This is a genomic window from Streptomyces sp. NBC_01298 (genome assembly GCF_035978755.1).
Classification (GTDB): Bacteria; Actinomycetota; Actinomycetes; order Streptomycetales; family Streptomycetaceae; genus Streptomyces.
Map to the genome: position 1 here is coordinate 112,504 of NZ_CP108414.1, position 230,686 is coordinate 343,189.

Annotated in this window: 193 protein-coding genes and 2 pseudogenes (2 of these 195 running past the window's edge); 84 read left to right on the forward strand and 111 right to left on the reverse strand. The window is 72.7% G+C overall.

Annotation, left to right across the window (positions count from 1 at the left end):
* From OG730_RS00605 to OG730_RS00625, 5 genes are all read left to right on the forward strand, one after another.
* On the forward strand, positions 1-1,920 hold the end of the coding sequence (locus OG730_RS00605; protein ID WP_327302206.1) for a non-ribosomal peptide synthetase. 5,982 nt of this gene lie to the left of the window's left edge; the window shows 1,920 of its 7,902 coding nt (coding positions 5,983-7,902); its start codon lies beyond the left edge, outside the window; the stop codon is at positions 1,918-1,920.
* Positions 1,917-12,503 (forward strand): non-ribosomal peptide synthetase, encoded by a 10,587-nt coding sequence (locus OG730_RS00610; protein ID WP_327302207.1) that lies wholly within the window; start codon positions 1,917-1,919, stop codon positions 12,501-12,503. The genes OG730_RS00605 and OG730_RS00610 overlap by 4 nt, the downstream gene beginning before the upstream one ends.
* A 73-nt stretch (positions 12,504-12,576) precedes the next feature.
* Positions 12,577-12,777 carry an MbtH family protein gene (locus OG730_RS00615; protein WP_327302208.1) on the forward strand — a complete coding sequence of 67 codons (201 nt, stop codon included), beginning with the start codon at positions 12,577-12,579 and terminating at the stop codon, positions 12,775-12,777.
* An 86-nt stretch (positions 12,778-12,863) separates the two neighbouring features.
* On the forward strand, positions 12,864-14,216 hold the full coding sequence (locus OG730_RS00620; protein WP_327302209.1) for an MFS transporter: 1,353 nt from the start codon (positions 12,864-12,866) through the stop codon (positions 14,214-14,216).
* Positions 14,217-14,385: 169 nt separating this feature from the next.
* The gene (locus OG730_RS00625; protein ID WP_327302210.1) at positions 14,386-14,634 is read left to right on the forward strand and encodes a hypothetical protein; all 249 of its coding nucleotides are present in this window, start codon (positions 14,386-14,388) and stop codon (positions 14,632-14,634) included.
* A 110-nt stretch (positions 14,635-14,744) separates the two neighbouring features.
* Here OG730_RS00625 and OG730_RS00630 read toward each other — a convergent pair whose 3' ends face one another.
* Both OG730_RS00630 and OG730_RS00635 read right to left on the reverse strand, forming a co-directional pair.
* Positions 14,745-15,257, reverse strand: coding sequence for a hypothetical protein (locus tag OG730_RS00630; RefSeq protein ID WP_327302211.1), 513 nt, complete (start codon positions 15,255-15,257; stop codon positions 14,745-14,747).
* Positions 15,258-15,367: 110 nt separating this feature from the next.
* The gene (locus OG730_RS00635; protein WP_327302212.1) at positions 15,368-16,411 is read right to left on the reverse strand and encodes a helix-turn-helix transcriptional regulator; all 1,044 of its coding nucleotides are present in this window, start codon (positions 16,409-16,411) and stop codon (positions 15,368-15,370) included.
* A 249-nt stretch (positions 16,412-16,660) separates the two neighbouring features.
* Between OG730_RS00635 and OG730_RS00640 the strand changes: the two genes are divergently transcribed.
* The gene (locus OG730_RS00640) at positions 16,661-16,888 is read left to right on the forward strand and encodes a response regulator transcription factor (RefSeq protein WP_327302213.1); all 228 of its coding nucleotides are present in this window, start codon (positions 16,661-16,663) and stop codon (positions 16,886-16,888) included.
* On the opposite strand, the gene OG730_RS00645 is transcribed toward OG730_RS00640, so the two are convergent.
* From OG730_RS00645 to OG730_RS00690, 10 genes are all read right to left on the reverse strand, one after another.
* Positions 16,882-18,213 carry an MFS transporter gene (locus tag OG730_RS00645; protein WP_327302214.1) on the reverse strand — a complete coding sequence of 444 codons (1,332 nt, stop codon included), beginning with the start codon at positions 18,211-18,213 and terminating at the stop codon, positions 16,882-16,884. The two genes, OG730_RS00640 and OG730_RS00645, sit on opposite strands and share 7 nt — an antisense overlap.
* 47 nt (positions 18,214-18,260) lie before the next feature.
* A complete protein-coding gene (locus tag OG730_RS00650) occupies positions 18,261-19,847 on the reverse strand; it encodes an amino acid adenylation domain-containing protein (RefSeq protein WP_327302215.1) in 1,587 nt (528 codons plus the stop codon).
* Positions 19,848-19,944: 97 nt separating this feature from the next.
* Positions 19,945-23,205: a non-ribosomal peptide synthetase gene (locus tag OG730_RS00655; RefSeq protein WP_327302216.1), complete on the reverse strand. Its 3,261-nt coding sequence runs from the start codon at positions 23,203-23,205 to the stop codon at positions 19,945-19,947.
* 19 nt (positions 23,206-23,224) lie between these two features.
* A complete protein-coding gene (locus OG730_RS00660) occupies positions 23,225-26,425 on the reverse strand; it encodes a non-ribosomal peptide synthetase (RefSeq protein ID WP_327302217.1) in 3,201 nt (1,066 codons plus the stop codon).
* Complete coding sequence (locus OG730_RS00665) at positions 26,422-28,215, reverse strand: condensation domain-containing protein (protein ID WP_327302218.1); 1,794 nt, start codon at positions 28,213-28,215, stop codon at positions 26,422-26,424. The genes OG730_RS00660 and OG730_RS00665 overlap by 4 nt, the downstream gene beginning before the upstream one ends.
* Positions 28,208-28,432 carry an MbtH family protein gene (locus tag OG730_RS00670; protein WP_327302219.1) on the reverse strand — a complete coding sequence of 75 codons (225 nt, stop codon included), beginning with the start codon at positions 28,430-28,432 and terminating at the stop codon, positions 28,208-28,210. The genes OG730_RS00665 and OG730_RS00670 overlap by 8 nt, the downstream gene beginning before the upstream one ends.
* 74 nt (positions 28,433-28,506) lie before the next feature.
* Positions 28,507-30,774 carry a pyridoxal-phosphate dependent enzyme gene (locus tag OG730_RS00675; RefSeq protein ID WP_327302220.1) on the reverse strand — a complete coding sequence of 756 codons (2,268 nt, stop codon included), beginning with the start codon at positions 30,772-30,774 and terminating at the stop codon, positions 28,507-28,509.
* 2 nt (positions 30,775-30,776) lie between these two features.
* On the reverse strand, positions 30,777-31,751 hold the full coding sequence (locus OG730_RS00680) for a GHMP family kinase ATP-binding protein (protein WP_327302221.1): 975 nt from the start codon (positions 31,749-31,751) through the stop codon (positions 30,777-30,779).
* A complete protein-coding gene (locus OG730_RS00685; protein WP_327302222.1) occupies positions 31,717-33,363 on the reverse strand; it encodes an argininosuccinate lyase in 1,647 nt (548 codons plus the stop codon). The genes OG730_RS00680 and OG730_RS00685 overlap by 35 nt, the downstream gene beginning before the upstream one ends.
* Before the next feature lie 138 nt (positions 33,364-33,501).
* Positions 33,502-40,941, reverse strand: coding sequence for a non-ribosomal peptide synthetase (locus OG730_RS00690; protein ID WP_327302223.1), 7,440 nt, complete (start codon positions 40,939-40,941; stop codon positions 33,502-33,504).
* A 305-nt stretch (positions 40,942-41,246) separates the two neighbouring features.
* On the opposite strand from OG730_RS00690, the gene OG730_RS00695 reads away from it, so the two are divergent.
* Complete coding sequence (locus OG730_RS00695) at positions 41,247-42,584, forward strand: lipase family protein (protein WP_327302224.1); 1,338 nt, start codon at positions 41,247-41,249, stop codon at positions 42,582-42,584.
* Positions 42,585-42,789: 205 nt separating this feature from the next.
* Positions 42,790-43,281, forward strand: coding sequence for a hypothetical protein (locus OG730_RS00700; protein WP_327302225.1), 492 nt, complete (start codon positions 42,790-42,792; stop codon positions 43,279-43,281).
* Between the two features lie 191 nt (positions 43,282-43,472).
* On the opposite strand, the gene OG730_RS00705 is transcribed toward OG730_RS00700, so the two are convergent.
* The 4 genes from OG730_RS00705 to OG730_RS00720 form a co-directional block, all read right to left on the reverse strand.
* On the reverse strand, positions 43,473-43,937 hold the full coding sequence (locus OG730_RS00705; RefSeq protein ID WP_327302226.1) for a hypothetical protein: 465 nt from the start codon (positions 43,935-43,937) through the stop codon (positions 43,473-43,475).
* A gap of 490 nt (positions 43,938-44,427) precedes the next feature.
* Positions 44,428-44,778, reverse strand: a complete 351-nt coding sequence (locus OG730_RS00710) for a zinc-binding dehydrogenase (RefSeq protein ID WP_327302227.1) — start codon at positions 44,776-44,778, stop codon at positions 44,428-44,430.
* Positions 44,775-44,972 carry a zinc-binding dehydrogenase gene (locus tag OG730_RS00715; protein WP_327302228.1) on the reverse strand — a complete coding sequence of 66 codons (198 nt, stop codon included), beginning with the start codon at positions 44,970-44,972 and terminating at the stop codon, positions 44,775-44,777. Before OG730_RS00715 ends, OG730_RS00710 begins: the two co-directional genes overlap by 4 nt.
* A 35-nt stretch (positions 44,973-45,007) precedes the next feature.
* On the reverse strand, positions 45,008-45,415 hold the full coding sequence (locus OG730_RS00720; RefSeq protein WP_327302229.1) for an alcohol dehydrogenase catalytic domain-containing protein: 408 nt from the start codon (positions 45,413-45,415) through the stop codon (positions 45,008-45,010).
* Between OG730_RS00720 and OG730_RS00725 the strand changes: the two genes are divergently transcribed.
* Both OG730_RS00725 and OG730_RS00730 read left to right on the forward strand, forming a co-directional pair.
* Complete coding sequence (locus OG730_RS00725) at positions 45,345-45,659, forward strand: MarR family winged helix-turn-helix transcriptional regulator (protein ID WP_327302230.1); 315 nt, start codon at positions 45,345-45,347, stop codon at positions 45,657-45,659. The genes OG730_RS00720 and OG730_RS00725 overlap by 71 nt on opposite strands.
* Before the next feature lie 472 nt (positions 45,660-46,131).
* Positions 46,132-46,290, forward strand: a complete 159-nt coding sequence (locus OG730_RS00730) for a hypothetical protein (RefSeq protein WP_327302231.1) — start codon at positions 46,132-46,134, stop codon at positions 46,288-46,290.
* 26 nt (positions 46,291-46,316) lie between these two features.
* Here the strand turns inward: OG730_RS00730 and OG730_RS00735 are convergent, their stop codons facing one another.
* Together OG730_RS00735 and OG730_RS00740 are read right to left on the reverse strand one after the other, a co-directional pair.
* Complete coding sequence (locus OG730_RS00735) at positions 46,317-46,757, reverse strand: hypothetical protein (protein ID WP_327302232.1); 441 nt, start codon at positions 46,755-46,757, stop codon at positions 46,317-46,319.
* A 159-nt stretch (positions 46,758-46,916) separates the two neighbouring features.
* The gene (locus tag OG730_RS00740; RefSeq protein WP_327302233.1) at positions 46,917-47,885 is read right to left on the reverse strand and encodes a helix-turn-helix domain-containing protein; all 969 of its coding nucleotides are present in this window, start codon (positions 47,883-47,885) and stop codon (positions 46,917-46,919) included.
* Positions 47,886-48,229: 344 nt separating this feature from the next.
* Here OG730_RS00740 and OG730_RS00745 point away from each other — a divergent pair, with 344 nt between their 5' ends.
* Positions 48,230-48,376, forward strand: coding sequence for a hypothetical protein (locus OG730_RS00745; protein WP_327302234.1), 147 nt, complete (start codon positions 48,230-48,232; stop codon positions 48,374-48,376).
* A complete protein-coding gene (locus tag OG730_RS00750; RefSeq protein ID WP_327302235.1) occupies positions 48,366-49,145 on the forward strand; it encodes a THUMP-like domain-containing protein in 780 nt (259 codons plus the stop codon). The genes OG730_RS00745 and OG730_RS00750 overlap by 11 nt, the downstream gene beginning before the upstream one ends.
* Positions 49,146-49,186: 41 nt before the next feature.
* Here OG730_RS00750 and OG730_RS00755 read toward each other — a convergent pair whose 3' ends face one another.
* Complete coding sequence (locus OG730_RS00755; RefSeq protein WP_327302236.1) at positions 49,187-49,630, reverse strand: hypothetical protein; 444 nt, start codon at positions 49,628-49,630, stop codon at positions 49,187-49,189.
* A gap of 325 nt (positions 49,631-49,955) precedes the next feature.
* Between OG730_RS00755 and OG730_RS00760 the strand changes: the two genes are divergently transcribed.
* The gene (locus tag OG730_RS00760; protein WP_327302237.1) at positions 49,956-50,147 is read left to right on the forward strand and encodes a hypothetical protein; all 192 of its coding nucleotides are present in this window, start codon (positions 49,956-49,958) and stop codon (positions 50,145-50,147) included.
* A gap of 127 nt (positions 50,148-50,274) precedes the next feature.
* Here the strand turns inward: OG730_RS00760 and OG730_RS00765 are convergent, their stop codons facing one another.
* From OG730_RS00765 to OG730_RS00775, 3 genes are read right to left on the reverse strand one after another with little or no spacing between them, the layout of a single operon-like run.
* On the reverse strand, positions 50,275-51,039 hold the full coding sequence (locus OG730_RS00765; RefSeq protein WP_327302238.1) for a metallophosphoesterase family protein: 765 nt from the start codon (positions 51,037-51,039) through the stop codon (positions 50,275-50,277).
* Positions 51,036-51,290: a hypothetical protein gene (locus OG730_RS00770; protein ID WP_327302239.1), complete on the reverse strand. Its 255-nt coding sequence runs from the start codon at positions 51,288-51,290 to the stop codon at positions 51,036-51,038. The genes OG730_RS00765 and OG730_RS00770 overlap by 4 nt, the downstream gene beginning before the upstream one ends.
* On the reverse strand, positions 51,287-51,946 hold the full coding sequence (locus tag OG730_RS00775; RefSeq protein WP_327302240.1) for a nucleotidyltransferase family protein: 660 nt from the start codon (positions 51,944-51,946) through the stop codon (positions 51,287-51,289). The genes OG730_RS00770 and OG730_RS00775 overlap by 4 nt, the downstream gene beginning before the upstream one ends.
* A 303-nt stretch (positions 51,947-52,249) precedes the next feature.
* Between OG730_RS00775 and OG730_RS00780 the strand changes: the two genes are divergently transcribed.
* The 4 genes from OG730_RS00780 to OG730_RS00795 all read left to right on the forward strand — a co-directional run bounded on the left by OG730_RS00780 (position 52,250) and on the right by OG730_RS00795 (position 58,109).
* The gene (locus OG730_RS00780; protein ID WP_327302241.1) at positions 52,250-52,909 is read left to right on the forward strand and encodes a hypothetical protein; all 660 of its coding nucleotides are present in this window, start codon (positions 52,250-52,252) and stop codon (positions 52,907-52,909) included.
* Positions 52,910-52,959: 50 nt separating this feature from the next.
* Positions 52,960-54,249: a cytochrome P450 gene (locus OG730_RS00785; RefSeq protein WP_327302242.1), complete on the forward strand. Its 1,290-nt coding sequence runs from the start codon at positions 52,960-52,962 to the stop codon at positions 54,247-54,249.
* A gap of 47 nt (positions 54,250-54,296) precedes the next feature.
* The gene (locus tag OG730_RS00790) at positions 54,297-56,111 is read left to right on the forward strand and encodes a thiamine pyrophosphate-requiring protein (protein ID WP_327302243.1); all 1,815 of its coding nucleotides are present in this window, start codon (positions 54,297-54,299) and stop codon (positions 56,109-56,111) included.
* Positions 56,112-56,435: 324 nt separating this feature from the next.
* Positions 56,436-58,109, forward strand: coding sequence for a BCCT family transporter (locus OG730_RS00795; RefSeq protein ID WP_327302244.1), 1,674 nt, complete (start codon positions 56,436-56,438; stop codon positions 58,107-58,109).
* 90 nt (positions 58,110-58,199) lie between these two features.
* On the opposite strand, the gene OG730_RS00800 is transcribed toward OG730_RS00795, so the two are convergent.
* Positions 58,200-58,781, reverse strand: a complete 582-nt coding sequence (locus OG730_RS00800) for a YdeI/OmpD-associated family protein (RefSeq protein ID WP_327302245.1) — start codon at positions 58,779-58,781, stop codon at positions 58,200-58,202.
* A gap of 172 nt (positions 58,782-58,953) precedes the next feature.
* Between OG730_RS00800 and OG730_RS00805 the strand changes: the two genes are divergently transcribed.
* Entirely contained in the window at positions 58,954-59,790 is an 837-nt protein-coding gene (locus tag OG730_RS00805; RefSeq protein ID WP_327302246.1) for a potassium channel family protein, read from the forward strand.
* A gap of 169 nt (positions 59,791-59,959) precedes the next feature.
* Here the strand turns inward: OG730_RS00805 and OG730_RS00810 are convergent, their stop codons facing one another.
* Both OG730_RS00810 and OG730_RS00815 read right to left on the reverse strand, forming a co-directional pair.
* A complete protein-coding gene (locus tag OG730_RS00810) occupies positions 59,960-60,598 on the reverse strand; it encodes a hypothetical protein (RefSeq protein WP_327302247.1) in 639 nt (212 codons plus the stop codon).
* A 24-nt stretch (positions 60,599-60,622) separates the two neighbouring features.
* Positions 60,623-61,852, reverse strand: a complete 1,230-nt coding sequence (locus tag OG730_RS00815) for an MFS transporter (RefSeq protein ID WP_327309114.1) — start codon at positions 61,850-61,852, stop codon at positions 60,623-60,625.
* Between the two features lie 110 nt (positions 61,853-61,962).
* Here OG730_RS00815 and OG730_RS00820 point away from each other — a divergent pair, with 110 nt between their 5' ends.
* Positions 61,963-63,048 (forward strand): DUF5937 family protein, encoded by a 1,086-nt coding sequence (locus tag OG730_RS00820; protein ID WP_327302248.1) that lies wholly within the window; start codon positions 61,963-61,965, stop codon positions 63,046-63,048.
* 284 nt (positions 63,049-63,332) lie between these two features.
* Here OG730_RS00820 and OG730_RS00825 read toward each other — a convergent pair whose 3' ends face one another.
* Together OG730_RS00825 and OG730_RS00830 are read right to left on the reverse strand one after the other, a co-directional pair.
* Positions 63,333-63,698 (reverse strand): hypothetical protein, encoded by a 366-nt coding sequence (locus OG730_RS00825; RefSeq protein ID WP_327302249.1) that lies wholly within the window; start codon positions 63,696-63,698, stop codon positions 63,333-63,335.
* 348 nt (positions 63,699-64,046) lie between these two features.
* Positions 64,047-64,709 (reverse strand): hypothetical protein, encoded by a 663-nt coding sequence (locus OG730_RS00830; RefSeq protein WP_327302250.1) that lies wholly within the window; start codon positions 64,707-64,709, stop codon positions 64,047-64,049.
* Positions 64,710-65,133: 424 nt separating this feature from the next.
* On the opposite strand from OG730_RS00830, the gene OG730_RS00835 reads away from it, so the two are divergent.
* Together OG730_RS00835 and OG730_RS00840 are read left to right on the forward strand one after the other, a co-directional pair.
* Positions 65,134-65,403, forward strand: coding sequence for a hypothetical protein (locus OG730_RS00835; protein ID WP_327302251.1), 270 nt, complete (start codon positions 65,134-65,136; stop codon positions 65,401-65,403).
* 386 nt (positions 65,404-65,789) lie between these two features.
* On the forward strand, positions 65,790-66,149 hold the full coding sequence (locus OG730_RS00840) for a hypothetical protein (RefSeq protein ID WP_327302252.1): 360 nt from the start codon (positions 65,790-65,792) through the stop codon (positions 66,147-66,149).
* A 129-nt stretch (positions 66,150-66,278) separates the two neighbouring features.
* Here OG730_RS00840 and OG730_RS00845 read toward each other — a convergent pair whose 3' ends face one another.
* The 9 genes and pseudogenes from OG730_RS00845 to OG730_RS00885 form a co-directional block, all read right to left on the reverse strand.
* Positions 66,279-66,497, reverse strand: a complete 219-nt coding sequence (locus tag OG730_RS00845; protein WP_327302253.1) for a hypothetical protein — start codon at positions 66,495-66,497, stop codon at positions 66,279-66,281.
* 136 nt (positions 66,498-66,633) lie between these two features.
* Complete coding sequence (locus OG730_RS00850) at positions 66,634-67,098, reverse strand: SCO4651 family lipoprotein (protein ID WP_327302254.1); 465 nt, start codon at positions 67,096-67,098, stop codon at positions 66,634-66,636.
* Between the two features lie 406 nt (positions 67,099-67,504).
* Positions 67,505-68,257, reverse strand: coding sequence for a peptidylprolyl isomerase (locus OG730_RS00855; protein WP_327302255.1), 753 nt, complete (start codon positions 68,255-68,257; stop codon positions 67,505-67,507).
* A 419-nt stretch (positions 68,258-68,676) separates the two neighbouring features.
* Complete coding sequence (locus OG730_RS00860; RefSeq protein ID WP_327302256.1) at positions 68,677-69,159, reverse strand: WapI family immunity protein; 483 nt, start codon at positions 69,157-69,159, stop codon at positions 68,677-68,679.
* Positions 69,160-69,189: 30 nt separating this feature from the next.
* Positions 69,190-70,194, reverse strand: a complete 1,005-nt coding sequence (locus OG730_RS00865) for a YhgE/Pip family protein (RefSeq protein WP_327302257.1) — start codon at positions 70,192-70,194, stop codon at positions 69,190-69,192.
* Positions 70,195-70,717: 523 nt separating this feature from the next.
* Positions 70,718-71,392: pseudogene (locus tag OG730_RS44205) on the reverse strand (YhgE/Pip family protein); the annotation flags it as partial.
* Positions 71,389-71,940 (reverse strand): ATP-binding cassette domain-containing protein, encoded by a 552-nt coding sequence (locus OG730_RS00875; RefSeq protein ID WP_327302259.1) that lies wholly within the window; start codon positions 71,938-71,940, stop codon positions 71,389-71,391. The gene OG730_RS00875 and the pseudogene OG730_RS44205, both read right to left, overlap by 4 nt.
* Positions 71,941-72,074: 134 nt before the next feature.
* Positions 72,075-73,589 (reverse strand): pyridoxal phosphate-dependent decarboxylase family protein, encoded by a 1,515-nt coding sequence (locus OG730_RS00880; RefSeq protein ID WP_327302260.1) that lies wholly within the window; start codon positions 73,587-73,589, stop codon positions 72,075-72,077.
* Entirely contained in the window at positions 73,579-74,997 is a 1,419-nt protein-coding gene (locus OG730_RS00885) for an MFS transporter (protein ID WP_327302261.1), read from the reverse strand. The genes OG730_RS00880 and OG730_RS00885 overlap by 11 nt, the downstream gene beginning before the upstream one ends.
* A 67-nt stretch (positions 74,998-75,064) precedes the next feature.
* Here OG730_RS00885 and OG730_RS00890 point away from each other — a divergent pair, with 67 nt between their 5' ends.
* Both OG730_RS00890 and OG730_RS00895 read left to right on the forward strand, forming a co-directional pair.
* A complete protein-coding gene (locus OG730_RS00890) occupies positions 75,065-75,361 on the forward strand; it encodes a hypothetical protein (RefSeq protein ID WP_327302262.1) in 297 nt (98 codons plus the stop codon).
* Positions 75,362-75,570: 209 nt separating this feature from the next.
* A complete protein-coding gene (locus OG730_RS00895; RefSeq protein WP_327302263.1) occupies positions 75,571-75,822 on the forward strand; it encodes a hypothetical protein in 252 nt (83 codons plus the stop codon).
* Here the strand turns inward: OG730_RS00895 and OG730_RS00900 are convergent.
* Positions 75,789-76,325, reverse strand: coding sequence for an RICIN domain-containing protein (locus tag OG730_RS00900; protein ID WP_327302264.1), 537 nt, complete (start codon positions 76,323-76,325; stop codon positions 75,789-75,791). The genes OG730_RS00895 and OG730_RS00900 overlap by 34 nt on opposite strands.
* A 427-nt stretch (positions 76,326-76,752) precedes the next feature.
* On the opposite strand from OG730_RS00900, the gene OG730_RS00905 reads away from it, so the two are divergent.
* The gene (locus tag OG730_RS00905) at positions 76,753-77,358 is read left to right on the forward strand and encodes a DUF4232 domain-containing protein (protein WP_327302265.1); all 606 of its coding nucleotides are present in this window, start codon (positions 76,753-76,755) and stop codon (positions 77,356-77,358) included.
* A 402-nt stretch (positions 77,359-77,760) separates the two neighbouring features.
* On the forward strand, positions 77,761-78,663 hold the full coding sequence (locus tag OG730_RS00910; protein ID WP_327302266.1) for an aminoglycoside phosphotransferase family protein: 903 nt from the start codon (positions 77,761-77,763) through the stop codon (positions 78,661-78,663).
* Between the two features lie 337 nt (positions 78,664-79,000).
* On the opposite strand, the gene OG730_RS00915 is transcribed toward OG730_RS00910, so the two are convergent.
* The 4 genes from OG730_RS00915 to OG730_RS00930 form a co-directional block, all read right to left on the reverse strand.
* Positions 79,001-79,780 carry a hypothetical protein gene (locus OG730_RS00915; protein ID WP_327302267.1) on the reverse strand — a complete coding sequence of 260 codons (780 nt, stop codon included), beginning with the start codon at positions 79,778-79,780 and terminating at the stop codon, positions 79,001-79,003.
* Between the two features lie 139 nt (positions 79,781-79,919).
* The gene (locus OG730_RS00920; RefSeq protein WP_327302268.1) at positions 79,920-80,792 is read right to left on the reverse strand and encodes an ABC-2 membrane transporter-related protein; all 873 of its coding nucleotides are present in this window, start codon (positions 80,790-80,792) and stop codon (positions 79,920-79,922) included.
* Positions 80,789-81,655, reverse strand: coding sequence for an ABC transporter ATP-binding protein (locus OG730_RS00925; RefSeq protein ID WP_327302269.1), 867 nt, complete (start codon positions 81,653-81,655; stop codon positions 80,789-80,791). Before OG730_RS00925 ends, OG730_RS00920 begins: the two co-directional genes overlap by 4 nt.
* Positions 81,652-82,062: a GntR family transcriptional regulator gene (locus tag OG730_RS00930; protein WP_327302270.1), complete on the reverse strand. Its 411-nt coding sequence runs from the start codon at positions 82,060-82,062 to the stop codon at positions 81,652-81,654. The genes OG730_RS00925 and OG730_RS00930 overlap by 4 nt, the downstream gene beginning before the upstream one ends.
* A gap of 254 nt (positions 82,063-82,316) precedes the next feature.
* Here OG730_RS00930 and OG730_RS00935 point away from each other — a divergent pair, with 254 nt between their 5' ends.
* A complete protein-coding gene (locus OG730_RS00935) occupies positions 82,317-82,784 on the forward strand; it encodes a GNAT family N-acetyltransferase (protein WP_327302271.1) in 468 nt (155 codons plus the stop codon).
* A 548-nt stretch (positions 82,785-83,332) separates the two neighbouring features.
* Here OG730_RS00935 and OG730_RS00940 read toward each other — a convergent pair.
* Complete coding sequence (locus OG730_RS00940) at positions 83,333-83,866, reverse strand: hypothetical protein (RefSeq protein WP_327302272.1); 534 nt, start codon at positions 83,864-83,866, stop codon at positions 83,333-83,335.
* A gap of 234 nt (positions 83,867-84,100) precedes the next feature.
* Here OG730_RS00940 and OG730_RS00945 point away from each other — a divergent pair, with 234 nt between their 5' ends.
* The gene (locus OG730_RS00945) at positions 84,101-84,478 is read left to right on the forward strand and encodes an STAS domain-containing protein (RefSeq protein ID WP_327302273.1); all 378 of its coding nucleotides are present in this window, start codon (positions 84,101-84,103) and stop codon (positions 84,476-84,478) included.
* 54 nt (positions 84,479-84,532) lie between these two features.
* On the opposite strand, the gene OG730_RS00950 is transcribed toward OG730_RS00945, so the two are convergent.
* On the reverse strand, positions 84,533-84,757 hold the full coding sequence (locus OG730_RS00950; RefSeq protein ID WP_327302274.1) for a hypothetical protein: 225 nt from the start codon (positions 84,755-84,757) through the stop codon (positions 84,533-84,535).
* 311 nt (positions 84,758-85,068) lie between these two features.
* On the opposite strand from OG730_RS00950, the gene OG730_RS00955 reads away from it, so the two are divergent.
* Positions 85,069-87,942: a hypothetical protein gene (locus OG730_RS00955; RefSeq protein WP_327302275.1), complete on the forward strand. Its 2,874-nt coding sequence runs from the start codon at positions 85,069-85,071 to the stop codon at positions 87,940-87,942.
* 93 nt (positions 87,943-88,035) lie between these two features.
* Here the strand turns inward: OG730_RS00955 and OG730_RS00960 are convergent, their stop codons facing one another.
* Genes OG730_RS00960 through OG730_RS00970 form a run of 3 tightly spaced genes read right to left on the reverse strand, consistent with a single transcriptional unit; the run spans position 88,036 to position 89,080 of the window.
* On the reverse strand, positions 88,036-88,398 hold the full coding sequence (locus OG730_RS00960; protein WP_327302276.1) for a hypothetical protein: 363 nt from the start codon (positions 88,396-88,398) through the stop codon (positions 88,036-88,038).
* Between the two features lie 42 nt (positions 88,399-88,440).
* Positions 88,441-88,620, reverse strand: a complete 180-nt coding sequence (locus tag OG730_RS00965; RefSeq protein ID WP_327302277.1) for a hypothetical protein — start codon at positions 88,618-88,620, stop codon at positions 88,441-88,443.
* A 52-nt stretch (positions 88,621-88,672) separates the two neighbouring features.
* Positions 88,673-89,080, reverse strand: a complete 408-nt coding sequence (locus tag OG730_RS00970; RefSeq protein ID WP_327302278.1) for a hypothetical protein — start codon at positions 89,078-89,080, stop codon at positions 88,673-88,675.
* A 448-nt stretch (positions 89,081-89,528) separates the two neighbouring features.
* On the opposite strand from OG730_RS00970, the gene OG730_RS00975 reads away from it, so the two are divergent.
* Entirely contained in the window at positions 89,529-90,671 is a 1,143-nt protein-coding gene (locus OG730_RS00975) for a hypothetical protein (RefSeq protein ID WP_327302279.1), read from the forward strand.
* A 302-nt stretch (positions 90,672-90,973) separates the two neighbouring features.
* On the opposite strand, the gene OG730_RS00980 is transcribed toward OG730_RS00975, so the two are convergent.
* Both OG730_RS00980 and OG730_RS00985 read right to left on the reverse strand, forming a co-directional pair.
* On the reverse strand, positions 90,974-91,642 hold the full coding sequence (locus OG730_RS00980) for an NADPH-dependent F420 reductase (protein WP_327302280.1): 669 nt from the start codon (positions 91,640-91,642) through the stop codon (positions 90,974-90,976).
* A gap of 62 nt (positions 91,643-91,704) precedes the next feature.
* Complete coding sequence (locus OG730_RS00985) at positions 91,705-92,517, reverse strand: inositol monophosphatase family protein (RefSeq protein ID WP_327302281.1); 813 nt, start codon at positions 92,515-92,517, stop codon at positions 91,705-91,707.
* A 155-nt stretch (positions 92,518-92,672) separates the two neighbouring features.
* Here OG730_RS00985 and OG730_RS00990 point away from each other — a divergent pair, with 155 nt between their 5' ends.
* Complete coding sequence (locus OG730_RS00990; protein ID WP_327302282.1) at positions 92,673-93,623, forward strand: LysR family transcriptional regulator; 951 nt, start codon at positions 92,673-92,675, stop codon at positions 93,621-93,623.
* Between the two features lie 350 nt (positions 93,624-93,973).
* On the opposite strand, the gene OG730_RS00995 is transcribed toward OG730_RS00990, so the two are convergent.
* Complete coding sequence (locus OG730_RS00995) at positions 93,974-94,405, reverse strand: OsmC family protein (protein WP_327302283.1); 432 nt, start codon at positions 94,403-94,405, stop codon at positions 93,974-93,976.
* Positions 94,406-94,506: 101 nt separating this feature from the next.
* Here OG730_RS00995 and OG730_RS01000 point away from each other — a divergent pair, with 101 nt between their 5' ends.
* A complete protein-coding gene (locus OG730_RS01000) occupies positions 94,507-94,926 on the forward strand; it encodes a response regulator (protein ID WP_327302284.1) in 420 nt (139 codons plus the stop codon).
* Positions 94,927-95,026: 100 nt separating this feature from the next.
* Here OG730_RS01000 and OG730_RS01005 read toward each other — a convergent pair whose 3' ends face one another.
* On the reverse strand, positions 95,027-95,431 hold the full coding sequence (locus tag OG730_RS01005; RefSeq protein ID WP_327302285.1) for an aggregation-promoting factor C-terminal-like domain-containing protein: 405 nt from the start codon (positions 95,429-95,431) through the stop codon (positions 95,027-95,029).
* Between the two features lie 556 nt (positions 95,432-95,987).
* Between OG730_RS01005 and OG730_RS01010 the strand changes: the two genes are divergently transcribed.
* The 3 genes from OG730_RS01010 (at position 95,988) to OG730_RS01020 (ending at position 99,826) form a co-directional block, all read left to right on the forward strand.
* A complete protein-coding gene (locus OG730_RS01010; protein WP_327302286.1) occupies positions 95,988-96,659 on the forward strand; it encodes a GNAT family N-acetyltransferase in 672 nt (223 codons plus the stop codon).
* A 78-nt stretch (positions 96,660-96,737) separates the two neighbouring features.
* A complete protein-coding gene (locus OG730_RS01015) occupies positions 96,738-97,187 on the forward strand; it encodes an SRPBCC family protein (protein ID WP_327302287.1) in 450 nt (149 codons plus the stop codon).
* A 218-nt stretch (positions 97,188-97,405) separates the two neighbouring features.
* Positions 97,406-99,826: a bifunctional serine/threonine-protein kinase/ABC transporter substrate-binding protein gene (locus tag OG730_RS01020; RefSeq protein WP_327302288.1), complete on the forward strand. Its 2,421-nt coding sequence runs from the start codon at positions 97,406-97,408 to the stop codon at positions 99,824-99,826.
* An 84-nt stretch (positions 99,827-99,910) separates the two neighbouring features.
* On the opposite strand, the gene OG730_RS01025 is transcribed toward OG730_RS01020, so the two are convergent.
* A complete protein-coding gene (locus tag OG730_RS01025; protein ID WP_327302289.1) occupies positions 99,911-101,281 on the reverse strand; it encodes a carbohydrate-binding protein in 1,371 nt (456 codons plus the stop codon).
* 123 nt (positions 101,282-101,404) lie between these two features.
* Positions 101,405-102,346, reverse strand: coding sequence for a LysR family transcriptional regulator (locus OG730_RS01030; RefSeq protein WP_327302290.1), 942 nt, complete (start codon positions 102,344-102,346; stop codon positions 101,405-101,407).
* A 153-nt stretch (positions 102,347-102,499) separates the two neighbouring features.
* Between OG730_RS01030 and OG730_RS01035 the strand changes: the two genes are divergently transcribed.
* Together OG730_RS01035 and OG730_RS01040 are read left to right on the forward strand one after the other, a co-directional pair.
* Positions 102,500-102,661, forward strand: coding sequence for a carbohydrate-binding protein (locus tag OG730_RS01035; RefSeq protein WP_243337014.1), 162 nt, complete (start codon positions 102,500-102,502; stop codon positions 102,659-102,661).
* A gap of 146 nt (positions 102,662-102,807) precedes the next feature.
* Positions 102,808-103,845: a LacI family DNA-binding transcriptional regulator gene (locus OG730_RS01040; RefSeq protein ID WP_327302291.1), complete on the forward strand. Its 1,038-nt coding sequence runs from the start codon at positions 102,808-102,810 to the stop codon at positions 103,843-103,845.
* A 145-nt stretch (positions 103,846-103,990) separates the two neighbouring features.
* On the opposite strand, the gene OG730_RS01045 is transcribed toward OG730_RS01040, so the two are convergent.
* Positions 103,991-106,771: a glycosyl hydrolase gene (locus OG730_RS01045; protein ID WP_327302292.1), complete on the reverse strand. Its 2,781-nt coding sequence runs from the start codon at positions 106,769-106,771 to the stop codon at positions 103,991-103,993.
* 253 nt (positions 106,772-107,024) lie between these two features.
* Between OG730_RS01045 and OG730_RS01050 the strand changes: the two genes are divergently transcribed.
* From OG730_RS01050 to OG730_RS01075, 6 genes are all read left to right on the forward strand, one after another.
* Complete coding sequence (locus OG730_RS01050) at positions 107,025-108,329, forward strand: ABC transporter substrate-binding protein (RefSeq protein ID WP_327302293.1); 1,305 nt, start codon at positions 107,025-107,027, stop codon at positions 108,327-108,329.
* Between the two features lie 132 nt (positions 108,330-108,461).
* Positions 108,462-109,463, forward strand: coding sequence for a carbohydrate ABC transporter permease (locus tag OG730_RS01055; RefSeq protein ID WP_327302294.1), 1,002 nt, complete (start codon positions 108,462-108,464; stop codon positions 109,461-109,463).
* A complete protein-coding gene (locus tag OG730_RS01060; protein ID WP_327302295.1) occupies positions 109,460-110,398 on the forward strand; it encodes a carbohydrate ABC transporter permease in 939 nt (312 codons plus the stop codon). The genes OG730_RS01055 and OG730_RS01060 overlap by 4 nt, the downstream gene beginning before the upstream one ends.
* 106 nt (positions 110,399-110,504) lie before the next feature.
* Positions 110,505-111,932: a GH1 family beta-glucosidase gene (locus OG730_RS01065; protein ID WP_327302296.1), complete on the forward strand. Its 1,428-nt coding sequence runs from the start codon at positions 110,505-110,507 to the stop codon at positions 111,930-111,932.
* A 116-nt stretch (positions 111,933-112,048) separates the two neighbouring features.
* The gene (locus tag OG730_RS01070; RefSeq protein ID WP_327302297.1) at positions 112,049-112,375 is read left to right on the forward strand and encodes a hypothetical protein; all 327 of its coding nucleotides are present in this window, start codon (positions 112,049-112,051) and stop codon (positions 112,373-112,375) included.
* Between the two features lie 305 nt (positions 112,376-112,680).
* Positions 112,681-113,112: a VOC family protein gene (locus tag OG730_RS01075; protein WP_327302298.1), complete on the forward strand. Its 432-nt coding sequence runs from the start codon at positions 112,681-112,683 to the stop codon at positions 113,110-113,112.
* A gap of 66 nt (positions 113,113-113,178) precedes the next feature.
* Here OG730_RS01075 and OG730_RS01080 read toward each other — a convergent pair whose 3' ends face one another.
* Entirely contained in the window at positions 113,179-114,462 is a 1,284-nt protein-coding gene (locus OG730_RS01080; protein ID WP_327302299.1) for a saccharopine dehydrogenase family protein, read from the reverse strand.
* A gap of 131 nt (positions 114,463-114,593) precedes the next feature.
* Here OG730_RS01080 and OG730_RS01085 point away from each other — a divergent pair, with 131 nt between their 5' ends.
* On the forward strand, positions 114,594-115,313 hold the full coding sequence (locus OG730_RS01085; protein ID WP_327302300.1) for a TetR/AcrR family transcriptional regulator: 720 nt from the start codon (positions 114,594-114,596) through the stop codon (positions 115,311-115,313).
* 20 nt (positions 115,314-115,333) lie between these two features.
* Here the strand turns inward: OG730_RS01085 and OG730_RS01090 are convergent, their stop codons facing one another.
* Both OG730_RS01090 and OG730_RS01095 read right to left on the reverse strand, forming a co-directional pair.
* On the reverse strand, positions 115,334-116,323 hold the full coding sequence (locus OG730_RS01090) for an ArsR/SmtB family transcription factor (RefSeq protein WP_327302301.1): 990 nt from the start codon (positions 116,321-116,323) through the stop codon (positions 115,334-115,336).
* A 150-nt stretch (positions 116,324-116,473) separates the two neighbouring features.
* A complete protein-coding gene (locus OG730_RS01095; RefSeq protein WP_327302302.1) occupies positions 116,474-116,851 on the reverse strand; it encodes a MerR family transcriptional regulator in 378 nt (125 codons plus the stop codon).
* A 152-nt stretch (positions 116,852-117,003) separates the two neighbouring features.
* Here OG730_RS01095 and OG730_RS01100 point away from each other — a divergent pair, with 152 nt between their 5' ends.
* Together OG730_RS01100 and OG730_RS01105 are read left to right on the forward strand one after the other, a co-directional pair.
* Positions 117,004-117,975, forward strand: coding sequence for an aldo/keto reductase (locus tag OG730_RS01100; RefSeq protein WP_327302303.1), 972 nt, complete (start codon positions 117,004-117,006; stop codon positions 117,973-117,975).
* A gap of 402 nt (positions 117,976-118,377) precedes the next feature.
* Positions 118,378-119,568, forward strand: coding sequence for an acyltransferase family protein (locus tag OG730_RS01105; protein WP_327302304.1), 1,191 nt, complete (start codon positions 118,378-118,380; stop codon positions 119,566-119,568).
* 17 nt (positions 119,569-119,585) lie between these two features.
* On the opposite strand, the gene OG730_RS01110 is transcribed toward OG730_RS01105, so the two are convergent.
* Positions 119,586-123,569: an nSTAND1 domain-containing NTPase gene (locus tag OG730_RS01110; protein WP_327302305.1), complete on the reverse strand. Its 3,984-nt coding sequence runs from the start codon at positions 123,567-123,569 to the stop codon at positions 119,586-119,588.
* Positions 123,570-123,917: 348 nt separating this feature from the next.
* Between OG730_RS01110 and OG730_RS01115 the strand changes: the two genes are divergently transcribed.
* Positions 123,918-127,304, forward strand: a complete 3,387-nt coding sequence (locus OG730_RS01115) for a S8 family peptidase (RefSeq protein ID WP_327302306.1) — start codon at positions 123,918-123,920, stop codon at positions 127,302-127,304.
* A 109-nt stretch (positions 127,305-127,413) separates the two neighbouring features.
* Here the strand turns inward: OG730_RS01115 and OG730_RS01120 are convergent, their stop codons facing one another.
* Positions 127,414-128,439 carry a GlxA family transcriptional regulator gene (locus tag OG730_RS01120; RefSeq protein WP_327302307.1) on the reverse strand — a complete coding sequence of 342 codons (1,026 nt, stop codon included), beginning with the start codon at positions 128,437-128,439 and terminating at the stop codon, positions 127,414-127,416.
* 71 nt (positions 128,440-128,510) lie between these two features.
* Between OG730_RS01120 and OG730_RS01125 the strand changes: the two genes are divergently transcribed.
* From OG730_RS01125 to OG730_RS01135, 3 genes are all read left to right on the forward strand, one after another.
* On the forward strand, positions 128,511-129,875 hold the full coding sequence (locus OG730_RS01125; RefSeq protein WP_327302308.1) for an MFS transporter: 1,365 nt from the start codon (positions 128,511-128,513) through the stop codon (positions 129,873-129,875).
* A 29-nt stretch (positions 129,876-129,904) separates the two neighbouring features.
* On the forward strand, positions 129,905-130,039 hold the full coding sequence (locus tag OG730_RS01130) for a hypothetical protein (RefSeq protein ID WP_327302309.1): 135 nt from the start codon (positions 129,905-129,907) through the stop codon (positions 130,037-130,039).
* A 250-nt stretch (positions 130,040-130,289) separates the two neighbouring features.
* On the forward strand, positions 130,290-133,235 hold the full coding sequence (locus OG730_RS01135) for a galactose-binding domain-containing protein (protein WP_327302310.1): 2,946 nt from the start codon (positions 130,290-130,292) through the stop codon (positions 133,233-133,235).
* Positions 133,236-133,319: 84 nt separating this feature from the next.
* On the opposite strand, the gene OG730_RS01140 is transcribed toward OG730_RS01135, so the two are convergent.
* Positions 133,320-133,640, reverse strand: coding sequence for a restriction endonuclease (locus OG730_RS01140; protein ID WP_327302311.1), 321 nt, complete (start codon positions 133,638-133,640; stop codon positions 133,320-133,322).
* Between the two features lie 229 nt (positions 133,641-133,869).
* Here OG730_RS01140 and OG730_RS01145 point away from each other — a divergent pair, with 229 nt between their 5' ends.
* The 4 genes from OG730_RS01145 to OG730_RS01160 all read left to right on the forward strand — a co-directional run bounded on the left by OG730_RS01145 (position 133,870) and on the right by OG730_RS01160 (position 138,727).
* The gene (locus tag OG730_RS01145; protein ID WP_327302312.1) at positions 133,870-134,412 is read left to right on the forward strand and encodes a sugar O-acetyltransferase; all 543 of its coding nucleotides are present in this window, start codon (positions 133,870-133,872) and stop codon (positions 134,410-134,412) included.
* A 114-nt stretch (positions 134,413-134,526) separates the two neighbouring features.
* Positions 134,527-135,237, forward strand: coding sequence for a response regulator transcription factor (locus OG730_RS01150; RefSeq protein WP_327302313.1), 711 nt, complete (start codon positions 134,527-134,529; stop codon positions 135,235-135,237).
* Positions 135,238-135,241: 4 nt separating this feature from the next.
* Positions 135,242-136,906, forward strand: coding sequence for a sensor histidine kinase (locus OG730_RS01155; protein WP_327302314.1), 1,665 nt, complete (start codon positions 135,242-135,244; stop codon positions 136,904-136,906).
* Positions 136,907-137,041: 135 nt separating this feature from the next.
* On the forward strand, positions 137,042-138,727 hold the full coding sequence (locus tag OG730_RS01160; protein ID WP_327302315.1) for a hypothetical protein: 1,686 nt from the start codon (positions 137,042-137,044) through the stop codon (positions 138,725-138,727).
* Between the two features lie 6 nt (positions 138,728-138,733).
* Here OG730_RS01160 and OG730_RS01165 read toward each other — a convergent pair whose 3' ends face one another.
* From OG730_RS01165 to OG730_RS01210, 10 genes are all read right to left on the reverse strand, one after another.
* Entirely contained in the window at positions 138,734-139,834 is a 1,101-nt protein-coding gene (locus OG730_RS01165) for a hypothetical protein (protein WP_327302316.1), read from the reverse strand.
* A 213-nt stretch (positions 139,835-140,047) separates the two neighbouring features.
* Positions 140,048-140,473: a hypothetical protein gene (locus OG730_RS01170; RefSeq protein ID WP_327302317.1), complete on the reverse strand. Its 426-nt coding sequence runs from the start codon at positions 140,471-140,473 to the stop codon at positions 140,048-140,050.
* On the reverse strand, positions 140,470-140,793 hold the full coding sequence (locus OG730_RS01175; protein WP_327302318.1) for a hypothetical protein: 324 nt from the start codon (positions 140,791-140,793) through the stop codon (positions 140,470-140,472). Before OG730_RS01175 ends, OG730_RS01170 begins: the two co-directional genes overlap by 4 nt.
* A complete protein-coding gene (locus OG730_RS01180; protein ID WP_327302319.1) occupies positions 140,790-141,887 on the reverse strand; it encodes a GTPase family protein in 1,098 nt (365 codons plus the stop codon). The genes OG730_RS01175 and OG730_RS01180 overlap by 4 nt, the downstream gene beginning before the upstream one ends.
* A gap of 140 nt (positions 141,888-142,027) precedes the next feature.
* Complete coding sequence (locus OG730_RS01185) at positions 142,028-144,334, reverse strand: ATP-binding protein (RefSeq protein WP_327302320.1); 2,307 nt, start codon at positions 144,332-144,334, stop codon at positions 142,028-142,030.
* Positions 144,331-145,065, reverse strand: coding sequence for a response regulator transcription factor (locus tag OG730_RS01190; protein ID WP_327302321.1), 735 nt, complete (start codon positions 145,063-145,065; stop codon positions 144,331-144,333). The genes OG730_RS01185 and OG730_RS01190 overlap by 4 nt, the downstream gene beginning before the upstream one ends.
* Before the next feature lie 94 nt (positions 145,066-145,159).
* The gene (locus OG730_RS01195) at positions 145,160-146,266 is read right to left on the reverse strand and encodes a hypothetical protein (protein WP_327302322.1); all 1,107 of its coding nucleotides are present in this window, start codon (positions 146,264-146,266) and stop codon (positions 145,160-145,162) included.
* A gap of 94 nt (positions 146,267-146,360) precedes the next feature.
* A complete protein-coding gene (locus tag OG730_RS01200; protein ID WP_327302323.1) occupies positions 146,361-146,801 on the reverse strand; it encodes a hypothetical protein in 441 nt (146 codons plus the stop codon).
* A 120-nt stretch (positions 146,802-146,921) separates the two neighbouring features.
* Positions 146,922-147,473 (reverse strand): GNAT family N-acetyltransferase, encoded by a 552-nt coding sequence (locus OG730_RS01205; RefSeq protein ID WP_327302324.1) that lies wholly within the window; start codon positions 147,471-147,473, stop codon positions 146,922-146,924.
* A 116-nt stretch (positions 147,474-147,589) separates the two neighbouring features.
* Positions 147,590-148,579 carry an alpha/beta fold hydrolase gene (locus OG730_RS01210; RefSeq protein ID WP_327302325.1) on the reverse strand — a complete coding sequence of 330 codons (990 nt, stop codon included), beginning with the start codon at positions 148,577-148,579 and terminating at the stop codon, positions 147,590-147,592.
* Positions 148,580-148,779: 200 nt separating this feature from the next.
* Between OG730_RS01210 and OG730_RS01215 the strand changes: the two genes are divergently transcribed.
* Complete coding sequence (locus OG730_RS01215; protein WP_327309115.1) at positions 148,780-149,367, forward strand: helix-turn-helix domain-containing protein; 588 nt, start codon at positions 148,780-148,782, stop codon at positions 149,365-149,367.
* A 103-nt stretch (positions 149,368-149,470) separates the two neighbouring features.
* Here the strand turns inward: OG730_RS01215 and OG730_RS01220 are convergent, their stop codons facing one another.
* The 3 genes from OG730_RS01220 to OG730_RS01230 are packed head-to-tail and all read right to left on the reverse strand — an operon-like array spanning position 149,471 to position 153,185.
* Positions 149,471-150,892 (reverse strand): acyl-CoA synthetase, encoded by a 1,422-nt coding sequence (locus tag OG730_RS01220; RefSeq protein ID WP_327302326.1) that lies wholly within the window; start codon positions 150,890-150,892, stop codon positions 149,471-149,473.
* Between the two features lie 50 nt (positions 150,893-150,942).
* On the reverse strand, positions 150,943-151,752 hold the full coding sequence (locus OG730_RS01225) for an enoyl-CoA hydratase/isomerase family protein (protein WP_327302327.1): 810 nt from the start codon (positions 151,750-151,752) through the stop codon (positions 150,943-150,945).
* A 20-nt stretch (positions 151,753-151,772) separates the two neighbouring features.
* A complete protein-coding gene (locus tag OG730_RS01230) occupies positions 151,773-153,185 on the reverse strand; it encodes an SLC13 family permease (RefSeq protein WP_327302328.1) in 1,413 nt (470 codons plus the stop codon).
* 195 nt (positions 153,186-153,380) lie between these two features.
* On the opposite strand from OG730_RS01230, the gene OG730_RS01235 reads away from it, so the two are divergent.
* Positions 153,381-154,136 (forward strand): IclR family transcriptional regulator, encoded by a 756-nt coding sequence (locus OG730_RS01235; RefSeq protein ID WP_327302329.1) that lies wholly within the window; start codon positions 153,381-153,383, stop codon positions 154,134-154,136.
* A 131-nt stretch (positions 154,137-154,267) separates the two neighbouring features.
* Here the strand turns inward: OG730_RS01235 and OG730_RS01240 are convergent, their stop codons facing one another.
* From OG730_RS01240 to OG730_RS01265, 6 genes are all read right to left on the reverse strand, one after another.
* Entirely contained in the window at positions 154,268-155,170 is a 903-nt protein-coding gene (locus OG730_RS01240; protein WP_327302330.1) for an oxygenase MpaB family protein, read from the reverse strand.
* Positions 155,171-155,234: 64 nt separating this feature from the next.
* A complete protein-coding gene (locus tag OG730_RS01245) occupies positions 155,235-157,352 on the reverse strand; it encodes an MMPL family transporter (RefSeq protein WP_327302331.1) in 2,118 nt (705 codons plus the stop codon).
* A 164-nt stretch (positions 157,353-157,516) separates the two neighbouring features.
* Positions 157,517-158,356, reverse strand: coding sequence for a class I SAM-dependent methyltransferase (locus tag OG730_RS01250; protein WP_327302332.1), 840 nt, complete (start codon positions 158,354-158,356; stop codon positions 157,517-157,519).
* A gap of 99 nt (positions 158,357-158,455) precedes the next feature.
* Positions 158,456-161,131, reverse strand: coding sequence for a DUF7824 domain-containing protein (locus OG730_RS01255; RefSeq protein WP_327302333.1), 2,676 nt, complete (start codon positions 161,129-161,131; stop codon positions 158,456-158,458).
* Entirely contained in the window at positions 161,128-162,576 is a 1,449-nt protein-coding gene (locus tag OG730_RS01260; RefSeq protein WP_327302334.1) for an SWIM zinc finger family protein, read from the reverse strand. Before OG730_RS01260 ends, OG730_RS01255 begins: the two co-directional genes overlap by 4 nt.
* A gap of 485 nt (positions 162,577-163,061) precedes the next feature.
* On the reverse strand, positions 163,062-163,394 hold the full coding sequence (locus tag OG730_RS01265) for a hypothetical protein (RefSeq protein ID WP_327302335.1): 333 nt from the start codon (positions 163,392-163,394) through the stop codon (positions 163,062-163,064).
* Between the two features lie 484 nt (positions 163,395-163,878).
* Here OG730_RS01265 and OG730_RS01270 point away from each other — a divergent pair, with 484 nt between their 5' ends.
* Positions 163,879-165,285 (forward strand): amidohydrolase family protein, encoded by a 1,407-nt coding sequence (locus OG730_RS01270; protein ID WP_327302336.1) that lies wholly within the window; start codon positions 163,879-163,881, stop codon positions 165,283-165,285.
* A 91-nt stretch (positions 165,286-165,376) separates the two neighbouring features.
* On the opposite strand, the gene OG730_RS44210 is transcribed toward OG730_RS01270, so the two are convergent.
* The 4 genes from OG730_RS44210 to OG730_RS01295 form a co-directional block, all read right to left on the reverse strand.
* Complete coding sequence (locus OG730_RS44210) at positions 165,377-166,999, reverse strand: carbohydrate binding domain-containing protein (RefSeq protein WP_442814799.1); 1,623 nt, start codon at positions 166,997-166,999, stop codon at positions 165,377-165,379.
* Positions 167,000-167,266: 267 nt separating this feature from the next.
* On the reverse strand, positions 167,267-168,763 hold the full coding sequence (locus tag OG730_RS01285; RefSeq protein WP_327309117.1) for a UDP-N-acetylmuramoyl-L-alanyl-D-glutamate--2,6-diaminopimelate ligase: 1,497 nt from the start codon (positions 168,761-168,763) through the stop codon (positions 167,267-167,269).
* A 225-nt stretch (positions 168,764-168,988) separates the two neighbouring features.
* Positions 168,989-169,144, reverse strand: a complete 156-nt coding sequence (locus OG730_RS01290) for a hypothetical protein (protein ID WP_327302337.1) — start codon at positions 169,142-169,144, stop codon at positions 168,989-168,991.
* A 586-nt stretch (positions 169,145-169,730) separates the two neighbouring features.
* Positions 169,731-170,393, reverse strand: a complete 663-nt coding sequence (locus OG730_RS01295) for a deoxynucleoside kinase (protein WP_327302338.1) — start codon at positions 170,391-170,393, stop codon at positions 169,731-169,733.
* Between the two features lie 380 nt (positions 170,394-170,773).
* Between OG730_RS01295 and OG730_RS01300 the strand changes: the two genes are divergently transcribed.
* On the forward strand, positions 170,774-171,937 hold the full coding sequence (locus OG730_RS01300) for an agmatine deiminase family protein (protein ID WP_327302339.1): 1,164 nt from the start codon (positions 170,774-170,776) through the stop codon (positions 171,935-171,937).
* Between the two features lie 196 nt (positions 171,938-172,133).
* Positions 172,134-173,558: an amidase gene (locus OG730_RS01305; protein WP_327302340.1), complete on the forward strand. Its 1,425-nt coding sequence runs from the start codon at positions 172,134-172,136 to the stop codon at positions 173,556-173,558.
* 3 nt (positions 173,559-173,561) lie between these two features.
* Here OG730_RS01305 and OG730_RS01310 read toward each other — a convergent pair whose 3' ends face one another.
* The 3 genes from OG730_RS01310 to OG730_RS01320 all read right to left on the reverse strand — a co-directional run bounded on the left by OG730_RS01310 (position 173,562) and on the right by OG730_RS01320 (position 177,338).
* Complete coding sequence (locus OG730_RS01310; protein WP_327302341.1) at positions 173,562-175,550, reverse strand: DUF2264 domain-containing protein; 1,989 nt, start codon at positions 175,548-175,550, stop codon at positions 173,562-173,564.
* A 142-nt stretch (positions 175,551-175,692) separates the two neighbouring features.
* The gene (locus tag OG730_RS01315; RefSeq protein WP_327302342.1) at positions 175,693-176,448 is read right to left on the reverse strand and encodes a hypothetical protein; all 756 of its coding nucleotides are present in this window, start codon (positions 176,446-176,448) and stop codon (positions 175,693-175,695) included.
* A gap of 233 nt (positions 176,449-176,681) precedes the next feature.
* Complete coding sequence (locus tag OG730_RS01320) at positions 176,682-177,338, reverse strand: TetR/AcrR family transcriptional regulator (RefSeq protein ID WP_327302343.1); 657 nt, start codon at positions 177,336-177,338, stop codon at positions 176,682-176,684.
* A gap of 105 nt (positions 177,339-177,443) precedes the next feature.
* Here OG730_RS01320 and OG730_RS01325 point away from each other — a divergent pair, with 105 nt between their 5' ends.
* On the forward strand, positions 177,444-178,478 hold the full coding sequence (locus tag OG730_RS01325) for an aldo/keto reductase (protein ID WP_327302344.1): 1,035 nt from the start codon (positions 177,444-177,446) through the stop codon (positions 178,476-178,478).
* A gap of 13 nt (positions 178,479-178,491) precedes the next feature.
* On the opposite strand, the gene OG730_RS01330 is transcribed toward OG730_RS01325, so the two are convergent.
* The 4 genes from OG730_RS01330 to OG730_RS01345 all read right to left on the reverse strand — a co-directional run bounded on the left by OG730_RS01330 (position 178,492) and on the right by OG730_RS01345 (position 180,794).
* Positions 178,492-178,752 (reverse strand): hypothetical protein, encoded by a 261-nt coding sequence (locus tag OG730_RS01330; protein ID WP_327302345.1) that lies wholly within the window; start codon positions 178,750-178,752, stop codon positions 178,492-178,494.
* Positions 178,749-179,054, reverse strand: coding sequence for a DUF6247 family protein (locus OG730_RS01335; protein ID WP_327302346.1), 306 nt, complete (start codon positions 179,052-179,054; stop codon positions 178,749-178,751). Before OG730_RS01335 ends, OG730_RS01330 begins: the two co-directional genes overlap by 4 nt.
* A 64-nt stretch (positions 179,055-179,118) precedes the next feature.
* Positions 179,119-179,745 (reverse strand): TetR/AcrR family transcriptional regulator, encoded by a 627-nt coding sequence (locus OG730_RS01340; protein WP_327302347.1) that lies wholly within the window; start codon positions 179,743-179,745, stop codon positions 179,119-179,121.
* Positions 179,742-180,794, reverse strand: coding sequence for a redoxin domain-containing protein (locus OG730_RS01345; RefSeq protein ID WP_327302348.1), 1,053 nt, complete (start codon positions 180,792-180,794; stop codon positions 179,742-179,744). The genes OG730_RS01340 and OG730_RS01345 overlap by 4 nt, the downstream gene beginning before the upstream one ends.
* A 110-nt stretch (positions 180,795-180,904) precedes the next feature.
* Between OG730_RS01345 and OG730_RS01350 the strand changes: the two genes are divergently transcribed.
* Positions 180,905-181,822, forward strand: a complete 918-nt coding sequence (locus OG730_RS01350; RefSeq protein ID WP_327302349.1) for an NAD-dependent protein deacetylase — start codon at positions 180,905-180,907, stop codon at positions 181,820-181,822.
* Between the two features lie 82 nt (positions 181,823-181,904).
* Entirely contained in the window at positions 181,905-182,444 is a 540-nt protein-coding gene (locus tag OG730_RS01355; RefSeq protein WP_327302350.1) for an EF-hand domain-containing protein, read from the forward strand.
* Between the two features lie 35 nt (positions 182,445-182,479).
* On the opposite strand, the gene OG730_RS01360 is transcribed toward OG730_RS01355, so the two are convergent.
* Positions 182,480-183,541, reverse strand: coding sequence for an oxygenase MpaB family protein (locus OG730_RS01360; protein WP_327302351.1), 1,062 nt, complete (start codon positions 183,539-183,541; stop codon positions 182,480-182,482).
* A 97-nt stretch (positions 183,542-183,638) separates the two neighbouring features.
* Between OG730_RS01360 and OG730_RS01365 the strand changes: the two genes are divergently transcribed.
* Positions 183,639-184,277, forward strand: coding sequence for a TetR/AcrR family transcriptional regulator (locus tag OG730_RS01365; protein ID WP_327302352.1), 639 nt, complete (start codon positions 183,639-183,641; stop codon positions 184,275-184,277).
* Positions 184,278-184,547: 270 nt separating this feature from the next.
* Entirely contained in the window at positions 184,548-185,909 is a 1,362-nt protein-coding gene (locus OG730_RS01370; protein WP_327302353.1) for an MFS transporter, read from the forward strand.
* A 54-nt stretch (positions 185,910-185,963) separates the two neighbouring features.
* Here OG730_RS01370 and OG730_RS01375 read toward each other — a convergent pair whose 3' ends face one another.
* Together OG730_RS01375 and OG730_RS01380 are read right to left on the reverse strand one after the other, a co-directional pair.
* Positions 185,964-187,601, reverse strand: coding sequence for a glycoside hydrolase family 13 protein (locus OG730_RS01375; protein WP_327302354.1), 1,638 nt, complete (start codon positions 187,599-187,601; stop codon positions 185,964-185,966).
* A gap of 97 nt (positions 187,602-187,698) precedes the next feature.
* Entirely contained in the window at positions 187,699-188,661 is a 963-nt protein-coding gene (locus tag OG730_RS01380) for a helix-turn-helix domain-containing protein (RefSeq protein WP_327302355.1), read from the reverse strand.
* Positions 188,662-188,804: 143 nt separating this feature from the next.
* Between OG730_RS01380 and OG730_RS01385 the strand changes: the two genes are divergently transcribed.
* From OG730_RS01385 to OG730_RS01400, 4 genes are all read left to right on the forward strand, one after another.
* Positions 188,805-189,833 carry a saccharopine dehydrogenase family protein gene (locus tag OG730_RS01385; RefSeq protein WP_327302356.1) on the forward strand — a complete coding sequence of 343 codons (1,029 nt, stop codon included), beginning with the start codon at positions 188,805-188,807 and terminating at the stop codon, positions 189,831-189,833.
* Between the two features lie 134 nt (positions 189,834-189,967).
* Positions 189,968-190,585, forward strand: a complete 618-nt coding sequence (locus OG730_RS01390) for a GOLPH3/VPS74 family protein (RefSeq protein ID WP_327302357.1) — start codon at positions 189,968-189,970, stop codon at positions 190,583-190,585.
* 742 nt (positions 190,586-191,327) lie between these two features.
* Complete coding sequence (locus tag OG730_RS01395; protein WP_327302358.1) at positions 191,328-192,308, forward strand: hypothetical protein; 981 nt, start codon at positions 191,328-191,330, stop codon at positions 192,306-192,308.
* A 14-nt stretch (positions 192,309-192,322) separates the two neighbouring features.
* Entirely contained in the window at positions 192,323-193,702 is a 1,380-nt protein-coding gene (locus OG730_RS01400) for an MFS transporter (RefSeq protein ID WP_327302359.1), read from the forward strand.
* Positions 193,703-193,775: 73 nt separating this feature from the next.
* Here the strand turns inward: OG730_RS01400 and OG730_RS01405 are convergent, their stop codons facing one another.
* On the reverse strand, positions 193,776-194,021 hold the full coding sequence (locus OG730_RS01405; RefSeq protein ID WP_327302360.1) for a hypothetical protein: 246 nt from the start codon (positions 194,019-194,021) through the stop codon (positions 193,776-193,778).
* 257 nt (positions 194,022-194,278) lie between these two features.
* Here OG730_RS01405 and OG730_RS01410 point away from each other — a divergent pair, with 257 nt between their 5' ends.
* On the forward strand, positions 194,279-195,319 hold the full coding sequence (locus tag OG730_RS01410) for a vWA domain-containing protein (protein WP_327302361.1): 1,041 nt from the start codon (positions 194,279-194,281) through the stop codon (positions 195,317-195,319).
* 77 nt (positions 195,320-195,396) lie between these two features.
* On the forward strand, positions 195,397-196,359 hold the full coding sequence (locus OG730_RS01415; RefSeq protein ID WP_327302362.1) for an alpha/beta fold hydrolase: 963 nt from the start codon (positions 195,397-195,399) through the stop codon (positions 196,357-196,359).
* A gap of 23 nt (positions 196,360-196,382) precedes the next feature.
* On the opposite strand, the gene OG730_RS01420 is transcribed toward OG730_RS01415, so the two are convergent.
* Together OG730_RS01420 and OG730_RS01425 are read right to left on the reverse strand one after the other, a co-directional pair.
* The gene (locus OG730_RS01420) at positions 196,383-196,775 is read right to left on the reverse strand and encodes a YciI family protein (RefSeq protein ID WP_327302363.1); all 393 of its coding nucleotides are present in this window, start codon (positions 196,773-196,775) and stop codon (positions 196,383-196,385) included.
* A gap of 154 nt (positions 196,776-196,929) precedes the next feature.
* Positions 196,930-197,466, reverse strand: a complete 537-nt coding sequence (locus tag OG730_RS01425; RefSeq protein WP_327302364.1) for a hypothetical protein — start codon at positions 197,464-197,466, stop codon at positions 196,930-196,932.
* A 201-nt stretch (positions 197,467-197,667) separates the two neighbouring features.
* On the opposite strand from OG730_RS01425, the gene OG730_RS01430 reads away from it, so the two are divergent.
* Both OG730_RS01430 and OG730_RS01435 read left to right on the forward strand, forming a co-directional pair.
* Positions 197,668-198,252, forward strand: a complete 585-nt coding sequence (locus OG730_RS01430) for a hypothetical protein (protein ID WP_327302365.1) — start codon at positions 197,668-197,670, stop codon at positions 198,250-198,252.
* 95 nt (positions 198,253-198,347) lie between these two features.
* Entirely contained in the window at positions 198,348-198,800 is a 453-nt protein-coding gene (locus OG730_RS01435) for a hypothetical protein (RefSeq protein WP_327302366.1), read from the forward strand.
* Between the two features lie 280 nt (positions 198,801-199,080).
* Here the strand turns inward: OG730_RS01435 and OG730_RS01440 are convergent, their stop codons facing one another.
* Complete coding sequence (locus OG730_RS01440; RefSeq protein WP_327302367.1) at positions 199,081-199,833, reverse strand: class I SAM-dependent DNA methyltransferase; 753 nt, start codon at positions 199,831-199,833, stop codon at positions 199,081-199,083.
* A 195-nt stretch (positions 199,834-200,028) separates the two neighbouring features.
* Here OG730_RS01440 and OG730_RS01445 point away from each other — a divergent pair, with 195 nt between their 5' ends.
* The gene (locus OG730_RS01445) at positions 200,029-200,625 is read left to right on the forward strand and encodes a hypothetical protein (RefSeq protein WP_327302368.1); all 597 of its coding nucleotides are present in this window, start codon (positions 200,029-200,031) and stop codon (positions 200,623-200,625) included.
* On the opposite strand, the gene OG730_RS01450 is transcribed toward OG730_RS01445, so the two are convergent.
* From OG730_RS01450 to OG730_RS01470, 5 genes are all read right to left on the reverse strand, one after another.
* Positions 200,622-202,202, reverse strand: a complete 1,581-nt coding sequence (locus OG730_RS01450) for a multicopper oxidase family protein (RefSeq protein WP_327302369.1) — start codon at positions 202,200-202,202, stop codon at positions 200,622-200,624. The two genes, OG730_RS01445 and OG730_RS01450, sit on opposite strands and share 4 nt — an antisense overlap.
* Positions 202,203-202,283: 81 nt before the next feature.
* Complete coding sequence (locus tag OG730_RS01455) at positions 202,284-202,850, reverse strand: 2'-5' RNA ligase family protein (RefSeq protein ID WP_327302370.1); 567 nt, start codon at positions 202,848-202,850, stop codon at positions 202,284-202,286.
* Between the two features lie 60 nt (positions 202,851-202,910).
* Positions 202,911-204,308, reverse strand: coding sequence for a M1 family metallopeptidase (locus tag OG730_RS01460; protein WP_327302371.1), 1,398 nt, complete (start codon positions 204,306-204,308; stop codon positions 202,911-202,913).
* Between the two features lie 57 nt (positions 204,309-204,365).
* The gene (locus OG730_RS01465; RefSeq protein WP_327302372.1) at positions 204,366-204,845 is read right to left on the reverse strand and encodes a DUF3515 family protein; all 480 of its coding nucleotides are present in this window, start codon (positions 204,843-204,845) and stop codon (positions 204,366-204,368) included.
* A 54-nt stretch (positions 204,846-204,899) separates the two neighbouring features.
* The gene (locus tag OG730_RS01470; protein WP_327302373.1) at positions 204,900-205,553 is read right to left on the reverse strand and encodes a lysophospholipid acyltransferase family protein; all 654 of its coding nucleotides are present in this window, start codon (positions 205,551-205,553) and stop codon (positions 204,900-204,902) included.
* A gap of 206 nt (positions 205,554-205,759) precedes the next feature.
* On the opposite strand from OG730_RS01470, the gene OG730_RS01475 reads away from it, so the two are divergent.
* The gene (locus OG730_RS01475; RefSeq protein ID WP_327302374.1) at positions 205,760-206,212 is read left to right on the forward strand and encodes a ribosomal maturation YjgA family protein; all 453 of its coding nucleotides are present in this window, start codon (positions 205,760-205,762) and stop codon (positions 206,210-206,212) included.
* A 40-nt stretch (positions 206,213-206,252) separates the two neighbouring features.
* Here OG730_RS01475 and OG730_RS01480 read toward each other — a convergent pair whose 3' ends face one another.
* The 3 genes and pseudogenes from OG730_RS01480 to OG730_RS44215 form a co-directional block, all read right to left on the reverse strand.
* On the reverse strand, positions 206,253-207,836 hold the full coding sequence (locus tag OG730_RS01480) for a serine/threonine-protein kinase (RefSeq protein WP_327302375.1): 1,584 nt from the start codon (positions 207,834-207,836) through the stop codon (positions 206,253-206,255).
* 105 nt (positions 207,837-207,941) lie between these two features.
* A complete protein-coding gene (locus tag OG730_RS01485) occupies positions 207,942-208,670 on the reverse strand; it encodes a DUF4232 domain-containing protein (protein WP_327302376.1) in 729 nt (242 codons plus the stop codon).
* 325 nt (positions 208,671-208,995) lie between these two features.
* Positions 208,996-209,109: pseudogene (locus OG730_RS44215) on the reverse strand (RuBisCO large subunit C-terminal-like domain-containing protein); the annotation flags it as partial.
* Between OG730_RS44215 and OG730_RS01490 the strand changes: the two are divergent.
* The 7 genes from OG730_RS01490 (at position 209,059) to OG730_RS01520 (ending at position 218,365) form a co-directional block, all read left to right on the forward strand.
* A complete protein-coding gene (locus OG730_RS01490) occupies positions 209,059-209,634 on the forward strand; it encodes a DeoR/GlpR family DNA-binding transcription regulator (RefSeq protein ID WP_327302377.1) in 576 nt (191 codons plus the stop codon). The pseudogene OG730_RS44215 and the gene OG730_RS01490 sit on opposite strands and share 51 nt — an antisense overlap.
* Before the next feature lie 128 nt (positions 209,635-209,762).
* Complete coding sequence (locus OG730_RS01495; protein WP_327302378.1) at positions 209,763-211,247, forward strand: aldehyde dehydrogenase family protein; 1,485 nt, start codon at positions 209,763-209,765, stop codon at positions 211,245-211,247.
* A 14-nt stretch (positions 211,248-211,261) separates the two neighbouring features.
* Positions 211,262-212,827 (forward strand): GMC family oxidoreductase, encoded by a 1,566-nt coding sequence (locus OG730_RS01500; RefSeq protein ID WP_327302379.1) that lies wholly within the window; start codon positions 211,262-211,264, stop codon positions 212,825-212,827.
* Positions 212,824-213,969: a quaternary amine ABC transporter ATP-binding protein gene (locus tag OG730_RS01505; RefSeq protein ID WP_327302380.1), complete on the forward strand. Its 1,146-nt coding sequence runs from the start codon at positions 212,824-212,826 to the stop codon at positions 213,967-213,969. The genes OG730_RS01500 and OG730_RS01505 overlap by 4 nt, the downstream gene beginning before the upstream one ends.
* Positions 213,970-214,154: 185 nt before the next feature.
* Complete coding sequence (locus tag OG730_RS01510; RefSeq protein ID WP_442815166.1) at positions 214,155-216,038, forward strand: ABC transporter permease subunit; 1,884 nt, start codon at positions 214,155-214,157, stop codon at positions 216,036-216,038.
* A 1-nt stretch (position 216,039) separates the two neighbouring features.
* Positions 216,040-217,023, forward strand: coding sequence for an ABC transporter substrate-binding protein (locus OG730_RS01515; RefSeq protein WP_327302382.1), 984 nt, complete (start codon positions 216,040-216,042; stop codon positions 217,021-217,023).
* Positions 217,024-217,309: 286 nt separating this feature from the next.
* Complete coding sequence (locus OG730_RS01520) at positions 217,310-218,365, forward strand: helix-turn-helix transcriptional regulator (RefSeq protein ID WP_327302383.1); 1,056 nt, start codon at positions 217,310-217,312, stop codon at positions 218,363-218,365.
* Here OG730_RS01520 and cynR read toward each other — a convergent pair.
* The gene (cynR, locus tag OG730_RS01525) at positions 218,350-219,261 is read right to left on the reverse strand and encodes a transcriptional regulator CynR (RefSeq protein ID WP_327302384.1); all 912 of its coding nucleotides are present in this window, start codon (positions 219,259-219,261) and stop codon (positions 218,350-218,352) included. The genes OG730_RS01520 and cynR overlap by 16 nt on opposite strands.
* A 123-nt stretch (positions 219,262-219,384) precedes the next feature.
* On the opposite strand from cynR, the gene OG730_RS01530 reads away from it, so the two are divergent.
* Both OG730_RS01530 and cynS read left to right on the forward strand, forming a co-directional pair.
* Positions 219,385-219,984: a carbonic anhydrase gene (locus OG730_RS01530; protein ID WP_327302385.1), complete on the forward strand. Its 600-nt coding sequence runs from the start codon at positions 219,385-219,387 to the stop codon at positions 219,982-219,984.
* 100 nt (positions 219,985-220,084) lie between these two features.
* Entirely contained in the window at positions 220,085-220,555 is a 471-nt protein-coding gene (gene cynS, locus OG730_RS01535; RefSeq protein ID WP_327302386.1) for a cyanase, read from the forward strand.
* Positions 220,556-220,565: 10 nt separating this feature from the next.
* Here cynS and OG730_RS01540 read toward each other — a convergent pair whose 3' ends face one another.
* Genes OG730_RS01540 through OG730_RS01550 form a run of 3 tightly spaced genes read right to left on the reverse strand, consistent with a single transcriptional unit; the run spans position 220,566 to position 224,070 of the window.
* A complete protein-coding gene (locus OG730_RS01540; protein ID WP_327302387.1) occupies positions 220,566-220,919 on the reverse strand; it encodes a UBP-type zinc finger domain-containing protein in 354 nt (117 codons plus the stop codon).
* Entirely contained in the window at positions 220,916-222,382 is a 1,467-nt protein-coding gene (locus tag OG730_RS01545) for an ATP-binding protein (RefSeq protein WP_442815167.1), read from the reverse strand. Before OG730_RS01545 ends, OG730_RS01540 begins: the two co-directional genes overlap by 4 nt.
* 11 nt (positions 222,383-222,393) lie before the next feature.
* Positions 222,394-224,070, reverse strand: coding sequence for an NAD(P)/FAD-dependent oxidoreductase (locus tag OG730_RS01550; protein WP_327302389.1), 1,677 nt, complete (start codon positions 224,068-224,070; stop codon positions 222,394-222,396).
* A gap of 271 nt (positions 224,071-224,341) precedes the next feature.
* Here OG730_RS01550 and OG730_RS01555 point away from each other — a divergent pair, with 271 nt between their 5' ends.
* Positions 224,342-224,995 carry a TOPRIM nucleotidyl transferase/hydrolase domain-containing protein gene (locus OG730_RS01555; RefSeq protein ID WP_327302390.1) on the forward strand — a complete coding sequence of 218 codons (654 nt, stop codon included), beginning with the start codon at positions 224,342-224,344 and terminating at the stop codon, positions 224,993-224,995.
* 45 nt (positions 224,996-225,040) lie between these two features.
* Here the strand turns inward: OG730_RS01555 and OG730_RS01560 are convergent, their stop codons facing one another.
* Positions 225,041-225,673 carry an alpha/beta hydrolase gene (locus tag OG730_RS01560; protein WP_327302391.1) on the reverse strand — a complete coding sequence of 211 codons (633 nt, stop codon included), beginning with the start codon at positions 225,671-225,673 and terminating at the stop codon, positions 225,041-225,043.
* A gap of 89 nt (positions 225,674-225,762) precedes the next feature.
* Positions 225,763-226,977: a serine hydrolase domain-containing protein gene (locus OG730_RS01565; RefSeq protein ID WP_327302392.1), complete on the reverse strand. Its 1,215-nt coding sequence runs from the start codon at positions 226,975-226,977 to the stop codon at positions 225,763-225,765.
* Between the two features lie 318 nt (positions 226,978-227,295).
* Between OG730_RS01565 and OG730_RS01570 the strand changes: the two genes are divergently transcribed.
* The gene (locus OG730_RS01570; RefSeq protein ID WP_327302393.1) at positions 227,296-230,205 is read left to right on the forward strand and encodes a collagenase; all 2,910 of its coding nucleotides are present in this window, start codon (positions 227,296-227,298) and stop codon (positions 230,203-230,205) included.
* Positions 230,206-230,274: 69 nt separating this feature from the next.
* Here OG730_RS01570 and OG730_RS01575 read toward each other — a convergent pair whose 3' ends face one another.
* Positions 230,275-230,686, reverse strand: the end of a protein-coding gene (locus tag OG730_RS01575) for an endo-alpha-N-acetylgalactosaminidase family protein (RefSeq protein WP_327302394.1). Its footprint extends 2,990 nt past the window's final position; only the last 412 of its 3,402 coding nucleotides appear in the window; its start codon lies beyond the right edge, outside the window; it ends in the stop codon at positions 230,275-230,277.

Consider the following 230,686-nt stretch of genomic DNA (forward strand, 5'->3'; position numbering starts at 1 on the left):
CGGCTGATCCGGGAGTGGAACGGCACGGCCGTGCCCGTCCCCCGCACCACGCTGGTGGAGCTGTTCGCACAGCAGGTGGCCCGGACCCCGGACGCCCCGGCGACCGTCTTCCGCGGCGAGCGCCTGACGTACGCCGAGCTCGACGCCCGCGCCGGGCGGCTGGCGCGGGAGCTGTGCGACCGGGGCGCCGGTCCGGAGCGGATCGTCGCGGTCGCCCTGCACCGCTCCACCGAGATGGTGGTCTCGCTGCTGGCCGTGCTGAAGTCCGGGGCCGCCTACCTTCCGGTGGACCCCTCGCTGCCGGCGGACCGGATCGCGTACCTGCTGTCCGACGCCGAGCCCGTCCTGCTGCTCGCCGACGACACCGTGGCGGCCGCGCTGCCGGCCGCCGCGAACCTGCCGCGGCTGGATCCGGGGGCCGTCCACGGCGGGGGCCGCGGTGCGCGGCCGCGGGCGCCGCTTCCCGCGCACCCCGCGTACGTGATCTACACGTCCGGGTCGACGGGGCGGCCCAAGGCCGTCGTCGTCGAGCACGCGGCGATCGTCAACCGGCTGCTGTGGATGCAGGACCGGTACCGGCTGGGCGCGGACGACCGGGTGCTCCAGAAGACCCCGTTCGGTTTCGACGTGTCGGTGTGGGAGTTCTTCTGGCCGCTGCTGACCGGTGCGGCCCTGGTCGTCGCCGAGCCCGGCGGGCACAAGGACCCCGCCTACCTCACCCGGGTGATCCAGGAGGAGGCGATCACCACCGTCCACTTCGTGCCGTCCATGCTGGCGGCGTTCGTGGAGGACCCGCAGGCCGGCCGCTGCCGGTCGCTGCGGCGGGTCGTGTGCAGTGGCGAGGCCCTGCCGGAGGAGCTGAAGAACCGATTCCTCGACGTGGTCGACGTTCCCCTGCACAACCTGTACGGACCCACCGAGGCGGCCGTGGACGTCACGCACTGGGACTGCCTCCGCGAGGAGACCGGGCCCGTGCCGATCGGCCGGCCGATCTGGAACACCTCGCTGCGCGTGCTCGATCCGCGCGGGCGGCCCGTCCCGGTGGGCGTGGCGGGCGAGCTGTACCTCGCGGGCGCGGGACTGGCCCGCGGCTACCTGCGCCGCCCGGCGCTGACCGCGGAGCGCTTCCCGCTCGATCCGTTCGGCCCGCCGGGTTCGCGCATGTACCGCACCGGTGACCTGGCCCGGCACCGGGCCGACGGTTCCGTGGAATACCTCGGCCGCACCGACGACCAGGTCAAGATCCACGGCTTCCGGATCGAGCTCGGCGAGATCGAGACGGCGCTGGGCCGGCTTGCCGGGGTGGGACGGGCCGCGGTCGTCGTCCGCGAGGACGTCCCGGGCGAGCGCAGGCTCGTCGGGTACGTCGTCCCGGAGGCCGGGGCCGCCCCGGACCCGGACCGGGAGCCGGGATGGGCTCCGGCTCTGGACCCGGAGGCGATGCGCGCCGAACTGGCGCGCTCCCTGCCGGAGTACATGGTGCCGCTGCTCGTGGTCGTGGACGCGCTGCCCGTCACGGCGAACGGCAAGCTCGACCGCAGGGCGCTCCCGGAGCCCGCCGCGGCGGCCGCCGCCACCGGGTACGAGCCGCCGGCCGGGGAGACCGAGGAACTGGTCGCCATGGTGTGGGCCTCCGTACTGGACGCGCCGCGGATCGGCCGCCACGACGACTTCTTCGCCCTCGGGGGGCACTCGCTGAGCGCGACCCGGGTGGCGGCCCGGCTGCGCCAGTCCCTCGGACTCGATCTGCCCCTGCACACCCTCTTCGAACAGCGGACCGTCGCCGCCCTCGCCACCGCCGTCGAGACGGTGCTGCTGGCCGCACTGGAGGCCGAAGCCGGCCCGTTCGACACACAGACCGCCACCGCCGACGCCATCGACGGCGTTCCTTCACTCGTACTTCAGGGAGAGACTTCGTGACCACCCAGGAGAGCCTTCCCGCCGGCGTGGACAGCCGGCTGGCCGCCGCCCGCGAGCTGCTGCGGCGCCGTGTGCGCGCGGCGCTGGACGACTCGGCGGCCGGCCCGGTGACCGCCGCGTCCCCCATCGCGGGCACCGACGGCCACGGCCTCGCACCCGTCGCACCCGTCGCACCCGTCGCCCCCGTCGCCTCCTTCGCCCAGGAGCGGATGTGGCTGGTGGACCGGATGAGTGACGGCACCCCCGGCTATGCGATCCCCGAGGTCGTCCGGCTGCGCGGCCCCCTCCGGCCGGACCTGCTGCGCCGGAGCCTGACCGCCGTGGTGGCCCGCCACGCACCGCTGCGCACCGTCTTCGAGGAGCGCGACGGCGCCCCGCACCCCGTGGTCCTGCCCGCACCGGAGGCCTTCCCGCTGCCGGTGCTCGATCTGGGCGAGGCCCCCCTCGCCGGACTGGAGGAGCGGGCCCACGCCCTGGCCCGGGAGGAGGTCCGCAGGCCCTTCGACCTGGCGACGGACCCGCTGCTGCGCGCCCTGCTGATCCGGCTCGGCGCCGAGGACCACCTGCTGGTGCTGGTGGTCCACCACATCGCGACCGACGGCTGGTCCATGGGACTGCTCTGGCAGGAGCTCTCCGAGGGCTACGCGGCCCTGCTCGCGGACCGGCCGCTCCCGCGGGCGCCGCTCCCCCTCGACTACCAGGCGTACGCCCGTACCCAGCGCGAGCGGTTCGCGAGCGGGGCGATGAACGGGCAGCTGCGCTGGTGGGAGAAGTCCCTCGCGGGGCTGGAGCCCCTCGAACTACCCGCGGACCGGCCCCGGCCCACCCGCCGCAGCGGCGACGGCGCGAGCCTGGACTTCGCCCTCGACGCCCAGCTCACCGCGCGGCTGCGGGGGATCGCCGAGAGCAGCGGCGCCACCCTGTTCATGACCCTGCTGGCCGGTTTCCAGGCCACCCTGGCCCGCTGCTCCGGCCGCACCGACATCGCCGTCGGCACTCCGGTCGCCGGGCGCGACCGGGTGGAGCTGGAGCCCCTCGTCGGGTTCTTCGTCAACACCGTGGTGCTGCGCGCCGACCTGTCGGGCGAGGTGGGGTTCCGCGAGCTGCTCGGCCGGGTCCGCCGGGCGACGGTGGACGCGTACGACCACCAGGAGGTGCCCTTCGACCGGCTCGTGGAGCATCTGAACCCCGAGCGCGTCGGCGACCGCAACCCGCTCGTGCAGGTGATGTTCGCGTCGGCGCCGGACGAGACCGCCGGGCTGCGGCTGCCGGGCCTGGACGCACAGGTCGTGCGGAGCGACTTCGGCGGATCCCTCTTCGACCTCGGCGTCTTCGTCTCCGAGGGCGCCGAGACCTGCTCCGGCTCCCTCGTCTTCGACACCGACCTGTTCGACCGGGCCACCGCCGAACTCGTCCTCGGCCACTACCTGGAGCTGCTCGCCTCCGCCGCCGAGGAGCCCGAACGGCCCCTGGCCGAGCTGCTGCCCTCCGCCCCGACCGCGGCCCGGCTCGTCACTGGGGGCCACGGCGCGGCCCGCCCCGACCTCGCCCCGGCCACCCTGGTCGAGCTGTTCGCCGAACAGGCCCGGCGCGCCCCTGCTGCCGAGGCCGTGGTCTGCGGCGCCGACCGCCTGAGCTTCGCCGAACTCGACCGCCGTTCGGATGAGTTGGCGGCCCGGCTGGCCGCCGCCGGGGTGGTGCGCGAATCGCCGGTGGCCCTGCTGATGGAGCGCTCGGTCCACCTCCCGGTAGCGATCCTGGCCGTCCTGAAGGCCGGCGGGCTCTACCTGCCCCTCGGCGAGGGATTCCCCGTCAGACGGCTGCACTGGATGCTGGAGCGGACCGGCGCCCGCCTGCTGCTCGCCGACGCGGCGACGGCCGGCCACGAGGCCGTCCGTACCTCGCCGGTGCCGGTGCTCGACGCGACGGCCCCGGTGGACGGGGCGCCGGTGGACGGGGGCCCGGCCGCCGCGCCGGGTCCGTATCCGTCCTGCTCGCCGGACCAGTTGGCGTACGTGCTGTACACCTCCGGTTCCACGGGCGAGCCGAAGGGCATCGGCGTCACGCACGCCAACGTCGCGGCGCTCGCCCGGGACGCCTCCTTCGGCGCCGCGCACCGCCGGGTGCTGGCGCACTCGCCGCTGTCGTTCGACGCCTCGACGTACGAACTGTGGGTGCCGCTGCTGTCCGGCGGGCAGGTGGTCCTGGCGCCGCCCGGCCGGGTGGACACCGCGGCCCTGACCCGGCTGGTGCAGGAGCACCGGATCACCTCGCTGTTCCTCACGGCCGCCCTCTTCAACCTGGTGGTCGAGGAGTGCGTGGAGCTCCTGACGCACGTGCGGGAGGTGTGGACGGGCGGTGAGGCCGCCTCCCCGCACTCCTTCGCCCGGGCCCTGGAGCAGGCGCCCGGGACCGTCCTCGTCAACGTCTACGGGCCCACCGAGACGACGACCTTCGCCACGCGGCACCGGCTGGACCCGCGCGCCGGAGCCGTCGTGGACGGCCGGATCCCCATCGGCACCGCACTGGACGACACCCGCCTCTACGTCCTGGACGAGCGCGGTCGCCCGGTGCCGCAGGGCGCCGTGGGCGAGCTGTGCATCGGCGGCACCGGAGTGGCCCGCGGCTACCTGGACCGGCCCGGCCTGACCGCGCGGCAGTTCACCCCCGACCCCTACGGCGTCCCGGGCGCCCGGATGTACCGGACGGGCGACCTCGCCCGGCGGCGCCCCGACGGGGCCGTCGACTACCTGGGCCGGAGCGACCAGCAGGTCAAGATCCGCGGCCATCGGATCGAGCCGGGCGAGATAGAGGCCCAGCTCACCCGCTGCCCGCAGGTCGGGCACGCCGCGGTCGTGGTCCGCGAGGACGTCCCCGGCGAGCAGCGGCTCGTCGCCTACGTGGTGCCCGCGCAGGGGCAGCGGGCCGAACCGGCCGAGCTGCACCGGGCGCTCGCCGCACGGCTGCCCGCGTACATGCTGCCCTCGGCGATCGTGCCGCTCGACGCGCTGCCGGTCACGCCGAACGGCAAACTGGACCGGCGCGCGCTGCCCGCTCCGCCCGAGGAGGGAGTGCGCCGGGCCGAGTTCGCCCCGCCCGCGACGCCGGCGGAGGAACTCGCCGCGTCGGTGTGGTGCGAAGTGCTGGGCACCGAGCGGATCGGCCGTCACGACGACTTCTTCGCGCTCGGCGGGCACTCCCTGCGGGCCACCCGCGCCGTGTCGCGGCTCGGTGCCCGCCTGGGTACCGGGGTGCCGCTGCGGCTGCTCTTCGAGCACCCGACGCTGGAACGGTTCGCCTCGGCGCTGGACGCCTTGCGCGCGGACGCGGCCGGCCCGGCCCGGGCCACCGTCACGGCGATCGGCGCCCGGCCCGCCGGGGAACCCGCGCCGCTGTCCTTCGCCCAGCAGCGCCTGTGGTTCCTGGACCAGCTCCAGCCCGGCCGCCCCGACTACAACATCCCCGTCGCGGCCCGGCTGCGGGGCCCGCTGGACGCCGACGCCCTGGCCGCCGCGCTGAGCACGGTGGTGACCCGGCACGAGGTGCTGCGCTCCCGGATCACCGAGGGCCCGCGAGGTCCCGTACAGACCGTGGAAGCGCCGGAGGTCTTCGTCCCCGTCCGCACCGACCTGGGCGACCTGCCCGCCGAGGAGGCCCGTTCACGGGCGCTCGGCCTGGCCCACGCGGATGCCGCCGCCCCCTTCGACCTGGGCTCCGCTCCCCTACTGCGGGCCCGGGTGGTGCGGGTCGCGGACGACGAGCACCTGCTCGTCCTGGTCCTGCACCACACGGTCGGCGACGGCTGGTCGATGCCGGTGCTGTGGCGGGAGCTGTCCGGTGCCTACGCGGCGCTGCGCCGCGGCGAGCGTCCCACGCTGCCGGAACTGAGCCTCCAGTACGGAGACTTCGCGTTCTGGCAGCAGGACCGGCTGGCGAACGGCGACGCCGGCGCGGGGATCGCCCACTGGCGGGAGGCGCTGGCCGGGCTACCGGCCCTGGAGCTGCCCACCGACCGGCCGCGGCCGCAGGTGCGCTCCGGTGCGGGCGACTCCTTCGTCTTCGAGGTCCCGGCCGAACTCGCCGGGCGGCTCGGCGTGCTGGCCCGTGAGCGCGGCGCCACCCTCTTCATGGTGCTGCTGGCCGGCTTCCAGGCGTTGCTGGCCCGCTACACGGGCCAGGCCGACATCGCGGTGGGCTCGCCCATCGCGGGCCGTGACCGCACCGAACTGGAGCCGCTCATCGGCTTCTTCGTCAACACCCTCATCCTGCGCACCGACCTGTCCGGCGACCCGGCATTCGGCGAACTGCTGTGCCGGGTGCGCCGCACCGCGCTCGCCGCGTACGAGCACCAGGACGTCCCCTTCGACCGGCTGGTGGAGGAGCTGCGGCCGGAGCGCGACCTCAGCCGCAACCCGCTGTTCGACGTGCTGTTCCAGCTGCATCCCGAGCAGCTCGCCGCCCTTCCGCTGGACGGTGTGGAGGTCGAGGACCTCGACACGTCCAACGCGACGGCCAAGTTCGACCTCAGCCTGGCGATGACCGAGCACCCCGGCGGTCTGACCGGCACGGTGCAGTACGCGACGGACCTCTTCGACCGGGCCACGGTCGAGCGGTTCGGCGCGCACTACCTGCGGCTGCTGGCCGGCGCCGCCGAGGAGCCCGACGCACCGCTGTCCCGGCTGGACGTCCTGTCCCCGCAGGAGCACGCCGCCCTGCTCGGGGAGGAGCCGGAGCCGCCCGCGGACCGGCCGGCGGACCGGACCCTGCACTCCCTGGTGGCGGAACAGGCCCGGCTGCGGCCGGACGCCCCCGCCGTGACCTGCGCGGGCCGCACCACCAGCTACGCGGAACTCGACGCGGCCGCCAACCGGCTGGCCCACCGACTGCGGCAGCTCGGGACCGGCCCCGAGACCACGGTGGCGGTGCTGGCCGGCCGCGACCCGCGCATGCTGGTCTGTGTCCTCGCGGTCCTGAAGGCCGGCGGCGCCTACCTGCCGCTCGACGCGGGGCACCCGGCCGAGCGGGTCCGCACGGTCCTGGCCGACAGCGGCGCCCACCTGGTACTGACAGCGGGCCTGCCCGGCGGGCTGCCCGCGGACCTCGCCGGCGCCGTGCCGGTCCTGGACCTGGACGCCGAGCGGCACCGGGTGGACGCACTGCCCGCCACGGAGCCGCCCGCCGCGGCCTCCCCCGCCCACCTCGCCTACCTGCTGTACACCTCCGGGTCCACCGGCCGCCCCAAGGGCGTGGCCGTCACGCACGCCGCGATCACCGGCTATCTGGCGGCGCTGACCTCCACCTTCGGACTCGGGCCCGAGGACGCGGTGCTCGCCCGTACGGCGCTGACCTTCGACCCGTCGGTCCGGGACCTGTTCGCCCCGCTGACCACCGGCGGCCGGATCGTCCTCGCCTCCCAGGACGAGGCCGGGGATCCGGACGCCCTGGCCCGGCTGCTGCACGCCGAGGGCGTGACGGCGCTGCTGTCGATCGTCCCGTCGATGCTGGAGCCGCTGGTCGGCGCCGTGGCCGCGGGAGAGGGGCCGTCGCCGGCCCTGCGGCTGGTGATGACCACCGGTGAGGCGCTGACGCCCGGGCTGGCCCGGGCCGCGCACACCCTGGGCACGCCCGGCCGACTGCGGCTGGTCAACCAGTACGGTCCGACGGAGTGCACCAACACCACCACCTACCACGAGGTGACGGACGCCGACATCGAGGCGGGCCGCATTCCCATCGGGCGGCCGCTGCCCGGAGCCCGCGTGCTCGTGCTCGGCGAACACCTCGAACCGCTGCCGCGGGGCGCGATCGGTGAACTCTTCATCGCCGGACGCGGGGTGACCCGCGGCTACCTCGGCGATCCGGCCCGCACCGCCGCGTCGTACCCGCCGGACCCGTACGGGCCGCCCGGCGCGCGCATGTACCGCACCGGCGACCTGGCGCGGCTGCGCTCCGACGGGGTGCTGGAGTTCCACGGCCGCCGGGACAACCAGGTCAAGGTCCGGGGGCACCGCATCGAACTCGGTGAGGTCGAGGCCGCCCTGCTGCGCCACCCGGACGTCGCCCGGGCCGTGGCCGCCGCGCACGGCGAGGGCGCCGACCGGACGCTCGCCGCGTACGTCGTCTGGCGGGACGGCGCCGGCGATCCGGCCGCCGTACTGGACTTCGTACGCGCCGCCCTGCCGGCCGCGATGGTGCCGTCCGCGCTGGTGGTGCTGGACGCGCTGCCGCTGACGCCGAACGGGAAGACCGACCGCAGGGCGCTGCCCGCGCCGGAGCCCGGCACGGCCGGCCACCGCGTGCACGTCGCCCCGCGCACCGCGCTGGAGCGGACGGTCGTCGAGGTCTGGGAGGAGGTGCTCGGGGAGGGCCCCATCGGGGTCCGCGACCACTTCTTCGAGCGCGGCGGGCACTCCCTGCGCGCCACCCGGGTCGTCTCCCGGCTGCGCGCCCTGCTGGAGCTGGGCATCCCCGTGCAGCTGCTCTTCCGGCACCCGGTGGCCGAGGACCTGGCCCGGGCGCTGGCTTCGCTGGGTGCGGCGCACGCCTCGGGGCCGGTGATCCCGGCGCTGCCCGTGGGGCCGGGCCCGCTGTCCTTCGGGCAGCAGCGGCTGTGGCTGCTGGACCGGCTCCAGCCGGGCCGGCCCGACTACAACATGCCCGGCGCCGTGCGGTTGACCGGGGAGCTGGACCGCGCCGCGGCGCTGGCCGCGCTGGAGGACGTCGTCACCCGGCACGAGGTGCTGCGTTCGCGGATCGAAGAGCCCGAAGACAGCGAGGAGACCGAAGGGAACGGCGCCGAGGTGGTGGTCGCGGCCCGTGTCGTGCCCGGTCCGGCCTCGATGTTCACCCCTCTGTTCACCGACCTGTCGGAGCTGGGTGCGGCGGTGGCCGGGGAGCGGGCGCGGGAGCTGGCGGTTCAGGACGCCGCGCTGCCCTTCGACCTGGCCGCGGCGGGCCCGCTGCGGGCCCGGCTGGTGCGCATCGCCCCGCAGGAGCACCTGTTGGTGATCGTCGCGCACCACATCGCCTTCGACGGCTGGTCGGTGGGCGTGTTCTGGCGGGAGTTCTCCGCCGCCTACCGGGCCCGCACCCTCGAAGGAGCCGAGCCGCTGCCGCGACTCGCCGTCTCCTACCGCGATTTCGCGTCCTGGCAGCGCGAACGGCTGAGCGGTGACGCCCTCGCCGAGACCCTGGAGTACTGGCGCGGCCGGCTCGAGGGGCTCGCCCCGCTGGACCTGCCCACCGACCGGCCCCGGCCGGCCACCCCGTCCGGACGCGGCGAGCAGTTCTCCTTCGAACTGCCCGAACCGCTGCTGCGGGACCTGCGTGACCTGGGCCGGCGGCACGACGCGACCCTGTTCATGGTGCTGCTGGCAGGCTTCCAGGCGCTCCTGGCCCGCTGGTCGGGGGGCGAGGACGTGGCGGTGGGCTCCCCCATCGCCGGGCGCGATCGCACCGAACTGGAGCCGCTCATCGGCTTCTTCGTCAACAGCCTGGTGCTGCGCACCGATCTGTCCGGCGATCCCGGCTTCGGCGAGCTGCTGGACCGGGTCCGTGAGACGGCCCTGAGTGCGTACGCCCACCAGGAGGTGCCGTTCGAGCGCCTGGTGGAGGAGGTGCGGCCGGAGCGCGACCTGAGCCGCAACCCGCTGTTCCAGGTGATGCTGGTGCTCGACGAGGAGGCCTCGAAGCCGCCCGCCCTGCCCGGCCTCGACGTGGAACCGCTCTCGCTGGCCAGCGGCGCTTCGAAGTTCGACCTGTCGCTGTACTTCGTCGAGGAGCAGGGGGTACTGCGCGGCGAGGCCGTGTTCGCCACCGACCTCTTCGACCGGGCGAGCGTCGAGCGGATGGCCTCGGCGCTGGCCGAGCTGCTCACGGCCGCGGTGGCCGATCCCGCCACCCCGTTGGGCGCCCTGCCCGTGATGGACGCGGCCGAGGAGGCCCGGCTCCTGGAAGCGGGCGGCGGAGCCGCCGGGCCGGCCGCCGGCCGGGCCCTCCCCCCGCTCCCCTCGCTCCCCGTGCTCGTCGGCGAGCAGGCCCTGCGTACGCCGGGGGCCGTCGCCGTGGACGACGGCGAACGGACCCTCACGTACGCCGGGTTGTGGAAGACGTCGGGCCTGCTGGCCCGGGAGCTGGCCCGCCTGGGTGTGGGTCCGGAGACGGCGGTGGCCGTGTGCGCGGAGCGCTCCGTGCTGCTGCCTGCGGCGCTGCTGGGCGTACTGCGTTCCGGCGGCATGTACGTGCCCGTGGACCCCGGCTATCCGGCCGACCGGATCGCCTACATGATCACGGACAGCGGTGCCCGGGTGCTGGTGGTTTCGGGTCTGCCCGGCCCCGCCGAGGCGCCGGACGGGGTCGCCGTACTGGACCTCGACGCTCTGACCGGGGCCGCGGCCCCCGCGGGCGGCGAGCTCGAACCCGTGCGGCCCGAGCGGGCCCCGGAGCCGGAGCAACTGACCTACACCCTGTACACCTCGGGTTCCACGGGACGCCCGAAGGGGGTCACCGTCCCGCACCGGGCGCTGGCGAACTTCACCCGGGACATGGTGCGCAGGCTGGAGCTGACGGCCGGCGACACGGTCGCGGCCGTCACCACCGCCTCCTTCGACATCGCCGTGCTGGAACTGCTGGTCCCGCTCGCGTGCGGAGCGACCGTACGGGTCGTCGACCGGGAGACCGCCCGGGACGGCGCCCTCCTCGCGAAGGAGCTGGACGCGGCGCCGGTCACGGTCGTCCAGGCCACCCCGGCGACCTGGCACCAGCTGATGGAGTCCGGCTGGCGGGCGCCCCGCGTACGGGCCCTGTGCGGCGGCGAGGCGCTGCCGCCGGCCCTGGCCGAGCGGATGCGCACGGCGCTGGGCACGGTCCGCAACGTGTACGGGCCGACGGAGACCACCGTCTGGTCCACGTCCCACCTGCTGTCCGGGCCGGTCGGTGACGGCCCGGTGCCCATCGGCTCGGCGCTCGCCAACACCCGCCTCCTCATCCTGGACGCGCACCTGCGGCCGGTGCCGGTCGGTGTGTTCGGCGAGCTCTACATCGGCGGCGACGGGGTGGCCCGCGGCTACCACGGGCGGCCGGCGCTGACCGCGGAGCGGTTCGTACCCGACCCGTACGCGGCGGGCGAGCGGCTGTACCGCACCGGTGACCTCGTACGGCGCCTCGCGGACGGCGGCCTGGAGTACCGCGGCCGGGCCGACGGCCAGGTGAAGGTGCGCGGCCACCGGATGGAGCTCGGCGAGATCGAGTCCGCGCTCGCCCGCCACCCGCGGGTGGCGGCGGCGGCCGTGGCCGTCCACGGCACCGGAGTGGACGCCGTGCTCGCCGGCTACGTGACCTGGCGGGACGGACCGGGCGAGGTACGGGAGCTCGGCGACTTCCTGCGCCGGGACCTGCCCGAGTACATGGTGCCGGCCGTCCTCACGGCGCTGGAGCGGCTCCCGCTCACCCCGAACGGCAAGCTCGACCGCAAGGCGCTGCCCGCTCCGTCGGCGGACGCCGGACGCGGCGGGGGCGCGGGGCGGATCGCCCCGCGCGACACCACCGAGCTGCGGATGGCGCGATTGTGGGAGCAGACCCTGGGCACGTCCCCCATCGGGGTGCGCGACGACTTCTTCGCACTCGGCGGCCACTCGCTCAAGGCCTTCGCCCTGATGGCTGCCGTGCGCCGGGAGTTCGGGGTGGATCTGCCGCTGAACATGGTCTTCCGTCGGCGCACCGTCGAACTGCTCTGCGAGGCACTGCCGGAGGCGGGGGCGGCCGCGGCCCGGCTGCTGGTCCCGCTCGCCGACGGGGACCCGTCCAGGCCGCCGCTGGTCCTGGTCCACCCGCGGGGCGGCGACGTCGTCTGCTACCGGGATCTGGTGCGGGACCTGTCCGCCCGTCCCGGAGGCGACCGGCGGGTCCTCGGCCTGGAGTCCGTGGGCTACAACACCGGCGAGACCCCGCTGGAGCGGGTGCCGGAGATGGCCGAACGCTACCTGGCCGCGCTCCGCGAGGAGCAGCCGCGGGGCCCGTACCTCCTCGCCGGCTGGTCGTTCGGCGGGACGGTGGCCTACGAGATGGCCGCCCGGCTGGAGGCCGCGGGCGAGGAGGTGGCCTTCCTCGGGCTGATCGACGCGGCGGCGCCGGGCGCCACTCCCGGCAGCCGGTCCGCCGCGGCGGGGCCGGGCGATCCGGACCTGCTGCGGTACGGCATCGCGGCGGGCCTCGACGCCGGCTCGGCGCGCGAACTGGACGAGGAGGAACTGCTCGACGTCCTGGTGCGCCGCGGCCGCGCGGAGGGCACCCTTCCGCGTACGTCCCCCACGGAGGCCCTGCGCAGGCTCCTGCGGGTCGCCGAGGCGAACGGCACGGCCTCCGCCGCTTACCGCACCGACGCCGTCCTCGGTGTCGACCTGCACCTGTTCACGGTCGACGAGCGCCACCCCGAGCTCGCGACCCCGCTGGTGGACCCGGCGGCCTGGCGGCCCCGCACCGACGGCGCCGTCGTACGGGCCGCGGTCCCGGGCAACCACCACGACCTGGTGGACCCTCCGCACTGCGCCGCGCTGGCCCACCTGCTCGCCGCGGCCCTGCCCCGCTGAGCCACCCCGGCCCGATTCCCCTTCCGCACACCGATCCGTCCTTCCGCACCACCGATCCGTCCTGGAGAACACCGTGAACGACGCGTCCCCGCAGCAGTACCTGGTCGTGGCCAACGACGAGGAGCAGTACTCCCTCTGGGAGGCCGGCCGGTCCGTCCCGCCGGGCTGGCACGACCAGGGCGTGGCCGGCACCAAGGAGGCGTGCCTGGAGCACATCGAGCGGGTGTGGACCGACATGCGCCCGCTGAGCCTGCGCATGAACCCGGCCGGCTGACCCGACGATCCCCGGGCACCACGCCGCTCCGGCGGTCCGCGTCGCGGGCCGCCGGAGCGGTACGGCGGTGCCGGAAGGAACCCCGTATGACCGGCTCGTACCCGGGCGGCTGCGCATCGTCGCGCCGCCCCACCCCGCTGGCCGCCCTGGTGGCGGCCTCCGGGATCTCCTCGCTCGGCATGGCCGCGACCCTGGTCGCCGTGCCGTGGTTCGTCCTGCACAGCACCGGCAGCGGCACCCGGACGGGGCTCGTCGCCACCGCCGAGGTGCTGGGCCTGCTGTGTTCCGCCGTGCTCGCGGGTCCGGTGGTCGACCGGCTGCCCGTACGCGCGACGAGCGTGGGGGCGGACCTGCTGACGGCCGCGGCGATCAGCCTGATCCCGCTCCTGCGCTCCTGGGACGCGCTATCCCTGCCCGTCCTGATCGTCCTGGTCTTCCTGGTGGGAGCCGCCCGCGGGCCGTCCGACACCGCCAAGCAACTGCTGCTGCCCGATGCGATGGAACGCGCCGGGGTGACGGCGGAGCGGGCCACCGGATGCGTGGAGGGAGCCCGCCGGATCGGCATGATGGCGGGGGCGCCGCTGGCCGGTCTACTCATCTCGACGGTCGGCCCCGTACGCACCCTGTACGCGGACATGGCGGCGATGGCGCTGTGCGCCCTGCTCGTGGCGGCCCTGGTCCCGGTGGCGGCGCGGGCCCGGCCGGCCGGCGGGGCGCCGGGCGGCTCGTACGCCGGGGAACTGCGTTTCGGACTGGCGCAGTTGCGCCGGGACCGGCTTCTGGGGGCGATGGTGGGGGTCCTGATGCTGACCAACGCCCTGGACGGGGCGCTGAACGGGGTCCTCTACCCGGCCTACGGAACCCAGGTGCTGCGCAGCAGCGCCCTGTTCGGGGCGATGATCACCTCCATGGGCGCGGGCGCCCTGCTCGGGGCGGCCCTGTACGGCTGGGCGGGCCACCGGATGCCGCGGCGCGCGGTCTTCGTCGGGGCGTTCGTCCTGGTCGGGGCGGTGCGCTGCGCGGCTCTGGCGGCCGAGCCGCGAGTGCCGGTGCTGCTGGCGGCGCTGGCCCTGTCCGGGATCGGGTCGGGGGTGGTGGGGCCGCTGATGATGTCGGTGGCCTACGAGCGGGTGCCCGAGGAGGTGCGGGGGCGGGTGTTCGGCCTGCTGGTGGCCGCCGCGCTGGCGGCGACCCCGCTGGGAATGCTGGGTGCGGGCCTGGTCCTCGACGCCTCGGGGCTGGTGGCGGCCCTGCTGGGCACGGGGGCGCTGTACCTCGCGGTCACCCTGGCGCCGCTGGTCTTCCCGGTGTGGCGGGAGCTCGACGCCCGCGGCTCCGGCGTGACTTCGGGAATCGGGGAGACCGCGGAGGGGCCGGCCGGGTGCCGGGGCAGCTCGTCGGCCCCGCCTGAAGTGGGAATCCTGACCGAACAGACATAGTTGGTCCGCTTTTGCGGCCCCTCACCATCGGGCCAGGCAGCTTGATGAGCTGTCCGACCGAACGCCAAAGCACCCCGGGCACGGCAAGGTTGGTCCTGCACCGACCGGTGCGGACGGCCCACGAAGCGGTCCGCACGCACACCAGACCGCTCGCCTTCCTGGGGATCCCATGCTCAAGCGTTTTGTCATCGCCCTGTCCGTGGCCGCCTCCGCCCTGCTGCTGCCCGCGGCCGGCGTCGCGCAGGCCGCCGACGACACCTCGACCACGACCGCGACGACCGCCACCGGAGGGGAGAGCAGCACCGCGACCCCGACGACGCGCCAGATCGTGACGGCCGACGGCCGGGCGTTCACGGTCGGCACCGGCTCGCTCGGCACCCGCAACCGCGACACGGCCGACAGCTCCTGGGGCGGCTGACCCGGCCAACCCGTCAGGGCGGCCGGCCGGAATGGGGGGAGGGAGGATCGCGTCGCGATCCTCCCTCCCCCCATTCCGGCCGGCCCCGACCCGCCGCGGCGCGGCCGCCGTCAGCCGCCCTGGGGCCCGAGACAGACGACGGCGTACTGGGCTCCCTGCGCATCGATGTACCGGCGCGACCAGCCGGCCGGTACGTAGAGCAGTTCGCCCGGCAGCAGCCGGCACTGGAAGGACTCCGGCCGCCCGCTCTCGCCGGTACCCGCCAGCTGCCAGGTCACGGCGCCGGCGATCTGGTGCACCAGGAGGTGCTCCCGGCCCCCGTGCTGCGCAGTCCAGACGGCGTCCGCACCTCCGCCCGGGGTGGATCCAGGGGTCTCCACCCGGTCCAGCCGGACGGACAGGCCGGTCAGGGCGCCCAGTTCGGCGGTGAAGCGGTCCGCCTGGGCCGGCCGCACACCGCCTTCCGCCGGGAGGGCGCCCGCGTCGTCGGCATCGCCGAACGCCGGGTTGTCGTACTCGGGCCACAGCACACCCGGCGCCCGGTCCAGGTGGACCGAGAGGAACAGGACGATCTCCCGCAGGTGCGGGGTCTCCCGACCGCGGCCCGCGTCCGTCACGTCCATGGCTCGTCCCTCTTGCTTCGGCGACTCGGCAGCTCTCATCCCAGCAGCATGCGACACGCCCGCCACCTGCGACAGACACGAGAACGCGTGACATCTGGGTGGGGAGGGTGCTACCCGCCGTCCGACTCGGCCCCGGCCGCCTGTTCGGCGTCGGGGCCCCGGTCCAGCAGGCCGCGTGCGGAAGCCGCCACGCCCGCCTGGAAGCGGCTGCCCGCACCGAGCTCCTGCATGATGTCGGCGATGTGGCGCCGGGCCGTGCGCAGCGACATGCCCAGGCGCCTGGCGATGGCCTCGTCCTTCAGCCCGGCCCCCAGCAGCCGGATGATCGTTTCATGGATCTCCCGGGCCACCTCCTCCAGCCCCTGGCCCGCCGCGACCGAGAACGGCGAGGCCAGGTCCCAGGTCTGGTCGAAGATGTTGCACAGGTAGGCGACGGTCGACGGCTCACGGATCACCACGGCGCCCCAGCTTCCGTCGGCGACCGGGATGAAGGCCAGCTCCCGGTCGAAGGCGATGAGCCGGCCGAACAGTTCGTGCGCCGTGCGGTACTGCGCCCCCAAGGCGGAGGTGGCCGCGACGTAGGCCTGGCTCGGCCCGTTGAACCGGGCCGTGTGGTGATAGAGGGTGCGGATCGAAATGCCCCGCTGGAGCATCGTCTCGTCCCGCCGCAGTGCCTCCTGCATCGCCTCGGGCACCCTGCTGCCGCCCCCCGGCTGCGAGCTGAGCATCTCGGTGGCGCAGTTGAGCGAAGCCCGGTTCAGCGCCCCGCGCACGTCCTCCAGGCTCTCCAGGACCTCCAGTGACTCCCCCGTGGAACGCCGGCCCAGATAGTGCGGCAGGAAGCGCCCCAAGTCCTCACGGATCCCGCTGATCTCCCGCTGCTGGTCACGGATCCGCGCCTCCAGGGGCGCGACGAGCTGCTCGGCGGCGGTGTCCGGGGCCACCGCGAAGGCGACCGACGGGTCCACCGGGCTCACGTGCAGCAGCCGTGACACGCGTAGACGCTCCACGCTGCGGCAGACGTCGGCCCGGTCGAGCCCCGTTCCGGCGGCCACCGCGGCCTCGTCCACCGTGCGGTGTTCGAGCACCCAGCCGTAGACATCGATGTCAACATCGGAGTTCTTCGGATCCGGCTCCGCGTCAGATTTTTGCATTGCCCTACTTTGCACTTTTCACCCCGGGTCGCTTTGCTGCCAGGCACCTTGGTGAGGTACCCGCCCCCTGGCGCCAGGATATGCAGCGGGCAAGGCTGTACGAGACGAACAGCGGCGGGGATCCGGCCACTTCAGGACCCGGGACGACCGAAACGGTGCGATCACGCACAGCGTGATCGCACCGTCGCCCGGGGGCACCCCTGCCGCACCCCTTCACCTTCACCATCGATCCGGAATCCGGAGCCCCGCATGCTGGACAGCACACTGACCGCCCCCGCACCGCAACTGCCCGCCCTGACCCCCCGCGAGCACGAGGTGCTCGCCTACCTCGCGCAGGGACACACGTACCGGATGATCGCCTGCCAGATGGGATTGAGCCCGCACACGGTCGACACCTACCTGCGGCGCCTGCGCAGCAAGACCGGTTCGGCCAACCGGACCCAGCTCACCCACATCGCCTTCCGGCTGGGCTACTGAGCCTCTCGCCCGGCCGTGGACCCGGTGTCCGTGGACCCGGTGTCCGGGGCCCCCGTGCCCGGGGCCTCGTCCTCGAACTCGCGCATCCGGCGCAGTGGAGAGCACAGCAGGACCAGCGGGGCCACCGACAGGGCCGCTGCGCACAGCCACAGCGCGTCCCGTACGCCCAGCATCTCACCGAGGAACCCCGCCAGCAGGCCGCTCAGCGGCAGGACGCCCCACACGAGGAAGCGCATCGTGGCGGTCATCCGGCCGAGCAGGTGCGGCGGGCAGACGGTCTGCCGGTAGGTGACCTGGCAGATGTTGTAGAGGGTGACACCAGCCGACTGGACGAACGAGCCCAGGACGAACAGGCCGATCCTCCAGTCCTTGTCCGCGAGCGGGAGCAGCAGCCCGAAGGGCATGGTCACCAGCAGGGACAGCCACGTGAGCCGGGCCGCCCCGACGGCCCGGGTCACCCTGTCCGCGACGGTCGCCGCGAGCACCGAGCCGATCGTGGCCGTCGTCAGCACCCAGCCGACGGCCGCGGGCGGCAGCCCCACGGTCCGGGTCAGGAAGAGCACCTCGATGGCCATCACCGCACTGAGGAACAGGTTCACGGCAGCGGTGTTGAGGGCGATCACGCGCAGGATGCGGTGGCTCAGGACGTAGTCCAGGCCCTCACGGATGTCCCGCACCAGGTGGCGGCGGGGGGCGGGCTCCGGCTTCTCCTCGCGGACGCCGATCCGCCCCAGCAACACCGCGGAAACCAGCGAGGTCACGGCCTGGCCGGCCAGCGTCCCGGCGGCGCCGAGCAGTTGCACCAGGAAGCCGGCGATGCCGGGGCCGGCGAACTCCGCGCCGGACCGGACCGTCTCCAGCTTCGAGTTGCCCGCGGTCAGGGTGTCCTTGCCGATGAGCGTCGGCAGGTAGCTCTGGTCGGCCACGTCTCCGAACAGCCGGGCGCAGCCCAGCAGCAGGGCGACCGCGTACAGCAGCGGCATCGAGTGCAGGTCGAGCAGGTAGGCCACCGGCAGCGCCGTCAGCAGGACGGTGCGCGCCAGGTCGGCGGCCATCATCACGCGGCGCCTGCGCATCCGGTCGACCCAGGCCCCGGCCGGCAGGCCCAGTACCAGGAAGGCCGCGTGTTCCGCGGCGGCCAGCAGGCCCGCCTGCATCGGCGAGGCGTCCAGGGTGAGCACCGCCATCAGCGGGAGGGCGACGTAGGTGATGCTGCTGCCCAGCTCGTTGCAGATGTGCGAGGACATGAAGAGGCGGAAGTCCCTGCGCTGCCGGTGCTCCGCGCGGTGCACGGACTCGGTGGACTCGTCGGTGGTGACGGACACGGGTGCGTTCCTTGTCTGGGTGCGGACGGGGTCCGCGGGTCGCTGGTTCATCGGGGGGCGGGCGCGGGAAGCGCCCGGGGGTCGAGCTTGCCGCCCGGGGTGCGCGGCAGCCGCTCCATCAAGGTCACGGTGGCCGGTACGAGGTACCCGGGCATTTTGGCCAAAAGGTGACGGCGCAGGGCATCCGGGGTCAGTGCGCTGCCGGGGGTGAGGGCGGCCCAGGCGGCCAGCTGCGGTCCGCCGTCCGCCGCGACGGCGCGGGCGACCACGTCGACCACGTCCGGGTGGGCGGCCACGGCCGCCTCCACCTCCTTGAGTTCGACGCGGTGGCCGCGGATCTTGACCTGGTCGTCGGCGCGCCCGAGGAAGACGAGCGGGCCGCCTGGTGCCCGCGTGACCCGGTCTCCCGTGCGGTACATGCGCTCGCCCGGGGCCTCGGCGAACGGGTCGGCGACGAAGCGCTCGGAGGTCAGCGCCGGCCGGCCGTGGTAGCCGCGGGCCAGGCAGGAGCCCGCCAGGTAGAGCTCGCCCGGGGTGCCGGGGGGCGCCTCGCGCAGCTCCTCGTCGAGGACGTAGGCGCGTACGCCCGCCAGCGGTTCGCCGAGCGGGATCAGTTCGTCGCCCGCGAAGCCGGCCAGTTCCGCCGCTCCGGGCTCGTAGGAGGTGGCGGTGATCGTGGACTCGGTGAGGCCGTAGCAGCTGACCACCGGGGGGTGCCCGGCGGCCGCCCAGTTCACCAGGTCCGCGGTCCGGCCCGCGTCGCTGCCGATCACCACGCGGCGCAGCGCGCCCGGCAGGGCCCGCGGGGCGCGCTCCAGGTCCTTGGCCCACTGCGTCCAGTACGGGGTGGGCAGGTTGACGACGCTGATCCGCTGCTCGGCGAGGAACGGCTCGAGTTCGGCGGGCGAGAGGACGTTGTCGGTGACGAAGACGGCCGTGCCGCCCGTGCACCAGGTGGGCAGTGCCTCCTCCAGGCTGACGTCGAAGGCGGGGGCCGCGAACTGCAGCACCGTGTCCCCGGCGGTCAGCCCGTAGCGTTCGGCCAGGGTGCGGACCTGCGCGGCGAGTCCGGCGTGGCCGACCGCCACGGGCTTGGGCAGCCCGGTGGAGCCGGAGGTGAAGAGCACGTAGGCGAGCGAGCCCGGGGCGATGCGGGCGGGCGGTTCGGCCGCCGTGGGTGCGGCGGTGATCGTGGGGGCGGTGATCGTGGGGGCGGTGGTCGTGGCGGATGCGGTGGTCGTGGCGGCCCAGAACAGCTCGCGCCCGGTCCGGCGTTGCAGCATCGCGGCCGCGTACGTGTCCGGGGCGACCGCGTGCCGGGTGCCGGCGGCGTCCAGCAGGGTGCGCAGCCGCTCGCCGGGGGCGTCGAGGTCCACGAGGAGGGCGGCCGCGCCCGCGTACCAGATGCCCAGCAGCCCGACCGCCCAGTGGATGCCCCGGCGCACCCCCAGGAGCACGGTGTCCTCCGGTCCGGCGCCGGCGGCGCGCAGCTCCTCGGCCACCGCCCGGGCCCGCCGGTCGAGCTGGCGGTAGGTCAGCTCCCCCTCGGCCGCGCGGACGGCGGTGGCCTCGGGTGTGATCCCGGCCCGGTGCGCGATGCGCAGGGGCACGGGGGTGGTCTCGGTGGGGCTCATGGCGGTGGTGTCTCCTGGGGGTACGGGCGGGATGCGGGCGGGATGCGGGCGGCTCTTCCCCGGGGGGCACGGCGCGGCCGGGGCCGGTCGGGTGCGGTCAGGCCCCGTCGCGCGAGCGGGGGCGCAGGGCGGGGCGGGCGGGGGCGGCGGGCGCTTCGGCGGCTTCGGCCAGGCGGGCGGCGATGCCCGCCGGGGTGGGCGTCTCGAAGAGATCGCGGATGCCCAGCCGTACCCCGAGCTCGGTGCCGATGCGGCCGGTCAGCCGGGTGGCGAGGAGGGAGTGGCCGCCGTGGGCGAAGAAGTCGTCGTCCATGCCCGCCTCCTGGAGGCCGAGGACGGACGCGAAGATCTCGCAGACCGCCTTCTCCTCGGGGGTCGAGGGCAGCCGGCCGGCCGGGCGGTGCACGGTGGCCGGATCGGGAAGCGCCTTGCGGTCGAGCTTGCCGTTGACGGTCAGGGGGAAGTGCGGCAGGTGCAGGAAGAGCGACGGGACCATGTAGTTGGGCAGGTTGCGGCCCAGTTCCGTGCGGACCTGCTCGGCGGTGGGCGTTCCGGTGAAGTAGCAGACGAGCCGCTGCTGGCCCGCGTGGTCCCGGTCGACGGCGACGACGGCCTCGCCCACGCCGGGCACGGCGCGCAGCGCGGTCTCCACCTCGCCGAGTTCGATGCGGTTGCCGCGGATCTTGACCTGGTGGTCCTGTCGGCCGAGGAAGTCGAGCTGGCCGTCGGCCCGCATCCGGGCGAGGTCGCCGGTGCGGTACATACGGCTGCCCGGCACGGCGCTGAAGGGGTCGGGGACGTAGCGCTCGCTGCTGCGGCGGGGGTCGCGCAGGTAGCCGGGGCCGACGCCGGTGCCGCCGATGAAGAGCTCGCCGGGCACGCCGGGCGGTACCGGAGCGAGCGCGGCGTCCAGCAGGTAGAGGGTGTTGTTGCGCAGCGGGCGGCCGACGGGCAGCCGGCCGTGTTCCAGCTGGGCGTGCACGTCGGGCCCGATGAAGGCGTGGGTGTTGTCGTCGGAGCACTCGGTGAGGCCGTAGGCGTTGACGATCGCGGCCCGCGGGTGGCGCGCGTACCAGCGGGTGCACAGTTCGGGAGGCAGCACCTCGCCGTTGACGACGAACCAGCGCAGCTCGGGCAGGGCCGGCGGCCGCACCCCGGTGTCCCACAGGTCGACGGCGGCGCGGACGAAGGACGGCACGGTCTCCATGACGGTGATTCCCCGGCGGGCGGCGTCGGCGAAGAGCGCGGCGGGGTCGCGGGCGGTGTCCCGGGAGACGAGGTGGACCTGTCCGCCGGTGATCAGCGGCGCGAGCATCTGCCACACGGAGATGTCGAAGGTCAGCGGTGCGTTCATCACCACGCGGTCGCCCTCGCCGAGGGCGAGGTCCTCGACCTTGGCCAGGAGGTGGTTGTTCATGCCCCGGCGGTGGACCATGGCGCCCTTGGGCTTGCCGGTGGAGCCGGAGGTGAAGCAGACGTAGGCGAGGGCGTCGGGGCCGCCGGCCGGCGCCGGGCGTTCGCCGGACACCGCTGCGCCGTCGGTGTGGTCGATGGAGTCGATCACGAGGACGGGCAGGCCGCCCGGGACGGCCGCGGCGAACTCCTCGGCGCGGGCCCGCTGTTCGGGTGCGGCCAGCAGCCGGCTGATCCCGCCGCTCGCGAGGAGGTCGGCGGTACGGGTGACGGGGCCCGCGGGGTCCAGGGGGACGTACGCCGCTCCGGCGCCGAGGATGGCGAGCATCGCGACGGGGACGCGGGTGGTGGGCTCGCTGAGTACGGCGACCAGGTCGCCGGGGCGCACCCCGTCGGCGAGCAGGGCGAGGGTGAGGGCGTCGGCGCGGGCGACGAGGGCCGCGTAGCTCAGCTCGCGGCCGGTGTCGTCGGTGGTGGCGACGGCCTCGGGGCGGCGCTCGGCCTGCTGCCGTACCCGCTCGACGACCTCCGCGTACCGCTCGTCGCGCGTGGTGTCGTTCCATTCGACCAGGACGCGGTGGCGTTCGGCCGGGGAGAGCAGGTCCACGGTGCCCACCGGGCACGACGGGTCGTCCGCGACGGCCCGCAGGAGCCGGGCGAGGCGTTCCAGCAGGGCCCGGGCGGTGTCCCGTTCGAAGACGTCGGGCCGGTAGTCGATCTGCAGACGCAGCCGGTCGCCGGGGATGGCGGTCAGCGAGAGCGGGTAGTGGGCGGCGTCGTGGGGGTCGACTCCGGTGACCTCGAGCCCGCCCGCGCCGAGGGCGGCGAGGCCGGCCGCGTCGACCGGGTAGTTCTGGAAGGCGACGCAGGAGTCGAAGAGCTCCCCGGCTCCGGCGAGCCTCTGGATCTCGACCAGACCCAGGTGGTGGTGGTCGATCAGCCGTGCCTGCTCGTCCTGGAGCCGCTCGAACAGCGCGACGAGCGGCTCCGCGGGGTCGATGCGGACCCGGACCGGCACGGTGTTGATGCACAGGCCCACGATGTCGGCGACGCCGGGCAGTTCGGGGTCACGGCCACTGACGATGGCGCCGAAAACCACGTCCTCCGAGCGGATCTGGCGGCCGAGCAGCAGCGCCCAGGCGCCCTGGAGGAGCGTTCCGGAGGTGATCCGGTGGCCGCGCGCGAGGGCGCCCAGCCGTTCGGTCAGGGATGTGGGGAGGTACGTCTCGACGCGGTCGGGCAGGACCGTGCCGGGCGGCGGGGACACGGGCGCGGTGCGGGTGCCGCCCGCGAGGCCGTCGAGCGCGCGGGTCCAGGCGTCTTGGGCGGCGACGGTGTCGCGGTCGTGGAGACGGCCGAGGAAGGCGGAGTACGGGGTGACCGGGCCCAGGGGCGCGTCGTCGGCGTGGTGCAGGGCGAGGAGTTCGCGCACGAGGACCGGCCAGGACCAGCCGTCCATCAGGATGTGGTGGTAGGTCAGCAGCAGCCGGTGGGAGAGCGGGCCGGTGCGGATGAGGGTGAAGCGGAGCAGCGGCGGCCGGGCCAGGTCGAAGCGGGTGGCCCGGTCCTCGGCGAGGAGGGTATCGACGGCGGCTGCGCGCCCGGTCTCGTCGAGCCCCGTCAGGTCCACCTCCTGCCAGGGGGTCCGTACGCCGCGCCGGACGACCTGGGCGGGCTCGCCGGTGGCGCGGCGCAGGAAGCCGGCGCGCAGGTTGGCGTGCCGTTCCAGGACGGTGTCGGCGGCGGCGCGCAGCCGGTCCGGGTCGAGGGGGCCGTCGAGGTCGAGGAGCAACTGGGCGACGTAGACGTCGCGTTCGTCCTCGTCGAAGAGGGCGTGGAAGAGGATGCCGTCCTGGAGCGGGGACAGCGGCAGGACGTCCTCGACCAGCGAGCGGGCGGCGGCGGGCGCGGCGGTGGGAACGGGGGTGGACGGCGGGTGGTTCATCGTGGTGTTCCTTCTGGGGTCAGGCGGTCTGGGTGCGGCGGGCCCGGCGGACGATCGGCGGGTCCTGCGCCGCGGCGCCCGCGGCCGCCGCGGCCGGCAGGGCGGCGGCGAGTTCGGCGACGGTGGGGCCGGTGAAGAACTGGCGGATGCCGATCACGGCTCCGCATCGCGTCCGGACCTCGGCGAGCAGCTGGGTGGCGAGCAGGGAGTGCCCGCCCAGGTCGAAGAAGTTGTCGTTGACGCCGATCCGCGGCAGGCCGAGGACCTGCTCCCAGATCGCGCACAGAGCGCGCTCCTCGTCGGTGCGCGGCTCCTGGTGGACCCTGGCGGCGCCGGCCGTCGGGTCCGGCGCGGGCAGGGCGGCCAGGTCGGTCTTGCCGTTGGCCGTCACCGGGAAGGCGTCGAGCAGGGTCAGGGTGGTGGGCACCATGTAGTCGGGCAGCCGGGCGCGCAGGTGTTCGCGCAGTTCCGCCGGGGTGGGTGCGGTGGCTCCCCCGGCCGGGACCGCGTAGCCCGCGAGCGCGGCGCCGGCGGGCGTGTCCACGACGGTGACGGCGGCCTGGCCCACCGCCGGATGGCCGGCCAGGGCGTGCTCGATCTCCCCCGGTTCGATGCGCAGCCCGCGGATCTTGACCTGCCGGTCGGCGCGGCCCAGGTACTCGACCTGGCCGTCGGCGTTCCAGCGGGCGAGGTCGCCGGTGCGGTACATGCGGGCGCCCGGGGGGCCGTACGGGCAGGCGACGAAGCGTTCGGCGGTCAGCGCGGCCCGGCCGAGGTAGCCCTGCGCGAGTCCGGCGCCGGCGATGTAGAGCTCGCCGGTGACGCCGGGCGCGGCGAGGCCGAGCCGTTCGTCGAGGACGTGGAGCCGCGTACCGTCGAGCGGGCGGCCGATGGGTACCGACCCGTCGGGGGCGTCCTGGCCGGGTCCCACGGCGAAGGTCGCGGCGAAGGTAGTGGTCTCGGTGGGCCCGTAGGCGTTGGTCACGGTGGTGCGGGGGCAGGCCTCGCGGACCCGGCGGACCATGGACGGGGAGGCGGCCTCGCCGCCGGTCATCACCTCGCGCAGGGAGCCGAGCGCGGGCAGGCAGCGGTCGGCGAGGACGTTGAAGAGGGTGGCGGTGAGGAAGGTCCCGGTGACCTCCTCCTCGGTCATCAGCCGGGCCAGCGCGTCGACGTCGAGGTCGCCGGGGGGTGCCACGACGACGAGCCCGCCGTTCAGCAGCGGCACCCACAGCTCGTAGGTGGAGGCGTCGAAGGCGTGCGGGGAGCGGAACAGGACCCGCTCGTGCGCGCCACCGCGCCAGCGCCGGTCGGTGGCCAGGGCGACGACCTCGCGGTGGGAGACGGCCACCCCCTTGGGGGCGCCGGTGGAGCCGGAGGTGTACATCAGGTAGGCGAGCGCGTCGGGATGGCCGGCCGTCGCGGCGCTTTCGGCGTCGCCTTCGGCAGGGGGCCGCACCGGGCGCAGCACGTGGCGCACCCCCGCCGGTACGGGCCCGCCCTCCGGGACGTCGGTGACGAGGACGGCGGCCCCGGACGCGGCGATCACGGCCTCGGTACGGGCGCCGGGGGCCCGGGCGTCCAGCGGCAGGTAGGCGGCTCCGGCCTTGAGGATGCCCAGGCAGGCGGCCACCAGGTCGGCCGAGCGGTCCATCAGGACGGCGACGGCCTCGCCGGGGCGGACGCCGAGGGTGCGCAGCCGGCCGGCGAACAGCTCGGCCGCCGCGTCGAGTTCGGCGTACGTGGTCCCGCGGCCCGCGCAGAGCACGGCGGGCCGGTCCGGGTGGGCGGCGGCCCGCTCCGCGAAGGCCTCGTGGACGGTGCGGGCGTCGGCGGCGACGGGCGCGCCCTGCCAGTGCTCGAGGAGGTCGGCCCGCTCCCCCGGCAGCAGTACGTCGAGTGCGGAGACCGGGGTCCCGGGCTCGCGGACGACGGCGCCGATCAGCTGGACGAGCCGGTCCAGCAGGCGCCGGGCCGTTCCCTCGTCGAACAGGTCGCTCGCGTACTCCAGGCCGAGGGCCAGGCCCGCGGGTGCTCCGGTAGCCGGGTCGTGGAGTTCCTCGACCTCCAGGGTGAGGTCGAACTTGGCGGTGTCGGTGCGCACCGCCTCCACCCGCGCGGTCAGGCCCGCGAAGGCGGGGGCCTGCGGCTCGGTGCGCTGGGCTGAGACGGCGACCTGGAAGAGCGGGTGCCGGGCGGCCGAGCGGGCCGGGTTGAGGCGTTCGACCAGCGATTCGAAGGGCAGTTCCTGGTGGGCGTACGTCGCCAGGGCGGCGGTGCGCACCCGGCCCAGCACCTCGGTGAACGTGGGGTCGCCGGAGGTGTCGGCGCGCACGATCAGGGTGTTGACGAAGAGCCCCACGAGGTCGGTGAGGGCTTCGTCGTCCCGGCCGTCGACGGGGCAGCCGAGCGGCAGGTCGGTGCCGGCGCCGAGGCGGGTGAGCAGGACCGCGAAGGCCGCCTGGACGGCCATGAACGGCGTGGCGCGGCCGTTGCGGGCCAGTGCGGCCAGACCCGCGTGGGTGGCGGCGTCGGTCCGTGCCTCCACCACCGCGCCCCGGTGGCCGGCGACGGCCGGTCGCGGCCGGTCGGCGGGCAGCGCCAGTTCGTCGGGCAGGCCGTCGAGGGCCGTCGCCCAGTGGGTGAGCAGCCGGGCGTGCAGGGAGTCGGGGTCCTGGGCCGGGCCGAGGAGTTCGCGCTGCCACAGCGCGTAGTCCGGGTACTGGACGGGCAGTTCGGGCCACTCGGGCGGCCGGCCGGCGGTCCGGGCGGTGTAGGCGGCGGCGAGGTCGCGGACGAGGATGTTGACGGAGTGCCCGTCACCCGCGATGTGGTGCAGGACCAGGAGCAGGTAGTGGTCCTCGTCCCCGTCGGTGAAGAGGTCGGCGCGCAGCGGCGGTTCGGTGCGCAGGTCGAAGGGGCGGGACGACGCCTGCGCGGCCCGCCCGGCGCGGTCGGCGGCCGGGCAGTCGGTGACGGTGAGCGCCGGGGCGGCGTCCGCGGGGTCCAGGACCTGCTGGTACGGGCGGCCCGCCTCGTCGGGGAAGACGGTGCGCAGCGCTTCGTGGCGGGCGCTGACGTCCGCGAGGGCGGCGTGCAGGGCGGCGCGGTCGAGGGCGCCGCTCAGCCGGAGCCCGACGGGGATGTGGTAGAGCGCGCCGTCGGCGCCGTCGCGGGCGTGGAACCACAATCGCTGCTGGGCGTGGGACAGAGGGATCACAGCAGGGCTCCGAGCTGGGATTCGAAGGTGTCGAGGTCGGCCTGGCTGACCTGGGTGAGGGACACGTCGGAGGGGGTCAGTCCGCCGGCGTCCGGGCGGGCGGCGTGGGTGACGACGGCGCGCAGCATGGTGAACCACTCCTGGGCGAGGTCGTGGACCCACGGGCCCGCAAGGGCGTTGCCCGCCCAGGTCCAGGTGGCGCTGAGGGTGAGGCCGTCGGGGCCCTCGTGGGCGGCCGCGTTCACCTCGACGGCGTGCGCCATCGGAAGTCCCTCGTCGGCGTCGTCGAGGGCGAAGACGTGCCCGGGGGCGGCGTCCCACGGCGCGTCGCCGCCCATCGGGAACCGGCCGAGGTAGTTGAAGCCGATCTGGGGGATGCCGCGCGCGGCGAGGTCCGCTCCGGTGCGGGAGTTGAGGTGGCGCAGCAGGCCGAAGCCGATGCCCTTGTCCGGTACGGCGCGCAGTTCCTCCTTGACGAGGCGCAGGGCGGCTCCGATCGCCGGTCCGCCGGCCCGGGCCTCTTCGAGGTCGGGGCGGCCGAGGGCGAGGCGGACGGGGAAGACGGTGGTGAACCAGCCGACGGTGCGGGACAGGTCCGTTCCGTCGGCGATGTCCTCCCGGCCGTGCCCCTCGACGTCGACGAGGACGGCTCCTTCCTCGTCCGCGCCGTCCGCGCCGTCCGCGCGGCGCCGGCCGAGGACGGCCAGGGCGAGGGCGGTCAGCAGGACGTCGTTGACGGTGCCGTTGACGAGGCCGGGCGCGGTGGTGAGCAAGGGGCCCGTCAGGTCCGGGCCGAGGGTGAGGGTGAGGGTGTGCTCCGGGCTCTCGGGGTCGAGGCCACCGGGCGCGCGGACCCCGGCGAGGGCCTGCGGGGCCTCGCGCAGGGCCGCCGCCCAGCGGTCGGCCTCGGCGGTCCGGCGGCCGGAGGTGGCTTCCGCGCGCAGCAGGTCGGCCCAGTGCGCGAAGGGGGTGTGCGCCGGTTCCAGGACCGGCTCGCGGTCCTCGGCGAGGGCCGCCGCGCAGGACCGCAGGTCGTCCTGGAGGATGCGCCAGGAGACTCCGTCGACGACCAGGTGGTGGATGACGAGCGCGAGGCGCCCTTGCTGACCGGCCCCCCGGTCCATCAGGACGGCACGCAGCATCCGGCCGTCGCGGGGCGAGAGCTGCCGCCGCGCCGCCCGCATCCGCTCCCGGGTCAGGGCGGGCAGTTCCGCGTCGCCCGCCCCTCGGGCGTCCACGTGGTCCAGCAGGTCCGCCGCGGTGACGGAGCCCGCGGGAGGGACGACCGGCTCGGCGCCCGTCGCGGCGATCCCGTCGGGCAGCCGCAGCCGGAGCATCTCGTGGGTGTCGAGGAGGGCCTGTACGGTGCGTTCGGCGTCGGCCGCCCCGAAGCCCGGCGGGGTGCGCACCACGAGCGACTGGTTGTACGTGTCGATGGGACCGCCGAGTTCGGCGAGCCAGCCCATGATGGGGGTGGGGGTCAGCGGGCCCAGCCGGCGCGGGGGCACGGCCGGGCCCGCGTCGGCCCGTACCCGGCCGTGGGCGCGGGCGGTGGCGGCGAGCGCGGTCACGCTCTCGGCGCGGAGCACGTCGCGGGTGGTGAGGACGAGGCCGGCCGCGCGGGCGCGGCTGACGACCTGGATCGCCTGGATGCTGTCCCCGCCCAGCCCGGTGAAGCTGTGGCCCGCCTCGACCTCGCCGTGGCCGAGCACGTCGGCGAAGAGGGTGCGCAGGGTCCGTACGGGGTCGGTCCCGGCGGGCGGCTCGGTGCGGTGGGCGGGCTCAGCCACGGGGAGTGTTTCCGGCGAGGGCGGCCACCAGGGAGGCGGGGCGCATGTCGGTCCAGACGCGCTCGACGTGGTCCAGGCAGGCCTGGCGGCCGTCGGGGCCGTGCACCACGTTCCAGCCGGCCGGGACGGGGTGGGCGGCGGGCCACAGGGAGTGCTGGAGCTCGTCGTTGCGGACGACGACGTAGGAGGCGTTGTCGTTCTCGAAGGGGTTGCTCACGGCGGTTCGCCTTTCGGTTCGGGTGTGCGCGTACGGGGTGTACGGCGCCTTGTGGGAGGGGCGGTGGTGGTGGATCAGGAGCGGGGTGCGGCCTCGATGTCGAGGCGGATCAGGGCGCGTGCCGCGTCGAGGGCCGCGTGCACGCCTTCGGGCTCCCCGTGGCGGGCGATCACGTGCCCGAGCCGGTCGGAGGCGCTGCGGGGGCTGCGCACGGGCGTGCCGGGGGCGGCGGTGACCAGCACCGACTCGACCCCGTCGACGGCTTGGGCGGCCTGGGTGCCGTGGGCGGCGGTGAGGGTGCCGTCGGTGTCGGCGAGGAGGAACTGGATGCCGGCGTGGCCGGCGTCCTCGGTCTTCAGGTGCGGGGGCATGCCCAGTGCGGCGCGGAGCTGCTCGCCGAGGAGGTCTGCCCCGGTGGCGAGCCGGATCAGTTCGGGGATCATGCCGCCGGCCGGGCGGGGGTTGATCTCGATGAGGGCGGGTCCGTCTGCGGTCAGTTTGACCTCGGTGTGGGTGGCTCCCAGCCGGATCCCGGCCGCGTCCAGAGCCGCCGTCACCGTCTCGGTGATCCGCCGCGCGGTGGTGGCGGGCAGCGGGGCGGGGAAGAGGTGGCGGTGTTCGACGAAGTACGGTGTCGCGGTCACCGACTTGGCGGTGATGCCGACGCACTCGGCCTGCCCGTCCCGGCCGAACATCTCGACGCTGTACTCGGGACCCTCCAGGTACTCCTCGACGAGGACGGTGCGTGCGGTGGGCATGCCCCGTACGTTGGTGTCGATGGCGAGGATCCGCTCGATCTGGGCGCGGACCTGGTCCTCGTCGGCGCAGAGCAGGACGTTGGTGGAGCCCGAGTCGTCGGCCGGCTTGACCACGCAGGGCAGTCCGGTACGGGCTACGGCGGCAGCGGCCCCGTCCGGCTCGCGGACCAGGGCGTAGCGGGGCTGGCGGACGTCCGCGGCCCGCAGCCTCTCGCGCAGGGCCGACTTGTCGCGGCAGAGGGCCACCGCCTCGGGCGGGTTGCCGGGCAGGCCGAGCCACTGGGCGATCCGGGCGGCGGCCGGTACGTAGAAGTCGCTGGTGGTGGTGACGCCGGCGATCTCCTCGCGGCGGAAGCGTTCCTGTACGGCGGCGCGCAGGGCGGCGTCGGAGTTGGTGTCGCAGCGCACCACCTCGGCGCCGGTGTCCGCGAGTCCCCGGTAGCGGTCGGGGTCGCCCGTCAGCAGGACGGGTACGGTGCCCAGTTCGCGGGCCCGCTCCAGCGCCAGCATGCCGGTGCCGGTGGTGTTGGACTCCACGAACAACAGGTGCCGGCGGAGCCCGGCGGGCGGGGCGTAGGCGAGGGTGGACCAGGTGCGGGCGGTCCCGTCGGGGCCGAGTGCGGCCGGTGCGGTGGCGGTGGGCACCTCGCGCAGCCGGTTCGCGTCCCAGTGCTCGTCGCTGTAGACGGTGTCGGCGTAGCGGTCGCCGCGGTCGGGCAGGATGCCGACGATCCGGGTGCCGGGTTCGGCGCGCTCGGCGAGGCCGGTGAGGACCCGGTAGACGGAGCCCGAGGTGTTGCCGCCGAAGATCTGCTGCTCGCGGGCGAGGTCCCAGGTGGCGGCGAAGGCCTCGTGGTCGTTGAGCCAGTGCACCTCGTCGACGAGGGTGCGGTCCAGGTTCTTGGGCAGCAGGCTGTTGCCCAGGCCGCTCTGCAGGCGCTGCGGTACGTCGGGCTGGCCGAAGAGGGCGCTGCCCACGCAGTCGACGCCGACGACGTGCAGGCCGGGCAGCGTGGCACGCAGGGCGCGGGCGGTTCCGCAGAGGGAGCCGCCGCTGCCGACGGCGCCGACGAGGGTGTCGAACCGTCCGAGGTCTTCGAGGAGTTCACCGGCGAGGGTGCGGTAGGCGCCGGGGTTGTCGGGGTTGGTGTACTGCTGCGGCCAGAAGGCGCCCGGCAGTTCGCCCTGGAGCTCCGCGAGCCGCTCCAGACGCGCGCTCTGCCAGCCGTGGCTGGTCATGGCCCGGACGATGTGCACCCGGCAGCCCAGGGCGCGGAGTTTGGCGAGGGTGACGGGGTCGATGCGCGGGTCGGTGACGATGTGGACCTCGTGGCCCAGGGAGCGGCCGACGAGGGCGACGCCGAGGGCCATGGTGCCCGAGGAGCTCTCGATGACGGGGTCGCCCGGTTTCAGGGTGCCCAGCCGCCGGGCCTCCAGCAGGATGTTGCGGGCGACGCGGTCCTTCATCGCGAAGAGGTTCTGCAGTTCCAGCTTGGCGTAGACCTCCACGCCGCGGGCCTCGCCCAGGCGGAGCCGGACCAGGGGGGTGGCCCCGATCGCGTCCGTCACGGTGTCGAACAGCATGCTCAGATCTCCAGCTCGGTGGGGTGGGCGGGCACGGCCGTCGGGCTCCAGCTGTCGCCGCCGCCCAGGGAGCGGTGGACGGACGTCTCTCCGCCGAGGGCGGCGCAGCCGGCCCGTATGTGCTCGGTCTTGCCGGCGAGGGCGGGGTCGCCCGCCTCCAGGAGGACGCCGAGCATGGTGCCGCTGTGGGCGAGCACCAGGCCCAGGCCGTCGACCTCGCGGCACAGGGCGCGCAGGTGCGCGAACCCGGCGCGCCGGCGGCGGAGCGCGTTCATCTCCGCGCTGCGGGTGGCGACGGCGCCGACCTCCAGGAGGTCGGCGCAGGCCACGGCCGCGGTGAGCCGGTCCAGCAGGAGCGCGTACTCCGCGCGGTCCGCGGAGTCGATGGCCCGGGCGGCCCGGTTGTGCGCGACGGTGTCCACCTGCCCGCCCTCGTCGTGGGCGACGACGGTGAGCGGGGGGAGCACGCCGAGGCGGCGGCCGAGGCGCACCTCGCGGTGGTGGAAGGCGACGATCTCGTCGTACATGACCCCGTCGGCCGGTTCGATGCCGCGCAGGAAGTCCTCGGTCTCGGCCGGGGTGAAGGCGCGGCCGTGGGCGGCGCCGACGGCACGTACGGTGGCGACGAGGTCGGCGGAGGAGCTGGCGAGGCCCTTGCCCTCGGGCAGGTCGCCGGCCACCTCCAGCAGGCCGCCGTCCGTGCTGCCGAGGGCGGCCAGGACGGCTTCGGCGACCCGGCGGGACTTGGCCTTGTGCGCCGGCCGCACCTGGACGCCCGGCCGGCCGGGCACGGGGTGGAAGACGGCGGTGGCCCAGCGTGCCAGCGGGAAGGTGACCAGGAAGTCGCCCTGGGGGTGGGGCAGGGCGCCCTGGAGCAGTTCGCCGAAGGTGCCGAAGGCGCTGCCGGATCCGGCGGGGGCGGTGGAGATCGCCCCGGCGGTGTCAGTGCGCGCGCCGTACGCGGGTGCGGGTGCCATCGCCGTCCTCCTGCTCCTCGGTCTCGGTGGCGGTGACCGTGCCGGTGGCGGTGCCCGTGGCAGCGGCCGTGGCCGTGCCGGTGACCGTGCCCGTGGCCGTGCCGGTCGCGCCGTACAGGGCCCGGTCGCCCTCCTCGGCGCCCGCGCGGATCGCGGCCGCGCGCCGCTCCCACTCGGCTGCGAGCCCTTCGTACGTCTCCTGCTGGGTGCGCAGGACGGTGCGTACGGCCTCGGGGCGGGCCGAACCGGCGGACACCATGCGTTCCAGGCCCCGGTCTACGTCGAAGGCCTCGGCGAGGAGCCGGGCGGGGTCGCTGAGGGTGATGCCGTGTCCGGCGGCCGCCTCGGCCAGCAGGGCGGGCTCGCCCGGGGCGGGAGCGGCGCCCGCCGTCGCGGCGAGCACGACGTACTTGCCGGCGACGACCTGAGCGGTGCGCCAGGGCACCCCTTCGGTGAGGCACAGGGCGTTGGCGAGGCTGAAGCCGCCGAGGAACTCACGCTCGCACACCTGGCGCATGCGGTCGGCGCGGAAGGTGAGCCGGCGCAGCACCTCGGTGAGGAGGCGGACGGTGCCGTGGGCCGAGTCGAAGGCGTTCAGCAGGTGGGTGCCGGCCTCCTTGGAGACCTCGACGAGGTTGCAGAAGGGGGTGTTGCGCTGGCCCAGGAGCACGTCGAAGTGGAAGGCCGTCAGGTGGGCGGTGCGTCCGCGGATCCGCTCCAGGACGGGGTAGTTCTTCTTCTGCGGCATGGCGGAGGAGATGCCGGACAGTTCGTCGGGCAGTTCGACGAAGCCGTACTCGCTGCCGCCCCAGGTGAGCAGGTCCGTGGTGAAGCGGCTCAGAGCGGTACCCAGGAGGCTGAGCTCCGCGGTCAGTTCGGCGCTCCAGCGGCGCGAGGCCACGGCGGTCAGCGCGTGGGGCTGCGGCCGGGAGAACCCGAGCAGCCGAGCCATCCGGTCGCGGTCCCAGGGCAGTTCCTGGCCGGCCATGGCACCGGCGCCCAGCGGGGAGGCGTCGATGCCGTCGTAGGCGTTCAGCAGCCGGGCGTGGGTGTGCAGCAGGTGCTCGGAGAGCGCGGCGAGGTGGAAGCCGGGGGTGATGATCTGGGCGGCCTGGAAGTGGGTGTAGCCCGGCATGGGCAGGTCGCAGGTCTTCTCGGCCAACCGGTGTACGACGGAACCGAGTTCGTGGAGTGCCGCGGCGAACCGGGTGAGCTGGTCGCGTCCGTACATCACCTGGGCGCAGGCCTGGAGGTCGTTGCGGCTGCGGTCGGCGTGCCAGGCGACGACCGGGTGGGGCAGGCCCGCCTCGACGTGCCGTTCTAGGGCGAAGGCGATGTCCGACATGTTGGCGCCGGGCTGCGCGCTGAGGGTGTCGGGGCCGACGGAGTCCAGCAGGGCCGCGATCCGGCGGGCCTCCTCGGCGGTGATCAGGTCCATGCGGACGTACTCGGCGGCCAGGGTCTTCTCGATGGCGACGTAGTGGCGCAGCAGGTGGCGGGACTCGAATGCGAACTGCGGGGCGAGCACTTCGTCGTGGAGGAGTTCCGCGGGGCCGCCGCGGATGCGGCCGCTCAGTTCGGGGGCGGTGGGCCCCGGAGTATCGCTCGTCACGTGGTGTTTTCCGTTCCTGTTCTGGTGCGGGGCGCGAGGTGCGTCGGCGCATGCCTCGTCGGCGCGCGGCGCACGAGGGCGTGGCACGGGGCGGGGCGAGGCGGGGCGAGGGCGAAGTGGTGGGCCTACGGGCCCGGCTCAGCGGTGGTCGGCCGTGGCGAGGGCGGTGCTCAGCAGGGCGGCGGCCCGGCTGCTGTGCGGCGGCCGCATCAGCCCGTAGTGGTCGGTGGGGACGTCGTGGCGGGTGAAGCCGGCCGCGGCCCGACCGGCCCACCGGTCGGCGGCGTTTTCGCGGCCCCCGGTGCGGGTCTGGAGGAACAGGACCGGGCAGGGGGCGGCCGGCGGTTCGTACGCGGCGGCGGCGCGGATCCCCGTACGGAACACCGCGTAGTGCCGGGCGAGGTCCCGCGGGTCCAGTCCGGGAGCGAAGCCCTCGCGTTCCACCTGTTCGGCGAGGACGGCGAGGCGGGCCGTGGTGCCGGTGACACCCCGCAGCTCGCCGCGAAGGACCGACACGCCCTCGCCGGAAGGGTCGAAGCCGGCGGAGCGGGCCAGGTCCTCGTGGAACCACTCCAGCAGGTCACACTCGTCCGCGGGGACGTGGGCGGGCTCCGGGTAGCCGGTGTCCAGCAGGGCGAGGGTCGCCACCTCCTGCCCCGCGGCCCGCAGCCGGACGGCCATTTCGTAGGCGAGGAGCCCGCCGAAGGACCAGCCGGCCAGATGGTAGGGGCCTTCGGGCCGGATCCGGCGCAGGGCTTCCACGTGCGCCGCGGCCAGCTCCTCGACGGTGGCCCCGGACACCGGGTCGGGGGCGGTGAGCCCGGGCGCCGTCAGGCCGAACACCGGTCGGCCGGGCTCCAGTTCAACAGCCAGGGCCCGGTAGCAGAAGACGTTTCCGCCGATCGGGTGCACGAGGAAGAGCGGGTCGAGCGTACCCTCGGGCCGGATGCGGACCACCGGGTCGGGTCCCGCCCCGGCGTGGCGGCCGCGCAGCAGGTCGGCCTGCCGGGCGACGGTCGGGTGTTCCATGACGGCCGAGACGCCGAGCCGTTCGCCGAAGGCCTGGTTGATCCGGCCGATCAGGCGCAGGGCGTCGATGGAGTGCCCGCCGGACTCGAAGAAGTCGTCGTGGACGCCGACCGGGCCGGCGGCCAGCAGCCGCTCCCAGATCCCGGCGAGGCGGGATTCGAGTGCGTCGCGGGGCGGAGTCGGCTCCGCGCCGCCGCGCAGGTCGGCGGGGTCCGGGTCGGGCAGGGCGGCCCGGTCCAGTTTGCCGTTGGCGGTCAGCGGGAGGGCCTCCAGGGACACCCAGGCGGACGGGACCATGTACTCGGGGAGCCGTTCGCGGGCGTGAACGGCCAGGTCACCGGGGTCGGGTGCGGCGATGGTGCCCGGGCCGGCCGATTCGGGGACGAAGTAGCCGACGAGGCGTTCGCCGCGGGGCAGGACGGCGCAGTCGCGGACGCCGGGGTGTTCGGCGAGGACCGCTTCGATCTCCCCCGGCTCGACGCGGAAGCCGCGGATCTTGAGCTGGTGGTCGGTGCGGCCCGCGTACTCCAGGGCTCCGTCGGGGCGGTGCCGGGCCAGGTCGCCGGTCCGGTAGAGGCGGCGGGTGACGCCGTCGGGGCCGGTGTGCTCGATGAAGCGCTCGGCCGTCAGTTCCGGTCGGCCGTGGTAGCCGTCGGCGAGGCCGACGCCTTCGAGGAAGAGTTCTCCGGTGACGCCGAGGGGGACCTCGGCGAGGCGCCGGTCGAGGACGTGGGTGCGCATGTTGGCGATGGGCCGGCCGATGGGCACGGTGTCGCCGCCGTCGGGCCGGCACTGCCAGTACGTGACGTCCACGGCCGCCTCGGTGGGCCCGTAGAGGTTGTGCAGTTCCACTCCGGGCAGCCGCTCGAAGAACCTGCGCTGCACCTCGTACGGGAGGGCCTCGCCGCTGCACACCACCCGGGTGAGGCCCGCCGCCCTGGTAACGGCCTCGGGTTCGTCGAGGAAGACGCTGAGCATCGACGGGACGAAGTGCACCGTGCTGACGCCCTCGTCGTGGATCAGAGCGGCAAGGTAGCCGGGGTCGCGCTGGCCGCCCGGGCGGGCGAGGACCAGGGTGGCGCCGGTGAGCAGCGGCCAGAAGAGCTCCCACACGGAGACGTCGAAGGTGTACGGCGTCTTGTGGAGCACCCGCTCCCCCGCTGTCAGGCCGTACTCGTCCTGCATCCACAGCAGCCGGTTGGCGATGGCGCGGTGGGAGACCACGACGCCCTTGGGCTTGCCGGTGGATCCCGAGGTGAAGATCATGTACGCCGGGTCGGTGGGGCCGGGGCCCGTGCCGGGACCGGAGACGTCCACGGTGTCGGTCGCGGCGGCCGTCGGGGCGGCCGGGGCGTCCCGAGGGGTGTCCTGAGGGGTGTCCCGAGGCCGTACGACGGTGACCGCGGAGCCCTCCAGCCGGTCCGCCCACGCTCCGTCGGTGACGACCAGGCCGATGCCCGATTCGGCGAGCAGGGACCGCACGCGCGGCGCCGGGTGCTCCGGGTCGAGCGGGACGTAGGCGGCGCCGGACCTCAGGACGGCGAGCAGGACGACGGGCAGGGCGAGGGAGCGTTCCATCAGCAGGCCGACGAAGGTACCGGGGCCGGCGCCCCGTTCGCGCAGGACCGCGCACAGCCGGTCGGCCTGGGCGCCGAGGGCGCGGTAGGTCAGCTCCGCGCCCTCGAAGCGGACGGCGGGGGCGTCGGGCGTCCGCTCGAGCTGCTCATCGATCAGCCGGGTCAGGACGTGCGGCCGCGGGTAGGGAACGGCGGTCCGGTTCCACTCGGCGTAGCGGCGGTGCTCGGCCTCCGGGAGCAGGCCGGCGGCCGTGCAGTCGCGGTCCGGGGCCTCGGACAGGTCGCGCAGGGCGGCCCGGTAGGAGGCGTGCGCGCTCTCCATCTGCTCCTCGGAGAACTGGGCGGCGTCGTAGCGCAGGCCGAGTTCGAGCAGGGAGCCGTCGGGGCTGCGGGAGAACTCGGCGCCGAAGGCGAAGTCGGTGCCGGCTTCCCCGGTCTCCTCCAGCACGGTGAAGCTCCCACCGGTGGGCCCGTCCTGCTCGACGTGGAAGTGGGTGTAGTTGAAGAAGGTCTCGAAGAGCGGGCCGCCCCCGGACAGGCGCTGGATCTCGGCGAGCGGGAAGCGCCGGTACGCGTGCAGTTCGGCCTCCAGCTCGGCGACGTGCGCGACGAGGCCGCGCCAGTGCGTCCCGGTGACCTCGACGCTCAGCGGCAGGGTGTTCAGGAAGGCGCCGACGACCTTGTCCCCGTCCGTCTCCTCGGCCCGCCCGTTGTGGACCACTCCGGTGGTGACCGCGTCGCCGCCGCCCAGCAGGGCCATGACCCGCAGGTGGGCGGCGAGCAGGACCGTGCGCAGCGGTACGCCGCACTCGGCGGCCAGGGTGGTCAGCCGGGCGTGCAGCCCCTGCGGGAGCGGCGCGAGGTACCAGGACATGCGGGTGGGTCCGCCGGTCGCCGCCGGGCGCGCCAGCCGGGTCGCGGGGGCGTCGGCGGCCTTGCCGGTCCAGAACGCGCGCTGCCCGGGGTCGGCCAGGGCGGCCCGTTCGAGGGCGACGAAGGTGGCGAACCGGGAGCGGGGGCCCGCGTCCGGGGAGGGGCCGTCCCCGGGGGTGCGGGCCGCGAGCGCCTCGGTGTAGCAGGAGGCCAGTTCGGTCAGGAGCGAGTGTTCGCTCCAGCCGTCCAGGACGGCGTGGTGCTCGGCGACGAACAGGCGGAGCCGGGTGTCCGAGAGCCGCTGCACGTGGAAGCGGATGAGCGGGGGGCGGTCCCAGGCGAAGGGCCGGTCGCGCTCGGCGGCGTAGCGGGCGGCGACGGCGGTGTCCTGCGCCTCGGGGTCGAGGCCGTGCAGGTCCTCGAAGGTGATCTCCGGACGGGCGCCGCGGTGTACGAGCTGGAGGGGTTCGGTGAATCCGTGCGGGTCGAAGGAGGTGCGCAGCATCTCGTGCCGGGCGGCGAGGACACCGATGGTGGTCCGCCAGGCGGCTTCGGAGAAGGGCGCCTCGACCAGGTAGGAGGCCACGTTGTGGTAGACGCGCCCGCCGGCCGAGGGCAGGTCGCTGTGGTAGAGCATGCCGGCCTGGAGCCGGGTCATCGGGTAGGCGTCCTCCAGGCCCTCGGGCAGGGCGGTGCGGTCCTCGGGGGTGAGCAGCGCGAACGGCTCGCACGGGGCCGCGCCGCCGGGCGCCGGCGCCTGCCGGGTCACGGCGGGGGCGAGTGCGCGGGCCGACTGGCGGCGCATGAGGTCGGCGATGGTGAGGTCGAGGCCGCGCTCCCGGATCCTGGCGAGCACCTGGAGGGAGCGGATGGAGTCCCCGCCGAGGGCGAACCAGTTGTCGAGGGCGCCCACCCGTTCGTGCCCGAGGACCTGCGCGAAGACCTCGGTGAGCGCGGTCTCGACCGGCCCGCGGGGTGCCTCGTAGGCTGCCGAGGGGGTCCGGGCGACCGAGCCGGGGGCGGGCAGGCGGCGGCGGTCGGTCTTGCCGTTGGCGGTCAGCGGGAAGGCGGGCAGGGTGACGAACGCGCCGGGGATCATGTAGCCGGGCAGTCGCCGCTCGAGGTGGGCGCGCAGCTCCTGCACGGTGGGACCGGCGCCGTCCTCGGCCCCGGTCACGGCGAGGTAGCCGACGAGGACGTCGGTCCCCGCGGGATCCGGTGCGACGAGTGCGACCGCGGCGTCGACGCGGGGGTGGGCGGCCAGGGCCGCCTCCACCTCGCCGAGTTCTATCCGGAAGCCGCGCAGTTTGACCTGGTGGTCGATGCGGCCCAGGTACTCGAGGTCCCCGTCGGGCAGGGCGCGCGCCAGATCGCCGGTGCGGTACAGCCGCTCGCCGGCCGAGAGCCCGGCGGGGGCGTCGGCCACGCGGCCGGCGGTGCCGTCGGCGGGCACGGTGGGGAAGCGCTCGGCGGTGAGTTCGGGCCGCCGCAGGTAACCGCGGGCCAGGCCCGCGCCGGCGACGTACAGCTCCCCGACGGCTCCGCGCGGGACGGTGCGGCCGCGTGCGTCGAGCAGGTGCAGGCTCAGGTCGGGGATGGGCACGCCGATGACGCTGCCGCGGCCCTCCTCGGCGTCGCGGGCGGTCAGCGGCCGGTAGGTGACGTGCACGGTGGTCTCGGTGATGCCGTACATGTTGACCAGGCGGGGTGCGGTGTCGCCGTGCCGGGCGAACCAGTCGGCGAGGGCCGCGACGTCGAGGGCCTCCCCGCCGAAGACGACGTGCCGCAGGCTCAGTCCGGACCCGGTCGCACCGGCCGTGCGGTGGTGTTCCTCGTCGGCGCGGGCCAACTGGTAGAAGGCGGAAGGGGTCTGGTTGAGCACGGTGACGCGTTCGGCGCGCAGCAGCCGGTGGAACTCCTCGGGCGAGCGGCTGGTCCCGTACGGGACCACGACGAGGCGGCCGCCATGGGCGAGGGCTCCCCAGAGCTCCCAGACGGAGAAGTCGAAGGCGATCGAGTGGAAGAGGGTCCACACGTCGTCGGGACCGAAGCCGAACCAGTGGTCGGTGGCGGAGAAGAGCCGGGTGACGTTGGAGTGCGGCACGAGGGTGCCCTTGGGCAGGCCGGTGGAGCCGGAGGTGTAGATGACGTAGGCCAGATGGTCCGGGGTCACACCGGTCTGCGGAGCGGTGTCCGGCTGGACGGCCAGGAGCGGGGCGTCGGCGAGCAGGTCGACGGTGTGCAGGGCGGCGGGCAGGGCGGCAGCGGGCAGGGCGGCGGCGGAGTGCGGGTCGGCGGGATCGGGGACGGCGCCGGGGGTGTCCCACAGATCCCGGGTGGCGGTGGTGCCGACGACATGCGCGAGGCGGGCGTCGCCGATGATGTGGCGCAGCCGCTCGGGCGGGTTGTCGGGGTCCAGCGGGAGGTAGGCACCGCCGGCCTTGAGGATGCCGAGCAGACCGACGACGAGGTCGGCGGAGCGGGGCAGGCACAGTCCGACGAGGGTGTCGGGGCCCACGCCGAGGGCGCGCAGCCGGTGGGCGAGCCGGTTGGCCCGGGTGTCGAGCTCGCGGTAGGTGAGGGACGCGCCCTCGTGGACGAGAGCGACGGCCTCCGGGGTGCGGGCGGCGTGGGCCGCGAAGAGCTCGTGGACACAGCGGAGTTCGCCCGGGGCGTGCGGAAGGATGCCGCGGGGCGGGCTCGGAGCATCGCCGGTGAGCGGGGACCCGATGCCGCCGCGCTCGTCGCCCGACAGCATCGGCAGGGAGTCGAGCGGCAGTTCGGGGTGATCGGTGGCGGCGTCGAGAAGGCGGGCGAAGTGCCGGCCGAACTGCTCGATCGTGGCGGCCTCGAACAGGTCGGCGCGGTACTCCAGCCGGCAGCTCGTCACCCCACCGCTGCGTACGACGTCGAAGGTCAGGTCGAACTTGGCCGTTCCGGCGGGCCCTTCGAGCATCCGGGCCTTCGGTCCGGGCAGACCGTCGGTCATGCCGTCCTCGTCGTGCAGGCCGAACATGACGTGGAACAGCGGCGCGTCCTCTCCCGTACGCCCCGGCGCGATCCGGTCGACGACCCGCTCGAAGGGCAGGTCCTGGTGGTCCTGGGCGTCGAGCACGGTGTCCCGTACGCGTTCGAGGTGGATCCGGAACGCGGGGTTGCCCGACAGGTCCGCGCGGATCACCAGCGTGTTGACGAACAGGCCGACGGTGTCCTGGAACTCCTTGCGGTTGCGGCCCGCCACCGGCGTCCCCACGAGCACGTCGTCGGTACCCGTGTACCGGCCCAGCACGATCTGGAAGGCCGCCAGCATCAGCGTGTAGGGGGTGCTGTGCGTGTCGCGGCACAGGCGCTCCATCCGGGCGAGCACCGGGGCCGGCACCTCGAAGGAGTGCAGCGCCGCCGCGCCGGGCGCCGCTCCTGACCCGGGGCGGCCGTCCCGGGGCAGGGGCGCGTCGGGCAGTTCGCCGCCCAACCGCTCCTCCCAGTGGGCGAGCTGGCGCCGGGCGGTCTCGCCCCGGAGCCACTCCTCCTGCCATTCGGAGAAATCGGCGTACTGGTACTCCGGGCCCTCCTCGGCCGGCTCCGACAGCGGATCGTCGGCGCGCCGGGCGTACGCGGCGAGGAGTTCACGGGCGAGGATCCCGACGGACCAGCCGTCGGCGACTATGTGGTGCAGGGCGAGGGCGAGGACGGCGCCGTCGGGGGTGTGCAGCAGGGCCGCGCGGAAGAGCGGTCCGGCCTCCAGGTCGAAGGGCCTGTGGTGTTCGGCGGCCATCCATTCCTCGACGTCCCGGTCCCCGGCCGCGGTGGCCGAGGACCAGGCGAGTACGGCCCCGGTGTCGATGTGCTGCCACAACTCGCCGTCCCGCAGGACGAAGCGGGTGCGCAGCGCCTCGTGCCGGCAGATCAGTTCCTGCGCGCAGTCGCGGAGCGCGGTCTCCTCCACGGGCCCTTCCAGGCCGTAGAAGACCGGCATGTGGTACGTCGGCCGGCCCTCCTCCATCTGCTGGAGGAAGTACATGCGCTGCTGGGCTGCCGATGCGCGGAACGCGCTGAACGACGGCTCCACAGGGCGTTCGATCGGAACGTGACTGGCCAAGACAACTCCCTCGACGCCGCACCGGTGCCTGGTACGCGGCGCATGCTCCGCTTGATTGCCCCTTCAGCCTAGGAACGGTGCGGATTGGGGTGAAGTCGCCTCTTTACGGTCCCGGGTTCACGTGACCGGCATCGCCCGGACGGAGAACCCGCGGCCTTGTCGAGCTCGGGTGGCGCAGAGCGGTGCCGCAGAGCGGTGCCGCAGGCCTGTTCAAGCCTTTTACCTGCTGGTAACTTACAGCGCTGTTACCACCGGTAACGCATGACGACTGTCCCGGTGATCCACGAGACGAATCCGAGGGAACCATGCACCGCATCGCCATGGGGAAGCTGGCAGCCGCAGTTGCCACCGCTCTGGCCGTCACCGCCGCTCCGGCGGCCGCGGCCGCTCCGTCCGCCTCGTCGACGGTCGCGGCGGGCGACTCGTTCTACGCGTACGACGGCAGCACGCCCTTGTCCTCCTTCGCACCGGGCGCCGTGCTCAAGACCCGGACGCTGCAGTACCACGTCCTCGGCATCCCGACGCCGGTCACCGCGATCCAGCTGCTGTTCCGCACCGTCGACGCGCAGGGCCGCCCGTCCGCCGGGGTCACGTCGATCGTGCGCAGCCCCAACGGAGACGGCAGCAAGGCGGTTTCGTACCAGTCGTTCTACGACTCCCTCAACTCCGCGGACTCCCCCTCCCGGGCCATCGCGGGCGACGTCTCGCTCGGCGGCCTGATCGCGAACGGTGAGTCCCTCCTCCTGGTGCCGCTCCTGCTCTCGGGCTACAACGTGATCATCCCGGACAGCGAGGGCCAGAACGCCGACTTCGCGGCCGGCCCGGAGTACGGAACGAACACCCTGGACTCGATCCGGGCCGCGAGCCAGTCCCCGCAGACCGGTCTGAACTCCAACACCCGCATCGGCCTTGCCGGTTACTCGGGCGGGGCCATCGCCACCCACTGGGCGGCCGCACTCGCGCCGGGCTACGCACCGGACGTCGACAGGAGGCTGGTCGGATACGCGGAAGGCGGTCTGCTCGTCGATCCGGCGCACAACCTCAAGTACGTCAGCGGCAGTTCCATCTGGGCCGGCGTCGCACCCATGGCCGTCATCGGGGCGGCGCGTTCCTACGACATCGACTTCGAGCCCTACCTCAACGCCTACGGTCGACAGGTGTTCAAGGAGCTCGAACGCGGTTCGATCGTCAACGCGCTGGGCCAGTACCCGGGACTGACCTGGAAGAAGATGGTCAAGCCGGAGTACGCGAACCCGAATTCGGTTCCCCCCTTCGTCGAGGCGGTCAACAAGCTCAACCTCGGCTCGGCCGCCACACCCAGCGCACCCGGGTTCATCGTCCAGGGCAACGGAGGTGTCCTGGAGGGCACCCTCAGCAACCTCCCGGGCATCGGGACGGGTGACGGGGTCATGGTCGCCGGAGACGTGCGCGCACTGGTCCGGCAGTACTGCGACAAGGGCAACACCGCCATCAAGTACCGGCAGTACGAGCTGCTCAGCCATGTCGGCGCCGCCGTTCCGTGGGCACCCGCCGCCCTCGGCTGGCTGGGCGACAGGTTCGCGGGCAAGACGCCCCCGTCCGACTGCGGCCGGATCCCCGCGGGCAACTCGCTCGCACCGGAGGTCCCCACGGCAAGGCCCTGACACCAGAGGGCGCTGCCCAGGCGCCCGGCCCGGCCCGCCGGCCGAAAGTTGTCCTCTTCGGGTGGCCTGCCGGGCGGGTTGCGGGTCCCGCCCCGTGGTGTCTGGCGCCCGCTCTCCAGGCGGAGGATCATCCGGTGGGCACGGGCCGCCGACCGGCGGCGGCCCGGCCGAGGGCCCGCAACGAGGGGGCCGGGGGGAGGTTCGCATGACCGCCGCGGAACAGCTCGACTGGGCAGCCCTCTTGCGGTTCGACCAGGAGCGGGGGCTGGAGGGCCGCCGACACGACGCGGAGGCCGCCGGCCGCCGGGGCGACGCCCGGGCCAAGGCCCAGTACCTCCAAGAGGTCGCCCAGCTGGACATGCTGCCCAGACTCTGGGAGTTCGGGGTCCCGCTCACCGAGGAGGAGTACCAGGACGCGGGGCGGGTGCGGTCGTGGATGACCCACGAGCAGGCGGCGGCCCGTCACCAGGCCCTGTCCCGGCACCCGTCGCCGGGCTGGAGCCGGGACCCCCACATCCGGTACTTCTGGTCCCCGGACGGCCACCTCATGTACGTGACGACGGCCCGTGACGACGGCCGGTTCGTCGTCAACCACGGTTTCCTGACGCCCGGACGGGCCGACCGGCTTCGCCGGGACACGCCGCGGCTGGCGCACGGCCGGCGATGCCGGGTGACCGGGCGGCGGCCCGCCCGGTGACCGCTCCCCCTGCGGCGCCGGTACCGCCACAGGCCGGATCACGTCGCCTTCGGGCGAGTCGGCGAAGCCATGAACGTCATGGCCAAAGCCGAAGCCGTAGGCCCCCAGCGGGAAGCCCCACAAAAACGGTCACCGACAACGAAGCCCTGCCAGCCCCGTGTGGGGCGCATGCGCATGCCGGCGGCGACGGATCAGCCGCACCGGATCGGTCCGGTGTCGAGGTTGTATTTCACTCCGCCGCGTACCAGCGAGCCGCTCACCCGGATGCACTGCCCCGTCGAGTTGAACCAGGTGTACAACGGTCCGGCGTAGTAGCGAAGGTTGGCCGGATGCTCCTTGGGCGGATCGATGGAGTAGTCGCCGCCCTCGTCGAAGATCGCCACGGTGACGTGCGAGGCGAGGCCGTCGTAGGGACTGGACCAGAACTTCACGCAGTTCTTCTTGGTCGCACCGTTCCAGTAGGTGCGCGCGTAGCCACCCCCGTTGCGCCCCGCCGGATTCTTGGCCCAGTACGTCGTGCCGTCCCAGCTTCCGCTGCACTGCTCGGCGGCGGGGGCCGCCTGTGCGGTGGGGGAGGCAACGAGACCGAGCAGCAGCGCCATGACGCCGACGCCCAGCACCTGCGGTTTGCGTAACCGCTTCTTCAGCAACTTCATTCGCATCTCCTGATGATCAGATGCCGTTGACCCGGCTTGCCCAGGCCATGCCCGGCACGCTCCGCTCCCCGCGGACCGCACGTCCGACGTTTCACGAAATCTCCACTGGGTCCACCACGACGCCCACACCGGGACCGGGTCCGTCTGGTGCGTGCCCTGACATCGGCGCGGAACGGGCGCGACGGGTAGGGGCCGATTCGTGTCCGCGACGACACACTGACCACCCGCCCGGCCATCGCGCGCCGCCTTGTGCGCGCAGCAGGTCCGGAACGGCCGGGCCGCGTGCGCGGTGCGGCTCGGCTCCCACGTGCGTACGGTGCCGGGACACGGCCCTTTGCCCGCGCGCGCGAAGGAGTCGTACGTCCCGTTCCGAGGGCGGGTGCCCCCGTCCCCGCGGCCGCTTCACACAGCAGCACCCCTGCGTCGGCCGCCGCTTGCGCATGCGTCCGATACGGAGGCACCTCGTGGGTCGATGGTCTTGTGCGTGCCGTCAGAAGGCTCGGAGGACGCTCTTGCCGTGGGTGGAGCCGTCGGTGAGCCGCTGTACGGCATGGGCCACGTCGGTCAGGGCGTACTCGGCGGTGACGTCCACGCGCACTTGCCCGTCGGCGACGAGGCCGAGCGCGCGGCGGGCGCTGTCGGCGAGTCGCTCCGGGTGGGTCTGGCTGAGGAGGTTGCTGTTGTAGGTCAGGAGGGATTTCCTTTGCATGAGGAGGTCGTTGGTGTTGGCCAGGACGGGTTCGTAGGTGCTGAGATTTCCGTAGGCCACCAGTCGGCCGTGCGCTGCGAGCCGCTCGAGGCCGGCTTGCCGGGCCGAGCCCCCGACCGGGTCAGGGATCACGTCGAACTTCCCTCTCCGAGCTCGGCCGGGAGGTCCTCGCGCAGCAGGACCTGGTCGTAGCCGAACTGGGCGGCGGATGCGGCCCTGGCGGTGCTGCCTGTCACTCCCACGACTCGGCCGGCGCCGGCGAGTCGGGCGAACTGGGCGGCCAGGGTGCCGGTGCTGACCGGGCCGGCGGCAGCGTGAACCAGCACGCTCTCGCCGGGGCGTACACGCGAGGCCGCGTTGATCAGGTCGTATGCGGCGCACCCCAGCCAAGGCCTGCGGCCGTCCGCAGCGGCAGGGCGCCGATTTCCAGGGCGAGCACGGCGGGTGCCACGGTCACCTCGGCGTAGGCGCCCGCGGTGGTCAGCGCGGCCACGGGCTCACCGATGCGGCCCGGGTCGACGCCATCGCCGACCGCGATGATGTGCCCGGATGCCTCGAAGCCGGGCACGATGGGACGCGGCACGGGGAAGTGGCCGTCCCGGACCATGGTGTCGCCCCACTGGATCCCGGCGTAGGCGACGTGGATCGCCACCTGCCCGGGGCCCGGGCCCGGGACGACCCTCGCACGCGAGGGCGGCATGTCCGGCGCCCAACTGGGCCGCGCCTGCGGGGTGACCCAGCAGAGCATGAGCAGCGTGCTCACCACCATGGAGACCAAGGGACTCGTCCGCCGCGAGACCTCACCGGTCCACGCCAAGGTGCAGATCGCCACCGTCACGGACGAGGACCGGGCCCTCCTGGACCGCGCCTACCAGGAGTTGATCATCCTTGAACGCGCACTCACCGATGCCTTCACACCCACCGAACACGCCGCACCGCGCGAACTCCTGGAGAGGGCCACCACCGTGCTCATCCAGCAAACCCGCCACACCACCGCCCCACCGCTCACCTGAGGCCTCACCACCATCCACGCACGCACGAGCCTGAACCCGCCTTGGACACCAAACGAGTTCCCCCCCTCCCTGCCCCGGCGGGCCTTCTGGGCAGCGCGGCGGACGGGTCGGCGACGGTGAGGCACAGGCACACCGCGACCGCGGCCGGCTGCGGGGCCTCGGCGAGGGATTCAGACAACGGATCGCCGGGCTGACGCGTACAGACGGAGCCGGGCCACGGTCCGCTGCCTCCACCAGCGCCAGCAGCAGCGTCAGGACCACAGCCGCGCGGCCGCGTGCGGCACGCGGGGCCCGCTCCAACGCGCGCGCGGAGGCCCGCCACCCGGCCCACGCCTGCCCGGCCCGCCCGAGAAGACGGACCGCCTCCCGGATTCGAGTCCGCCCGCGCCCAGTCGTCCGCGCCCACGTGGATGGCGAAGCGTCCGCGGCCCCGCGGCAGGGGTGGGAGCCCAGCGGGCGGAGCTCAACTCGGTTGGCACGGCTGCGGCCCGCCGTTCTGAGCCTGGTGCGCCGGGAGGACCGGCTGCTCCCCGCCCTCACCGGCCCCGGCAGCCGGCTCATCGGCCTGACCACGCACACGCTCGACGGGCGAAACGGCCCACCGAAAATACCGATGGGCCGTCACGAGTAGTCGAGGCTAAGGCTTCGCCACTGTCGCTACACGGCGGCGAAGGTGAAGGAGCCGTTGGCGCAGGCACTGATATACGGAACTCCCTGGGAGTTCTTGGTCATGGTGCATTCCTGGAGCTGGATGTACCGCAGGCTGGATGCGAAGTTGTACTCGCCTATGTTCACGACCGCCTGGTTGCCATTCGCGTTCTTCACCTCCTCGTACCGAGTGCCGTTGTCCGCGTAGATGGCCACGATCTTGAGGGCCGCGCCCTTCCCATCGCTGGCGGTGTCCTTGAGCTCGCCGTTCAGGTGCCAGCGGCCGTCCGACGTCTTCCAGAAGGTTCCGTGCGCCCAGGCGCCCGCGATGTCCCCGCTGGAGTGGGTCACGTCGTACGTCCCGCCCGCGGCCTGCGCGGGCCCGGCCACAAGAGCCACAATGGCGGGTACGACGACGAGGCCGAGAGCGCACTTGATTCGGGTCTTCATCAGGATCCTTCGTTTCGGACAGAGATCGGCCTGGCTGGCCTGCCGGGAACGGTGGCAGACGGCAATCTCAGCGGTATAGGAAAAAACCGCAGTCCCAGCGGACTGGGCACCGGGCCGACCACCCCGCTCGCCGTGCCGCGCAGGCGCGTTCCACCGGGACTACCCCCCGGCTCTTGGCAGCAGCGCGCTGGTCGGCTGGTTCGTGAGCCGGTCGAGGGGCCGCGGCTGGAGGGCATGGTGCGCGACCAGAACACCGGGGGCGCAGCCGACCATGGCTTTGAAGTCTCGGTTCAGATGGGCCTGATCGTAGAAGTCGCAGACGGCAGCGACGTGGACCGGGGGGTGACCCGCTGCCAGCAGACGTAGCGCCCACCGTAGACGAGCCATCCGGGCGACACGTCGTGGCGGCAGGCCGATCTGTTCACGGAATCGCCCTTCGAGGTGGCGTTGGCTCCAGCCGACGGAACGGGACACGCGGCTGATCGGCTCCGTCCCGGTTGTGCGGGTCAGATGCTGCCAGGCGTGCACAACCTGGGCCGCGGCCTCTCGGCCGCGTGTCCGGCGGTCCAGGAGGAAGGCGTCGACTAATGCGAAGGCATCGGACCAGTCCAGGGCGTGGGCGAGTTGTTCCTCGAGCAGGCCACCAGCCGGGCCGACGACATCGATCAGGGGCAGGATGCTCCCCTGGATCTCGTGCATGGCCAGGTCCAAGACCGTGAAAGCCAACCAGGGTTCGAGGAGGACTTCGATGCCCCTGATGCGGCCGCTGTGCTCTCCCAGCGCGGCCCGGGTCTCCAGGCCCGCCACCAGCGAGGCGTGCGGGGTCCAGGCCGGCTCGTCGCATTCCGAGCTGGGCATCCGCGAGATGTACAGCGGGTCGCCGAAATTGAAGATCATCGAAACCGCGCCGATGGGCATCTCGATGCGGCGCTGCGCGCGGTGCATGGCAAGTCGGTAGCCGCGGTAGCCCCGCACGCCTGCGCCTAGACGCGGATCGGCGCGCGCAGTGATCAGGGTCCACGCACCGTCGGCGGATATGCCAGCGGTGCGCCGGTAGCGGCGTCCGTCGTATCGGAAGGCACCGGTGCCAGTCGCCTCGGGATGATGCTGGTGTCGGAACTCGAGCATGATGCGCTCCTTCGCCGGGCTTGGACCTGCATCCAACCAGTTGGGTCAGGGCTGAACTTGGCAAGCCGTTTATCCACCGTTGTCGAACTGGGCTCGCACTTGTTCGGAGTTTCCCCAGTTCACCGCATGTGCGAGAGGTGGGCCCCCGATCCTGTGCTCAGGGCTGACGCAGCACGGAGGCCGGGATCGTGAGGCGGGCCACCCGCCACGGCTCCACCCGCCCGCCGGCTCGAAGAACCGGCGGCCAGGCCCCCGCTGCGATGTCGGGTATTCCCTCGCCACCGGCGAGTCCTACACCCGACCCGCACACCACAAGAAAGGGATGAAGCCCCGTCGGACGATCGATGACGGCCGTGATCGCGGCACCGGCCGAACGTCACTCTGTGCGTGAGGCACTGCGCTCCGATCTGCCCGCCGCCCACATGGGGCTGGGCGTGACCGTCATCGTCTTGATCGTGGTCGCCAGCTTCTCTGACCCCGATGGACCTTGATCGTTTCCGGTGCATTCACGGCCTGGTTCTTTCTTGCAGTGGCACTGATTCACATCGGCAGCGGCCGCGGCCGGGATGCCGTTCGACGGGCCTCCATCGCCACGTTCGGCTGGGGCAACTGGATCTGAAGGACTTTCGTCGCCTGCCCCTCCAATCGAAGCCGGAAGTCGTGCCCGATCTCGGGCGGGCCGACGAGGCCGAGTGGATCTCCTATGACGGGGAGATCCAGGAAGCGGTCCTTTGGTTCGGCTTGCTCGGACGGCGGACATCCTTGCCCACCCCGGTGCGCAAAGCCACCCTGCTGCCCTGCGGTGCTTCGCTCGCCGGACGCGGCCTGCCGGAGCCGGCCGTGAGACCGGTCGGCCGCTACCTCTACGAACCTGACGCCGCCGTCGTCTATGCGCGTCTGGTTGCCGAGGTAGCCCAGGACGTCACTGGTGGTCTCGTCGATGAAGGCGGTGCGCTCATCACCGCCACCGAGCTGCACCACACCCCTTTCGCGACCGCGTACGAGATAACGAAGATGCTGCCGTTCAACAGAGCGGCTTTCAGGGCAACACTGCGCGAGCGCGCGGTCGGCCGGGTGGTGGTGGCAGCGCGGGGCTTGGGGACCGAGCCGGACGAGTTCCAGCACGAACTCGCCCCACAGAACCCCGACGCGGCAACGGTGTTCATCACCGGCACCGCAGACCGCCCCACGGTGCTGATCGTCAGTCCCATCCCGGACACGCGGGAACCGCAGCCCAAGCCGGCGCGTACCGGGGGCTAAAGCACCAGACGCTTCATGGCGGGAAGAAGTGCCCTTTCAGGTCAATCCAGGCGATGTGCTGCCGGCAGCCATTCGACTTCGTCGTCGCCGCTTCGGAGATCTCCCCTGAACGTCAGCGCCTCACGACCGATGCCCAGCGCATCGAGCAGGATGTCGATGGCTGCTTCGTCGTCGTCCGTTTCGTTGATGACGGACACGATGGTGTCCGTCATCGGGCTGTACTCCATGCGGTGGAGCGCAAAGTGCACGCCACGGATCTGGATCATCGCGACATCGACGGGGCTCAGTTCCTCCCAGCCCCGCTCGGTTGTCAGCTTCAACCGGCCCGCCACGGAGTCCAGCGACGGTGCAAGGCCTGCCACTACACGGAATAGACCCGAGACGTACCACCACATGCTTGTCTGCCACGCAGGGTTCGGATTCGCACGCGCCGAGACCGGTGCATCCAGCCAGCCGGCTTCCGGGCCAGGCACGTCAAGATTCATGACCCTCCACCCCCGCTTTTGTCCGCACCCTACTCGGCTCGTGTGGCCGAGCCCGCCGGGGCCCCACTGCAAGCCACAGCCGGCCGGCGACTCGCCCACACCGGATCATGACCGGGCCCGCCCGACACCGGCCGCCTGACCGACTCCCGTCCGTCCGCGTCATCCTGCCCGACAGCGAGGTAGCCGGTCGGCTCGTACACCGCCGGTGGGAGACCGCGTGCTGGCACGAGAGCCCCCACCAGGAATCACCATGTGTGTTTACGTAACCGCATTCCGGTAACACTAGGTAGCTACAAGCAGTCAGAACCCGACGGAAGGCAGGAACATGCCCCTCGTTACCGTGCTCATCCTCGTCGCGGTCCCCGCCCTCATCGCCATGTTGGCCGCGGCCCCCAGCGCCCCCGCCCGGCGCAACCCCTTCCCTGGTCGGCGCAGCCGGGCCACCCACCGCCGCACCACCGCCGCCCGGCCGACCGGACTTCCCCACCAGCGGAGCGCCCACCACCACGCACGCTGACACGGCGCCGTCTTCCCCGGCTACACGTCCGCCGGGGCCGGCCGCCCAGGGCACGATGGGGGTCGGAATGGGAACCCGTAGCGTACCCGCGGCCGAGGGTCTGGCCTAGCGTGGCGCCCGGCTCATGTCACCTCAGGAGCTGTGCGTCGCGCTCCCGCTCCGACGGCGGCCCCGGTGTCAGGTGGTAGACGGCGAAGGCCCGGTCGATGACGGGCATGGCGACGTTGCGTACCCGCACTCCTGCGGCGGTCATGCCGTGTTCCGTGCCGAGGTGGGCGTGTCCGTGGACCGCGAGGTCGGCTCCGGCCGCGTCCATCGCCTCGGCCAGGAGGTAGCTGCCGAGGAAGGGGTGGATCTCGACGGGCTCGCCCGCCAGTGTGTCCGGCACCGGTGAGTAATGCGTCAGGGCGATCCGCAGGTCGCAGCCCCGGTCCGAGAGGTCGCGCAGGGACTGTTCGAGGCCCTGCGCGCAGCGCTGGGTGAGGCGGATGAACGCCTTCATCTCCGGCTCGCCGAAATCGCTGCCGCTGCGCCCCGCGAATCCTCCGCAGAAGCCCTTGGTGCCCGCGACGCCTACCCGTCGGCCCCGGACGTCGAGGACCACTCCGCTGCCCTCCAGGACGTGTACGCCGCACGAGGTGAGTTCCCGGGCCACGGCGTCCTGCTGGTCGCTCTGGTAGTCGTGGTTGCCTAGGACCGCCACCACCGGCACGGGCAGGTCCCCGACCTCGCCGGCCACCACCCGTGCCTCCTCCGCCGTCCCGTGCCGGGTGAGGTCACCGGCGAGCAGCAGCAGGTCGGCGCAGTCCCCGAGAGTTTCGAAGGCCGGCCGCAGGGTTCCCCGGCTGTCGGGTCCGAGGTGGATGTCCCCGACGGCGGCGACGCGGATCACGGGAGTTCCTCCGGACGGGGGGACAGATGCGGACGGTTCACCGTCAGGTCCGCCCGCCAGGGGACGTCGTCGAACTCCTCGGCCGCCGCGCGCAGGACGGCCTCGCGGCAGGCGTCGCTGCAGACGCTCCCCCTCAGGACGGCGTGCGCACCGTGCACGTCGATCTGAAGCCCGAGTTCGGCGATGTCCTCCCGGGCCAGGCGGGCACGCAGGTGCTCGATGCGGTACTCGATGAACTCTCCCGTGCTCATGGCGTCTCCCCTCCACGGTCCGTCCCGTCGATGATCTTGAGGCGTTCCAGGGCGTACAGGAAGGCGTCCGCCAGGGGATCCGCGCGGTGGTCACGGTCGAGGCGGGGCCAGTCGATCTGCTCGCGCAGCATGCGGGCCATGGGCAGGAGGTCGCCGAAGTCGCAGTAGTGCTCGCAGAGCGCGGCGAGTCTGCTGTCCATGAGGTCCGTGGGAGCCAGGACCGGCATCCATACCGAGTCGACCACCCTTGCCTCGGCCCGCTCCAGGAGCTCACCGCTGACGGGGCGGCGGGCCAGCTCGAAGATCAGGTCGATCTCCTCACCTCCGGAACGGCCCTTCACCAGCCAGTCCTCGGGGGCACGCCGCATCGCGATCCCTCCGGCCGCCAGTGCCTCGATCGCCGCGTCGGCGTCCTCGGGACGCACGCAGAAATCGGTGTCGTGCTGGAAGTTCGCCGGCAGCCCGTGGGCGAAGGCGGCCACACTGCCGGCCAGGGCGAACGGCAGACCCGATGCCTTGAGGAGTGCGGCCACCCGTTTGGTGGTCTGCAGGATCGCCTGGGTGTGGTCCTGCGGCAGGCTCCCGTCCGGGGCGGCCCCTCCGAGCACCTCCCGCGGGGGCCCGAGGTCCAGGGGCAGAGCCGCGTCGGTATCCACAAACCGCTCCTTCCAACGAAGGGAGATCACTGGTCCGCACGCCAGGCGTCTGACCCGTTTGCTCCCGTCAAAACGCCCGATGTCCTCCCCCCTCGATCAGCCCGCCCCTGGGGTGTGCGGCACGTAGAGCCCAGGGGCGTGCGGCAAGGAGCACCTCTGGAGCAAGAGCACCGACGTGCGCGGGCACCGGTTCCCGCCCCTGCCGTACGACTGTTCCTGCCAGGCCTGGACCCTGCGCGCGCAGGCCCACCCCGACACCAGCAGAAGGCCGCTGTGCGGCTGCGGACCGGGGGCGGGTCCCTGGTGGCCCGATCGCTGCCGCGACGGCGCGAGCACGTCACGGACGACCTCGGCGGCCGCGGCTTGGCCCGCACCCGCGTCCTGGCCCGTCTGACCCGGCTGCTGGACCTGGGATCCCTGCGGATCGGGGGCGAGCGCTACGCCCGGGACAACGGGAGCCACGGGCTCACCACCCTGCTGCGCGAACACGCCTCCTGCCGGAGCGGCGAGATCCGGCTCGCCTTCCCCGCCAAGTCCGGCAGGACCGTGCCCCGTACGCTCATCGACGAGCAAGCCCCTGCCGTGGTCAGCGCACTGCTCAGGCGCAAGGACCCGGGGACGCCGCTCGTCTCCGTCACGGCGAAGGACTTCAGGACCTGGTACGCCAACGTCCTGGCCGCGGTCGCCTGGCCGTTTCCCAGAACACCACCGACACCTCCCCCGCCCGGCGTTCCAAGGTCGTGGCCCGCGCCGTGCGCGAGGTCCGCGAGTGCCTCGGGAACACGCCGGCCGTGCGCCGTGCCCTCCTACATCGACCCCCGGGTCATCGAGCTCAACGAGGGCGGCGACACCATCGCTCCCGCCTTGGGCCGGCTGGGCGAGGACGGCCTGTTCGGGTGGCCGTCCGCGCACGGCGGGGTCGAGCGCGCCGTCCTGGAGCTCCTGCGCCCGGGCCGCTCCTGACGGATGCTGCCCGGACGTGTCCGTCCGGCGGCAGCGGGTAGCCGCGCACCATGACGCCCTCCAAGAATTCCGCGGCCCGGTGGAGCGACGGCACGCTCGGCCTGCTGGCCCACGGGTATGCCTGGCTCCCCAACCGGATGCGCGGGACGATCGACGGCACGGTCAGAACCCGGCTGCTCGGCCGCCCCGCCATCGCGCTGCGGGGCCCCGAGGCGGTGGCGTTCTTCTACGACGAGAAGCACGCCGTCCGCGCCGGGGCCCTGCCCGACCCCGTCCTGGACACCCTGTTCGGGCAGGGTGCCGTGCACACCCTCGACGGGGACCGGCACCGGATCCGCAAGGCCATGTTCGTCACCCTCCTCAAGGACGGCACCGGCGTCGCCACTCTGGGCGGACACGTCAGCTGGCGGTGGCGCGAGGCGATGACCCGTCGGCGGAGCGAACCCGTGGTGCTCTTCGACGAGGCGGCCGGGGTGCTCGCCCAGGCGGTCTGTGACTGGGCGGGCGTTCCGCTCTCCGACGCGGGAGTCGGCCGGCTGGCGCGCGACTGCACGGCCATGGTCGACGGCTTCGCGACGCCGGGCCCGCGCCATCTGCGGGCCCGGCGGGCCCGTCGCCGGCAGGAGGAGGCCATGGCCGCGCTGATCACCGAGATGCGCCGGTCCCCGGAGGCGCAGACCAAGCAGACGGCCCTGGAGACGGTGGCGTGGCACCGGGAGGCGGGCGGGAACCTCCTGGACGTCCAGACGGCGGCGGTGGAACTGCTGAACATCATCAGGCCGACCGTCGCCGTCGCCTGGTTCGCGGCCTTCGCCGCCCACGCCCTGCACCGCTGGCCCCACCACCGCGACCTGCTCCGCTCCGACCCCGACGGCACCTACGCCACGGCGTTCGCCCACGAAGTACGGCGCTTCTACCCCTTCGCCCCCTTCGTCGCCGGACTCGCGGCACAGGACCTGACCTGGCGGGGCGAGGACATCGCGAAGGACACCCTCGTCCTGCTCGACCTGTACGGCCAGAACCACGACGCCACGCTGTTCGAGCACCCGTACCGCTTCGACCCGGACCGTTTCGACCCGCAGCGGTTGACCTCCCCCGAGGGCCCCGGCAGCCCGCTGCTGGTCCACCTCGTCCCGCAGGGCGGCGGGGACCCCGCCCGCGGCCACCGCTGCCCCGGCGAGGACATCACCGTGACCGCGCTCGCGACCATCGCCGGGGAGCTGGCGCGGATGGAGTACGAAGTCCCCGCACAGGACCTGACCATCCCCCTCAACCGCATGCCGACCCGCCCGCGCAGCGGTTTCGAGCTGAGGCCGAACCCCGACGCGCCCCGGAAGTAGCCCGCGCCCGACCCGCGAACACCCCTTACGCCACGAGAAGGAACATCATGTCGATCAAGGTGTCCGACTTCATCCTCCAGCGCCTGCGCGAATGGGACGTGGAGCACGTCTTCGCCTACCCCGGTGACGGCATCAACGGCCTGCTCGCCGCGTGGGGGCGCGCGGACGACAAACCCCGGTTCGTCCAGTCGCGTCACGAGGAGATGTCGGCGCTCCAAGCGGTCGGCTACGCCAAGTTCTCCGGCCGCGTCGGCGTCTGCGCGGCAACCTCCGGCCCGGGCGCCATCCACCTGCTCAACGGCCTGTACGACGCCAAACTCGACCACGTGCCGGTCGTCGCCATCGTGGGCCAGACCAACCGCAGCGCCATGGGCGGCTCCTACCAGCAGGAAGTCGACCTGCTCAGCCTCTACAAGGACGTGGCCTCGGACTATTGCGAGATGGTCACCGTCCCCGAGCAGCTGCCGAACGTCATCGACCGGGCCATGCGCACCGCGTACGCCAAGCGCACCGTGACCGCCGTCATCGTCCCCGCCGACGTGCAGGAGCTGGACTACTCCCCGCCGGCGCACGCCTTCAAGATGGTCCCCTCCAGCCTCGGCAGCCCCTCCTACGCCCCGGTCCCCGCCGCCGGCGACCTCGCGCGGGCCGCGGCCGTGCTGAACGAGGGCGAGAAGGTCGCCGTACTGATCGGCCAGGGCGCACGCGGTGCCCGGGCCGAGGTCGAGGCGCTGGCGGACCTCCTCGGCGCCGGGGTGGCCAAGGCGCTCCTCGGCAAGGACGCCCTGCCCGACGACCTGCCCTACGTCACCGGCGCCATCGGGCTGCTGGGCACCCGCCCCTCCTACGAGATGATGCGCGACTGCGACACCCTCCTCGTGGTGGGTTCCAGCTTCCCGTACAGCCAGTTCCTCCCCGAGTTCGGCCGGGCACGCGCCGTCCAGATCGACATCGACCCCTTCATGGTCGGCCTGCGCTACCCCTTCGAGGTGAACCTCGTCGGCGACGCCCAGGAAACGTTGAAGGCGCTGCTGCCGCAGCTGAAGCGCAAGAAGCACGGCTCCTGGCGCAAGAAGATCGAGAAGGACGCCGCGCGCTGGTGGCAGGTCATGGAACGCCGTGCGGACGTCGACGCCGATCCGGTCAACCCCGAGTGCGTGGTGCACACCCTGGACGCGCTGCTGCCCGACGACGTGATGCTCTCGGCCGACTCCGGTTCGGCGGCCAATTGGTACGCCCGTCACCTGCGGATGCGCGGAACCATGCGCGGCTCCCTGTCGGGCACGCTGGCGACCATGGGGCCGGGCGTCCCGTACGCCATCGGCGCGAAGTTCGCGCATCCCGGCCGGCCGGCGGTGGCGATCGTCGGCGACGGCGCCATGCAGATGAACGGCATGGCCGAGCTCATCACCGCCGCCAAGTACTACGGGGACTGGGAGGATCCGCGGCTGGTCGTGGCCGTCCTCAACAACCAGGACCTCAACCAGGTCACCTGGGAGATGCGGGCCATGTCGGGTGCCCCGCAGTTCCTGCCCTCGCAGGCCCTGCCCGACGTCCGCTACGCGGACTTCGCGCGGTCGATCGGGCTGGGCGGCGTACGGGTGGAGGAGCCGGGCGGCGTGGAGACCGCCTGGAAGCAGGCCCTGACCGCCGACCGCCCCTTCGTCATCGACTTCCGCACCGACCCGGCCGTCCCGCCGATCCCGCCGCACGCCGACCTCGACCAGATCGAAGCGACCGCCGCCTCGATCCTCAAGGGCGACAGCGACCGCGCAGGGATGGTCCGCCAGGGACTGAAGGCCAAGATCCAGGAGATCCTGCCGGGCCGCGGGCACTCCCGGCGCGGCGACGAAGGAGCGTGAAGGGCGCCGGGACAGGAGGGCCTCTACACCGCTAGCGCGCACTGGAAACCCGTACGCCTGAGACGCGCTTACAAGGTGGGCTACGCCGGCCCGGTCACGACAGCAGGTTCCACCGGACGGGTCTGCTCCTGGTGTACGAAGCGGGTGGCTCCGCTACCCCTGCCGAACCGGTCGCGTACGCGCGGGACCGTATTGATCACGGCCGGCCGTGCGGCCGGCGCCGTGGCGTCCTACGGGCCTAGCGGTCCGATATGAGCTTGAATACGAATAACGTGACGATCCATCACACCATGCGGTTTCGTATTCAGGTAAAGGGGGGCTTCGTTGGCAGCCGATCAACGTTCCCGCACGGACAAGGTGGTCTTCGGGGTCACCGCGGGCCTGACGCTCGCCTTCGTCCTGTGGGGCGCCCTGGCGACTGACTCACTGGAGAGCGTGTCGAGCAGCCTGCTCGAAGGGCTCATCCACAACGGCGGCTGGGCCTTCATGCTCGCCGCCAGCGCTTTCGTTGTCTTCGCCCTCTGGTTGGCGATCAGCCGCTATGGACGGATCTGCCTCGGCCGCGAGGGCGAGCCGCCGGAGTTCCGCACCGTCTCCTGGGTTGCCATGATGTTCAGCGCCGGCATGGGCATCGGGCTCATGTTCTACGGCGTGAGTGAACCCCTGGCGCACTACGGGAAGCCTCCGCCCGGCACTCATCCCGTCGACTCCGCCGAGCGGATGCAGACCGCGATGGCCACCACTCTGTTCCACTGGACGCTCCACCCGTGGGCGATCTACGCGGTCGTCGGCCTCGCCATCGCCTACAGCACGTTCCGCCGCAACCGCCGCCAGACGATCAGCGCGGTGTTCGAGCCGCTCATCGGCGCCCGACACGCACACGGCGGCATCGGCCGCGTCATCGACATCGTGGCCATCTTCGCCACCCTCTTCGGCTCCGCGGCCTCACTGGGCCTAGGGGCCCTCCAGATCGGCAGCGGCTTCCGTGAACTGGGCTGGATGGAGTCGGTGAGCACCGCGCTCCTCGTCGCCGTCATCGCCGTCCTGACCGTCGCCTTCGTCGCCTCCGCGGTCTCGGGCGTGGAACGCGGCATCCAGTGGCTGTCGAACATCAACATGGTGCTCGCCCTCCTCCTCGTCGTGTTCGTGTTCGTCGCCGGGCCGACCATCATCGTGCTCGACCTGCTGCCCACCTCCCTCGGCGCCTACCTCGGCGACCTCCCCCAGCTCATCGGCCGAACCGAGGCCACCGGCGCAGGCGAGGTCGCCGAATGGCTCGGCAGCTGGACGGTCTTCTACTGGGCCTGGTGGATCTCCTGGACCCCGTTCGTCGGCATGTTCATCGCCCGGATCAGCCGCGGACGCACCATCCGGCAGTTCATCGGCGGCGTCATCCTCGTACCGAGCACGGTCAGTCTGCTGTGGTTCGCCGTCTTCGGCGGCACGGCCATGAAGCTCCGGGAGCGCGGCGGCCTCGACGAGGAGAGCACCCCCGAGGGACAGCTCTTCGGGCTGCTCCAGCAGTTCCCCCTCGCCACGGCGATGAGCCTGCTCGTCATGGTCCTCGTGGCCATCTTCTTCGTCTCCGGCGCCGACGCCGCCTCCATCGTGATGGGAACACTCTCGCAAAAGGGTGTCCTGGAACCGTCCCGGCTGGTGGTCGTCTTCTGGGGCGTGGTCACCGGTGCCGTCGCGGCCGTCATGCTGCTCATCGGCAACGGCAAGGGCGACGCGCTCGCCGGACTGCAGAACCTGACGATCCTCGTGGCAGCGCCGTTCACCCTGGTCATGATCGGCATGTGCGTGGCACTCGTACGGGACCTGCGCCAGGACCCCCTCATCATCCAGGGCGAGCAGGGCGAGGAAGCCGTAGCCGTCGCCGTAGCCGCCGGCCACGAAGAGTACGGCGGCGACTTCGAGATCCGCATCGGCCCGGCCGGCGACCCGGAAGCCGACACCCCACAGCCGCCCGAGGCACCTCAGCCCCCGGATCGGTAGGACAGCCACGACTCCGGGGCCGTGATCTCAAGTGGCACCGAGGGGCTTTCGGGGCGGGTGCCGGGCCCGCTGGACCCGCATCAGGGTTGATCATGATGGCCGCTCGGACCTCGCCATGGTCGCCACCATCCGCTCCAGGCGGGCCAGCCGGGTCTTCTCGGTACGGGCGGTGACCAGGCTGAGATACAGGGCGAACCGGTCGGACTTGCCGAGCGTCTCGTAGAACGCCCGCGCCGCCTGGTTCGCGGCGAGCGCCTCGACGAGATCCGGCGGCGCGGTGGCGTTCTTCTGCGAGGCGTATGCCGTGGCCCAGCGACCGTCCGCCCGCGCCGCTTCGACCTCGGCGAGGCCTCGGGGGCGCATCCGTCCCACGGCGATCAAGGCCTCGGCCTTGTCGACGTTCACCTGCGACCAGGGCGAGCGGGGGCGGCGGGGTGTCGTGCGCTGCAGGAAGTACGTGTCGTCGAAGCCGCGCCGCAGACCGTCGATCCAGCCGAAGCAGAGCACCGTGTCGACCATCTCTTCCCAGGTGAGCGACGGGATGCCGGTGTGCTTCTTGGCGATCTTCACCCAGAGCGCGGTCCGCTCCCCGTGATGCTCGTCGAGCCATGCCTCCAGCTCTGCCGGGCTCGCGGGGACAAGAATCTCGACGCCGTCCTCGTATTTCTGCATACACCGCAGGCTAGAGGCCAGATAGGACAGATTCTGACCTACTTCGGCCGGGATCCGGGGTGTTCTCCCGTCCCCGAGGCCGCCCACGTCTACGACGACCGGCCCGCGACGGGTTGAACCCTCGCGGCGTGTACGGCCGTCGGTGACGTGATCTCACGGCAGGCTTGGCGGCGTGAACACCAGCGAAGCACCGCAGGCGACGGGGGCGGACGGAGCACCTTCCCGGGAGGCCTCCGACAACGGGCGGGTGGCGGCGTGGGAGGCGGCCGGGGAGATTCCGCTCCTGGTCGTGTCCGTGCTGTTCATGGCCTGCTTCGCGGTGCCGATCGCCGACACGCACCTGAGCGCCGCGATGCGGCAGATGTGTTTCATCGGCCTGGTGACCACCTGGGCGGTGTTCCTCGTGGACTACCTCATCCGGCTCGCCCTGGCAGACAACCGCCTTGCCTGGTTCGGCAGACACCTGTCGGACTTGTTGATCGTGTTCTTCCCGTTCCTGCGGCCGGTACGTGCGGTGCGCGAGCTCACCGCGGTCTCCACGCTGCGCCACCGTGTTCGCCGCGGTCTGGACGTCGAACTCATGCTGTACGCCGGAATGGCCTCCGTCCTGCTGTGCACGGCGGGTGCACTGGTCACCCTGGCCGCGGAGCGCGGTGTGCCGGGCGCGACGATCACGAGCTTCGGGCTGGCGGCCTACTGGGCGGCCACCACGATGACGATGACCATGTACGGGGAGCTGTATCCGATCACACCTGTCGGGAGGCTGGCGGCGGTGGGTCTCAGCATCGTGGCCGTCGCCCTGTTCGGCATCGTCATCGGAGCGTTCGCCTCTTGGTATTCCGGCTGGTACGCCCACCGCCTGCGGACGGACCAGGACTCACCGGAGGCACGCCGGATGGCGGCCGACACCCTCTCGGAGATCAGGGCTCTGCGGCACTGGCTGAACCGGAACGCGGGCCAGGACCGTCACGGCGAGCCGTCGGGCACCGACCCGCGACCACCGCGGTGAGGTCGTCCCGGCTCGTTGTCTCCACATGGCTCCGTGTCGCCGGGGGGAACGCGTCCGGCTCCCCCGCGACCAGATGCGCGAGCGAGAGCTTGCCGCCTGAATCGTGGTGGCGGCCAGAACGCCCTCCCTGCCGATCCCTCGCCTCCGGCGGGTCTCCGCGACTGAGGAGTTACTTCCCGTCGGTGATGTAGTAGTCGTCCTTGAGGTATTCCAGGACGTAGCTGCCGAGGTCTTCCTCGGAGAAGGTCGCGGAGGACCTGACCGCTTCGAGCGGCATCTCGATCGCGTCGAGCGTGCGCACCCGAACGCGCTGCGGATCGACCGTCGCGGTTTTCAGGGCCTTCTTCTGCTCGGGTGAAATCATCTGGAACACGATCGCGTAGGTCGTCGTGCACGGACCGAACCCCTGCTCCTCCGCCTTCTTCGCTCCTGGCCCTGCCACCTCGCAGACCGTGCCGATGTCCTCACGACCGAGGGCGTGGAGGTACTGCTCGTACCGCTGGATCGCGCGCTCCTTCGTCCTGGGCGCGGGCAGGTCGGCGTTCACGGGGGCCGATGGCTGTCCGGTTACGGCGGATGCGGACGGCGTGCCCGACGGAACGTTCGATGGTGTGGACGCGGACGGCGGCGAAGGCTTCGCGACGGCGCTCTCCTTCGCTTCGTCCGGACCGCACCCGGACGTCAGCAGTGCCACGCATGCCGATACCGCTGCCGTGCCCGCCATCGCCCGCGTCTTCATCTTCATCTTCATCTTCATCAGATTCCCCTGCATCAGCCGACTGTCCATCAAGAGCTCACGCACGATCACGCCGGACGGTTCCCGACCCGCTGTTCAGAGAGGCCCCTTCGTCGCCCCCGTGCCCTTCTCGGTGGCGACGGCTGAGGCGGAGAGGAGCGTCGCAGCGGCGAGGCTGCCCCAGAGGGCGGTTGGGCCGTGGGGTGCGAGAGAGGTGATGACCGCGGGAGAGACGGCGAGGCCGAAGCCCGTGGAGAGCTGGAAGCGGGCGAGGGCGCGGCCCAGGACATGGGCCGGGGCGAGGGCCGTGACGAGGGCGGTGGCGCTGCCGGCGTAGAGGATCTCGCCGATGGTGCAGACGACGGACACCGTGGCGACAGCCGGGGCACCCCAGCCGTGTCCCAGTGAGGTGGCCGCGAGGAAGCCGAGGTAGGACGCGGCGAGTACCACGCCCGCGAGAGCCAGCGAGGTCCGCCGGGAGAACCGGGACATCAGGACCGTGACCGGCACCTGCAGGGCGACCACCAGCACCGTGTTGGCCACGAAGATGGCCGCCGACCACATCGGGGACGCGTGCAGCTGGGTCAACAGGACCAGAGGGAGCGCGATTTCGGGGACGTTGAGGCAGAAGACGTAGACCACGTTGGCGGCGAGCAGCCCGCGCATCCGTGGTGCGGGCCCGTCGTCCCCGCTTCCGTCTCCGTCCTTGGCCGGGGCAGCGGCCGGGCGTGCGTGCAGGTGGACCGACCAGGTCAGGGCCGCCGCCGTGAGGTAGGCGAGCCCGGTGACGGCCGCCAGCGCCTGCAACGCGGTGGTGCCGCCCGCCAGGCAGACGGTGGCGAGGAGCGCTCCCACGCCCAAGCCGGCATTGCGCAGGGCACGCCCGGCCGCGAGGGCGACGTCGCGTTCCCGGCCGTAGGCGATCGTGGCCACGACAGCCGCGTGGGCGGCCGGCCACGCCTGATTGCCCATGCCGAGGAAGAGCGCCGCCGCCGCGAACAGCCAGACGTGCCCCGCCGGCGTGGCCAGCAACAGCGCCACGCCCAGCACTCGTACCAGCATCGACGCCGCGACGACCGCGCTGCGTGCGCCCCGGTCCAGCCATCGGCCCACCGCGGGCATGCACACCAGACCCACGACGATGCCTGCCGTCATGGCGATACCGGTGGCCGGCGCGGACAGCTCCAGCACGGTCACCCCGTAGAGCAGCAGGAAGGGACGCAGCAGGCCGGTGCCGAGCGCGTCCACGGCCAGGGCGACGGCATAGCGGGGACCTCCGGAAGCACGGACGAGGGCGCGCGGTCGGATCTTGGTGGTGGTGGTCATGGTGGTTGCCATGGCCTCACGGTGCGTCCGGGCGCCGGGCGGGGTGCGACGGTTGACGGACATCGTCAACCGTCGCTGTCATCCGCCGACCGGTCGGTGATGATGAGGGGGTGACGTTGAGGATCGACATCAGCGGACTGCCGTCCGAGCGGCTGCGGTTCGCCGCCTCCCCGCTGGCCGAGCTGACCGCGATGCTGCACGTACTGGCCGAACCCGGGCATCACCCGCAGCTCGCCGGCTGGGCCGGGGGCGTCTGGACCGGGCTGCGGCCGGAGCTGGCGGAGCGGTTGCGGGAGGCGGAGTTCCTCTGGCGGTCCTCACGGGCCGACTTCCTGGTCCCCGCCCGGCCCCAGGCGACCCTCGCCGAGGAGCTGGACGGTGTGGACCGCATCGACGACGAAACGTACGTGACCGCCGCGCTCGTCACCACGTGCGGCAGCAACCGGGTCCACTTCGCCGCGCCGTCGCCGCTCGCCGACGCGACGGCGCGCGAGCGGGTACTGGACCTGGCCCAGGCCCGCGGCGCGCTCCAAGAGGCCTTCGCGGAACGGCTCCTCGCGGACCCGGCCGCCGTACGGGCACGGGTGCGCGACACCCTCGAACAGTGCGCCGAGGCCTTCTTCACCGCGGCCTGGAAGGGCGTCGCCGTGCGACTCGCCACCGACCTGCGCCTGAAGAACGACCTGCTCAAGCGCCAGGGCATCGGGGCGGCGCTCGCATCGGTCTCCGGCGCGGTCACCCTGGCGCCCGACGGCGACGGCGTCATCGTGGACAAGCTGCAGGACAACGCGACCTCGGCCCACGGCACCGGACTCACCTTCATCCCCAGCGTCTTCGGCCGCCCGCACCTGGTGGCGGTGCACGCGCCCGGATGGCAGCCGGTGGTGCAGTACCCGGTGGCGGAGCCGGGCCCAGCGGAACCCGCATCGCTGGCAACGGTCACGCTGAGACTGGACGCACTCGCCCATCCGGTACGGCTGCGGCTACTGCGCACCCTGGCCCGCGGCCCGCACACCAACGGTGAACTGGCCCACGCCTGGGAACTCTCACCCCCGGAGGTCTCCCGCCACCTCGCCGTCCTGCGCCGCGCGGGCCTGCTCACGGCCCGCCGGCACGGCCGTTACGTCCGCTACACCCTCAACCTGACCGACCTGACGGCCCTGGGCTCCGACCTGCTGGCGGCCGTACTGCGCTGAGCGCTCAAGCCCGACCCTGCCCCGGCCGGTCCGCCGTACGACTGCCGCCGGCGGTGCTGGGGTTCGACCTGGAACTGCGGCCGGGTGCGGGTCCGCCGAGCGGCAAGTCGGTAGGGTGGCGGTGTCCTCCGGGCGCAGGAGGGCGGCGAGCTGGGTGTCAGCCCACCAACCGACGGTACGGGGTGCCCCTGTTCGGGAGCGAACCGCGAGGTCGATGCCGATGGTGCGGCCGTCGTGGTCCGGATAGACGCGGACGGTGCCGGGGGTGGTGCCGGTGCCGGCACTCACAGGTTGTTGACATCCCAGTCGCGGAGGGACCAGTTGATCCTGTGCCAAGGCTGCTGGGGATCCCGATCCTGGAGCACGGGGGCGGCCGGTGAGAGCGCACCGGCAGGCACTGGCACACCGGCCGTCGGCGGGGTCCGGTTCCCGAAGCGCCTGGCGTACTCCTCGTTCGACAGGATCAGCAGTTCGGCTTCGTCGTCCGGGGCGGGACCTGCCGCGGGCCGGGACGCGGACACCGGAACGCCGGTCGGCACGATGTGCGGCCCGGCCGCGGTCCTCGTCTCGGTGGCCTGGGCGAGGGTGACGGGCAGGGACAGCGTGAGGGCCGCGCCGGCCGCAGCCGCAGCCCACTTCTTGATCGTCATGGGCCGGTTCTATCTGCTCCGACACCGTTGGCGGCAGGCCCGCGAAGAAGGGTTCACCCATCCAGGCAGACCAGTTCACCGGCGAAACGTCACTGCACCCCCCGCGGACAGCCCCGGGCACGGCGGCCCCGGCACCGGCCGCGACGCTTCGGCCGACCCCTCATTCGAATCAGGTCGGGCAGCATCAGGTGCTGCGGTAGAACATCGCGCACAGCAGTACCGAGTTGTCGGTGACCAGCCAGGCGCGGTAGTCGGTGCTGTCGTTCTGCCCGCGCCGGCAGGTCGCTGCGCTCGCGTCGGCCGGGGCGCGGTAGACGCCGGTGATGTGTTCGACGGCGCCGGGCTCGCTCAGGCGAAGCGCTTGATCCTGGGGAACTTCGCGGTGGTGTCTACGTAGTACTTGCGGACCAGCGGGCCGAAGCCGGCGTCCTTGTCGCCGAGGATCATCGACTTGACGACCCCCAGGCTCTTCGCCGGGGTGAACTCCTCCGGCTTCGTCTCGGGCTCCCCCGAGACCAGTGCCTTCCACGCCGCCCGGGACTCCGTCGTGGCGCTGACGTCCGGGTCGAGGCCCAGGTAGTAGACGCGGTCGTCGGCGTCCTTCCCGACGGCCAGGAAGACGATCACGTGGAATCCGGATTTGAAATTGCTCTCGGCCCCGCCCACGTGGCTGGCGGGACCGTTGACGTACACGGCTCGCTCGGACTTGAGGGCCGTGTCGATGCCGGTCCACGCGGCCGAGGCATTGATCACCGACCCGAGGTCGGCGGGCGTGAAGAGCCTGCCCTCCCCGGGGCTCAGCAGAGCGCCGACCACCTTGGCGCGCTCCTGGCAGTTGACGTCCATCATCTTGCCGAACGCGGAATCGACCGGCATCTGCAGCCAGCACGTGAGGCGCTTGAGGCCGGTGCCGCCCTCCGTCTCGCCCACCGCCGTCGCGATCCGGTCCCTGATGTCCTTGAGCGCCGGCGTGGGCTTGTCGCCGGCCTGAACGTGCGCCTGCTCGATCACGAAGCATCCCCCCGAATGTGGGCCCCACTTGGCCCCCACCATGACGCACGGAGCGTACCCGCGAGGGCGCGGAGCGTGAAGGCCCTGGGACGACCGACACCGCACCGCAGGCGGCCGAGGCCTCCGTGGGAGCGCGCGCCCTGGTCGAGGGACGCGTCGACTACGGGCATGTCGGCTCCTACAGCCGGGCCGAGGGATGCGCCGGGGTCACGCTCAGCGGGAAGGCGTTCGCCGGGGCGAAGGGCTTGGTCGCCAGAGGAGCGGAGGCCGACGGAGGAGCGCAGGTCGGCGGGATCGGCTTCGGCTCGACGGCGGAGGGCTGGTACGGTCCCGGTGCCGAGGCGAGGCCGGCCTTCCGCAAGGAGGACGACGGCGAATACCACCCCGCCGGCAAGCTGGGCCTCTCCCCCGGCAAGGCGGCACCGTGGGCCTCGAGTTCACCGTCGACCCCGACAAGGTCGTGGATGCCGTCGGCGGCTCGGGCTACGCAGTCGGCGACCATCTCAACGGGCCGGACGTGCCGTACCTGGTGCGCGTCGCCACTCCCGCGGAGGGCGCCGACCTGGTGGCCGAGTGGCGGATCCTGGAGCCGGCCTGGCGCACCCTCTTCGCCACGACCCAGTTGGACCGGACGCGGGACGCCGTCCTCGGTGCCGGATGGACCTGGCGCGGGGTCGCCTTCGGCAAGCTCTGACGGCGGGCGCCGACCGGATTCAACGGCAGGCCTCGTACGCGACCGCAGCGTGGCCGCCGTGTCCGCGTGTACCGGCCTGGCACGCTGATCGGCGGCGGCGCCCCGGGGCGGTCCAGTAGCCGACCCGCTCGGCGACAGATGAGTGGCCGTCCACACATGGACGTGTTCAAAGTCCGGGGTCAAGGCCCGGACAGACCGACCGGATCCACGGCATGATCCACGCAGGTAGCAGTACGTCGGGGTGAGGGGCGGGGCTATTCATGGGTGGGGACTCGCGCGCGAGGACGTCGGGCACCATCGAGTACGGACCGCTGCCCCCGCGCTCGGTCTGGGGGCTGCGATGCCAGTTCCATCTGCAGTGGATCTATGTTCCCGTAGGTCTCGCCGTGGCCGTAGTCGCATCGGTATTCGCCGGTGGCGGCGGGGCGCCGTTGTTCGGCAAGACGCCGAAAGGCGTGCCGAGGGATCCGTACGGGGACAGCGTGCTGCTGTCCCGGCGCCAGTACAGGCTGGAGCTGAACGGCACCCCCGAGCAGTGGCGGGTGCGTGCCGGCTTCGCCCTGCGGCGGGCCATCGGACCAGGTTCCCATGGCCCTGACGCGACGATTTCGCTTCCCGTCAGCGCCTACCGCGGACTCGGGCTTGAGGGCCTCGATGAGCTGGCAGGTGCGCTGGGGTGGCGTCTCGATCGGGAGCGTCTGCGGTTCGGGGCGGTGGTCCTCAAGCCGGTGCCTACGCCTCGGTGACGCTCGGCGAGCCGACTGGCACTCCTCGGTCATCAGTATCAGCATCACCTCGACCCGCACCCAGTGGACCCGCACCCGGTCGGCCAGAGCCTCCCCGACGAGGGCCGCACGGGTCCCGACCGGGGCGGCTCAGGCTGCCTTGCCCTGCTTCTGCTCCTTGTAGAAGGCGGTCATGTCCGCTACCTCCGAGGCCGGGGGCACTTCGACGGTCTTCGCGGTCCCGAAGGAGAGGAAGTCCATCGTCATGCTCACCGCGCCGATGGCCTGGTTCAGCCGTGCCGGCATCCCGTTGTCGTCCAGCCACACGTCCGTCACGATCTCGCCGGACACCCCGAGGTGCTTGTACATGTCGCTGGCGGCGGCTCCCATCTTCGCGGCGGGGACCGAGGCCCGGTAGTGCTTGGTGTTCCTCCCGTTGACGCCTTCCGCGCCGATCAGGGATGCGGTCTTCGCGTACTTCAGGCTCTTGAGGGCCTCCGTCGGGTCACCCTGTGCGGCGGACGCCCCCCTTCTCGCCGAGGACCGCGGACATCTCCACCCGGATCCAGGTCTTGCCCTTGTACGGGCCCTCCTCGATCCGGTCGACCTCGTAGTAGTAGGCGCCCTTCGCGAGGCGCATCGTCACGGTGCCGTCCTCGACCATCTCCTCCATTTGGAGGTCCTTGGCCGGCATCACGGTCTCCATCGCCACGCCGTCGCCCCAGGAGTAGAGGCCCTTCATCGTGACCGGCTTGCCGCCGGTGTCCGGGCTCGTCACCGTGGCGATGATGTCGGCCGAGCCCGCCTGCGAGGCCTCATCGGACGCGCGGGACAGCGCCCCGAGGATCGCTTGGGCGGATTCGCCGGCCTTCTCACCGGCCTTCTGCGTGACCGCCCCGGCCGAGCAGCCCGCCGTCCCCACCACCACGGCCGCCGCAACCGCGAAACCGGCCATCGTCCTGGTACTCATTTCCCCACCCCTGCATGCTGTCTGTTCGTGGTGCCCACGGATACGCGCCGCCCCCACGGGTGTGTTCCGTCAGGGGCGGCCGTGTGCACCGGCCTCCCCTTGCCGGCGCGAAGTCGAAGGATCATCGCACGCCCCTCTGACATCGCGCTCGGCACCCCATTCCCTTTCGGAACGGAAGAATCCGCAGCTCACATACGGCGGAGGGGACCTGGGCGCGGTCCGAGCGCAGTGTCAGGGTCTGCGGGGGCTCGGCGCCAAAGGTCCTGGAGAAGACCGGCGACAGAGCGTCGTACATGCCGACGCCATCGGCATGGCTGCCCTGGGACCCCTCCGCGAGCGCGGCGATGCCCAACGCCAGGGGCCCGTAGGTGTCGTCACATTGAGGACGTGGCCTCGCCGCGGTGCGTCAATGCCGGCAGGACGGCCGGACGCTGAGCAGCTCGGTCCGCAGCACGGGTGCGCCGTCGACCGGTGCCGGGTCCTCCGCGGTCGGTTCGATGCCTCCGGCGGCGACTTTGTCGAGTGTCGTCAGGCCGTCGGCGCCGACCGTGCCGAACACCGTGTAGTTCGGTCGCAGCGCGGAATCGCCGTAGACGACGAAGAACTGTGAACCGTTCGTGTTCGGACCGGCGTTGGCCATCGCCAGCAGGCCCCGCCCGTAGAGGCGGCGCGCGCCGGTCGGATCGGTCGGTGCCGGCGGCAGGTCCACCGGCAGCTCGTCCTTGTACTTGTACCCGGGCCCGCCCTCACCGGTACCGGTGGGGTCACCGCACTGCAGGACCTTCAGCGTCGGGTACGCCGTCAAACGGTGGCACACCGTACGGTCGTAGAACCCGTGCCGTGCCAGGTGCAGGAAACTCTGGACCGTGCACGGCGCCTTGGCCCGGTCCAACCGCAGCGGGAGCGGGCCCTGGCTGGTCGGAACAGCCAGATCGACCGTGCCACGACTGGGGGTGCGCCGCGGGTCGGGCGGCAGCGGAACGGAGCGCGCCGGCGGCTCGTCCGGGGTCTGTGTGTACTGGCAGGGGCCGTGCGTCGTGCGCGGCGGAGCGTCCTCGGAAGCGGTGGCGACGCTCCCCCCGGACACGACTAACCCCACGGCCGCCAGTGCGCTGATCAGTGCCCGCTTCATCTCGTACGCCCTCTCGATGATCGCCAAGTCCTGGAGCGGTCGCAGTCTAGGGCGCGGGGTCGATCCGCGGGAATAGCAGGAGGCAGGAGGCCGGCCTGGCCGACCCCGAGGTGCCGTCGGATGCCTGACGGCTCAAGCCGCATCGCTATCCGTTGGTGGGCGCCCGGCACTCCGAGGAGGGGGGTGGATTACCGGGCACCCGGCATCAGGGACGGTCCTGTCCCGCGACCCCCGCTGCCATGAAGACCCACATGCACATCGGACGGTCAGGGGTGCCGACGGGTGCGCACAAGGGAACTCGGCCCTTCAACGACCCAGAAGACAAACGGTTCTGCACACGCGTCCGGACCCCGCACCGGACCGACACCGGCTCGTTGAGCGGGGCACGGGTGATCGGACGGAACCGGGGGACCCGCAGAACTCCTCCCCGGGCTTCCGAACGTAAGTCAGCGGGTCGGGAAGGACGCCAGGGAAAGATCCCACTGGTCTGCCGCGTGAAGCAGTGCGGCTGTGTCCACCCGCACTTCCAGGAAGTACTGGTAGATGTCCGGCCCGTCTTCGCCCTGGTGCCAAGGCGGTCTCGCCTCCAGGGACAGGTGGAGGCGAATCGTCGCCCCGGTTTCGTCCCGGTCGGCGAGGCTGAAGGCCAGGACCGGTTCGTTGAACCAGGTATCCGGGGACCAATAGCCTTCGGCATCGGGCCCCGTCACGGCCACCGTCCCCGCGGCGGCCCCACGCATCCACGCGCCGACCTCGCGGGCCTCGCAGTTCAGCAAAGCGGGATCGGTGAAGGACCAGCTTCCGTCGGGAGTCTTCACCGTGCCACCGATGACGAGCCAGTTGTCGTCGTAGCGGTCACCTTGGGCCGCGGCGAACTGATAGCTCAGCGGGCGAAGCTCGACGCTGTTTACATGATCATTCAAAAGCACTGTCAGAGGATCTCATGGCGCGTCGCAGCCTTACATCTCCACGGCGGGTTTCATCCTGCCGAAGGTCCAGGTGCGCTGGTTGTGGGCGATCAGGACGGCCAGGGCGAGTGCCCCCGCGAGGTATCCCGTCAGCATGAGCACGTCGAACCAGAAGTCCTGTTCCCTGCCACCGGAGATGGAGACGCGCAGCCCGTCGATCAGGTACGACATCGGCAGAACCGGGTGCAGGGACTTGAAGGGCTGTGGTGATGTGAGGACGGGGTACGTGCCGCCCCCCGAGGTCAGCTGCAGCATCAGCAGCACGAGTGAGAGCAGCCCGCCGACCACGCCGAGGGCGGCCCTGAGGGCGTAGGAGATCGCAGTGAACGCCGCCGCGCCCAGCACCATGATCCCGACGGTGTGCACGGGCTGGAGCGGGTCGAGGCCGAGGCCCAGGTCGACCGCGGCGTAGAGGACGCCGACCGCGAGGACCCCGATGCCCAGGATCGGCAGCCAGCCCCCGAGGGCGATGGTCGTCGAGGGCAGGTCCCCGGCCAGCGCCCTGGAGTTGAAGGGCCGCAGGATCTGGTAGCCGAGGAGCCCGAGGACCCATAGGGCGATGCCGAAGAAGAAGGGGGCCAGGCCGCGGCCGTTGACGTGGGCCGGGTTCTCGACGTCGGTGCGGATCTCCACGGGGTTGGACAGTACGTCGGCCATTTTGGCCCGCAGGTCCGGACGGATCGAGGGGATCTTCTTCACGCCCGAGTCGAGTCCGTTCGCCAGCTCGTTCGCCCCCGTCTTGAGCCGGACCAAGCCGGTCGTCAGCTCGTTCGCGCCGTCCTTGGCCTTGCCCAGGTTGTCGCGGAGCAGGTTCGCACCGTCCGCGACCTGGTGTGCGCCGTCGTTGAGGAGCTGGACCTGTGCCCGCGCTTCGGCGATGGTGCCCGGAAGCTCGGTGATGCGGGCGGCGGCCTCGTCGACGATGCCCGCCAGGCGCCGTACGGCGGCGTTGATCCGGTGCTGGGACGTGTCGACCCATTCGGCCGCGATCTTCACGTCCTTCGTCAGTTCGAACGAGTCCGGTGCACACCGGGCCGGGGTCGCCCGCACACCTGTGCTTGACGTGGCGGTGGACCGCGGCGGCCGCTCGGGCCGCCTTCGTGGTGGCTCTGGTGAGGTCGTCAGAGATCGTGAGCACGGTGTTCTCGCCCGTGACGAGCAGTTTCGCGAGCGCTTCGAGCGTGGGTGGCACCGTGGTGGCCTTGGTGAGGAGGCGCTGGAGGGCGTGCAGGTCCTTGGAGACCTTCACTGTGGTCCGGTGCGCGGTGGTCGCCGCCTGGATCGCGTCGCGGCAGACGGGTCCCCGGTCTCCGGCGCACAGCTGCTTGACCGTCGTCAACACGGAGGCGGTGTCCACGACCGCCTTGTCCGCCAGCTGGGTCAGCACTTCCACCGTCGAGGATGCCGCCCCCGCTCCCTCCCGGACGGCGGAGGCGATGTGCGCGGCCTCGCCCTCGGCCATCGCCACGGCCTCGTCCACCGCGTCGACCAGCTGCTGGGTGCCGTCGGCCACCTGTCCGGCGCCGTCGGCCAGGGTTTTCGAGCCGTCGGAGAGCTGGCTGATGCCGTCGGCGAGCTTCTGGGCTCCACCGACCGCCGTGCCCGTGCCCGTCGAGAGTTTCGCCGCGCCGTCCGCCGCCTTGGTCATCTGGTCGTGCAGCTCGGGCAGCTTCCCCAGTACGCCTTGGGTGTAGGCCTTGAAGGCCGCGGAGTTGACGCGGCGTTGCAGCTCCGGCTCGGCGGATTCGCCCATCTTTCCGATGGTGAACCCGCGCGCGTCGTTCAGGGGGAAGGTGAGGTGGGCGCGCCGGGGCTCCAGGGACAGGGGGCTGGCCAGGTCCGCGCTGAAGTTCCGGGGCACCGTCACGATGAAGTAGTAGGTGCCGTCCTCGAGTCCGCGCCGGGCCTCGTCCTCACTGACGAACCGCCAGCCCAGGGTGTGGTCCTGGGTCAGCTCCTCGACGAACTTGTTGCCCGCGTCGACGGTCTTGCCCATCGCCGTCACCGGCTGGTCCAGGTTCACCACCGCTACGGGTACGTTCTTCAGCCTGCCGTACGGGTCCCAGTTGGACCACAGGTACAGCCCACCGTAGAGCGTCGGCAGCAGAACCAGCGCGAGGGGGACCAGCCGGCGGACCAGGGGGCCGGTCGTGAACCGGGCGAGCTCGACGGCGGCGAGCCGCAGTGCGCTCATCCGGCCGCCCCCTGCCCGAGGTCGATCACGGAGTCCACGTCGGCCGGAGCCGCGCACGCGCTTGCCACGACGGCCACGCCGGAGGCGGCGACCTCGCGCAGGTACTTCCAGGCCCGTTCCAGATCCGCGGGGACCAGGCCGTCGTCCACGTCGTCGACGAAGACCGCCTCGGCTCCCGACGCCAGGGCCAGCCCGACGTCGATCCGCAGCCTGTCCGCGGCGGACAATTCGCTGTACCGCTGGTCCTGGTCGCCCGGGAGTTCGCCGCTCAGGCCCTGGTCTCGCAGGAGTTGGCCCACCTTGCGGTATTCGTCGGTCTCCACCACACCGGTGATCCGGGCCAGCGAGGCGATCTCGCGCACGTCGGCGCGCGGCCCCTCGCCCCGGCCTCCTTTCAACCGGCCGGCCAGGACCATCAGCAGGCTGGAGCGGCCGGAACCTCCCGGGCCCACCACCGCGACCAACTGCCCCTTACGGATCTCGGCGTCGACGGGACCGAATACCGACCCCTCCGGTCCCATCAGCGAGAAACCCTTTAGCGAGATCATTCGCACACAATAAGGGCATTTATGTCCGGATTTCGTTCACCGTGACACGCCGTGAGGAATATCAACCCCCGCTTTCCCTATGAGCATTTCATCCCTATCGGACGACGATCCCCCGGCTCACCGGCAACCGTGGATCAGACCCGGAAGACCGATCCCACGAACTCCGCCAGAAGGCGTTCCTTGAGGGGCCCCGGCAGCGCGTCCAGCAGCATGAGGACGGGGGCCGTTCGGGCGGGCAGTTTTCCGTCGCCGCCGAGGCCCGCGAAGGCCAGGACGCCGGCGATCTCGTCGGGCCCGAGGGTCTCCGGGTCGAGCCCGGCGGCCAGCTCGACGAGACCCGGGTCCACGGTCACCGGTGGGAGCGCGCGGCTCGCGGCGAGGGCGGCAGCGAGGTCCGTGACCAGGGCGTCCACCTGGCCGACGGTGGCCGGGGTCAGAGTGAGGTGCAGGTTGGGCGGCAGGCCGTCGAAGGAGAGCTGGGGCTGCAGGTACCAGCCGCGCTCCCGCATCTCGTCGGCGAGGTGCAGCAGGAGGCTGAGGTCGGGGGCCTCCTCGTGCTCCGCGCCGCTCCCCTGCGCACCGGCGGCGTCGCCCCGGGGAGCTCCGGTCGTGAACGCCACCAGCCCGGCCGTGGGTTCGCCCAGGACGCGCAGGCCTTCGATCCCGCGCAGCCCTGCCAGAAGCCGGTCCGACGCCTCGGCCACCCGGGCGGCCAACGCGGTGTAGCCGTCCTCGCCGACGTACTGGAGCACCGCCCATGCCTGGGCCAGCAGACCGCCGGACTTCGTGCCCTGGACCGTCGGGTTGACCACCGGGTAGCCGGGCCAGCCCGCATGGGCGAAGTACTGGTACCGGCGCAGCTCGGCATCCCGGTACAGGACGACGGAGGCGCCCTTGTCCGCGTACCCGTACTTGTGCAGGTCCACGGAGAGCGAGGTGACCCCGGGCACGGACAGGTCGAACGGCGGGACTTCGCGGCCGGCCCGCCGCAGGTGGGGCAGGAGCCAGCCGCCGATGCAGGCGTCGACGTGGCAGAGCACGCCGCGCCGGGCCGCGGCCGCGGCGATCTCGGGCACCGGGTCGATGACCCCGTGGGCGTACGAGGGCGTCGAGGCGACCACGAGCGCCGTGCGGTCCGTGAGGGCGGCGGCCATGGCGTCGGCGTCGGCGCGGAAGGTGACCGGGTCCACGGGGACGACGACGCTCTCCAGGCCCAGGTAGTGGGCGGCCTTGTGGAAGGCGGCGTGCGCGGTGGACGGGAGCACGAGCTGCGGCGCGCTGATCCCCCGGACGGCCCGCGCGTGGTCCCGTGCGGTCTTCACCGCGAGCAGGATGCTCTCCGTCCCGCCGCTGGTGAAGGTGCCCTGGGCGCCGGGCGCGCCGAGGACCGCCGCGACGGCGCCCACCAGGTCGTTCTCCAGTCGGGCGACGCTCGGGAAGACGGTCGGGTCGAGCCCGTTGACGGTGGCGTACGCGGTGTACGCGGCGGCGGCCAACTCGTCGAGGCCCTCCAGGCCGGCGTCGTAGACGTAGGCGAAGGTCCGGCCGCCCCGGGTGGGCGCGTCGCCCTCCCGCAGGGAGCGCAGTTCGGCGAGCACGTCGTCCGGGGTACGGCCGCCCGGCAGGGCGCGGGTGGATTCAGTCGACACGGGTGTTGTTCTCTTCCTGCCGGGGCGATGCGGACGGTACGGGTCCGGGTGAGGGGTCGTGCGGGGTGGCCCCGGTGGGGTCCTCGCGGTAGCGGTGCAGCAGCCACAGGCTGGCGGCGGTGAGGACGGCGGGGAGCACGCTCATGCCCGCCGCGATGCCGGTGAGGGCCGCCTCGGGCTGGGCCACCCGGTGGTCCGCGTCGGAAGAGCGGAACCCGGTCACCGCGAGGACCAGGGCGAAGACGCCCGCGCCGAGCGCGAACGCCAGGGTTTCCGCGGCCGTCCAGAGCCCGGTGAACGTAGCGGCACGGCGCTTGCCGGTGCGGGCCGCGTCCGCGGCGAGGGTGTCCGCCAGCATGGTCAGCGGGAGCAACTGGAGTCCGGCGTAGGCCACTCCGACGACCGCGACCGCCGCGTAGCCGAGACCGGCACCGGCCGTCGGGGTGAGGGCCAGCAGCAGGGCGCCGGCGAGGAACAGCAGCGAGGCGGCCCACTGCGCGTTCTTCACGCCCCACCGCCGGGACAGCCCGCTCCACAGCGGCATGAAGAGGACGAGGGGGCCGATCAGACAGGCGAAGAGCGGGGTGACGGCGGAGGGCGAGCCGAGGGTGTACGTGGCGAAGTACTGCACACCGGCGAGCATCACGCCGACGGCGAGGGCCTGGAGCGTCCACATTCCGGCCAGGTGGAGGAACGGCCGGTGGGACCGGGCGGTCGCCAACTGGGCGCGCAACGAAGGCTCGGACTCGCTGCGGGCGGCCCGCGGTGCCCACCGGGTGGTGAACCAGGCGCCGAACATGCCGAGGGCCAGCAGCACGGCGACGGCGGCCCCCATCAGCCGGTAGCTCGCCGGACTGCCCCCGTCTGCCTGCGCGAGGGCCGGGGCGAGCGCTCCGGACAGCAGGATCGCGACGCCCAGGAAGCCCACGCGCCAGCTGAGGATCCGGCCGCGTTCGGCGGGGTCCTCGGTCATCTCGGCGGGCATCGTCACGTACGGCACCTGGAAGACGGCGTACGCGGTGGCGGCCAGCAGGAAGACCACGGCCACGTATCCGGCGGCGGCCGCACCGCGCAGCGGAGGCGCCGCGAACAGCAGGACGAACAGCGGGGGAAGGGTGCAGGCACCGATGAGCAAGAAGGGGCGGCGGGGGCCGCCGCGCAGCCGGCTGCGGTCGGACACGACGCCGACCAGCGGGTTGATCAGGACGTCCCACGCCTTGGGCAGGAAGACCGCCGCCCCGGCGACGGCCGCCGGGACCGCGAGGATGTTGGTCAGGTAGTAGAGCAGGATCAGCCCCGGCACGGTGGCGAACGTGCCGGTGCACAGGGAGCCGAGGCCGTACCCGATCCGCACGCGACGCGGCAGGGGCGGAGCCGGCGCGCGGTGGGCACGGAGGTCTACTGGCATGCGCAGATCATCAGCGAGCGGACGAGGGGGTGGCAACGGGTGAGTATGACAGCGGCATGAACTCCGCTTGCGGACCCGACCGCCCCGACCTGCGGCGATCCGCCCTGCTGCGACCTGCCCTGCTGCGACCTGCGCCGAACTGGGCGCCCCCGCCCGCTCCGGAACCCCGATAACCTGCGCCCTGCTCTTCCCCGGCCAGGGCGAGCAGCGCCCCGGCACGCTCCGCGACCTGCCCGACCATCCTGCCGTCGGCCGGACCCTCGACGAGCTCTCCGAAGCCCTCGGCGAGGACGTCCGCGGTCTGGACACGGCCGAGGCACTGCGTTCCAACGCCGCCACACAGCTGGCCCTGTTCAGCGCGTAAGCGGCGAGCTTCCGGACGCTGAGTGCTCTCGGCGTGCGCCCCGACCATGAGGCCGGCCATTCCATCGGCGCCGCCATAGCGCAGGCCGTCGCCACGCCCGCCGATGCGCCGGAAACGCGGGCGGCCGCACCCTCCGCGCGGCGGACGCCGTACGGGACGACCTCATCCGGTCCATCGCGCGCCCGGTCCGCTGGCACGAGGCGACCAGCGTGCTCCGCGAACGCGGCGTCGGCCTCTTCGTCCAGGTCCTCCCCGGGGACTCACCGGCCCACCTCGCGGCAGCCGCCTTCCCCGACTCCCGGGTGGCCTACCTCCAGGCCAACAGCCTGGAGCACATCAGCGAACTGGTGGCCGCAGCCGCCGTAGGTCTGAGCTTCCCTCCCCCAGGAGCCGCGAAGACCGGGCGAACTCCGGCTGTCGGCCCCCGCTACAGCCATTCCTGGTTGAAGTTGGGCGAGTAGTTGTAGCCCCACTGCGTGACCGGTGCACCGTTGTCGGTGCGCCACGCCGGGATTTCGAGAACGAGCAGACTCTCCCGGTTCCAGATGTGCTGGGTGTAGATGCCGTCTCCGTCCCGGTCGGACCAGGCCCACCGCCACTGCTGGTTCGCGCCGCCGGTGCAGTCCCACTGCCGGGCCGGGGCCCCGAAATCGGTACGCCAGTCGGCGATCTCAAGACACTTCCCGCTGGCCTCGTTCACGAACTTGTACCAGGAGTCGCCTTGGGAGAGCAGCGCCCAGTTCTGGTTCGCGCCGCCGGTGCAGTCCCACTGCCGGACCGGCGCACCGTTGTCGGTGCGCCAGTCGGCCACCTCCATGCACTTCCCGCTGTTGAAGTTCCGGATGGTGTGGCCGGGGATCGCCGCCGAGGCGGAGGAAGCCGGAACCGCGGCCAGCAGGAGGCCTGCGACGCCCGCGACGGCCAGAAGGTTTCGGAGCGACTTGGCTCGATTGATGGTGATCACGATTTTCCCCCGGATGACGTCTGTGACGTTGGTCGGACGTCACAGAATCTAGACAGGGGTCGATCGCGGCACTTGACGATCAGCGCGGGGTTCCCTGACTCTCGGCGCGGAACTGGTGGGGCCGAACCCTTACGCCGCCCGGAAGGACCCGCTGAGGACCACCAGGTGCTTGACGTCCCGATGGAACGTTCTCCGGCGGGCACCCAGGTCCCGTACGGGGTCCGCGCTCCACACGTGGCCCTCGGCCTGTGCCCCCTCGGCGATGCCCTGCTGGTCGCGGCCTACTGGCGCTGGGCATCGCACGGATGCACCACCTCGTCCTCGCCGGTTGGGGGCGGTGCGCGAGCCGCCTACGCGTACGCTCGCGATCTGCACTCAACATCGGGAGTCGACAGCGGCCGCACAGAGCCGACAACGGGGGAACACCATGAATCCTGCCACCCGCACGAGCCGCGGGGGCTGGAAGTCCTGCCTCCTCGGGGCCGCGACGGTCACCGCCCTGCTCACGTCCGCGGCGTGCTCGCCGAGCGGGGGCGACGGCAAGCCCACGGCCCGGCCGGGCGCCCCGGGAGCGACCGCGGTCGCCGCCTGCGCCCCGGTCGACGTCTCCATCATCGCCAGCGCCCAGGACCAGGAGGGGGACGGCCTGCACTTCCTGCTCACCCTCACCAACACCAGCGAGAAGCCGTGCAAGGTGTTCCGCTACCCCCTCGTCCTGATCGCCGACTCCCAGCGCCTGTCCACCGAGGTCAAGGACAGCACCCCGATACCCTGGACGGCGTACGAGACCATCGCGCCGGGCAAGCAGACGTACGCCGCCCTGCTCCAGCGCGGCTCCATGGATGTGCTCCAACCGGAGACGGAGAGGACCATCACCGTCCAGCTCCAGGACACCGATCCCGGGAGCAGGAAGGGTGAGTCGATCAAGATCGACTTCCCCGGCACGTCATATGTATGCGAAGGCGACTTCTCCCAGATCACCCACTGGATGACCTCTGCGGATCTGGCTCTGCACTTCATCAACACGTCCTGACGGTCCGGCTCCCCGGGCAGTCGCCGCCATCCGCCAAGGATGCCCAGGGCTCCGCCGGGTTCCGCGCTCTCCATCCACCACGCGGCGCCGGCCGCGTCGTAGCCGACGGGCCGCCTACAGGTCCGCTGACGGCGAGGCGGTCGAGCGCCTGGCCCGTCTTGGTCGAGAGGTCGGTGATCGCCTCAAGGAACGTGATCGGATCGCCTGCCACCACGTACGGCTCCGTCACCCGTGGGAACCGTTCGGCGTCCAGGGCGACGGCTCCACCGCTGGCTTCCAGTGCCTTTCAGCCGATCCGACTTCCCGCTCTTTGTCGTCGAGGTGCCTCCGTCGGCTACCGGCTCGGGCAGCAAGTCAGGCGCGGAGCCGAGGTAGGCGCCCGCGTCAGTACTGTGGCTTCGTATGACCGACCTCGAGATCGAGATCACCGCAGAACTGGTCCATGACCTGCTGCAGGAGCAGCATCCGGACCTTGCAGGGCTGGCCATCCGCGAAGTAGTGGGCGGGTGGGACAACCAGCAGTGGCGCCTTGGGGACGAGTTGGCCGTGCGCATGCCGCGTACCGAACGTGCCCCGGACCTCCAGCGCAAGGAGTGCCGGTGGCTGCCCGTACTGGCTCCGCGCCTGCCGCTGCCGGTCCCCCACCCCGTACGGATGGGTGCGGCGTCCGCGCGGTTCCCGAAGCCCTGGACCATCATGACGTGGGTCCCCGGCGAGCCACTGGACCAGTGCTCCATCGGCCGCGGCGCCGACGCGGCCGACGCTCTGGCGGCCTTCCTCACCGCGCTCCACGTGGAGGCGCCCGAAGACGCGCCGATCAGTTCGGACCGGGGCGATCACCCCAAGAAATGCACGGACGGCTTCGACCACTTCTTCCACGCCGTCGTCCCAGACGACCTCGCCGACGACGTTCGATCCGTCTGGGACGACGCCGTCGCGGCGCCCGAGTGGGAGGGCCCGCCGCTGTGGGTACACGGCGACCTTCATCCCGCGAACGTCGTCGTCTCGGACGGGACGCTCTCGGGCGTGATCGACTTCGGTGACATGTTCGCCGGCGATCCCGCGTGGGACCTCGCGGCCGCCTGGGTGATCCTTCCCGCGGGCGCCGCCTCCCGCTTCTTCGAGGCATACGCGCAGGCGGATGGGGCGACGATCCGGCGCGCCCGCGGGCTGGCTGCTCTGAAGAGCCTCTTCCTCATGCTGATGGGCCAGAACGGAGACCGAGGCCTGCCAGGCGGCAAGCCGACCTGGGGACCCGCAGGCCGGGCAGCACTCGATCGCGTCCTGAAAGGCGGTCTGACATAGGCACGGGGCAGGGGTCCCTCGGCCCCGTGAAGCACCGGCCGCACCCGTTCACGGCGGTTGTGGTGTGGAGGTCGAGCTTGCCCGTCGGGGCGAGGTGCACGGTCTGCCCGAAGCGGCGCTGAATACCCCGGCACATCCGCAGTCCCCACTGCCCCGGCAATCGCAGCCACCCCGACCTGCCGTCCTCGTCGGTCAGGGCTCTAAGAAGTCATCTCTTTTGGCGGATTGGGTGGGCTGCTGGTCGTGGTGGCGAAGGTTGAGCGGCTGGTGCCGGATGAGCTGTGGGAGCTGTCGGAGCCGTTCCGGCGGGTGATGCCGGAGGCCGGACCGCCGCGTGTCAGGTGCGCTGTTCCGAGGCGGTGCGGAACTGGCGGGCGATCTCGGAGGCCTTGGGGAGGTCCTGCTCGTCCGCCAGCAGCAGGCTGCCGGAGGTACCGGAGTCGGTCCATGCGCACACGATCTGGTGTCCGGCGTTCGGGAGGAAGCCGCAGCTCAGCTTGCCGCCCCAGGACCCCGCGTCGAAGGTGGTGACCTCGGTGGCCCGCGCCCCGGCGAAGAAGTTGCGCAGCTCCTGGGACATGGTGTCCGAGCGCTTCTCCTTGGCCAGGCGCGCGTCCCACTCGACGGTGTTGATCTGGAGTACGGCGCCTACCGGCCCCTCGCCGGGGCCGTCGTAGAACCAGCGCTTGCCCGAGGGCGCCTTCCCCGAGGTCAACTCAGCGTATTCTGCCGCTTCCGCTCCAGTGAGCAGACGGTAGGCACCGACCTCCGCGGCGGCGTCGATGACGCGTTCGGCCGGCGGGGACCCACCCGCATCGGCGGGGGCCTGGGAGACGGGAGCCGCTTCGGCGGCGGACGGCTCACCCTCGAAGCTGAGCGCCTGCACCAGGCCCGCTGCGGCTACGACCAACAGGGCGCCACGCACGATGTTGCTTCGGCGTACGGCCAGTGCGCCGGCCCGCTCGACCTCAACCGCAGAGGTCGGCACAGGACCTCGGCGCCAGGCCCGGGTGGCGAACCAGACGCAGACCACGGCCACGGCGGTGACGAGGAGTGCCCCCACCGACTGGCCGGTGGCGTAGGCCTGGGAAGTGGTGTCGACGGACAGCGTGATCATTCCGGAATCGTAGGCGTGCTCGCATGCGCGTTCGCATGGGGAGGCAGTTACGATCAGGCATCGACGCACCGGGCCCGCACAGACTGTGCCGGGGCTGCTTCGGGCGGCACCGGGCCGGGCCGCGACCGGTTACGGCCGGTCAGCGGTGTCGGCGCCGCAGGAGTGCGAAGGCGGCGACGATCGCGGCGGCGACGAGGGTCAGCAGGATTGCGCTCTCGACCAGTTGCAGCGGCCAGAAGTGAGACTCCGGGTGGTAGCGGGTTCCGGTTCCGATCGGGTCCGCCGCATCGGAAAGGCTCCAGTGGTTCCCGCCGCCCGGGAGGCCCTCGAGGGCGGGCCAGAGCCGGGGGCGGAGCAGACGGAGTACCGCCCAGACGATCCCGACCGCGGTCACGGCCGCGGCCATGGCGGGCAGCGTGCGTCCAATCAGCAGGCCGGCCAGGGCGCCGACGGCGATGCCGAGGAGGGCGTACCCCACCGCCACCGGACCGATCGCCCCGTACATGGGGAGGTCGTACCACTGCATCGGGTACCAGGTGTCCAGCGTTCCCCGGCGGATCCAGGCCGTCAGCAGCACGAACACCGGCAGGACGAGGAGCACGGCGGCGACAGGCACCGCGAGCTTCGCTGCCAGCCAGCGTGCCGGACTGACCGACTGGGTCCACTGGAGTCGGTAGGTGTCGGACTCGAACTCGCGCCCGATCAGCGGACCCGCGACGAACGCGCCGAGGAGCAAGGGCAGCGCACTGACGGACAGCGCGACGAAGTCGAACATCTTCTGGACGTACAAGCTGCGGGAGAGGAAGCCGCGGACTTGGATGCCGCAGCCCGACACCGTGTTCTCCACCCTGCAACCGGTCGCCGCGAAGTCCTGCGCCAGTGACTGGACGTACCAGCGACCGGCGGGCAGGACGATGGCGGCGGACAGCACCAGGGCGAACGGGATCCACAGGACGTGGCGGTGCAGACGGACCGTGACGCGAAGGGGTCCGCGCAGTTCGAGGAGGGTCATGCCGCCGCCTCCACGGCCGGGGTGAGCAGGACCGGGGCATCGGGGGCGCCGAGGTGGGCGAGCACGAGTTCCTCCAGGGTGGGTTCGACCGCCAGCCAGCCGTCCCTGCCGGTGTTCACGCTTCCCTCCGGACGGATCAAGGCGGTGAGTTGGCGCCCGGTGGAGCGCGAGGAGATCACGGTGTGCGGGGCCAGGTCGCGGATCGGACCCGTTACCAGGGCGTGGGCTCGCAGGAGGCCGTCGACCGGTCCGCCGAGCCGGACGCGTCCGCCGTCGATCAGGAGCAGGTGGTCGCAGGCGTCCTCCAGCTCGGAGAGGATGTGTGAGGACATCAGGACCGTGGTGCCGTGTTCGGCGGCCGTCGCCAGCAGCGCCCCCATCAGTTCGCGGCGGGCGAACGGGTCCACGTCGGACAGCGCTTCGTCCAGGAGCAACAGCGTGGGCCGCTTGCCCAGGGCCAAGGCGAGGGCGAGCCGCGAACGCTGGCCCCCGGACAGGGCGCGGACGCGTAGGGCCGGATCGAGGTCTCCCGCCTCCACCACGTTGCCCGAGGCGACCGGGTCCCAGCGGCCGCGATTGAGGTCGGCGCCCATGCGGAGGGTCTCGGCGACCGTCAGCCGCGGGTAGAGCGGCTTGTTCTGGGCGACATAGGCAATGGCCTCGCGGGCCGGTGTCGTCACCGTGCCCTCGGAGGGTTTCAGCACGCCCGCGGCCAAGGCCAGCAGGGTGGACTTGCCGGCCCCGTTGGGGCCGATCAGGGCGCATATGCGGCCGGCGGGAAGCCTGAAAGAGCAATTCCTCAGGGCCCAGCCACCGCGGCCGAACCTCCGCCCGAGGCCTTGCGCTTCGATGCCTGCCGTCATTCTTCGTCCCCCCTGTTCGATTCACTGCCGGATCCGCTCAGTACGGAGGTGAACAGTGCGGTGATGTCTTCTTGCTCGAGGCCCGCCAGCCTGGCCCGTGCCAGCCACTGCGCCAGCTCGGTGCGCAGTTCCCCGTCTGCCGCCCCGCCCTCGCCCAGCGTCCGCAGGACGAAGGTGCCGAGCCCTCTGCGGCCCTCCACCAGCCCCTCACGTTCGAGTTCCCGGTACGCCTTGAGCACGGTGTTGGGATTGACGGCAAGGGCCTCGACCACCTCACGGGCAGTGGGCAGCCGGTCCCCCGGCTCCAGCAGGCCCAGGCGAAGGGCCTGTTTGGTCTGCTGCGCGATCTGGAGATAGGTGGCCACACCACTGCGCCGGTCGATGCGGTACTCGATCACGTCGACCATCCCCCTTTCACTAGGGAAGTAGTGAAAGAGTGACGTGTGGGCGTCCCGGCTGTCAAGAGCGCTCGGGTACCGGCGCTACCGGCGCCGAGGCGGCCCGACTCATCGCGCTCGGGAGCGGAGCCGCGGGTCCGGTGGGACGGGATCCGGACCGGTCTTCCCAGGCCACGAGTACACTCGATGAGTTTGATCAGCTTTCGGACGCCGTACTCGACGCAGTACCGGGTGCCGGACTTGCCACAGGAGCCACCACCGAGATGATCTCCCTGCGTGAAGTGCTCGACAGTGACCTGCCTGTCTTCTGGGGGCATCTCTCCGACCCCGAGGCGCAGCACGTGGCCGCTGTCACCAGGAAGTACCACTACGACAGGGAGCACTTCGACAGCCACTGGGCCAGGATCCGCTCCAACCCCGATGTCCTGATGCGCACCGTACTCGCCGGCGACGAGGTGGTCGGCCACGCCGCGGTGTACGGGCCGCCGGACGAACGCGAAGTCACGTACTGGATCGATCGAAAGCACTGGGGCCGCGGCATCGCCACGGCGGCGCTCACGGCGCTGGTCGATCTCGTGAGCGTTCGGCCGTTGCGTGCCCACTCGGCAGCCGACAACACCGGCTCGATCCGCGTACTGGAGAAGTGCGGCTTCGTCATCACCGGGCAGGGAAGGGGCTTCGGCCAAGCACGGGGCGGCGAGATCGACGAAGTGCTGCTCACCCTTTCCTGAAGACAGCCCGGTCGCCTGGTGACCGCCATGCGCGGCCCGCCGCGTTCTTCGGGGCCCGTGCAGCCCTTGTACGGTGTCGTGGGTCTCCCGTGGTGGCGGTAGGAGTTGTGGCGGGTTCGGCGTTCGCCGCCGAGGCACCCGCCGCGGCCGGTGCCGTACAGAAGGCCCAGCGGGCCGAGCGGCAGGCGCGGGGGACGCCGGCGAAGCGTGCCGCGTCGCCAAGATCAAGCAGGTCGGGACCTGCTACCACATCTACGCCGGGAAGCTCCTGTCGCCGGGGCGGCTCGGCGGGGCCGAGGAAGCCGATCTGCTCGGTGTCGGCAAGGCCGGCGTGCTGTGGGAGTACCTCGGCCACCCGAACGGGTCGCTCACGGCCAGAATCAAGATCGGCGCCGGCTCCTCCAGGACTTGGCCGGCCGGTCATCAACCGGCTGAAGCAGCACCGGACGGTGGCCGCCGGGCAGGACTAGCGCCGTGATGTCCACCTCGGCACCGCCACCGTCACAGCCCTCGCCATCTGGCTCCGCACGTGATCGACCGGACAGGTCCTAGTTGTCGATCTCGGGGTTGATGTCGGGGTCCTCACGGGAGACGCGATAGGTGTTGTTCGGCTGCCAGTCGCAGACCACGTAGGTGGTCACCACGGGCTCGGTCTTGATGATCTTGCCGCCCCGTGTAAGGACGGGGGTGTAAGTGACCCGGTAGATCAGCCGGTCCTCTTGCGGGCGGGCCAGGGACACCTTCATGTCCGCGGGTTGGCGGGTGACCCCTGGAGGGGGCGCGTCGTGGACCCGCTGGCCGGTACCGCGCTCGGGGTTGTCCGAGGTCATATACGCCTCGGCGCGACGGTGTGGGGTGGTCGCGTCGGCGGCGGTGACCGTATGGCTGAGGGTCATGTAGGCGCGGGCGATCGAGTCCGGAGTGCCGGGGGCCTCCGGATCGGGGGTACGGGCCGGGAGAGTGGCCGTGACCGGCGCCGGCTTGGCGTCGCCTCCCGGGCTGTCCCGGCCGCAGCCGGTGACGACCAACGCGGCGACGGCGAGTGCGGCGGCGGCCGCTCTGCGGGAGGCTGGGTGCGTCATCGGGTTCTCTTCTCCCAATCCAGGTGGCTGACGTGCGCGAGTGGGGCGATCTCGAGCTTGACGGGCGCTTCGCCGAGACGCTCTTCCAGGATTTCACCGGCGGGCGGGACTCACCTCGACCGATGCGGTGTTGTGATCCACCATCAGCTGAGCCATCCGGCGCAGCCGGTGTCTCTCGTGCCGGCACCGTCCGGCACCTTCTGGCAACGGGCTGTCGTCGACTAGCGTGAGGTGGTGGACGATCTGCGCCTGTCTCACGAGCATCTGCCCGATGACGTCACGCACGTGGTGGCGGAGGGCGAGTTGGACGTCTTCACCCACCCTCTATTCCGTGAGCTCTCCGCCGAACTCACCGTCCTCGGACATATATGGCTGGTCGTCGACCTGACCGGGGTCGAGTTCATGGACACATCCGGCGTCGCCGTCCTCCACGGTGCGCGCAAGCGGGCGGCCGCACACGGCGGTGCCCTGGCGGTCGTCTGCCACGACGACGGCCGGGGCAAGCCCCACCGCATCATCCGGCTGAGCCGATGCGGACCCACCTACGACACCGTGGAGCGTGCGTTGGAGGCGCTGGCCCGGGCCCGCTCGAACTTCGAAGCCGGCAGCTGAGCGCGGCGCGTCGTGCCGGGGACGGGGGCGCCGCAGGAGGTGAGACGAGCCGGTTCACCGTGCACCGCGGAGCAGAGCGACGGTGAAGATCCGCAACTCGCGCAACAGGCCCAAGACGTGCGTGTCCCGGGACGGACGGAAGGGAAGGACGAGCAGTGCGGGCAGGCACGCCGCCGTCACCAACAGGAGGACCGGCAGCAGCAGGACGGTCACGAGGACGGTGCGCAGCGAGGAGACGGCGGCTCGGGAGCCCAGGGACAGCAGCAGGGTGGTGAGCACGGGGACCTCCTGGTGGGTACGGACGGCGTACGTCGGTGACGAGCCGTGAGACCCACCGTGCGGCCCGGCCGGAGGGCCGGGACGGGTGGCGATCGGTGGCGACGGAAGGGCCCCGCGGCCGTGCTGTCGGCGGCACGAAGGCGACCGGTTGCGATGGAAGGCGAGGAGTGGCGAAGGGGCGAGAAACGCGGGAACGGGGGGCGGACGGGCAGGGCGGCCCGTCCGGAAGTGGTGACGGCCGCTCCCCCGCCGCCCGGTCGGCCATGCGCAGGCCGCGGCAGGTGCCCGTGCCGCGCTTGCCACCGGGGCCGTTGCGCACGCTCAAGCTGCGGCTGCACACCCTTTACCGGGCAGCCGGTGCGCCCTCCGTCGTGGGGATCGCCGAGCTGGTCGCGCAGGACGACGAGTTGCCCGGTGCGCCGTCCAAGGACACGGTTCACCGGCTGCTCGGCAGTGCCCAGTTGGCCTCCCTCGAGGACACCGTCTCGGTGGCCGCCGTACTCGCCTCCGCGGCCGGTGCGGAACGGGCGGCCGTGGACACCGAAATCCGGGCCCTGTGGGTGCGGGCCGGGCTGGAGCGGGGGACGACGCTCCGCCCCGCGGGCCGCTGGGACCCGCTGTGGCTCGGGGTGCATCCGGCACCGGACACGGACGGCTCCGGCGACGGCCCCCTGCCCCTGTACCTGGAGCGCCCGCACGACGTGACCTTGCGCCGCCGCCTCGGGCATGCCGCACACTCCGGGTCCACCGTGTTCGTCCTGCTCGTCGGCCGGTCGGCGACGGGAAAGACCCGGGCCGCCTGGGAGGGCGTACGGGAAGCGCTGCCCGACTGGCCGGTGCTCTTCCCGTCCGACGCCCGTGAGTTGGCCGCGTGGACGGCGCAGAACGGCATCGACGGACGGACGGTGCTGTGGCTCGACGAAACCCAGCGCTACCTGTCGGGGGCGAGCGGCGAGGAGGCCGCCCGCGCGGTGCTGCGGCTGATGGAGGAGGTCGCTCCGCTCGCGGTGGTGGGCACGATCTGGCCCGAGCACCTGCGACGGCTGACCGAGGGCGGTCAGGACCGGTGGGGGCCCGGGCCCGAAGCGGGGGCGGGGGCGGGGGCGGGGGCGGGTGCGGGGCACCACGTCCGCGCCCTGCTCACCGGGCGGCACGTCGTCATCGACGTCCCGGACACCCTGCCCGCCCGGGTGCCGGGGCTGACGGGTGCCGCGGCCCGGGATCCGCGGGTGGCCGCGGCGCTGCGGGCGGCCGGCTCCAGCGGACGGATGCTGCAGCACCTCACGTCCGGCCCCGCTCTGGTGGGACGCTGGGAGAGCGGGCCGGACCACTGGTTCAGCGCCGCCGAGTACGCCGTCTTGACCGCGGCCCTGGACGCGCGGCGACTGGGGCACGCGAGCGCCGTTCCGGCGCGGTTCCTCAGTGAGGCGGCGGCCGGGTACCTGGACGCGCGGGCCCGGGCCACGGCCGGCCCGGACTGGTTCGCGGAGGCCGTGGAATCGCTGACCACGGCGCACGGTGCCGTTCCGGCCGCGCTGATCGCCGAACGGCACCGCCCGGGGGTGGGCGCCCCGGACGGCTACCGGCCCGACGACTACCTCGATCAGCACGCCCGCCGGGTCCGGGCGCTCAGCGTGCCACCGGCCGGATTCTGGGAGGCGGCCCGCCGGGCGCGTACGGGAGACGACGCCCACGCCTTGGCCACGGCCGCGGCGGACCGGCGGCGGTACGGCGTCGCGCTGTCCCTCTACGAGCGGGCGGCGGAGCTCGGTTCGGGGCGGGCCAGGGCCTCCTGGGCCGTACTGCTCGAGATCACCGACGGTCCCGGGGCTGCCGAGGCCGTCGCGGCCGGGGACCCGGGCGCGTGGGCGGCCCTGGGAGCGTTCCGTGAGGACGCGTCGGGACCGGTCGTCGCCGAAGCCGCGTACGCGCGGGCCGCCGGGCTGGGTGACGCCTGGAGCTGGTCGGCGCTGGCCCGGATCCGGGAGGGCGGCGACGGATCCGGGGACGCGGTCGCCGAGGCGGCCACTGCCGCCGGTCACACGGTGGTCTGGCGCGTGCTCGGCCGGATCCGGGAGGCACGCGGCGACCGGTCCGGGGGACGACGGCCCCTCGAACGGGCCGAGGCACTGGGGGACGCCTGGGGAACGATGGGCCTGGCCCGGCTCGCGGAACGGGACGGCGACCGTGCCGCGGCGGTCCGCCACGCCGAGCGGGCCGCCGCGGCCGGGATGACGGCCGCGCACCCGCTCCTCGTACGGCTCCACTGGAACGGCGAGGACCGTTCGGCGGCTCAGGAGGCGGCGCGCCTCGGAGCCGCCGTGGGGGAAGCCGAGGGGTGGGCCGTCCTGGCCAGGCTGCGGGAGGCGGACGGCGACCCGGCCGGGGCGGCCGCCGCGTACCGTGCGGCCGTCAGACTGGGGATGTCGACCGCCTGGTCCCGGTTGGCCCTGATGGCCGAGCGGGCGGACGACCGGCCGGCGGCCGAGGAGTGGGCCGCTCTGGCGGCCCGAGCCGGTGACGGCGATGCGTGGACGGCGCTCGCGGAACTACGGCAGTCCCGGAGCGACCTGCCGGGTGCCGATCAGGCGGCTCGGGAGGCCGGCCTCGTGGGTGGTGTGGAGGCGTGGACCAGCCTTGCCCGGGCGCGCGAACTGGAGGGGGCTCCGGACGCCGCGGAGTCGGCCGCCGAGCACGCCGCCGAGCACGGATCGCCACTGGCCTGGGGCGCACTGTCGCGGATGCGCGAACGCGCCGGGGACCGTCCGGGCTCCCGTCGGGCCGTGCGGCGCGCGGTCGACCTGGGCGCGGTGGAGGCCTGGACGGCACTGGGCCGGGTGCGCGAGGACGGCGGCGACACGGCGGGCGCGGAGCGCTGTTACCTGCGCGGGGCGGCGGCCGGTGACACGGCCGCGCTCGCGGCGCTCGGACCGCTTCTGGCCGGCTCCGGGCGCATGGCCGAGGCGCGGGAGGCCTACCGGCGCGCCGTCGACGCGGGTCATACCGAGGCATGGGAGGGCCTGTTGTCGGCCCTTGCCACGCTCCCGCCGCGCCCGACCGGAGTCCGCCCGACCGGAGTCCGCTCGACGGACCGGCTCCGCCGCGTCGGCCTGCCCGTCACGGCTGAGGCGTCCGAAGCGCCCGGCCCCGGCGGCGCCGGAAGCGGGAGTCCCGGCTTCGTGTGACGCCCGGCCGCGATCTCTCAGCACCGTGTCAGTACGCCACCTGCACGAACCACGCGAAGAGCTCCCGAACGGGGAGCCTCGGCACTGGCCTCGTCACTGGCCTGGAAGGCCGACGGCGACCTCGTCGGCGGAGGGGCCGCTCCGCTTGGCCCGCGCGTCGGCGACGGCGTACGGCAGCCCGGGCAGCAGCAGGACCGCAGTCGCCCACAGGGGCAGTGTGAACAGCACGCCGTCACCGGCCAACAGGCTGGTGAGGATCGCGGCGGGCAGGGCGGCGGCGAGGCCCCAGTTCGCGCCGAGGCCCAGGCTGCCCCTCCGCAGCTCCCAGCCGACCGAGGCCACACCGAGGACGGTCCAGAAGGCCAGGTGGTCGGGGGTTACGGCGAGCGTGGTGGTCCAGCGCCGCAGGTAGGCGAACAGCAGGACGCAGCCGATCACGAAACGGGCCAGGGACACGGTGCGCAGTGCCCGGCGCGGGAGCGGGGCCCGTGCCCGCGCCTATGCCGCGGCGAAGCCGCGGACGTCCCGGCCGACGACGTTCTGCGCCGTACGGCCGGCCGCCTGGGCGTCCTCCAGGCGCGAGGAGAGCTCCTCGAACATCTCCCGTACGGCCGCGTCGTCGATCCCCCGGTACTCCCAGTTGCTGCGGCAGACCGCGAGTATCTGCTCGTTCGTCATGGTGTGCTTCCCCCCCCTGGGTTCCGTGCCGGTCATGATGCGGCCCAGTTCCTCAGCGGCGCAGGTAGTCCTGGCGGAGGGCTTCCAGGATGTCGGCGGCCTCGGTGAGACCGGCGGCGCGGCAGCGGGTGGCCGCCGTGGTGAGGCGGCCGACCGCCTCCTGGAAGTGGCCGAGGCCCTTGCCTTCGATCAGGGCGGCCATCCGTACCGCTTCGGCGCGCGGCACCTCGCCGTGCTCGCCGCCCTCCTCGTGGGCCGCGATGGCCGCCTCCGCCTGGGGCAGGGCCTCCTCGTAGCGCTCGACCTCCGCCAGGACACAGGCCCGGCGATAGTGCACGGTGCCGCGCTCGTACCAGTGCCCGAAGTCCTCGGCGTCCTGGGGTACTCCGGCGCGGACCGCGTCCGCCCGCGCGAGGTGCACCAGCGCCGCGTCCAGGCCTTCGGCTTCCCTCGCCGACACGGTGAGACGCGCGAACCGGCACATCATGTGGATGATCAGCGACGGGTTCGGCGCCTCGGCGTGCGAGGCGACCGCGCTCGTACGCCGCGGTCGCCGCGTCCCATCGGTCGGCCATCGCCAGCGTGACGGCCGCTTCCGCCGCCACCATGGTGTGGACCGCGCGGCCGTCTTCCCATGCGGCAACGGTGTCCGCCAGCCGCAGGAACTCCTCCGCCGCGGGCAGGTATTCGCCGAGATCCCGCAGGCCGCGGCCCAGGGACAGGCGGGCCTGGGCGAAGGCCCGTTCGTTGTCCGCGGAGGGGGCACGCGGTGGAGCGCCGGGCCTTGAGGCGTCATCCTTGTTCGCAGGTGGACAGTGCCGGGGCGCCTTTCCGCCGTGTCGTCGCCACCCCGTACTCTCCCGCTGATCAGGAAGCACACGGGGTGCACGACCAAGCGGGGGCAGTACATGACATACCGGCGCGCGGCGATACCGGCACTGGCCGGAGGGCTGCTCCTGGCGGCGGTCCTGTGGTGGGCGGGGGCGAGCGCGGCGGCCCTGCATCTGCCGGGCAGCAGCCGCGTCCTCGGCATCGATACCGCCAGCGAGCTCGAACACTGGCTCGCCCCCTGGTCGTATGATCCCCCCGGCGCGGACGGTGCAGACAGCGCAGTCGACGGCGGCGGTTACGCGGTCGGGGCCGGCGACTCGGGCCGCTATCTCTCGCTGTACCAGACCGCGATCCAGATCCGGTTCGGTGCGGTATTCGCCTTCTTCGTCCTCGGGGCGCTCCTCCTGGTCCGCAGGCTGCCGCCGCTGCGCGGCCGCGTGTGGGCGGCGCTGCTCGCCGTGTGGGCCTGGGGGCTGGTGGCCGGGATGCTGGCGCGGGCCGTCTCCGCGCCCTGGCTGATCGCCGGGCAAGGACACGGAAGCTACCGCTTCCTCCCCCAGATCGCGAGTGTGATCGCCTCCGGAGCCCAGGTCCTGGTGGTGGCCGCCCTGCTCGCGGCGGCTGTCACGGTGCTCCTGGCGCGGGTCACCGTCAAGGGCGCGGGCCCGCTGCCACAGGCTGTCGTACCGGCGCGTGCGGCTCGGCTGGCCGCCACCGTGGGAACCTCGTTGATCGCCGTGTCGCTGGTGGTCCTGTCGTACCACCCGGTCGCCGCCGCCATCCAGGAGGCCTCCACGGCCTCCGGGCTGCTGTCCGATCCCGGCGACCTCCTGCGGCTGTGGCTGCTGCTCGGCGCATGGGCGGGTCCGGAGGGCGGGTCGATCGGCGACTGGCTCCTGAACCGCGTGCCCGACGTGGTGCTGCTCGCCGTGGTGTGGGGGGCCCTGCGCAGGCTGCCGGGGCTGCTCACCCGAGTCACTGTCCCGGCCATGGCAGTGGGCGCGATCTGCGCGACCGTCCTGGGCCTGCTGGCGAGCCAGTTGCTGCAGGTCCTCATGGAGGCCGCCGACTCGGGCGCGCCCTGGGGGGCTCCGCGCCTGCTCGCCGCCCTCGGCAGCGGCGTACCGGCCGCCCTGACCTGGGGCCTGGTGGCGGGAGTCGCGGCTGCCGCGACCCTGCGGGTGGTGACGGACCGGACGGGCCGGACGGAGGACGCCTGACCCGGTCGGATTCGCCGCTGCCCGAACCACGCAACGAGGGGCACGTCGGCGTCTACGGACAGACGGGCGGCTTGCACGAGTTGTCGGCGGACGACGTGGGCTCCTCGCCGACGACGTGCGCATCGGGGCGGGCAACGTCGGCGCGAGAGTGGTCCGTTCCCGGAAACCGGCGGTCCGACCTGCCGGGGCCGGCGGGCGACGCCGGATCACAGCGGGGCTGAGTGGCGGCGAGCACCTCGCCGCGCGCCTCGGCAGGTGTCCTCGCCTGCGCCCGACGCCCCCGGTCTTGGCGGGTCAGCGGGTCAGCGGGCCAGGGAGACGGCGAAGGGCTTGAACCCGTGTCGGCGCAGGATGTGGGGCACGACCAGGATCATGGCCTCGGTGGCGCGGGCCGTTGTGATGCCGCCGAGGTCCTCGATGCGTTCGGGCTGCCAGCCGAGATCGGCGAGGAGGCCGGTGACGGTTGCCTTCGCGTGCTGGTCGTTGCCCGAAAGGTAGGCGGTCGGTGGGGTGGCCAGGATTTCGGGGGCGGTCATGACCATGAAGAGCATGGTGTTCAGGGTCTTGACCACGCGGGTGTCGGGGAGCGCGGCCTGGAGCCTCTCGGCGAGGCTGCTGCCGGGGTAGCACAGGTCACCGGGCAGGCCGTCACCGTCGTTGCGGGTGGCGTTGGAGACGTCGATGAGGATCTTGCCGACCAGTTCGGTGCGCAGGTCGGCGAGGCGGTCCAGGGAGCTGTCGCCGGGCGTCGCGTTGATCACGATGTCCGAGGTGAGGGCCGTGGTGCGCTGATCTGCGAAGGCGATCCGCGGGGCGGGCCCGGCAGGGTGAGCGGTGTTGTGAGCGGTGGTGTGGGCGGTGGTGCCCTCGGGGCCTCGGCCGCCGACGGTGACGTGGTGCCCGGCTGCGGAGAGCTTGCGGGCGAGGTTGGTGCCGACGCGGCCGGCGCCCAGGATGCCGATGCTGGTCATGTGGTCATGCTCCTTGCGGTATTGGGGGGGGGTGAGGTGGGTGGAACCGCGGATGCCGCAGGTCAGACGATCGGCGAGAGGACCTTCGCGGCGGCGGCGTGGATGCCGGGCGCGGACGCCAGGAAGTCGCCGCTGGCCGTGGTCCAGGGTTCGCCCGCCAGGTCGGTGACGGTGCCCCCGGCCTCGGAGACGAGCAGGGCGCCGGCGACCAGGCCGGAGCGGACGTCGGAGAACTGCCAGAACGCGTCCATGCGTCCGGCGGCGACGTGGATGAGCTGCATCGTGGCGGGAACGGACACGCGTACGACCAGGCCGTTGATGAGCATGGCGGTCACGGAGTCACCGATCCGCCGGAAGGTGCGCTCGTCCTCGCCGGGCTTGGCCTGGCCGGTGCCGATGAGTGCGGCGCCCAGGTCGGTCTTGGCCGACACCTTCAGGGGCCGGTCGCCCAGATGGGCACCGCCCCCGGCGACCGCGGTGTAGGTGTCACCGGTCAGCGGCAGGTGGACGACGGTGAGTACGGGCCGGTTGTCGCTGACCAGGGTGGCGGTGACGGCCCAGTCGTCCATCCCGTGGACGTGGTTGATGTTGCCCTCGGCGGGGTCGACCACCCACCACTCGCCGGTCGGGAGCGCGCCGCCGGCCAGCTCGTCCTCGGCCCACCGGGACCCCGGGCGGGCCCGCAGCAGCGGTTCCCGCAGCACGTCCAGCACCGCGTCGTCGTTGGCGTGGATCTCGCCCACCACCTCGTCGAGGCTCACGCCGCGGGCATGGGTGGTGTAGCGGTCGCGCAGCGTGACGCCGGCCGTCTTCACCGCGGCGGTCACGTCGGACAGCAGCGTCGTACCGGCGGCGAAAGGCATGGCTGTGCTCATGGCGGACTCCCTGGGGATCGGTAGAGATCTACGGAGATCTGTAGATGTCTGTAGATGTCTGTAGAAGCGGGGCGGTTGTCTCGCCCCGCACTTCGAAGGTAGGCCGCGCGATCATTAACAACAAGTGCATGCTTATCACTTGTAGAGTTACTGTCATGCAACTGGATTTGAACCTGCTCACCGCCTTGGACGCCCTGCTGGAAGAAGGCAGCGTCGCCGGCGCGGCAGCACGCCTCCACGTCACCTCACCGGCGATGAGCCGTTCCCTGGGCCGCATCCGCAAGGCCACCGGGGACCAGATCCTGGTCCGCACCGGCCGCAGCATGGTCCCCACCACCCGCGCGCTGGCCATGCACGCCGAGGTCCACGCCCTCGTACAGCAGGCCCACCGACTTCTCTCCGCGCAGCAGGAACTCGATCTGGCGGCCCTGGAAAGGGTGTTCACCGTGCGCTGGCACGATGCCTTGACCGCGGCGTCCGGCACCGCCCTGATCACCGCCGTCCACCGCCAGGCGCCCGGCGTGCGGCTGCGCATGTCCGCGGAACCCGGGACGGACGACGCCGAGCTGCGCCGGGGTGAGGTCGACCTCGAATCGAGCTCCAGCCCTCCGGCTCTCCCCGACATCCGTCACCGCCTCGTCGGCACGGACCGGCTCGTCGTCGCCGTCCGGCCGGGCCACCCGCTCACCACGGGCCCGCTGAGCCTCGAGCGCTACGCCGCCGCCGAACACCTCACCGTTTCGCGACGCGGAAGCCTCCGCGACCCGATCGACGACGCCCTGACCGCACGCGGCCTCGAACGTCGCGTCGTCGCCGCTGGGCCCACCGCCGCCTTCGCCCTGCGACTGGTCCTCGACACCGACCTGGTCGTCACCCTCCCCGACGCGGTCACCCGTACGGCCCGGGAGCGACTCGGCCTGGCCACCCTGGTGCCGCCGCTCCCGCTGCCCGACGTCCCCCTGTACCTGCTGTGGCACCAGCGCTACGACGACGACCGCGCCCACACCTGGCTGCGCGAGCTGGCCACCGAGACCGTCCAGTCACTTTTCGCGCCACCCACCGCCTCCCCCTCCGACCCGCCACACTCGCTGCGATCTTCGCCATGATGCGGCAGGGCTTGATCGGCAAGAGCCTCCGGCGCCGGCCTGGATTCAGACGGTGATCCGCGGGTCTCGCCGCCGGCGGATGCGGCGGGGGTTCGTGCCGAAGGAGCGGTAGGCGGTGTGCCAGGCCTCGATGCGCGGGTCCGTCTCGTCGGCGGGGGCCCAGGTGCCGGCGGCGGGTGTCGGGGAAGGCGTCGGCCACGGCGGTGGTGAGGCGGACGGTGGTCATCGGGAGGGGATTGTCGTTCGGGGAGAGGGGTGGCCGGCTTGACGGTCGCAGGACACGGCACGGCCGACCACCAGCGGGCCGAGACGGCCTGGCGGCTCGGCTCCCTGCCGCCCGTTTCGGCTGGTCAGTCCGTGTCCACGACCTTTACGGCGACCGGGGTTCCGGCCTCCACGGTGCGGCTGACCGTGCAGAGCTTGTCGTGGGAGGTCTTCACCGCGCGGGGCAGGATCGCACGGGCCCGGTCGCCGGTCTCGCCCGCCGGGAAGCGGACCGTGAAGGCCGCTTCCAGGTCCGTCAGGCGGTTGCCGTCCGCGTCTTCGCTCTTGTGCCCGTGGACGGCAACCGAGAACTCGGCGGGTTCGGCGTGCCGGCTGGTGGCGACGTCCACGTCGGCCGCGGAGCAGCCACCGATCGCGGCGAGGAAGAGTTCGACGGGGGTGAAGCCCCCGCCCGATCCGGTGCCGAAGGTGATCGTTTCACCGCGGGAGTTGGTCGCGGTGAACATGCCCGGACCGGTCCGCTCGACGGTGACGGAGCGCAGGGAGTCAGATGTCATGACAGTGACGTTAGCCTCGCGGCCCCGTACCTACCGCGCCGCACTCGGCCACCCACCTCACCACCTCTACCAAAATTGGTGAATTCATGAAGAATGGGTAAATGATGACCGTGCTGGTGACGGGCGTGACGGACGGCGCCGAGCTGGAAGCCCTCCGTACGTGCATTCACACGGGGCCGCACTTCCGCATCGTCGCCCACACACACGAGGCCGACGTCGCACTGGCGCAAGCCCGCGTGCTCCTTCCGGACATCGCCGTGGTCACCCTCCACCGTCCGGACGCCCAGGGAGAACGCGACCGCCGGACCCTCGTTCGCGCCCTTCGGTCCTTCGACCCTCCCACGGGGATCATCCTGCGCCGCGACCCGCACGAGGCGGCCGAGGCGATCAGCCCGGGACTCGAGCCGGTCCAAGGCGCCATCCACGAGGTCCGCCGTGCCGATCTCGACGCTCTCCACCATGCTCTGCTCACCATCGGGCGCCGCCGCGCCAGCTGCAACATCGACCCCGCGGCGCACTGACCGTCCGGGCAGCGCGTCCAGCGGGGCGGAGCACGCACGCGAAAACGCTCGGCCGGGGTGTCCGGCCGAGCGTTTCGTGTCCCCGCGTTCCGCTGGTGGTTTAGTACCAGTGGTGGTTCTGCCAGAAGGTCCAGGCGCCGGCGGGGCTGCCGTAGCGGGAGTTCATGTAGTCCAGGCCCCACTTGATCTGGGTGGCCGGGTTGGTCTTCCAGTCCGAGCCCGCCGAGGCCATCTTCGAGGCCGGCAGGGCCTGGACCAGGCCGTAGGCGCCCGAGGAGGAGTTCGTGGCGGTGTGGTCCCAGCCGCTCTCACGGGAAACGATGTTGTTGAACGCCGCGAACTGAGCCGGGTCCTTGATCATCTGCTGGGCGATCGCCTTGGCACTCATCGGGGCGGCCTGCGCGGGAACCGCGGCCAGCATGGAACCGGCGACACCCAGGGCGAGGACGGTACCCGCGAGGGTCTTCTTCGAAGCGGCGATGCGGCGGATGACGACGTTGGACACGGACGGACCTTTCGACGGGGACAAGGACTGCCGCAGCGGACATGCCGGAGCATGCGTGAGCCACTCACGTGAAGGAGAGGGGATCGTCGGCGGGAGCGGGGATCCAGGGGATCTCCGTCCGCCCTGCGACTCATCCAGTTCTACGGGGGTAGACCCCGCCTGGCAACGCCCCCTCTTACTAGTGGCCCTCGCAGCCGGGGCGCAACGACCCCCCAAAGGGCGGGCGGGTATCACCGCTGGTGAGGGCCCGTCCGCGGGGGTGGTTAAGGGACGTTCAAGGACTACTATCCCGCCTCGTATGTGACCTAGGTCCTGTGGGGCGGGTCACCGCCACGAGGCCCGGATCTCACCCTCCGTGCCCGCTCGCACCCCTCTCGGCGGAAGGCGAGGGCGCTTTTCGGCCCCCGGATCGAAGGTCGCAGGCCGGTGAAGGCTGTCGTTCACGCAGCCCAGGCCGCGGCACGCAGGAGTCGGGTTCCGGGGAGCCGGGTGGTCCGTACGGCGTGTCCGTCGTGCGCGACCGGGGAAGCCCCGGACGGCTGCCTAGCGTGGCCCCATGAGCACCCGTACGACACTGCCCATCGCCGGGTACGGCATCCGGTTCGCCCGGTCCTCCGAGTCCGGGGCGGTCGCCGCCCTGCTGGCCCGCGCCTTCTCCGACGACCCGGTCATGGCATGGATGATCCGCGTCCCGGCCGACCGGGAACGCCGGATCGCCCGCTACTTCGAGCTCGCCCAGCGCCAGGTACGACCCCGAGCGGGCGGGGTACGGGTCGCCGCGACCGGCGACGGGCGGTTGCTGGCGGCCGCGTTGTGGTCGGGGCCCGGGCGCTGGAAGACCTCCGCGCCGGGAGAGCTGGCGGCACTCCCCCGGTACGTACGCGTCTTCGGTCTCCGTGGGATGTCGCGAGCCGGTGAGGTCCAGAACCTCATGCACGGCGCCCATCCGGACGCCCCCCACTGGTACCTGCCGTCCGTGGGAACGGACCCGGGGCTCCAAGGGGCGGGGGTCGGATCGGCGCTGCTGCGCCAGCAGTTGACCGACTGCGACAGGCTCGGGCTACCCGCCTACCTGGAGTCGAGCAAGGCCGCCAACGTTCCCTTCTACGAACGGCTCGGCTTCCGCGTCACCTCCGAACTCCGCCTCCCGCAGGGCGGACCCGCCCTCTGGCCCATGTGGCGCGAACCCTCATCGGAGGAGGCGCATGGGCCCGTCGAGCTCGGGTAGTCGCGCCTCCAGACGTCCTGACGGACGCCCCGCACCTGCGGGTGCGGGCTGCTGACGACACGGAACGGAAGGATGCGCATGTCGCACGTCGAGGAGTACGTCGAGGTCAACGTCCCCGTACGCACGGCCTACAACCAGTGGACGCAGTTCGAGGACTTCCCCGCCTTCATGGAGGGGGTCGAACGGATCGTCCAGCGCACGGACACGCTCACCCACTGGGTGACGAACGTGAACGGCGTGCAGCGCGAGTTCGACGCTCAGATCACCGAACAGCTCCCGGACCGGCGTGTCGCGTGGATGACGGTCGACGGTGAGGCCCGCCAGGCCGGGCTCGTCACCTTCCAGCCGATCGACGCGACCACCACGAAGGTCGTCCTGCACATGAACTGGGTACCGGACGGCCTGGCCGAGACGGCCGCCGACAAGCTCGGCTTCGTCAAGCGTCAGGTGGCGGGTGATCTGAAACGGTTCAAGCTCTTCATCGAATCGCGTGGGGTCGCGACGGGTGCCTGGCGCGGCGAGATCTGAGCGGGACGGGAATCCGGGCGGCGCGCGGGCTCGCCGGCGCCGCGTGTCTGGGAGCCCGTACCGCCTCGCGGGGCGGCGGGGCCGGGCGGCGACAAGCCCGGTGGCGCACCGTCTGATCCCGGGTCGGGAGGCCACCCTGCCGGGGCGGGGCGGCCGGGGCGCTGGATCAAGCCATGGTTCCGTCACCCGACCGGTCCAACAGGTCCTAGAGTGTGCGCGTGACCGAGCAGAAACCCGAACTCATCGCCGGCCGGTACCAACTGGTCGAACCCATCGGCCAGGGGGGCATGGGCCGGGTCTGGCGAGGCCTCGACCAGCAGCTCTTCGGACGCGAGGTCGCCGTCAAGGAGATCCTCTTCCCGGCGGGGATGGACGACGGCGACCGTGCGACGCTGCTCAGGCGTTTCACCGGCGAGGCCCGCGCGGCGGTCACTCTCAGCCATCCCGGGATCATCACCATCCACGACGTGGTCGAGCACAACGGCTCCCCCGTCATCGTCATGGAGTTCATCCGGGGGGAGTCCCTCGCCGCGGCCATCCGCCGGCAGGGCCGGCTGCCCGTGCGGCGCGTGGCGGAGATAGGAGCCGCTCTGCTCGGCGCGCTCACCGAAGCGCACGCCGCACGGATCATCCACCGTGACATCAAGCCGGACAACGTGCTCCTGACCAAGGACCGCGTCGTCCTCACCGACTTCGGCATCGCCCACCTCGCGGACGCCACGACCAAGCTCAGCCGGAGCGGAACCGTCATCGGCACCCCGCACTACATGCCCCCGGAGCAGCTGGAGGGCAAGCACCCGACCCCCGCGAACGACTTGTGGGCCCTCGGCGCCACCCTCTACCACGCCATCGAGGGACGCCCGCCGTTCGAGGCCGACGGGCTCCACGCCCTTGCCGTAGCCGTCTTCACCCGTCCCCACCGGCCGCCGGCCCACGCCGGCCCGCTGGGGCCCGTACTGGACGCGCTCCTCACGAAGGACCCGGCGCGACGCGTCGGCGCGGCCGAGGCGGCCGAGCTGCTGGCGTCGGCGCTGCGGTCAGACCGGTCCCGGGCGGACACGGTCTCGGAGGCCGCCCCGCGCGAGCCGGAGGCGGCGCCCGTCCCGGACACGGCGCCCGTCTCGGAGGCGGTGACCGAGCACGCCCCGACGCCGACGCCGACCCCGACGCCGACCCCGACGCCGACCGAGCCGGGATCGGAACCGGCTTCACCGCTGCCGACGCCCACGGCCGAGGAACCGGCGCACACGCCCGGCCCCCTTCCTCAGCCCGTGCCGGAGCGGCCGACCACCCCGCCCGTCGCCGTCCCTCCGGCCGAGGACGTGATCTCGCTCGGCTGGAGCGACCAGCGGGGGCGGGAGGAGGGGGCTTCCGCCCGTCGGCGCGTCCTGACACGGCGCGCGGCCGTGCTGGGGGTGGCCATGGTCACGCTCGCGGCCGGCTCCGTCCTGACCTGGAAGTTGACCCGTGACACCTCGCACGGCGGCGGCGGGGGTACCGGCGGCGGCTCCACGTCCTCGACCGTCACCGTGGTCATCGGGCTGGACGCTCCGCTCAGCGGCGGGCTGTCGGCCATGGGCGTCGGCATGAAGAACTCCGCCGACCTGGCGGCCACGACCTCGAACCGCACCGGGCACGTACCCGGTGTGACCTTCGAGATCAAAGCGCTGGACGACGAGGCCGCCCCCGCAAAGGGCGGGCCCAACGCCGCTCGGTTCGTCGACGACGCGAAGGTGCTCGGTGTGGTGGGGCCGCTCACCTCGTCGGTCGCCAAGACCATGGCGGAGCCGCTCGGACGGGCGAACCTCGTCAACGTGTCACCGGCCAACACCGACCCCGTGCTGACGCTGGGCCCCGACTGGGCCAAGGGCTCCAAGTCCCGCCCGTACGACACCTACTTCCGAACCGTCGCCACGGACGTCGACCAGGGGCCGTTCGCCGCCCGGTACCTCCACGGCGAGGCCGGGAAGAGGAAGCTCTACGTCATCGGCGACGGCAGCGCCTACGGAACCGGCCTCGCTTCCGGAGTCGGGGCCGCGTTCGCGAAGCTCGGCGGGACCGTCGTGGGTACGGACCAGATCGATCCCGCGCAAGGCGACTTCTCCTACCTGGCCGCCCAGATCCGGTCCTCCGGCGCCGACGCCGTGTACTTCGGCGGCTACTACGACGCCGCCGGGCCGCTCTCCCAGCAGCTCAAGGAGGCGGGCGTGACCATCCCCCTGATGGGCGGCGACGGCATCTTCGACCAGCAGTTCCTGACGACGAACACGAAGGCCGAGGGTGACCTCGCCACGGGCATCGGCGTCCCGGCCGAGGACCTGAAGAACGGACCGGACTTCCTCACGCGGTACCGGGAGGCGGGCTACCCGGAGGCGGCCGGTTCCTACGGCCCCTACGCGTACGACGCGACCTGGGCCGTCATCGAGGCCGTGAAGGCCGTGGTGGAGGCCAATGGCGGAGCCCTCCCCGCGGACGCCCGGGCGAAGATGCCGCAGGCCGTGTCGGGGCTGGCCTTCGACGGCGTCACCGGGCGCGTGGCCTTCGACGCGTACGGCGACACGGTCAACCGTCAGCTGACGGTGTACGCGGTGAAGGGCGGGAGCTGGACCACCGTGCGGAGCGGCCCCGCTGCCCCTTGATCCGTACCGGACCGGACCGCGCCGCCGGGTGGCGCCGTGGCTCCCCCCTCGGCAGCCACGGCGCCCGCTGTCGTACCGCGTGCCCTACAGGCGCTGCCAGAGCGCCGGGACCACCGGCGGCTCCCAGCCCGTCTGGGCCTGGTGCCCCTGGATGCAGCGGTAGCTCGCGCCGCCGTACGTGACGGTGGCGCCGGCGGCGTAGACGGATCCGGCCTTCCAGGTGCCGCCGGGCTCGGGGTCACCGGGGCCGGGGCCGGGGCCCGGGTCGTTTCCGGTGACCTTGAGGGTCAGGCCGTAGGCGGACAGGATCGGGTTCAGCGGCTGGAAGAAGGTGGTCCCGCCGCTGGAGCAGTTGCCGGAGCCGCCCGAGGTCACGCCCTGGGCCTGGCTGCCGGAGATGTAGGAGCCGCCGGAGTCACCGGGCTCGGCGCAGACGGTCGTGCGGGTGACGCCGGAGATGGTGCCCTCGGGGTAGGTGACGCTGGTGTTGTGCTGCTGGATGGTCCCGCAGTGCCAGCCCGTGGTGGAGCCGGAGCGGCACACCGAGGCCCCGACGGGTTGCAGCACCGAGCCGGTGACCTGCGCGTTCGCCCCGCCGCTGCCCTTGACGTACGGGGTGGAGGTCCAGTTGGCGTTCGCCGCCACCCAGGCCATGTCGTTCCCGGGGAAGACGGACGCCTGGAAGGAGCCCTGGGCGACCTGGTTGAACCCGCTGGTGGCGGTGCCGGCCCGCCCGCAGTGCCCGGCGGTGGCGAAGCCGTTCACCGTTCCCTTGGTGATCGGGAAGCCCACCGAGCAGCGGCCGCTGCCGTTCATGTAGTACGCGTCCCCGCCGCGCAGGTCGTACAGCGGGCGCGGGGCCTCGGCGGTGCGGACCACCGTGACCAGTGCCGCGTCGGTCCCGGTGGCCGCCAGCAGCGCGGCCGCCGCCCCGGGCCGGGTCTCCTCCACGACCAGGGTGTTGCCGCGCGGGTCGACGTAGCGGACCGGGGTCCCGGCGGTGGCGGCCCGGTCCAGCGCGGCCTTCGCGGTGTCCAGGTCGGCCAGGGAGCGGCCGACCAGCTTCGCCCGGGCCCCGGTGGCCCGTATCGGGGCGGTGTCGGCGGCGCGGGTGGTGGCCACGGTCAGGGTCCCCGCGTCGCCCCCGTCGAGCCAGGCTCCGGCGAAGGTCGCACCGAGCCGGGCCTGCAGCCGGGCGGCGGTGGCCCCGGCCTCGGCCTCGTGGGCCAGGCGGGCCTCGGCCTGTGTGGGGGTCAGGCCGAGGTCGCGCCGCATGGCGACGAGCAGCTCGGGAGGAGCGTCGGCGGTGCGCAGCGTGGCGGAGGCGGACTTCTGCGGGCGCGCGGTGTCGGCGGAGTCCGCGGGGGCGGCGGTGGCAACGGCGCCGGTGGCGGCGAGCAGCAGCCCGGCGGCGGCCAGGGCGGTACACGCCGCGCGGGCGTGTCGCTTGAGCATGGGGGATCTCCTCGGTTCGGTGGGGGTCAGCGCCACCGTAGGAATCCGCACGCTCCCGCGGGAGCTGCCGGTCGGCCCCTCCCCCGGTGTTATGGCCGCGCGACGCGCCCCGCCCCGTCCGGCCTACGCCCGTTCCGCCAGGGTCGTGGCGACCGCGGCGGCGGACGACCGGGCCAGCGCCTCCGTGTGCGCGTCCCGCGCGTGCTCCAGCACCGCCGCCGCGCGGGCGGCGGCCCGCGCGGCCGGATGCCAGCCGAGCAGGTGCCTCCACACCAGCGGGCTCCCGGCGAGCGGCCGGGCCACCACCCCGGGGGTCACGGGGAAGGTCGCCCGGCACAGCCCCACGGCCCGCCCGACCTGGACGAGGTGCACGCACGAAGCCGTGTCCGTCTCGTACACGCACGCCGGGGTGAACCCGGCGCGCACGCACGCCGCCGCGAAGCAGTCCCCGAAGCACCCGTCGCCCGGTACGTCGGTCCATGCCTCGGCGGCCAGTTCCGCCAGCTCGATCCACGGCCGCTGTGCCAGCGGGTGGTCCTCGGCCAGCATCACGTGCACCGGGTCCCGTGCGACCTCCCGCCACGCGAGCCGTCCCGGCCCCGGCGGGGAGCTCTCCCCGCACACCCCGACCAGGGCGAAGTCCAGCCTGCCGGCGGCCACGCCCCCGGCCACCTCCCGTTCCGACCACGAGGTGGAGGTGGTCACCGGCACTCCGGGTTCCTGCCGGACGATCCGGTCGACGAGCCCGCCCAGGAGCGGCCCGTGCGTCCCCCCGAGCCGGTAGCCGACCGTGCCCTGCCGGGCGAACCGCACCGCCTCCTCCTGGAGCTCGCACACGGCCGGCAGCACCACGCGGGCCCGTTCCAGCACCAGCTCCCCGAGCGCGGTGGCCCGTACGCCCTCCCGCCCCCGGAGGAAGAGCGGCCCGTCCAGCGCCCGCTCGATCCGCTTGAGCTGGGTGCTCAGCGCGGGCTGGGTGAGCCCCAGCACGGTGGCCGCGCGGGTCAGGCTGCCGGCGTCGGCGACCGCTCTGACGATCTTGAGATGCCTCAACTCCAGATCCATGACCCGAGCTTGGTCCAGACCTGTGCACATCCGCTACGGGTCTACCGCATCCGGAATCGGGCAGGCGGACGACATCGGGTGTCTGCCCTGCTCAGGAGGGTGCGATGCTTCTTGCACGCCGGCAGCGAGCCGGCTCGATGAAAGGTGACCCCCATGGCGGCAGGATTCTCGGAGTGGAAGGTCAACCGGCAGTATGCGGAGAACGACCGCGTCGTTCACTTCGGCAGGCAGTACCGGTGCCTGGTGACGCACAAGTCCAATTCCGCGAGCAACCCGGCGACGACCGTCAAGATGTGGCAGCCCTACGCCGGCTGAGCGGCCCGCGGCGAACCCGGCGACATCCTTGTGGAAGCGCTCTCATTCCTCCGCCCGTCCCGGCGCTAGGCTGTAGCCGATCCGGCGACGGCGCAGGTCCGCACCACCTTGCGCGTCGCCGCCCCCGTCCACGAGGAGCGACCGCCTTGCCCGAGCCGTCCCCCGGGTCCCGCCCCACCCTGGAAGCCGTCGCGGCGCGTGCCGGCGTCTCCCGGGCCACCGCCTCGCGGGTCGTCAACGGGGGCGACGGGGTCCGCAAACCGCTGGTCGACAAGGTGCTCCGAGCGGTCGACGAGCTCGGCTACGTCCCCAACCACGCGGCCCGGACGCTGGTGACACGGCGGACGGGCGCGGTGGCCGTCGTCATCGCGGAGCCGGAGGTGCGGATCTTCTCGGACCCCTTCTTCTCCCAGCAGATCCGGGGCATCAGCAAGGAGCTGACCGCCCACGACACCCAGCTCGTGCTGCTGCTGGTGGAGGGGCCGGGCGACTTCGACCGGATCACCCGGTACCTGTCCGGCGGGCACGTGGACGGCGCGCTCGCCTTCTCGCTGCACACGGACGACCCGCTGCCCGCGATCACCCGGCGAGCGGGGATCCCGACCGTGTTCGGGGGCCGGCCCGGCTGGACCGCCGGACCCGGCGAACGGACCGTTCCGTACGTCGACGCCGACAACCGGGGTGGGGCCCGGGTGGCCGTGCAGTACCTGCGGGACCTGGGGCGCGAGCGCATCGCACACATCGCCGGGCCGCCCGACCAGACCTCGGCGACGGACCGCCTCGACGGCTACCGGGACGTGCTGCTGGACATGGATCCGACGCTCATCGCCGAGGGCGCCTTCACCGTGGAGAGCGGGGCGCGGGCGATGGCGGAGCTGCTCGACCGGCGGCCCGACCTGGACGCGGTGTTCGTCGCGAACGACCTGATGGCGTCGGGGGCGCTACGGGTCCTGCGGGATCGCGGGATCGCGGTGCCCGGGCAGGTGGCGGTCGTCGGGTTCGACGACATGGATCCGGTGGCCAAGGAGACCGACCCGCCGCTGACCACCGTCCGGCAGGACATCGAGGGCCAGGGGCGGCTGATGGCACGGCTGCTGCTGCGCGGCCTCGACCGTACGGGGAACGGCACGGGACCGGACTCGGTGATCACCCCGACCATGCTGGTCCGGCGGGCCTCCGCCTGAACCCGCCGTGCGCCGCGTACGGCGGGTCCCCGCTCCGAGGAGCCGGAGACCCGGAGACCCGGAGACCCGGAGACCCGGAGACCCGGAGACCCGGAGACCCGGAGACCCGGAGACCCGGAGACCCGCCGCAGCGATCGTGCCCGTCCTACGCGTACGGGATCCTCAGCACCGCCGCGTCCGTGCCCGTCTGCACCTGTGACGTGCCGTTGCCCAGCGCGTTCCAGATCTCCAGACGGACGGTGCCGTTCTTGAGTTCGCCCAGGCTCCCGGTGACGGCCTGCGCGCCGACCGCCTGCGTGTACTCCTCCCAGCCCGCGACCGGGTCGGTCGCGAAGTAGCGGAAGGTTTCGGTGCGGTCGAAGGTGCCGTCACCGGTCAGGTCGTAGCTGACCCGGACCTGCGGGGCGAGCCCGACCTTGGCGCCGGCGTCCACCCGGAGGCGGAAGGCGGTGGCGGCCCCGGCGGAGACCTTGCCGGTGACCTGCTTCGCCTCGTAGACGGTCGGCCGGTACGGGGTGCCGTCCCGGTTCACGCCGTCGGCGGAGGCCAGGGTGTCCGCGCCGGCCGGGTCGGTGGTGGCGGTGGTGAGGACGCCGCCGGTCTTGAGGCGGAAGGTGTTGCCGGTGGACGGTCCCGGCTCCTCCGGGTCCGGGTCCGGGTTTCCGGCGCCGGTGCCCGTGGCCGTGGAACGGGCCGGTACGGAAAGGGTCTTGCCGTCCGAGAAGGTCACCGTTCGGGTGGTGGAGCCGTGGTTGTGCGCGGTGTAGGTGCGGGTGCCGTTCTTGGTGAAGACGGCTGAGGTGGGCAGGTCGCCGCTGACCGTCATGTCCGGTGCGCCGAGGGTGTTGAGGGTGTTGATCCAGTGGTACGCGTGCGCCTTGGACTCACCCTGCTCGGGGGTGTAATTCCCGTTCACGCCGTCCCACTTGGCCTTCGCCGACGCCGGATCGGTCAGCGCCTCGAACTCCCAGAGCAGGTCGCGCCACTCCTGGGCCGGGCCGCCGTTCTCGCGCTCCATCTCGGCGATGTTCCGCGTGATGGCGGCCTTCTCACGGGCCAGGTGCAGTGAACCTCCAGTCACCGGAAGGACGTTGATGCCATGGATCTCCTCCGGGTTGGCGGTCCACCAGGTGGAGTAGGCGGCGCCGCTCCCCCAGACCATGCCGACCGTGCCGTACTTGTAGGAGGCGGGGAAGACCTGTTCGCTCGCGTCGAACCAGTACTGGGTGATGGCCTCGGACTCCGTCGTCAGCAGGTAGCTGCCGAGGTCACGGAGCGAGGTGTCGCCGGTCGCCGCGCCCCAGAGCACCAGACCGGCGCTGAGGTTGATCGACTCCGACGAGGACTCCTGGTTGTTGCCCGCCGCGAAGCCCTGGTGGCCGGAGGCCCAGCTGTGGCCCGCGTACACGTCGAAGCCGCGCAGGAAGGGGTACGCCGCGTCCGTGCGGCTCGGGTTGGCGGTGTCGCGGATCAGGTGCTTGGTCATCGCGCCCCAGGCCGAGTCCGCCGCCCAGGCCGGGTCGTACTGGGCGATGATCGCGGCGGCGTAGACGTAGTAGCTGTAGTGGAAGTGGTGGTCGTTGAGCTCGGTGTCGCTGCCGTACGAGGCCGGGTAGCCGGTGAGGGTCTTCCAGTCCTTGTCGTAGCTGAACTCGCTCGCCCCGCCCGCCGTGAACCACTCCTGGAGCCGGCCCTTCATCAGGCCGAGGAGTTTGTCGCGGGTCGCCGTCTGGCCGATCTGGTCGGCCACGGGCACCAGTTGGGCGAGCCGGCCGAGCGCCTTGCCGGTCCAGTAGGTGTCGGTGGCCCCGGAGAACGGGTCGGAGGCATTGGCCACCTCGCCCAGGTAGCCGGCCAGCCGGGCCCGGTCGACGCCGCTGGAGGCGGGCAGGGCGGGCAGCACGCCGTTGTTCTTCTGGCTGGTGGTGAAGGAGGCGGACTCGCGCACCTTCATGGTGCCGCGCGGCGAGACGTACGTGTACGGGGTCAGCGCGTCGGTCGTGTGCAGCCACTGGTGGCGGTAGAGGGCCTGGAGCGTACCGCGCTCGGTGCCCTCCTTCGCCTCCGTGGTCAGGGTGTAGGTCGCCCGGACGTCGCCGCCGGCGTTCTGCCAGGCCACCTGGGAGCCGGTGACGAAGCTGAACGCGTACTTGCGGTAGGTCGCGAGCGCGTCCATGGAGGGCAGGACGGCGAGCGAGAAGTAGTCCTTGCCCGCGAGTCCCGCGGTGATCGTGGTACCGGACACGGTCCAGTCGGCGCCGGTCGGGGCGAAGAGGGCGTAGTGGTGGCCGGCGACCGTGATGCCGAGGACGTTGCCGTTGTCGGCGAAGACGGTGGGCGTGGAGGCGGTCGTGACGCGGGCGTCCCCGCCCGAGCCCTTGGCGTACACGAACGGCATGCCGTGGCCGATGGTGGCCCGGAAGGTGCGCGAGCCGTCGGCCCAGTACGGGGTGACCGTCCAGTCCGACCAGGCGTCGGCCTTGGTGTCGGGAGAGTTCAGGCCGGTGAGGCCGACGGTGAGGTCGGCCTTGTGGGCGTACTCGTACTGCCGGCCGTCGCCGACTATCGCGGGCGTGGTCGGGTAGCCGACCTCCAGGCCGGAGGCCTTGGCCTGGTAGGTGAGGGGGTGACCGTACATGGGGGTGGAGTACGGGTTGTCGCCGTAGCGCTGGTAGGCGAGGGAGGTCCACCAGTCGTTGGTCGGGACCGGCTTGTCCCGGGCGGCGGCGGTGAGTTTGGGGGTGACGGGGGCGCCGGTGTTCGTCGTGGGTCCCGACGTTCCGGCAGGTCGCGCATCGGTGTAACTGCCGGACCCCGCGGGGATGGTGGCGGCGGCCGCGGGGGAAGCGGCGGGGCCCAGGCCGATGGCGGCCAGGCCGAAGGCCAGGAGCGTCGCCACTGCGGGTCTGGAGAGGGAGGCTCGCACGAAACTGCACCTCGATCACGTGGGGGGAAGAGCGCGTTCGAGAGCGCTCTCAAGTGCCATGGAACGTAAATCTCCTGAAACCTGGGTGTCAAGAGAGCGTGCATAAAGGGGAGTTAGCCGCAACGCCAAGCTGTTATGTGTTCGAGTCTTGACGGGGAGGGGTCGACGGGAGACGCTCCAGACGCAAGAACTGAGAGCGCTCTCAATCGGCTCTCCAGCGTTCCGTTCATCCTGAAGTCAAGGGAGGCTTCCCATGCCCATCGCCCGAGCCGCCAAGAGAGCCACGGCCCGCCTCGGCGCCGTCGTCCTCACAGGAGCCCTCCTCGCCGCCTGCGGGTCCGGCGCCTCGCCGGACTCCTCCGACGGCGCGGGCGAAGAGGTCACCCTCACGGTCGACCTCTTCGGATCCTTCGGGTTCAAGGAGGCGGGGCTCTACGAGGAGTACCAGAAGCTCCACCCCGGCGTGACGATCAAGCAGAGCGACACTCAGGACGAGGCCGACTACTGGAAGTCGCTCCAGACCCGCCTCGCGGGTGGCGGCGGGCTCGCGGACGTGCAGGGGGTCGAGGTGGGCCGGATCGCGTCGGTCACCCAGCAGCAGTCCGACAAGTTCCAGGACCTGAAGGCGTTCGGGGCCGACAAGCTCAAGGGCCAGTTCGCCGAGGCCAAGTGGTCGGCGGCGACCACGAAGGACGGCAAGGTCCTCGGCCTCGGCACGGACGTGGGCCCCGAGGCCATGTGCTTCCGCACCGACCTCTTCCAGCAGGCCGGTCTCCCCACCGACCGCGAGGAGCTCGCGAAGAAGTGGTCCACCTGGGACGGCTACCTGGAGCTGGGCAAGGAGTACAAGAAGAAGGCCCCCGCCCAGAGCGCCTGGCTGGACAGCGTCGGCTCCCTCTACGGGGTCATGATCGGCCAGGAGAAGGAGCGGTACTACAACGCCGCCGGCGAGATGATCTACGAGACGAACCCGGCGGTCAAGACGGCCTGGGACACCTCCGTGAAGGCGGCCGAGGCCGGCCTGAGCGCCAAGCTCGACCAGTGGTCCCCGCAGTGGAACCAGGCCTTCGCCGCCGGTTCGTTCGCCACCATCCCGTGCCCGGCCTGGATGCTCTGCTACGTCAAGGGCCAGGCCGGCGCCTCGGGCCAGGGGAAGTGGGACGTCGCCAAGCTCCCCGGCGGCGCGGGCAACTGGGGCGGCTCGTACCTCGCCATCCCCCGTGCGGCCAAGCACAAGGAGGAGGCGTACAAACTGATCGAGTGGCTCACCGCGCCCGAGCAGCAGGCGAAGGTCTTCCAGAAGCAGGGCAACTTCCCCTCCTCGACGGGCGCGATCGCGAAGATCTCGGACGCCGTGGACCCGTACTTCTCGGGCGCCCCGATCGGCCGGATCTTCGGTGACGCGGCCAAGGAGTCCCCGGTCCAGGTCCTGGGCGTGCACGACCAGAACGTGATGCAGCAGCTGACGAACGCGCTGAGCGAGGTCGAGCGCAAGGGAGTCTCCTCGGACAAGGCGTGGGAGACGGCGAAGAAGGGCGTGGCGAACGTGACCGGCTGACGCCGGCCGCGGGACCGGCCGCACCCGGCCCTCCCGCCCCCTCGCCTCCTCCCGCCCCCTCGCCTCCTCCCGCCCCCTCGCCCCTCCTGCCCTCTCGCCCCCTCCTGCCCCGATCCACCGAAGGGCCGCTTCGTGTCCCCCACCTCCACGGCGAAGGCCGGACCCCGCCCGGCCAGAATCGGATCCGGTTCCGGATCCGGTCCCGGGACCGGCCCGGACGACGGTCCGGCCGCCGCTCTCCGGCGCAGCTGGCGCAAGGCCTCCCCGTACGCCTACATCGCCCCCTTCTTCACCCTGTTCCTCGCCTTCGGCCTCTTCCCGCTCCTCTACACGGCGTTCGTCTCCCTCTACCGCGTCGAGCTCCAGACGAGCGGTGACATGGAGTGGCGGGGCATCGCCAACTACACCGCGCTCTTCACCGACGAGTACTTCTGGACCGCGCTGCGCAACACCTTCACCATCGGCGTGCTGTCCACCGTGCCGCAGCTCGCGATGGCGCTGGGCCTGGCCCACCTGCTCAACTACAAGCTGCGCGGGCGGACGTTCATCAGGACCGCGGTCCTGCTCCCCTACGCGACGTCCGTCGCCGCCGCCACGCTCGTCTTCGCGCAGCTCTTCGGCCGCGACTTCGGGCTGATCAACTACGTGATCGGGCTCATCGGTGTCGGCCCGGTGGACTGGCAGACGGGCACGGTCGCCTCGCAGATCGCGGTGTCGACGATCGTGATCTGGCGCTGGACCGGCTACAACGCGCTGATCTACCTGGCGGGCATGCAGTCGATCCCGCACGAGCTGTACGAGGCCGCGGCGATCGACGGGGCCTCTCGCTGGCGGCAGTTCATCCACGTGACCCTCCCCGGACTGCGGCCGACCATCGTCTTCACGGTGATCGTTTCCACGATCGGCGCGACCCAGCTCTTCGGTGAGCCCCTGCTGTTCGAGGGGTCCATCTCCGGCGGCATCTCGCACCAGTACCAGACCCTCGGCCTGTACATGTACGAGCAGGGCTGGGGCTTCTTCCACCTGGGGCGGGCCGCGGCCATCGCCTGGGTGATGTTCGTCCTGATCGTGGTGCTCGTCGGGGTCAACGCCCTGATCGCGCGCCGCCGCGCACGCAAGGAGGCCGGCCGATGACCGCGCTCGCCCCACCGCCGGCCGCGCCCGGAAAGCGCCGCCCTCCGCGGGTGCGGCCCGGCAGCCGCCCGTGGTTCCGGTCCCGCTTCCGGTTCCGAAAGGGCGGTGGAGCCGGGAAGACGATGACGGGCGGCTGGATCGCCTACCTCATCCTCGGATGCGCGCTGCTGGTCTCGGCGTTCCCCTTCTACTGGACGATCGTCGCGGCCAGCCGGTCCAACGCGGACCTGGCGCGGGTGCCTCCGAGCCTGCTGCCCGGACCGAACCTGATGAAGAACTTCGAGGCGGTCCTCGAAGAGGCCGACATAGGCAAGGCGCTGCTGAACTCGCTGATCGTCTCCGGGTCCGTCACCCTGGGAACGGTGCTCTCCTGCACGCTCGCCGGCTTCGCCTTCGCCAAGCTCAGGTTCCGGGGCCGGGGCGCACTGCTGACGCTGACGATCGGGACGATGATGATCCCGCCGCAGCTCGGTGTGATTCCGCTGTTCATGCTGATCGCCGAACTCCAGTGGGTGAACCAGCTCCAGGCGGTGATCCTGCCGGGTCTGGTGTCGGCGTTCGGGGTGTTCTTCATGCGCCAGTACCTGATCCAGTCGTTGCCGGACGAACTGATCGAGGCGGCGCGCGTGGACGGGGCCTCCACAGCACGCGTCTTCTGGTCGATCGTGATCCCGATCGCGCGGCCCGGCATGGCGGTGCTAGGGATGCTCACGTTCATGGCGTCGTGGAACGACTTCTTCTGGCCGGTCGTCGCGCTGTCCTCACAGGAGCCGACCGTGCAGGTCGCGCTGCGGCAGCTCGGCGGCGGCTACGTCAACGACCAGTCGGTCATCATGGCCGGCACGCTGCTCGGCACCCTGCCGGTGCTGCTCGTCTTCGGCCTGCTGGGCCGGCAGATCGTCGGCGGCATCATGCAGGGGGCCGTCAAGGGCTGACGCGTCCATGCCTTCCGGTGCCCGGTGCGAGCCCTGCCCCACCGCGGCCCGTCCGATCGTCCCGCTCTCCTTCCCCCCTCCCCCTACTTCCTGGAGTGTCCGCCTCATGACCGCTGTCGACGCCCGCCCGGCGACCTCCACGGGCACCCGCCCCGGGACCGGGACGGGGCTCCGTTTCCCCACCGGATTCCGTTGGGGCACGGCCACCTCCGCCTACCAGATCGAGGGCGCCGCGACCGAGAACGGCCGGACGCCCTCCATCTGGGACACCTTCAGCCGTATGCCCGGCAAGGTCCACAACGGTGACACCGGTGACATCGCCGCCGACCACCTGCACCGGATGCCCGACGACGTGCAGCTGATGAAGGAGCTGGGCGTCACGGACTACCGCTTCTCCGTGTCCTGGTCCCGGGTCCAGCCGACGGGGCGGGGCCCGGCCGTGGAGCGCGGCCTGGACTTCTACCGCCGTTTGGTGGACGAGCTGCTGGCGAACGGGATCAGGCCGGTCGCGACGCTCTACCACTGGGACCTCCCGCAGGAGCTGGAGGACGCGGGCGGCTGGCCGGAGCGGGACACCGCCCAGCGGTTCGCGGATTACGCGGACCTGGTGGCCCGGGCGCTGGGCGACCGGGTGCCGACGTGGACGACGCTGAACGAGCCCTGGTGCGGGGCGTTCCTCGGGTACGGAAACGGGCTCCACGCCCCCGGCCGCACCAGCAACCTCGCCGCGCTGCGAGCCGCCCACCACTTCAACCTGGCGCACGGCGGCGCCGCCCGCGTCCTGCGGGACCGCCTCCCGTCCACCGCCGAGATCTCACTGACGCTGAACCTCCATGCCCTGCGCCCGTTGACGGACACCGCGGCGGACCTCGACGCGGTGCGCCGGATCGACGCGGTGGCGAACCGGATCTTCATGGACCCGGTCTTCCACGGGCGCCTGCCCCAGGACCTGGTGGAGGACACGGCGGGGGTGACGGACTGGTCGTTCGTCCGGGACGGTGACCTGGAGGTCACGTCTACCCCGATCGACTCGCTGGGCATCAACTACTACTCCCCCAGCGTGGTTTCGGCCGGCTCGTCGGCTTCCCCCGCGCCCTGGGCGGGGGCCGAGGAGCACGTGGCGTTCACCCCGGCGGCGGGGCCGCGCACGGCGATGGACTGGCCGGTGGACGCGAACGGCCTGTACGAGCTGCTGACCCGGCTGCGCGACGAACTCCCGCACCTCCCCCTCATGGTGACGGAGAACGGGGCGGCGTACGAGGACTACGCGGACCCGGCCGGGGAGGTCCACGACCCGGAGCGGGTGGAGTACCTGGACGCGCACCTGACGGCCGTGCACCGGGCGATCCAGGACGGGGTGGACGTGCGCGGCTACTTCCTGTGGAGCCTGCTCGACAACTTCGAGTGGTCCTACGGCTACAGCAAGCGCTTCGGCATCGTCCACGTGGACTTCGCCTCCCAGCGCCGGACGGTGAAGGACAGCGCGCGATGGTACGCGGAGGTGATCGCGCGGGGTGGGCTGGCGCGGGACTGAGGGGACGTCTCTCCTGCTCGCGGCCGTGGGAGCGCCCCAGGGCCGCGAGTGCCGCAAGGCCCGCGAGTGCCGCGAGTGCCGCACCACGGGACAGCGACGCGCCGTAGTCTCGGGCCGTGCACGAAAACGAGATCAAACTCAAAGCCATCGCCGCACTCACCGCCCTGCGCGCGGATGTCGGCGAAGGCGTCGCCTCCGAGCTGCTGGCGGAAGTGACCCCCGATCACTTCCTGGTGCCGGAGGGAGCCGCCCCGGAGGAAGTCGGCAGCGCCGTGCTCGATCAGCTCTCCGCACCGCTGAGCGCTCTGGTCAACGGTTTCATCGCCGCCTTCGCCGCGGTCGCCTACGCGTACGACCAGACCGGCGCGGAGCCCGGTACCGATGCGCTCCTGCAGGAACTCGCGCTTCGACTCGCCCGCGAGGACGGTCAGGAGTCGCCCTGACCGGTATGCGCCCGCCCCTCCTCGGCACCATCGCCCCAAGAGCGCCGGACCAGTCGCTTCCTCCCTCAACACCACGCCTCACAGGGCGACTTGGCGGTGCTGCGAAGGTCCTTGCGGACAAGGGTGGTTGGCGTGGTCACGGTCCCGGGGCGGCCCGAGGGACCGTGCCGCACCGACCGGCCGGCCGGCCGGCCGAGGGGGCATCGCCGAATTCTTTGCCGCGTGCCGCGTTTCGGCTCGCCCGGGGGCCGCCCGTGGGCCACGGTGGACCTTCCCGCACCATTCGTGTTCCGAGGAGGCCCGTCATGAACTGGACGCTCGAAGTGGTCCTGGTCCCTGTCACCGACATGGACCGGTCGAAGGAGTTCTACGCTGACAAGGTCGGCTTCACCCTCGACCTCGACAGCGAGGTCGCGCCCGGCGTCCGCATCATCCAGCTGACCCCGCCCGGCTCGCGCTGCTCGATCGCGCTGGAGCACGGGATGCCCCCGGCGCCCGGTGCGCGCCAGATGGCACCGGGCACCTTGCAGGGCCTGCAGCTCTGCGTCACCGACATCGAGGCCGCGCGGGAGGAGCTGACGGTGCGCGGTGTGGAGGTGTCGCCGGTGCGGCACGTCGGGGAGAAGGGCTGGGAGGACGGCAAGGGCGACACCTGGAACTCCTTCCTGACCTTCACCGACCCGGACGGCAACGGCTGGGTCGTCCAGGAAGCGCCCTCGGAGCTGTCGGCGCGCTGACGACACACTGCCGGTAGGGCCCCCCTTCGACGCCCGCCGGCACGACCGGCGGGAGGGGCGACGGCGTCAGTGGTCCGATGCCGGAGCCGGCGCGGCCGGGATCGGCGCGGCCGGGATCGGGACCGGGCCCTGTTCCCGGATCGCCCAGGGGGATCCGTACGCGGTGAGCAGGTCGAGGAAGGGGCGGGGCGGCAGGGCCTCCGGGCCGAGGACTCCGGACCCGGACCACACCTCGGCGGCGAGCAGTTCGAGTGCCACCACCGGGTTGACGGCGGTCTGCCAGACCACGGCCTGGGAGCCGTACTCGCGCATGGACCACTGGTTGTCGACCACGTGGTAGAGGTAGACCTCGCGGGGCAGGCCGTTCTTGGTGCCCTTGACCCAGGTCCCGGCGCAGGTGCGGCCGGTCATCCGGTCTCCGAGGGTCGCCGGGTCGGGCAGGCAGGCCGCGACCACGTCGCGCGGAGAGACGCGGACCGGGCTGCCGTCCTCGCCGCGGACGGTGACCGGCTCGGTGGAGTCCAGGCCCAGCGCGTGGAGGGTCTTGAGCTTGCCGATGAAGTCGTCGCCGAGGCCGTACTTGAAGGTGACCCGGCGGGCCCCGACCCAGCGCGGGACGAGGAGGACCTCCTCGTGCTCGACGTTGACGCACTCCACGGGGCCGATGCCCTCGGGGAAGTCGAAGACCTCGGGCTCGCTGAAGGGTTCGGTGGTGAACCAGCCGCGCTCGCGCTCGTACACCACGGGAGGGTTCAGGCACTCCTCGATCGTCGTCCAGATGTTGAAGGACGGTGCGAAGTCGTAGCCCTCGACGGTCAGATCGGCCCCGTCGCGGATGCCGATCTCCTCGATGTCGTCAAAGAGTTCATCGGCCGCGTAGCGGGCGAAGACGTCCGAGAGACCGGGCTCCACACCCATGCCCACCAGCGCGAGCCGGCCCGACTTCTCCCACTCCGCGGCCCGTTCGAACTGCTCCTCGCCGAGCTTCACCCCGCAGGTGCCGTACGGGTCTTCGGGGTGCGGGCGGGACAGGGACATGGCCATGTCCACGTAGTGGGTGCCGGCCGCGAGCGCGGCGTTGAACAGCGGCATGACGAACCGCGGGTCGGTGGCGTTCATCAGGACGTCGCACCCGTGCTCGGTGAGCAGCCGGGCGACTTCCGCCTCGTCGGAGGCGTCCGCGCGGCAGGCGGTGAAACGCCGCTCCGCCTCGCCCAGGGCGGCGACGGCGGCCTCGGCGCGGGCCAGGTCGTAGTCGGCGACGACGAATCGGTCGAAGAAGCCGCGGCGGGCGGCGATCTTGACGATCGCGCTCCCGACACCACCGGCACCCACAAGCAGAACACGCATGACGAGGTCCTCTCTCGGTGGGGCGTGCGCCCCAGGGGGCTGATGGAACCGCCTGCGAGGAGTTAAGGTCAATGCTGTTGGCATAAGGCTGGGACACGAGGGCGCCGAAGGGTCCAGGAGGCGAGTCCGCGATGCCGAAGGACGTGGTTCCGGAGGAGGCCCGCCGAAGGCGGCGTCCGACCCGGCAGGGCACGGTGCTCACCGAGCGGCTGATCGTCGAGACGGCGCTGCGGATGGTGCGGGAGCACGGAAGCGCGGGCCTCACCGCCCGGCGGCTCGGCACCGCCCTGGGCGCGGACCCCAGCACCCTCTACCGCTACTTCGACGGCATGGACGGGCTCACTCTGGCCATCGGCGAGGAGCTCATCGGCCGGGCTCTCGCCGGCTGGGCCCCCACCGGGCGGTGGCGCGAGGACCTGCGCTCCCTGGGCCTGCGCATCCACGGCGCCTACCTCGCCCATCCCCAGGCCGCCCTGCTGACGGCGAGCCGGGTGACCGGGCGGCCCCGGGAGATCGCGGCCGACGAGGCCATCCTCGGCAGTCTGCGCGGTGCGGGGTTCGGCGACGAGGACGCCGTGCGGATCTACCACGCCTACATCGACCAGTGCCTGGCCTTCGCCGCGCTCGACGCGGGTTCCCTGGCCTTGACGGAGCAGGCTCGGGAGTCCGATGAGGAGCGGTGGGAGTCGACGTACGCCCGCCTGCCGGCCGGGACGTACCCGAACATCGCGGCCACCGCCGGGCTCCTCGCGGCCCGGATGCCGCACAGCGCCTATCCGGTCGCGCTGGACATGCTGCTGGAGAGCGCCGAGCGCGAGCTGGCCGGCGCGGGCGGGACCGGCGGGCGCTGAGGGCGGTCATCCGTCTTCGGTCAGTGGCTTCCCAGGAGTTCGGCGCCCAGCGGGGTGACGGTGTGCACCACGGACTTGCCGCGCCGGCTGGTCGTGATCAGATGGGCGTTGCGCAGTACCGTCGCGTGCTCGCTCGCCGCCGCGATCGAGACGTTCAGGCGCCGCGCCAGCTCCGTGGTGCTGCACCCTTCGGCGGCCACTTTCAGTGCGGCGGCCCGCGTGCGCCCCAGCAGTGCGCCCAGCGACTGGTCGGCGGACCGCGCCGCGCCCCACAGGGTGGCGGCCGCCGCCGTGTCGCCGACGGTGGGTATGGCGAGCGTGGGCGCCGCGGTGTCGTCCTGCGAGTCCCACAGCAGCCTCGGCTCCCGCCAGAGGAAGACCGTAGGAGCGATGACGAGACCGCGCCCCCCGAGGTGGACGTCGACGTTCCGGTGGTACGGCATCTCCAGTACGGGCGCCCGCCACCGCACCAGCGGGACGCACATGCCCTCCAGCAGGCGTTCGATCCCGCCGTCGAGCAGGGTCCGGGCGAAGGTCGTCCGTACGCCCTCCAGATGGGCTCTCGCGCTATTCCAATAGGGCGCCACGATCGCCTCGTTGCAGGCGGTGAGCCCCGCGGCGAAGTCCCTGCGGGCTTCGAGGTCGCCCTCCGCCAGCTTCCGGGCCCACGGCAACTGCGAGGGGTGGAAGTCGATGTGTTCGAACTCGGTCCGCAATCGGGCGGGCGATGCCCGGAGCAGGTTGTCGATTCCCTCCTCGACGGACGGCGTGTCACCCATCAGCACCGTCAGATCGACATCCGGGCCGTCCAGGGCCAGCAGGCTCGTGACCGGGCGCGCCCGCTGCCCCAGCCGCCCGCGGACGGCCTCCCGCCAGGGGCGGAACGGCAGGGCCGCCGCGGCGCAGTCGCGCAGCAGCCGCAGGCCGTACATCGTTTCCGAGGCCGCTCCGATCGTCACGGCCACGCGGGTCCGGGCCAGATCCTCGGCGGTGAAATATATGCGCAGCACCGAGCATCCCTCCAACGCAGTGCGCTCGAGCGCCACTTGATCGTCAAGCGCAGTCTGCGCCCTGCCCGGGACTCCGTCCAGGACCTATTCCGGCCAAGACGACCGAAGCGGTGGTGCCGTGCGGATCCCCGGACGGAACCCGGGAAGGCGTCAGTTCAACGCCCGGCGGTAGAAGGCGATCTTCTCGCGAACGTAGGCCTGTTGTCCGCGCAGGTGGGCGATGTGCTCCTCCACCTGCTCGTCGTGCCGCTCCAGCAGGGCCAGGCGATCGGCGAAGGTTCCGTCGCCGTCGCGGACGAGGCCGGCGAAGCGCCGCATCTCGGCGATCGGCATCCCGGTGTCGCGCAGGCAGCGCAGCACGGCGAGCCACTGGAGATCGTGCTGGGTGAAGCGGCGGTGGCCGGTGCGCGAGCGGTGCACGGCGCCCAGCAGACCGATGCGCTCGTAGTACCGCAAGGTGTCCAGGCTGAAGCCGGACCGCTCGACCGTCTCGGCCGGGGTCAGGTACTCGGTCGTGGGTGCGCTCATGCGGGGATCATGCCATCGGCGGTAGCGGGGCGCCGAAAGGTTTGACCTGGACCGCGCTCCAGATGACACCGTTCCTTACCCGGCTCCCGGCTCCCGGCGACCGACGCCGATGGCCCGGCCGCCACCCCACCCACGTCCGCAGAGGAACTCCCATGCGTTTTCGCACCCTTGGCCTGCGCACCGACGGCACCCCCGGCCCCACGGTGAGCACGCTCTGCCTCGGCACCCTGCCGTTCGGCACCCGCATCGACGAGCAGCGCGCGATCGAGCTGCTGGACCGGTTCGTCGAACGCGGCGGGACCTTCATCGACACCGCCGACTGCTACTCCTTCTGGCTCGACGGCGCGAACGGCGACGAGAGCGAGCTGGTGATCGGACGCTGGCTCGCCGCACGCGGCAACCGGGACGAGGTCGTGCTGGCCAGCAAGGTCGGCGCCCGGCCGACCGGCCCCGGCGAGTGGCCGGGCACCGCCGAGGGGCTGTCGGCGGCAGCCGTCCGGGCCGGCGTCGAAGGCAGCCTCAAGCGGCTCGGCACCGACCGGCTCGACGTCCTGTACGCACACATGGAGGACCGCCGGCCGCCGCTGGCCGAGACGGTCGCCGCGTTCGGCGGACTCGTCGCCGACGGCACCGTCGACGTCGTGGGCGTCAGCAACCAGGTCACCTGGCGCATCGACCGGGCCCGTGCGCTGGCCCGCGAGCGGGGAGTGGCCGGATACAGCTGCGTCCAGCAGCAGTACACCTACCTCCGGCCCCGGCCCGGCGCGACCTTCGGTTCCTGCGAGCACGCGACGCCGGAACTGCTCGACTACGTCCGCAGCGAACCCGGCGTCACGCTGCTCGCCTACACCTCCCTGCTGGCCGGCGCGTACACGGACCCCGCCAAGCCCGTCCCGAGCGGCTTCGACCACTCGGGCACAGCCGGTCAGTTGGCCGCGCTGCGTGACGTGGCCGCCGAGACCGGCGCGACCGCCAACCAAGTCGTCCTGGCCTGGCTGCTCGGTGGCGACCTGCCCGTCCTGCCCGTCGTCGGCGCCTCGACCCTCGCCCAGCTCGACGAGGCCCTGGACGCCGTCACCCTGGACCTGACCCCGGCGCAGCGCGCCCACCTCGACCGGGCGTAGGGCCGGCCGGCGCGAACGGCCGCGTGGTCAGCGCCGGCCCGGCCCCTCCTGGGCGCCGGGCCGGCGGCCGGCGAGGGCCCCTGAACCGCCCAGCAGGCCCGGCGCGAGCAGCAGCGGCGGTCGCCCTTGAGCTCGGTCGGGTAGCCGTCCGATCGGCCAGGGCCACCAGCGTCAGCAGCCCCGGCCACCACCGGACCGGGCCCGGTCGTCGGGGGATAGAATCCCTGCGACCGATGTCCGCGCCAGGTGAGCGCACGATCTCACTCGACGGCATCGGTCTCCCGTGGGGGGACCTGCCGTTGGCGCCGGGGAGCAGACGCCTCACCTCTTCGTGTGCCTGGGACGTGGCTCGCTTCCCGGTGCGCAGCAGTGTAGAAACCACCAGAAGAATGAGACGGACCAATGGCCCATGCCGCAATAAGTACGACGGAGGGGCACGTTCCGCCCACGGCCTCCGGCCCGGCGCCCGCGGAGACGGCCGGGCGGAGGTCCGCGCCCCGCCTGTACGCGCTCGACGGGCTGCGTCTGCTCGCCGCCCTCGCCGTCGTCTCGTTCCACTGGACCGCCTTCGCGGGGGTACCCGAGGTCTGGGGCGGCAAGGTCCCGTCCGATTTCATGCCGGACATCTCCCGGGTCACCTCGTACGGCTGGCTCGGCGTGCAGCTGTTCTTCATCATCAGCGGCTTCGTGATCTGCATGAGCTGCTGGGGGCGCAAGCCGGGCGACTTCTTCGTCTCCCGGGTCATCCGTCTCTTCCCCGGCTACTGGGCGGCCGTCCTGCTGACCGCGGGCGTGCTCCTGCTGGTGCCCCACCTCGGCCGGCCCGGGGCTCGCGCCGGGATGGACCTCCCGACCGTGCTCGCGAACTTCACCATGTTCGTCAGCCCGCTCGGCTACCACTACGTCGACGGCGTCTACTGGACGCTCTGGATGGAGCTGCAGTTCTATCTGCTCTTCGCCATCGTCGTGACCATGGGCCTCACCTACCGCCGGGTCGTCGCGTTCTGCGGCATCTGGGCGGCGGCCGCGCTCCTCGCCCCGCAGACGAAGATCCCGCTCCTGGAGAGCTTCGCCATGCCCCAGGAGTCCCCGTTCTTCATAGCCGGCGTGGCCATGTTCCTGATGCACCGGTTCGGGCCGAACCTGCTCCTGTGGGGAATCGTCGGATTCTCCTGGCTCGTCGCGATGAGCCGCATAGACGGGCTGAAGCACACCTACGAGAACGCCACCGGGCACCCGCTGTCCTGGACGGTCGTCGCCGCGATCATCACCCTCTGCTATCTGGTGATCATCGTGGTCGCCCTGGGCTACCTCGACCGGATCCAGTGGAAGTGGCTGACCGTCGCCGGCGCCCTCACCTACCCGCTGTACCTCATCCACCAGGAAGCCGGCTGGACCCTGATCCACTGGCTGCGCACCCTGGGCATCGGATCAGGCGCCGCGCTCGCCGTCGCCCTGGCCGTCGCGCTCCTCACGGCCTGGCTCATCCACCGGGTCGTGGAACGACCGCTCAGCGGTCTGATGAAGCGGGGGCTGAACAAGTCCCTGGGCACGATGCGTGCGGCGTCCGACGCCCGCGACCACCGGCAGTAGAGCCGGCAGTAGAGCTGTCAGCAGGTCTTTCGGTAAGGGAGATCCGGGAGGTAGGTGCGCCAGTCGGACCGGGACAGTCCCGTTCCGGCCCGGGTGCAGACGGACTCCGCGAGCCGGACCGGGGCCACCTGGTGGGTACGGACGGTGCTGTGTGCGCCCGCGCTGTGCAGGGTGCGGCCGTCGGGAGAGAAGGCGACGGCGACTATCCCGTCACCGGGGGTCGGCAGCGGTGATCCCAGCGGCCGGCCCGAGTCCACGTCCCAGAGCCGGAGCGTGCCGGAGGCGGCCGCCACGGCCAGGGTCCGGCCGTCGGGGGAGAACGCCAGGGCGGTGACGGCCTTGACGGAGTCGGAGCCGAGCACGTCGGAGCCGACCGCGTCGATCCCGGCCGGGAGGGTGGCCAGTCGTCGCTCGGCCCGTCCGTCCCACAGGGTGACCGCGCCGGTCCCGTCACCGACCGCCAGGCGTGTGCCGTCGGGGCTGTAGGCCAGTACCCCGCCCGGTTCCATGGCCTGGCCCCGTTCGGTGCGCCGGCCGGTGGGGATGTCGTAGGTGGTCGAGGAGGTCGCGAGCAGGCGGCCGTCGGGGCGGACCGTGACCGGGGCGGACCGGGTGCTCCGGGAGGCTGCCATCGAGGAGCCCCGGTCCTTCGTGAGGTCCCGCGGCCCGGTCCGGCGGCCGCTCGCCAGGTCCCGGACGTCCAGGGTGTCGACCCCCGCGCGCGTCGTGAGCAGGGACCGGCCGTCGGGTGAGACGGCCATTCCCGTGATGGGCATCCGGGCGGCGAGCGACGGTTCCGGGTCCGTGGGGAGGGGGCGGGCCTTGTTCCCCGGTATGTCCCACAGCACCGGCTCCTGGGCGCTCTCGCGCCGTCCGTCTCCGGCCTCCGCGCCTTCGGCGAAGTCGGTCCGGGCATGGGCGAGGGTGCGTCCGTCGGGGGTGAGTGCCAGGAGGACGCGGCAGTCGTGTGCCGTGGGCGTCCCGGTGGGCGGTTCCGCGGGCGTTTGCGTGGACGCCGCCGGTGCGGCCTTCGGGCAGTCGGCCGGCGGGGTGCGGGCGGTGCGCCGGCCGTCGGCGACGGCGTAGGCCTCGGACCAGGTGCTGTCGCCCTGTCGGCGGTCGACGGCGACGGTCGTGGCGTCCGCGCTGAAGGTGCCCGTCGATGCCGGCTCGGGGTTCCAGTCCGGTGTCGTGGCCGGCCCGTAGGAGATCGTACGCACCATGGTGTCCCCGAGCCGGCGTTCGGTCAGGTACCTGAGGACCCCGTCCTTCGGGTCGATGCGGAGCTGGGAGGCGGCCCCGTTGGCGAGGGAGTACCGGAAGACAGGCCGGTCGGGCGCGGCTATCCGCCACATCAGGATCTCCCGGCCGTCGACGGCCGCGGCGAACCGGCCGTCGGGGCTGGTGGTCACCTCGGTTAGGCCGTTGTGGTTGATCCCGGCCGGTTCCCGGCCCGTGACCGGGTCCCACAGGGTCAAGCCGCCCGTCTCGTGGCTCATGAGGACGGCGCCGTCGCCGGTGAACCGGAACGACTCGACGGCGCACCCGCCGGGTCGGGCGGCGGGCAGCTCGGTGCCCCGGGCCACGTCCCAGACCCGCAGGGGGACCTCGCTCCGTTCGAAGGGGCTCGCCGCGTCCCCTCCCCTGGCGCACAGGGCCAGGTGGCGTCCGTCGGGGCTCAGCGCCCACAGGGGATGCCGCCCGGTCGGCACCTCCAGCAGGGTCCGGCCGCTCCGTGCGTCCCGGAGCGAGAGCCGGCCGGTGGCACCGTTCATGTCCATGGTGGCGACGACCTGATCGGAGGCGGTCCAGGTGGTCGAAGCGCCCCCCGGCCGGGGCGCGGCGTCCAGCGCCTTCCCGGACACCAGGTCCAGTCGGCGGGCCCCACTACCGGCTACGGGATCCGACTTCCCGTCGCCCCCCTGGAGCAGGGCCGTGCGGCCGTCCGGGGAGATCCCGCGGAACAGGGTGGCCTGGTCGAGGGCCGTCTCCGGGCCGATCGCCGTCCTCTTCGTGACGTCCCAGGCGCGTACGGAGTCGATGTCGACGGTGACCGCGACGCGGCCGTCCGCGCTCAACCGGACCGGGAGCGCCGGGTGGGAGGTCCAGGGGCCCGCCTCGTCGGGCACGTCGTAGGCGTCGGACTCGGCCTGGACGGACGCCGCCAGCAGCGCCGACCGGGTCTCGGCGGTCTCGGCGACCCGCCAGGCGGCCACGCTCAGCCGCATCGCCAGGGCGGGGTCGGAGCTCCGTAGCCCCTGGGCCACGGCAGCCAGTTGACCGGCGGCCAGTTCCTCCCCCTTGGCCCGCCGGGTCTCGGCGTCGGCCCGCTGGCGGAGGTTGTCGCGGCCCTGCTGCCAGGCGTTCGTGCTCGCCACCGTGAGCAGGACGAGCAGGAGGGTGACGACGGAGGTCACGCCCCGCCGGATCCGGCGTGTACGGGCCCGGGACGCGAGTCCCGCGCGCAGGAACTCCCGCTCCACCGGCACCAGTTCGGCGGCACGGTCGGCTCCGTCCGCGAACGTGGTCTCGGCCTCGGTCAGTTCCCCTCCGCGCAGGAGCGCCCCGGCGTCGCGCCGGCGGGTCAGCCAGTTCTCGGTGGCCTGGGTCAACCGCCGGTGGCGTCGCAGCCGTTCGCGGTCGGTGTCGATCCAGCCGCTCAGCCGCGGCCACGCGGTGATCAGGGCCTCGTGCGCCAGGTCCACGACGTCCCGGTCGAGGGTGACGAGCCGGGCCCGGGCCAGCCGGTCCAGCACGGCCCCCGCCTCGCCGGCCTCCGGCGAGTCCGGGGGCACGAGGGTGTCGCGGGGTACGGGCCGCCGGGTGTCGGGGGCTCCGTCGCCGGGGGATCCGTCGCCCGGGGTGATCAGGCTCAGCAGGAGGCGGCGCGCGACGGGGGCGCGGTCGGGCCCGAGCTCCGCGTACACCCCTTCGGCGGTCTGGGCCAGGGCGCCGCGCAGACCGCCGGCCGCCTCGTGTCCGGCCAGGGTCAGCGTGCGTCCGCGACGGCGCCGCCAGGTCTCCAGCAGGGCGTGGGAGAGCAGCGGCAGGCTGCCGGGTTCGCGGGTGACCTCTTCCACGAGCCGGGCCGTGAGGGCGCGTTCGACGGTGAGGCCGGCCGCCGCCGCGGGGCGCACGATGGCGCCGCGCATCTCCTCCGCGGTCAGCGGACCCACGGGGAGGGTCGCGGCCCGGGCGGCCTCGGCGAGGGCGGGGTGGGCCAGGCAGTTCGCGTAGAAGTCGGCGCGCACGCCGAGCACCACGCGGATCCGGCTTGCTGGGCGGCGGGCGGCGAGCAGGGCCGCGAGGAAGTCCTCGCGTTCCTCGGGGTCCGCGCAGAGCGTGAAGACCTCTTCGAACTGGTCGACGATCAGCCAGGTCTCCCCGTCTCCGGGGGCCGGGGCGAGGACCGGCCCGTGGGTCCGCATCGGGTGTTCGCCGGGGGTGAGGACGCGCAGGGCCGCGGCGGGCGGCAACGGCGGCTCGGAGCGGCGCAGCCGCGGGATGAGGCCGGCCCTCAGCAGGGAGGACTTGCCGCTGCCGGAGGGGCCGAGGACGACGGTGAAGCGGTGTTCGGCGACCAGGGCCGTCAGGTGGTCGGTCAGGCGTTCCCGGCCGAAGAACACCGACTCGTCCTCGGGTTCGAAGCGCGTCAGGCCGCGGTAGGGCGGAGTTCCGCCGCCGTCGGCGCCGAGCGCGAGGCGGGCGGCTTCGGTCTCGGCGGCGGTCTCGGCTTCGGCCTCCCGCCAGCGTCGTTCCCATTCCGTACGGGCGCCGCCGCAGGCCTCGGCGTAGGCCAGCGTCACGGGCAGGCTCGGGAGCCGGTTCCCGGCGGCGGCCTGGGAGAGGGCCGTCACCGAATAGCCGGCCCGCGCGGACAGTTCCCGGTAGGGGACGGAGCCGGCCGCGCCGCGCAGGGCGCGGAGCTCGGCCGCGAACCGGGCGGTGGGGCCGGCCTGTGGATCGAGCGCCTTCTCCGGCCTTCCCGCACCGCTTCCCATGCCGCTCCGCTCCCCCGAGATCAAGATCTTTTCCACCGTAGGAGGGAGGCCCGGCGGCCACAAGGGCCTCTTCGGCCACGGAGAACAATTGTTCAGCCGCCCGGATGGAGGCTGCTGAACAATCCGCGAGCCGGTGGACTGCTGCCGTACGCCGGTCGCCGCACGGCCCGAACGGCTCGTCCCGCCCACCTCCGCCGCTCCCCCTGGTGGCCGGTGGGAAACGGCCGACCGGGCCCCGCGCCCGGCGACACCCCAACGCCACCGCACGCACCGCGTACGCCACGTACGCCACACGACGGGGCACGCACCACGGCTCCGGCCGCCGTGCACGCCTTCACAGGAGCAGAGTTGTTCATACGGACGCACAGGGCTCGACGCGCCGCCGGGGCCCTCGCCCTCGCCACCGCCGTCGTCGCCCTCAGCACGGGGCTGACCGGCCCCGCGGGGGCGGCATCCGCCGCCTCCCCCACGAGTGACACCCCGCCCGCCGCCACCACGGGCACCCCCGTGACCGTCACGCTGATCACCGGTGACCGGGTGACCGTGGACGGCGGCGGCGCCCTCGTCCGCTTCGAACCCGCCAAGGGCCGTGAGCGCGTACCGGTCGAGATCGAACGCGCCGACGGCCGCACGCTGGTCCTCCCCGCCGACGCCCGGGCCCTGCTGGCCTCCGGCAAGCTGGACCGGCGCCTCTTCGACGTCACCACGCTCGCCGACCCGACCCTGCGCACGCTGCACCGCGACGGACTCGGCCTGATCGTCCAGTACGAGGGCTCCGCCGCGGCGGCCCGAGACGAGCTGCGGTCCGCCGCCGGCAAGGGAGCGGGGCGTGCCCTCCAGACCGTCAACGCCGAAGCCGTCCAGGCGTCGTCCGCTGACGCCGCGAAAGTCTGGGAGGCCCTGACCAACCCCACGACGCGTGGGGCCCGTACCGCCGGCGCCGGCATCGCCAAGATCTGGCTGGACGGCGTGCGCCGGGCGAGCCTGGACAAGAGCACCAAGCAGATCGGCGCCGACCGGGCCTGGCAGGCCGGGTTCGACGGCAAGGGCGTGAAGATCGCCGTCCTGGACACCGGTGTGGACAAGACCCACGCGGACCTGAAGACCCAGGTCGTCGGGGAGAAGAACTTCTCCGACTCCCCCGACACCGCGGACCGGGTCGGCCACGGCACCCACGTGGCCTCCATCGCGGCCGGCACCGGGGCCGCGTCCGGCGGCCTCCTCAAGGGCGTCGCGCCCGGCGCCAAGGTGATCAGCGGCAAGGTCCTCGACGACCAGGGCTACGGCAGCGACTCCGCCGTCATCGCGGGCATGGAGTGGGCCGTCGCCGAGGGTGCGGACATCGTCAACCTCAGCCTCGGCAGCCGTGACTTCCCCGGTGTCGACCCGGTCGAGGCCACCGTCGACCGGCTGTCGGCGGAGAAGGGCGTCCTGTTCGCCATCGCCGCGGGCAACGACGGCGCCGGCGCGTCCACGGTCGGCTCGCCCGGCAGCGCCGACGCCGCCCTGACCGTCGGCGCCGTCGACCGCAAGGACGTCCTCGCGGACTTCTCCAGCAGGGGCCCGCGCGTCGGCGACGGTGCGGTCAAGCCCGACCTCACCGCGCCCGGCGTCGGCATCACCGCCGCGGCCGCCGCGGGGAGCAAGCTCGACACCGATCCCGGAGCCCAGCACCCCGTACCGGGTTACCTGGTGCTCAACGGCACCTCCATGGCCACTCCGCACGTGGCCGGGGCCGCGGCGCTGCTCAAGCAGAAGAACCCCGGCTGGACCGGTACCGAGCTCAAGGGCGCGCTGACCGCTTCCACGAAGGCCGGCGCGGCCGGCGTCCAGGAGCAGGGCACCGGCCGCGTGCAAGTGGACAAGGCCCTCACCCAGACGGTGATCACCGAGCAGCCGTCGGTGTCCCTCGGCACGGCCCAGTGGCCGCACGCCGACGACAAGCCGCTCACCAAGAAGATCGCCTACCGCAACCTCGGCAAGACCGACGTCACCCTCGACCTCGCGGTCACGGGAACCGACTCGCGGGGCAAGCCCGCCCCGGCCGGGTTCTTCACCCTCGGCGCCAAGAAGGTGACCGTGCCCGCAGGGGGCCGGGCCGAGGTCGCCCTGGCCGCCGACACCCGGCTCGGCGAGGTCGACGGCGCCTTCTCCGCCTACGTCACCGCCACCGGCGGCGGCCAGTCGGTGCGCTCGGGCGCGGCAGCCGTGCGTGAGGCCGAGGCGTACGACGTCACCATCACGACGGTCGACCGCGACGGCCGCCCCGCCCGCGAGTTCGCCCACTCCCTGTTCGGGATCGGCGGCGCCGCCGACGGCATCTGGGAGGGCATCAGCAACGAGACCGGCGCCCGCACCCTGCGCCTGCCCAAGGGCACCTACGCGCTCCACGGCGCCGTGTACCAGGACGGCTCGGACCTCACCAAGGGCGTGGACTGGCTCGTCCAGCCGCGACTGGAGGTCACCGGAACCACCAAGGTCAAGGTCGACGCGCGCACCGCGAAGCCGGTGGACATCACCGTCCCGGGTCTGGCCACGGCCGACTTCGCCCTGCCGTACTACCAGCAGAAGGTCGGCGAAGGCCACCTCGGCAACGGCTGGGTCCTCCCCAAGGGCTACACCGGGTTCCGCTCCGCCCACATGGGGCCGGCCGTGACCGACGGCTCGCTCACGCAGAGCTGGCTCGCGACCTTCATCAAGGCGCCGGCCGCCCAGTACAACGTCGCCCTCGGCGGCGTGACGAACCGCCTCGCCACCGGGTACGAGCGGCACCTGAAGTCGACGCAGCTGGCGAAGCTCTCCGTGGAGATGGGCGCGCCCGCCCGCGGCAAGTCCGGCTACGCCTACGCCGCCCCCACCCTGCCCGGCATGTCCCAGGGCGACTTCTACGGGGCCGTCCAGCCCGCTCCCGGCACCCGTACGCTCCTGCTCTCCGCCCTCGACGGCGCGACCTGGCGCAGCGGGTTCTGGCAGCTCGGCGCCCCGAACGCCGACGGCGACCAGCGCCTCGAGGCGGACCAGGCCTCCCTGGAGCCGAAGCGCTACAAGGCCGGCTCCTCGTACCGCGAGACCTTCAACACCGGGGTCTTCGGACCGGTCCTGGGCAAGGGCCTGGGCGTGTTCCGCGGCGCACCCGACCCGGAGACGGGCAAGCAGACCATCACCGGCGCGGTGCCCCTGTTCGGTGACGGCGCCGGCCACCCGGGCTCATCGGCGCTCACCAAGACCACCACGACCCTGTACCGCAACGGCGTCAAGGTCGCCGAGAACGCGGACCCGCTCAGCGGCTGGGAGCCCTTCACGGTCGACGGCGCCGCCGCCAAGTACCGGCTGACCACCTCCGTCGAGCGGTCCAAGGACGTCTCCGCCGTCTCCACCCGCATCGACACGAGCTTCACCTTCCGCTCCGGCCAGGTCGCCGCCCACACCGCGCTCCCGGTCTCCACGGTGCGCTTCGACGCCGCGCTCGACACCGCCTCCCGCGCTCCGGCGGGCAAGGTCACCCGGATCCCCGTGACCGTGCAGGGCGCGGCCTCCGGGAAGAACCTCAAGTCGCTGACGATCTCCGTGAGCCTCGACGGCGGCGCGACCTGGAAGCAGGTCAAGGTCACCGACGGCGCGTTCTCCGTCCGGAACCCCGCCAAGAACCAGGGGATCTCCTTCCGGGCCCAGGTCACCGACAAGCAGGGCAACGTCTCCGCGGTCACGGTCGTCAACGCCTACCTGGGCAAGTGATCCCCCTTCCCTGAGCCGACGGCTGTCCCTGCCACCGGACACCTGCCTGCCCGCCCGCCCGCCACGCATCGTGGCGGGCGGGCGGTACGCGTTTTCGTGCCGGGTCGTGTCAGCCCGGGCCCTGCGGGCCCCGAGCGGACAGGAGGCTCCCCGCCCCGTCGGCCCGGAAGGCCCTCCGGTAGGCGGCGGGTGTGGTGCGCAGGGCCTCGTGGAAGCGTCGGCGCAGGTTGACGGCCGAGGAGAGGCCGACGCGGTGCGCGATGGTTTCCACGGGCAGGTCGGTCTCTTCCAGCAAGGCCCGGGTGGCGGCGATCCGCCGGTCCAGCAGCCAGCGTCCGGGGCTGATCCCCAACTGGTCGGTGAAGCGCCGGGTCAGCGTGCGGGCCGACACCCGGGCGCGGAGCGCCATCTCGGCGACGCTGACCGGCTGGTCCAGCCTTCCGCTCAGCCACTCCAGCAGCGGGGCCAGCGAGTCCGCCACCGGTCCGGAGGTGGGCAGTTCGGCGTACTGCAGCTGGCAGCCCTCGCGGTGCGGGGGCATCACCATCTGGCGGGCGATCCGCATCGCGTACGCGGCTCCCTGGTCGGTGCGTACCAGGTGCAGGCAGAGGTCGACGCCGGCCGCCGATCCGGCGCTGGTCGCGACGTCGCCGTGGTCCACGTACAGCACGGCGGGGTCGACCCGGACCCGCGGGAACCGGGCGGCCAGTTCCGGGGCCTGGGCCCAGTGGGTGGCGGCCCGCCGCTCGTCCAGCAGTCCGGCTGCGGCGAGCACGAAGGCGCCCGAGCAGATGCCGACGACCCGCGCGCCGCGACCGTGTGCCCGCCGGATCGCGGCGATCAGCGTGGTCGACACCTCGGTTCCGGCGGGCTGTTGCCAGCCCGGGATCAGTACCGTGTCCGCGCGCTCCAGGGCGTCCAGGCCCGTCGTCACCAGGAGGTCGTATCCGGCTTGGGTCCGTACCGGGCCGGGGTGCTCGGTACAGACCTCGAACGCGTAGCGGGCGGGGATGGCCGGGCTGTGGTCGGCGAACACCTCGGTCGCGCAGGCCAGCGGGAAGGTCGACTGCGGGGGCCGCAGCACGGCCACGACCCGGTGGAGCGCGGGGGACTTCGGCAGCGGACGAGACGTCATGGCGCGAAAGTACCCCATCATGTCGTTCAGGACACTGGAGCGAGAGGATTGGTCTAGTCCAGCATCGTACTGTGACGAACGTACAGGCGCAGAAACAGACCCAGACGCAGATACAGGCGCGGACGCAGGCGCAGACGCAGGCACAGATACAGGCGGCGCAGACCGAGCCGCCGGCCGCCGGGGCCTCCTTGTGGGACCGCCGGTTCACGCTCTACTTCACCGCCCGTGCGGTCTCCTTGGTCGGCGACGCGATGATGCCGGTGGCCGCCGCGCTCGCGGTCGGCCCGCTGTACGGGATCTCCGGGGTCGGCTTGGTGCTCGGCACCTGGACCGGGACGTTCGTACTCCTGGTCCTGTTCGGCGGGGTGTTCGCCGACCGGGTGGGGGCGCGCCGGATGATGGTGGGTGCGGACCTCGTCCGGGTGCTCACCCAGGGCGTGCTGGCTGCCGCGTTCTTCGCCGGGACACCACCGTTCTGGCTGCTGGTGACCATGGCGGCGGTGGCCGGCGCGGCGGTCGCGATGTTCCAGCCGGGCGTGAACGGCATGGTTCCGCTGGTCGCACGGGAACCGCAGCGTGCCAACGCCACGCTCAAGGTCGCCGACGCGCTCGCCCAACTGCTCGGCCCGGCCCTGGCGGGGCTGCTGATCGTGCTCACCGGCGCCGGGACGGTCTACGCGATCAACGCCGGCACCTTCGTGCTCAGCGCCCTGTGCCTGGGGCTCATCCGCTTCTCCCCCGCCGCCGCGTCCGCGCAAGCCCCGGCCGGCGCCGGGTCGGCCGCCGCCAAGCTGGTTTCGCTCCGTCGCGACCTGCGCCAAGGCTGGCGGGAGTTCCGCTCCCGCACCTGGATGTGGGCGGTGATCCTGATCTGGGTGGCGTACGGCGTACTGCTCTTCGGCCCGCTGGTGCCGCTCAGCTCAGCGGTGATCGGGGCCCGGCTCGGCCCGAACGCCTACGGCCTGGCCGTCTCCTTCCTCGGTGTCGGAACGGTGCTCGGCGGCTTGCTGGCCATGCGGCTGCGTCCGGTCCGGCCGCTGGCCGCGGGCGCGCTGGCCATGGTCCTGTTCGCGGTGCTGCCGCTCTGTGTGGCGCTGGGCGCCGGACTGCCGGTGCTGCTGGCGGGCCACGTCCTCGGTGGTGGGGCCTGGGCGTTCTGGTCGGTGATGTGGGCGACCAGCGTGCAGACCCACACGCCGCCGGAGGTCCTCAACCGGGTCACCGCGTACGAGCTGGCCGGCTCGGTGTCCGGCATCGCGCTCGGTCAGATCCTGGCGGGCCCGGCCACCGAGCTGGCCTCCCCGCGAACACTGCTGCTGGTCTCGGCGGGCACCTGCCTGGCCGGCTGTGTGGCACTACTGTCGATCCCGGCCATCCGCACCCTCCGCCGCGTCACTGGCGCCGACAGCGCCGAAGCGGCGCCAGCGGCGCACTGACCGGACATGGCCGGTCGATAGGCCTTGACGTGTTCGCCGACCCCGCCGACGAGATCCTCCGCCGGGTGCGCGAGCGCGGCTGGACGGTGACGTCCCCGGACGCCGAGAGCCTGGTCGTGCCCGTCGCGGGCGCGGACTACTACGACTTCCTAGCCGCCTCCTGAGGTACGTCGCCGAGGTCCGGCGGTCGGCCCGCTACTGGACCCCGCCTCACACTCGACGCCCGGCGTGTCCGTGGGCTGGAACGTACCCACCCGCGCCTGACGCGCACACAGAACCCCCTAGGCAGAAGCTAATTGCGGCCTCGCGTCTGTTTTTTGCGCAGGATCATAGACTTCCTCCATGTGGAGTCGTAGCGTCCCGGGTTGAGCCACTTCCGCTCCCGCCGATCGAGCCGCAAGGACGTGCGTGCCCGTGCCCCAGCCCCCACAGAGCAACCCCCCGACGCCCGAGCAAGTCCGCTCCCTCAGACGGCGGGCCAGCGCCGTCTTCCTGGCCCTGTCCCTGACCGGGACCGCCGGCCTGACCGCCCTGACCTTCGGCGCCGCCCCCGCGGCGCACGCCGCCGGGGTACCCGCGCCGTCTCCGGTCGGCATAGCAGGGCGGGGCGCGAACGTGCCGTTCACCGAGCTGGAGGCCGAGTACGCGGCCACCAACGGCGCGCTCGTCGGCCCCGACCGGCTCTACGGGAACCTCCCCTCGGAGGCGTCCGGCCGGCAGGCCGTGACACTGAACTCCATCGGCCAGTACGTCGAGTTCACTCTGACCAAGCCCGCCAACGCGATGTCCCTGCGCTACAGCCTCCCGGACACCGGCGACGGGAAGGGGCGCGACGCGACCCTGGACGTACGGGCGAACGGGCAGTCGGTGAAGACCCTGCCCGTGACCTCCAAGTACAGCTGGTACTACGGCGGCTATCCCTTCAACAACAACCCGGGCGACACCAACCCGCACCACTTCTACGACGAGTCGCGCACCCTGCTGGGCTCCACCTATCCGGCGGGCACCAAGATCCGCGTACAGGTGACCTCGACCGCGCAGTCGCCCGCCTTCACCATCGACCTAGCCGACTTCGAGCAGGTCGCCCCCGCGACCGGCAAGCCGGCCGGGGCGCTCGACGCCGTCGCCGACTTCGGCGCGGACCCGAGCGGAGCCACCGATTCGACGGCCCGCGTGCAGGCGGCCGTTGACGCGGGGCAGGCCCAGGGAAAGACGGTCTACATCCCCCCGGGCAACTACACCCTCTACGACCACGTCGTCGTCGACGGAGTCACGGTCCAGGGCGCGGGCCCCTGGTACTCCGTCTTCGGCGGCCGCGACCCGGTCAACCGCAACCGCGCCGCCGGCTTCTACGGCAAGTACGTCCCCGGCGGCGGCTACACGGGGCCGGTCCGGTCGCACGAGGCGAACGGACCGAGCAAGAACGTCACCCTCAAGGACTTCGCGATCATCGGCGACGTCCGCGAGCGGATCGACGACGACCAGGTCAACGCCCTGGGCGGCGCGATGTCCAACTCCACGGTGGACAACCTCTGGATCCAGCACGTGAAGGTCGCCGCCTGGATGGACGGTCCGATGGACCGCTTCACCATCCAGAACAGCCGCTTCCTCGACATGACCGCGGACGGCGTGAATTTCCACACCGGTGTCACGAATTCCCGAGTCACCAACACGTTCGTGCGCAACGCGGGTGACGACGGTCTGGCCTCCTGGCCCCAGGACAAGCCGAACACCAACATCAGCTTCGACCACAACACGGTCGTCCTGCCGATCCTCGCCAACAACATCGTCACGTACGGCGGCAAGGACTTCACCATCTCGGACAACGTCATGTCCGACACCATCAGCAACGGTGGCGGCCTCCACATCGCCAACCGCTACCCGGGGGTCAACTCCGGCAAGGGCACCGCGGTGGCCGGCACCATCACCGCCGCCCGCAACACCCTCATCCGCACCGGGAACAGCGACTTCAACTGGAACTTCGGAGTCGGCGCGATCTGGTTCTCCGGTCTGAACGAGGCCGTGCAGGGCGCCAGCATCAAGATCTCCGACACGGACATCCTGGACTCCTCCTACGCGGCGATCCACTCGATCGAAGGACCGATCAGCGGGGTGGAGTTCACCAACGTCAACATCGACGGGGCCGGGACCTACGCCATCCAGGCGCAGTCCAACCTCGCCGCGAAGTTCACCCAGGTCACCGCCAAGAACATCGCCCAGTCGGCCACCCCGATCCACAACTGCATCGGTGCGGGACTCCAGATCACCGACGGCGGCGGCAACTCCGGCTGGAACACGGGGCAAACCTGCTCCGGGCTGTGGCCCGCGCCGGTGTGGACCAACGGCGGTGTTCCCAGCAACCCGACCACGCCTCCCACCACACCTCCCACCACTCCCCCGACGACCCCGCCCACGACGCCTCCCACCACGCCGCCGACGACGCCTCCCACCACCCCGCCGAACGGCAACCTCGCCCAGGGCAGGCCGGCCACCGCCTCCTCGGCCGTCCAGTCGTACACGGCGTCGAACGCCGTCGACGGCAACGCCTCCTCCTACTGGGAGAGCAACGGGAACTCCTTCCCACAGACGCTGACGGTGGATCTCGGTGACACCAAGCGGATCGGTAAAGTCACCCTCAAGCTGCCGCCCTCCTCCGACTGGGCCACGCGGACCGAGACCCTCGCGGTGCTCGGATCCACGGACAACTCCGCTTGGTCCACGCTGCGCGCCTCCGCGGGGGTCACCTTCAACCCCGCCTTCGGCAACACCGCGACGCTCACCCTGGACCCGGCCGACGTCCGCTACGTACGGCTGAACGTCACCGGCAACACCGGCTGGGCGGCGGGACAGATCTCCGAGTTCGAGATCTATGCTCCGGCCGACGGCACCCCGACCACGCCGCCGACCACGCCGCCGCCGACCACTCCCCCACCGACCACCCCGCCGGCCGGCACCAACCTCGCGCAGGGCAAGAGCGCGACCGACACGACCCACACCCAGGGTTACGTGGCCGCCAACGTCACGGACGGGAACGTCGGCAGCTACTGGGAGAGCAACAACAACGCCTTCCCCCAGTCGCTCACCGTCGACCTCGGCTCCACCCAGACCGTCGGCCGACTGGTGTTGAAGCTCCCCGCCTCCTGGGGCACCCGCGGCCAAACCCTCGCGGTGCTCGGATCCACCGACAACGCGGCCTGGTCGACGCTCAAGGCCTCCGCCGCCTACACCTTCACCGAGGGGTCCAACACGGTCACCGTCACGCTTCCCCCGTCCGGTGTCCGCCAGCTGCGCCTGACCTTCACCGGCAACACCGGCTGGCCAGCGGGCCAGCTGTCGGAACTGGAGGCGTACACCTCGTAGCGCGTCCGCGCACCACCTACCGACGGCCGGCCCGGCTCCCTCCGGGCCGGCCGTCCGCGCGCGTGGGCGGCCGGGCGCGGGATGTCACTCCAGACGGTCGAGGAGCTGGTGCAGGCCCTGGACCAGCCGGGCCCTGCCCTGCGCGTCGGCGAGGGCCCCGCGCCCTGAGGACGCCGCCGACAGGCGGCGACCGGTGTCCGCCAGGGAGCGGGCCAGCAGGTCCCCGTCTTCGGATCTGCTCCGCAGTCCGGCGGCACGGGTGATCAGCTCGTCCTGGATCACCCGGGCGTGACCCGTCAGTTCGAGCGCGGCCAGGTCGATGTCCCCGGCGGGCGGCACCGTCGCCGCGGTCCAGCCGAGTACCGCGGCCGCGAGCCGCAGGTGGACCTCCCGGTCCACCGGCATGCCATGCCCTACTTCTCCACCCGGATCGTGCACGAACCCCGTACCGGCCATCACAGCCCTCTTCCCGTTTCGGCGCCCTGCCGTCCTCGTTCCGGCGGGCGGCGGTCCTCACAGCGGAAGCGCTCACAGCGTTCCCGTTCCTCCTTCGGAGCGGGGAAGCCCTTCGGATGGGCGTCACGGGCAACTTTCCGGTTTTGCCGGTCAGCGCTCCATCCGGAAGGATCGCGGCATGTCCAGCGATCGTCTGATGCGTATCCACAGCGCCGAGTTCAAGGCCATGGCCGAGAGGGTCCTGCGGGTCACCGAACTCACCTCGCGCCTGAACGTCCTGCCGTTCGAGGACGAAGCCGGAAAGGCGCGACTGTTCGAACAGATCCTCGGCAAGCCGCTGCCACCGAGGGTCACGATCTATCCGCCCTTCTACACGGACCACGGCCTGCACCTCGAACTCGCCGAGCGGGTGTTCATCAACCAGAACTGCACGTTCCTGGACTACGCCGGCATCCGGCTCGCAGAGCGCGTGATGGTCGGCCCGAAGGTCACGTTCATCACCGGCGGGCACCCCGTGGATCCCGAGGAGCGACGGCTCTACCTCACCGGCGCGCCCATCGACGTGGCGGAGAACGTATGGATCGGCGCCGGTGCCACGATCCTTCCCGGCGTCACCATCGGCCGGGACTCAGTGATCGCCGCCGGCGCCGTCGTGGCCGATGACGTTCCACCGGCGAGCCTGGTCACCGGCGGCAAGGCCACCGTGAACCGAAGCTGGTGACGCCTGGCGGGCATCCGCGCGCGGGCGCGTGCACCGCCGCCTTCGCATTCGCCCGTCCACCAGGTACTTTCGGCACAGTCCATGCCAGGTCAGGTCCGGTCTCAGGAGGTCTCGGTGTCGGCGCCCGACGAAGGTCCGGGTGCACGCGAGCAGGAACCGTCCCGGCTGCGTGTGCTGATCGCGGATGACAGTTTCCTGATCCGCGAGGGGCTGAGCAGGCTCCTGGAGCTCAGTGACGCCGTCGAGGTCACCGGCACCTGCGCCGACGAGGCCTCGACCGTCGCCGCCGTCGCCGCCGCCCCGCCCGACGTACTGCTCTGCGACATCCGCATGCCGCCGTCGTTCACCGACGAGGGAGTGCGCCTGGCCGACGGCCTGCGCCTCTCGCATCCGGACGTCGGCGTGGTCCTGCTGAGCCAGGAACGGCACGTCGATCTCGCGGCCCGGCTGCTGGAGTCGGGAGCCTCGGGCCGCGGCTACCTCCTCAAGGACCGCGTCCACGACCTCGACCTGCTCGTCTCCGCCGTGCGATCGGTGGCCAGGGGCGAGTGCCACATCGACTCCGCCCTCGTCGAGGACCTCGTACGCCGGCGCCGGACGGAGGCCTCGGCCCTCGACGCCCTCACCCCGCGCCAGCGCCAACTCCTCGCGGACGTCGCCGAGGGCCAGAGCAACGCCGCCATCGCCCGCGACCGGTTCCTCTCCGTGCGGGCCGTCGAGAAGCACGTCAGCGAGATCTTCGGCCGACTGGGTCTCACCGGTGACGCCGACATCAGCAGGCGGGTACGGGCCACGCTCCTGTACCTCGACGAGCACCGGCGATGACCCGATGACCGCGGCCGTGCTCGCGACCGTCGGCGTGGTCCTGGTGCTCCTGGCCGCGGCACTGTTGGGACGGCGCCCGCAGGACCGGCGGCTCGCGTGCCTGCTGGCCGTGCTGTGCCTGGCGTACGCGGTGCGCGGGCTCGGAGCCTCGGGAAACCCGTGGGCCTTCGGGCTGGGCAGGGCCCTGGGGCAGCTCGCCGAGTTCGTCCTCGTCTGGGTGATGCTGAGCTTCCCCACCGGACGGCTCCGGTCCCGGGGCGACCGCGTCATCGTGGCCATGAGCGCCTTCAGCGCCACGGTGCTGTGGCTGCCGACCGTCCTGTTCTCGGCCACCGTGCCCCTGCCCGGCCCGCTCGTACCGTGCGCCCCGGACTGTCCGCGCAACGTGCTCCTCATCGAGGACCTCCCGCAGGTCGCCGACGGATTCCTCACGGCCTTCCGCTGGCTGAGCGCCGCGATCCTGCTCGCGGCCGCGCTCTCCCTCCTGGACCGGCTGGTCCACTCCAGTCCCGGTGCCCGCCGGACCCTGGCGCCGCTGCTCGTCGTATCCATCCTGCGCACCCTGGCCGTGGCCGTGTTCGTCGTCACGAACGGTGCGCTGCTGTCGGGGCAGGTGCTGGTACCGCTGTTCTGGGCGGTGCCCCTCGCCATGCTCCTCGGGCTGCTGCTGGCACGGCTGCACGCGGCGGGCGTGCTCCTGCGACTGGTGTCGGGGCTCCAGCACCGGCCGGACGCGGACGCGCTGCGGCTGGTCATGGCCACGGCGCTGCGGGACCCGGGCCTCGACATCGTCTACCGGCTGGCGGACGGGTCCCGCTGGGCGGACTCCGCCGGGGTCCTGCACCGCGAGGTGCCGTTGTCCCGTCCCGGGCAGGCGGTGACCGCCGTCGACGGCAGCGACGGGCGGCCGCTCGCGTGCGTCGTGCACGACGAGGTGCTGCTGGACCAGCCGGCGCTGCTGGCGGCCGTCACCCAGAGCGTCCGGCTGGCCCTGGAGACCAACCGGGACGCGGCGGAGCTGGCGCTGTCCGGAGCGCGGATCGCCGACGCGCACAGCAGTGCGCGCCGGGTGATCGAACGCGATCTGCACGACGGCGCCCAGCAGCGGCTCATCGCCCTGCGGATGAAGGTGAGCGTCCTCGCTCGGCTGCTGCCGCAGGACGCGCGGCGCGCGGCGCAGCTGGCCGGGGAACTCGGCCCGGACGTGGACGCCGCCCTACAGGAGATTCGGGACGTCGCGCACGGAGCGGGCCCCCGGTTGCTGCACGCGGAGGGAGTGGCCGTCGCCCTCGCCGACGCGATCGGGCGGTTCCCGGAGTCGGTGTCCCTGCGGGCCGAGCGCATCGGCCGGTACTCCGGCGCGGTGGAGAGCGCGGTGTACTTCACCTGCGTGGAAGCCGTACAGAACGCCGTCAAGCACGCGGGGCCGTCGAGTACGGTCGCCGTCGAGCTGACGGATGACGGGCATCGCCTGTCGTTCGCGGTACGGGACGACGGGCCCGGCCTGTCACCCGCCGGCCCGGCCGGATCCGGCGCGGCGCACGGCACGGGTCTGGCCTCCATGCGGGCCCGCATGGAGGCCTGCGGTGGAGAGGTGAGCATCGTCGGGCGCCCGGGAGAAGGCACCGAGGTGTGCGGTCACGTCCCGCTGCGCCGCGCGGGCCCCTGACCCGGGGACCGCGCGGCTCGGTCCCCCGCCGGCGAAGACACCAGAAAACCGAACCCCCCTGGTACGGGCCACTGCCTTGGGCGGCCCCCCGGCTTCGGCGAGGCTTCGGCCGACGACGAAGTCAGGAGATCTCCCATGCGCAACCGCGTGCACAAGCGATGGCTCGTCCCGGTGGCGGCCGCCGCCCTCGCCGGGGCGTTGGCCGGCGCGATGCCCGCCGCCTCGGCGGGCACCCCGTCCCCGCGGGCAGACCGCGCGCCGAAGCCGGTCGCGGCCGCCCCGTCCCTGGTCGGGGGGCCCGGCAGCGACTGTTTCTGGTACTACGGCGGGATCGGTGCGGATCCCCTGTTCAACATCGCCTATCCCGATGCCGGCGCCGTCTACTGGGCCGCCTACTACCGCCGCCCCGCGGGATCGAAGCTGACGCTGGAGGGCACCTACCCGCACGCGCGCTACTTCTCCTTCATCTCGCGCCTCGGCCAGCCGGTGGACGGCATCGCGGACTACCAGATCGCACCCGACGCGGGCTCCGCCAACCCGTACTCCCCCGGTGCCCGCCGCAACACCCCCGAGAAGAAGCGCGGCTACACCGTGTCCTTCGACCACGCGGCCAACTACGACGCGGCCACGGGGAAGCCCGAGTTCACCATCCGCGACCCGCGCAACGACGAGCCGCGGCGCAATGCCCTGCGCACCATTCCCACGGCCTCCCTCGGCCAGACGCCCCTGGGCGTCGAGACCGGTTCGGACGGCGTCCGGTACGAGACCGACCTCGTCCTCATGCGGGTCTACGTCCCGGACCGCGGCAAGGACATCACCGGCGGCGTCGGCATGCCCCGGCCGGCCCTGACCCTCGCCGACGGGACGAAGCTGACCGGCCAGGCCGCCTGCGACGCGATGGACTCCGAGTCGAAGGACCACGCCCGCCTCAACAACGGGGCGACCCGTCTGCCGGACCCCTCGTCGATGACGCTGAACGAAGCCACGTACAGCGCCCTGCGGTACCCCGACCGGATCCCCGACAGCGCCGACATGCTGCCGAACACCCCGGGCGTCCAGGTCCAGGTCTTCCCGCCGGCCGGGCCGAAGACACCGAAGTCGTACCCGAGCCCGCCGCCCGGCGTGCTGTTCCAGACCAAGCGCGCGGTGGGACCCGCCTTCCCCGCCGCGTACACCCCCGGCACGGGCACGGACGCCGCGCGCACGACCAAGTGGACGGCCCAGTACGACCGCTCGTACCTGCTCCAGACCTGGACCGGTGACGACGCGGTCGGAGCGAATCCCGCGCCCGGCCGGACGGGCGGCGGTTTCTTCCCGAACATCCACAACAACTACATGCGCACCGTTCTGAGCGGCAAGCTCGGCCAGGTGGCCGTCGTCAAGGGCAAGCTGCCCACCGCCGCCTCCACGCATGACCGCGACCCCGTCATGGGCTCCGGCCAGGTGCGCTACGCCTCCTTCTGCGTCAACGAGTCCGTGTACACCACGCGCGTCATGGGCTGCGTGTACGACGAAGAGGTTCCGGTGGACCGGAACGGCGACTACACGGTCGTGGTCAGCCTGGACCAGGACCGGCCGCGGAACGCGCGCACCGCGTGCGGGGTCGCCTACATCGAACGGACGGCGCGCGGAGACGGGTATCAGGATCAGGACTTCGCCTGGTTCCAGATCCGCAACATGCTGCCCGACACCGGCTTCCACCAGGCGGTCCAGAACACGAAGGTCCCCGGCGACGAGGCTGCGGCGATGGGCCCCCACCTGCCCGACGTCACGTACATGAGCACGGACCAGTTCGAGGCCAAGGGCTGCGCCCGCCGCTGACGCCCGCTAGGAACGCGTCGCCCTTGCGCATGCGTCGCCGGAGGACTCGCCCCGTACGACCGGTCCGCTGCGGTCGTACGGGTCGACCTCCGTGCCCGGCTCGGTCGGCTGGCCGTCCGTGCCGAAGGGCGGCGTGAGGTACCCGGTGGGGGCGCCGCAGCCGCCGTTGGTCATGTCGTAGTTGTACGAGACGATCGAGAAGGTGCCGGGTGCGGAGAGGACCTTGTCGGGGTCGTCCCAGCTCAGGACCAGTTCGCGCCGGACGATCGTGCGCACGATGTCGTCGTCGCCGCCCCCGCCCGCGCGGGTGACCGGGTAGACGAAGGTGACGTCGGCGGTGACCTGGAGCCCGCCGTACTCGCCTTCCTGGTAGGTGAGCCGGCCGCGGGTCTTCACGACGTCGCCGGCCAATTGGGCGTGGGAGGGCCGGAAGCGGCTGAAGAGGAAGAGGGGGTCGTTCTTCTCGCTCGGGCTGCTGAAGGCGGTTGCCAGAAGGCGCTGGGCGTCCTTCTGGTGCGGGTTGATCAGGGCGATCGCCTTCTCGGGGCGTTCGCCCCGCAGCACCCCGGGGTCCAGGTTGGAGGCTACGAGGAAGTCCCGGCTCCGTGCCAGGGCCCGTTCGACCTCGGCGGCGCTCATCCGGCCGACGGCGGCCGCCTCCGGCACGGTGATCCCGGCTTCCCCGCTCGCCCAGCTCTCCGCAGGTGAGCCGCGGAACGGCTCGTCCCTGGTGGGGCGTTCGGCGGCCGCGGCCGGGGGCGCCTGCGTAGGGCGGGCGGTTTCACCCGCCAGCGGTGCGGAGCCGGAGCCCCCACCGGCAAACAGGTCCACGACCCGGTCCGGCGCGAGGGCCACCACCAGCAGCGCGAGCGAGAGCAGCAGCCCCGCCGCGTACCAGCCCTTGCGCCGCTTGGGCCGCGAGGGAGTGTAGGTGCGCCAGCCCGCCGGGGCGGCCGCGGACTCCGAGCGCAGCCGTCTCGTCACGGCTCGAGCCCGCGCGGAGGGTTCCTTGGGGGCGTCGGCGGTACCGGCCACCGACTCGCGCAGGAACCTCTCCCACTCCTCGTCCGATCTGGAAGAACCGTCCGGCTCCGTACCCGCGCCCATCCCCAAGCCCCCGTTGATCTGCGGTAAGTCGAAAATGGTCCATCCCTCGAACCATGTTCGAATCATGACACGGGGGATCCGGCGGCGATCTCTCGGCCCCGGACAGGAGCGCGAAGGCGCGGAACTCGCCCTGCCCTGCACATGTACGGGGACTCCTGCCCGCGGACCCGGCGCCGGTACCCCGTCCACGGGCCGGGCCGGGTCCGCGGGACCTCAGAGCAGGTTCCGTACGAGGCTCCCCACGACGCGTCCCGCCGCCGCTCCGAGCGCGCCCGCCAGCGCGTCGGTGAGGTGCCCGAGCCACGAGCGGAAGGACGCCTCGCCCGCCCGCCGGATCTCGGCGAGGTCGCGGCCCTGCTGGACCAGGATCTCCACCAGCAGGGTGGCGACCCGGATGATCTCCCGCAGGGCGGCCTCCACCTCGGCCGCCTCGAAGCGACGCCCGCAAGCGCAGTGGAACCGCGTCTCCCACACGCTCCAGGTCCCCCGGCAGCCCGAGCACCGGACCCGCGCCGCGTTCGGGTCCACGTCCAGCGTGCCGCCGTCCCGGCCTCCGGCCGGGCAGTCCCGGTGCCTGCTCGCACTCCACGCGCGGGAGCAGACCGGACAAGCCGGGAAGGGGAACTCCACCCACGTCATGCGCGTGCTCCTCGGGGCCGATCGGCGGGCGGCGGCACCTTGCGCGCCCTGCGGTATCCGTCGTGGTAGGCGTCGGCGAAGGTGTGGCCCGCGCGCCGCGCGATCGAGCCGACGTCGTCGAAGAACGCGTGGACCCGCGCCAGTGAAAGGCCCAGGGCTGCCGAGAGGCGCTGGGCCACGCTGTCGACCCACAGGCGGAAGGAGACGTCCGAGAGCCGGACGATCTCGCCCATGTTGTCCTCGTCCTCCTTCATGGCGTCCCACACGCGTTGGAGCAGGTCGTCGAAGTCCACCTCGGCGCCCGCGGGTTCCGTGTTCATCGGCCGCTCTCCTGCTCCACGCGCCGCGTGAACTCCAGGAACAGGGCCCGGTCCTGGCACAGCTCGCGCCACTTGTCCTCCGGCAGCGCGGCGAACGCCTCGGAGAGGCGGACGTTGGCGGCGGTGGCGGGGATGTGCGCGCGGGTGGGGGTGGCCGCGTGGCGGGGCCCGGTGTCGACCGCGGCGGCCCGTGCCGCTTGCGCGGACTGTGCGGCCTGCGCCGCCTGCGCCGCCTGCGCCGCCTGCGCCGCCTGTGCGGCCTCGACCGCGGCCTGGGGCCGGACTTCGGCGAGCATCCGTGCCGAGGCGGCCTTCAACAGTTTCCGGTCCACCTTGGCCGTGAAGTCCGCGAGGTCCATCCGCCGCTCCAGTACCCAGCGCCGCTGCTGCGGGACCGCCCGCATCATCTCCTTGAAGAGCGCCGTCAGGTTGTAGTGCTGGCGCGCCGAGTAGGTCACCACCCCGCCCTGCCAGGCGGGCAGGACCCGCACGATCTTCTCGGTGAAGTCGGCGGCCCGTTCCCGCAGGACCTCCAACTGGCGTGCGGACGGCAGGTTCGCGCTCCGGTTCCAGTCGTGCGGATCGACCTCGTCGGCCTTGTTCAGGGCGAGCACCAGCCGCTCGGACAGGTCCGGGGCGCCCTCGTCGACGAGCTCCAGGAGCGCCTGCTGGACGAGCTGGACGCTACGGTCCTCGGCCGGGTGGACCCAGACGATCGCGTCGGCCGTCGGCAGGACGCGCAGGTAAAGGTCCAGGTAACGGCGATAGTTGGCCAGGTCGTCACCGATGCCCGGCATGTCGACCACCTCCAGCACGCCGCGCCGTCCGCTGACCTCCTCGACCGGGATGGCGTAGGCGTGGTCGGTGGTCGCCCGGGTGTGTCCGACCGGCTGGCCCGCGTTGAAGAGGGCGTTGACTGTGGTCGACTTGCCGACGCCGGCTTCCCCGATGAGGACCAGGCGGGGCGGGCGCTCCGCGTCGAGGGCCGCGTCGTACCCCCGTACCAGCGCCTCCTGTTCGGCCGGGGTGAGGGCGTCGGACCGACCCGACGCCGCTTGCAGTTCCTTGCGGAAGGTGTGGACGAGCCTCTTCACGGTGTCTCCCTGGTGAGGTGCGCCGGGAGAGGGCTCTGGGGTAGTTCCCCGGACCTCTCGGCACCCCTCGATGCTCCCGGCACCGCCCCCTCCTGGCTGTCCCCGGCAATGGGGACAACCCCCTTGGGTCCGGGGCCGGTTCAGGCCGTACGGACGCGGGCCTCGACCCAGGTGGACTCCGCGGCGTCCTCCACGACCGCGCTGAGCCCGGCGACCGCCTCGTGCAGGGCTCCGGCCCTGCGCCGGTCCCCCGGCAGCACGACCAGCGCCGCGTCGACCGTGTCGGCCGAGGCCGTCACGCTGAGGACCAGCTCCCGCGGGGTGGGCCCGGTACCCAGGGCGGTGGTCAGCAGCAGGCGCAGCAGGGCGGGCGGGTGCGGGTCGTCGGCGTCCGACTGGATCGTGACGACGCAGCCCGCGGTGCGCGCCGCGCTCAGCAGGTCGCGCGCCGGACGGTCGAGGACCCCGGGGATGTGGATCTCGTCCCGGACGGCGTAGCCGAGGAGACGGGCCGTATCGCCGACCTCGGGGTCCCGTGGCGAGCGGTGTCCGGTGGCGACGGCCTCGAGGAAGGGCAGGATCTCCTCCCCCAGGTCGGCGAGACGCCTGCGGTGCAGGGCCTCGCGGGCGTCGCGTACGGCCCGGCCCGCGAGGGCGGCGGCCCGGTCCGCGTTGGCGCGCGTGGTCACCGCGCCGAGGCGTGCGACCGTACGGCCGATCGCCAGGCCCATGAACACGCCGAGAGCCGGGGCGGACAGGGCGGGGAGCGTCATGGCGACCGTGCCGCCGAGGGTGGGGGCGATCGGCGGGCCGGTGAGCACGAGGACGACGACGCCCGCCTGTTCGAGCGCCATGGCCGTCAACGCCTCCCACACGGGCCGCACGATCACCAGCATCGTCAGCAGCGGCGTCACCGCGCCGATCGGCCAGGAGGTGTAGTCGGCGAGGCCGGAGAGGGGCAGCACGAGGAAGCTGCCGAGCGCTCCCGCGACGGCGAACGCGCAGGCCGCCCGGGCGGCGGCCGGGCCGATCCCGTTCCGGGCCCGCAGCAGCAGGCCCACGGTGATCATGGCCAGGGCCGCGTACCAGGCCGTCAGCCAGAGCGCTCCGGGAACGTGCCGGGTGTGGATCACCGCGATGACCCCCATGACGAGGAGGAAGGGCAGGCAGACGGCGGCCAGCGGGCGTCGGACGTCGCCGATGGCGGCGTTCATCCGCTCCACCTTCAGGGAGACGTGCCGGGCCGTCCCCGCCGGCTGTTCGCCCTTCCGTCCCGATCGGTCCGGGGGCCGTACCCTCTGTCGTTCCGCTCCGGCGGGCGCCGGCCACTCCAGGTGTACGGCCGTTCCGCGTCCGGGCGTACTGAGGACCTCCGCGCGCCCGCCCACGGCCTCCATGCGCCGCAGCATCGAGCGGCGGACACCCACGGACGACGCCCTCAGCTCCTCCCTGACGAAGCCGGCGCCGTCGTCGGTGACGCACAGGAGGAAGCCCGTGCCGTGCTCCCGGGCCGTCAGGTCCACCCGTACGGTCCGGGCACGGGCGTGGTCGGCCACGTTGCGCAGGGCCTCCCGGGCCGCGCCGATCGTGGCCGTCGCCACCTCGTACGGGACTGTGGGGACCTCCCCGGCCACGATGCTCGCCTCGATCCCCCGCGGGGGATCGAGGCGACGGACCAGGGCCGCCAGATCGGTGCGGCCCCGGTCCCCCTCGCCGAGCCGGGTCCGGGCCCCGGCGATGGCCGCCGAGGCCCCGCGGGCCGCTTCGCGCACCCGGTCGACCGCGATCCCCGGTTGGGCGATGGCGCGCAGGGCGGCGCTGACCTCGTCGTGCAGCATCCCCTGGAAGTCCCGGTGGGCTTCGCGCCGGGCGGCGGCCCGCGCGGCTTCGGCGCGGGCCACCGCGGCCCGGCGCTCGGACCGGTCGGCGCCGTCGCCGGCGGCGCGCATGAGCGGAGCGAGGACCGCCCCGGCCGCCGCCGTGGCCAGGGGCGGCCAGATGCCCTCCACGGCCGCGGCCGGACCGTCGGCGGGCCAGCTGGTGCCGAGTTGGGCGCCGAGGGCCGCGAGGGCGGCGAGCCAGGACCATCGTCCGGAGGTCCGGGGCAGGAACCCGGTGGCGAGGAGCACGGCGGGCACGGTCAGCATGCAGCGCTGCCCGATCACGACGTACGGCGAGCCTCCGGCGAGGACAAGGACGGGGTGCGCGACCACGGCGAAGGCCAGGGCCGCCAGGGCGTCGGTCCCGTTCAGCCGGACCCGTACCCCCCGGACCACGAGGTGGATGTCGAGCGCGACGAAGGCGATCGCCACCGCCGTCACGCCGGCCGGCGGCCGGTCGCCCGAGAGCGGGACCGTGGCCCAGTTGAGGGCGAAGAGGACCGAGACGGCGGCGACGGACCGGGAGAGCCCGGCCTCGACCCCGCCCCGGTAGGAGGTCCCTGTCATCGCCCCGGGGTACCGGGCCGCCCCGGGCTGGCAGGCCTCTCCGGGGTGCCGGGCCGCTCCGGGCCGATGTCGATGTGTCCGTCGGCGACGGCCCGCCAGACGATCGCGCTGTTCGCCTCGAGGAGCCCGTCACCGGCGTCCGTATAAGCCTCGATGGCCCGCTTGCGGTGCGTGCGGACGGTGTCCTCGGTGATGTGGAGGAGCTTGGCTATCTGTCCGTGCGGCAGGCCCCGCGCTATCAGTTCCAGCACCCGGTGCTGTTGCGGTGAGAGCCGGATGCCCCCGCGCGGGTCGTTGACGATCGTGTGGGCGAGCCGGCTGGACACGTACGCCTCCCCGGCGTGCGCGGCGCGGACGGCCTCGGCGAGCCTGCTCTGCGGATCCTCCTTGAGGACCAGCCCCAGCGCGCCGGCGTCGAGCGCCCTGCGGATCAGGGCGGGCCGCTGCTCGGTGGTGTAGGCGAGCACGCGGGCTCCGGTGGCCCGTATCCGGCGCACGTTCTCGCCGATGTCACTGTCGTCTCGGAGCCGCAGATCGAGCAGGACGACGGACGCGGTGGCCCCGTCCTCCTGGGCGAGGAGGGAGTCCACGTCCTCCGCGATCGCCACCAGGGCGATGTCGGGCGTGGTGTCGGCCAACGAGGCGCGCAGGCCCACCAGGACGATGGGATGGTCATCGACCGCGGCGACCCTGATGGGGGTGGCCTCGTCCTGCACGTCCAATGGATCCACGGTCTCCCCCACGGCGCGGCTCGTGCCGGAATCGTATGCTCCGTCGGTCCGGCCCGTGGGGCGTTCGCCCGTACCGCCTCCGGATCCGGTCGACCTAGCGGTCGGCGCCGGGGCGGGCGATGTCGAAGAGGAGCGTGGCGAGCTCCTGTGTGACCGCCTCCACCGCCAGGATCTGTTCGCGCACCGGTGGGGGAAGGTGCGCTCGCTCCCACAGGGGCACGGGCTGGTCCGCCGGGCGGGCCGTCCACAGTTGCTCCAGGTCGGCTGCCGGCTTTGCCAGCGAGTGCGCCGCGTGGTGGGCGACGGCGCCGACCGCGCTGCCCAGGGGGTCTGCGGAGTCGCCCTTCGGGCCGAACGGCGCGAACTCGGGCAGGTCGGTGAGGGTGAGGACGGTGGAGGTGATGTGGGGCATCCTCAGTACCCGCTGTACCCAGATGGGGCCGGGCACCGTTTCTGGCAGGCTCGGATAGTCGGGGGTGGCGGTCAGGGTGCCGTGCAGGATCCCGGCGAACGCCCGGTGCGGCCGGTCGGGCGTCCAGAGGTCGCCGCTCAGGACCGCCGCGAGCCGGTCGGTTTGTGCGCGGGCGTAGGCCACGTCGGCGGCCCATTCCGGTTCGAGATCCGCGATCCCCGCGGCCCGGACCGCGCGGGCCCGATCCCCGATCGTCAACGCAACCGGGTCCGTTCCGTCGCGGGGGTCCTGCGCATCCGCGTCACGCGGATGCGCGTCCTGCGGATCCGCGTCTTCCGCGCTGTGGGCCTCGATGTGGGCGTCGAGGACCTCGCGGGCACGGCGTCGGCGCTGCTCGCCACCGACGAGGTCCAGCCAGCCCGCCGCGGTGCGCCCCCGCGGCTCGCCGGTCTCCAGCGGGCCCTGGTGCAGGCGCCCGGTGTACGCGCCGTCGACCCAGCCGACCAGCGCCGGCAGCTCCACGTCGTCGACCAGGACGTCCGCCTCGCGGGCGGCCCGGCAGGCCGCGAGGGCCAGCAGCGCGACGACGGGCATCCACCGCGACGTGAACCCCGCGCCGTCGGGCACGTCGGGGCGGCCGGGGCGTGGTCCGGGCGGGCCGGGCGCGGGCCGGTTGTCGTAGCCGGTGTGCCACACCACCAGCGCGCCGCAGGTCAGTACGGCCCGCCGCCACGCCACCGTCCCGTACGCGGCGCGGTTTCGCTGCTCCCAGTCCTGCCCGTCAGCCATGATGCGTCCCTCCCGGGAACCGGCGTGCTGCCGATCCCCTGGGAGGCTAACCGCCCCCGCGTCGGGCGCGGGCCATCCGGTGGGGCGGCAGCGGTCAGCGGCGGCCGGTGGACAGGATGACGAGGAACTGGCCGCCGCCGGCCTGGATGTCCGCGGTCACCGGGAGGCCCGGTACCAGTCGGGAGAACCGGTCCACCAGCCAGTCCGCCGCCTCCTGGGCGTCCTTCTTGGTGGGACAGCGCCCCACCATCTCGCGGCCGCCCTTGCGCTCCAGCCTCTCGGCCACGGTGATGAGCGGCGCGGGTTCGACCACGTACAGGCGCTCGGGCCAGGCGATGACCACCTTGACCGCGCCCTTGCGGGTGTTGCACCCGCGGTGCGCGAGCCGCTCCGCGACCTTGGCCTTCTTGTCGGTGGTCCGGCTGTCGACGCTGGGCCCCCGCGGGTCGTTCACCGACTCGTCGGGGTCGACGGGTTCGTCACACACCCAGCACTGCCAGTTGTCGCGCTCGGCCACATCATCAAGGAGACTCATCCGAGCAAAGTACCTGCCCGGCCGCCACCCCGTGCACCGGGGCCGCGCGGTGAGACCGCCGGTGGTGGCCCATGCACCACAGGCGCGGGTCGTGTCGTCGGGCCGGCGGGTCCGGTGGCCCTACCGCATTTCCTTCTGGTACCAGCCGACGTCCCAGTAGGTGCCGAATTTGCGGCCCACCTCGCGATGCACGCCGACGGGTTCGAAACCGAACCGGTCGTGCAGCCGGACGGATCCCGGATTCGGAGGGGTGACGGCCGCATAAGCCCGGTGGACGTCTTCGTCCGCGAGCGCGCGGAAGAGTTCCGAATAGAGCCGTGAGCCGATGCCCCGCCGCCCCTGGTCGGGAGCCAGGTAGACGCTGGTTTCCACCGAGGTCTCGAACGCCTTCTTCGGACGGTACGGGCTGCTGCTGGCATAGCCGATCACACGCCCGGCCGACTGCGCGACCAGCAGCCGGTGCCGCCCGGCCGCGGGATGTGCTTCGAGCCATTCGAGACGCGTGCCGGGAGTCAGGGGATCCACGTCGAAGGTCACGGGCGTCTCGAGGACGTAGTGGTTGTACAGGTCCGTCAGCGCGGCGAGGTCGTCCGGCTCCGCGGCCCTGATGAGAACCGCGCCATCGCGGTCGTCCGCGGGAACGCCTTCTTCATATTCTGCGGAGTTGGCCATCGCACCCCCTTGGCATACCGATCGGCAGCCGCTTCGACATCACGGTTGTTCCCCACAGTCTGACCTGCTCCGGAGGCTGACTTGATCGGCCGAAAGAACGGTTTCCCCTGCACCATTCAGCCGTCGAGGGAGGCGAGCCAGGCGGTCAGCAGCCGATTGACCTCGTCGGGACGCTCCTGCTGGATCCAGTGCCCGCAGCCGTCGAGGACGTGGGAGGAGGACAGGCCGGGAAGGGTGGTGCCGTGGGCGTCGATCGCGTCGGCCATCCAGGTCGTGGAGGCGTCCAGGGAGCCGCCGATGAACAGGGACGGCTGCTCGATCGGGGCGCCGGCGTACGGGGCCAGGTCCTCCCAGTCGCGGTCCATCGAGCGGTAGCGGTTGAGGGCGCCGGTCATGCCGGTGCGCTCGAACTCCCCCGCGTACACGTCGAGATCGCCCTCCGTCAGCCAGCCGGGCAGTTGGCCGCCGGGGAAGCGGTCGCGCAGCCGGCCGCCGGCGCGCGCCACGAAGTGCGGGTCGGGCTCGCCCGGGGCGGGCATGGTGTCGGCGGAGAGGGCGGCGTAGAAGCCCGCGAGCCAGCCCCGGACGTCGGGCTCCACCTCCGCTTCGGCCCGGCCCGGCTCCTGGAAGTACGAGACGTAGAACTCCTCGTCGCCGCCCATCCGCGCGAAGAGCCCGGTGGGGCGGGGGCCTCCGGGCGGCGCGTAGGGGACGCTCAGCAGCCCGACCGCGCGGAAGACCTCGGGGTGGAGGAGGGCGGAGGTCGCCGCGATGCCGGCGCCCCAGTCGTGCCCCACGACCACGGCCTCCTCCTCGCCCAGCGCCCGCACCAGGGCGACGTTGTCCTCCACCAGGTCGAGCATCCGGTAGGCGTCCGGCGCGGCCGGCCTCGAGGAGCGGCCGTAGCCGCGCACGTCGAGCGCCACGGCCCGGTACCCCGCGGCCGCGAGGGCCGGGAGCTGGTGGCGCCAGGAGTACCAGGACTCGGGGAAGCCGTGAACGAGCAGGACCAGCGGACCGGCGCCCTGCTCGACCAGGTGCAGGCGCCCTGGAGGTGCCTCGATGATGCGGTGGTGCGGGCCGGTGTCGGGATCGGTCTGGTGCATGGCTTCTCCTCGGTTTCACGGGCCGCCTCGGTTGCCCACCGATCATGCGGCGGGTCGGGCTCCGGACGCGAGCGGCGTTGCCAATCTGGCAAACTCGCAGGACAGAGGGGTGGAGCGATGCGGCCGGAGGGAGCTCGGTGACGGTGACGGACCACGAGGAGACGGCGACGGACCACGACCTGGCCGCCGCGCTGACCGCCATGGGCCCCCGGCTGCGGGCCGCCCGCGAGCGGTTCGGCGCCACCCTCACCGGCGTGAGCCGCGCGACGGGCATCTCGCCGAGCACGCTGTCGCGGATCGAGACCGGCCGGCGCAAGCCGACCCTGGAGGTGCTGCTGCGGCTCGCGCGGACCTACGGCGCCTCCCTGGACGAGCTGGCCGGAACCACGCCCGTCACCGCGCCCGTCGCAGCGGCCGGACCGCGCACGCCCGTACCGCAGCGGCCCGGCGACGACGACAAGGCGGTGCTGCCGCTGACCCGGTACGTGGGGGGCCTGCACGCCCACAAGCACGTCCTGCCCGCCGTCGGCGCGCCGCCGGCGCGGCCGCGGCAGGTCTCCCACGACGGGTACGAGTGGCTGTGCGTCCTGTACGGACGGCTGTGGCTGGCGGTCGGCGACCAGGACCTCGTCCTGAGCGCCGGAGACGTGGCCGAGTTCGACACCCGCACCCCGCACGGAGTCGCGAACGCCGGACCCGGCGGACCGGTCGAGTACCTGATCATGTTCGGGCCGCAGGGAGAGCGCCTACGCCCCCGCACCCCTCCGGCCCCGCCCCGGGCCCGGTAGCTCGGATCGGCGGGTCCGGAGCCCTGGGCACAGGCCCACACCCAGGCCCATCAGGGGCTGTACCGCGTGTTGTTGCCGGGTGGGGCAGGGCCTGGCGCCGCGGTCACGTCTGCGCCAGTCGCCTCTTCTGCACCTTGCCCATCGCGTTGCGCGGCAGGGAGTCGAGGAAGCGGATCTCGCGGGGGCGCTTGTGCCAGGACAGGGTGGCGGCCGCGTGGGCGACGAGGGTCCGGGCCAGCTCCGGGCCGGGGGGGTCCGTGGCGACGACGTAGGCGACGAGGCGCTGCCCGAGGTCGTCGTCGGCCACGCCGACCACCGCGGCCTCGGACACGGCGGGGTGGTCGAGGAGGACGCCCTCGACCTCACCGGTACCTATCCGGTAGCCGCCCGATTTGACCAGGTCGGTCGAGGAGCGGCCGACGATGCGGTGGAAGCCGCCGGCGTCGCGGACCGCCAGGTCGCCGGTGGTGAACCAGCCGTCGGGCGTGGCGGCATCGGCGGTCGCGTCCGGCCGGCCGAGGTAGCCGTCGAAGAGCGTGGGCGTACGAACCTCCAGGACGCCGACGCTGTCGCCGTCCGCCGGGAGCAGCCCGCCGTCCTCTGCGCGCAGCCGCGTCTCGACGCCGGGGAGCGCAGTGCCGACCCAGCCCGGGCGGCGTTCCCCGCGCGGACGGGTGGAGAGCGTGATGAGGGTTTCGCTCATGCCGTAGCGCTCGATCGGCGGGGCGCCCAGCAGGTGCTTCAGGCGGTCGAAGACGGGGACGGGGAGCGGGGCGCTGCCGGAGACCACGAGCCGGGCCGGGGAGAGCGCGCGGGCGGCCTCCTCGTCCTGGGCGATCCGCGACCAGACCGTCGGGACGCCGAAGTACATCGTGCCGGGGGTCGACGCGTAGAGGGCGGGCTTCGCCTTTCCGGTGTGGGTCACCGGGGAGCCGACGCGGAGCGCGCCGAGCACGCCGAGTACGAGTCCGTGCAGGTGGAAGAGGGGGAGGCCGTGGACGACGGAGTCGTCCGGGGTCCACTCCCATGCCTCGGCGAGGGCGTCCAGTCCGTGCGCGAGGGTGGCGTGGGAGTGCAGGACGCCCTTCGGGGTACCGGTCGTGCCGGACGTGTAGAAGATCACCGCCGGGCGGTGGGTGCCCAGCGGGGATGCGGAGGATCCCGGGTTCCGCAGGGGTGGCAGGCCTCCCGCCGGCTCCGGTCCGAGCCAGCGGGTGGCGCCCGAGTCGCGCAGGAAGTGAGCGATCTCGGCCGGACCGGAGTCGGGCGGCACGGGCACGACCGGTACTCCGCTCAGCAGGCAGGCGACGATCGCGACGACCGTCTCAGCGGTCGGCAGCGCGTTGACGGCCACCGGCCCCTCCTCCCCGTCGAGGGTGCGGCCGAGCCGTTCGGCGGCCTCGAACAGCCCGCCGCGCGTGAAGGTCCGGTCACCGATGGTCAGGGCCCGGGCGGAGTCGTCCGCGTCGGGGGCGGAGGGATCCAGGGAAGCCAGAAAGGACGGGGTGGGCGTGATGGCGGGCATGAGTGGACCGCTTTCGGCTGAGGGAGGGGTGAACGAGGGTGGTGCGAGGGTCAGAGCCCCACGTGGCGGGGCGGGAAGACCGGGGGGCGCCCGGCGGCGAAGGCGGCCAGGCCTACGGCGAGGTCCGGGTTGCCGACTTCCGCCCACCTCGTGGACACGGACCTCGGGACTTCTCCGTCCGGAGCCTCGGCCGACGCGTCGACCATGTCCTTCGCCGCCGCGACGCTGACCGCCGAGCGCGCCGCGATCGTCCCGGCGAGCCGGTCGACGGTGGCAGGGAAGGCATCGGGCGCGGCCACCTCGTCGACGACCCCGAGGCGGGCAGCGGCCTCCGCCCCCAACAGGTCGCCGGTGAACAGCAGCCGCTTCGCCGCGGCTGCGCCGAGCGAGCGGACCAGCCGGGCAACCGTCGGCGCCGGGTAGACCAGGCCGAGGCGGGCCGGAGTGATGCCGAAGCGGGCGTCGGAGGCGGCGACGCGCAGGTCGCAGGCGAGGGCGAGCTGGAGGGCGGCGCCGACGCAGTTGCCCTCGACGGCGGCGATGGTCGGCAGCGGGCATCCGCGCAGCACGTCCTCGCAGCGCATCAGTTCCTCGCCGAGCTCGCCCGGGCCGTCCGGGCGCAGCGCGGTGATGTCGGCTCCGGAGCTGAAATCGCCGTCCGCCCCGCCGAGGACGAGGAGCCGAATCTCCGGCACTGCCGCCAACTCGGTTACGTACCGTATGAGTTGACCGGCCATGGCGAGGGTGATGGCGTTGCGGCGGCGCGGGTGGGAAAGCGTGAGGGTGGCGACCCCCGTGAGCGCGTCGACGGCGAGGCGGACTTCCGCGTCAGGTGTGGGCTCCTGCGGTGACGGTGACATTGCACACTTCCTTACGGGGTTCATCCGAGGAGGGACGGGACGATCAGGGTGGCGCAGGTGATGATCGGTCCGCCGATGATGAGGCTGAGGCCCCAGCGGGTGAGGTCGCGGCTCATCCGCCGCCGCTCCCCCTCGTCCGGACCCGAGGCGACGACGGCCGCGCCCGCGGTCGAGAACGGCGTCGTGTCGACCAGTGACGAACACACGGCGACCGCCATGACCAGCCCGGCACCCGGAATCGAACCTGCCGCCACCAGCGGCAGGGCGAGCGGGATGAGGATGCCGAGGATGCCCGTGGTCGAGGCGAAGGCCGACACCAGCGCGCCCGTCAGGCAGAGCACGAAGGCGGCGAGCAGGGGCGACTGGAGGCTCTTGGCCAGGTCGCCGAGCAGGTCCAGGGCGCCGAGCCGCTCCAGTACGCCGATGTAGGTCAGGACACCGGAGACGAGGAGGATCGTCGACCAGTCGATCTGCCGGACCGCGGTGGCCGTCGGTCCGGGGAAGGCGAGTGAGAGCAGTACGCCGAGGCCCAGGGCGATGGTTCCGGCGTCCGCGTTGACGTCGGCGAGCGTCAGGCCGACGACGGCGACGACCAGTGCGGCGATGGCCAGCAGGGTCGCGATCCGGAACGCGCGGCCGTCGTTCGACGAGCCGCCCGCGCCGGTCAGGGCGGGTGCGGGTGCGGGTGCGGGGCGGACGGCGATGGCGGTGCCGCCCGTGCCGGACAGCGGAGCGGCATCGGCGGGGCCGCCGGCGGCGTCGCCGTCGCTACCTTCGCCGCCCGAGCCGCCCGAGCCGCCCGAGCCGCCCGCGCCGCCCGTGTCGTCGGCGTCCTCCACGGGTCTCCCCGGCCGCCGGAAGACCAGGGTCGCCACGAGCAGGAGTACCGCGTTGACCGCGAAGACGTAGCCGAAGAGCAGCATCGGATTGACGTCGATGCCGCCGCGCTCGGCGATGCCGACGGTGAGGATGCCGAAGAGGCTGGTCGGCGCGAAGCCGCCGGTCGAAGCGCCGGTGATGACGGCGATGCCGATGGCGGAGGGGTCGCGTCCCGCGCGGCGTGCGAAGGAGAGCGCGATCGGCGCGATGACCACGGCGGCGAGCGGCGAGCCGAGGCTGCCTACGCCCGCCGACAGGGCGAAGAAGACCCAGGGCAGCAGAGCGCCACGGGTGCCGGCCCTGCGGACGACGACATCCACGATGACGTCGAGGGTGCCGTTCGAGCGGGCGATGCCGAACAGGTACGTCACCCCGAGGAGCAGGAGCACCACGCTGACGGGGAAGCCGCCGAGGATCTCCTTGACGGGCTGCCCGGCGGCGAGCCCGACGCCCAGTGCGGCCGCGAGGGTCAGGGCACCCATGTGCACGGACCGGACGGATGCCACGAAGAAGGCGAGCGCCAGAACACCCAGCGCGATCAGTTGCAGAGTCATTCGATTCCCCTCACGGGAACACTTTGGACCGCTGTGCGGTCCACTGGACTTCTGTACGGTCCACGCACGGTAGAGTGACGTAAGGAGCACGTCAATAGCCGGGCTGCTCGCCTCCCGGCCGGCGATGCCCCCGGGACCGGTCCGCGGCTCTTCTAAGCTCGGGGCCACGGATCACCACGGAGAGGGGCGCGGCGCATGTCCACGCAGAGCGTGAAAACGGCACTGAAGGTGCTGGAGGCGGTCGCCGAGGCGCAGCCCGTCGGGCTGAGCGAACTCGCCCGCACCCTGGAAGTGAACAAGAGCACCGTGCAGCGCTGCCTGGTCACGCTCGCCGAGGCCGGATGGATCCGCGCCGAGGGTGAGGACAGGCCGCGGTGGGTGATGACGACGAAGGCGTTCACCGTGGGCTCCCAGGTGGAACAGGTCACTTCCATAAGGGAGTTGGCGCTGCCTGCGCTCGGAGCGCTACAGGAGCACGCGGGTGAGACCGTCCACCTGATGGTGCCGGAGGGTGACGGCCGCACCATGGTGCTGGTCGAGCGCCTCGACAGCGCCCATCCGGTCCGCGTGTTCCGCCGGCTCGGTTCTCGCATCACCCTGCACGCGTCCGCGAACGGCCTCGCGTACCTGGCCCGTTGCGACGCGGCGTTCCTCGACGCCTATCTGGCCGGCGGCCTCGCATCGCGCACCACCCACACGATCACCGACCCGGACGCACTGCGGGCCGAACTCACCCGGGTCCGGGAACGCGGCTACTCGGTGAACGAGGAGGGGATGGAGGACGGCGTCGTCGCCGTCGGGGCGGCGATCCTCTCCCGCCGGGGCGCCCCCGTGGCCGCGTTCTCCGTGTCCGGCCCGCGCATCCGCATGACCGTCGACGCCGTCCGCGACTACGGCGAGCGCGCCGTGGAAACCTCCCGGGAGATCTCCGGTCTGCTCCGCGACATCTGACTCCGGGCACGCCGCGGCTCCGGCCGGCCACGCCGCGGGAGGGCTGTGGGGGGTCGCAGGCCGGTCCGGCGCCGCGGACGGCTCTCAGCCGAAGACGTCCGGGAAGTCGGGCTCGCCGGCCGCGGCGGAGCTCACCGTGGGCGCCCTTCGCCGCCCGTCGGGGACGGCGGCTGGGGTGGTGGGGTCATCGCCCACCGGATCGTCCGTGTCAGCGCCTGCCCGGAGAGGCGTACGCAGGTGTCCACCGGGGCGGTCGCGCGGCGCAGGCCCAGCATCCCCGGTGCCCACGGGGGCAGCAGGGCGATCGCGTTCGCGGCGAGCAGCGCGTACGGAGCCCTGGCCGGCCGGGGTAGCGGCGGGTCGCGGAGGATGAACCGCGCGGCGTCGAGCGCCTCGGGGGTGGCCCGCAGCTCCGGCCGGTACCGCGCCAGGAGGGCCCGTAGCGAGACCCGGTCGCGGGGCGGGTCCAGCACGCCGAGGGCCGTCGCCACCCGCGCGGTGTCCGCGACGTAGGCGTCGTATCCGGCCGCGTCCAGCGGGTGCGCGCCGAAACGCTCGTGCGCCCGAAGGAAGCTGTCGACCTCCGCGGCGTGCACCCAGCCCAGCAGGTGGGGATCGGCCGCCCGGTAGGGCTCGCCCGCCGCCGTCGTTCCCCTCACCCGTTCGTGGACCGCCCGGACCCTGTCGACGGCGAGCTGCGCGTCCCCGGCGGTGCCGTAGGTGGTGACGGCGAGGAAGGTGCTGGTGCGCTGGAGCCTGCCCCAGGGGTCGCCGCGGAAGCCGGAGTGCGCCGCCACGGCCGTCATGGCGAGCGGGTGCAGGGACTGGAGCAGGAGGGCGCTGAGGCCTCCGATGAACATCGAGGCGTCGCCGTGGACCGTCCGGATGGGGCGGTCGGGGTCGAACCAGCGGGGGCCGGGTGCCGTGTGGATCCGTGCGCGGTTGGCGGGGCCCGAGGGTCCCGCCACGCGGCTGAACAACACCGAACCGAGCCGCCCCCGTAGGCTCCGGTCCGCGGCGGAGGACGTGTCCATGCTGGTGTCCTGCCCTCCCGGAGCCCGGTTCAATGCTCCGGCCGGGTCCGGCCGGAAGCTCCCTTCAGCACGGGCCCTCCCTGCCGGGGGCGCGGCTGAGCCTGCCGGGCCACCACGCGGCCGGGCCGATGTCCCGGACGAGGGCCGGCACCAGGAGGGACCGGACGAGCAGCGTGTCGAGGAGCACCCCGAAGGCGACGATGAAGGCGATCTGGAGCATGAAGGCCAGCGGGATGACTCCGAGCGCGGCGAACGTGGCGGCGAGGACGACTCCGGCGGAGGTGATCACGCCGCCGGTGGCCACCAGTCCTCGCAGCACTCCCTGCCGGGTGCCGTGCAGAAGCGATTCCTCACGGACCCGGGTCATCAGGAAGATGTTGTAGTCGACCCCGAGGGCGACGAGGAAGACGAAGCCGTAGAGCGGTACGGAGGAATCGGTCCCGCTGAACCCCAGGAGCCGCTGGAAGACGATCGCGGAGACGCCCAGGGTCGCGACGAAGCTGAGGGCCACGGTGGCCACCAGGAGGACGGGCATCAGCACCGAGCGCAGCAGCCCGACGAGGATGATCAGGATGATCACCAGGACGACGGGGATGATCAGCATGCGGTCCTGCCCGGCGGTGCGCTGGGTGTCGTACTGCTGCGCACTGCGGCCGCCGACGATCGCGTCCGCATCCGGTACGGCGTGGACCGCCTGACGCAGCCGGACGACGGTCTGCTGGGCCGCCCTGCTGTCCGCGGGTGCTTCGAGCGTGGCGTCGAGGCGGACCCTGCCGTCCGCCACGAGCGGTGCGCCGCCCGGCGGCCCGGGTGCGGTGAAGGGGGTGACGGCGGCGACACCCTCGGTGCGCTCGGCCGCCCGCGTGACCTCGCCGAGTCGGCCCGCGTCCGCGATCACCACGGCCGGACTGCCCGATCCCCCGGGAAAGTGCGCGCTCAGGGTCCGCTGGGCGGCCACCGACGGGGCGTCGTGCACGAAGATCTCGTCCAGCGGCACGCCCTTGGCGTTGAGCGTGGGCGCGAAGGCCGCGCAGGCGAGGAGGACGGCGAGGCTCAGGGCCCAGACCTTGCGCGGGGCGCGGTCCACCACGGCCGCCACGGCCTTCCAGATCCCGTGGCCGGCGCCGTCGTCGGCGCTGTGGCCGATCTTGGCGGGCCAGTAGGCGGCCCGGCCGAGCAGGACGAGGACGGCGGGGAGGAACGTCAGGGTGCTCAGCACCGCGCACACGATGCCGATCGCCCCCACCGGGCCGAGGGCGCGGTTGTTGGTGAGGTCGCTCAGCAGCAGGGCGAGCAGGCCGAGCGCGACGGTCCCCGCGCTCGCCGTGATGGGGCCGACCGACCGGCGCAGGGCCGCCCGGACGGCGGCGAAGCGGTCCGGGCCGGCCTGGAGCTCCTCGCGGAAGCGTGCCGCGAGGAGGAGCGCGTAGTCGGTGGCGGCGCCGATCACGAGGATCGAGAGGATGCCCTGCACCTGTCCGTCGACGCGGACGATGCCCCGGTCGGCCAGCACGTAGACGATCGCGCAGGCGAGTCCCAGGGCGAACACCGCTCCCACGATGATCACCACCGGGAGCAGCAGGCTCCGGTAGACCAGCAGGAGGATCAGCAGGACGGCGGTGAGGGCAACGGCCAGCAGGAGTCCGTCGATTCCGGCGAAGGCATCGGAGAGGTCGGCCTGGCTCGCCGCCGGGCCGGCCACCTGCGCGACGGTGCCCGGGACCTTCGCCGCGGCCGCCTCGATCTCCTCCAGGGTGCGGGGCAGCTCCTCCCCCAGATCGGGCTTGAGCGGTACGACGCCCTGCAGCGCCCGGCCGTCGGTGGACAGAACGGCGGTGGAGGCGGGGCCGGCGGTGAAGGAGTCGCCCGCCGGCAGGCCGGCGCCGCTCAGACCGGCCAGGGCCCGTGCGGCGGCCGCCTGTTGCTCGGGGCCCAGCTTCGCGCCGGGTGTCTTCGCCGTCCAGACGACGATCGCCGGCAGGCTCTCACCCTGCCGGAAGGCCTCCTGCGCCTCCACGACCCGGGTGGACTCGGCGCTGCGGGGCAGGAAGGCGGTCTGGTCGTTGGTGGCGACCTCGCCGAGCTTCCCCGCGTACGGGCCCAGCCCGCCTCCGACGAGCAGCCACGCGACGAGCAGGACGGCGGGCACCAGCCATCGGGTGAACCGTGATGAGGCAGACATGACGCTCCGGGAATCCATCGATCCGTCGATCCCTCTCGACAGGTGGCCGTCTCGTGAGGGAGACGGGGAGGACGACCGGCGTTTCACCGGCGACGACCGGCGACGCGTCGGCCGGGAGGGCCGGCGCTGTTCGCCCGTACCCCCGTCTTCTCCGGGAAGGGCCGTTACGGATGCGGACCGGCCGGCGGTGGCCGGTGAGCGAGGGCCAGCAGGTGCATGCTGGTTACGGCGAGTTCCGGATGGCGGTCGGCGAAGCGTGCGGCGGCGAGGGCCTCTTCGAGTGCCTCCGGGCCGAGGTTCCGCCTGCCGGTCTGACGCTCCCGGGCTTTCAGCGCCGCGTAGGCGGGACCTTGCAGCCCGTGGACGACCGGGTCGGCCAGGCCCGCCTGCCGGGCCTCTTCGCACAGCTCCGCGAGGAGGTGGTAAGAGGTCGTCGGGCCGTTGCGGCGGGTACGCAGCCCGGTCGCCGCCACCTCCAGGGCCCCGTCCGCGCCCGGGTCCAGCAGCCTGGCGTACCGGTTGAGAGCGGCTGCGGCCACCAGGCCTCCCGGCCTGACGGTCCGGTGGGCCTCCCGCCACGCTCGTGCGCGCCCGGAGGCATCGGGCAGGTGGTAGAGGGGTCCGAGCAGCAGCACCGCGTCGAACGACGCGTCTTCCTGGTCCAGCCGCCGGGCGTCCCCGACGACGGCCGTCAGCCCGTCGTCGCGGGCGCGGCGAACGTGCTTCTCCACGGGGTCGACCACGGTGACCCGGTGCCCGTCGTCCGTGAGCCACCGGGCGTGCACGCCCGGGCCGCCGCCGACATCCAGGATGTCGGCGGGCGGGTCCGGCAGGCGAAGACGCAGCAGCTCCCGGGTCCGGAGCAGCTCGAGGGTTCCGATCGTGCGGCCCGAGGTCAGCCGGGTGGCCTCGTCGCCGCCGCCGTAGAAGGCGGTGATCTCCGGCAGCAGCGCCACTTCGGCCTCCTCGGGAAGGACGGACATCCGGGCATCCCACTCGCTCATCCGGCCCGTCCGGTCCATCCGAGCATGCCACCGGCCGCGTCAGGGCCGCTACCCGCGCCACCCCGGAGTGGCGCCTCCCCCGCTCGCCCGGGGCGCGGGCTATCGACCCCCCGCGGCAGGGCCCTGTGCATTGCGGCCGAGGGCATCGCGGAGGCGGGCGGCCTGGGTGACCAGGCGGGAGCGGCCGGGCCGGACGGCGACATCGGCGAGGCCCCGGGGTTCGGGCGACGCCGCTCCCGACTGCTCCACGCAGTCGGCGGCCGTCGCGAGAAGGTCCCCGGTCCCCCTCGGGTCGACCGTGCCGGTCAGCAGCACGGGGAGCAGCGCGGCCAGGACCGCCCACGTGGTCGCGCGGGCGCCGGTCGCGGCGGCCGTGCGCAGCGAGTCGGCGAGCCGGTTGGGTTTGACCGTGCCCAGGTCGAGGAGTTCACCGAGGTCCCCGCCCAGTCGCCCCGCGTCCAGTTCGTCCCGGGCCGCGAGGGTGAGCAGCGCGTCCACGGCCCGCAGCCGGTCCTCGGGGTGGCGGGCGCCCAGGCCGGTGGCCACGGCGAGGTGCAGGGCCGGACCGGCGGGTCCGCCGGCCGCGGCGAGCCCGGGGAGTGCGGCGAGGCCGCCGCGCCCTTCGTGGACGGCGCAGGCCGTGATCTCGGGGAGCCACCAGGCGGCCAGTGTCTCCCGGTCCTCGGGCAGGGCCGCGATCAGCAGGGCCTCGTCCCCTCCGTCCCAGCAGCGGCCGGTGGCCTCGCGGGCCTGCGCCAGGCCGTGGAACGCGTCCGGGAACTCCCGCAGCACGGTCGTGCGTTCCGCCGTGTCGAGCACGAGGTGCGCCGGGGTCTCCCCGTACGCGTACGGCACGGCCGACGCGGTGCGGCGGGTGAGGGCCGCGGGCTCTCCGGCCTCGCCGAGCCAGGCGGCGAGCCTGTCCCCCTCCGGTGTGCCGAGGGCGGCCGCGGCGGGAACGGCGGCGGCGTCACGGCGGACCCGCAGCAGGGCCTGCCCGAAGTCCACCGGGGCGGGCCGCTCACCGAGGCGCCCGTACTCGGCGAGGCGCTCGACGAGCACCCCGGGGTCCAGGGTGCCGCTCTGCCCGGTGGGGGTGGCGAGCAGGAAGGGCAGCGGCCGGGTCGTGAAGTGCCGGGCGGCTTCGGCCAGGCGCGCGTGGCGGGCGACGGCGAACGCCGTGTGGTGGCAGTCGCTGCGCCAGGCCGCGAGCGGCTCCGGTGCCGACCCCGTCGGACGCCCGACAAGGACGGCGGCGGCGGGGTGCGCCAGTCCGTCCAGGTCACCGGTGGACCAGCGGGACCTGGCGGGGTCGAGCCACCACTGGTCGGCGAGCGCCGGACGCAGCGCTTCGGCGAGGGCCGCGCGGTCCCGATAAACGTGGCGGACCAGGCCGTCGAGACCCCGCTCGAACTCCTCGACGTTCGTCGTACGGGAGTTGAGCACGGCGGCGACGAGTTCCACGGTCTCCGCCACCGTCCCGGGGGACGGCGCGACCCGTGCCTCGACCGGCGGCGGCGGAAGGAACTCCTGGTAGGGGCCGGCGTCCTCGGCCGGGGTGGCCGCGTCCCGGCCGAGGAGCTCGACGGCACGGGACCGGTGGGCCGGGCTCAGCAGCCGCGCCTGCTCGGCGAGTTCGGCGCGTAGGGCGGTGTCGTCGGTGAGGTGAAGGGCGGCCAGCTTGAGCGCGCGCTCCTGGATGTCGGTATCGGTGTGCCCGAAGGCTTCGCCGAGTACCGGCAGCAGCTCGGGGGCGGCGGCCGGGTCGCGGCGCAGCTCCTTGCCGATCAGTACCAGCTGGGCCCGGACGAGCTTCTTCTCGGGCCGGAAGAGGACGGCTGCCGACATCTCGGCCAGCAGTCGGGGGGCGAGGTGGCCCGCGGCGGCGAGCCGGGCCAGGGTCTGCTGGGCGTGCCCGGCCACCGGGGACGGGGCGTCGGCCGTCAGCGCGATCCAGTCGGCCGCGCGCTCACGCTCTTCCGGCTCGGTGGGCCGCAGTCCCTGCCAGATCGCCTGATAGGGCTTCAGCTGGTTGTACTTGCCTCCGCGCAGGAGGCGGGCCGTACATCCGTCGAGGAGGGCGGCACGGTCCACGATGCCGTCCGCGGCGAGTCCGGCCAGGGCCGCCGGCCAGTGGTGGGGATCGTGCGGATCGCACCGCCAGCCCAGGGCGCGGACCGGCTCGGCGGTCTCGAACAGGCGCGGTACGAGGGCGCCGGCGTGGGCGTCGCCGCGCAGGGCGCGGGCGAGCGGGGCGCGGGAGGTGCCCACGGCCATCGCCCAGCCCTCGACGCAGCCGTCGGTGGTGGGCATCGGACAGTCGGCGAGCCGGACGAGTTCGCTGATCAGCGGATAGTCCTGCTCGACGGTGGAGGCCCGGGCGGCCAGCCGGTGCGCGAGGTCGCCGAGCCATTGGGGGTCCCGGTCGGCCAGGACGTCGAGCAGTACTCCTATGGGCACCTGCTGCCAGCGGCGCATGTCCCGGGCGCCGATCCAGGCGGCGGCCGCTGCCGCGCCGGTGTGGCAGGCGGCTCCGGCGACCACCAGGGCCGGGCTCATCAGGTCCCGTTGCTGCCAGCCGTCCCAGCCCTGGGCACGCAGTTCGGCGCGCAACTGCTTCAGGCCGACGAGCAGGTCCCGGCGCCGCGCACGGTCCATCAGCCGGAGGAGACCGGGCAGTTCGGCTGTGCGTCCCGTACGCACCGCGTCCAGGGCTCCGTCGGTGGAAGCCTGGTCGGAGGTGCTGGCCCGCTCGGGGGCGGAGGTGGTGTTCATCGCGCGACTCCGGTGGAAGCGGTGGAAGCGGTCTCGATAGCGGGACCGGTGGAAGCAGTGGAGGTGGAACGGGCGGTGTCGGTGGCCGCCCGGAGGGCCATGCGGGTGGCGAGGGCGTGCTTGCACGGGCCTCGGCGGCCGCGGTGGTCGGCCCACCACTGGCAGGTGCAGCTGAGCGCCCCTCCGGATTCGCGGACCTGGTAGCGGCGTTCGCCGGAGGCCACCACGGAGGTGCCGGAGCGGTCCAGGGTGACGGCGCCGGCGTCGAACAGCGCCCGGGCGGCGACCAGGCGCGGGTTGTGGCGTTCGGCGCGCCGGGCGTCGTAGGGCAACTCGCGGTGGAAATAGGCGGCTTCAGCGATGTCGTAGCCGACCCGTCCGGCGGTGCCGAGCCGGGTGAGTGCGGCCCGGACCCGCTCGACCGGGAGGCCCGACTGGTCGGCGAGGTCGGCCGGGTCGATGCGGGGTTCCCAGGCGAGCAGGACGGAGATCAGCTCGGCGTCCTCGGCCGCGGTGTCGGTGGCGAGGGCTTCCAGGACGGCGCCTTCGCCGGAGAATCCGCGGTCGGCTTCCGGGGAGAGCGTGAGGGTGAGCCGCATGCCGGGCAGGCCGATCTCCCAGGCGGAGGCGGTGGGGTTGGCGCCGTCGGCCGCGGGGCCGTACACGCGCAGCCCGGTGGCCTGTCGCAGTACCCGCTGGAGGGCGCCGAGCCGCTCGGGGCCGGGCAGGCAGACCGCGCCGGGGACGGGCCGGGTGGTGGGGCGCAGCGCGCGGCCCGCGGGAACCACCCACAGGGGGCGGCCCGCGGCTCCGCCGCCCGCCGGGGTGCGCGGGAGGGAACGCAGGAATCGGGCCGTTTCGGCGGCGTCCAGTTCGGCGCGCAGGTCGAAGCCGGTGGTGATGGCCTGGGACTCGGCGAAGCCGCGCAGCCAGCGGTCGGGCAGCGGCACCTTCTTCTCGACGACGGCGCCGTCCAGGGTGGTCACCGCCAACTCGTCGGGGCCGACCCGCAGGTGCAGCGGATCGTCGCCGGTGAGCCGGGACAGCGCCTCGCGCAGCGGGTTGTTCACGTCGACATTGGTGGTGCCGTGGCCGGTGTCGGCGCCGCGCAGGCCCTCGGGCAGCACGTCGAGCCGGGCGTACACGCCACAGCAGCCGGAGAAGGATTCGAAGCGCAGTCGGTCGCCGTTGCCCGTGACCACCGGGTCGAGGGAGGCGCGCAGCGTGCGGCGGTGATAGCGGGCCGCGGCGACGTCCGCGACGGCGAGCAGCGCGCGTGCGGCCGCCTGAGGAGCGCTCAGGAACCCGGCGAAGAACCGCGGGTTGGCCTCGGCTCCGGCCGGGGTCAGACCCCCCGCGGTCTCCAGCCCGAGGGACCGGCCCGTCGCGGCGGAGGTCAGTGAGGAGGGACGGACATAGGCGAGCGTGTGAGCGGTTCGCGTCATGAACGGGACGTTAGGCGGAGCCACTGACAACGCGGCGGCGCGTCCACAGGGGTCGCTCGCCGCCCTCGCCGCGCATGAGCCCGGGCGCACTTCGCAGGCCCCGCGCCGTGGCGCGCGGCAGGTTGACCCCCCGGACGGCATCGAGACGGCGGCCGGCGGCCGGGCGGCGACGGAGCGAGCCCAGCCCTAGGACTCGGAGCGGACTCGGTCCAGATGGGCCTGTTCATCGACGCGGGCAAGGCCCCGATCGCCATCGCCCGGCCCTTTGGGCTGCTCCTGACCCTGCCGGCCTCCTCCTGCCCGGGCTGCTCCTGGTCGCCGCCCGGCCGTACCGCACGGACCCGGACCCCGCCCCCGCCGGCGCCGGCGCGACCACGGGATCGGCCATTGCGATGACCCGCGCCCGAGCGGCGTACGGGCCTTCGCGCAGGGCGGGGCGCACGGCGGGGCGCAGGAGCGGCCCGGTGGGCTCGTCGCCCGCCGGCCTAGGACCTGCGGCGAAGGAACATGCGGACGCCGAACACGATCACGACCAGCACGATGACGAGGAGCACGACGATGAAGAGGCTCTTGAACAGCCCGCCCTTCTTCTTGCTCTTCTTTTTCTTCTTGTTGCCGGTGGTGGCCTGGACCCGGGAGGACTCCGGCGCCCGGAGCACCGTCACCGTGCCGGCGCCGGCCAGGAGGGAGCTCCCCGAGAGGGCCGCGGCAGCGGGAGCCTGACGAGCGGCCGACGAGACCGACGCGGCCGCCGTGGCGCTCGCCGCCGGGCCCAGCAGCAGGCCCGCGAGCACGAAGAGCGGCACCAGCGCGGACACCGCCGCTCGTGAACGCTTCCTCGGAATGCTCTGGTTCGTCAACGTATCCCCCAATGTTCTCGATGCCCCGCCAAGGGCCCGGTGGAACCAGGCCTGAAGGGGCCTTGCAGCATCGTCGGTGAGTCCGACCGCCCCGGCAAGGGGCTGAGCGGGGAACGGCTCGGCGGGCCGGGACGAGACCTCCGAACCGGAGAGCCGAAGAGCGGAGAGCGGAGAGCGGAGAGCGGAGAGCGGAGAGCGGAGAGCGGAGAGCGGAGAGCCGGAGGTTCCCGCACCCCTCCCAGAACTTCTACAAAATGTTGACGCACCTCTATCGGAAAGGCGTCGTCCCGTCGGACGATTCAGTGAGCCTGCCCGCCTTCACCTGACCCCCTGTCAGCGCGGGCAAGGGCCTATTGCACCCTCGTGCGTTGGGAGGCCACAAGCCATGAACCCGCTCAGCGAGTGTCCCGAACCCGCCCCGTTCCCCTTACCGGAAGCCCGTGTGCCCGTGCCGAAGGCCGGGGCACCCAGCCGTCGCAGCGTCCTGGGCGGCCTCGGCGTCGCCGCGGCCGCTCCGCTCGTCCTGGGCGCCGCGAGGAGCCGTCCGTACGGGGGAACACCCCCCGGCCGGGCCGTCGTACTCAGGAACGCCTCGCTCGTGCTCACCATGGACCCCGCCCTCGGCGACGGCCCGCTGGGTACGGTCGAGCAGGCGGACGTCCTCATGCGGGACGGCGCCGTCGCGGCCGTGGGGAAGCGGCTGCCCACACCGCCCGGCACGCAGGTGATCGACGCCTCGGGCCACCTGGTGATGCCGGGATTCGTGGACGTGCACACCCACCTGTGGCAGTCCTCGATGCGGGGCGGCTGCGCGGACCGCGACCTCTTCGGCTGGCTGGCCGACTGCAACCGGGCGACGTTCTCCCGGATCACGCCCGCGGACATGTACCGCTTCGTACGCCTCGGCGCCCTCGACTCCCTGCAGTCGGGCGTGACCACGCTCGTGGACTGGGTGGACGCCCTCCCGTACGACACGACGGTCCAGTACGTTCGGGCCCTGGCCGACACGGGCGTGCGCTTCACCTACGCGATGTTCCAGGCCGAGCGGGAAGCCCCGCTGATCTCGCGGACGAAGAGGGAGCTCCTCGACCCGCTCCCCCTCGCCTCGGCGCAGGTGGCCACCCACGCGGCGCGGGCCATCAGGGGCCTCAACCACGTGCATTGGGAGATCGCCCGCGATCTCGGAATCATGCTCAACAGCCATGTCCTCGAACGCGCCGAGCAGCGCGCGGACGACCCGATCGGCACCCTCGCGGACATCGGGGCACTGGGTCCGCGACTGCTCATGAACCACGCGATCCACCTCACCGACGACGAGATCTCGGCGCTCGCCGCGCACGACGTACGGGTCGCCCACTGTCCGCTCAGCAACATGCGCCTCGGCTCGGGGATCATGCGGCTGCCGGACCTCGGCCGGCGCGGCGTCAAGGCCGGGCTCGGCCAGGACGGCGGGACGAACGACTCCTCCGACTTCTTCGCCCTCATGAAGGCGGCCATCGGCCTCCAGCGCGCACGCTCGCAGAACGCCTCGGTGTTCCCCCAGGTGCAGGACGTCCTCCGGCTGGCCACGCTCGGCGGAGCCGAGGCGATCGGCACGGCCCACCGGGTGGGATCCCTGACCCCCGGCAAGCGCGCCGACGTCATCGTGATCGACCCCGCCGCCCTCAACTTCGCCCCGCGCTTCGACTGGCTCAACCAGATCGTCTTCAACGGCCGCCCGGAGAACGTCCGGGCGGTCTTCGTGGACGGCCGCCCCCTCAAGCTCGACGGCCGCCTGGTCGGCATCGACACCGAGCGGGTCGTACGGGAAGCGGAGTCCGCGGCGACCCGTCTGCGCGCCGCGTCCTGATCCGCACCGTACGAACAGCCGCGAACAGCGGGGCCCCGGGGGGCGATCGACGCTCCCCGGGGCCCCGTCGGTCATTTCCGCGCGGGCGCGATCAACGCCCCTGGAGAGACTTGACGTTGTCGCCGAAGGTCCAGCCCTTCGAGCCGTCCCAGTTGACGGACCAGGTCATGAGACCCTTCAGCGCACCGCCGAAGGCGTTCCACGACTGGCCGACCAGGCTCGGCGTCATGTGGCCGCCGCCAGCGCCGGGCTGGGCCGGCAGGCCGGGCACCTGCTTGTCGTAGGGCACCTTGATGGTGGTGCCCTGGATGGTCAGGCCGTTGTTCAGGCAGGTGGTCTGGGCGGTGAAGCCCTGCACGGTGCCGGCCTGGTAGGAGTCGCCGGAGCAGCCGTACATGCTGCCGTTGTAGTACTGCATGTTCAGCCACCACAGCCGGCCGTTGTCGGCGTACTTCTTGATGATCGGGAGGTAGGAGCCCCAGATCGATCCGTAGGTGACGCTTCCGCCGGTGACGTACGCGGTTTCGGGGGCCATCGTCAGGCCGAAGCCCGCGGGCATCTGGGCCAGCACCCCGTCGATGATGCGGATCAGGTTGGCCTGGGACGCGGACAGCGTGTTGATGTTGCCGCTGCCGGAGAGGCCGGTCTCGATGTCGATGTCGATGCCGTCGAAGTTGTACTTCTTGAGGATCGGCACGACGGTCGCCACGAACTTGTCGGCGACGGTGCTGGAGCTCAGGTCGATGCCGGCGGTGGCGCCGCCGATCGACATCAGGATCGTCGCTCCGGCCGCCTTGGCCTGGCACATCTCGGCGGGGGTGGCGACCTTGACGCCGCTGTCCATGCCGTCGTGCCACTGGACGGTGCCGTCCGAGAGGATCACCGGGAAGGCGGCGTTGATGACGTTGTAGCCGTGCGCGGCCATCCGGCTGTCCGTGATGGGCACCCAGCCCATGCCGGGGTGGACACCGTTCGCGGCGCCGTCCCAGTTCTCCCAGTAGCCCTGGAGGACCTTGCCCGACGGCTTGGGCTTCGTGGCGCAGGTCTCGCCGGGCGGGGCGGTGGTGGGAGGCGCGGTGGTGGGAGGCGCCGTGGTCGGGGGCACGGTCGTCGGCGGCGGGGTGGTGGGAGGCACCGTCGTGGGCGGCGGCGTGGTCGGCGGCACCGTGGTGGGCGGCGCGGTCGTCGGCGTCGGGCTGCTGCCGCCCGGGCCGGTGAGCGAGACGTCGTCGGCGTAGTACGCGGGCTGCCCGTACCAGCCGTGCAGGTAGACCGTCACCGAGGTGGTGCTCGCCCCGGTGGTGAAGCCGACGCTGAGCTGGCCGTAGGAAGGGCTGCTCGGCGTCCAGGTGGACGGGGAACCGGTGATCCCGGTGCCGGTGGCGCCGAGGTAGACGTAGCTGCCCTGTACGTAAGCGCTCAGCGTGTACTGCGAGTTGGGCTGCACGCTGATGGTCTGGGTGCACTGGGCGTTGTCCTGGCCGCTCGGCGTTCCCTTGAGCGCGGAGGTGCCGGAGCGGACCGGACTGCCGACGGCCGCGCCGGAGCCCGCTGAGCAGGTCCAGGCGGAAAGGCCGTTCTCGAAGCCGGAGTTGACCACCAGGTTGGGGGCGGCGTCCTCGGCCGTAGCGGCGCCGGCGGTGACGGCTCCCGCCGCGGCGATGCCCGCACCGATGACGGCGGCGGCGCTCACCCCGGCGAGGGTGCGGTTCATGACGGTCGCTCCGCGCGGGGCGCGGCCGGTCCGGTCCCCGCGGGTGCCGCTGTCGGCCGGCGGGCGCGGAGTACGTGATCTCCGACGGAACATGGTGCGCTCCATTCCCGCCGGGCGTCAGGGGCATGACGACGCGTGGGGGCGTGACGCCCGGCATGGGGGTGAGGTGAGAACAGGTGGGGCTGTGCCGACCGGATCGTAGGAGCAACGAACCGGCCGGTCAATAGGTCTGGACCAATACGAGGATCTCGCGCTCGTACGGCGCCTTCAGGGGAGCAGACGGGAAGCGAGGTCGCGCACGGTCGCCATGTCGCTGAACGGGATCAGGTCCTCGCCCACGATCTGGTGCGGTTCACTGCCCTTCCCCGCGATCAGGACCACGTCCTCGGGCCGGGCCGCCGAGAGCGCGAAGTCGATGGCCCGGCGCCGGTCGGCGGCGCGCTCGTACGGTGTGCCCGTGCTCTCGATGCCGACCGCGATCTGGTCGAGAATCGCCTCGGGGTTCTCGGTGCGGGGATTGTCCGAGGTCAGGACGCACAGGTCGGAATGGGCTCCGGCGATGCGGCCCATCTCGGCGCGCTTGGTGGTGTCGCGGTCGCCGCCGCAGCCGAAGACCGTGATGACGCGACCCCGGGCGAAGCCCCGGATGGCGGTGAGGACCTTGTCCAGGGAGTCGGGCGAGTGCGCGTAGTCCACGATCACCGAGGTGCCGGCGGGGGTGACGAAGCGCTCGAACCGCCCCGGTACGGGCGGCATCTGGGCGAGCGCGGCGACCAGTCCTTCCAGGTCGTGCCCCAGCACCCGGCAGGCCGCCACGGCCGCCAGGGCGTTGGACACGGAGAACCGGCCCGGGACCGGGATCTCCGCCGGGTACTTGGCGCCGTCGTGGTGCAGCGTGAACCGCGTGCCGGAGGCGTCCGCGATCAGATCCGTCGCCCGGAAGTCGGCCTCCTCGTCGAGGCCGTACGTCGTCACCGCGCCGGGCATCAGCGCGCGGATCCCGGCGCCCACGGCATCGTCCGCGTTGACCACCGCGTGCCGGCACAGCCCCTGGAACAGCCGCAATTTGGCTTCCGTGTAGCGGGCCATCGTGCCGTGGTCGTCCAGGTGGTCCTGGGTCAGGTTCGTGAAGACGCCGACGTCGACGAACGTCCGGTCCATCCGGTACGTCTGCAGGGCCATCGAGGTGGCCTCCAGCACCACGCTGCCGGTGCCCTGGTCCCGCATGCGGCCCAAGAGGTACTGCAGATCGGGCGATTCCGGTGTGGTCAGCACCGTGGGCGGCATCGGGATCATCTCGTCGCCGATCCGGCTGCCCGCCGTCCCGATCACGCCCACCGAGGCGCCCTCGGAGATCTTCAGGAGCGACTCGACCATGTAGGAGATGGAGGTCTTCCCGTTGGTCCCGGTGACCGCCACCATGTCCATGTGCCGGCCCGGCTCGCCGAAGTAGCGGGAGGAGACGACGGCTGCCGCCTTGCGGGTGTCACGGACCCGTACGAGGCACACCGCCGGCAGCAGCTCGCGCCCGGACGGTGCGGCGGCGGCTCCCTCCTCGTCGACGAGCACCGCCACCGCCCCGCGCGCGAGCGCCGCACCGATGGCCGCGGGGCCGCCGCCGCGGTGGCCGGGTACCGCGATGAAGAGCGAGCCCGGCACCACCCGGTCGACGTCGAAGGTGGTGCCCGCGGTGATCCCCGTCGACTCGGTGTCGCCCTGGATGACGTGGTGTTCATGGCCGGTCAGCAACCCGCTCAACTTCACGGTGGTCCCTTCGGAGGCGGCTACGGCCCGGCGCACGGCCCTAGCCTGGTGGCGGCGCCGACGGAGCGTCGGGACCGCGGTGGTGGGACGGGGAGGGCGATGCGTCGCCCTCGGGGCGACGGGGCCGGGGGCCGGGCTCCGTGATCGGGCCGGGCCGCCGGGGCAGGGCCCGTCGCTGAGGATGGTGCGGCGGGAAGGACTGGGCCCGGGCGCGGTGGGAGAGCGCTAGCCGTGGCCGTGCAGGACGCCGCGCCCGACCGTGGGGGCCTGGGCGTCGGCGGCGGTCCGGAGGCTGATGCCCGTCCGGCCCGCGGCGGCCGCACGCACGCCGGGGGCGGCCTGCGGCAGGCGCTCCCCCGTGTCACGTCGTGTGCGGCTCATCTGCCGAGTGTACGTGCGCCCGCCCGGTCCGGACGCCGCGCGGGCGAGGTGCGCCGCCCCGCCGGCGCCGGGCCGGCCGGTGACTTCGACGCGGCCCACCCTGCCGGTGACCTGGGCGTCGAGGGCAGCCGGCTCGCGGGGACCCGCGTGGAACTCCGTGAGGTTCCGGGCCTCGGCGACGTCCTTGCCGGTGCCCGCCTACCCGGTGCCGGCGTATCCGCGCTCCGGCTCCTCGGGCGTGATGGCGGGGCTGCGGTACGACGCGGGGCTCGTCGTAGCCCGGCGCCATGCGCTTCCCGCCGAGGGTGAACCGTGTGAGGCCGAAGGCCATCCCGACCGCGGCGGCGGCGAAGCCGAGGTGCCAGTCGATCTGCTGGCCGAGGTGGCCGACGATCAGCGGGCCGGGCCAGATCCCGGCATTGCCGGGCACCGCCATGCGGATGTGCCCCGCCATGATCACGAGGCCGCCCCAGAACACGGCCCGCCGGACGCCTGCGCGGCCGCGGGGATGGTGCTGGAGCGAGGCCGGGGAGGGCGCCGCCGGCCCGCTCACATCGCACCGCTGAAGCCCGACCTGAGCGGGCGGTCAGGCCTGGAGCCGGCTCGCCGCCAGGGCGTCCTTGACCTCGCGCACCACGCGGGCCGCGTCCTCGGGCTTGTTCACCACGTCGGTGTTGTTCATGTCGATGACGAGGACCTCGCTGGCCGAGTAGTGCTTGTTCACCCAGTCGTCGTAGCCGGCCCACAGCACCCGGTAGTACTCGACGAGGCTCTCGTCCTGCTCGAAATCACGGCCCCGCAGCCCGATGCGGTGCAGGACCGTCTCGAAGTCCGCCTTGAGGTAGACCATGAGGTCGGGCGCCTTGCGGTACGGCAGGCCGTCGATCTCGCGCATCATCTCGTTCAGCAGGCCCTCGTACACGCCCATCTCGAGGGAGCTGATCCGGCCCAGGTCGTGATTGACCTTGGCGAAGTACCAGTCCTCGTAGATCGAGCGGTCCAGGACGTTGTCGCCCTGCTTGTACGCCTCCTTGATCGCGGCGAACCGCGTCTGCAGGAAGTAGAGCTGCAGGAGGAAGGGGTAGCGCTTCGCCTGGATCTCCTCGGGGGTCGCCGTGTAGAAGAGCGGGAGGATCGGATTGTCTTCCACGCTCTCGTAGAAGACTTCGCTGCCCAGCTCCTTGGCGAGCAGCTCGGCCACGCTCGTCTTGCCGATTCCGATCATGCCTCCGACGCAGATCACTGGCATACCTCACTTCTCCCTGGGGGTCTTCTGGTTCGCGGGCGCGTGGGCCGGGCGCCCCACCCCACTGAGACACGTGTCGGCGGTCGCTCGATTCCCCATGATCGTCACGATCGTCGCGATCGGTGTCATCGGGTCCCCGTCCGGACCGGGACCGGACGCAGGACGCCCTCCCCGACGGGCCGGACCAGCCGTTCCGTAGATGCCGCGGACAGCGACGAGCCACCACCCCGCGGCCGCCTTGAAGCATAAATGACGTCACGACGCCCGCCCGCCCGGGCGCCGCTGGTCGACGGCCCAGGCATTGACTGAATTTTCAGTTAGGGCCAGGATGTGCGACGCACCACCGCCCCTTGCCAGTTGCCACTTGTTCACCAGGGAGTCCCATGAACACCACAGCCACGTCCCGACGCAGGCTGCTCCAGCTGGGCGCGGCGGCCCTGCCGCTCGCGGCCTTCGCCTCCGCGCTGCCGGCGGTCGCCCGGGCGGCGACGGCCCCGAGCGGCTCCAACGCGCTGCGGATGCCGGCGGAGGAGGGCCGGCACGTCCGCACCTTCATGGCCTGGCCCGCGCTTTCCTCCGTGTGGCGCGGCAACCTCGGCGGGGTGCGCCGGGACATCGCGAAGGTGGCGTACGCGATCTCGCGCTACGAGCCGGTCGCGCTGCTGGCCCGCCCCGACCAGGCCGCGGACGCCCGGTACCTGTGCGGGAGCGGCGCGTACTACGGCATCGACGTCATCGAGATAGCCAACGACGACCTGTGGATCCGGGACTTCGGCCCCACCTTCGTCGTGGCCCCCGGCGCGATCGCCGGGGTCGACACCAACTTCAACGGATGGGGGAAGACCACCGCGCCGTACGCGCAGCCCTTCGCCAACGACGCCGTGGCCGCCGAGACGCTCCTCGGCCAGTACGGCGTCCAGCGGATCCAGGCGCAGTTCGTGGGCGAGGGCGGCTCGCTGGAGACCGACGGCGAGGGGACCCTGCTGGCCACGGTGAGCTCACTGGTCAACGCCAACCGCAATCCGGGCAAGTCCCAGGACCAGGTCGAGCAGGCGATGAAGACCGCGCTCGGCATCGACAAGGTGATCTGGGTCCCGGGCCTGGCGGGCCAGGACATCACCGACTGCCACATCGACTGTCTGGCCCGCTTCACCGCACCCGGCAAGGTCATCCTGGACAAGCCCGGAGCCGGGGTCGACGCCAAGTGGATCGCCGTCTACGAGGAGACCGCGCGGATCCTGCGCAGCGCCACCGACGCCCGGGGCCGGGCGCTGACCGTCACCGAACTCCCCGGTCCCGACCGCGCCGCGATCCGTGGGCGGGGGGATGAGTTCCTGTCCAGCTACACCAACTACTACACGGCGAACGGCGCCGTCATCGCCCCGCAGTTCGGCGACGGCTACGCCGACGGTCTGGCCTACGCCATCCTGCAGGCCGCCTATCCCGGCCGGACCGTCGTCCAGCTCGACATCGACAACATCGCCTCCGGCGGCGGCGGAATCCACTGCGCCACCCAGTCGCAGCCGGTCGTGCCTCCGCTGGTCTAGGTTCTCCGCTGGTCTAGGCCCTCCGCTGGTCTAGGTCGCGCGCCAGGGGGGCGGTCGCTCCGCACGGGCCACGGCTCGTGCGGGGAGGCCGGGTTGGGATGCGACGGCATCGAATGGCCGTGGAAAACCTCGCGTGTTACCTGCTGGTAGGCCATGATGGCGGACGACCATCCACACGGCGGAGGCTGAGGCAGCGGTGACCACTTTCGACGGACCGACCATCGTGCACGCGTTCCGGGACGACGCCCTGGGAGAGCACGACGCCGTCGGTCTCGCCGCGGCGATCCGGCGGGGTGAGGTCTCCCCCGCCGAGGCCGCCCGTGACGCCGGTGAGCGGGTGCGGGCGGTCGACGCACGGCTGGGCGCGGTGCAGGTGCACGCCAACGGAGCGGCCGGAGCGGCGCACGCCGACGCGACGGGCGGCGCCTTCGCCGGCGTTCCGACCTTCGTCAAGGACAACACCGACTACGAGGGGCTGCCCACGGGCCACGGCAGCGCGGCGTTCCGGCCGCGGGCGGCCAAGCGGCACGCGCCGTTCACGCGGCAGCTCCTGAGCAGCGGTGTCACGGTCCTGGGCAAGACCCGGCTGCCCGAGTTCGGGTTCAGCCCGACCACCGAGTACGACGGTGCGGAGCCGGTGCGCAACCCCTGGCACACGGACTACTCGGCGGGCGGCTCCTCCGGGGGCAGCGCGGCGCTGGTCGCCGCCGGGGCCGTGCCGATCGCGCACGCCAACGACGGCGGCGGCTCGATCCGGATACCCGCGGCCTGCTGCGGCCTCGTCGGCCTGAAGCCGTCCCGGGGGCGGGTCGTGGCCAGCGACCTGGGCCGCCGGCTGCCGCTCGACATCATCTCCGACGGAGTCGTCAGCCGCTCCGTGCGGGACGCCGCCGCGTTCCTCGCCGCCGCGGAAACGTACCGGCGGAGTCCCGCACTGCCTCCCGTGGGCCTGGTCGAAGGACCCTCGGCGCGCAGGCTGCGCATCGGGTTCGTACTGGACTCCCCGAACGGCGTGCACTCCGACGCCTCCACACGCGCGGCGGTCAAGGAGACGGTGGAGACGCTCGGACGGCTCGGACACACCGTGGAACCGGTGGAGTTGGGCATGGATCCGAGCTTCACCGACGACTTCCTCACCTACTGGGGGATGCTGTCCTTCCTCCTCGGCGCCACGGGCCGGACCCTCGGCGCGGACTTCGACCGCCGCCGCATGGACGGCCTCAGCCAGGGACTGCGCGAGGAGTACCTGCGGAACTGGCGCAGGACCCCCGGCGTGCTGCGGCGGTTGAAGCGGACGAAGGAGGCCTACGCGGCGTCCTTCCGCGGGCTGGACCTCGTGATGTCGCCCGTGCTCGCCCACACCACGCCGCCGATCGGCCACCTCAGCCCGACCGTTCCCTACGCGAAGCTCATCGAGCGGATCCTCGCGTACGTGGCGTTCACGCCGGTCGACAACGTCGTCGGCACCCCGTCGATCTCGGTGCCGACCGCGAGCACGACGCCGGACGGGCTGCCCGTCGGCGTCATGTTCGCCGCGCGCCCCGGCGGTGAGCGGAAGCTGCTGGAGATCGCGTTCGAACTGGAGGCGGACCAGCCCTTCCGGCGCATCCAGGACCGGTGACCGCTACCCGGCGGCGGGCGGCAGGTGTTCCACGCGGAGGGGCTGGAAGGCGATGCGGGTCAGCGATCCGTCCTGCGCCCACCGCACCTCGATGGATCCCTGGTCGGCCGTCACCACAGTCACCGCCCCGCTCGTCGACACCCCGCTCGTCCCCGCCCCGCTCGTCCCCGCCGGATCCGGCTCGCCACTGAGGGCGGCCAGCGCCGCGTACAGGCGTGTCCCGCCGGCTCCGGCCGTCAGGCGGGGCACGCTCGCCCACCGGGTGAAGGCGGTCCCGGCCGGCGCCCGCGCCTCGTCCCGGGTCTCCCAGCCGTGCACCGGGTGGAGTTCCGAGCGCAGGGGTTCCTCGGGCCCCGTGGCCCAGCCCGTCTGTTCCACGCGGGCCTCGGGCGGGGCTCCGGACGGGGCTCCGGACACCCGGTGCACGCGCAGTTCGTGCGGGCCGCGGACGAAGGTGACGCTCTCCACCCGCAGGCCTGGGACCGACGGCGCGCCGCCCGGGAAGACCGGCCGGTGCCAGGACGCGGCCCAGCCCCAGCCGTCCCCCTGGCCGGTGCCCAGCGGGTGGATGCGCCGCCGGACGCTGCGGACACCGCCCACGACCACGGCGAGGTGGTTGTCGGGGGTGTTGGCGCTCGCGGTGGGGCCGCTGCGGGTGGAGTAGGCCTGACGGGAGTAGAGCGGGTCTTCGTCGCGGGCCGCTTCCGGCTGGTCCGGCCCGACGTGGTCGCTGCCGTGGTTGTGCAGTCGTACGATCCCGTCGGCGCGGGTGGTCTGGATGAGCAACCCCGGCGCGGGCAGGGCCAGTACCCGGTCCGGCCCCTCACTGGGCGCGCGCTCCTCCGTCGCCGTCCACAGGGGGTGCGTCGCCGGGGCGAGCAGGCAGACGAAGGCCTTGGCGGCCCAGTACGGCGAGGCCGGCCCGGAATACCGCTGCAGGGTCGCCCCGTGCGGACCGTGCCAGCCGAGGCTGAGCAGGCCGTCCGCGCCGACGGCGCCCCGGTCGAGGAAGTAGCGCAGCGACCCGCTGATCAGGCGGCGCGAGGTGCCGGGGGCGAGCGGAGTGTGGCCGGTGACGGCGCCGAGGCCGACGGCCGACGCGGCGGCGAACCGGTAGGTGAGGGAGCGCCCGAAGTGGATCGGCGCCCCGTCCGCCCCGAAGAGGAGGGAGAAGCCGTCCAGGTGGGCCCGCAGGCGGTCACCGTACGGAGCCTTGCCGTCCGGCGAGGCGTCGGGGTGGGTGTCCGGGTGCCGGTCGAGGGGTGCGTCGGGGTGGGCGTCCAGGTGGGCGTCGAGCACCGGATACAGGTGCAGCGCCCAGCCGTTGTAGTGGTCGAAGGCCCGGCCGTCGCCGTCGGCGTACCAGCCCTGGCCCGCGTACCAGCCCTCCATGAGGTCCAGGGCCCGGCTGCGGGCCCGGGCCGTCTCGGCGTCGCCGCGGCCGACGGACTCCAGGAATCCGGCCACGGTGTACGGGAAGAGGTACCAGTTGTTGGGGCTGGGCAGATGCCGCAGGGCGCCGCGCAGCCACTCCTCGGTCCGGTCCCGCACCGCGCTGTCGAGGCGGTCCCACAGCCACGGCCGGGTCAGCCGGAGCCCGAGGGCCACCGATGCCGATTCGACCATCGGCTGGCCCCCCGCGTGGACGTCGCGGATGACCGGCCAGGACTCCGCGTCGTCGCGGCCCGGCGTCCAGGTGCCCGCCGCGAGGCCGTCCGCGTACCGCTCCAGCCAGCCGTACGGGTCCGCTCCCCCGGCCCCCGAGACCCGGAAGGCGGCGGCGAGGAAGGTGCGGGCGTAGCCTTCGAGACCGTCGGAGCGCACCCCGGACGCGGAGGGGGTTCCCGGCAGGTCGAGCAGGGCCCCGCGCGGCGTGGCCCACCGCCAGGCCGCACGCAGCAGCCCGTCGGCCACCGCCTCCCAGTGGGCCCGGCCGTAGCCGGTGAAGGGGCTCGACTCGCGGTCTTCGCGGGGCAGTCCGGGAAGGGTCATGCGGGGATCTTGATCGAACGGCCACATCGGGTCAAGGGAGCGGATCGCGGCGGGCGGACGGCGGGCCACGACGGGCGGCGAGCGGACGGCGGGCCACGACGGCCGGACGGCGGAAGCCGGGCCGCCGCGACCGGACAGGAGGTCAGGCCGAGGCGTTCCAGGCCGTCGTCAGCCCGTCCAGCCACGCGGGCGGCAGCTCCGCCGCGTCCCACTCCTCCCGCAGGGCCTGCGGCTCGGCGGCGAGGCGTTCGAGCACGGCGATGCTCGTGGCGGAGTGCACGAGCGAGAAGCGGCCGTGCACCGTGATGGCACTGCCCGCTCCGAACGTCGTGAACAGCCGCCCCAGCCGGGTCCGGTGGGCGTCGGTGAACTCCGTCAGCCGCCCGGCGTAGCGGGCCCGCAGCCTCGGGCTCATCGTGGCGAGGACGGCGGTGAGCACTTCCTCGGTGGCCTCCGGATCCAGTTCCGAGACCTCGGCGAAGGACAGGTACAGGGGCGTGAGGGCCACCTGCGTCCGCTCCACCTCCATGCGCCTGGCCCGCGGGCGGTGTCCGGCCGCGTCCTGTTCCCCGTCCGGGCTCACCACCCGGAGCAGGGTCCGCTCGGTGACCTCGCCCAGCTCGGCCAGGAGGTCTCCGGCTCCGTCGAGCCATCCCGACTCGTACGGCTCGCCCTTGTCCCCCGGCGCGCTCCGGTCCCGGCCGCTCAGTTCCTCGTACGCGAGCGCCAGCGCGCCCGCTTCCAGCAGGCCGATCAGTTCGCTCGCGTCACCGGAAGGGACCCCTGCTCGTGCGAGGAGTCGCAGGAGCGTCGTCCTCGCGTTGTCGACACTGACCTCGTCCGGCCACTGCCGTCCCTCGTCGGCCCCGCTCATCAGTTCGTCTCCGTTCTCGGCCACCGCACCGCCCAGCGCCTCATTGTGACCGAGAGCCGCCGGGGGAAGCCGGACCCAGAGGCCCCCGGTTCATCCCCGCGGCTTCGGGAACTGGCTTCCTGAGCTGGGACTCTATGCGGCGGCGTGCTGTTGTCGAGCACTTTCCCCGCATCCGGCAATCTACCCATAACCCGCGCCGCGCCGCGGCGCCGCCTCCACGCCCCGGCCGTACGGGAGCCCTTAACCCAGGGGCCCCCTCACGCCTCCCGTACGTACGCCCCCGCGCGCGCGGCCGCCACCACCGCGGCCGCCGAGCGGTCGGCATGGGCCTCGTCGAGCGGGAGGGTCGTGGTCAGGAGGCGGTAGTAGAGGGGGGCGGACACCGCGCGGACCACCTCGTGCGGGTCGGTCCCCCCGGGCAGTTCTCCGCGGACCACGGCCTCCCCGACGCACGGAGCCCACTCCTCGACGCGCACGGCGTAGAACCCGTGCAGCGATTCGGCCGCCTTCGGGTCGTACGTGGCGGCCGCGATCACCGCCTTGAACAGGGCTCCTTGCCGGGGGTCGGCCAGGGTGCGGCACACCAGCCGGGCGTTGGCCGTCAGGTCCCCGAGGAGCGAACCCGTCCTCGCCCGCGGAACGGACTGCTGCGCCATGTCCGCGAGCAGGTCCGCCACGAGGCCGGCGACGGTGCCCCAGCGGCGGTAGACGGTGGTCTTGCCGACGTCCGCGCGGCGCGCGACGTCGGCGAGGTCCAGGTGCGCGAAACCCCGCTCGGCCAGGACGTCCTCGGCGGCCCGGAGCACGGCCTCCCGCACGCGCGCCGTACGGCCTCCGGGCCGCGCGCTCCCCGGCCCGGCCGCCGGGGCGGCCGGGCCCTCCACCCTGTCCGGTCCGGCGTCGGTGAACTCCATAACGGGACTCCAGTTCCATTAGCTGCCAGGACTTGATACGCTCGGGCCATCTTAACGGAACCGCAGACCCATTAGATGGATGCGCGGGCGATGAGAGGATGCGTCATGGAGTACAGGCGGCTGGGTGCGTCCGGGCTTCTGGTCCCGGAACTGAGCTTCGGAGCGGGCACCTTCGGCGGGCAGGGGCCGCTCTTCGGCGCCTGGGGCGACACCGGCGTACAGCAGGCGCGCCGCCTCGTGGACATCTGCGTCGATGCCGGGGTCACGATGTTCGACACCGCCGACGTCTACTCCGCCGGCGCCTCGGAGGAGGTCCTGGGGGCCGCCCTCAAGGGGCGCCGGGACCAGGTGCTCATCTCCACCAAGGCAGGCCTCCCCACGAGCGACGGCCCCGGCGGGGCGGGGACCTCCCGGGCCCGCCTGATCACGTCCGTCGACGACGCCCTGCGCCGCCTGGACACCGACTACATCGACCTGTTCCAGCTGCACGCCTTCGACGCCGGCACCCCCGTCGAGGAGGTGCTGTCCACCCTGGACGACCTGGTCCGGGCGGGGAAGATCCGTTACACCGGCATCTCGAACTTCTCCGGCTGGCAGGCGATGAAGTCCCTCGCCGCGGCCGACCGGCACGGCCGCCCGCGTTACGTCGCCCACCAGGTCCACTACTCCCTCGTCGGCCGCGACTACGAATGGGAACTCCTGCCCCTGGCACTCGACCAGGGCCTGGGCGCGATCGTCTGGAGCCCGCTCGGCTGGGGCCGGCTCACGGGCAGGATCCGCCGCGGCGTGCCGCTGCCCGCCGGCAGCAGGCTGCACGAGACCGCCGACTACGGCCCGCCGGTCGAGGACGAGTACCTCTACCGCGTGATCGACGCCCTGGACGAGATCGCCGGGGAGACGGGCCGGGCGGTCCCCCAGATCGCCCTGCGGTGGCTGCTCCAGCGGCCGACCGTGTCCTCCGTCATCATCGGCGCCCGCAACGAGGAGCAGCTGCGCCAGAACCTCGGCGCCGTGGGCTGGACGCTCACCCCGGAGCAGATGGCGAAGCTCGACGCGGCGAGCAGCCGGACGGCCCCCTATCCCTACTTCCCGTACCACCGGCAGGAGGGCTTCGCCCGCCTCAACCCCCCGGCGGTCTGAGCCCTCAGGACCCTCAGCCCAGCCACAGGACGTTCAGCACGGACAGGCGGTGCAGGGGCCGGTTGATCCAGTAGGTGAGCGAGGTCCGGCCGACGGAGGCCAGGCGTACGTCCTGCCCCTCGGGGTCGTCGGGGTCCCACTGCGGGAATCCCCAGGGATCGGCCGCGGCGGCGTCCAGGACGTCCCAGACCACGTCCTCGGCGTGCTCGGGGAGGGTGTCGAGAACCTTCGCGGCCGGCCCGGAGAAGCGGATCGCGTACGGCTGTCCGGTCACCGGCGCCTGCTCCGCAGCTCGGCCGCCTCCACGAAGGCGCCGTCGTCGTGGCCGGACGCGACGAACGCGTCGACCGCGGGGGCGGAGGCGAGGCGGGCCTGCCAGACCTGGAGGGTCTCGTACAGCGCGGCCAGGGAGAACGTGCGGCGGGACTCCTCCAGGGCGGCGGTCCACTCCCGCTCGAAGGCCGGTACCCACTGCGGGGCACGCCGGTCGTCGCGCAGCCGGTCGAGGAGTTCGGCCGGGGCTCCCGGCGCGGGGGCGTACGGCGTGACGGTGGCGTGGTCGGGCTGCGCGCTCATCGGCTGGTCCTCCCGGCGGGTCGTACCCCCACGGTACGCGCGCGGGAGGGCGCGTGACGGCTGCTCACGGCGAGCCGTTCGCCGGCACCAGGAACGCCGCCACCGCGGCCCTGGTGAGGGTCCGGTAGCGGCGCTCCGCGGTCCGGGCCGGGAAGTGCCCCGCGAGTTCCAGGGTGATCGAGCCGTGGGCGGCGGCCCAGATGACGTCCGTGACCTCCTCCACGTCCACGTCCGGCCGGAAGACTCCGCTCTCCGCGCAGGCGCGTACGGCTTCGCGGAGGACTTCCAGGCTGGCGGCGGCGACCGCGCGGGCCTCGGGGGTGGGGGTGAAACCGGGGATGAGGCCGGCGAACATCACCTGGTAGAGGTTGCGTTCGGTGAGGGCGTTCTCGCGGTAGGCCCGGCCCAGGGCGGCCAGGTGCGCGGCCGCGTCCGCGGACGGCGGGACGGCCTCCAGGCCGCGGCGCAGCCGGTCGAAGCCTTCCTGGTACAGGGCTGCGGCGATGCCGTCCTTCGCGCCGAAGTGGCGGTAGAGGACCGTGGTCGAGCAGCCGGCCGCGGTGGCGATGCGGCGCATGGTCAGGGCGGCCGGGCCCTCCGCGGCGAGGAGTTGCGCGGCCAGGTCGAGGAGGGCCGCGCGCAGGGCCTCCTGGCCTTCGAGCTGGGCGCGGGCGAAGAGGCCGCCGCTCATGCCCGCTGCCAGTCGCCGAGGGGGCGGTAGATCGGGATGCCCGCTTCGGTGAGGGCGGTGCGCTTGGCGAAGTACTCGTCGCCCATCGGGTCCGTGCCGCGCAGCGGCATGGTTCCGCGCCAGATCGTCAGGTCCTCGGGGGCGAGGTGCTCGGCCCGGGCGAAGTGCCGTTCGGCGTCGGCCGTTCGGCCTGCCCGGTGGAGCCAGAGGGCCAGGGCCGCTTCGGTACGGGCCGACTGCTGGGTCGCCGTGGCGCGGCGGGTGTGGCGGGTGACGTCCTCCTCGGACAGGCCGCTGTCGCCGGTCAGGACCCAACGGTCCAGTGCGGCCAGCGCCGCGCCCGAGTCCAGACCCGACAGTTCGCGGAACAGGTCCGTCGCGAACTGCGTGTCGTTGGGTCGGGCGACCTTGCCCTTCTCGTCGATCCACAGGACGGTCGGGACGTTCAGGACGTCGTAGAGGTCGGCCACGAAGCCGTCGGTGTCGATGAGCGCGGGGTGGGTGACGGCGGCCTCGGCGATCCACGGCGCGGCGTCGGCGACGCGGCGGTCCACCGCGACGCTGAGGACGCTGAAGCCGTGGGCGGCGAGTGCGGCGTGGCGGCGCTCCCACTCGGGGAGGTCGTAGCGGCAGCCGCACCACGAGCCCCAGAAGACCAGGGCGACCTTGCGGCCGCGCAGCTCGCTCAGCGAGTGCGGCACGCCGTCGGCGTCGGGGAGGGTGAAGTCGGGGGCGGTGGCACCGGCCAGGGCCTGGGAGCGTTCCCGCGCGGAGACTCCGAGGGCGATCACTCCGGTGTCGGTCGCGACCGGGCGGTCGAGGATCCCGGCGAACGCCACGGGGTCGAGCAGCCCCTCGTGTTCGGCCCGGGCGGCGGCCGAGGCGGGTACGCAGAGGTCGCCCCGGCACCAGCCGTGCGGTTTGCGGACCCAGCCGAGAGCCCGTTCGGCTTCCTCCGCGGTCAGCAGGACGCGGCCCGCCGGGCCCTCGTCCGCGGCCACGACGGTTTCCCTGCCATCGTCCAGGATCGTGACGTGCGTGCCGTTCATGACAACCCCCGGTGCGCTCGTGCGGAAACTGCGTATTGCAAAAATAACAGCGTTATCACCTGCCTGGCAACCCGCCTGCCGAGGGGTGAGGACATCGGTACGCTGGCGGCATGCGTACGCGCCCCACCTTGAGCTGGACCCCGACCGCGGACCTGCCGCCCGGCACCACGGACCCGGGGCCGGTCGCCGACGCGCTGCGGGCCGGCGGGGTGCTGGTGCTCAGCGGGGCCGGGATGTCCACGGAGTCGGGCATCCCCGACTACCGGGGCGAGCGGGGCAGCCTGCGCCGGCACACGCCCATGACCTACCAGGAGTTCACCGGCGGGGAACCGGCCCGGCGGCGCTACTGGGCACGCAGCCACCTCGGCTGGCGCACGTTCGGGCGCGCCGCGCCCAATGCCGGGCACCGGGCCGTCGCGGCGTTCGCGCGGTCCGGGATGCTCGCCGGCGTGATCACCCAGAACGTGGACGGCCTGCACCAGGCCGCGGGCAGCGAGGGGGTGGTGGAGCTCCACGGAAGCCTGGGCCGGGTCGTCTGCCTCTCCTGCGGGGACCTCAGCCCGCGCCGGGAGCTCGCCCGGCGGCTGGAGGAGGCGAACGCGGGCTTCGCGCCGACGCCCGCCGCGCTGAACCCGGACGGTGACGCCGACCTCACCGACGCGCAGGTCGTGGACTTCCGCCCGGTCCCCTGCGCGATCTGCGGCGGCATCCTCAAGCCGGACGTGGTGTTCTTCGGCGAGAACGTCCCGCCGCGGCGCGTCGAGCACTGCCGGGAACTGGTCGACGCGGCGACCTCGCTGCTGGTCCTGGGCTCCTCGCTGACGGTGATGTCCGGGCTCCGGTTCGTCCGCCAGGCGGCCCGGGCGGGCAAGCCCGTACTGATCGTCAACCGGGACCCGACCCGCGGCGACCGCGACGCCGCCGCGCGGATCGCCCTCCCCCTGGGAACGACCCTCACCGCCCTGGCCGGCGGGCTGGGCGTCCCCCTCGACGAGCGGACGAGCGGGCCGCGCACCACTGAGGGGTGACCCCTCGCCCACATGTGCCCGTGGAGGAGGGGGCGCGCCCCCGCCTAGAGTTACGCGCTGTCCGCTACGAGGGAGGCCCGTCATGGCCAGCGCGTTTCAGGAGCAGAAGCTCAGGGGGATGTTCGCCGCGTTCGACGCGGACGGTGACGGCTATCTGCGCGAGCGGGACTTCGCGGCGCTCGTCGACCGCTGGAGCCGGCTCCCGGGAGTGGGCCCCGGGACGGAGCTGCGCGCACGCGTCGAGGCACTGCTGATGGGCTGGTGGGCGGCGCTGCTCGAAGCGGGCGACGCGAACGGGGACGGCGCGGTCGACATGGGCGAGCTGCTCTCCCTCGTCGACAGGCTGCCCGCGATGGTCGCGGAGGTCACCGCGACCGCCGACACCGTGTTCGCCGCCGTGGACTCCAACGGCGACGGCCGCATCTCGCCGGAGGAACACCACCGGCTCGTCGAGACCTGGAACGGGCAGCCCGTGGACATGACGGGCGTCTTCGAACTGCTCGACCTGAACGGCGACGGGCACCTCAGCCGCGAGGAATTCGCGCTGCTGTGGCGCCAGTTCTGGATGAGCGACGACCCGGCGGAACCGGGCAACTGGCTCTGCGGCCGGTTCGCGCACTAGGTCGTCTCTTTCGAATCTTTTCGGATCCCGCCGCGTCAGGCCAGCGGGCCGAGCACCTCCTGGGATTCGATGAGTCCCTGCTCGCTCGGGGGCTTCCCGTCGCCGAAGACCCGTACCGCCTGGCGCGCCCTGAACTCGGCGTGCGCCTCGGCGGGCTTCGCGTAGCCGTATCGGGTACGGGCCTGCTCGGGGGTGAGGACCTCCTCGACGCGGGGCGGGACGCCCAGCTTGACGGGAGCGACCACCGTGACCGTGGAGGGGGAGAGCATCCCCAGCAGGAACAGTTCGACGCGGGGGCTGAGGTGGGCGAGCGCGAAGGAGGCCCGCATCACCGGGACCACGAGCACGTCCAGGACGCGCGACTGCCGGATCTGCGCCATCTCCCGCATCCAGCGGGGCATGGTGGCGATGGTCGCGATCCGGTGCGTCCTCGCCACGACCGTCCGCGCCGGCTTCATCCACCACTGGGTCGGCGGCAGGACGAGGTCGGTGTTCAGGAGGTGGTTCATGGCCTGCCGGGCGATCGGGCTGGCCTCCAGCCGCGGGCGCATGCTCTCGAAGTACGCCCGGATTCCCGCGCGGTCGCGCGGGACGTCGTCGGGCGAGCAGGTCTGGAACTCCGCGGCGAGGGCGCAGGACTCCCAGTACTCCTTCTCCTCCTCGGCGGTGAGCTTGCCGGGCCCGTACTTCTCGTAGGCGTAGAGGATCGAGTGCCAGCCGGTGAGCTGTATCCACAGCTGCGAGGCGGGGTCGTTGGCGTCGTAGGTGCCCTCGCCGTAGGGCAGGTGACCGATGGCCTTCGAGTGGACCTTGACCAGGACGTCGGCCGCCTTGCACACCTGGTCCGAGCCGGCGAAGGCCACCATGGCGAAGTAGCGCAGGGTGCGGTCGTAGCGGGTGCGCGTGCGGTCGTAGATGCCCTGGGTGCCGTGGACCGCGGCCACCAGCGGCGGGTCGAGCTCCTCCACGACCACGGAGCGCTGGAAGCCCACCGTGGGCGCCGTCGGGTAGCTCCACACCTTCCAGACCACCGAGCCGGGACCGAAGAACCCGTAGTCCGCGTGCGGTTCGACCTCTTTGCCGTGCAGTCGGGCCATCGGGCCGCTCCTCGTGTTCCCGGCAGCGGGTGCGTACCGCTCCCTCAATAAGACAGGACTGTCTTAAATTAAGACACGACTGTCGTAAGATGCCAAGGTGTCGACACCGACCTCTTCCAGCGACAGGCCGCGCAGGCGGCGTCCCTACGCTCCGCGCGTCCCGATCGCCGAACGCCGCGAGCAACTGCTCGACGCGGCCCTCGCCGTGATCGTGAACGACGGGTACGGCCGGGTATCGATCGACGCGATCGCCAAACGGGCGCAGGTCGCCCGCTCGGTGGTCTACGGGGCCTTCGAGGACCTGGACGACCTGCTGCTCACCCTCCTCGACCGACAGCAGGAGCTCGCGTTCACCCGCCTGCTCGGATCCGTTCCCGACGCCCGCCGCACCCACGACCCGGTCGAGTTCGCCTGCGAGGCGGTGCACCGGATGGCCGCCATGCTGCGGGAGGACCCGGACACCTGGCGCCTGATCCTGCTGACCTCGGCGGGCACTCCCCCGGCCGTCCGCGCGCGCGTCGAGGCGGACCGCGAGCGGTTCCGGCGCCGGGTCGCCTCGTGGATCGCGTCCGCGCCGGACACCCGGGGGCCGGCGCCGGACCCCGAGATCCTCGCGCACGCGCTGGTCGCCTCGGCGGAGCACTTCGCGCGCCTCGCGCTCACCTCCGCCGACGCGTTCGACGCCACCCGGCTCGCCGGCCAGCTGCGGCTGCTGCTCCGCGGCATCTGGTCCTGACCCCCGGCGGACTCCGGTCCGCCGCGCCACGCCAGACCCGCCGGTCCGCGCCTGACCAGCCGTCACCGCCCATACTGACCGGGCGCCGGAACCTGGCGGCGCGATCCGCCCGACCACCCCCGGGACCAGGCCCGCAGCCCGCCCCACCCCCTGCGCGGGGGTGGCCGACCTCGGGAGCAGGACTCGACTCCGCAACCGCGGCCCTCGCCCGCAAGCCCGCCTCCGACCCGCAGGCGCTACGTCGTCGCGGCCGTGGGGTGCGCGGCGGGGATGGTCAGTCTGGACCAGACCGTCGTCGCGGTGGCCCTCGATCCGATGGCGCACAGCCTCGGGCTGACCACCTTCATGATGCACGGCGTGGTGCTCGTCTACGTCCTCGCGCTGGCGGCGTTCGTGCCGGTCGGGGGCATGCTGGCGCGCCGGATCGGCCGGCTGACCACCTTCCGCGCCGGCGCCGCGCTCTTCGCCGCCGCCTCGGGGCTCTGCGCGCTGGCCCCCTCGGGCGGCGCCGCCGAGCCGTACCTGGTCGTGGTGCGGGCCGTACAGGGCGTCGGCGGCGCGCTGATGATGCCGGTGGCCACGTCCGTGATCGCGGACGTGTACGAGGAACGGGACCGGGGCAGGGCCCTGGCCGTCTACGCCGGTCTGGCCCAGCTCTTCCTCGTCCTCGGCCCGATCGTGGGCGCCGTCCTCACCCAACTCCTGGGCTGGCGCTCCGTCTTCCTCGTCAACCTGCCCGTCGGCGCGGCCTGCCTGTGGATGATGGCACGCGCGCGGCTGAGCAACCGGGCGCAGGGCGGCGCCCTGTCCGTGGTCCAGCCGCTCGTGGTGATCCTCTCCCTCGTGTTGCTCGTCCTCGGGCTGTACCAGTGCGGGGTCTGGGGCTTCACCGACGCCAGGGCGCTCGCGGCGCTCGCGGCCGGCTCCGGGGCGGTGCTCCTGGCGGTGCGGCTCATCCTGAGGTCCCGCCACCCCCTCCTCGACCTGCGCCTGCTGGGCATCCGCCCGTACGCCGTGGCCGTGGCGCTCACCTTCCTGGTGCAGGCACCCCAGCTGATCCTGCTGGTGCACGGCACGGTCTACCTGCGCCAGGCCCTGGGCCTCTCGCTCCTCGCCACCGGCACCTCCCTGCTCCCCCTGGTCGCCGCCTCGGCGGCGGGAACCTTCCTCTCCGGGTACCTGCTGGACCGCTACCGCTCCCTCCGGGTGCCCGTCCTGCTCGGACTCACGGCGGCCACCGTCGGCGCGGTGGCCTGGACGGCCGTCCTGCCGGCGCGCGAGTACCTCTGGCAGGTCCCCGGGATGCTCCTCGCGGGAGTCGGGATGGGACTCCCGGTTCCCGCCCTGAGCGCCGAGCTCATGCGCGCGGTTCCCCCGGAGAAGCGGCCCGACGCCTCCGTCCTGCGCCAGAGCATCCGGCAACTGGGCGGCGCGGTCGGGCTGGCGGCGGCGGGGGCCGCCGCACTGGCCGCCAACGAGGACGCCGCCGACCGGGCGGGCGTCATCACCGTCACCGCCACCTCGGCGGCCTTCGCGGTCGCCTGCTGCGTCCTGGCCGTCACCCTGCCGCTGGCCGTCGCCACCCTGCCGCGCGGGGCCCGTACCGGCGGGCGGCGGAACGCGGGCCGTTGAGCCCCGGCCCGCCGTCCCCGCACCGGCCCACGGCCCGCCCGCGCCGCGGCTGGTTCAGCGCAGCCAGACCGCGGTGTCCGGGGGCAGGGTGCCGTTCTCCGCGGGGCCGCTGGCGATCAGGACCTCCGTGTGGTCCGGCAGCACGAGCGGCGTTCCCGAGAGGTTCACCAGGCAGCGTACGGAGGACCCCGCCGCGGTGCGGGCGAAGGAGAGCACGCCCGCCGGGGCGGACAGCCAGGCGAACTCCCCTTCGCGCAGGGCCGTCCGGGCGGACCGCAGGGCCAGTGCCCGGCGGTAGAAGCCGAGCATCGAGTCCGGGTCCGCGCTCTGCTCGCGCACGCTCAGGGCGTCCCACGCGGCCGGCCGGGGCAGCCAGGACCTCGCGTCCGGCGCCTCGTCCCCCCACGGGAGGGGGACCCGGCAGCCGTCCCGGCCGAGGTCCTCGCCGCCGGTCTGGAAGAACGTCGGGTCCTGTCGGAGCTCCGGCGCGATGTCCTCGACCTCGTCGAGGCCCAGCTCGTCGCCCTGGTAGACGTACACGCAGCCGGGCAGGGCCATCGTCAGCAGGGCCGCGGCCGCCGCCCGGCGGCGTCCGAGGCCGAGGTCGGCGGTGACGCCGTGGACGCGGCGGCCGTCGAGGGCGTACGAGGTGTCGGCGCGGCCGTAGCGGGTGACGTGGCGGGTGGTGTCGTGGTTCGACAGGACCCAGGTGGCGGTGGCGCCGACCGGAGCGTGCTCGGCGAGGGTGGAGTCGATGACCGTGCGCAGGGCCGTGGCGTCCCAGGGGCTCTGCAGGAAGGGGAAGTTGAAGGCCGTGTGCAGTTCGTCCGGGCGCAGGTACCGGGCGAAGCGTTCGGGGTCGGAGGTCCACACCTCGCCCACGAAGACCGGGTCGTGGTCGTAGGCGTCGAGGACCTTGTGCCAGGCGCGGTAGATCTCGTGGACGCCGTCCTGGTCGGCCCAGGGGGTGGGCCCGCTCTCGTGGTCGGGCAGCGCCGGGTCCTTGACGAGGTTGTCGGCGACGTCGATGCGGAAGCCGTCGACGCCCCGGTCGAGCCAGAAGCGCAGGATCGACTCGAACTCCGCGTGGACCTCCGGGTTCTCCCAGTTGAAGTCGGGCTGTTCGGGGGCGAACCGGTGCAGGTACCACTCGCCGGGCGCGCCGTCGGCTTCGGTCACCCGCCGCCAGCCGGCGCCTCCGAAGACGGACTGCCAGTTGTTGGGCGGCAGTTCGCCGTGCTCACCGCGACCGGGTCGGAACCAGAAGCGCGCCCGCTCGGGCGAGCCGGGGCCGGCCTCGAGGGCCGCGCGGAACCAGGGGTGCTGGTCCGAGCAGTGGTTGGGGACGATGTCGACGATCACCCTGATGCCCGCGTCGTGCGCCTCGGACACCAGCGCCTCGGCCTCGGCCAGGGTGCCGAACACCGGGTCGATGTCCCGGTAGTCGGCGATGTCGTAGCCGCCGTCGGCCATCGGGGACGGGTACCAGGGGCTGATCCACACCGCGTCCACGCCGAGTCGGCGCAGGTACGGGAGCCGGGCACGGATCCCGGCGAGGTCGCCGATCCCGTCGCCGTCGCCGTCCGCGAAACTGCGCGGGTATATCTGGTAGATCGCGGCACTGCGCCACCAGGCGGAAGGTGAAGCGGAACGGGATGCGGTGGCCGTGGTGAAGGCCTCGGGAGTCGCCATGCGGCGAATCTAGGGAGGGCCCTGCGCCGTCGTCAACGGTTCACCTGATTCTTTTGATCGAATCGATCGATACGATCGGAAACGTACGAAGATTCGCTCACGCCGTCGTACGGGCCGGGGCGGTCCGGGAGCGGAACGTACGGCGGTAGGCGTCCGGCGGCACGCCCACCGTGCGGGCGAAGTGACGGCGCAGGGTGGTGGCGGTCCCCATGCCGGTGGCCGCCGCGATCGTGTCGACGGTGTCGTCCGTGGTCTCCAGCAACTCCTGGGCGTGGCGGATGCGCTGGGTGAGCAGCCACTGCAACGGGGTAGTACCGGTAACCGACTTGAAGTGGCGGCCCAGGTGGCGTGAGCTCATCCGGGCCCGTCGGGCCAGGTCTTCCACGGTGAGCGGTTCGTCGAGGCGTTCGAGCGCCCAGGGGAAGAGGTCCGCGAGCGGATGGTTGCCGGGGGCGGGCACGGGGGTGGTGACGAACTGGGACTGGCCGCCGTCGCGGTGCGGCGGGACGACCAGCCGGCGGGCGATCTTGTTGGCGACGGCGGAGCCGTGGTCGAGGCGCACCAGGTGCAGGCACAGGTCCATGGCGGCGGCCTTGCCGGCGGAGGTCAGCACGCTGCCGTTGTCCACGTAGAGGACGTCGGGGTCCACGGTGACGAGGGGATGGCGCCTGGCCAGTTCCTCGGTGTGCGCCCAGTGCGTGGTGGCGCGCTTGCCGTCCAGCAGGCCGGCGGCGGCCAGCACGAAGGCGCCCGTGCACAGGGAGGCCACGCGCGCGCCGGCCCGGTGAGCCGCGCGGACCGCGTCGATGAGCTCGGCCGGCGGGTCCCGGTCGACGTCGGCCCAGCCGGGGACGATCACGGTGTCCGCGCGCGCGAGGTGGTCGAGGCCGTGGTCGGGTTCCAGGCGGAAGCGGTCGATGCGTACGGCGTCCGGTCCGCAGAGCGAGAACCCGTACCAGGGGTCCACGAGGTGGGTCAGGTCCGATCCGAAGACCTCGCAGGCCAGGGACAACTCGAAGTGCAGCATGCCGTCGGTGACGGCCAGTGCGACGTTGGGCATGTCCGGAAGTGTACGGGTCATGTCGTTCCGGACAGTGGTGTGCGGATGATGTTCGCGACAGGATGTTCATGACAGAGCGCGGCGGGCCCCGGAGGGTCCGCGGCGGGTCATCCGGGTACGGGCGATTGACGGGGAGCGGGACCATGGGATCAGGTCAGACGGTGGCTGTGTTCGGCGCGTACGGGCACACCGGGCGGTTCGTGGTGGCGGAACTGGTGGAGCGCGGGTTCGTGCCGGTGCTGTCGGGCCGCGACGAGGAGAAGCTGAAGGCGCTGGCGTACGAGACCGGTCTGGAGGCCCGTCCGGCGACGGTGGGCGACCCCGAAGCCCTGGACCGCGCGCTGGCCGGCACGGCCGCCGTGATCAACGCCGCCGGGCCCTTCGCCTCGACGACGGGTCCCGTGATCGAGGCGGCCCTGCGGGCCCGGATCCCCTACCTGGACGTGGCCGCCGAGCTGGAGGCCAACATCGACACCTTCGCGCACTTCGCCGACCGGGCGCGGGACGCCGGTGCGGTGATCGTCCCGGCGATGGCCTTCTTCGGCGGCCTGGGCGACCTGCTGGCCACGGCGGCCATGGGCGACTGGACCGAGGCCGACGAGGCGCACATCGCGTACGCCCTGAGCAGCTGGCACCCCACCGCGGGGACGCGGCTTTCGGGCGCGGTCTCGCGGGAGCGGCGCGGTGAGCGGCGCATGCGGTACACCGGCGGGCAGTGGGAGTACCGCACCGACGCCGCGCCCACCGTCGAGTGGCGGTTCCCCGAGCCGATGGGTGCCCGGCAGGTGATCGGGGAGTTCACGATGGCCGACGTGGTGACCGTGCCCAGCCATCTGTCGATCCCGGACGTGACCACCTACATGACGGTCGAGGCGGTCCGTGACATCGCGGCCCCCGGCACCCCGGCTCCGTCCGCGGCCGACGACAGCGGACGGTCCGACCAGACCTTCCTCGTCGACGCGGTCGTCCGCGCGGGCGGCGCCGAACGCCGCGCCGTGGCCCACGGTCAGGACATCTACGCCGTCACGGCCCCCCTCGTCGTGGAGGCCCTGGAGCGCGTCCTGACCGGCCGCACCCGCACGGTCGGGGTCGCCTCCGCGGGCGAGATCTTCGACGCACCGGACTTCCTGCGCGCCCTGTCCCCGCACATCACCCTGGAACTGCTCCCGTAGCGCTCACCTCCGCGCTTCCGGGCTCGGCGCGAATGTGACGACTTTCGAACGGCCGCGGTCGGGCCCGTCCCCGGGTGACCCCGCTGATCGATAATGGGACGGCGCCCTGCCTGCGCGGACGAGAGGATCCCTTGATGACCACACCGCGGGACTTGCTGATCATCTCCATGGACGCGGAGTCCGGTCGGAGCGTCGAACAGGGCGAGCTGTCGCTCGCGCTGGCGGGGGCCGAGATCGTCGACCTCCTCGCGGCAGGGGCCATCGGGCTCGACGGCGATCACATCGTGCCGGCGCCGGGCGAGCCGGCGCCGCCGGGTGATCCCCTGTTGGACGCGGCGGCGCGGTCGCTCGTGCGGGAGGCGCCCTACGAGTCCGTCACCGACTGGCTGTGGCGCAGGGGGCTGGGCCTGTCCGCGGGCTATCGGGCCGTCCTCGAAGAGGAGGGGCAGCTCGTACGGCAGCGCCGCCGCGGGTTCTCCCTCCGGGCCGGTGAGCTGGCTCCGGCCGATTCGGCGGCCCGCCGGCGGGCCGAGGAGCGGTGGAAGTCACAGGATCCCGTGCTCGTGCTCCTGGCGGAAGCGCTCGGGGGCGGCGGCGACCGGGGCGCGGACGCTCCGGACGTGGCCGACGACGCCGTCGCGACGGTACTGGCCGCCGTCAACGACGCGGTGGCGGAGCTGGCCGGCGTACGGCAACGCCGGGCCATCGAGAACGCGGCCTTCGACAACATCTGGCGCGGCACCGGCGGGTGACGAAGCGGCCGCGGACGACCGTGCCGGCGCGGGGAGCGCGGTGCGGCCGCGAGGTCTTCCGGGGCCTGCGCGGTCTGCCGGCCCAGGTGGAGGAACCGGCGCGCGATCGAGTCCCGGAGTTCGTACGCGGCTTGCACCCCCTGCCCGGGGAGGGTGATCAGGTTGCCGCTGCGACTTCCGCGCCGGCTCTCCTTGGCGAAGGAGTGGATATCGCTGTCGGCCACGACGATCCCCGCCCTCCCACCGTCTGGTCTGCACCGGGGTGGCCATCGCGTCCACGCGGAGCCGGATGTCGCGCAGGGCCAGGCCGAAGGGGTCGTCGCCGAGGGGACTTCGGGGGCTTCGATCGTCCGCTGGAGGCGGGCCACCATCGTGAGCATCCGCGTGGAGGTGAGGTCCGGGAGCTCTTCGTCGCAGAGGTCGTCGAAGGCGAACACCCACGCGGCGAGGTCGCTGAGCAGCTGGGCCGCGAACGGATCGGCGTACGGGGCGATCCGCACCGCGATCCGGTTCAGCCCCGCGCCCATCCGCGCCCGGCGCTCCGGCCCCCCGCCCACGGACTGGGTGGTGCGCGGTCGACCCGCACATCTCATGGAACGCGGAACGTTTCCTCAGCCACCACGGGCAACCGGGAGCACTCGTGGGGCGCCGGGAGCGCGCCGCCCGCCGCCCGGGCCGCCGGGTGCGGAGCGCCGGGACCGGAACGTGCCTACGCTGGAAGGGATCGCTGAGAGGTGAGGTCATGGCAGCGAATCCCCCCACCGCACTCGGCTCCAGGCGGCGGATGCCCGTGGTCGCCGTCGTCTGCGCCGTCGCCGCCGCGTGCCTGGTCGCCGCCGGCCCGCAGGACGGGTCCTGCCCGACCGCCCCGCCGGACAGCTTCTGGCACGCTCCCGTGGACGCGCTTCCCGTCCACCCGGACTCGGCCCGGTACGTCTCCTCGATCGGGGCCACCGAGCCCCTGCACCCGGACTTCGGGGCGGGGCTCGTCGACGGCCAGCCGTTCGGCATTCCCATCACCGTCTCGGACACGACGGTGCCGCAATCGCCGGTCTCGCTGGACATCGCCGAGGAGAGCGACGCGTCCGGGTACCGGATCCCGCGGGACGCCGCGATCGAGAACGGTCCGGCGAGCACCGGGGACCGCCACGTCGTCGTCTGGGACCGCGCCCTGTGCAAGTCCTACGAACTCTGGAACGCCACGCGGCAGGGCGACAACGCCTGGCACGCCGGCTCGGGCGCGGTCTTCGACCTGCGGAGCAACGCGCTGCGGCCCGCCGACTGGACGTCGGCCGATGCCGCCGGGCTCGCCATCCTGCCCGGGCTGGTGCGCTACGAGGAGGCCGCGGGCGGTCAGGTCGACCACGCGATCCGGATGACCGTGCCCCGCACGGACCAGAGCTACGTGTGGCCGGCCCGGCATCAGGCGGGTGCCGCCGCGGACCCGTCGCTGCCGCCCATGGGGCAGCGGCTGCGGCTCAAGAGCTCGGTGGACACCTCGGCCCTGGGACCCCAGGCCCTGGCCGTCGCCGAGGCCCTCAAGAAGTACGGGGCCATCGTCGCCGACAACGGGTCGCCCTGGTACCTCACCGGCGAGGAGAACCCCGGCTGGGACAACGCGCAGCTCAACGCGCTGAAGGGGTTCAAGGGTTCGGACTTCGAGGCGGTAGACGCGTCCGGACTCCAGCAGTCCCCGGACTCCGGAGCCGTGGCACCCCGCTGAGAGGAACCCCCCTCATGCCCGCAGAAGCGTCCGCGGCGGCACGGAAGGGAGCGTTCATCGCGGTCGCCGTCGCCCTCTTCTGCGTCCAGCTCGACTTCTTCGCGCTCAATCTGGCCATTCCCGGCATCGCGACGGAGCTCGGCGTCACGGTGTCGGCCGCGCAGTGGACCTTGTCCGCGTACATGCTCGCCATCGGGTGCTTCTTCATCATCGGCGGCCGGGTGGGCGACGTCTTCGGCCGGCGGGCGGCGCTGCTGGCCGGATCCGCCCTGTTCACCGCCGGGACCGTGGGGTGCGCGCTGGCTCCCGGCCTCGGGACGCTGGTCACGGCCCGGATCGCCCAGGGGGTGGGTGCGGCGTTCGTCTTCCCGGTGGCCGTGTCGGTCATCACCAACACCTTTCCCGAGGAGTCCCGCGGCAGGGCCTTGGGCGCCGTGTTCGGCGTCGCCAACATCGGGACCGCGATCGGGCCCTTCGTGGGCGGCGGGTTCACCGAGGGGCCCGGCTGGCGCTGGATCTTCTGGGTGATAGCGCCGCTGAGCCTGCTCTCGCTCCTCACCGCTCTCGTGTACGTCCCGGACTCCCGCGACACGTCGGCGCCGCGCGAGCTCGACGTGCTCGGCTGCGCCCTGCTCGTCGGCGCCCTCGCCGCCGTCACCCTGACCGTGGAACGGGGCGACGCCTGGGGCTGGAGCAGCGCCCGCGTTCTCGCCGGTTTCACGGTGGCGGTGGTGGGCGGCGGGCTGTTCCTGGTGCGCGAGCGGCTGGCCCGGCACCCGCTGGTCGATCTGGGGCTGTTCCGCGACGTCCCGTACGTCCTGGTCACCGGGATGGGCACGGTCACGAACATGGCCTACGGGGTCACCGTCTTCCTCGCCACCCTCTACCTCCAGGGCGTACGGGGGCTCTCACCGCTCATGGCCGGCACGGTCTTCCTCGCTCCGGCCCTGCTGGTGGCGCTCAGCGGGCCGCTGGGGGCGCGGCTGGGGCGGAGCCTGCGGCCGACGACGGTGATGGCGCTGGCCGGGATCGGCGCGGGCACGGGGATGTACGCGCTGACCCAGGTCACCGCCTGGTGGCTGTACGTACCGGTGTTCGCGTGGTGCGGGCTGGGCCTGGGGCTGGGCTGGACCTACGCGAGCGTGGCGACCCAGCAGCTCGTCCCTCCGGCCAGGGCCGGGGAGGCGTCGGGGGTCCTGCTGACGTTCCTGGTCACCGGCGGCGCGATCGCGCTGGCCGGGGCGGCCGCGGGGATCTCCGCGATGACTCCGCGGCGGTCGCCGGAGGAGGCGTACGACGCGATCCTGCGGCTGGGCGGTGCGGCCGTGCTCGCCACGGCGGTCCTCGTCCTGGCCGTGCGCCACCGGCTCGCGGCGCGGGGCGGGCACCGCTGACGATGCCGACACCGCGGGGGCGGTGGACGTCGCCGTCCTGCCGCCCCCGCGCGCCGGCCGGGGCCGGACGGTCCTAGTTGGCGCCGAGGTGGCCGCCCTTGACCCACTCCGCCTCGCCGTCCTTGGCGCAGGAAGAGGTGTAGGCGGGGCCGAACGGCGCCGGGACGGCGGCGGCGGAGGAGCAGTTGGACGAGAAGGCCTTGTGGCCGCCCGAGAAGTAGTCGATGTCGACACCGTCGTTGGCCAGGGCCGCGCCGGCGCCGCCGAGCAGGATGCCGGCGGCGAGGACGGAAGCGGTGACGGCGGAGCGAATACGCATTGGTTCCCCTAAGGACTCAAGGATCTGGCGACGCTCCCATGGACGGACGCGTCAGCCGATTCAACGCCCGGCGGGGCCGACAGGAACGACCGTTCACTCGAACGCCACTGGCGTAACGTTTCGACACGTCACATGACGCGTCGCGCGGCCCCATTCGGCTCCGGGCGGGGCCCCTCGTCCGGGCTCGGACCCATGATCGATTGTCAGTGGCGGGTGAGACGGTAGGAGCATCCAGTCGGAAACGAGGGGGAGCTTCCATGTCCGGAAACCAGAACTACATCAACCACGTCGCTCTTGTGTTGGACGCCAGTTCGTCCATGTCGCACCTGAGCCGCAAGGTCGTCGATGTGGCCGACCAGCAGATCGCGTACCTGGCCCGCCGTTCGGGTGAGCTGGACCAGGAGACCCGCGTCACGGTGTACGTCTTCGCGGACAAGGTGGAGTGCGTCGTCTACGACAAGGACGTGCTGCGGATGCCGTCGCTGAAGCAGCTGTACCGGACCGGCGGCATGACCGCACTGCTGGCGGCCTCGCTGAAGTCGCAGCGCGAGCTGGCGCAGACCGCCCAGCTGTACGGCGACCACAGCTTCCTGACGTTCGTGCTGACCGACGGCCAGGAGAACGCCAGCCACCGCTCCCCGGACGCCCCCGCGAAGGATCCGCGCGCACTGGTGAAGGCCGTGGCCGAGATGATCGAGAAGCAGGAGGACAACTGGACGCTGGCCGTCCTGGTGCCGGACCAGATGGGCAAGCGGGAGGCCATGCAGTGCGGCTTCCCCAAGGAGAACATCGCCATCTGGGACGCCACGAGCACGCAGGGTCTGGAGGAGGCCGGGCAGGTCATCAAGGAGGCCACCGAGAAGTTCATGGTGGGCCGCGCCAAGGGGATCCGGGGATCGCGGGCGGTCTTCTCCACGGGCGCGGAGGTGGTCAACAAGGACACCATCGAGGCGGCCGGTCTCACGCCGGCGGATCCCTCCGGGTACCAGCTGATCCCGGTGGCGCGCGACGCCGCGATCCGGGAGTGGGTCGTCGAATCCGGGCACACCTACAAGACCGGTGGCGCGTTCTACCAGCTCAGCAAGCCGGAGAAGATCCAGGCGAAGAAGCAGATCGCGGTGCTGGAGAAGAAGACGGACCGGGTGTACACGGGGCCGCAGGCCCGGGCCCTGCTCGGCCTGCCCGCCGTGGAGGCGCGGGTCAAGCCGGACCACAACGACGAGTTCACGATCTTCGTGCAGAGCACCAGCGTGAACCGGAAGCTCGTATCGAACACCCGGCTGCTGCTGATGGTCTGACGCCTAGCGTCCCCGCCCCGCACCCCTCGCACCGGGCCCGGATGGCGGGCCGAAGGGGAGCGAGGGAGCCTGGGGGTATGCGTTGGCGTGTGCCAGGGGCGGCGGTGGCCGCGGTGGCCGCCGTACTGCTGGCGGCCGCCGCGCCGCCGCCCGGCGGTGATGACACCGGGCAGCGGGTGGACATCGGCGGCGGGCGGAGCCTGTACCTGCGCTGCTCGGGCTCCGGAAGTCCGACCGTGGTGCTGCTCGCCGGGCTGCACGAGGCCTCCGACCCGTGGTCCCTGACCGACACCGCACCACCCGTGCCGAAGGCCCCGGCCGTGCTGCCGGGAGTCGCCGCGTTCACCCGGGTGTGCACCTACGACCGGCCGGGGACCATCCGCTACACGGAGCCACCCGAGCTGACGGACCGCAGCACGCCCGTGCGGGGTACCCGGGCCCTGCCGGCCATGGTCCAGGACCTGGACCGGGTACTGACGGCCGGGCACGTGCCGGGTCCGTACCTTCTGGTAGGGCACTCCTTCGGCGGGATGCTGGCGCTGCGCTACGCGCAGGAGCACCCGGAGCGGACGCGCGGGCTCGTCCTGGTCGACGCGCTGGGACCGGCGCTGAAGCCCGCGATGGGGGCGGACTGGGCGGCGTACGTGGAAGCGCTGCGGCATCCCGGTACGCCCTTCGACGCCGATCCGGACTTCGAGCAGGTGGACATCGAGGGCGGGGTCACCGCCCTCGACCGCGGCGGACCGCTGCCCCCGGTTCCCGTCGCGGTACTCAGCAAGACCGAGCCCTTCGCCGTACCGCCCACGATGTCCGGGGATCTGGTGGCGAAGCTGGAGAAGGCCTGGCCCAAGGCGCAGCAGGCCCTGGTGGGCCTGCGGCCGCAGACCCCGCACCTGCTGGCGACCGGGAGCGACCACTACGTCCAGATCCACGACCCGGACCTCACGATCGCGGCGGTCCGCCTCGTCGCGGACCGGGCCTCGCCCCCGCCGGGGACGGCCCCGCCCTCGGCCCCGCCCCCGCCCTCGGCCTCGCCGTAGCGACGTGGTCGAGGGCACCCGGCTCAGGCCTGGGTCGGGTCTCCGGGGATCGGGTGCACCTCGACCGGGTCACCGCCGGGCTTCCCTCCCGGGCCGGGACAGGCCGAGGCGCGTGCGGCGATCTCCAGGGCCCGGTCCTCGCTCTTGACGTCGACCAGCCAGTACCCGGCCAGGACGGTTCCCTCGTAGGCCGGCCCGTCGGTCACCTGGGGCTTCCCGTCGCTTCCGGCGCGTACCGTCTTGGCCAGCGAGGGGCCGCCGAGACCCTGTCCGTCCACCCATTCGCCGGCGGCGGTGATGTCCTCGTTGAGGGCGTTCATGTGGGCGAACATGGCCTTCATGTCGTCCTGGGAGTACGACGACATGATGGCGTCCCACTCGGCGGCGGGCACGTTCATCTGGATCATGTACTTCATCTTCTTCACCCTTCCGGGGCGGCTTCCGGGGTTCCGGTCTCTCACAGGGGTAGACAGCCGGTCGCCGCGAAACTCATCGGCCTCCCGGCACCAGATCACGGAAATCCCGTGCTCGCCCCCGGGGCACCCCTTCCGAGGGACGGGGCGGGGTCCGTCACTCCCCTTCGGCCCCGGCGAGAGCGTCGGTGATCAGACGGGTGGCGAAGTCGGGGTCGCCCGTCATGCGGTTGATGTACTCCGCGAGGAGGAAGGCCGTGGCCTCCAACGGGTTCATCTCCGCCTCGGTCCACTCCCCGTACTGCTTGCGCCACAGATTGGGGCTCAAGCCGGTGCCCGCGGCGATGACGAGGCCCGCCATGGTGGGAATGGCCTCGGGGCGCACGCTCCTGGTCATCATGCGCAGCGTGGCGACGATGTTCGGCACGACGTACTCGATGACGTCCTTGCCGTGCTCCTCGTGGGCCTTGCGCAGCCAGATCATGAACATGTAGATGAGCGTGCACGCCCCGTCCAGCAGGTCGTCGGCTTCCCTGGGGCCGAGCGAAGAGGCGTACTGCTCGATCAGCGCCTGCTGTTCGGGGTCCGTCCCGGTCTTGCCGTCGTGAATGCCCTTGAGTCGAGAATCGATCATCAACAGCGCCGCGCCCACATCACCCGCGGGAGCGTGCTCGGGTTCGTACTGCGATGCCACAGGATTCCTCCACAGGTCGCCACGATGGACGGCTCGCCCTGCTCGGCACACTAGACGGCCCGAGCGTCCGCGACCCCCCGCTTGGCTTTCCGTCACGCCCAAGTGCGATGTCCGTCGGGCCCTCACCCCTCCGGAGCCCGCTCCGAGTTCACGCACCCACCCGCGTCCACCCGCCCGGACCCGGGGCCGGAGAATGTGCCCATGACCGCAGAACTCGGCGCCGTACTGCCGCGCCGCCGCACGGGGGAAGAACCCCTCCACCTGGACGGCTCCGCCCACGGCAACCTGCTCGGCTTCTGGGCGTGGGCCTATTCGGGACTCGTCGGCAACACGCTCCGCGGAGCGCTCGCCGAGTACATCGTCGCGCTCGCGCTCGGGGTGGCCGACCAGGGCACTCGGGTGGACTGGGACTCGGTGGACATCCGCGTGCCCGGCGGCCCCAAGGTCGAGGTCAAGTCGTCCGCCTACCTCCAGGAGTGGGGCCAGGCCAGGCTGTCCGCCATCACCTTCTCCATCGCTCCCGCGGAAGGCTGGGACACGGTCACCGGGGCGATCGACCCGGCCCGCCTGCGCCGCGCGGACGTGTACGTCTTCTGCCTCCTCAAACACCAGGACAAGAAGACCCTGGACCCCCTGGACCTCACACAGTGGTCCTTCTACGTCCTCCCGACCTCCGTCCTCGACGAGCACAGGCCCGGCCAACGCACCCTGAACCTCGCCTCCTTGCTCAGCCTGGACCCGGTTCACACCGACTTCGCCGGTCTGCGCGCCGCCGTACTCCACTGATCAGCGGGACCGGAAGCCCGGCCCCTCGCGGCCCCGCCGTGTGAGGATGCGGCCAAGACGACTTCATGATCGGCGAGTTGAGGAGCCCCATGCGGATGCGGATACGAACGAGCCCGCCCGTTGACGACCGCGCCGCCCCCCGGGTGCCTGCGGGAAGACTCGCCGGCCTCTCCCTGATCGTCGGCTGCGCTCTGCTCCTGACGGCCTGTACGGAGCGGGAGGGGACCGCCGCGCCGGTCAGACCGACGGTGACGAGTACGGCCGCGCCGTCGGCCGCCCTGGCACTGGCACTGGCCGACCGGTATCACCGGGCGGGCGGCGACGAGAGCGTGTACGCCATCCAGCGGGAGGCGGGTCCCGACGAGGCCCCGCTCCTGATCCTCCGGACCACGCACACCGATTCGGGCCACGCACTCTTCGAGCAGCAGCGGGACTCCGTCCTCTCCTACCTCACCCGGTCCGAGCAACTCTCCACGTCCGAGGGCTACCTGATGGACGTGTTCGGCGCGCACGGGGCCCTGCTCCACCGCTGGGACGCCCGCTCCTAGGCCGTTTCTTAGCGATCACCTCGCGGCCCAGATGTGGATGGCCGCGAGGTGGAGGGCCGCCTGGTAGACAGTCGCGGTCTTGTCGTAGCGAGTGGCCAGGATTTCCCGCTCCCCGGGATGCCGGTCAGTAGAACGGCCCCGGCAGCCGGCTCGCGATCGACGGGCACCAGATCCAAGCTCATACGACTTCTCCAAACACAAACGATCAAGGCCTCGAGGGTACGCGCTGCCCCTGATGCGCCGAATCGGCGACCCCTTGATCCACTTTCGGCACACGCCCCTAGAACTCGGGCGGCTTGCGCCACACGGAGATGTGCTTCGCGGAGTCCTGGGTGAACGGCGCCCCGTCCCAGTCCGCGACGCGATGTTCCTTCTCCAGCCCGGCGATCCGTGCCATCAGGTCGAGCTCCGCCGGCCACGCGTAGCGGTGCCGGGAGTTGTCGCGGCGGTAGCGGACGTCATCGCCGTCGCCTTCGCGGGTGAAGTGGTGCGATACGAGGATCTGCTCGACCAGGTCGAAGGTGTCGAAGCCGAGGTGCTGCTCGGAGACGTCGAACGGCACCGCGACCTGGCCGGGCGGCAGGAACCGCAGCGGCGGCACCCCCAGCTCGATGACGAACCGGCCGCCGGGCTCCAGATGGCGTGCGGCGTTGCGGAAGCACTCGATCTGCTCGTCCTGCGTGAGCAGGTTCGTGATCGTGTTGTAGACGAGATAGACCAGGGTGAACGTGCCGGGGACGACCGTGGTGGCCATGTCGCCGATGACCACCGGGAGCGTGTCCTCATCCACCTTTCGCCGCAGCACCGCCGCCATGTGCCCGGACAGCTCGATGCCCACCACCGGCACGCCGCGCTCCCGCAGCGGGACGCCCACCCGTCCGGTCCCGATGGCGAACTCCAGGGCCCGGCCGTCTCCGGCGAGCTCCGCGAGGAAGGCGAGGGCCGGTCCGAGAGCGGCGGCCGAGGACGTCTCGGCCTCCTCGGCGTCATAGCGGTCGGCGGTCGCGCGGGTCCACAGTTCACTGCTCGTCACGGGCGGCAACTCTGCCCGGCGACGAGGGGCACTGTCGACGCATTTTCCTCCCGCCGGCGGCGACACCGGCCCGAACGCCCCGCGCAACCCGCCCACCGGAGCCAAGGACGCCTACCTCACCGCGCTACCGACCGCCATCGCCCCCACCCCGGCGTCCCCTTTAGGCTGCGCGTCATCCACATCGTTCGGGGGATCATGAACTTCAGTCGATACCGCAGACCGTCGGCCTTTCTGCTGCTGACGGCGGGAGTCGTCTTCGGCGGCGCGGCCGTAGCCGGATTCGAGGCGGGAGGCGAGGGCGCGCTGGTCCTGCTGCTCCGGCTCCGCGAACACCTCCTTCTTCTGGGATGGCTCGCCGTGGCCGCGGTGACCGGGGCGCTCCTGTTGGGACTGGCGAAGTCATCCGCCCTGCGCATGCCCCTGGTCGTCGCGGTGCTCGTCACCGGCGTCCCCCTGCTGCTCTTCGGGGGCTTCGTCTCCACACTGTTCGGGGGTTCGGACACTGTGTTGAGCACCGAATCGGCCCCGGGCCGCAGCGACCGCCACCTGGTCGTGACGGCACGGAGCGGAAACCTCGACCCGGTGTGGTGCGTCTATCTGCACCAGGGGAACCCACCGCGGGAACGCCGATGGACGGTCGGCTGCTTCAACGGCGACGCCGAGGACAACTCGCTCAGGGAGACCGTGTGGGCGGCTCCCGACCGGATTCGCATGACCACCGAGGAAGGCGAGGTCCACGAAGTGACCATCGCCCCGGGCGGTCGGCCCGATCGGTTCGTCTCCGTCGGTTAGTGGTGCGCGCCCGCGTGCTGGTGTGTGCCGGGGGCGGACGGGAGCTTGGCGGGCGGCGGCGAGCCGCCCGGATCTGTCACGGTGAACTGGCCCATCATGCCCTCGTCCTCGTGGTAGAGGAGGTGGCAGTGGTACATGTACGGGGTGTCCGGGTCGGCGGGGCCCTCGAACCGCATGGCTATGCGGACCGTCGTGCCGGACGGGATGAAGACGGTGTCCTTCGGTCCGCGCAACGACGGTGGAGGGGCGGCGCCGTTGATGTCGAGCACGCGGAACTGGACGTCGTGGACGTGGAAGTTGTGCGGCATGCCGTCGTCGTTGCGCAGGGTCCAGGTCTCGGCCGTGCCGCGGGTGACCGTCTCGTCCACCCGGGACATGTCCATCTTCCGGCCGTTGATGCCGGACATCTTGAGGTCGAAGAAGCGGCCGCGTACCGAGTCCTCGCCGGTGGGGAGCGTCGAGGGTGGTGTCAGCGTCCGCGGCAGCTCGGCCGACGGTCGCAGGGTGGGGGCTCCGCGCAGTTGCATCACGTCGAAGGAGTCGTCGCCGCCCCCGAAGCGCTGGTTCCAGAAGTCCAGCCCGGCGTCCAGGGGATGGGAGCGCAGGACCGTCCGCTCGCCCGGCCGTACGCGTACGACGATCTCCGCGCGCTCCCCCGGCGACAGCCGCAGGCGGTCGGTCGGGTGCGGGGCCTCGAGGAGGCCGCCGTCGGAGGCTATCTGCCGGAACTCCCGGCCGTCGTCGAAGCCGAAGGTGTAGACGCGGGCGGTGGAGGCGTTGAGCAGGCGCAGCCTGACCAACTCGTCCCGGACGGTGACGTACGGGTCCAGCGTGCCGTTGACCATCGTCCGGTCGCCGAGGAAACCCACGTTGCGCATCAGCTTGTGGCCGTGGTCGAACTTCGCGCCGTCGAAGGACACGTCCTGGACGATGACCGGGATGTCGTCGACCCCATAGGTCTTGGGCAGGGGCAGGACCGCCGACCGCTCGTCGTCCAGGAGGAACAGCCCCGCGAGTCCGCGCTGCACATGTGACTCGGTCGCGCCGTGCGGGTGCGGGTGGTACCAGAGGGTCGAGGCCGGCTGCTCGACCGTCCACTCGGGGGTCCAACTGCCGCCCGCCGGAACCGTCTGGTGCGGTCCGCCGTCCATCGCGGCGGGCAGGTGCATGCCGTGCCAGTGGACGGACGATGCCTCGGGCAGGGCGTTGGCCACCTTCACCCGGACCTTCTCCCCCTTCGCCGCGCGGAGCGTGGGACCGAGGTGGCTGCCGTTGAACCCCCAGGTGGGGGTCTTGCTCCCCGGGGTGAACTCGGTTTCTCCTGCCCGCATCCGCAGGTCGAAGACGCGTGTTCCGTCGGCCTCCACCGTGGACGCCGCGAGGGGCGGCACGGCGAGGGCGTTGCGGAAGTCCACCGCGCCGACGGTGGACACCTTGGCTCCGGTGTAGAGCCAGGTGAAGAGCACCCCGATGACCAGCGCGAAGGCCGCGGCCAGCGAGCAGAGGATCAGCAGCGCCCGCTTCCAGGGCGCCATCCGGCGCCTGCCGCCGGTCCCGTTCTTCCCGTTTCTCCACATGGGAACGACGCTACGGACGGTGCGGGCGCCGGACATCGGGGAGCGACCCGGGTCCGACCCCGACCCCGCCCCCTAGATCGTTCAGGGGCGGTGTCGGGGTCGGGGCGCGGGGTCGGCGAGCGCGAACGATGCTCGTACCCGCCACTTCGTGCCGTCGTGGACCATCAGCTCGACCGACGAGACGCGGGAGGTGAGGGGGAGCCCGTCGCCGAGGTCGGACTCGATCTCGTCCAGGACCGCGTCCTGCTGTCCTTGAGCGATGGTCAGGTGCGGCACGATCTCGGCGAACCGGCCGCCGTACGGCGGAGCCTCGGGCCAGCGCTCGGCGATCGCCTCCGTGAGCCGGATCAGCGGCGCGGCGGGTTCCGGCACGAGGTACGAGACCTCCGGGAGTCGTCCGCACCGCTCGAACCGCAGGTCGAAGGCCTGGTGGCTGCCCAGAACCTCCGCCAGGCCGGCGTGGACGAGGGGATCGATCCGGCTCTCCTCCAGGAACGGGAAGAGCACGGTGACGTGTGCGGGAACCCCGGCGCGGGCCGACGGGTCCAGCCGTTCGCGCCACGCGCGGACGGCCGGCTCCGCCTCCGGGATCCTGACGATCAGACCCGTCTGCCCGGCCTGGAACGTGCTGTTGCCGTCATCTGCCATGACACGGGATGATGCCACCGGAAGATCCTTTCGCGCCCCCGGATTTCGTCTCGGACCTCGTCAGTTGATCCGGTGTTCCGCCCAGAACGGGGTGAGGTCCCGGGCCGTCGCCGCCTGGGCCGCGCGCTTGAAGTCCGAGGTGGTGGAGACCCCCAGCCAGTGATCGCGGACGTAGCCGCGCAGCATGGCCGCCATCGCCGGGGCGCCCAGAGCGCGTTCCAGGTCGTGCAGGGCGCAGGAGCCGCGGTGGTAGACGACCCGGACGTACTCCGAGCGGTGACCGTCCGCGTAGTAGGACATGGGGCGGGTCAGGGCGGCCGTGTCGCTGGGCCAGGCGCCCCGGTCCTCCCAGCAGGTGGTGGTGTCCATGCCGTAGTACGACTGGTTCGCGTACTGGGCGAAGCTCTCGTCCAACCAGGGATCGGCGAACTGGTCGTTGCCGACGATGCCGTAGAACCACTGGTGGGCGATTTCGTGGACCGCGCCGGACCCGTCCGATTCGGTCCACAGCAGGACGAGGCCCGGGAACTCCATGCTGCCGAAGTCGTCGAGGTTCTCGCTCATGACGAGGTCGAGCTCACCGTACGGGTAGTGTCCGAACCGCTTCCCGAACTCGTCGACGGAGCCGACGCCGTCCTTCAGGGCCAGGGCGACACCCTCGGGCGGGGTGGCAGCGGTCCAGTAGGCGTTCAGCCGTACTCCGCCGGGCGTGGTCACCGTCTTCGACAGGAAGGGGCCCGCCGCCCACGCGAAGTCCCGTACCCCGTGCGCGACGCTGGTGGTGACCGTGCGGCCGGGCGCGCCCGCGCGGCGGGTGGTCGTGCCCGTCGCGGGGACGACGAGCGCGCTGGGGTGGTCGAGGACGACGCGGAAGTCGCCGGTCAGGGTGTGGAAGCTCTCGCCGAAGCCGACGTCCGGGTCGAGGTGGCGGCCCTGGGCGTCGCGAACGGACAGCAGGGGCAGCGCGTTGCCGAGGTAGCGGTGCGCGCCGTCCTTGCCGAAGCGGTGGACGCGGTCCGGGACGGTGAGGGCCACGTCGAAGGAGATGCTGGCCCGGGCCCCGTACGGGAGCGGCGCGGGCAGGTCGATCCGCAGGGCGGTGCAGTCCACGGTCAGCGGTCGCGCGGTGCCTCCGGTGACCGCGCCGACCCGGACCGGGGACGGCGCCTCGGGGGCTGCGCAGCCGTCGGCGCCGTTGCCCCACAGCCGGACGTCGACCGAACGCAGCGCAGTACGGGCGGAGTTGCGGAAGGACACCGTCTGGCGGCCGGTCCAGTGCGAGCCGTCGGCGTCGCCGCGCAGCGACACCTCGTAGGAGGGGCGGTCGGGCGTCGCCGCCGACGCGGGCGCGGGGCCCTCGGGCGCCGTGGGGCTCTGGGCGGCGGCCGTCTGGGGCACGCAGAGCATGACGGATGCGAGGGCGAGCAGCAGGGCCCGCCGAATCCTGAGCGAGATCATGACCGGCACGCTAGAACGTCCGTACGGGCGGACGGGCGTGTTCCAGGGCAACCGCCCTCAGGTCTCGCCCAGCCCGATGCACTTCGACTGCTGGGGAAGGTCCCGTACGGCCTTGTCGACGACGGCCAGGGCGTCCCCGGCGAGCTGGTCGGACTCGGTGAACGCCACCTCCACCGCGGGGATCCGTCCGTACGTGGTGAGCACCCGCGGCCCCGCGCGCCCGGCTCGCTCTTCGTCGAGGACCCAATCGGTGCCGTTGACGTTCATGCAGGTGTTGACCGTGGGGGCAAGGGGCTCGACACCGCAGCGCAGCACGATGGCGCCACCGCCCCAGCTCGCGGCGCCGGCTCCCTCGACCGAGTCGCGCTCCTCCCCGAGCAGTTCGTCGGGAAGCCGCGCCAGGACCCGGCGGCACTGGGGATCGGCGGCGAAGGGACCCGGCTCGACGGATCGTGCGCCGGTCAGGGCGTAGGTCCCGACGGCCACGAGCCCCAGCGCCCCGAGACCGGTCAGGACGGCCCGCTGCTTCCGGTCCACTTCGCTCTCCACACCGACTGGCCGCACTCCGCTCGCAACGGCACTCCGATGACCCTACCCAGTCGCGCCGGCGAGACCGGACAGTGCGGTGTGCCAGGCCGAGGTGACCGCCCCGTGGGCCGCGGCCGTTGCCTCGGGCACGCCGTCCGGCAGGAACAGGGGCGCGCCCACGTGGACGTGTACGCGCGGCCGGCGGACCGGGGCCGTGAGGACTCCGGCGAGCTGTTTGGCCGTCGTCCCGGAACTCACGCGGCGCACGCCCGCCTGACCGACGGGTCGGACGGGTGCTCCGGTGGCCAGGGCGAGGCGGGCCAGGCCGCTGCGGAAGGGCAGGGGCGCGGCTTCCCCGGAGTCGCGGCGGGCGGGAATCCCGCCTTCCCCGTACATCAGCACGCACCGGCCCGCCGCCAGCGCCCCGGCGGCGTCGGCGAGCGAACCCGCCGCGTGAGCCGTTCCCCGGCGGACCGGTACGTGCCCTTCCCGGGCGAGCGCCCCGCCCAGCACCGGGATCCGCCACAGCCCGGCCGTGGCCATGATCACGGGGTCGACGCCGAGCCGGCGCAGGGCGGCGACCACGATGACGGGGTCGGCCAGGCTGGTGTGGTTGGCGGCCAGGATGGTCCCGCCGGCCACCGGGCCCGACACGTCCTCGGACACGGTCATCCGCCCGAACACCGGAGCCAGGACGGCGGCGACGTGGCTGATCATGGAATGGAACCTCCGGGACGGGGGGTGCGTCTTCGTGACCTCAGCCTGTCGGCCGCGGGGCGGTCCGTCATGAGTCGCGCTACTCAAGCGGCCTGGGTACGTGGTCCGCTCCGCCCTCCGCCCTCCGCCCTCCGCCCTCCGCTCCGCGACGGAGGCGGGAGCGGACCCGGAGCAGGTGGGCGACGCGCGTCTGGCAGGGTGGTCCCGTGACCACCTCCGTGCCCGCAAGCCGTGCCCGGGCCCTGTCGGGCCGGACCCGTACCCGTCTCTCGGCGGCCGGGGCGGTGGTCGTGACCGTCGGCGCGGGGTTGGGGCTACGGGTCGTGGCCACGGGGAGCCTCGCCAAGTACGGCGGAGACGCGCTGTACACCGTGCTGGTCTTCGCCCTCGTGGTGGCCGCCGTGCCACGGGTGACGGCACGGCGGGCCGCCGTCGTTGCTCTCGCGGTGAGTTGGGCGGTGGAGTTCCTCCAGCTCACCGGGGTGCCGGCGGAGCTTTCCCGGCACAGCGTGCTCGCCCGCCTCGTCCTCGGGTCCACCTTCAATCCGCCCGACCTGTTCTGGTACGCGGTCGGCGCCGCGGCCTGCTGGCTCGGCCACATCGCGGCGGGCGGCCTGTCGGCACGGCCCGGTCGGAGGTTCGGCGTCGGTCAGGTCTGAGCGTTCGGGCCGACGGCGGCGGCGTTCCCCTCCCCGGCCGCTAGCGGCTGCGGGTCAGTGTCCCGGGGGCGCCGGCCGACTGGGCCCCTTCGGTCTCCAGGGTCAGCCGGTCGGGCTCCGCCAGGGTCAGCACGTAGAGGTTGCCCTTGGGGCAGTCGAAGGTGGCCGCGGGGTCGGTCGGATGGCTGGTCACCGCGGCGAAGACCGACCTGTCCCCGCTCGTCTGCCGCAGTTCCAGGGCCTCCGTGCACCCCAGGTTGCGCCCCGAGGCGACCTCCTTCACATCGCTGACCTGCCGGCCCACGAGGTCTCCGACGGAACCCGGGTTCAGCGTGACCTTGACCGAGAACTCGCCCGTCCTGGCCCGCGTGAATCCGTCGGCGTCGGGGGTGCCCGGTCCCGTGCCGGTCCACGTCCCGACCCACGACTGGGGTATCGCCGCGGACGGGGCGGACGGTGGGGCCGAGCTCGCCCCGGCTCCCGCGCCGCCTCCGTTCCCGTCTCCGTTCCCGCCTCCATTCCCGCCTTCGTTTCCGTTCCACGGCATCTTGATCACGAGGGTGGCCGCCATGACGAGGACGGCCGCGGCAGCCGCCCCGGCCGCCCGGGGCACGCGTCGTGGCGCGCCGGGAAGGGCAGCGGCCGGCGTCGGCGTCACGGCGAACGCCGGGGGCGGCGTCGGCGGAACCGGCGGCATGGGGGCGGGCACGGGGAGCGGCTGGGACTCCGCCAGGGCGCGGGCGAGTCCGGCCTCGCGGTGGGTGACCTCCGCCGCCAGCGACGGCGGTACCGCCGCGCTCCACGCCTCCCCCACCGCGCCGATCCGGGCCAGTACCTCCTCGGCGGTCGGGCGCTCCCGCGGCGTCTTGGCCAGGCACTCCCCCAGGAGGGAACGGAGCCCGTCCGGAACGCCGTCGAGGGCGGGCTCGTCGTGCACGATCCGGTAGAGGAGGCCGGGGAGTGCCGGCTCCTCGCCGTCGGCCAGGAAGGGGCTGCGGCCGGTCGCCGCGTAGACGAGTACCGCGGCGAGCGAGAACACGTCCGCCGGGGCCTCGGCCACGGCTCCGGTCGCCTGCTCCGGCGCGAGGAAGCCGGGCGTGCCGATGACCGCTCCCGTACGGGTGTGGCGCGGGTCGTGCACGGCGCGCGCGATGCCGAAGTCGATGAGGAAGGGCCGCTCCCGGCCGAGCAGCACGTTCCCCGGCTTGATGTCGCGGTGCACCACACCGGCCGCCCGTACGGCCGCGAGCGCGGCGAGGAGTTCCCGGGTCAGGCTCCACAGGGCCGGCCCGGTCAGCGGTCCGTGCCGGTGCACCCACTCGCCCAGGGAGGGCGCGGCGACGTACTCGGTGGCGAGCCACTGGGGGGACGCCCCGGGGGCGCTGAAGTCCACCACCGAGACCGTCCAGGCGGACCGTACGCGGTCGTTGGCGCGGATCTCCCGCGCGAACCGGTCGACGAAGGCGGGATCCCGGCTCAGTTCCCGGTGGACGGTCTTCAGGGCCAGCGGCCGGCCGGACGCCGTACGGGCCAGGAAGACCTCGCCCATGCCTCCCTCGCCGAGCCGTGCCAGCAGGCGGTACCCGCCGATCTCCGGCGGGTCGCCGGGCCGCAGTGACTCCACCGACTCCCCCTGTCCACAAGGCCGTTGTCCGCGCGCGTGGGCGCGCGGACGGCCGGTGGGGTCACTTTAGAGGACTGCGGCGACCGTTCGGGGGGGGCCGGATCGTCAGGAGGACATGATGAAGCGCAGGGCCAGACCCTGGGCGGTCATCCAGTGGGTGACCTTGGCGAAGTCGTTCCAATACACCATGTCAACGCCGGGGAAGGCGACCTTGATCGGCTCGCCCTTCTTGCTCCCGGGCTTGGTGTCCTGGAGCTGGACGGTCATGGTCTTCGCCGTGTCCTCGTCCATGGGGCCGTTCAGGAGCAGTGCGGCGTGCGTCTGCTTGCCCGGAGCGATGGTGTCGTACGGCGTCCCGGGCGTCGGGGCGCTCTCCTTGATCTCGGGGACCGGAAGCCGGGCGTCGCCGAGCTGGATGAGGGGGTAGCGGTAGACCTGGCACGGCTTCGTGCTGGTGTTGGTGAGGGTGAGGAGGATGTGCCGGACGGCCTTGCCGACCTCGTCCTCGGTGCTGGAGGTGATCGTGACGTCGCCCGGGGCACAGAGGGCGACGGAGCCGCCGCTGCCACCGGTGCCGGTCGGTGCCGGGGTCGGCTTCGTCGAGGGCGTGGCGCCGGGCTTCGGCGTGCTCGGGGAGGCGGTCACGCTCGGGGTGCTCGGGGCGCCGGACGTGCTCGGCGTGGCCGGGGCGCTCGGCCGGGCCGTGGGCTTGCCGTCGCCCCCGTCGTCCCCGCTGGGCGAGCACGCGGTGGTGGCCAGCAGGGCGGTGACCGTCGCGGCCCCGAGGACGCAGTACTTCCAGCCCCGGTGACTCGTGCGGGCGGCAGTGTTCATGGTGTTCCCCCGTTTTCGGCCCTGTACGGCCGCTGTCGACTCCCGATGTACCGGCGCCACGGCCGGCCTGCATGAGCGGATTTCCCGTATCCGATGCGTCTCAGACGCCTGTTACAGAGCAGGGACAAGAACGGCACGCTTCGGTCCCGAAGACCGGCCGGCCGGGGGCGCCGGCGACAGGGCCGTGCCCCCGGTCCTCGGACGGCTACGCGCCGACCCGGAGCAGGTCGCGGCAGCCCGGGTAGAGCTTGTCGGCGGCGTCGGCGAAGGAGGCGAAGGCGCCCGTCAGCTTTGGGAGGTCCTGGGCGTACTCCACCGGGCCGATGCCCCGCTGCCAGGCGTCCTGCGCCTGGCGCAGCGACTTCGCGCCCGCCGTACCTCCGTCACGGTGGCCGACGGCCCCGCCTCCCGAGCGGCCCCGTTGGTGACTCCTGGCCAGGCGGTGCCGCTCGACGACAGCACCACCCGCCTTCGCCTGATGCGGGAGTTCGCCGCCCGGACCCCCCTCACCGTGATCACCGATTCGCTGCCCGCGATCACGGCCCTCGCCGAGGAGCCCGGGGTCTCACTGTCGACGACGGCCGTCACCCGGGGCCGCTGCTGCCACACCTCGCCCGAGACCGTTCAGGTGAAACGGGCGATGATGGCCGCCTCGGCGCGGACCGTACTGCCGGCCGATCACACGAAGCTCACCCGCGACGGGATGTACGCGCTGACGTCCCTCCGCGACTTCGACCTGCTCGTGGTGGACGAGGGACTGCCCGAGCGGGAGGTACGGGCCCTCCGCGGCATGGGGACGGAGGTACTCGTCGTCCCCGCGCGCGGGGACGGACTGACGTACCGGGGCTTCCGCACGGGCGCACAGGTGGTTGACCGCCGCTCGATTCGCCTGGACGCGGCCGCCCGCGAGGTCCGGCGGACGACCAGTGCAAATACGCCCCGATCTGTCCCATATCTCCCCTAGGTGACGGCGAGTGACTCCCGTCACTTCCAGTGACGGATGGGACATAGCTTCCAGGAACCCGGGCAAGCGGGCACGAGCACCACCACCGCGGGTAAGCCGCGGTGCCGGAATCGGAGGTACAACGAGTCGTGTCCGAGCAGACGACCATCCACATCGCCGGGACCTGGCGTTCCGCGGTAACAGGAGCCACCCGGGAGGTCCTCGACCCGGCGGATGCCACGGTCCTCGCCGTCGTCGCCGAGGGCGGCACCGCGGACACCGACGCGGCCGTCAGCGCCGCCCGCGCGGCCTTCGACGGCGGGGAGTGGCCCCGGACCCCCGTCCTGGAGCGCGCCGCCCTGCTGCGCCGCACCGCCGACCTGCTCCACCGCGACCGCGAAAGCCTCGGGCTGCTGGAGAGCCGCGACGCGGGCAAGACCCTGGAAGAGGGCCGCGTGGACGTGGACTGCGTCGCCGACGCCTTCCGCTACTTCGCCGACCTCGTCGCCGGAGAGAGCGCGGGCCGCGTGATCGACGCCGGCACCCCCGACGTCCACAGCGTCGTCGTGCACGAGCCCGTCGGGGTCTGTGCCCTGATCACCCCGTGGAACTACCCCCTCCTCCAGGCCTCCTGGAAGATCGCTCCCGCCCTCGCCGCGGGCAACACCTTCGTGCTCAAGCCCAGCGAGATCACCCCGCTGTCCACGGTCGCCCTCATCGGCCTGCTGGCGGAGGCCGGTCTCCCGGCCGGCGTCGCGAACCTGGTCACCGGCCCCGGCGAGCCCGTCGGCGCGCGCCTCGCCGCCCACCCCGACGTCGACCTCGTCTCCTTCACCGGCGGTCTCACCAGTGGTACGAAGGTGATGCGCGCGGCCGCGGACTCCGTCAAGAAGGTCGCACTCGAACTCGGCGGCAAGAACCCCAACGTCGTCTTCGCCGACGCCTGCGCCACCGACGAAGGTTTCGACACCGCCGTCGACCAGGCCCTCAACGCCGCCTTCATGCACAGCGGCCAGGTCTGCTCCGCCGGCTCCCGGCTCATCGTCGAGGAGAGCGTCGCCGAACGCTTCGTCGCCGAACTCGCCGGCCGGGCCGACCGGATCCGCCTCGGCCGCGGCACCGACCCGGGCGTGGAATGCGGGCCGCTGGTGTCCGCCGCCCAGCGCGAACGCACCGAGGAGTACGTGGCCTCCGCCCTCGCCGAGGGAGCCGTACTCCGCTCCGGGGGCGAACGCCCCGACGGGCCGGGCTACTTCTACCGGCCGACGGTCCTGGACCGCTGCCACCGCGGGATGCGCGTCGTACGGGAGGAGGTTTTCGGGCCGGTCCTGACCGTCGAGACCTTCCGTACCGAGGCCGAAGCCGTCGCGCTGGCCAACGACACCGAGTACGGGCTCGCCGGCGCGGTGTGGACCTCCGACCCGGGCCGCGGCCGCCGCGTGGCCGGCCGGCTGCGCCACGGCACCGTCTGGATCAACGACTTCCACCCCTACCTCCCGCAGGCGGAGTGGGGCGGCTTCGGCAAGTCCGGCATCGGACGCGAACTGGGCCCGTCCGGCCTGGCCGAGTACCGGGAGTCCAAGCACGTGTACCAGAACCTCGCCCCGCGCCCCGTGCGCTGGTTCGCGGGCTGAAGGAGGAGCAGAGCATGACGACCCCCACGCACAGCCCCGCCCACACCCCCACGGAGCAGGAGTACGACTACGTCGTCGTCGGCGGCGGCACCGCCGGCTCCGTGATCGCCTCCCGCCTCACCGAGGACCCGGCCGTCACCGTCGCCGTCATCGAGGGCGGCCCCAGCGACGTCGGCCGCCCCGAAGTCCTCACCCTGCGGCGCTGGATGGGCCTGCTCGGCGGCGAGCTCGACTACGACTACCCCACCACCGAGCAGCCCCGTGGCAACTCGCACATCCGCCACAGCCGCGCCCGCGTCCTCGGCGGCTGCTCCTCGCACAACACCCTCATCGCCTTCAAGCCGCTCCCGTCCGACTGGGACGAGTGGGCGGAGTCCGGAGCCGAGGGCTGGCACTCGGCCGCCATGGACCCGTACTTCGACCGGCTCCTCAACAACATCGTCCCGGTGGACGAGAAGGACCGCAACGCCATCGCGCGCGACTTCGTCGACTCCGCGCAGAGCGCCCTGGGCGTCCCGCGCGTCGAGGGCTTCAACCGCAAGCCCTTCCACGAGGGCGCCGGCTTCTTCGACCTCGCCTACCACCCCGAGGACAACAAGCGCTCCTCCGCGTCGGTGGCCTACCTCCACCCCGTCATGGACGAGCGCCCCAACCTCACGATCCTCCTGGAGACCTGGGCCCACCGTCTGGAACTCGACGGCACCCGGGCGCGCGGGGTCCGCGTACGGTCCTCGGACGGTACGGAGTCCCTGGTCACCGCCCGCCGCGAGGTACTGGTGTGCGCCGGCGCGGTGGACACCCCCCGGCTGCTGCTGCACTCGGGGATCGGCCCGCGCGCGGACCTGGAAGCCCTCGGCATCCCCCCGGTGCACGACCTGCCCGGCGTGGGGGAGAACCTGCTCGACCACCCCGAGTCGGTGATCGTCTGGGAAACCGACGGCCCGATACCGGAGAACTCCGCGATGGACAGCGACGCGGGGCTGTTCGTCCGGCGCGACCCCGAATCCGCCGGACCCGACCTGATGTTCCACTTCTACCAGGTCCCCTTCACCGACAACCCCGAGCGCATCGGCTACGAACGGCCCGCGCACGGTGTGTCGATGACCCCCAACATCCCCAAGCCCCGCAGCCGCGGCCGCCTTTACCTGACCAGCGCGGACCCCGAGGTGAAACCGGCCCTGGACTTCCGCTACTTCACGGACGAGGACGACTACGACGGCCGGACCCTGGTGGACGGCATCAAGCTCGCCCGCGAGATAGCCGCGACCCAGCCGCTCGCCGGCTGGCTCAAGCGAGAAGTGTGCCCCGGCCCGGAGATCACCGGCGACGAAGAGCTGAGCGCCTACGCCCGCTCCGTCGCGCACACCGTCTACCACCCGGCCGGCACCTGCCGGATGGGCGCCGCCGACGACCCCGGCGCCGTCGTGGACCCGGACCTGAAGATCCGCGGGCTCGAAGGCATCCGCATCGCGGACGCCTCCGTCTTCCCCACGATGCCCGCGGTCAACCCGATGATCGGAGTGCTCATGGTCGGCGAAAAGGCAGCCGAACTGCTGGCCCTCGAAGGCGGTACCCGGTGAACACGACCCCTGCTGTGAAGACCACCCCCGCCGCACCCCCCGTCTTCGCCGTGGACGGCCTGTGGAAGGTCTTCGGCCCCGGGAAGGCGGCCGCGAAGGTCCCCGGCTCCGCCGGCGCCGACCTGTCCGCCGCCGAACTGCGCGAGCGCACCGGCTGCACCGCCGCCGTCCGCGACGTCACCTTCGACGTCCGCAAGGGCGAGGTCTTCGTCGTGATGGGCCTGTCCGGCTCCGGCAAGTCCACCCTCGTACGCTGCCTCACCCGGCTCATCGAGCCCACCGCCGGAAGCGTGGCCATCGACGGCGAGGACGTCCTCGCCATGGACGCCTCCCGGCTGCGCGACCTTCGGCGCCGCCGCGCCGCCATGGTCTTCCAGCACTTCGGCCTGCTGCCGCACCGCTCCGTACTCGACAACGTGGCGTACGGACTGGAGATCCAGGGCGTCGGCCGCGCCGACCGCCGGGACAAGGCCGCCGAACTCGTCGCCAAGGTCGGCCTCGAAGGACTCGAGGAACGCCGCCCCGCCCAGCTCTCCGGCGGCCAGCAGCAGCGCGTCGGCCTGGCCCGCGCCCTCGCCGCCGACCCCGAAGTGCTCCTGTTCGACGAACCGTTCAGCGCACTCGACCCCCTCATCCGCCGTGAGATGCAGGAGGAGGTCGCCCGGCTCCACCACGAGGAGGGCCGCACCATGGTCTTCATCACCCACGACCTCGCCGAGGCCCTGCGCCTGGGCGACCGGATCGCGCTGATGCGCGACGGCCGCATCGTGCAGCTCGGCACGCCCGAGGAGATCGTCGGCTCGCCCGCCGACGACTACGTACGGGACTTCGTCCGCGACGTCCCCCGCGAACAGGTGCTCACCGTCCGCACCGCGATGCGCCCCGCCACCGCGGGCGAGGCCGAACAGGGACCCGCGCTGAACCCCGCCACCACCGTGGTCGAGGCCATCCAGGCCGTCGCCCGCAGCGGCGGCCCGGTCCGCGTGGTCGACCACGGCCGCTGCCTGGGCGTCGTGGACGACGCGGGGCTGCTCGCCGTCGTCGCCGGGCTCCCGGCCCCCACCGGACGGGGGGGTGGCGGCATGACCCGCCCCGCCCGCCCCGCGCCCACCGTCCCCGATGCCCGGAGGTGGTGCGCATGACCGCGACCCCGACCCATACCCCGACCGACGCCCGCGCCGACGCCCGCGACAACACCCCTTCGGAAGCCCCGCAGTCCGCCGAAGGGACCGCCGGCCCGCGTCACTCGCGTACCGCGTCCGCGCAGCGGGACCGCCCCCGCAGAACCCTGCCCGGCCGCGCCGGGCGCCGGGGAGTCCTCCTCCCGATGGGCGTCGCCGTCGCCCTGCTGATCCCGCTCGCCGTGGCCTTCCCGGGCGCCGGCAGCTGGCCCGCGGCCCTGGCCGTCGACCTGTCCGGCCCGCTCGGCCGCGCCGGCGACTGGATCATCGACCACCGTGACAACCACCCGCTGTTCCTCTACTTCTTCGGCCACATCAGCAACGCCGTCGTGGTGTCCGTCCGCGCCGTGTACGTGCTCCTGCTGGCCGCCGGCTGGACCGGGGTCACCGCCCTGGCCGCCCTGGTCGCCTGGCGCCTCGCCGGCATCCGGCTGGCCCTGACCTGCGCCGCCGCCTTTGCCGCCTGCGGACTGCTCGGCATGTGGGTGCCGACCATGCAGACCCTGGCGCTGATGGCCGTCGCCGTCGCGGCCTCCGTCGTACTCGGCGCCCTGCTGGGCCTCGCCGCGGGACTCTCCCCGCGCGCCGACCGCGCCCTGCGCCCCGTACTCGACACCATGCAGATCCTGCCGGCCTTCGCGTACCTGCTGCCGATGGTGCTGGTCTTCGGCATCGGCGTGCCCGCCGCCGTCCTCGCCACCGTGGTCTACGCCGCCCCGCCCATGGCCCGCCTCACCGCCCTCGGCCTGCGCGAGGCCGACGCGGGAGTCATGGAAGCCGCCGCCTCGCTCGGTGCCACCGGACGCCAGCGACTGCTGACCGCCCGCCTTCCGCTCGCGCGCCGACAGCTCCTGCTCGGCGTCAACCAGGCCATCATGACGGGCCTGTCCATGGCCGTCATCGCTTCCGTGATCGGCGCGGGCGGCCTGGGCGACCGCGTCTACCAGGCCCTCGCCTCCGTGGACGTCGGAGCGGCCCTGGCCGCGGGCATCCCGATCGTGCTGCTCGCCGTGGTGCTGGACCGCACCGCCGACGCCGCGGGCCGCCGGATCGGCGCCACCGTGCCCGTCGGCGAACAGGACCTGCTGCGCCGGGTGTTCTCGGGCTGGTACGGCCTCCTCCTCACCCTCCTCGCGGCCGTGGCCGCCGCCGTCGCCGGGCGCATCGCCGGCAGCAGCCTGTGGCCCGAGTCCTGGACCGTTTCCCTCGCCGCCCCGGTGAACTCGGCCGTCGCCTGGATGACCGACCACCTCTACTCCGGCGTCCCCGTCGTCGGCGGCACCGCCGACTGGGCCGCCCGCTTCACCGGCTGGATCCTCGACCCGCTGCGCGGCGGACTGCAGGCCGCCCCCTGGTGGCTGCTCCTGCTCGTGGCCGCCGCTCTCGCCCTGCTCGCGGGCACTTGGCGCACCGCACTCACCGCGGTCCTCGCCCTGGGCGCCGTCGGGGTGCTCGGCGTGTGGGAAGCCTCCCTGGACACGCTCTCCCAGGTCCTGGCCGCCGTGGCGGTCACCCTCGTACTGGGCTTCGCGATCGCCGTGGGAGCCGCCCGCAGCGCCCGCGCCGAGCGGCTGCTGCGGCCCGTCCTCGACGTGTGCCAGACCCTGCCGCAGTTCGTCTACCTCATCCCCGTGGTCGCGCTGTTCGGCGTCGGCCGCGCACCGGCCGCCGCGGCCGCCGTCGTGTACGCGCTGCCGGCCGTCGTCCGGATCACCGTCCAGGGCCTGCGCGAGGTGGACCCGACCGTTGTCGAATCCGCCCGCTCGCTCGGCGCGACCCGCTCGCAGCTGCTCCGTCAGGTCCAACTGCCCCTGGCCCGGCCGGCGCTGCTGCTGGCCGTCAACCAGGCCGTGGTCCTGGTCCTGGCCGTCGTCATCATCGGCGGCCTCGTCGGCGGCGGCGCGCTCGGCTACGACGTCGTCCTCGGCCTCGCCCAGGGCGACCTGGCCACCGGCCTGGTGGCCGGCGCCGCGATCGTCTGCCTCGGCCTGCTCCTCGACCGCGTCACCCAGCCCGTGAAGGAGGCCTGACATGCGCGACGCAACCCCCCTCACCCTGCGCGGCCGACGCGGCGCGGCCGTCCTCGCCGCCGCGACCGGACTCGCCGTCCTCACCGGCTGCGGGGCCGCCGACATGACCCGCCAGTCATCCCCGTACGCCGCCGCACAGGGCGCGAAGACCGTCACCCTCTCCGTCCAGTCGTGGGTCGGCGCCCAGGCGAACACCGCCGTCGCCTCCTACCTCCTCGAACACGAGCTGGGCTACCGCGTGGACACCGTCCAGGTCGACGAAGTCCCCGCCTGGGACGCCCTCAGCCAGGGCCGCGTCGACGCGATCCTGGAGGACTGGGGCCACCCCGAGCAGGAGAAGCGGTACGTAGAGGGCAAGAAGACCATCACCCCCGGCGGGGACCTGGGCGTGACGGGCCACATCGGCTGGTTCGTCCCCACGTACTTCGCCGAGGCCCATCCCGACGTCACCGACTGGAAGAACCTCGACAAGTACGCCGACCAGCTGCGCACCCCCGAGAGCCGCGGCAAGGGCCAGCTGATGGACGGCTCCCCGTCCTACGTCACGAACGACAAGGCACTGGTGAAGAACCTGGGCCTGGACTTCGAAGTGGTCTTCGCCGGCTCCGAGGCGGCCCAGATCACCCAGATCAAGCAGTTCGCCAAGGAGCACAAGCCCTTCCTGACGTACTGGTACGAGCCGCAGTGGCTCTTCGAGCGTGTCCCGATGACCGAGGTGAAGCTCCCCGAGTACACCGAAGGCTGCGCGGACGATCCGCAGAAGGTGGCCTGCGCCTACCCGAACACACCGCTGCAGAAGTACCTGAACACGCGCTTCGCGGAGTCGGACGGAAAGGCGGCCGGCTTCCTGAAGAAGTTCCACTGGACCAAGGCGCAGCAGAACGAGGTGTCCCTGATGATCGCCGAGGAGAAGCTGCCGCCGCAGCAGGCGGCGAAGAAGTGGGTGGAGCGCAACGAGAACGTGTGGAAGCCCTGGGTGGAGTGACCGACCCCGCCCGTCGCGGCCGGCCCCGCACGACCGTCTCGCCGGATCGGGAGCCCCCCACCCCCGTGGGGGGACTCCGCTCCAACCACCGTTTTCGTGACGCCCGTTCGGTGCGGGGACGGTCTCCACGCTAGCGCCGGGAGGATCACCTCCCCCAGGGCCGTACGTGCCAGCAAGGGGACCTACCGCGCCACGGGGGGGGGACCCTGCGGCGCCGTGTCGGGGTCTGCAGGTCGCCAACCCCCGGGATGACCTGGTACTTCACGCTGGACTACGCTCTGCCCCTGTGGTTTCGCACGCACATCAGGGGACGACCTCCTCCGCCCTCGCCCGTCTGACCGTCGCCGTCGCGCGGCTGGTCGGCATAGGCCCGCACGGATACGCGCACCTGCTGGGCATGGCGCCCCACCACCTCAACGACGATCTGTGCCGCACCCCTTCGGCCACGGCCATCCGGATCGCGGAGCTCACCACGGTGCACGCTCCCTGGGCCGAGATGTCCGTGCTGCTGGCGCGGGAGTCGGACATCGGCGCCCTCGGGGTCTGGGACTACCTGATCACCTCCGCGCCCACTCCGCTCGAAGGGATCCGGGACGCCGCGGCCCATTTCGCCACCGTCGCCGACCCCCTGACGGACGGCATGCGGATCACCGAGGACGGCGAGCACGTCACCATCGGACACGACAATCGGGCCGACATCACCCACGAGGCGGCCTGCGGCATCCGCGGCTACGCCCTCGGCCTGTACCGGCGCCGGCTCGGCGAAGCCGCGGGGCGGCGCCTCGTTCCCCTGCGCGTCTCCCTGGCCGCCAAGGCACCCGCGCGGCACGAGGCCCTGGTCGAGCTCTACGGCACCCGGCGCATCGAGTTCGAGGCCCCGGCCAGTTCGATCACCTTCCGCACCGCCGACCTGGACTCCCCGGCCCCGCACGCCCAGCCCGGGCTGTCGGCGGTGCTCCGCCGGCACGCCGAGCAGCACCTCGCGAGCGCGATCCCGCTGCACGACTGGCCGGCCCTGTTCCGTACCGCCCTGGCCTCCGCCCACGACGAGGGCGCGCCGACCCTGTCCTCGGTGGCCCGGCGGATGGCCCTCAGCGCGCGCACCCTCCAGCGCCGCCTCGAGGAGCACGGCACGACCTGGAGCGAGGAGGTCGAGACCCTGCGGCGGGGGCACATCGCCCGGCTGCTCCACGACACCGACCTCAGTGTCGACTCGATCGCCGCCCGGAGCGGTTACGCGGATGCCCGCGCGCTGCGCCGGGCCGTCAAGCGCTGGTACGGGACGACGCCCGGCGCCCTGCGCCGCACCGGGCGCGGCGTCGACGCTCAGGCCGGGGTGTAGCCGCGGGCCCGGACGTGGTCGTGTGCGAGCCGGGTGAACGCGCGGGCGGCGGCGCTCCGGTAGGCGTTCTCGCGTCCGAGGAGGGCCACCGTGCGGGTGGGCAGGGGCGGTTCGAGGGGGACCGGGGCGAGGTGGGGGTGGTCCTCCGTGACCGCGTCGGGCAGGACGGTCGCGAGGTCCGTGCGCCGGACGATTTCGGTGAGGGTCTGGACCGAGTTGGCCTCCACCGCGATGCGCGGACGCACCCGGTGGCCGGCCAGGTAGGCATCGATGTGCCCGCGGGTGGCGAAGTCACCGCTCAGTAGTACTAGTTGACGGTCCGCCAGGGCGGCCACGGGCAAGGGGTGGAGTGACTGCGGGCGCTCGGCGGGGCGGGCGGCGGTGACGAGGCCGAGGGTCTCGGCGTACAGCGGGGTCGCGGTGATGCCGGGCAGGTGCGGGCCGTCGAAGCCGATCCCCAGGTCGAGCTCATCGGCGAGCAGGCCGGTTTCGATGCGGTCCTGGGCCATGTCCTTGAGGTCCAGGGTGATGCCGGGATGGCGGGCGTGGAGCTCCGCCGCCAGTGGCCCGACGAGGTAGGCGGTGAAGGTCGGCGTCACCGCCAGCCGGAGGTGGCCCCGGGAGAGGTCGGCGACGTCGTGGACCGCACGTTCGGCGGCGGCGAGGTCGCGCAGGGCCCGGCGGGCGTGGTGGACGTAGGTTTCACCGGCGTCGGTGAGGCGGACGCCGGCGCGGCCGGTGCGGTCCAGGAGCTGGACGCCGAGGGTGCTTTCGAGCTGCTTGACCTGCTGGGACAGGGTCGGCTGGGAGATCCGCAGCTCTTCGGCGGCGCGGGTGAAGCCGGCGTGTTCGGCGACGGCGAGCAGGTAGCGCAGGTGACGGAGTTCCAGGGCCATGGAGTCCAGTATAGATGTCATCTATAGGAGACATGGGTAATGCGTCTTGGACGCTATAGGTGCAGGTCGTGCATGGTGGATCTCGTCGGCCCCACGGGTCGGCAGTCATCGAAGGGAGTGACCATGCACGACCTCATCGAGGGCGTCGCCCAGTTCCGGCGGGAGGTCTACCCGGGCAAGGCGGAGCTCTTCGCCCGGCTCGCGACGACCCATCGCCCGCGCACCCTGTTCATCAGCTGCTCCGACGCCCGTGTGGTGCCGGAGCTGATCACCCAGAGCGAGCCGGGCGAGCTGTTCGTCATCCGCACCGCCGGCAACCTCGTCCCCGCGCACGCCCCCGGCACGGACGGGGTGGCGGCCAGCATCGAGTACGCCGTCGCGGTCCTGGGCGTGAGCGATATCGTGGTGTGCGGGCACTCCGCCTGCGGCGCGATGACCGCCCTGGCCGAGCGGCACGACCTCAGCGGCGCACCGGCGGTCGCCGGCTGGCTGCGCCACGCGGACGCCTCGCTCGCCCGTACCGGCGACGGGGAGGACCCCCGGAGGGTCGAGGCGCTGGTACGGGAGAACGTACGGGCACAGCTGGCGAACCTGGCCACCCACCCCTCGGTGGCCCGCGCCCTGGCCGCGGGTTCCGTGACCCTGCGCGGCTGGGTCTACGACATCCGGGCGGGGGGCGTCGAGGAGGTCGGCTCCTCCGCACCCGCCTCCCCCGCGGCCTGACCGGCCGCCACCCCTCGGGCCCCGGGCCCGCGTCTCCCCCACTTCATCCGCCGCTCGCCCCCACCCCCGGTGGGCGGCTCACCCGAAAGGAAGCCCTCTCATGGTGCACGCCCAGTTCGACAACACCGCCCGTCAGGCCCTGGCCGTCAAGGCCGTGGACGCCAAGATCCGCGAGGACCTGACCTGGCAGCGGATCGCGGACGCGGCGGGCCTGTCCGTCGCCTTCGTCACCGCTGCCGTGCTCGGCCAGCACCCGCTGCCCCGGGCCTCGGCCGAGGCCGTGGCCGCCCTGCTCGGCCTCGACGCCGACGACGCGGTGCTGCTGCAGACCATCCCGACCCGCGGCTCGGTCCCCGGCGGCGCCCCCACCGACCCGACGATCTACCGCTTCTACGAGATGCTCCAGGTCTACGGCACCACGCTGAAGGCGCTGGTCCACGAGCAGCTCGGCGACGGGATCGTCTTCGCGATCAACTTCAAGCTCGACGTGAAGAAGGTCGCCGACCCCGACGGCGGCGAGCGCGCGGTCATCACCCTGGACGGCAAGTACCTGCCGACGAAGCCCTTCTGATCCGCCCGGATCAGCGGTGGAGCCGTCGGCTCCAGTCCTCGGGGAGCCGGTCGGACGGGCCCGGGGCCGGCTGGTCCGCCGGATGGCCGGAGGGCGGGGTCAGCTCGGGGCCGGACTCGTACAGCTCGTTCGCGGCGTAGTCCCAGAACCAGTCCTCACCCGGTTCGTAGCTCTGCACCAGGGGATGTCCGGTGGACTTCCAGTGGGCGGTGGCGTGCTGGGCCGGCGAGGAGTCGCAGCAGCCGATGTGGCCGCACTGGGCGCAGCGCCGCAGGTGGAACCACCAGCCGCCCAGCGCGTCGCATTCGACGCAGCCGGCGCCGCTGGGCGGGACGTTCGGGTCGACTCCGTCGATGGCGGTCATGCGGGCTCCTCTGAACGCTCGGGATCGGGATCGGGATCGGACTCGGGTTCCGGTGGAGTCAGCGGGAGCAGCACCTGGAAGCGGGTGTCCCCCGGCGCGGACTCGACCTGGAGGCTTCCGTGGTGCTTGTTGACCACGATTCGCCAGGAGATGTCCAGGCCCAGGCCGGTGCCCTCGCCGACGGGTTTGGTGGTGAAGAACGGGTCGAAGATCCGGCTGCGGATCTCGGCCGGGATGCCGGGCCCCGTGTCGCGGAACTCCACGAGCAGCCGGTCGCCCGATCGTGCCGTGCGGACCGTCAGGGTGCCCTCGCGGCCGGTGCTCCCGATGGCGAAGACGGCGTTGTCGATGAGGTTGGTCCACACCTGGTTGAGTTCCGCGGGGTAGGCCGGTACGTCCGGCACGGAGCGGTCGTACTCCTTGACCACCCGGATCCGGGGCCCGATCTTGCCGGAGAGCATCAGCAGGGTGCTGTCGAGGAGTTCGTGGACGTCCACGACCCGGTGCGGGGCCCGGTCGAGCTGCGAGTACTGCTTGGCGGCGTCGACGAGGTGGGAGATCCGGGTGGTGGAGTCGTCGATCTCGTCCATCAACAGCTCTGTTTCCACCGTGTAGTTGAGCCAGCCGATGGCGCTCGGCAGGAGGTCCTCGGCCACGCTCGCCGCGACGTGCTCCAGCCAGTCCGTGTCCAGGCCCGCCTGGACGAAGACCGGCGCGATCCGCCAGCCCTCGGGGACCCCGTGGTCCTCCAGCCAGTCGGCGAGTTCGTCCTCCCGGTCGGAGGCTTCCAGGGGACTCAACACCGGTGCTTTCGCGACCCGTTCGACGGTGCGTTCCTGGATGTCGATGAGTTCGGCGATCGCCTCGCGGGGGTAGTTCCCCTGGGAGATGTGGGCCAGCTTGTGCCGCATCTTGCCCACGCGTTCACGCAGGGTGGCCGTGGCCCGGACGGCCGCCGCGGCCGGGTTGTTGAGCTCGTGGGTGAGTCCGGCGGACAAGGAGCCGAGGGCGAGCAGCCGTTCGCGCTGGCCGATGGCCTGCTGGGTGCTCCTGGAGCCGAAGAAGAGCCCCTCCAGCAGGTGCGCGGCCATCGGGAACCATTCCCGCATGACGTCCGAGAAGGACTGGGCGGGCAGGACGAAGAACCGCGTCGGCTCGGTCACCCGCATCGAGTTGTTGTAGGTCTGCGGGACGCGGTCGCCCAGGTAGGCCTGCATGGCTCCCGCGTACACCCCGCGCTGCGAGGTCCGGCCGACCTCCACCTCGTCGCCGCCGACCCGGCGGGACAGCACCACGGTGCCCTCGATCATCACGTAGAAGCAGGTCGCGGGGTCGCCCTCGGTGTACACGGGGCCGGTGTCGAACCGCTCCACGCGGCCCTCGGCGCACAGCCGCCCGAGCTGCTCCGGGGTGAGCTTCTCGAACAGGAAGAGCGAGCCGATCTCCTGCGGGGAGCAGGGCATCGCCTGCCCGCTCACGACTCCTCCAGGTACCGGTGGACGAGCATCACGGCCATGGCTCCTTCTCCGACGGCGGACGCGACCCGTTTGGCCGACCGGGCGCGCGCGTCGCCCGCCACGAACACGCCGGGCACGCTGGTCTCCAGGTGGTACGGCGGCCGGTCCAGCTCCCACTCGGCCGGCGGCCGTCCGTTCGGGGTGAGGTCGGGCCCGGCCAGGATGAAGCCGTGGTCGTCGCGCAGCACCGTACCGTCCAGCCAGTCGGTGAGCGGGGCGGCGCCGATGAAGACGAACATCCACTGGGTGTCGACGAGTTCGGACGCACCGGTGTCCACGTCGCGCAGGGTGAGCTGCTCCAGGTGGCCTTCGCCGTGCGCCGATTCGACGGTGGTGCGGGTGCGCACCGTGATGTTGGGCGTCTGCTCGATCTGCTGGATCAGGTAGTACGACATCGAGGCGGCCAGGGACTCCCCGCGCACCAGGAGGGTCACCGATTTCGCGCCGCGGGCGAGGTACATGGCCGCCTGTCCGGCGGAGTTGGCGCCGCCGACGATGTACACGTCCTGTTCCAGGCAGGAGGAGGCCTCGGTGAGCGAGGAGCCGTAGTACACCCCGCGGCCGGTGAGGCCGTCGCAGCCCGGAGCGGCGAGCTGGCGGTAGGAGACGCCGGTCGCGAGGATGATGCTCCGCGCGCCGATCGCCGAGCCGTCGGAGAAGCGGACGACGCGGGCCGCGCCGTTCACCTCGAGTGCGGTGACCTCGCGTGCGGTGAGGATCTCGGCGCCGAACCGGCCGGCCTGGCGGCGGGCCCGTTCGGTGAGCTGTGCGCCGGACACCCCGTCCGGGAAGCCGAGGTAGTTCTCGATGCGGGAGCTCTGCCCGGCCTGGCCGCCGGTCGCGGACCGCTCGACCAGTACGGTGCGCAGTCCCTCGGAGGCCCCGTACAGCGCGGAGCCGAGCCCGGCCGGACCTCCGCCGATCACGACGAGGTCGTAGAAGTCGGCGGTCGGCGTGGTCGCGAGCCCCACGTGGGCGGCCAGGTCGGGGGCGTCCGGCTCGATCAGCACGGTGCCCCCGGGAGTGATCACCACGGGCAGCCGCTGTCCGTCGGATCCGGCCGCCCGCAGGAGGCGCTGTCCCTCCGGCTCCTCGCAGGAGTACCAGCGGTACGGCACCTGGTTGCGGGCCAGGAACTCCCGCACGCTCGACGAGGGTGCCGACCAGCGGTGTCCGACCACCTTGGTGGCGGGCACGGGCCGGTGGTCGCCGGTGCGCCAGGCGGTGAGGAGGTCGTCCACGACGGGGTAGAGCTTCTCCTCGGGCGGGTCCCAGGGTTTGAGGAGGTAGTGGTCGAGGTCGACCACGTTGATCGCGTCGATCGCCGCGTTGGTGTCGGCGTAGGCGGTCAGCAGGACGCGGCGCGCGCCCGGGTACACGGTGAGGGCCTGTTCGAGGAACTCGATGCCGTTCATCTGCGGCATGCGGTAGTCGGCGAGGATCACCGCCACCAGGTCACCGCGGAGCTTGAGCTCGCGCAGCGCCTCCAGGGCGGATTCGCCGGACTCGGCGCGCACGATCCGGTACCCGGAGCCGTAGCGCCGGCGCAGGTCGCGGGCGATGGCACGGGACACTCCCGGATCGTCGTCCACGGTCAGGATCACGGTCCTCGCCGTATCGGCGGCCTCTGTCATGGCTCTCCCACCCCGAGCGGCCTGGACTGGCGGCGTCACGGCGAGCCGCCCCCACCCGGTTCCCGTCCATCCTAGGGTCGATCGTCCGGGTCCGCGCGGACGGGCGGAGCGGGCCGGACGGCCGGGGCCGCGCGGGGCGGGATCCGGGGCGTCGGGATCCTGGACGGTCGGGGTCCTGGACGGTCGGGATCCGGCGCGGTCCCGGCGGCCCGGCGGACCCGCCGCCGGAAATTGCGTACCGCCGCGCCGGGAAGTCGATCAGACTCCCCCCATGGCTGACATGGCGGCGTTCGGGGATGCGGTGACCGCGTGGGCGGCCGGTGACGCCGGTGGGCTCGGTGACGTGGGGGACGCCGCGGAGGCGGCGGACGCGGCGCGCGGGCTCGCCGCGCGGCTGCCCGTACGCACCGTCGTGCTGCTCGAAGGGGCGAGCGACGCCGAAGCGGTCGGCGCCCTGGCCGCGGCACGGGGCCGGAACCTGGCCGCCGAAGGGATCTGCGTCCTCCCGATGGGCGGGGCCATGAGCGTCGCGCGCTTCGCCGGGTTCCTCGGTCCGCGGGGCCTGGGCCTGCGCCTGACGGGCCTGTGCGACGAGAGGGAGCGCGACTTCTACGCGCGCGGCTGGGAGCGCGCCGGCGCCGGACCGGAGGGCTTCTTCGTCTGCGCGGCGGACCTGGAGGACGAGCTCATCCGCGCGCTGGGCGTGCCCCGGGTCGAGGAACTCGTCCGCGAGGAGGGGGACCACCGCGCCCTGCGGACCTTCCTGCGCCAGCCCGCGCAGCAGGGCCGCACGGCGCAGCAGCAGGTGCGGCGCTTCCTCGGTACGAAGAAGGGGCGCAAGATCCGCTACGGGCGCGTGCTGGTCGAGGCCCTCGGCCCCGACCGCGTACCGGCGCCCCTCGAAGACCTGTTCGCGATCCTGTGACCCGCCGCCGCCCGCGGATCGGTGGCGGACCGGTGGCGGACCGGGTCAGCCCAGTTGCTCCAGGAAGAACGCGGCCGCGTCCTCGCCGGCCCGGACCCGGGCCGTCGGGTCGGCGGGCTCCGGGGCGAAGAAGTCGTCGTGCCGGACCGCGGGCCCGACCGAGCGGCCGCTCGCGGTGGGGATGTGGTCCAGGTAGGGCCTCGTGTCGATCTCGTACGGGGTGATCGTGTCCGCTCCGGCCCAGCGGATGGCGACCGGCACCCGTACGGCCTCCAGGCTCTCCCGGGTGACCATGGCGCCGACTCCCGGGGACACCAGGAAGACCGCCCGCACCCGGGAGTCGGTGAGATCGTCGCCGGCGGGAGCCAGCGTGCGCTCCGGCACCTCGTCCTGCGCGTACTTCGCGCGCAGCGCCTCCAGTACGCCGGGGAACTCGGGGATCTCCGGCAGGGGCGCCTGGCCGTTGGCCACGGCCAGCAGGATGCCCGGATCGATGCGGGCCCCGGCGAGCGCCGCGGCCGTGTAGCCGCCGATGGAGAAGCCCGCCACGCCGACCGGGCCGAGGGGCTGTTCCTTGGCGTAGAGGCGGACCGGACGCGGACGCGCCGGTTCCCGCAGGTCCGGGCGGGATGCGTCGTGCAGGACGCGTATCAGCGGTTCCGCGGTGAAGGCGATCATGGCGGGATCGTACAGAACCGGATCGTGCGGAACGGGATCGCGCGGAACGGGATCGCGCGGAACGGGATCGCGCGGACGGAAGGTCCGGGTCAGCGCATCTTCAGTACGTGTCCGGGGGCGAGGGCCGCGGAGATGCGCTCCGCTATGGTCTGGGCCGAATTGCCCGCGGGGCTCTTGGGGCCCTGGGTCACGGTGACGGAGATGGCGAGCTTCTCCGCCGGCAAGTAGGCCTGGATGGCCGCGTAGCCGGAGAAGGACGGGTTCGTCAGGATCCAGTCGTTGACCACGATCACGCCCAGGCCGAAGTGGTGGGCCGCCGTATTGGTCAGGAGGCAGACGGTGTCCGGGCAGGATGCCGTCGGGTGGCCGAGGCCGATGGTGCCCGGGTCAAGCTGGGTCTTGAAGGACTTCGCGGACAGCAGCTCACCGGTCCCGATACCGCGTGCGGACCGGTCCAGGTCACAGATGTTCTGGACGAGGACCGCGCCGGGAGTGGTGGTCCACGAGGGGTTCCAGAAGGTGGACTCCTCGTAGGTGCCGCGCTCGGACGTGAAGGCGTGCAGGACCGGTTCCGGGATCTGCGGGGTGGACTGGTTGCTGGTCCCGGTCAGTCCGAACGGTCCGTACACGCGCTCCGTCAGCAGCCGGTCCAGCGGGAGTCCGCCGATCTTCTCCAGCGCCTCGCCGAGCAGGTTGAAGTTGGCGTGTGAATAGCTCCAGTTGGTGCCCGGCTCGTAGAGCAGCGGTTTGTCCGTCGCGATGTCGATGACCTCGGCCGAGGTCCACGCGCGGAACGGCTTGGCCTCCAACTCGGCCAGGAACGCCGGGTCGGTGACGTAGTCGTGCAGGCCGGAGGTCGAACTGCCCAGCATGCGCAGGGTGATCTCCGAACCGTGGGGCACGTCCGGCAACCAGCGCGAGACGGGGTCGTCGAGCGACGCCTTGCCCTCGTCCACGAGTTGGAGCAGGACGGCGCCCATGTAGACGATGGCCACGGACCCCGTACGGAATTTCATGGACGGCTCGGCCGGGACTCCCGTCATCGATTCTCCGAGGGCCGTGGTGAGCACCTCGCGGCCGTCGGAGGAGACCCGCAGCACCACCGAGTTCAGGCCGAACTCCCGCTGGGCCTGCTGCGCGATGGTACGGACCTTGAGCGCGTCGCCCTGGGCGGGTCCGGGTGAGTTCACGCATGTCCCCGGCGCCGGAGCGGCCGGCTGAACGCCGGCGGCCGCCGTCCCCGCCGGAAGGGCCGCGCCCATCAGACCGGCGACGCACAGCATGACCGTACGAGTACGTCTCACGAATTCAGTATGGGCGGGCCCCTCGCGCGGCGCATGCGGTGGCCGGGGGGCTGGGGAAGCGGGACGACCTCAGGCGAACCGGACGGATCCCCCCTCGCATCCCCCTCGCATCACCCTCTGGCAGCCACTCAGATCTCGAGAACTGTGCCGCGGGGACTTCCAGAGCCATGTGATGTGTGCCATGTTACATCGCACACTGCATAGCCGTGTACACGACAGAGGTGGCATCCCCACCAACTCCCGTCGACGTCACGGTCCGCATTCCCCAACCGCCGCGTTGCCAGCGCGGCCGCAGACCGGCTCGGAGGCCCACCCCTCATGCGCAGTTCCCCCACCACGAAGGGCCGTGCCCGGCCCCTGATAGCCGCCCTGGCCTGCTGTCTGGGCCTGACGATGCTCGCCCCCGCCGGCCAGGCCTTCGCACGCGAGCTGAAGCCCGCCGCTCCCGCTCCGGCCGTGAAGTCCGGCGCCGCCCCGCAGCCCTCGACCCCGGCCGCCGCGGCCGCCTCCCTCAGGTCCGAGCACGCCGCACGTCCGGACGCGGACCTGTCCGAGCGCGCACCGCTCCGGGCCACCAAAGAGGCCGCGCGCACCGAACAGCGCTCGTCCAAGGCCCTGTTGGCGCCCGGCGCCGCTGCCGCCGCCGAGGCCCTCGCCGCGGCCTGCAACGTCGCGGACTTCACCTCGAAGACCGGGGCCGCGCTGGTCCAGCAGATCAAGGCCTCCGAGATGGACTGCGTGAACTCGCTGTTCCTGCTCAAGGGCAACGACGCGCAGGCCGCCTTCCGCGAGGCGCAGATGGTCTCGGTGGCCGACGCCCTGCGCACCGCCTCCGCCACCTACCCGGGCGACAACAGCACGAAGACCGGGCAGCTCGTGCTCTTCCTGCGGGCCGGCTACTACGTGCAGTGGTACAACGAGTCCACCGTCGGGACCTACGGGCCGGCTCTGAAGAGCTCGATCCGGGGCGCCCTGGACACCTTCTTCGCCGCTCCCCGCGCGGCCGACGTGACGGATGCCAACGGCCCGACCCTGGGCGAGAGCGTCATCCTGATCGACAGCGCCCAGGAGAACGCGCGCTACCTCGGCGTGGCCAAGCGGCTGCTGAGCGGCTACAACTCCTCGTACAACAGCAGCCCGTCGATGCTGGCGGCCGTCAACAACGCCTACACGGTGCTGTTCCGCGGCCACCAGACCGCCGAGTTCCTGCCGGCCGTCCAGGCCGACCCGAGCATCCTCACGGTGCTGCGCGACTTCGCCGTCACCCATGACGCGCTCCTGGGTACGGACAAGAGCTACTTGACGGCCAACGCGGGCCGCGAGCTGGGCCGCTTCCTCCAGCACTCCGCGCTCCAGGCGACCGTACGGCCGCTCGTCAAGCAGCTGCTGGACCGCACCTCGATCACCGGCCGGACCTCCTCGCTGTGGGTGCCGCTCGCCGAGATGACCACCTCGTACGACGCGGCCAACTGCTCCTACTACGGGACCTGCGACCTGCCGGCCCGGGTGCGTGCCGCCGTCCTGACGGTCAACCACACCTGCAGCCCGACCCTGCGGATCGTGGCGCAGCAGATGACCGCCGCCGAGCTCGGCGCGAGCTGCACCAGCCTGGCCAACCAGGACGCCTTCTTCCACAACGTGGTCAAGGACTCCGGCCCGGTCGCCAACGACAAGAACACCATGCTCGAGGTCGTGGCCTTCGACTCCAGCGCCGACTACGCGTCCTACGCCGGTGTCATCTTCGGGATCAGCACCAACAACGGCGGCATGTACCTGGAGGGTGACCCCTCGGTCACCGGGAACCAGCCGCGGTTCATCGCCTACGAGGCGGAGTGGGTCCGGCCGGAGTTCCAGATCTGGAACCTCAACCACGAGTACACCCACTACCTCGACGGCCGTTTCAACATGTACGGCGACTTCGACCTGGGGATGACCACCCCGACCGTGATGTGGGTCGAGGGCTTCGCCGAGTACATCTCCTACTCCTACCGCGGCGTCGCCTACGACCAGGCCGCCGTCGAGGCGGGCAAGAACACCTACAAGCTCAGCACGCTCTTCGACACCACCTACGACAACTCCGACTCCACCCGCGTCTACCGGTGGGGCTACCTGGCGGTGCGCTACCTGCTCCAGTCGCACCCGCAGGACGTGACCACGCTCCTCGGCCACTACCGCGCCGGCAACTGGGCGGCCGCCCGCACCCTGCTCACCTCCACCATCGGCACCCGCTACGACGCGGACTTCGCCGCCTGGCTGGTCAAGTGCGCGGCCGGAGACTGCGGCGGCGGCACCACCCCGCCGGCCAACAAGGCCCCGGTGGCCGGGTTCACGGCCGCGGTGAACGCCCTGGCGGTCACCTTCACCGACACCTCCACGGACGCGGACGGCACCATCGCCTCCCGCGCCTGGACCTTCGGTGACGGCACCACCTCCACCTCCGCCAACCCGGTCAAGAGCTACGCGGCGGCCGGTACGTACACCGTCAAGCTCACGGTCACCGACAACAAGGGCGCCACCGCCACCACCAGCAAGGCGGTCACGGTCGGCAGCGCCGGGCCCGGTGAGTGCGCCAACGCCGACGTGCGGGTGCTCGGTGACAACTGCTACCGCTCCAACGTCTCCGCGACGACCGGCAACTACGGCTACTTCTACCTGGACGTCCCGGCCGGCACCGGCTCCCTGCAGATCTCGGTCTCGGGCGGCACCGGCAACGCCGACCTCTACTACAGCCCCACCGGCTGGGCCACCACCAGCAATTACACGGCCCGCTCGGCGCAGAGCGGCAACAGCGAGTCCCTGACCGTCAACAACCCCGCAGCCGGCCGCGTCTACATCAGCCTGCACGCCGTCCAGGGCTTCGCGGGCGTCACCGTCTCGACCCGGTTCGGTACGGCCCAGGTGGAGTGCCCGGAGGCCGACGTCCGGATACTCGGCGCCGACTGCAGCCGCTCCAACGTCTCGGCCACCGCCGGGAACTACCGCTACTTCTACGTGAACGTCCCCGCCGGCACCTCCTCCCTGAAGATCTCGGTCTCGGGCGGCACCGGCAACGCCGACCTCTACTACAGCCCCACCACCTGGGCCACCACGGGCAACTACACCGCCCGCTCCGCCCAGGCCGGCAACACCGAAACCCTGACCATCACCAACCCGCCGGCCGGCTACCTCTACGTCAGCCTGCACGCAGCGCAGGACTTCGCCGGAGCCACCGTCTCCAGCCGCTTCTGAGCCCGTCGTCCGGCACACCGGCCCCCACCCCTGCGCACAGGGGTGGGGGCCGGTCCGCGTGCCCGCCCGTCAGGAGTAGGCCTCCACCTCCCACAGTGAGTAGCCGTACCCGGTCGCCCGCTGGGTGCCGGTCACCCGGAGGTGGCGTCCGCTGCCGTTCAGCCCGGTCAGTTCGTCCGTCCCGCCGTCGCTCGTGGTGGTGGAGTACACGTCCCTCCAGGTGGCGCCGTCGTCCGACAGCTGCACCGTGTAGGCGCGGCCGTAGGCGACCTCCCAGTTCAGGACCACCCGGTTCACGCTCTTCACGGATCCCAGATCGATCTGGATCCACTGCGGGTCGGTGGCGAAGGCCGAGGACCAGCGGCTGGTGGCGCTGCCGTCGGTGGCGGCCGTCGCCGGGTAGTCCGCCGACTGGGCCGAGGAGGCCGTGGCCGGCTTGTTCAGGGCCAGGTTGGGCGAGGTCGTGGACCCGAGGTCGTCC

Bases quoted from the DNA above. Each gene is read 5' to 3' on its own strand.
- OG730_RS00620 (WP_327302209.1), top strand. From the start codon at position 12,864: ATGACCGGCTCGTACCCGGGCGGCTGCGCATCGTCGCGCCGCCCCACC.
- OG730_RS00625 (WP_327302210.1), top strand. From the start codon at position 14,386: ATGCTCAAGCGTTTTGTCATCGCCCTGTCCGTGGCCGCCTCCGCCCTG.
- OG730_RS00630 (WP_327302211.1), bottom strand. From the start codon at position 15,257: ATGGACGTGACGGACGCGGGCCGCGGTCGGGAGACCCCGCACCTGCGG.
- OG730_RS00635 (WP_327302212.1), bottom strand. From the start codon at position 16,411: ATGCAAAAATCTGACGCGGAGCCGGATCCGAAGAACTCCGATGTTGAC.
- OG730_RS00640 (WP_327302213.1), top strand. From the start codon at position 16,661: ATGCTGGACAGCACACTGACCGCCCCCGCACCGCAACTGCCCGCCCTG.
- OG730_RS00650 (WP_327302215.1), bottom strand. From the start codon at position 19,847: ATGAGCCCCACCGAGACCACCCCCGTGCCCCTGCGCATCGCGCACCGG.
- OG730_RS00655 (WP_327302216.1), bottom strand. From the start codon at position 23,205: ATGAACCACCCGCCGTCCACCCCCGTTCCCACCGCCGCGCCCGCCGCC.
- OG730_RS00675 (WP_327302220.1), bottom strand. From the start codon at position 30,774: ATGCTGTTCGACACCGTGACGGACGCGATCGGGGCCACCCCCCTGGTC.
- OG730_RS00680 (WP_327302221.1), bottom strand. From the start codon at position 31,751: ATGGCACCCGCACCCGCGTACGGCGCGCGCACTGACACCGCCGGGGCG.
- OG730_RS00695 (WP_327302224.1), top strand. From the start codon at position 41,247: ATGCACCGCATCGCCATGGGGAAGCTGGCAGCCGCAGTTGCCACCGCT.
- OG730_RS00700 (WP_327302225.1), top strand. From the start codon at position 42,790: ATGACCGCCGCGGAACAGCTCGACTGGGCAGCCCTCTTGCGGTTCGAC.
- OG730_RS00705 (WP_327302226.1), bottom strand. From the start codon at position 43,937: ATGAAGTTGCTGAAGAAGCGGTTACGCAAACCGCAGGTGCTGGGCGTC.
- OG730_RS00725 (WP_327302230.1), top strand. From the start codon at position 45,345: ATGTCCGGCGCCCAACTGGGCCGCGCCTGCGGGGTGACCCAGCAGAGC.
- OG730_RS00720 (WP_327302229.1), bottom strand. From the start codon at position 45,415: ATGGTGGTGAGCACGCTGCTCATGCTCTGCTGGGTCACCCCGCAGGCG.
- OG730_RS00735 (WP_327302232.1), bottom strand. From the start codon at position 46,757: ATGAAGACCCGAATCAAGTGCGCTCTCGGCCTCGTCGTCGTACCCGCC.
- OG730_RS00740 (WP_327302233.1), bottom strand. From the start codon at position 47,885: ATGCTCGAGTTCCGACACCAGCATCATCCCGAGGCGACTGGCACCGGT.
- OG730_RS00745 (WP_327302234.1), top strand. From the start codon at position 48,230: ATGACGGCCGTGATCGCGGCACCGGCCGAACGTCACTCTGTGCGTGAG.
- OG730_RS00750 (WP_327302235.1), top strand. From the start codon at position 48,366: ATGGACCTTGATCGTTTCCGGTGCATTCACGGCCTGGTTCTTTCTTGC.
- OG730_RS00755 (WP_327302236.1), bottom strand. From the start codon at position 49,630: ATGAATCTTGACGTGCCTGGCCCGGAAGCCGGCTGGCTGGATGCACCG.
- OG730_RS00760 (WP_327302237.1), top strand. From the start codon at position 49,956: ATGCCCCTCGTTACCGTGCTCATCCTCGTCGCGGTCCCCGCCCTCATC.
- OG730_RS00770 (WP_327302239.1), bottom strand. From the start codon at position 51,290: ATGAGCACGGGAGAGTTCATCGAGTACCGCATCGAGCACCTGCGTGCC.
- OG730_RS00785 (WP_327302242.1), top strand. From the start codon at position 52,960: ATGACGCCCTCCAAGAATTCCGCGGCCCGGTGGAGCGACGGCACGCTC.
- OG730_RS00790 (WP_327302243.1), top strand. From the start codon at position 54,297: ATGTCGATCAAGGTGTCCGACTTCATCCTCCAGCGCCTGCGCGAATGG.
- OG730_RS00800 (WP_327302245.1), bottom strand. From the start codon at position 58,781: ATGCAGAAATACGAGGACGGCGTCGAGATTCTTGTCCCCGCGAGCCCG.
- OG730_RS00815 (WP_327309114.1), bottom strand. From the start codon at position 61,852: ATGACCACCACCACCAAGATCCGACCGCGCGCCCTCGTCCGTGCTTCC.
- OG730_RS00825 (WP_327302249.1), bottom strand. From the start codon at position 63,698: ATGACGATCAAGAAGTGGGCTGCGGCTGCGGCCGGCGCGGCCCTCACG.
- OG730_RS00845 (WP_327302253.1), bottom strand. From the start codon at position 66,497: ATGTACAAGCACCTCGGGGTGTCCGGCGAGATCGTGACGGACGTGTGG.
- OG730_RS00850 (WP_327302254.1), bottom strand. From the start codon at position 67,098: ATGAGTACCAGGACGATGGCCGGTTTCGCGGTTGCGGCGGCCGTGGTG.
- OG730_RS00875 (WP_327302259.1), bottom strand. From the start codon at position 71,940: ATGATCTCGCTAAAGGGTTTCTCGCTGATGGGACCGGAGGGGTCGGTA.
- OG730_RS00885 (WP_327302261.1), bottom strand. From the start codon at position 74,997: ATGCCAGTAGACCTCCGTGCCCACCGCGCGCCGGCTCCGCCCCTGCCG.
- OG730_RS00905 (WP_327302265.1), top strand. From the start codon at position 76,753: ATGAATCCTGCCACCCGCACGAGCCGCGGGGGCTGGAAGTCCTGCCTC.
- OG730_RS00910 (WP_327302266.1), top strand. From the start codon at position 77,761: ATGACCGACCTCGAGATCGAGATCACCGCAGAACTGGTCCATGACCTG.
- OG730_RS00915 (WP_327302267.1), bottom strand. From the start codon at position 79,780: ATGATCACGCTGTCCGTCGACACCACTTCCCAGGCCTACGCCACCGGC.
- OG730_RS00920 (WP_327302268.1), bottom strand. From the start codon at position 80,792: ATGACCCTCCTCGAACTGCGCGGACCCCTTCGCGTCACGGTCCGTCTG.
- OG730_RS00925 (WP_327302269.1), bottom strand. From the start codon at position 81,655: ATGACGGCAGGCATCGAAGCGCAAGGCCTCGGGCGGAGGTTCGGCCGC.
- OG730_RS00930 (WP_327302270.1), bottom strand. From the start codon at position 82,062: ATGGTCGACGTGATCGAGTACCGCATCGACCGGCGCAGTGGTGTGGCC.
- OG730_RS00935 (WP_327302271.1), top strand. From the start codon at position 82,317: ATGATCTCCCTGCGTGAAGTGCTCGACAGTGACCTGCCTGTCTTCTGG.
- OG730_RS00940 (WP_327302272.1), bottom strand. From the start codon at position 83,866: ATGACGCACCCAGCCTCCCGCAGAGCGGCCGCCGCCGCACTCGCCGTC.
- OG730_RS00965 (WP_327302277.1), bottom strand. From the start codon at position 88,620: ATGACGAACGAGCAGATACTCGCGGTCTGCCGCAGCAACTGGGAGTAC.
- OG730_RS00975 (WP_327302279.1), top strand. From the start codon at position 89,529: ATGACATACCGGCGCGCGGCGATACCGGCACTGGCCGGAGGGCTGCTC.
- OG730_RS00980 (WP_327302280.1), bottom strand. From the start codon at position 91,642: ATGACCAGCATCGGCATCCTGGGCGCCGGCCGCGTCGGCACCAACCTC.
- OG730_RS00985 (WP_327302281.1), bottom strand. From the start codon at position 92,517: ATGAGCACAGCCATGCCTTTCGCCGCCGGTACGACGCTGCTGTCCGAC.
- OG730_RS00990 (WP_327302282.1), top strand. From the start codon at position 92,673: ATGCAACTGGATTTGAACCTGCTCACCGCCTTGGACGCCCTGCTGGAA.
- OG730_RS00995 (WP_327302283.1), bottom strand. From the start codon at position 94,405: ATGACATCTGACTCCCTGCGCTCCGTCACCGTCGAGCGGACCGGTCCG.
- OG730_RS01000 (WP_327302284.1), top strand. From the start codon at position 94,507: ATGATGACCGTGCTGGTGACGGGCGTGACGGACGGCGCCGAGCTGGAA.
- OG730_RS01010 (WP_327302286.1), top strand. From the start codon at position 95,988: ATGAGCACCCGTACGACACTGCCCATCGCCGGGTACGGCATCCGGTTC.
- OG730_RS01015 (WP_327302287.1), top strand. From the start codon at position 96,738: ATGTCGCACGTCGAGGAGTACGTCGAGGTCAACGTCCCCGTACGCACG.
- OG730_RS01025 (WP_327302289.1), bottom strand. From the start codon at position 101,281: ATGCTCAAGCGACACGCCCGCGCGGCGTGTACCGCCCTGGCCGCCGCC.
- OG730_RS01030 (WP_327302290.1), bottom strand. From the start codon at position 102,346: ATGGATCTGGAGTTGAGGCATCTCAAGATCGTCAGAGCGGTCGCCGAC.
- OG730_RS01035 (WP_243337014.1), top strand. From the start codon at position 102,500: ATGGCGGCAGGATTCTCGGAGTGGAAGGTCAACCGGCAGTATGCGGAG.
- OG730_RS01050 (WP_327302293.1), top strand. From the start codon at position 107,025: ATGCCCATCGCCCGAGCCGCCAAGAGAGCCACGGCCCGCCTCGGCGCC.
- OG730_RS01060 (WP_327302295.1), top strand. From the start codon at position 109,460: ATGACCGCGCTCGCCCCACCGCCGGCCGCGCCCGGAAAGCGCCGCCCT.
- OG730_RS01065 (WP_327302296.1), top strand. From the start codon at position 110,505: ATGACCGCTGTCGACGCCCGCCCGGCGACCTCCACGGGCACCCGCCCC.
- OG730_RS01075 (WP_327302298.1), top strand. From the start codon at position 112,681: ATGAACTGGACGCTCGAAGTGGTCCTGGTCCCTGTCACCGACATGGAC.
- OG730_RS01080 (WP_327302299.1), bottom strand. From the start codon at position 114,462: ATGCGTGTTCTGCTTGTGGGTGCCGGTGGTGTCGGGAGCGCGATCGTC.
- OG730_RS01085 (WP_327302300.1), top strand. From the start codon at position 114,594: ATGCCGAAGGACGTGGTTCCGGAGGAGGCCCGCCGAAGGCGGCGTCCG.
- OG730_RS01095 (WP_327302302.1), bottom strand. From the start codon at position 116,851: ATGAGCGCACCCACGACCGAGTACCTGACCCCGGCCGAGACGGTCGAG.
- OG730_RS01100 (WP_327302303.1), top strand. From the start codon at position 117,004: ATGCGTTTTCGCACCCTTGGCCTGCGCACCGACGGCACCCCCGGCCCC.
- OG730_RS01105 (WP_327302304.1), top strand. From the start codon at position 118,378: ATGGCCCATGCCGCAATAAGTACGACGGAGGGGCACGTTCCGCCCACG.
- OG730_RS01110 (WP_327302305.1), bottom strand. From the start codon at position 123,569: ATGGGAAGCGGTGCGGGAAGGCCGGAGAAGGCGCTCGATCCACAGGCC.
- OG730_RS01120 (WP_327302307.1), bottom strand. From the start codon at position 128,439: ATGACGTCTCGTCCGCTGCCGAAGTCCCCCGCGCTCCACCGGGTCGTG.
- OG730_RS01140 (WP_327302311.1), bottom strand. From the start codon at position 133,640: ATGCCGGTGGACCGGGAGGTCCACCTGCGGCTCGCGGCCGCGGTACTC.
- OG730_RS01145 (WP_327302312.1), top strand. From the start codon at position 133,870: ATGTCCAGCGATCGTCTGATGCGTATCCACAGCGCCGAGTTCAAGGCC.
- OG730_RS01155 (WP_327302314.1), top strand. From the start codon at position 135,242: ATGACCGCGGCCGTGCTCGCGACCGTCGGCGTGGTCCTGGTGCTCCTG.
- OG730_RS01160 (WP_327302315.1), top strand. From the start codon at position 137,042: ATGCGCAACCGCGTGCACAAGCGATGGCTCGTCCCGGTGGCGGCCGCC.
- OG730_RS01165 (WP_327302316.1), bottom strand. From the start codon at position 139,834: ATGGGCGCGGGTACGGAGCCGGACGGTTCTTCCAGATCGGACGAGGAG.
- OG730_RS01170 (WP_327302317.1), bottom strand. From the start codon at position 140,473: ATGACGTGGGTGGAGTTCCCCTTCCCGGCTTGTCCGGTCTGCTCCCGC.
- OG730_RS01175 (WP_327302318.1), bottom strand. From the start codon at position 140,793: ATGAACACGGAACCCGCGGGCGCCGAGGTGGACTTCGACGACCTGCTC.
- OG730_RS01185 (WP_327302320.1), bottom strand. From the start codon at position 144,334: ATGACAGGGACCTCCTACCGGGGCGGGGTCGAGGCCGGGCTCTCCCGG.
- OG730_RS01195 (WP_327302322.1), bottom strand. From the start codon at position 146,266: ATGGCTGACGGGCAGGACTGGGAGCAGCGAAACCGCGCCGCGTACGGG.
- OG730_RS01200 (WP_327302323.1), bottom strand. From the start codon at position 146,801: ATGAGTCTCCTTGATGATGTGGCCGAGCGCGACAACTGGCAGTGCTGG.
- OG730_RS01205 (WP_327302324.1), bottom strand. From the start codon at position 147,473: ATGGCCAACTCCGCAGAATATGAAGAAGGCGTTCCCGCGGACGACCGC.
- OG730_RS01210 (WP_327302325.1), bottom strand. From the start codon at position 148,579: ATGCACCAGACCGATCCCGACACCGGCCCGCACCACCGCATCATCGAG.
- OG730_RS01215 (WP_327309115.1), top strand. From the start codon at position 148,780: ATGGGCCCCCGGCTGCGGGCCGCCCGCGAGCGGTTCGGCGCCACCCTC.
- OG730_RS01220 (WP_327302326.1), bottom strand. From the start codon at position 150,892: ATGCCCGCCATCACGCCCACCCCGTCCTTTCTGGCTTCCCTGGATCCC.
- OG730_RS01225 (WP_327302327.1), bottom strand. From the start codon at position 151,752: ATGTCACCGTCACCGCAGGAGCCCACACCTGACGCGGAAGTCCGCCTC.
- OG730_RS01230 (WP_327302328.1), bottom strand. From the start codon at position 153,185: ATGACTCTGCAACTGATCGCGCTGGGTGTTCTGGCGCTCGCCTTCTTC.
- OG730_RS01235 (WP_327302329.1), top strand. From the start codon at position 153,381: ATGTCCACGCAGAGCGTGAAAACGGCACTGAAGGTGCTGGAGGCGGTC.
- OG730_RS01240 (WP_327302330.1), bottom strand. From the start codon at position 155,170: ATGGACACGTCCTCCGCCGCGGACCGGAGCCTACGGGGGCGGCTCGGT.
- OG730_RS01245 (WP_327302331.1), bottom strand. From the start codon at position 157,352: ATGTCTGCCTCATCACGGTTCACCCGATGGCTGGTGCCCGCCGTCCTG.
- OG730_RS01250 (WP_327302332.1), bottom strand. From the start codon at position 158,356: ATGAGCGAGTGGGATGCCCGGATGTCCGTCCTTCCCGAGGAGGCCGAA.
- OG730_RS01255 (WP_327302333.1), bottom strand. From the start codon at position 161,131: ATGAACACCACCTCCGCCCCCGAGCGGGCCAGCACCTCCGACCAGGCT.
- OG730_RS01260 (WP_327302334.1), bottom strand. From the start codon at position 162,576: ATGACGCGAACCGCTCACACGCTCGCCTATGTCCGTCCCTCCTCACTG.
- OG730_RS44210 (WP_442814799.1), bottom strand. From the start codon at position 166,999: ATGAACCGCACCCTCGCCGGGGTGAGCGCCGCCGCCGTCATCGGTGCG.
- OG730_RS01290 (WP_327302337.1), bottom strand. From the start codon at position 169,144: ATGAGCCGCACACGACGTGACACGGGGGAGCGCCTGCCGCAGGCCGCC.
- OG730_RS01295 (WP_327302338.1), bottom strand. From the start codon at position 170,393: ATGCCAGTGATCTGCGTCGGAGGCATGATCGGAATCGGCAAGACGAGC.
- OG730_RS01300 (WP_327302339.1), top strand. From the start codon at position 170,774: ATGAACACCACAGCCACGTCCCGACGCAGGCTGCTCCAGCTGGGCGCG.
- OG730_RS01310 (WP_327302341.1), bottom strand. From the start codon at position 175,550: ATGACCCTTCCCGGACTGCCCCGCGAAGACCGCGAGTCGAGCCCCTTC.
- OG730_RS01320 (WP_327302343.1), bottom strand. From the start codon at position 177,338: ATGGAGTTCACCGACGCCGGACCGGACAGGGTGGAGGGCCCGGCCGCC.
- OG730_RS01325 (WP_327302344.1), top strand. From the start codon at position 177,444: ATGGAGTACAGGCGGCTGGGTGCGTCCGGGCTTCTGGTCCCGGAACTG.
- OG730_RS01335 (WP_327302346.1), bottom strand. From the start codon at position 179,054: ATGAGCGCGCAGCCCGACCACGCCACCGTCACGCCGTACGCCCCCGCG.
- OG730_RS01340 (WP_327302347.1), bottom strand. From the start codon at position 179,745: ATGAGCGGCGGCCTCTTCGCCCGCGCCCAGCTCGAAGGCCAGGAGGCC.
- OG730_RS01345 (WP_327302348.1), bottom strand. From the start codon at position 180,794: ATGAACGGCACGCACGTCACGATCCTGGACGATGGCAGGGAAACCGTC.
- OG730_RS01350 (WP_327302349.1), top strand. From the start codon at position 180,905: ATGCGTACGCGCCCCACCTTGAGCTGGACCCCGACCGCGGACCTGCCG.
- OG730_RS01355 (WP_327302350.1), top strand. From the start codon at position 181,905: ATGGCCAGCGCGTTTCAGGAGCAGAAGCTCAGGGGGATGTTCGCCGCG.
- OG730_RS01360 (WP_327302351.1), bottom strand. From the start codon at position 183,541: ATGGCCCGACTGCACGGCAAAGAGGTCGAACCGCACGCGGACTACGGG.
- OG730_RS01370 (WP_327302353.1), top strand. From the start codon at position 184,548: ATGGTCAGTCTGGACCAGACCGTCGTCGCGGTGGCCCTCGATCCGATG.
- OG730_RS01375 (WP_327302354.1), bottom strand. From the start codon at position 187,601: ATGGCGACTCCCGAGGCCTTCACCACGGCCACCGCATCCCGTTCCGCT.
- OG730_RS01380 (WP_327302355.1), bottom strand. From the start codon at position 188,661: ATGCCCAACGTCGCACTGGCCGTCACCGACGGCATGCTGCACTTCGAG.
- OG730_RS01385 (WP_327302356.1), top strand. From the start codon at position 188,805: ATGGGATCAGGTCAGACGGTGGCTGTGTTCGGCGCGTACGGGCACACC.
- OG730_RS01390 (WP_327302357.1), top strand. From the start codon at position 189,968: ATGACCACACCGCGGGACTTGCTGATCATCTCCATGGACGCGGAGTCC.
- OG730_RS01395 (WP_327302358.1), top strand. From the start codon at position 191,328: ATGGCAGCGAATCCCCCCACCGCACTCGGCTCCAGGCGGCGGATGCCC.
- OG730_RS01400 (WP_327302359.1), top strand. From the start codon at position 192,323: ATGCCCGCAGAAGCGTCCGCGGCGGCACGGAAGGGAGCGTTCATCGCG.
- OG730_RS01405 (WP_327302360.1), bottom strand. From the start codon at position 194,021: ATGCGTATTCGCTCCGCCGTCACCGCTTCCGTCCTCGCCGCCGGCATC.
- OG730_RS01410 (WP_327302361.1), top strand. From the start codon at position 194,279: ATGTCCGGAAACCAGAACTACATCAACCACGTCGCTCTTGTGTTGGAC.
- OG730_RS01415 (WP_327302362.1), top strand. From the start codon at position 195,397: ATGCGTTGGCGTGTGCCAGGGGCGGCGGTGGCCGCGGTGGCCGCCGTA.
- OG730_RS01420 (WP_327302363.1), bottom strand. From the start codon at position 196,775: ATGAAGTACATGATCCAGATGAACGTGCCCGCCGCCGAGTGGGACGCC.
- OG730_RS01430 (WP_327302365.1), top strand. From the start codon at position 197,668: ATGACCGCAGAACTCGGCGCCGTACTGCCGCGCCGCCGCACGGGGGAA.
- OG730_RS01435 (WP_327302366.1), top strand. From the start codon at position 198,348: ATGCGGATACGAACGAGCCCGCCCGTTGACGACCGCGCCGCCCCCCGG.
- OG730_RS01445 (WP_327302368.1), top strand. From the start codon at position 200,029: ATGAACTTCAGTCGATACCGCAGACCGTCGGCCTTTCTGCTGCTGACG.
- OG730_RS01450 (WP_327302369.1), bottom strand. From the start codon at position 202,202: ATGTGGAGAAACGGGAAGAACGGGACCGGCGGCAGGCGCCGGATGGCG.
- OG730_RS01455 (WP_327302370.1), bottom strand. From the start codon at position 202,850: ATGGCAGATGACGGCAACAGCACGTTCCAGGCCGGGCAGACGGGTCTG.
- OG730_RS01460 (WP_327302371.1), bottom strand. From the start codon at position 204,308: ATGATCTCGCTCAGGATTCGGCGGGCCCTGCTGCTCGCCCTCGCATCC.
- OG730_RS01470 (WP_327302373.1), bottom strand. From the start codon at position 205,553: ATGATCAGCCACGTCGCCGCCGTCCTGGCTCCGGTGTTCGGGCGGATG.
- OG730_RS01485 (WP_327302376.1), bottom strand. From the start codon at position 208,670: ATGAACACTGCCGCCCGCACGAGTCACCGGGGCTGGAAGTACTGCGTC.
- OG730_RS01500 (WP_327302379.1), top strand. From the start codon at position 211,262: ATGACGACCCCCACGCACAGCCCCGCCCACACCCCCACGGAGCAGGAG.
- OG730_RS01510 (WP_442815166.1), top strand. From the start codon at position 214,155: ATGGGCGTCGCCGTCGCCCTGCTGATCCCGCTCGCCGTGGCCTTCCCG.
- OG730_RS01515 (WP_327302382.1), top strand. From the start codon at position 216,040: ATGCGCGACGCAACCCCCCTCACCCTGCGCGGCCGACGCGGCGCGGCC.
- cynR (WP_327302384.1), bottom strand. From the start codon at position 219,261: ATGGCCCTGGAACTCCGTCACCTGCGCTACCTGCTCGCCGTCGCCGAA.
- OG730_RS01530 (WP_327302385.1), top strand. From the start codon at position 219,385: ATGCACGACCTCATCGAGGGCGTCGCCCAGTTCCGGCGGGAGGTCTAC.
- cynS (WP_327302386.1), top strand. From the start codon at position 220,085: ATGGTGCACGCCCAGTTCGACAACACCGCCCGTCAGGCCCTGGCCGTC.
- OG730_RS01540 (WP_327302387.1), bottom strand. From the start codon at position 220,919: ATGACCGCCATCGACGGAGTCGACCCGAACGTCCCGCCCAGCGGCGCC.
- OG730_RS01545 (WP_442815167.1), bottom strand. From the start codon at position 222,382: ATGCCCTGCTCCCCGCAGGAGATCGGCTCGCTCTTCCTGTTCGAGAAG.
- OG730_RS01550 (WP_327302389.1), bottom strand. From the start codon at position 224,070: ATGACAGAGGCCGCCGATACGGCGAGGACCGTGATCCTGACCGTGGAC.
- OG730_RS01555 (WP_327302390.1), top strand. From the start codon at position 224,342: ATGGCTGACATGGCGGCGTTCGGGGATGCGGTGACCGCGTGGGCGGCC.
- OG730_RS01560 (WP_327302391.1), bottom strand. From the start codon at position 225,673: ATGATCGCCTTCACCGCGGAACCGCTGATACGCGTCCTGCACGACGCA.
- OG730_RS01570 (WP_327302393.1), top strand. From the start codon at position 227,296: ATGCGCAGTTCCCCCACCACGAAGGGCCGTGCCCGGCCCCTGATAGCC.